This is a genomic window from Novosphingobium terrae (assembly GCF_017163935.1).
Taxonomy (GTDB): domain Bacteria; phylum Pseudomonadota; class Alphaproteobacteria; order Sphingomonadales; family Sphingomonadaceae; genus Novosphingobium; species Novosphingobium terrae.
In genome coordinates, this window is the sequence record NZ_JABVZR010000001.1 from 3,247,386 (window position 1) to 3,475,719 (window position 228,334).

At 63.6% G+C, this 228,334-nt stretch carries 214 protein-coding genes, 3 tRNA genes, 1 other RNA gene, 1 pseudogene and 1 other annotated feature (1 of these 220 running past the window's edge); of the genes and pseudogenes, 98 read left to right on the top strand and 121 right to left on the bottom strand.

What is annotated here, in order from left to right; all coding sequences use genetic code 11:
- From HGK27_RS14540 to queF, 3 genes are all read right to left on the bottom strand, one after another.
- Positions 1-314, bottom strand: partial view of a Ppx/GppA family phosphatase gene (locus tag HGK27_RS14540; protein WP_206241455.1) — the start only. The gene continues 1,255 nt to the left of window position 1, outside the view; the window shows 314 of its 1,569 coding nt (coding positions 1-314); its start codon is at positions 312-314; its stop codon lies beyond the left edge, outside the window.
- Positions 315-323: 9 nt separating this feature from the next.
- Entirely contained in the window at positions 324-2,546 is a 2,223-nt protein-coding gene (locus tag HGK27_RS14545; RefSeq protein WP_206241457.1) for an RNA degradosome polyphosphate kinase, read from the bottom strand.
- A gap of 166 nt (positions 2,547-2,712) precedes the next feature.
- On the bottom strand, positions 2,713-3,216 hold the full coding sequence (gene queF, locus HGK27_RS14550; protein ID WP_241127183.1) for a preQ(1) synthase: 504 nt from the start codon (positions 3,214-3,216) through the stop codon (positions 2,713-2,715).
- A gap of 169 nt (positions 3,217-3,385) precedes the next feature.
- Between queF and HGK27_RS14555 the strand changes: the two genes are divergently transcribed.
- The 8 genes from HGK27_RS14555 to HGK27_RS14590 all read left to right on the top strand — a co-directional run bounded on the left by HGK27_RS14555 (position 3,386) and on the right by HGK27_RS14590 (position 11,246).
- Complete coding sequence (locus HGK27_RS14555; RefSeq protein WP_206241458.1) at positions 3,386-5,005, top strand: hypothetical protein; 1,620 nt, start codon at positions 3,386-3,388, stop codon at positions 5,003-5,005.
- 144 nt (positions 5,006-5,149) lie between these two features.
- Positions 5,150-6,007, top strand: coding sequence for a 3-mercaptopyruvate sulfurtransferase (gene sseA / locus HGK27_RS14560; RefSeq protein ID WP_206241460.1), 858 nt, complete (start codon positions 5,150-5,152; stop codon positions 6,005-6,007).
- A 12-nt stretch (positions 6,008-6,019) separates the two neighbouring features.
- Positions 6,020-7,243: a cystathionine beta-lyase gene (metC, locus tag HGK27_RS14565; protein WP_206241461.1), complete on the top strand. Its 1,224-nt coding sequence runs from the start codon at positions 6,020-6,022 to the stop codon at positions 7,241-7,243.
- A gap of 91 nt (positions 7,244-7,334) precedes the next feature.
- Complete coding sequence (cobA, locus tag HGK27_RS14570; RefSeq protein ID WP_206241463.1) at positions 7,335-8,117, top strand: uroporphyrinogen-III C-methyltransferase; 783 nt, start codon at positions 7,335-7,337, stop codon at positions 8,115-8,117.
- Entirely contained in the window at positions 8,114-8,404 is a 291-nt protein-coding gene (locus HGK27_RS14575) for a DUF2849 domain-containing protein (protein ID WP_206241465.1), read from the top strand. The genes cobA and HGK27_RS14575 overlap by 4 nt, the downstream gene beginning before the upstream one ends.
- Positions 8,404-10,038 carry a nitrite/sulfite reductase gene (locus tag HGK27_RS14580; RefSeq protein WP_206241467.1) on the top strand — a complete coding sequence of 545 codons (1,635 nt, stop codon included), beginning with the start codon at positions 8,404-8,406 and terminating at the stop codon, positions 10,036-10,038. The genes HGK27_RS14575 and HGK27_RS14580 overlap by 1 nt, the downstream gene beginning before the upstream one ends.
- A complete protein-coding gene (locus HGK27_RS14585; RefSeq protein WP_206241469.1) occupies positions 10,031-10,462 on the top strand; it encodes a DUF934 domain-containing protein in 432 nt (143 codons plus the stop codon). The genes HGK27_RS14580 and HGK27_RS14585 overlap by 8 nt, the downstream gene beginning before the upstream one ends.
- A 1-nt stretch (position 10,463) precedes the next feature.
- Positions 10,464-11,246, top strand: a complete 783-nt coding sequence (locus HGK27_RS14590) for a phosphoadenylyl-sulfate reductase (RefSeq protein ID WP_206241471.1) — start codon at positions 10,464-10,466, stop codon at positions 11,244-11,246.
- 275 nt (positions 11,247-11,521) lie between these two features.
- Here the strand turns inward: HGK27_RS14590 and HGK27_RS14595 are convergent, their stop codons facing one another.
- The 28 genes from HGK27_RS14595 to HGK27_RS14730 form a co-directional block, all read right to left on the bottom strand.
- Positions 11,522-12,439 carry an NAD-dependent epimerase/dehydratase family protein gene (locus tag HGK27_RS14595; RefSeq protein ID WP_206241473.1) on the bottom strand — a complete coding sequence of 306 codons (918 nt, stop codon included), beginning with the start codon at positions 12,437-12,439 and terminating at the stop codon, positions 11,522-11,524.
- Positions 12,436-13,587: a glutamate 5-kinase gene (gene proB / locus HGK27_RS14600; protein ID WP_206241475.1), complete on the bottom strand. Its 1,152-nt coding sequence runs from the start codon at positions 13,585-13,587 to the stop codon at positions 12,436-12,438. The genes HGK27_RS14595 and proB overlap by 4 nt, the downstream gene beginning before the upstream one ends.
- 381 nt (positions 13,588-13,968) lie before the next feature.
- Positions 13,969-15,024, bottom strand: a complete 1,056-nt coding sequence (gene obgE, locus HGK27_RS14605) for a GTPase ObgE (RefSeq protein ID WP_206241477.1) — start codon at positions 15,022-15,024, stop codon at positions 13,969-13,971.
- 155 nt (positions 15,025-15,179) lie between these two features.
- A tRNA-Ala gene (locus tag HGK27_RS14610) sits at positions 15,180-15,255 on the bottom strand.
- A gap of 132 nt (positions 15,256-15,387) precedes the next feature.
- A complete protein-coding gene (locus HGK27_RS14615) occupies positions 15,388-16,098 on the bottom strand; it encodes a hypothetical protein (protein WP_206241479.1) in 711 nt (236 codons plus the stop codon).
- Between the two features lie 241 nt (positions 16,099-16,339).
- Complete coding sequence (locus HGK27_RS14620; RefSeq protein ID WP_206241481.1) at positions 16,340-17,101, bottom strand: Bax inhibitor-1/YccA family protein; 762 nt, start codon at positions 17,099-17,101, stop codon at positions 16,340-16,342.
- Positions 17,102-17,270: 169 nt separating this feature from the next.
- Positions 17,271-18,071 (bottom strand): pyrroline-5-carboxylate reductase, encoded by an 801-nt coding sequence (gene proC / locus HGK27_RS14625; protein ID WP_206241482.1) that lies wholly within the window; start codon positions 18,069-18,071, stop codon positions 17,271-17,273.
- 4 nt (positions 18,072-18,075) lie between these two features.
- Positions 18,076-18,588, bottom strand: coding sequence for a type III secretion system chaperone family protein (locus HGK27_RS14630; RefSeq protein ID WP_068092598.1), 513 nt, complete (start codon positions 18,586-18,588; stop codon positions 18,076-18,078).
- A gap of 189 nt (positions 18,589-18,777) precedes the next feature.
- Entirely contained in the window at positions 18,778-20,727 is a 1,950-nt protein-coding gene (locus HGK27_RS14635) for an SPOR domain-containing protein (protein WP_206241484.1), read from the bottom strand.
- 63 nt (positions 20,728-20,790) lie between these two features.
- Positions 20,791-22,368 carry a cell division protein FtsZ gene (ftsZ, locus tag HGK27_RS14640; RefSeq protein ID WP_206241485.1) on the bottom strand — a complete coding sequence of 526 codons (1,578 nt, stop codon included), beginning with the start codon at positions 22,366-22,368 and terminating at the stop codon, positions 20,791-20,793.
- A gap of 158 nt (positions 22,369-22,526) precedes the next feature.
- Positions 22,527-23,810 carry a cell division protein FtsA gene (ftsA, locus tag HGK27_RS14645; protein ID WP_206241487.1) on the bottom strand — a complete coding sequence of 428 codons (1,284 nt, stop codon included), beginning with the start codon at positions 23,808-23,810 and terminating at the stop codon, positions 22,527-22,529.
- Positions 23,810-25,162, bottom strand: a complete 1,353-nt coding sequence (locus tag HGK27_RS31055; RefSeq protein ID WP_241127185.1) for an FtsQ-type POTRA domain-containing protein — start codon at positions 25,160-25,162, stop codon at positions 23,810-23,812. Before HGK27_RS31055 ends, ftsA begins: the two co-directional genes overlap by 1 nt.
- A gap of 8 nt (positions 25,163-25,170) precedes the next feature.
- Positions 25,171-26,154: a D-alanine--D-alanine ligase gene (locus HGK27_RS14655; RefSeq protein ID WP_206241489.1), complete on the bottom strand. Its 984-nt coding sequence runs from the start codon at positions 26,152-26,154 to the stop codon at positions 25,171-25,173.
- Positions 26,121-27,014, bottom strand: a complete 894-nt coding sequence (gene murB / locus HGK27_RS14660; RefSeq protein WP_241127187.1) for a UDP-N-acetylmuramate dehydrogenase — start codon at positions 27,012-27,014, stop codon at positions 26,121-26,123. The genes HGK27_RS14655 and murB overlap by 34 nt, the downstream gene beginning before the upstream one ends.
- Positions 27,011-28,420 (bottom strand): UDP-N-acetylmuramate--L-alanine ligase, encoded by a 1,410-nt coding sequence (gene murC / locus HGK27_RS14665; protein WP_206241491.1) that lies wholly within the window; start codon positions 28,418-28,420, stop codon positions 27,011-27,013. Before murC ends, murB begins: the two co-directional genes overlap by 4 nt.
- Positions 28,417-29,586: an undecaprenyldiphospho-muramoylpentapeptide beta-N-acetylglucosaminyltransferase gene (murG, locus tag HGK27_RS14670; protein WP_206241492.1), complete on the bottom strand. Its 1,170-nt coding sequence runs from the start codon at positions 29,584-29,586 to the stop codon at positions 28,417-28,419. The genes murC and murG overlap by 4 nt, the downstream gene beginning before the upstream one ends.
- 11 nt (positions 29,587-29,597) lie before the next feature.
- Positions 29,598-30,950, bottom strand: a complete 1,353-nt coding sequence (locus HGK27_RS14675) for an FtsW/RodA/SpoVE family cell cycle protein (protein ID WP_206241493.1) — start codon at positions 30,948-30,950, stop codon at positions 29,598-29,600.
- A gap of 4 nt (positions 30,951-30,954) precedes the next feature.
- Positions 30,955-32,304 carry a UDP-N-acetylmuramoyl-L-alanine--D-glutamate ligase gene (gene murD / locus HGK27_RS14680; protein ID WP_206241494.1) on the bottom strand — a complete coding sequence of 450 codons (1,350 nt, stop codon included), beginning with the start codon at positions 32,302-32,304 and terminating at the stop codon, positions 30,955-30,957.
- A 4-nt stretch (positions 32,305-32,308) separates the two neighbouring features.
- A complete protein-coding gene (gene mraY / locus HGK27_RS14685) occupies positions 32,309-33,379 on the bottom strand; it encodes a phospho-N-acetylmuramoyl-pentapeptide-transferase (protein WP_206241496.1) in 1,071 nt (356 codons plus the stop codon).
- Positions 33,380-33,398: 19 nt separating this feature from the next.
- The gene (locus tag HGK27_RS14690) at positions 33,399-34,880 is read right to left on the bottom strand and encodes a UDP-N-acetylmuramoyl-tripeptide--D-alanyl-D-alanine ligase (RefSeq protein WP_206243231.1); all 1,482 of its coding nucleotides are present in this window, start codon (positions 34,878-34,880) and stop codon (positions 33,399-33,401) included.
- Entirely contained in the window at positions 34,880-36,415 is a 1,536-nt protein-coding gene (locus tag HGK27_RS14695; protein ID WP_206241498.1) for a UDP-N-acetylmuramoyl-L-alanyl-D-glutamate--2,6-diaminopimelate ligase, read from the bottom strand. The genes HGK27_RS14690 and HGK27_RS14695 overlap by 1 nt, the downstream gene beginning before the upstream one ends.
- Positions 36,412-38,181, bottom strand: coding sequence for a peptidoglycan D,D-transpeptidase FtsI family protein (locus HGK27_RS14700; protein WP_206243232.1), 1,770 nt, complete (start codon positions 38,179-38,181; stop codon positions 36,412-36,414). Before HGK27_RS14700 ends, HGK27_RS14695 begins: the two co-directional genes overlap by 4 nt.
- Before the next feature lie 122 nt (positions 38,182-38,303).
- On the bottom strand, positions 38,304-38,819 hold the full coding sequence (locus HGK27_RS14705; protein WP_206241499.1) for a hypothetical protein: 516 nt from the start codon (positions 38,817-38,819) through the stop codon (positions 38,304-38,306).
- Positions 38,816-39,811, bottom strand: coding sequence for a 16S rRNA (cytosine(1402)-N(4))-methyltransferase RsmH (rsmH, locus tag HGK27_RS14710; RefSeq protein ID WP_206241501.1), 996 nt, complete (start codon positions 39,809-39,811; stop codon positions 38,816-38,818). The genes HGK27_RS14705 and rsmH overlap by 4 nt, the downstream gene beginning before the upstream one ends.
- Positions 39,808-40,296, bottom strand: coding sequence for a division/cell wall cluster transcriptional repressor MraZ (locus HGK27_RS14715; protein ID WP_241127188.1), 489 nt, complete (start codon positions 40,294-40,296; stop codon positions 39,808-39,810). Before HGK27_RS14715 ends, rsmH begins: the two co-directional genes overlap by 4 nt.
- Positions 40,297-40,845: 549 nt before the next feature.
- Positions 40,846-41,202: a hypothetical protein gene (locus tag HGK27_RS14720; RefSeq protein ID WP_206241503.1), complete on the bottom strand. Its 357-nt coding sequence runs from the start codon at positions 41,200-41,202 to the stop codon at positions 40,846-40,848.
- 18 nt (positions 41,203-41,220) lie between these two features.
- Positions 41,221-42,240, bottom strand: coding sequence for a cysteine synthase A (locus HGK27_RS14725; RefSeq protein ID WP_206243236.1), 1,020 nt, complete (start codon positions 42,238-42,240; stop codon positions 41,221-41,223).
- An 85-nt stretch (positions 42,241-42,325) separates the two neighbouring features.
- A complete protein-coding gene (locus tag HGK27_RS14730) occupies positions 42,326-42,643 on the bottom strand; it encodes a 2Fe-2S iron-sulfur cluster-binding protein (RefSeq protein WP_206241505.1) in 318 nt (105 codons plus the stop codon).
- Positions 42,644-42,794: 151 nt separating this feature from the next.
- Between HGK27_RS14730 and HGK27_RS14735 the strand changes: the two genes are divergently transcribed.
- The 3 genes from HGK27_RS14735 to HGK27_RS14745 all read left to right on the top strand — a co-directional run bounded on the left by HGK27_RS14735 (position 42,795) and on the right by HGK27_RS14745 (position 45,028).
- On the top strand, positions 42,795-43,412 hold the full coding sequence (locus tag HGK27_RS14735; protein ID WP_206241506.1) for a DNA-3-methyladenine glycosylase family protein: 618 nt from the start codon (positions 42,795-42,797) through the stop codon (positions 43,410-43,412).
- Positions 43,413-43,754: 342 nt separating this feature from the next.
- Positions 43,755-44,363 (top strand): heme ABC exporter ATP-binding protein CcmA, encoded by a 609-nt coding sequence (ccmA, locus tag HGK27_RS14740; RefSeq protein WP_206243238.1) that lies wholly within the window; start codon positions 43,755-43,757, stop codon positions 44,361-44,363.
- The gene (locus HGK27_RS14745) at positions 44,360-45,028 is read left to right on the top strand and encodes a heme exporter protein CcmB (protein ID WP_206241508.1); all 669 of its coding nucleotides are present in this window, start codon (positions 44,360-44,362) and stop codon (positions 45,026-45,028) included. Before ccmA ends, HGK27_RS14745 begins: the two co-directional genes overlap by 4 nt.
- A gap of 256 nt (positions 45,029-45,284) precedes the next feature.
- Here HGK27_RS14745 and map read toward each other — a convergent pair whose 3' ends face one another.
- Together map and HGK27_RS14755 are read right to left on the bottom strand one after the other, a co-directional pair.
- On the bottom strand, positions 45,285-46,109 hold the full coding sequence (map, locus tag HGK27_RS14750) for a type I methionyl aminopeptidase (RefSeq protein ID WP_206241510.1): 825 nt from the start codon (positions 46,107-46,109) through the stop codon (positions 45,285-45,287).
- Positions 46,110-46,158: 49 nt separating this feature from the next.
- Complete coding sequence (locus tag HGK27_RS14755; protein ID WP_241127190.1) at positions 46,159-46,917, bottom strand: DUF4163 domain-containing protein; 759 nt, start codon at positions 46,915-46,917, stop codon at positions 46,159-46,161.
- Positions 46,918-46,978: 61 nt separating this feature from the next.
- On the opposite strand from HGK27_RS14755, the gene HGK27_RS14760 reads away from it, so the two are divergent.
- The 7 genes from HGK27_RS14760 to HGK27_RS14790 all read left to right on the top strand — a co-directional run bounded on the left by HGK27_RS14760 (position 46,979) and on the right by HGK27_RS14790 (position 53,041).
- Positions 46,979-48,409 (top strand): leucyl aminopeptidase family protein, encoded by a 1,431-nt coding sequence (locus tag HGK27_RS14760; RefSeq protein WP_206241511.1) that lies wholly within the window; start codon positions 46,979-46,981, stop codon positions 48,407-48,409.
- 82 nt (positions 48,410-48,491) lie between these two features.
- Complete coding sequence (locus tag HGK27_RS14765) at positions 48,492-48,821, top strand: SH3 domain-containing protein (RefSeq protein ID WP_241127192.1); 330 nt, start codon at positions 48,492-48,494, stop codon at positions 48,819-48,821.
- Between the two features lie 2 nt (positions 48,822-48,823).
- Positions 48,824-49,750 carry an N-acetyl-gamma-glutamyl-phosphate reductase gene (gene argC, locus HGK27_RS14770; protein ID WP_206241513.1) on the top strand — a complete coding sequence of 309 codons (927 nt, stop codon included), beginning with the start codon at positions 48,824-48,826 and terminating at the stop codon, positions 49,748-49,750.
- Between the two features lie 461 nt (positions 49,751-50,211).
- Positions 50,212-50,550 carry a P-II family nitrogen regulator gene (locus tag HGK27_RS14775; protein ID WP_068090633.1) on the top strand — a complete coding sequence of 113 codons (339 nt, stop codon included), beginning with the start codon at positions 50,212-50,214 and terminating at the stop codon, positions 50,548-50,550.
- 157 nt (positions 50,551-50,707) lie between these two features.
- Positions 50,708-52,117, top strand: a complete 1,410-nt coding sequence (gene glnA / locus HGK27_RS14780) for a type I glutamate--ammonia ligase (protein WP_206241515.1) — start codon at positions 50,708-50,710, stop codon at positions 52,115-52,117.
- A gap of 166 nt (positions 52,118-52,283) precedes the next feature.
- Positions 52,284-52,442, top strand: coding sequence for a lmo0937 family membrane protein (locus HGK27_RS14785; protein WP_206241516.1), 159 nt, complete (start codon positions 52,284-52,286; stop codon positions 52,440-52,442).
- Positions 52,443-52,531: 89 nt separating this feature from the next.
- Positions 52,532-53,041, top strand: coding sequence for a lysozyme (locus HGK27_RS14790; protein ID WP_206241517.1), 510 nt, complete (start codon positions 52,532-52,534; stop codon positions 53,039-53,041).
- Positions 53,042-53,244: 203 nt separating this feature from the next.
- Here the strand turns inward: HGK27_RS14790 and HGK27_RS14795 are convergent, their stop codons facing one another.
- The 4 genes from HGK27_RS14795 to HGK27_RS14810 form a co-directional block, all read right to left on the bottom strand.
- Positions 53,245-57,522: a translocation/assembly module TamB domain-containing protein gene (locus HGK27_RS14795; RefSeq protein ID WP_206241518.1), complete on the bottom strand. Its 4,278-nt coding sequence runs from the start codon at positions 57,520-57,522 to the stop codon at positions 53,245-53,247.
- On the bottom strand, positions 57,522-59,960 hold the full coding sequence (locus HGK27_RS14800; RefSeq protein WP_241127193.1) for an autotransporter assembly complex protein TamA: 2,439 nt from the start codon (positions 59,958-59,960) through the stop codon (positions 57,522-57,524). The genes HGK27_RS14795 and HGK27_RS14800 overlap by 1 nt, the downstream gene beginning before the upstream one ends.
- The gene (locus HGK27_RS14805; protein ID WP_206241519.1) at positions 59,893-60,792 is read right to left on the bottom strand and encodes an arginyltransferase; all 900 of its coding nucleotides are present in this window, start codon (positions 60,790-60,792) and stop codon (positions 59,893-59,895) included. The genes HGK27_RS14800 and HGK27_RS14805 overlap by 68 nt, the downstream gene beginning before the upstream one ends.
- A gap of 445 nt (positions 60,793-61,237) precedes the next feature.
- A complete protein-coding gene (locus HGK27_RS14810) occupies positions 61,238-62,449 on the bottom strand; it encodes a threonine ammonia-lyase (protein WP_241127391.1) in 1,212 nt (403 codons plus the stop codon).
- 215 nt (positions 62,450-62,664) lie between these two features.
- Between HGK27_RS14810 and HGK27_RS14815 the strand changes: the two genes are divergently transcribed.
- A complete protein-coding gene (locus HGK27_RS14815; RefSeq protein WP_206241522.1) occupies positions 62,665-63,618 on the top strand; it encodes an NAD(P)-dependent oxidoreductase in 954 nt (317 codons plus the stop codon).
- Between the two features lies 1 nt (position 63,619).
- Complete coding sequence (locus HGK27_RS14820) at positions 63,620-65,374, top strand: amidohydrolase (protein WP_206241523.1); 1,755 nt, start codon at positions 63,620-63,622, stop codon at positions 65,372-65,374.
- A 241-nt stretch (positions 65,375-65,615) separates the two neighbouring features.
- Here the strand turns inward: HGK27_RS14820 and tatC are convergent, their stop codons facing one another.
- From tatC to HGK27_RS14865, 9 genes are all read right to left on the bottom strand, one after another.
- Positions 65,616-66,416, bottom strand: coding sequence for a twin-arginine translocase subunit TatC (tatC, locus tag HGK27_RS14825; protein WP_206241524.1), 801 nt, complete (start codon positions 66,414-66,416; stop codon positions 65,616-65,618).
- Between the two features lie 36 nt (positions 66,417-66,452).
- Positions 66,453-66,887 (bottom strand): Sec-independent protein translocase protein TatB, encoded by a 435-nt coding sequence (tatB, locus tag HGK27_RS31360; RefSeq protein WP_206241525.1) that lies wholly within the window; start codon positions 66,885-66,887, stop codon positions 66,453-66,455.
- Positions 66,888-66,900: 13 nt separating this feature from the next.
- Positions 66,901-67,152 carry a twin-arginine translocase TatA/TatE family subunit gene (tatA, locus tag HGK27_RS14835; protein ID WP_206241526.1) on the bottom strand — a complete coding sequence of 84 codons (252 nt, stop codon included), beginning with the start codon at positions 67,150-67,152 and terminating at the stop codon, positions 66,901-66,903.
- Positions 67,153-67,264: 112 nt separating this feature from the next.
- Positions 67,265-67,885, bottom strand: a complete 621-nt coding sequence (gene scpB, locus HGK27_RS14840) for an SMC-Scp complex subunit ScpB (RefSeq protein WP_206241527.1) — start codon at positions 67,883-67,885, stop codon at positions 67,265-67,267.
- Positions 67,878-68,678 carry a segregation and condensation protein A gene (locus tag HGK27_RS14845; protein WP_206241529.1) on the bottom strand — a complete coding sequence of 267 codons (801 nt, stop codon included), beginning with the start codon at positions 68,676-68,678 and terminating at the stop codon, positions 67,878-67,880. The genes scpB and HGK27_RS14845 overlap by 8 nt, the downstream gene beginning before the upstream one ends.
- Positions 68,675-69,733, bottom strand: a complete 1,059-nt coding sequence (nagZ, locus tag HGK27_RS14850; RefSeq protein ID WP_206241531.1) for a beta-N-acetylhexosaminidase — start codon at positions 69,731-69,733, stop codon at positions 68,675-68,677. The genes HGK27_RS14845 and nagZ overlap by 4 nt, the downstream gene beginning before the upstream one ends.
- A gap of 365 nt (positions 69,734-70,098) precedes the next feature.
- Positions 70,099-71,064, bottom strand: a complete 966-nt coding sequence (locus HGK27_RS14855; protein ID WP_206241533.1) for an SPOR domain-containing protein — start codon at positions 71,062-71,064, stop codon at positions 70,099-70,101.
- Between the two features lie 3 nt (positions 71,065-71,067).
- On the bottom strand, positions 71,068-72,810 hold the full coding sequence (gene argS / locus HGK27_RS14860) for an arginine--tRNA ligase (protein WP_206241534.1): 1,743 nt from the start codon (positions 72,808-72,810) through the stop codon (positions 71,068-71,070).
- A 122-nt stretch (positions 72,811-72,932) separates the two neighbouring features.
- Entirely contained in the window at positions 72,933-73,592 is a 660-nt protein-coding gene (locus HGK27_RS14865; RefSeq protein WP_206241536.1) for a hypothetical protein, read from the bottom strand.
- A 97-nt stretch (positions 73,593-73,689) separates the two neighbouring features.
- Between HGK27_RS14865 and ispH the strand changes: the two genes are divergently transcribed.
- From ispH to rnhA, 3 genes are read left to right on the top strand one after another with little or no spacing between them, the layout of a single operon-like run.
- On the top strand, positions 73,690-74,664 hold the full coding sequence (gene ispH, locus HGK27_RS14870) for a 4-hydroxy-3-methylbut-2-enyl diphosphate reductase (protein ID WP_206241538.1): 975 nt from the start codon (positions 73,690-73,692) through the stop codon (positions 74,662-74,664).
- Positions 74,665-74,707: 43 nt separating this feature from the next.
- On the top strand, positions 74,708-75,700 hold the full coding sequence (thrB, locus tag HGK27_RS14875; RefSeq protein ID WP_206241540.1) for a homoserine kinase: 993 nt from the start codon (positions 74,708-74,710) through the stop codon (positions 75,698-75,700).
- Positions 75,697-76,140, top strand: a complete 444-nt coding sequence (gene rnhA, locus HGK27_RS14880; protein WP_206241542.1) for a ribonuclease HI — start codon at positions 75,697-75,699, stop codon at positions 76,138-76,140. The genes thrB and rnhA overlap by 4 nt, the downstream gene beginning before the upstream one ends.
- 256 nt (positions 76,141-76,396) lie before the next feature.
- On the opposite strand, the gene HGK27_RS14885 is transcribed toward rnhA, so the two are convergent.
- Entirely contained in the window at positions 76,397-77,500 is a 1,104-nt protein-coding gene (locus tag HGK27_RS14885) for an NAD(P)/FAD-dependent oxidoreductase (protein WP_206241544.1), read from the bottom strand.
- A gap of 18 nt (positions 77,501-77,518) precedes the next feature.
- Positions 77,519-78,517: an alpha/beta fold hydrolase gene (locus tag HGK27_RS14890; RefSeq protein WP_206241546.1), complete on the bottom strand. Its 999-nt coding sequence runs from the start codon at positions 78,515-78,517 to the stop codon at positions 77,519-77,521.
- Positions 78,518-78,638: 121 nt separating this feature from the next.
- Here HGK27_RS14890 and HGK27_RS14895 point away from each other — a divergent pair, with 121 nt between their 5' ends.
- The 8 genes from HGK27_RS14895 to HGK27_RS14930 all read left to right on the top strand — a co-directional run bounded on the left by HGK27_RS14895 (position 78,639) and on the right by HGK27_RS14930 (position 86,872).
- Positions 78,639-79,124 carry an A24 family peptidase gene (locus HGK27_RS14895; protein ID WP_206241548.1) on the top strand — a complete coding sequence of 162 codons (486 nt, stop codon included), beginning with the start codon at positions 78,639-78,641 and terminating at the stop codon, positions 79,122-79,124.
- A gap of 73 nt (positions 79,125-79,197) precedes the next feature.
- Complete coding sequence (gene cpaB / locus HGK27_RS14900) at positions 79,198-80,370, top strand: Flp pilus assembly protein CpaB (RefSeq protein WP_206241550.1); 1,173 nt, start codon at positions 79,198-79,200, stop codon at positions 80,368-80,370.
- Between the two features lie 17 nt (positions 80,371-80,387).
- Complete coding sequence (locus HGK27_RS14905) at positions 80,388-82,139, top strand: type II and III secretion system protein family protein (RefSeq protein ID WP_206241552.1); 1,752 nt, start codon at positions 80,388-80,390, stop codon at positions 82,137-82,139.
- 11 nt (positions 82,140-82,150) lie between these two features.
- Positions 82,151-82,807 (top strand): CpaD family pilus assembly protein, encoded by a 657-nt coding sequence (locus tag HGK27_RS14910; RefSeq protein ID WP_206241553.1) that lies wholly within the window; start codon positions 82,151-82,153, stop codon positions 82,805-82,807.
- A 3-nt stretch (positions 82,808-82,810) separates the two neighbouring features.
- Positions 82,811-84,109, top strand: coding sequence for an AAA family ATPase (locus HGK27_RS14915; protein WP_206241554.1), 1,299 nt, complete (start codon positions 82,811-82,813; stop codon positions 84,107-84,109).
- A gap of 56 nt (positions 84,110-84,165) precedes the next feature.
- Positions 84,166-85,137 carry a type II secretion system F family protein gene (locus HGK27_RS14920; protein WP_206241555.1) on the top strand — a complete coding sequence of 324 codons (972 nt, stop codon included), beginning with the start codon at positions 84,166-84,168 and terminating at the stop codon, positions 85,135-85,137.
- Positions 85,138-85,144: 7 nt separating this feature from the next.
- On the top strand, positions 85,145-86,158 hold the full coding sequence (locus HGK27_RS14925; protein ID WP_206241556.1) for a type II secretion system F family protein: 1,014 nt from the start codon (positions 85,145-85,147) through the stop codon (positions 86,156-86,158).
- A gap of 189 nt (positions 86,159-86,347) precedes the next feature.
- On the top strand, positions 86,348-86,872 hold the full coding sequence (locus HGK27_RS14930) for a hypothetical protein (protein WP_206241558.1): 525 nt from the start codon (positions 86,348-86,350) through the stop codon (positions 86,870-86,872).
- Positions 86,873-86,895: 23 nt separating this feature from the next.
- On the opposite strand, the gene mtnP is transcribed toward HGK27_RS14930, so the two are convergent.
- From mtnP to clpB, 5 genes are all read right to left on the bottom strand, one after another.
- A complete protein-coding gene (gene mtnP, locus HGK27_RS14935; protein WP_206241563.1) occupies positions 86,896-87,774 on the bottom strand; it encodes an S-methyl-5'-thioadenosine phosphorylase in 879 nt (292 codons plus the stop codon).
- A 63-nt stretch (positions 87,775-87,837) separates the two neighbouring features.
- Positions 87,838-88,479, bottom strand: a complete 642-nt coding sequence (locus tag HGK27_RS14940; RefSeq protein ID WP_206241564.1) for a TetR family transcriptional regulator — start codon at positions 88,477-88,479, stop codon at positions 87,838-87,840.
- Positions 88,479-89,264, bottom strand: a complete 786-nt coding sequence (locus HGK27_RS14945) for an SDR family NAD(P)-dependent oxidoreductase (RefSeq protein WP_206241565.1) — start codon at positions 89,262-89,264, stop codon at positions 88,479-88,481. The genes HGK27_RS14940 and HGK27_RS14945 overlap by 1 nt, the downstream gene beginning before the upstream one ends.
- A 214-nt stretch (positions 89,265-89,478) precedes the next feature.
- Positions 89,479-89,997: a hypothetical protein gene (locus HGK27_RS14950; protein WP_206241566.1), complete on the bottom strand. Its 519-nt coding sequence runs from the start codon at positions 89,995-89,997 to the stop codon at positions 89,479-89,481.
- A 120-nt stretch (positions 89,998-90,117) separates the two neighbouring features.
- Complete coding sequence (clpB, locus tag HGK27_RS14955) at positions 90,118-92,694, bottom strand: ATP-dependent chaperone ClpB (RefSeq protein WP_206241567.1); 2,577 nt, start codon at positions 92,692-92,694, stop codon at positions 90,118-90,120.
- Between the two features lie 176 nt (positions 92,695-92,870).
- Here clpB and HGK27_RS14960 point away from each other — a divergent pair, with 176 nt between their 5' ends.
- Entirely contained in the window at positions 92,871-95,738 is a 2,868-nt protein-coding gene (locus HGK27_RS14960) for a M16 family metallopeptidase (protein ID WP_206241568.1), read from the top strand.
- A gap of 21 nt (positions 95,739-95,759) precedes the next feature.
- On the opposite strand, the gene HGK27_RS14965 is transcribed toward HGK27_RS14960, so the two are convergent.
- From HGK27_RS14965 to rpsU, 6 genes are all read right to left on the bottom strand, one after another.
- Positions 95,760-96,671, bottom strand: coding sequence for a hypothetical protein (locus HGK27_RS14965; RefSeq protein ID WP_206241569.1), 912 nt, complete (start codon positions 96,669-96,671; stop codon positions 95,760-95,762).
- A 49-nt stretch (positions 96,672-96,720) separates the two neighbouring features.
- Positions 96,721-98,223, bottom strand: coding sequence for an Asp-tRNA(Asn)/Glu-tRNA(Gln) amidotransferase subunit GatB (gene gatB, locus HGK27_RS14970; RefSeq protein ID WP_206241570.1), 1,503 nt, complete (start codon positions 98,221-98,223; stop codon positions 96,721-96,723).
- A 123-nt stretch (positions 98,224-98,346) separates the two neighbouring features.
- Positions 98,347-99,828 carry an Asp-tRNA(Asn)/Glu-tRNA(Gln) amidotransferase subunit GatA gene (gatA, locus tag HGK27_RS14975; protein ID WP_206241571.1) on the bottom strand — a complete coding sequence of 494 codons (1,482 nt, stop codon included), beginning with the start codon at positions 99,826-99,828 and terminating at the stop codon, positions 98,347-98,349.
- The gene (gene gatC / locus HGK27_RS14980; protein ID WP_206241572.1) at positions 99,828-100,130 is read right to left on the bottom strand and encodes an Asp-tRNA(Asn)/Glu-tRNA(Gln) amidotransferase subunit GatC; all 303 of its coding nucleotides are present in this window, start codon (positions 100,128-100,130) and stop codon (positions 99,828-99,830) included. Before gatC ends, gatA begins: the two co-directional genes overlap by 1 nt.
- 122 nt (positions 100,131-100,252) lie before the next feature.
- Positions 100,253-100,840 (bottom strand): FKBP-type peptidyl-prolyl cis-trans isomerase, encoded by a 588-nt coding sequence (locus HGK27_RS14985; protein WP_206241573.1) that lies wholly within the window; start codon positions 100,838-100,840, stop codon positions 100,253-100,255.
- 347 nt (positions 100,841-101,187) lie between these two features.
- Complete coding sequence (gene rpsU / locus HGK27_RS14990) at positions 101,188-101,394, bottom strand: 30S ribosomal protein S21 (RefSeq protein WP_039331685.1); 207 nt, start codon at positions 101,392-101,394, stop codon at positions 101,188-101,190.
- Between the two features lie 313 nt (positions 101,395-101,707).
- Between rpsU and HGK27_RS14995 the strand changes: the two genes are divergently transcribed.
- The 6 genes from HGK27_RS14995 to HGK27_RS15020 all read left to right on the top strand — a co-directional run bounded on the left by HGK27_RS14995 (position 101,708) and on the right by HGK27_RS15020 (position 105,845).
- Complete coding sequence (locus HGK27_RS14995; RefSeq protein ID WP_206241574.1) at positions 101,708-103,066, top strand: RluA family pseudouridine synthase; 1,359 nt, start codon at positions 101,708-101,710, stop codon at positions 103,064-103,066.
- The gene (locus HGK27_RS15000) at positions 103,066-103,680 is read left to right on the top strand and encodes an FMN-binding negative transcriptional regulator (protein ID WP_206241575.1); all 615 of its coding nucleotides are present in this window, start codon (positions 103,066-103,068) and stop codon (positions 103,678-103,680) included. The genes HGK27_RS14995 and HGK27_RS15000 overlap by 1 nt, the downstream gene beginning before the upstream one ends.
- Positions 103,677-104,336 (top strand): HAD-IA family hydrolase, encoded by a 660-nt coding sequence (locus HGK27_RS15005; RefSeq protein ID WP_241127194.1) that lies wholly within the window; start codon positions 103,677-103,679, stop codon positions 104,334-104,336. Before HGK27_RS15000 ends, HGK27_RS15005 begins: the two co-directional genes overlap by 4 nt.
- Positions 104,333-104,551, top strand: coding sequence for a hypothetical protein (locus tag HGK27_RS15010; protein ID WP_206241576.1), 219 nt, complete (start codon positions 104,333-104,335; stop codon positions 104,549-104,551). Before HGK27_RS15005 ends, HGK27_RS15010 begins: the two co-directional genes overlap by 4 nt.
- A 3-nt stretch (positions 104,552-104,554) precedes the next feature.
- Positions 104,555-105,250, top strand: coding sequence for an ATP12 family chaperone protein (locus tag HGK27_RS15015; RefSeq protein ID WP_206241578.1), 696 nt, complete (start codon positions 104,555-104,557; stop codon positions 105,248-105,250).
- A gap of 91 nt (positions 105,251-105,341) precedes the next feature.
- Positions 105,342-105,845: a hypothetical protein gene (locus HGK27_RS15020; RefSeq protein WP_241127195.1), complete on the top strand. Its 504-nt coding sequence runs from the start codon at positions 105,342-105,344 to the stop codon at positions 105,843-105,845.
- 3 nt (positions 105,846-105,848) lie between these two features.
- Here the strand turns inward: HGK27_RS15020 and HGK27_RS15025 are convergent, their stop codons facing one another.
- The 4 genes from HGK27_RS15025 to HGK27_RS15040 are packed head-to-tail and all read right to left on the bottom strand — an operon-like array spanning position 105,849 to position 109,385.
- The gene (locus HGK27_RS15025) at positions 105,849-106,448 is read right to left on the bottom strand and encodes an ABC-type transport auxiliary lipoprotein family protein (protein ID WP_206241581.1); all 600 of its coding nucleotides are present in this window, start codon (positions 106,446-106,448) and stop codon (positions 105,849-105,851) included.
- Positions 106,449-106,459: 11 nt separating this feature from the next.
- A complete protein-coding gene (locus HGK27_RS15030) occupies positions 106,460-107,398 on the bottom strand; it encodes an MlaD family protein (protein ID WP_206241582.1) in 939 nt (312 codons plus the stop codon).
- A gap of 8 nt (positions 107,399-107,406) precedes the next feature.
- Positions 107,407-108,279, bottom strand: a complete 873-nt coding sequence (locus HGK27_RS15035) for an ABC transporter ATP-binding protein (protein ID WP_206241584.1) — start codon at positions 108,277-108,279, stop codon at positions 107,407-107,409.
- Positions 108,276-109,385, bottom strand: a complete 1,110-nt coding sequence (locus tag HGK27_RS15040; protein ID WP_206241586.1) for an MlaE family ABC transporter permease — start codon at positions 109,383-109,385, stop codon at positions 108,276-108,278. The genes HGK27_RS15035 and HGK27_RS15040 overlap by 4 nt, the downstream gene beginning before the upstream one ends.
- A 145-nt stretch (positions 109,386-109,530) precedes the next feature.
- Between HGK27_RS15040 and HGK27_RS15045 the strand changes: the two genes are divergently transcribed.
- From HGK27_RS15045 to HGK27_RS15055, 3 genes are read left to right on the top strand one after another with little or no spacing between them, the layout of a single operon-like run.
- Complete coding sequence (locus HGK27_RS15045; protein WP_206241589.1) at positions 109,531-112,281, top strand: valine--tRNA ligase; 2,751 nt, start codon at positions 109,531-109,533, stop codon at positions 112,279-112,281.
- 1 nt (position 112,282) lies between these two features.
- Positions 112,283-113,026 carry a 7-carboxy-7-deazaguanine synthase QueE gene (locus tag HGK27_RS15050; protein ID WP_206241590.1) on the top strand — a complete coding sequence of 248 codons (744 nt, stop codon included), beginning with the start codon at positions 112,283-112,285 and terminating at the stop codon, positions 113,024-113,026.
- Positions 113,027-113,033: 7 nt separating this feature from the next.
- A complete protein-coding gene (locus tag HGK27_RS15055) occupies positions 113,034-114,449 on the top strand; it encodes an MATE family efflux transporter (protein ID WP_206241592.1) in 1,416 nt (471 codons plus the stop codon).
- Positions 114,450-114,744: 295 nt separating this feature from the next.
- On the opposite strand, the gene HGK27_RS15060 is transcribed toward HGK27_RS15055, so the two are convergent.
- The 6 genes from HGK27_RS15060 to HGK27_RS15085 form a co-directional block, all read right to left on the bottom strand.
- Entirely contained in the window at positions 114,745-116,379 is a 1,635-nt protein-coding gene (locus HGK27_RS15060; RefSeq protein WP_206243249.1) for an ATP-binding protein, read from the bottom strand.
- A 261-nt stretch (positions 116,380-116,640) separates the two neighbouring features.
- Positions 116,641-117,414: a TIGR02186 family protein gene (locus tag HGK27_RS15065; RefSeq protein WP_206241594.1), complete on the bottom strand. Its 774-nt coding sequence runs from the start codon at positions 117,412-117,414 to the stop codon at positions 116,641-116,643.
- A gap of 23 nt (positions 117,415-117,437) precedes the next feature.
- On the bottom strand, positions 117,438-118,340 hold the full coding sequence (locus HGK27_RS15070) for a sulfite exporter TauE/SafE family protein (RefSeq protein WP_206241596.1): 903 nt from the start codon (positions 118,338-118,340) through the stop codon (positions 117,438-117,440).
- A 228-nt stretch (positions 118,341-118,568) separates the two neighbouring features.
- Positions 118,569-119,747 (bottom strand): hypothetical protein, encoded by a 1,179-nt coding sequence (locus HGK27_RS15075; protein WP_206241598.1) that lies wholly within the window; start codon positions 119,745-119,747, stop codon positions 118,569-118,571.
- Positions 119,744-121,198: a glycosyl transferase family protein gene (locus HGK27_RS15080; protein ID WP_206241601.1), complete on the bottom strand. Its 1,455-nt coding sequence runs from the start codon at positions 121,196-121,198 to the stop codon at positions 119,744-119,746. The genes HGK27_RS15075 and HGK27_RS15080 overlap by 4 nt, the downstream gene beginning before the upstream one ends.
- A 195-nt stretch (positions 121,199-121,393) precedes the next feature.
- Entirely contained in the window at positions 121,394-121,822 is a 429-nt protein-coding gene (locus tag HGK27_RS15085) for a VOC family protein (RefSeq protein ID WP_206241603.1), read from the bottom strand.
- A 162-nt stretch (positions 121,823-121,984) separates the two neighbouring features.
- Between HGK27_RS15085 and HGK27_RS15090 the strand changes: the two genes are divergently transcribed.
- The gene (locus HGK27_RS15090; RefSeq protein ID WP_206241605.1) at positions 121,985-122,797 is read left to right on the top strand and encodes a metallophosphoesterase family protein; all 813 of its coding nucleotides are present in this window, start codon (positions 121,985-121,987) and stop codon (positions 122,795-122,797) included.
- A 114-nt stretch (positions 122,798-122,911) separates the two neighbouring features.
- Positions 122,912-123,595, top strand: coding sequence for a hypothetical protein (locus HGK27_RS15095; RefSeq protein WP_206241607.1), 684 nt, complete (start codon positions 122,912-122,914; stop codon positions 123,593-123,595).
- A 291-nt stretch (positions 123,596-123,886) separates the two neighbouring features.
- Here HGK27_RS15095 and rnpB read toward each other — a convergent pair.
- From rnpB to HGK27_RS15115, 4 genes are all read right to left on the bottom strand, one after another.
- An RNA gene (rnpB, locus tag HGK27_RS15100) (RNase P RNA component class A) lies at positions 123,887-124,311 on the bottom strand.
- A gap of 154 nt (positions 124,312-124,465) precedes the next feature.
- Positions 124,466-125,194, bottom strand: a complete 729-nt coding sequence (locus tag HGK27_RS15105) for an N-acetylmuramoyl-L-alanine amidase (RefSeq protein WP_206241609.1) — start codon at positions 125,192-125,194, stop codon at positions 124,466-124,468.
- A 17-nt stretch (positions 125,195-125,211) separates the two neighbouring features.
- On the bottom strand, positions 125,212-125,883 hold the full coding sequence (locus tag HGK27_RS15110) for a histidine phosphotransferase family protein (protein ID WP_206241610.1): 672 nt from the start codon (positions 125,881-125,883) through the stop codon (positions 125,212-125,214).
- Positions 125,884-125,944: 61 nt separating this feature from the next.
- Positions 125,945-126,355: a M67 family metallopeptidase gene (locus HGK27_RS15115; RefSeq protein WP_206241612.1), complete on the bottom strand. Its 411-nt coding sequence runs from the start codon at positions 126,353-126,355 to the stop codon at positions 125,945-125,947.
- Between the two features lie 16 nt (positions 126,356-126,371).
- Between HGK27_RS15115 and HGK27_RS15120 the strand changes: the two genes are divergently transcribed.
- The 3 genes from HGK27_RS15120 (at position 126,372) to HGK27_RS15130 (ending at position 129,293) form a co-directional block, all read left to right on the top strand.
- Positions 126,372-127,427, top strand: a complete 1,056-nt coding sequence (locus HGK27_RS15120; protein ID WP_407674640.1) for an RluA family pseudouridine synthase — start codon at positions 126,372-126,374, stop codon at positions 127,425-127,427.
- Positions 127,428-127,471: 44 nt separating this feature from the next.
- Positions 127,472-128,377, top strand: a complete 906-nt coding sequence (rpoH, locus tag HGK27_RS15125; RefSeq protein ID WP_068086232.1) for an RNA polymerase sigma factor RpoH — start codon at positions 127,472-127,474, stop codon at positions 128,375-128,377.
- A 283-nt stretch (positions 128,378-128,660) separates the two neighbouring features.
- Entirely contained in the window at positions 128,661-129,293 is a 633-nt protein-coding gene (locus HGK27_RS15130) for a DUF4304 domain-containing protein (protein ID WP_206241616.1), read from the top strand.
- Between the two features lie 151 nt (positions 129,294-129,444).
- Here HGK27_RS15130 and HGK27_RS15135 read toward each other — a convergent pair whose 3' ends face one another.
- Positions 129,445-129,678, bottom strand: coding sequence for a hypothetical protein (locus HGK27_RS15135; RefSeq protein ID WP_206243382.1), 234 nt, complete (start codon positions 129,676-129,678; stop codon positions 129,445-129,447).
- Between the two features lie 13 nt (positions 129,679-129,691).
- Entirely contained in the window at positions 129,692-130,591 is a 900-nt protein-coding gene (locus HGK27_RS15140) for a tetratricopeptide repeat protein (RefSeq protein ID WP_206241618.1), read from the bottom strand.
- A 256-nt stretch (positions 130,592-130,847) separates the two neighbouring features.
- Here HGK27_RS15140 and HGK27_RS15145 point away from each other — a divergent pair, with 256 nt between their 5' ends.
- The 3 genes from HGK27_RS15145 to HGK27_RS15155 all read left to right on the top strand — a co-directional run bounded on the left by HGK27_RS15145 (position 130,848) and on the right by HGK27_RS15155 (position 134,598).
- Positions 130,848-132,380, top strand: a complete 1,533-nt coding sequence (locus tag HGK27_RS15145) for a globin-coupled sensor protein (RefSeq protein WP_206241620.1) — start codon at positions 130,848-130,850, stop codon at positions 132,378-132,380.
- Positions 132,381-132,477: 97 nt separating this feature from the next.
- On the top strand, positions 132,478-133,581 hold the full coding sequence (locus HGK27_RS15150; protein ID WP_241127196.1) for a DUF47 family protein: 1,104 nt from the start codon (positions 132,478-132,480) through the stop codon (positions 133,579-133,581).
- A 12-nt stretch (positions 133,582-133,593) separates the two neighbouring features.
- Positions 133,594-134,598, top strand: coding sequence for an inorganic phosphate transporter (locus tag HGK27_RS15155; RefSeq protein WP_206241621.1), 1,005 nt, complete (start codon positions 133,594-133,596; stop codon positions 134,596-134,598).
- Between the two features lie 7 nt (positions 134,599-134,605).
- Here HGK27_RS15155 and HGK27_RS15160 read toward each other — a convergent pair whose 3' ends face one another.
- From HGK27_RS15160 to modA, 3 genes are read right to left on the bottom strand one after another with little or no spacing between them, the layout of a single operon-like run.
- Positions 134,606-135,226, bottom strand: a complete 621-nt coding sequence (locus tag HGK27_RS15160; RefSeq protein WP_206241622.1) for an ATP-binding cassette domain-containing protein — start codon at positions 135,224-135,226, stop codon at positions 134,606-134,608.
- Positions 135,216-135,938: a molybdate ABC transporter permease subunit gene (gene modB / locus HGK27_RS15165; protein ID WP_206241623.1), complete on the bottom strand. Its 723-nt coding sequence runs from the start codon at positions 135,936-135,938 to the stop codon at positions 135,216-135,218. Before modB ends, HGK27_RS15160 begins: the two co-directional genes overlap by 11 nt.
- A 15-nt stretch (positions 135,939-135,953) precedes the next feature.
- Positions 135,954-136,721, bottom strand: a complete 768-nt coding sequence (gene modA / locus HGK27_RS15170; RefSeq protein WP_206241624.1) for a molybdate ABC transporter substrate-binding protein — start codon at positions 136,719-136,721, stop codon at positions 135,954-135,956.
- Positions 136,722-136,843: 122 nt separating this feature from the next.
- Here modA and HGK27_RS15175 point away from each other — a divergent pair, with 122 nt between their 5' ends.
- On the top strand, positions 136,844-137,959 hold the full coding sequence (locus HGK27_RS15175; RefSeq protein ID WP_206241625.1) for an NADH:flavin oxidoreductase: 1,116 nt from the start codon (positions 136,844-136,846) through the stop codon (positions 137,957-137,959).
- 269 nt (positions 137,960-138,228) lie between these two features.
- On the opposite strand, the gene ada is transcribed toward HGK27_RS15175, so the two are convergent.
- The gene (gene ada / locus HGK27_RS15180) at positions 138,229-139,347 is read right to left on the bottom strand and encodes a bifunctional DNA-binding transcriptional regulator/O6-methylguanine-DNA methyltransferase Ada (RefSeq protein WP_206241626.1); all 1,119 of its coding nucleotides are present in this window, start codon (positions 139,345-139,347) and stop codon (positions 138,229-138,231) included.
- A 242-nt stretch (positions 139,348-139,589) separates the two neighbouring features.
- On the opposite strand from ada, the gene HGK27_RS15185 reads away from it, so the two are divergent.
- From HGK27_RS15185 to HGK27_RS15195, 3 genes are all read left to right on the top strand, one after another.
- A complete protein-coding gene (locus HGK27_RS15185) occupies positions 139,590-140,315 on the top strand; it encodes a superoxide dismutase (protein WP_206241628.1) in 726 nt (241 codons plus the stop codon).
- 337 nt (positions 140,316-140,652) lie between these two features.
- A complete protein-coding gene (locus tag HGK27_RS15190; RefSeq protein WP_206241630.1) occupies positions 140,653-142,998 on the top strand; it encodes a TonB-dependent receptor in 2,346 nt (781 codons plus the stop codon).
- Between the two features lie 273 nt (positions 142,999-143,271).
- Entirely contained in the window at positions 143,272-145,140 is a 1,869-nt protein-coding gene (locus tag HGK27_RS15195) for a hypothetical protein (protein ID WP_241127197.1), read from the top strand.
- Between the two features lie 100 nt (positions 145,141-145,240).
- Here HGK27_RS15195 and HGK27_RS15200 read toward each other — a convergent pair whose 3' ends face one another.
- The 3 genes from HGK27_RS15200 to HGK27_RS15210 form a co-directional block, all read right to left on the bottom strand.
- A complete protein-coding gene (locus tag HGK27_RS15200; protein ID WP_206241633.1) occupies positions 145,241-145,984 on the bottom strand; it encodes a tyrosine-type recombinase/integrase in 744 nt (247 codons plus the stop codon).
- A 998-nt stretch (positions 145,985-146,982) separates the two neighbouring features.
- Entirely contained in the window at positions 146,983-148,020 is a 1,038-nt protein-coding gene (locus HGK27_RS15205) for an IS110 family RNA-guided transposase (RefSeq protein ID WP_206239818.1), read from the bottom strand.
- A gap of 291 nt (positions 148,021-148,311) precedes the next feature.
- Complete coding sequence (locus tag HGK27_RS15210; protein WP_206241635.1) at positions 148,312-148,857, bottom strand: MucR family transcriptional regulator; 546 nt, start codon at positions 148,855-148,857, stop codon at positions 148,312-148,314.
- Here HGK27_RS15210 and HGK27_RS15215 point away from each other — a divergent pair.
- A protein-coding gene (locus HGK27_RS15215; protein WP_206237953.1) for an IS3 family transposase occupies positions 148,802-150,030 on the top strand; the annotation gives its coding sequence in 2 pieces (ribosomal slippage) (positions 148,802-149,090 and positions 149,090-150,030; 1,230 coding nt in all). The two genes, HGK27_RS15210 and HGK27_RS15215, sit on opposite strands and share 56 nt — an antisense overlap.
- Positions 149,083-149,199 (top strand) — a sequence feature (AL1L pseudoknot). It overlaps the preceding gene by 117 nt.
- Before the next feature lies 1 nt (position 150,031).
- On the opposite strand, the gene HGK27_RS31065 is transcribed toward HGK27_RS15215, so the two are convergent.
- Positions 150,032-150,151, bottom strand: a complete 120-nt coding sequence (locus HGK27_RS31065) for a MucR family transcriptional regulator (protein WP_241127198.1) — start codon at positions 150,149-150,151, stop codon at positions 150,032-150,034.
- Positions 150,152-150,436: 285 nt separating this feature from the next.
- Between HGK27_RS31065 and HGK27_RS15220 the strand changes: the two genes are divergently transcribed.
- Positions 150,437-150,931, top strand: coding sequence for a hypothetical protein (locus HGK27_RS15220; protein ID WP_206241637.1), 495 nt, complete (start codon positions 150,437-150,439; stop codon positions 150,929-150,931).
- 203 nt (positions 150,932-151,134) lie between these two features.
- Here the strand turns inward: HGK27_RS15220 and HGK27_RS15225 are convergent, their stop codons facing one another.
- A complete protein-coding gene (locus HGK27_RS15225) occupies positions 151,135-151,422 on the bottom strand; it encodes a hypothetical protein (RefSeq protein WP_206241639.1) in 288 nt (95 codons plus the stop codon).
- Positions 151,419-151,823, bottom strand: a complete 405-nt coding sequence (locus HGK27_RS15230) for a hypothetical protein (protein WP_206241640.1) — start codon at positions 151,821-151,823, stop codon at positions 151,419-151,421. Before HGK27_RS15230 ends, HGK27_RS15225 begins: the two co-directional genes overlap by 4 nt.
- A gap of 322 nt (positions 151,824-152,145) precedes the next feature.
- Between HGK27_RS15230 and HGK27_RS15235 the strand changes: the two genes are divergently transcribed.
- The 5 genes from HGK27_RS15235 (at position 152,146) to HGK27_RS15255 (ending at position 155,944) form a co-directional block, all read left to right on the top strand.
- The gene (locus HGK27_RS15235; protein ID WP_206241641.1) at positions 152,146-152,352 is read left to right on the top strand and encodes a cold-shock protein; all 207 of its coding nucleotides are present in this window, start codon (positions 152,146-152,148) and stop codon (positions 152,350-152,352) included.
- Between the two features lie 402 nt (positions 152,353-152,754).
- Positions 152,755-153,048 (top strand): antitoxin Xre/MbcA/ParS toxin-binding domain-containing protein, encoded by a 294-nt coding sequence (locus tag HGK27_RS15240; protein ID WP_206241642.1) that lies wholly within the window; start codon positions 152,755-152,757, stop codon positions 153,046-153,048.
- Between the two features lie 192 nt (positions 153,049-153,240).
- Positions 153,241-153,573: a DUF6481 family protein gene (locus HGK27_RS15245; RefSeq protein WP_206241643.1), complete on the top strand. Its 333-nt coding sequence runs from the start codon at positions 153,241-153,243 to the stop codon at positions 153,571-153,573.
- Positions 153,574-153,611: 38 nt separating this feature from the next.
- The gene (locus HGK27_RS15250; protein WP_241127396.1) at positions 153,612-154,370 is read left to right on the top strand and encodes a spermine/spermidine synthase domain-containing protein; all 759 of its coding nucleotides are present in this window, start codon (positions 153,612-153,614) and stop codon (positions 154,368-154,370) included.
- Positions 154,371-154,459: 89 nt separating this feature from the next.
- A complete protein-coding gene (locus HGK27_RS15255; protein ID WP_206241644.1) occupies positions 154,460-155,944 on the top strand; it encodes an ATPase domain-containing protein in 1,485 nt (494 codons plus the stop codon).
- Between the two features lie 181 nt (positions 155,945-156,125).
- Here the strand turns inward: HGK27_RS15255 and HGK27_RS15260 are convergent, their stop codons facing one another.
- On the bottom strand, positions 156,126-158,402 hold the full coding sequence (locus tag HGK27_RS15260; protein WP_206241646.1) for a TonB-dependent receptor: 2,277 nt from the start codon (positions 158,400-158,402) through the stop codon (positions 156,126-156,128).
- A gap of 89 nt (positions 158,403-158,491) precedes the next feature.
- Between HGK27_RS15260 and HGK27_RS15265 the strand changes: the two genes are divergently transcribed.
- The 14 genes from HGK27_RS15265 (at position 158,492) to HGK27_RS15330 (ending at position 176,354) form a co-directional block, all read left to right on the top strand.
- Positions 158,492-159,172 carry a response regulator gene (locus HGK27_RS15265; RefSeq protein ID WP_206241647.1) on the top strand — a complete coding sequence of 227 codons (681 nt, stop codon included), beginning with the start codon at positions 158,492-158,494 and terminating at the stop codon, positions 159,170-159,172.
- Positions 159,169-160,161 carry a sensor histidine kinase gene (locus tag HGK27_RS15270; protein ID WP_206241648.1) on the top strand — a complete coding sequence of 331 codons (993 nt, stop codon included), beginning with the start codon at positions 159,169-159,171 and terminating at the stop codon, positions 160,159-160,161. The genes HGK27_RS15265 and HGK27_RS15270 overlap by 4 nt, the downstream gene beginning before the upstream one ends.
- 784 nt (positions 160,162-160,945) lie before the next feature.
- Positions 160,946-162,292 (top strand): hypothetical protein, encoded by a 1,347-nt coding sequence (locus tag HGK27_RS15275; protein WP_206241649.1) that lies wholly within the window; start codon positions 160,946-160,948, stop codon positions 162,290-162,292.
- 373 nt (positions 162,293-162,665) lie between these two features.
- Positions 162,666-166,229: an AAA domain-containing protein gene (locus HGK27_RS15280; RefSeq protein WP_206241650.1), complete on the top strand. Its 3,564-nt coding sequence runs from the start codon at positions 162,666-162,668 to the stop codon at positions 166,227-166,229.
- Complete coding sequence (locus tag HGK27_RS15285; RefSeq protein WP_206241651.1) at positions 166,226-168,010, top strand: phospholipase D-like domain-containing protein; 1,785 nt, start codon at positions 166,226-166,228, stop codon at positions 168,008-168,010. The genes HGK27_RS15280 and HGK27_RS15285 overlap by 4 nt, the downstream gene beginning before the upstream one ends.
- 62 nt (positions 168,011-168,072) lie before the next feature.
- Positions 168,073-168,861 (top strand): hypothetical protein, encoded by a 789-nt coding sequence (locus tag HGK27_RS15290; protein WP_206241652.1) that lies wholly within the window; start codon positions 168,073-168,075, stop codon positions 168,859-168,861.
- A gap of 317 nt (positions 168,862-169,178) precedes the next feature.
- Positions 169,179-170,411, top strand: a complete 1,233-nt coding sequence (locus tag HGK27_RS15295) for a phosphoribosyltransferase-like protein (RefSeq protein WP_456094182.1) — start codon at positions 169,179-169,181, stop codon at positions 170,409-170,411.
- Between the two features lie 203 nt (positions 170,412-170,614).
- Complete coding sequence (locus HGK27_RS15300; RefSeq protein WP_206241655.1) at positions 170,615-171,769, top strand: reverse transcriptase family protein; 1,155 nt, start codon at positions 170,615-170,617, stop codon at positions 171,767-171,769.
- 171 nt (positions 171,770-171,940) lie between these two features.
- Positions 171,941-172,384: an IS66-like element accessory protein TnpA gene (gene tnpA / locus HGK27_RS15305; RefSeq protein ID WP_241126950.1), complete on the top strand. Its 444-nt coding sequence runs from the start codon at positions 171,941-171,943 to the stop codon at positions 172,382-172,384.
- On the top strand, positions 172,381-172,734 hold the full coding sequence (gene tnpB / locus HGK27_RS15310) for an IS66 family insertion sequence element accessory protein TnpB (RefSeq protein ID WP_206241657.1): 354 nt from the start codon (positions 172,381-172,383) through the stop codon (positions 172,732-172,734). The genes tnpA and tnpB overlap by 4 nt, the downstream gene beginning before the upstream one ends.
- Positions 172,735-172,800: 66 nt before the next feature.
- The gene (tnpC, locus tag HGK27_RS15315; RefSeq protein WP_206240135.1) at positions 172,801-174,438 is read left to right on the top strand and encodes an IS66 family transposase; all 1,638 of its coding nucleotides are present in this window, start codon (positions 172,801-172,803) and stop codon (positions 174,436-174,438) included.
- An 87-nt stretch (positions 174,439-174,525) separates the two neighbouring features.
- Positions 174,526-175,017, top strand: a complete 492-nt coding sequence (locus tag HGK27_RS15320) for a hypothetical protein (RefSeq protein WP_206240134.1) — start codon at positions 174,526-174,528, stop codon at positions 175,015-175,017.
- A 33-nt stretch (positions 175,018-175,050) separates the two neighbouring features.
- The gene (locus HGK27_RS15325; protein ID WP_206240133.1) at positions 175,051-175,431 is read left to right on the top strand and encodes a hypothetical protein; all 381 of its coding nucleotides are present in this window, start codon (positions 175,051-175,053) and stop codon (positions 175,429-175,431) included.
- A gap of 296 nt (positions 175,432-175,727) precedes the next feature.
- Positions 175,728-176,354: a hypothetical protein gene (locus tag HGK27_RS15330; protein WP_206241658.1), complete on the top strand. Its 627-nt coding sequence runs from the start codon at positions 175,728-175,730 to the stop codon at positions 176,352-176,354.
- 30 nt (positions 176,355-176,384) lie between these two features.
- Here the strand turns inward: HGK27_RS15330 and HGK27_RS15335 are convergent, their stop codons facing one another.
- Positions 176,385-177,902: a UvrD-helicase domain-containing protein gene (locus tag HGK27_RS15335; RefSeq protein WP_206241659.1), complete on the bottom strand. Its 1,518-nt coding sequence runs from the start codon at positions 177,900-177,902 to the stop codon at positions 176,385-176,387.
- 60 nt (positions 177,903-177,962) lie between these two features.
- Here HGK27_RS15335 and HGK27_RS15340 point away from each other — a divergent pair, with 60 nt between their 5' ends.
- Positions 177,963-179,000 carry an IS110 family RNA-guided transposase gene (locus HGK27_RS15340; RefSeq protein WP_206239818.1) on the top strand — a complete coding sequence of 346 codons (1,038 nt, stop codon included), beginning with the start codon at positions 177,963-177,965 and terminating at the stop codon, positions 178,998-179,000.
- Between the two features lie 155 nt (positions 179,001-179,155).
- Here HGK27_RS15340 and HGK27_RS15345 read toward each other — a convergent pair whose 3' ends face one another.
- The 5 genes from HGK27_RS15345 to traA all read right to left on the bottom strand — a co-directional run bounded on the left by HGK27_RS15345 (position 179,156) and on the right by traA (position 185,876).
- Positions 179,156-179,776, bottom strand: coding sequence for a UvrD-helicase domain-containing protein (locus HGK27_RS15345; RefSeq protein ID WP_206241660.1), 621 nt, complete (start codon positions 179,774-179,776; stop codon positions 179,156-179,158).
- The gene (locus HGK27_RS15350) at positions 179,773-181,746 is read right to left on the bottom strand and encodes an ATP-dependent nuclease (protein WP_206241661.1); all 1,974 of its coding nucleotides are present in this window, start codon (positions 181,744-181,746) and stop codon (positions 179,773-179,775) included. The genes HGK27_RS15345 and HGK27_RS15350 overlap by 4 nt, the downstream gene beginning before the upstream one ends.
- Before the next feature lie 251 nt (positions 181,747-181,997).
- Positions 181,998-182,201: a hypothetical protein gene (locus HGK27_RS15355; protein ID WP_206241662.1), complete on the bottom strand. Its 204-nt coding sequence runs from the start codon at positions 182,199-182,201 to the stop codon at positions 181,998-182,000.
- Between the two features lie 54 nt (positions 182,202-182,255).
- Positions 182,256-182,711: a DUF6118 family protein gene (locus HGK27_RS15360; protein ID WP_206241663.1), complete on the bottom strand. Its 456-nt coding sequence runs from the start codon at positions 182,709-182,711 to the stop codon at positions 182,256-182,258.
- Positions 182,712-182,789: 78 nt separating this feature from the next.
- Positions 182,790-185,876 (bottom strand): Ti-type conjugative transfer relaxase TraA, encoded by a 3,087-nt coding sequence (gene traA, locus HGK27_RS15365; RefSeq protein WP_206241664.1) that lies wholly within the window; start codon positions 185,874-185,876, stop codon positions 182,790-182,792.
- A 172-nt stretch (positions 185,877-186,048) separates the two neighbouring features.
- On the opposite strand from traA, the gene HGK27_RS15370 reads away from it, so the two are divergent.
- Together HGK27_RS15370 and HGK27_RS15375 are read left to right on the top strand one after the other, a co-directional pair.
- Positions 186,049-186,396: a conjugal transfer protein TraD gene (locus tag HGK27_RS15370; protein WP_206241665.1), complete on the top strand. Its 348-nt coding sequence runs from the start codon at positions 186,049-186,051 to the stop codon at positions 186,394-186,396.
- Positions 186,397-186,412: 16 nt separating this feature from the next.
- On the top strand, positions 186,413-186,637 hold the full coding sequence (locus tag HGK27_RS15375) for a conjugal transfer protein TraD (protein WP_206241666.1): 225 nt from the start codon (positions 186,413-186,415) through the stop codon (positions 186,635-186,637).
- 59 nt (positions 186,638-186,696) lie between these two features.
- On the opposite strand, the gene HGK27_RS15380 is transcribed toward HGK27_RS15375, so the two are convergent.
- From HGK27_RS15380 to HGK27_RS15395, 4 genes are all read right to left on the bottom strand, one after another.
- A complete protein-coding gene (locus HGK27_RS15380) occupies positions 186,697-187,161 on the bottom strand; it encodes a hypothetical protein (protein WP_206241668.1) in 465 nt (154 codons plus the stop codon).
- 50 nt (positions 187,162-187,211) lie between these two features.
- Positions 187,212-188,105: a HEPN domain-containing protein gene (locus HGK27_RS15385; protein ID WP_206241670.1), complete on the bottom strand. Its 894-nt coding sequence runs from the start codon at positions 188,103-188,105 to the stop codon at positions 187,212-187,214.
- 73 nt (positions 188,106-188,178) lie between these two features.
- Complete coding sequence (locus tag HGK27_RS31070; protein ID WP_241127200.1) at positions 188,179-188,868, bottom strand: sigma factor-like helix-turn-helix DNA-binding protein; 690 nt, start codon at positions 188,866-188,868, stop codon at positions 188,179-188,181.
- On the bottom strand, positions 188,865-189,800 hold the full coding sequence (locus HGK27_RS15395) for an ArdC family protein (RefSeq protein ID WP_206241672.1): 936 nt from the start codon (positions 189,798-189,800) through the stop codon (positions 188,865-188,867). The genes HGK27_RS31070 and HGK27_RS15395 overlap by 4 nt, the downstream gene beginning before the upstream one ends.
- A gap of 658 nt (positions 189,801-190,458) precedes the next feature.
- On the opposite strand from HGK27_RS15395, the gene HGK27_RS15400 reads away from it, so the two are divergent.
- The 3 genes from HGK27_RS15400 to HGK27_RS15410 all read left to right on the top strand — a co-directional run bounded on the left by HGK27_RS15400 (position 190,459) and on the right by HGK27_RS15410 (position 192,730).
- Entirely contained in the window at positions 190,459-190,686 is a 228-nt protein-coding gene (locus HGK27_RS15400; protein WP_206241673.1) for a helix-turn-helix transcriptional regulator, read from the top strand.
- Between the two features lie 266 nt (positions 190,687-190,952).
- Entirely contained in the window at positions 190,953-191,168 is a 216-nt protein-coding gene (locus HGK27_RS15405) for a helix-turn-helix transcriptional regulator (protein ID WP_206241674.1), read from the top strand.
- A 197-nt stretch (positions 191,169-191,365) separates the two neighbouring features.
- Positions 191,366-192,730: a type II restriction endonuclease gene (locus HGK27_RS15410; protein WP_206241675.1), complete on the top strand. Its 1,365-nt coding sequence runs from the start codon at positions 191,366-191,368 to the stop codon at positions 192,728-192,730.
- Positions 192,731-192,746: 16 nt separating this feature from the next.
- Here the strand turns inward: HGK27_RS15410 and HGK27_RS15415 are convergent, their stop codons facing one another.
- Both HGK27_RS15415 and dcm read right to left on the bottom strand, forming a co-directional pair.
- A complete protein-coding gene (locus tag HGK27_RS15415) occupies positions 192,747-193,205 on the bottom strand; it encodes a very short patch repair endonuclease (RefSeq protein ID WP_241127202.1) in 459 nt (152 codons plus the stop codon).
- A 28-nt stretch (positions 193,206-193,233) separates the two neighbouring features.
- Positions 193,234-194,466, bottom strand: coding sequence for a DNA (cytosine-5-)-methyltransferase (gene dcm, locus HGK27_RS15420; RefSeq protein WP_206241677.1), 1,233 nt, complete (start codon positions 194,464-194,466; stop codon positions 193,234-193,236).
- A gap of 214 nt (positions 194,467-194,680) precedes the next feature.
- On the opposite strand from dcm, the gene HGK27_RS15425 reads away from it, so the two are divergent.
- The 12 genes and pseudogenes from HGK27_RS15425 to HGK27_RS15475 all read left to right on the top strand — a co-directional run bounded on the left by HGK27_RS15425 (position 194,681) and on the right by HGK27_RS15475 (position 201,165).
- Entirely contained in the window at positions 194,681-194,941 is a 261-nt protein-coding gene (locus HGK27_RS15425) for a DNA binding protein (RefSeq protein WP_206241679.1), read from the top strand.
- 40 nt (positions 194,942-194,981) lie between these two features.
- Positions 194,982-195,185: pseudogene (locus tag HGK27_RS31365) on the top strand (antitoxin Xre-like helix-turn-helix domain-containing protein); the annotation flags it as partial.
- A gap of 3 nt (positions 195,186-195,188) precedes the next feature.
- On the top strand, positions 195,189-195,356 hold the full coding sequence (locus HGK27_RS31075; RefSeq protein WP_241127203.1) for an MbcA/ParS/Xre antitoxin family protein: 168 nt from the start codon (positions 195,189-195,191) through the stop codon (positions 195,354-195,356).
- On the top strand, positions 195,328-196,047 hold the full coding sequence (locus HGK27_RS15435; RefSeq protein WP_206241680.1) for an RES family NAD+ phosphorylase: 720 nt from the start codon (positions 195,328-195,330) through the stop codon (positions 196,045-196,047). Before HGK27_RS31075 ends, HGK27_RS15435 begins: the two co-directional genes overlap by 29 nt.
- 78 nt (positions 196,048-196,125) lie before the next feature.
- Positions 196,126-196,314: a type II toxin -antitoxin system TacA 1-like antitoxin gene (locus tag HGK27_RS31435; RefSeq protein ID WP_206241681.1), complete on the top strand. Its 189-nt coding sequence runs from the start codon at positions 196,126-196,128 to the stop codon at positions 196,312-196,314.
- Between the two features lie 284 nt (positions 196,315-196,598).
- Positions 196,599-196,814, top strand: coding sequence for a helix-turn-helix transcriptional regulator (locus HGK27_RS15445; RefSeq protein ID WP_206241682.1), 216 nt, complete (start codon positions 196,599-196,601; stop codon positions 196,812-196,814).
- A 316-nt stretch (positions 196,815-197,130) separates the two neighbouring features.
- Complete coding sequence (locus HGK27_RS15450) at positions 197,131-197,367, top strand: hypothetical protein (protein WP_206241683.1); 237 nt, start codon at positions 197,131-197,133, stop codon at positions 197,365-197,367.
- Between the two features lie 710 nt (positions 197,368-198,077).
- Positions 198,078-198,569 carry a helix-turn-helix domain-containing protein gene (locus HGK27_RS15455; RefSeq protein WP_206241684.1) on the top strand — a complete coding sequence of 164 codons (492 nt, stop codon included), beginning with the start codon at positions 198,078-198,080 and terminating at the stop codon, positions 198,567-198,569.
- 68 nt (positions 198,570-198,637) lie between these two features.
- Positions 198,638-198,970 carry a hypothetical protein gene (locus HGK27_RS15460; protein WP_206241686.1) on the top strand — a complete coding sequence of 111 codons (333 nt, stop codon included), beginning with the start codon at positions 198,638-198,640 and terminating at the stop codon, positions 198,968-198,970.
- A gap of 60 nt (positions 198,971-199,030) precedes the next feature.
- Positions 199,031-199,459: a hypothetical protein gene (locus HGK27_RS15465; protein ID WP_206241687.1), complete on the top strand. Its 429-nt coding sequence runs from the start codon at positions 199,031-199,033 to the stop codon at positions 199,457-199,459.
- A gap of 77 nt (positions 199,460-199,536) precedes the next feature.
- Positions 199,537-200,040 carry a JAB domain-containing protein gene (locus HGK27_RS15470; protein ID WP_206241688.1) on the top strand — a complete coding sequence of 168 codons (504 nt, stop codon included), beginning with the start codon at positions 199,537-199,539 and terminating at the stop codon, positions 200,038-200,040.
- Positions 200,041-200,109: 69 nt separating this feature from the next.
- Positions 200,110-201,165 (top strand): hypothetical protein, encoded by a 1,056-nt coding sequence (locus tag HGK27_RS15475; RefSeq protein ID WP_206241689.1) that lies wholly within the window; start codon positions 200,110-200,112, stop codon positions 201,163-201,165.
- Positions 201,166-201,311: 146 nt separating this feature from the next.
- On the opposite strand, the gene HGK27_RS15480 is transcribed toward HGK27_RS15475, so the two are convergent.
- The 16 genes from HGK27_RS15480 to pepN form a co-directional block, all read right to left on the bottom strand.
- A complete protein-coding gene (locus HGK27_RS15480; protein WP_241127204.1) occupies positions 201,312-202,043 on the bottom strand; it encodes a sigma-70 family RNA polymerase sigma factor in 732 nt (243 codons plus the stop codon).
- Between the two features lie 309 nt (positions 202,044-202,352).
- Positions 202,353-203,585: a tyrosine-type recombinase/integrase gene (locus tag HGK27_RS15485; RefSeq protein ID WP_206241690.1), complete on the bottom strand. Its 1,233-nt coding sequence runs from the start codon at positions 203,583-203,585 to the stop codon at positions 202,353-202,355.
- Positions 203,586-203,781: 196 nt separating this feature from the next.
- Positions 203,782-203,855 (bottom strand) — tRNA-Gly (locus tag HGK27_RS15490).
- A gap of 49 nt (positions 203,856-203,904) precedes the next feature.
- On the bottom strand, positions 203,905-204,258 hold the full coding sequence (locus HGK27_RS15495) for a hypothetical protein (protein ID WP_206241695.1): 354 nt from the start codon (positions 204,256-204,258) through the stop codon (positions 203,905-203,907).
- Positions 204,259-204,323: 65 nt separating this feature from the next.
- On the bottom strand, positions 204,324-204,656 hold the full coding sequence (locus HGK27_RS15500) for an ATP-binding protein (RefSeq protein WP_206241696.1): 333 nt from the start codon (positions 204,654-204,656) through the stop codon (positions 204,324-204,326).
- The gene (locus tag HGK27_RS15505; protein WP_206241698.1) at positions 204,653-205,390 is read right to left on the bottom strand and encodes a PaeR7I family type II restriction endonuclease; all 738 of its coding nucleotides are present in this window, start codon (positions 205,388-205,390) and stop codon (positions 204,653-204,655) included. Before HGK27_RS15505 ends, HGK27_RS15500 begins: the two co-directional genes overlap by 4 nt.
- Positions 205,391-205,394: 4 nt before the next feature.
- Positions 205,395-207,113 carry an Eco57I restriction-modification methylase domain-containing protein gene (locus HGK27_RS15510; RefSeq protein WP_206241699.1) on the bottom strand — a complete coding sequence of 573 codons (1,719 nt, stop codon included), beginning with the start codon at positions 207,111-207,113 and terminating at the stop codon, positions 205,395-205,397.
- Positions 207,113-207,430: a HigA family addiction module antitoxin gene (locus tag HGK27_RS15515; RefSeq protein ID WP_206241700.1), complete on the bottom strand. Its 318-nt coding sequence runs from the start codon at positions 207,428-207,430 to the stop codon at positions 207,113-207,115. The genes HGK27_RS15510 and HGK27_RS15515 overlap by 1 nt, the downstream gene beginning before the upstream one ends.
- A 570-nt stretch (positions 207,431-208,000) precedes the next feature.
- Complete coding sequence (locus HGK27_RS15520) at positions 208,001-208,351, bottom strand: hypothetical protein (protein ID WP_206241701.1); 351 nt, start codon at positions 208,349-208,351, stop codon at positions 208,001-208,003.
- A 561-nt stretch (positions 208,352-208,912) separates the two neighbouring features.
- Positions 208,913-208,982: transfer RNA gene (locus HGK27_RS15525), tRNA-Gly, on the bottom strand.
- A 136-nt stretch (positions 208,983-209,118) separates the two neighbouring features.
- Complete coding sequence (locus HGK27_RS15530) at positions 209,119-209,688, bottom strand: adenine phosphoribosyltransferase (RefSeq protein ID WP_206241702.1); 570 nt, start codon at positions 209,686-209,688, stop codon at positions 209,119-209,121.
- Between the two features lie 80 nt (positions 209,689-209,768).
- Complete coding sequence (locus HGK27_RS15535; protein ID WP_206241703.1) at positions 209,769-210,584, bottom strand: cytochrome c1; 816 nt, start codon at positions 210,582-210,584, stop codon at positions 209,769-209,771.
- Between the two features lie 18 nt (positions 210,585-210,602).
- Positions 210,603-211,904, bottom strand: coding sequence for a cytochrome b (locus tag HGK27_RS15540; RefSeq protein WP_206241705.1), 1,302 nt, complete (start codon positions 211,902-211,904; stop codon positions 210,603-210,605).
- A 41-nt stretch (positions 211,905-211,945) separates the two neighbouring features.
- Positions 211,946-212,512 carry a ubiquinol-cytochrome c reductase iron-sulfur subunit gene (gene petA, locus HGK27_RS15545; RefSeq protein ID WP_206241707.1) on the bottom strand — a complete coding sequence of 189 codons (567 nt, stop codon included), beginning with the start codon at positions 212,510-212,512 and terminating at the stop codon, positions 211,946-211,948.
- Positions 212,513-212,781: 269 nt separating this feature from the next.
- The gene (gene pgeF / locus HGK27_RS15550; protein WP_241127206.1) at positions 212,782-213,555 is read right to left on the bottom strand and encodes a peptidoglycan editing factor PgeF; all 774 of its coding nucleotides are present in this window, start codon (positions 213,553-213,555) and stop codon (positions 212,782-212,784) included.
- A complete protein-coding gene (gene pepN / locus HGK27_RS15555; protein WP_206243259.1) occupies positions 213,548-216,172 on the bottom strand; it encodes an aminopeptidase N in 2,625 nt (874 codons plus the stop codon). Before pepN ends, pgeF begins: the two co-directional genes overlap by 8 nt.
- Before the next feature lie 61 nt (positions 216,173-216,233).
- On the opposite strand from pepN, the gene HGK27_RS15560 reads away from it, so the two are divergent.
- Positions 216,234-217,028, top strand: a complete 795-nt coding sequence (locus HGK27_RS15560) for a Rossmann-fold NAD(P)-binding domain-containing protein (protein ID WP_206241710.1) — start codon at positions 216,234-216,236, stop codon at positions 217,026-217,028.
- Positions 217,029-217,277: 249 nt separating this feature from the next.
- Here HGK27_RS15560 and HGK27_RS15565 read toward each other — a convergent pair whose 3' ends face one another.
- Both HGK27_RS15565 and HGK27_RS15570 read right to left on the bottom strand, forming a co-directional pair.
- Complete coding sequence (locus tag HGK27_RS15565) at positions 217,278-218,195, bottom strand: DMT family transporter (protein ID WP_241127210.1); 918 nt, start codon at positions 218,193-218,195, stop codon at positions 217,278-217,280.
- On the bottom strand, positions 218,192-219,193 hold the full coding sequence (locus HGK27_RS15570) for a threonine aldolase family protein (RefSeq protein WP_206241711.1): 1,002 nt from the start codon (positions 219,191-219,193) through the stop codon (positions 218,192-218,194). The genes HGK27_RS15565 and HGK27_RS15570 overlap by 4 nt, the downstream gene beginning before the upstream one ends.
- A gap of 364 nt (positions 219,194-219,557) precedes the next feature.
- Between HGK27_RS15570 and HGK27_RS15575 the strand changes: the two genes are divergently transcribed.
- Positions 219,558-219,866, top strand: coding sequence for a GNAT family N-acetyltransferase (locus HGK27_RS15575; RefSeq protein ID WP_206241712.1), 309 nt, complete (start codon positions 219,558-219,560; stop codon positions 219,864-219,866).
- A gap of 1 nt (position 219,867) precedes the next feature.
- On the opposite strand, the gene HGK27_RS15580 is transcribed toward HGK27_RS15575, so the two are convergent.
- From HGK27_RS15580 to HGK27_RS15590, 3 genes are read right to left on the bottom strand one after another with little or no spacing between them, the layout of a single operon-like run.
- A complete protein-coding gene (locus HGK27_RS15580) occupies positions 219,868-221,511 on the bottom strand; it encodes a pilus assembly protein TadG-related protein (RefSeq protein ID WP_206241713.1) in 1,644 nt (547 codons plus the stop codon).
- 11 nt (positions 221,512-221,522) lie between these two features.
- Positions 221,523-222,095 carry a TadE/TadG family type IV pilus assembly protein gene (locus tag HGK27_RS15585; RefSeq protein ID WP_206241714.1) on the bottom strand — a complete coding sequence of 191 codons (573 nt, stop codon included), beginning with the start codon at positions 222,093-222,095 and terminating at the stop codon, positions 221,523-221,525.
- A complete protein-coding gene (locus HGK27_RS15590) occupies positions 222,095-222,571 on the bottom strand; it encodes a TadE/TadG family type IV pilus assembly protein (protein ID WP_241127212.1) in 477 nt (158 codons plus the stop codon). The genes HGK27_RS15585 and HGK27_RS15590 overlap by 1 nt, the downstream gene beginning before the upstream one ends.
- Positions 222,572-222,853: 282 nt before the next feature.
- Between HGK27_RS15590 and HGK27_RS15595 the strand changes: the two genes are divergently transcribed.
- Positions 222,854-223,852 (top strand): GDP-mannose 4,6-dehydratase, encoded by a 999-nt coding sequence (locus tag HGK27_RS15595; protein WP_206241716.1) that lies wholly within the window; start codon positions 222,854-222,856, stop codon positions 223,850-223,852.
- A 24-nt stretch (positions 223,853-223,876) separates the two neighbouring features.
- Here the strand turns inward: HGK27_RS15595 and HGK27_RS15600 are convergent, their stop codons facing one another.
- Positions 223,877-224,626 (bottom strand): hypothetical protein, encoded by a 750-nt coding sequence (locus HGK27_RS15600; RefSeq protein WP_206241718.1) that lies wholly within the window; start codon positions 224,624-224,626, stop codon positions 223,877-223,879.
- 143 nt (positions 224,627-224,769) lie between these two features.
- Here HGK27_RS15600 and dcd point away from each other — a divergent pair, with 143 nt between their 5' ends.
- Positions 224,770-225,336: a dCTP deaminase gene (dcd, locus tag HGK27_RS15605; RefSeq protein WP_206241720.1), complete on the top strand. Its 567-nt coding sequence runs from the start codon at positions 224,770-224,772 to the stop codon at positions 225,334-225,336.
- Positions 225,337-225,609: 273 nt separating this feature from the next.
- Positions 225,610-227,019, top strand: a complete 1,410-nt coding sequence (locus HGK27_RS15610; protein WP_206241721.1) for a nicotinate phosphoribosyltransferase — start codon at positions 225,610-225,612, stop codon at positions 227,017-227,019.
- 7 nt (positions 227,020-227,026) lie between these two features.
- Here the strand turns inward: HGK27_RS15610 and HGK27_RS15615 are convergent, their stop codons facing one another.
- The gene (locus HGK27_RS15615) at positions 227,027-227,485 is read right to left on the bottom strand and encodes a hypothetical protein (RefSeq protein WP_206241723.1); all 459 of its coding nucleotides are present in this window, start codon (positions 227,483-227,485) and stop codon (positions 227,027-227,029) included.
- 207 nt (positions 227,486-227,692) lie between these two features.
- On the opposite strand from HGK27_RS15615, the gene HGK27_RS15620 reads away from it, so the two are divergent.
- Complete coding sequence (locus HGK27_RS15620; RefSeq protein ID WP_206241725.1) at positions 227,693-228,199, top strand: Lrp/AsnC family transcriptional regulator; 507 nt, start codon at positions 227,693-227,695, stop codon at positions 228,197-228,199.
- Positions 228,200-228,334 lie beyond the last annotated feature (135 nt).

Genomic DNA, 228,334 nt, shown 5'->3' on the forward strand with positions numbered 1-228,334 from the left:
AAGGCCCCGCCATTGGGCGCATCGCGCACGGCGGCGGTGGCGACGCATTGCACATCCTCCACCCCATGCAGGCGCAGGATCGCGGCGTAACGGGCCAGGCTGACCAGCGCCAGCTTCATGCCCTTTTCCGAGAGGCGACCGGTTTCCGCCACGCCCTTGCCCAGCCGGGCCTGGATCTTTTCGTTATGAAGCACCGCCGGAGCCCGGGGCGGGCCGCCGAAAATCACCAGACGAACGGTGTTCGATCCGATGTCGATGATGCCGCGCGCGGGGTCCTGCTCCACCCGGCGGGGCGCTGTGATCTCGTGATGCATGGGGTTCCCTTAAGCGCCGCCGCGCCGCAATGCCAGCTTGGGCACCTTGCGTCCCGATCCCAGCGACGCCCCGCGCCCGGAAAGCGACGGATTGGTCATGAAATAGCGATGCGCGTTGAAGGGCCGGTCGCCCGGGGTGGTGCGCTTGTAATGGCCTTCGGAATCGAGGGTCCAGCTCTGTTCGTTGTCGAGCAGATTGGCCAGCATCACCTGATCGAGCACCTGATCATGCACCGTGCGGTTGCGGATGGGGATCAGCACCTCCACCCGGCGGTCAAGGTTGCGGGTCATGCCATCGGCGCTGGAGATGAAGACGCGGGCGCGCTGGTTGGGCAGCGGCTGGCCTGCGGCGAAGGCCCAGATACGGCTATGCTCCAGAAAGCGCCCGATGATCGACTTGACGCGGATGTTCTCCGACAGGCCCTTGATACCCGGACGCAGGCAGCAGATGCCGCGCACCACAAGGCTGACCTCCACCCCGGCGCAGCTGGCTTCATACAGGCGGTCGATCAGATCATGGTCGGTCAGCGAGTTGAGCTTGCCCCAGATCTGCGCCGGCTTGCCCGCCTTGGCGTTCGCGATCTCGCGGTCGATGCAGCCATAGAGGCGCTGGCGCAGCATCACCGGGGCCACGCCGATCAGCGAGGTGCGGCGCGGCTCGACATAGCCGGTGATGAAGTTGAAGACCTGATTGGCATCGCGGCCGATGGCGGCCTCGGCGGTGAAATAGGACAGGTCGGTGTAGATCTTGGCGGTGATCGGATGGTAATTGCCGGTGCCGAAGTGGCAATAGGTGCGATAGCCATCGCCCTCGCGCCGCACCACCATGCTGATCTTGGCGTGGGTCTTCCAGTCCACGAAGCCGTAGATCACCTGCACGCCCGCATTTTCCAGCTGGCTGGCCCAGTGGAGGTTCTGCTCCTCGTCGAAGCGGGCTTTCAGCTCCACCACGGCGGTGACGCTTTTGCCGGATTCAGCGGCGGCGCACAGGGCGTTGATGATCGCGCTCTGCTTGCCCGCGCGATAGAGCGTCTGCTTGATCGCCACCACATCGGGATCGACCGCCGCTTGCCGGAGGAAATCGATCACCACCTCGAAGCTTTCATAGGGGTGGTGGATCACCAGATCCTTCTCGCGGATGGCCGAGAAGATATCGCCGTCATGCTCAAGGATGCGTTCGGGATAGCGCGGGGTGTAGGGCTCGAACTTCAGCTCGGGGCGCTTCTCGTTGCAGATTTCCGAGAGGCCGGCCATACCGATCGGCCCCGCCGACTTGATGACGATGGCGTGGTCCAGCTTCAGCTGATCGCGCAGCAGCTGCTCGGCCTGAGGATCGAAATCGCCCTGCAATTGCAGCATGATGACGCTGCCGCGACGGCGCCGTTTGATGGCGGTGCGGAAATAGCGCACCAGATCCTCGGCATCTTCCTCGATCTCGATGTCGCTGTCGCGCAGCACGCGGAAGACGCCGTGCCCCTTGGCCTCGAAGCCGGGGAAGAGCAGATCGATATGGCGCCAGATCACATCCTCGATGCTGATGTAGCTGGCCTCGATCCCCGACACGCGCACGAAACGCGGCAAAGCGGCGGGGATCAGCACCATCTCCATCACCTGCGCCATATCGGCGGCGCGGGTCAGGCTGACCATCAGCCCCATGCCGCCATTGCTGACGAAGGGGAAGGGATGCGCCGGATCGATGGCCTGAGGGGTGATGACGGGCAGCACGCGCTCAAGGAAATAGTCCTTCAACCAGCGCACCTGCGTGGCATCCAGCTTGGGGGCCAGTTTCGCCACGCCCGCATCGTCGCTGATCGTCTGGTCGAGGATATGGATATGCTGGGCGGCCAGTTCGCCGCGCAATTCGGTCCAGATCGCCTGCTGCCCGGCCTCGACGCGCTTGACCTCATCGCGGATGGCATCGAGCTGCTGGGCGGGCGTATGGCCGTCGATCGAGATTTCCTCGATCTTGCGGCGCACCTGCGCGGCCAGACCGGCCACGCGCACCATCAGGAATTCGTCGAGATTGTTGCCCGAGATGGACAGGAACCGCAGCCGCTCCAGCAGGGGGTAATTGCGGTTGCGTGCCTCATCCAGCACGCGGGTGTTGAAGGCCAGCCAGCTCAGCTCGCGGTTGAAGAAGCGGTGGCGGATCTTGGCGACTTCCTCGCCGCCCTCATGCTGCCGGGGCTGGGCCTCAAGATGGGCGATGGGCGAGAGCGTATGGGTGTTCATGTCAGATCCCTGGCTTGGCATGCTAACCGCGCGGGCCAACATTCCCTTTAACATGGGGAGGGTGCAAGGCCATGATCCGGCTGTATGACCATTGCATGACAGCCGGATCGTTAAAATCGCTCCCGCCGGGCAAGGTGCCATCACCTTGCCTGACGCGCCAGCCTAATCAGCCGCGACCGCGATACGAGGCGACGCCCTGATCGGGCACCCACAGGCCGGCGGGCGGCGCATCGGACTGCCAGAAGACATCGATGGGGATGCCGCCGCGCGGATACCAATAGCCGCCGATGCGCAGCCAGCGCGGCTTCATCTCATCGAACAGGCGCTGGCCGATGCCCACGGTCACATCCTCATGGAAACCGGCATGGTTGCGGAAGGAGCCGAGAAACAGCTTGAGCGACTTCGATTCGACAATCGTCTCGCCCGGCGCGTAATCCAGCACCAGATGGGCAAAGTCGGGCTGGCCGGTCACCGGGCAGAGCGAGGTGAATTCCGGCGCCGCAAAGCGCACCAGATAGAGCGAGCCGACGCGCGGATTGGGCACGTAATCGAGCTGCGCTTCCTCGGGCGAGTTCGGCAGGCGGCTGTTCTGGCCAAGGTGAAGGGCGCCCTGCGCGTAATGCGGCGTGGCGGGATTGGAGGCGTGATCGGACTCGGGGGGATTGCTCATGTTTTGCTCATGCCGCCAAGCACCCGGGGCTGCAAGTGTGAATACCCCCTGCCGTCCACTGGCACACCCTCAACTTTGGGGGGCAGACAGGCGAATATTTAAGTATTACCCACGGGTTGGGGCGCGAGAGGCAGCGCCCTATAGTGTTGTTAACGGGGCAAGCGGAGATATGATGTTGCGTGTGGGCATGATGCTGGGGGCGATCATCGCAGCCGCGAGCGTGGCACCCTCCGCATGGGCGCAGTCGATCGGCGACTGGTCGGGCAGCTATCATGCGCAGGGCGGAACGCCCGGCAGCGCGCCCTCGGTCAGCGCCAGCCAGCCCGCGCCGCGAATCGAGGCGGCGCCGATCTTCACGCCGACGCCCACCCCCTCGCCACGCGCAAAGGACAAGCCCAAGCCCGCCGAGAAGCCCAAGGCTGCGGAAAAACCGGCCGAGAAGCGGCATGAGGCCGAGCCTCGACATGAGAAGCCCGCGCCACAAGCTGCGGCTCCCAAGCCTGCCGCCGCGCCGCACAAGCCAGCGCATGCCGAGCCTGCGGCTCCGGTCGCGCCCAAGGCGCCGCCGCCTCCGGTTGCGCAGTCTGCGCCACTTCCTCCTGCGGCCAAGCCCTCGCCGGTGCCCAGCGCGACGGCCAGCCCGGCGCCTGCCCCTGCGGCCTCGCCAACGCCCGCCGCGACAGCTGCGCCGACACCCGCGCCCCCCCCTTCGCCGCGCCTGCCCGTGCCCAAGCCCGTGGTGGCGCCTGCCCCGGCTCCGGCGCCGCTCTCGGACAATCTGCCGCAATGGCCGCTGGGGGTTGCCGCGCTGCTGGGCGGGCTTGGCGGCTGGCTGCTGTGGCGCCGCAAGAGCAAGGCCGCGCCCGAAGACACAGCCGAGGAAGCCGAAACTGTCGAGCCCGAGGCCCCCGAAGCCGCGGTTGCCGAACCTGCTCCCGAACCGATGCCGGTGGTCGCCCCTGTCGCCGAGGCCGAGCCGCTGCCCGTTTTCCAACCCGCTGCGCTGCCGGAGGTGGCGGCCCCTGCCGCGTCCGCAGAGCCGGTGGCCGATGAGTTGTCGCTCGCTTTCGAGCCGACGCGCTTTGCCACCACCCTTTCCGAAGCCACATTGCGCTATCGCCTGACGGTGACCAACCTCAGCGCCGAGCCGCTCGGTCCGCTGGCGATCAACGGCAGGATGGAAGCCGCCTCCCCCGAGGACGAGCCCGAAGAGGAACAGGCCGAAGCCGCGCCGCAGGCCGTGCCCGAGCCGCCTGCTCCGCCACGCGCCGCCACCGGCTTTCAGCCCAATCCGCAATTCGCGCCGCACCCCGAGGAAGAGCCCGAACCCGCCGGTCAGCCGGTGGAGCATGAAGAGGTGGCGACCCCGGACACTCCGGTCGAAGAGATTGCGGAACCCGCGCCTGAGGCCTCTCATGAGGATAACCTCGTGACGGAAGAACCTCCAGCCGATGACGCCACGCAGGCCCCCGCTCCCACCGATTTCGCCGAATTGCACCGGCTGATGATCCTGCGCCCGGGCGAAAGCACCGAACTGCGCGGGCAGATCCATCTGCCGCTCTCGGCCATCACGCCGCTCAGGGTCGGCAGCGCCGAACTTTTCGTGCCGCTGGTGCATCTGACCGTGGAGGGCGAAAGGATTGTGGATGAAGGCAATCCGCCTCCGGCCACGGGCGCGCTCAGCCTGATGGTGGGGGAAAAAGCCCGCCAGAAGGCGGCGCTCGCCCCGTTCCGGCTGGACACCGGACCGACCATCGCGGGCGAATTGACCACCCGCGCCCTGCCCTGAACCGCCCCCGGGGCATCGCAGGTCTGAAACAATCCGTCTTTTCCAGCAACAGAACCGACAAAAACCGCATCAGCGCCATTGCGGTTCGCAGCGCAGGCTCGTAATCCCTTCGCACTCGCAGCGAACGGAGGCGCGCGCAGGGTCATGGAAAGTCTGGTCAGCACTGAATGGTTGGCGGGGGAGAGCATCACCTCTGACCTGCGCATCCTTGATGCCAGCAGCCACCTGCCCGATACCGGCCGCGACGCCCGCGCCGAGTTCGAGAGCGGCCATATCGACGGCGCGATCTTCATGGATCTGGCCGGGCTGATCGACGAGGATTCGCCGGTCGAGAACACGCTGCCCTCGCCGGAAAAATTCGCCAGCCGTATGGCGCTGCTGGGTCTGGGCGACGGCAGCCGCATCGTGCTTTACGATGATTCGGCGATCCACAGCGCGGCGCGTGCGTGGTTTGTGCTTCGCCTGTTCGGGGCGCAGAATGTGGCCATTCTCGATGGCGGCCTCGCCAAATGGAAGGCCGAGGACCGCGCGATCAACACGGGCCATAACGAGCTGCGCAAACGCCATTTTACCGCATGGCACAATGACAAGGCCCTGCGCTCCAAGGCCCAGATGATGGACAACATCCAGTCGAAAGCCGAACAGGTGGTCGATGCGCGCGGCGCAGCGCGTTTTGCGGGGACCGCCCCCGAACCACGCGCGGGCATGCAGCCCGGCCATATTCCCGGCGCGCTCAACGTGCCCTACACCAGCCTTTACAACGCCGACGGCACCTTCAAGGACAAAGCCGCCCTGCGCGCCGCTTTCGAGGGCGCCGGCATCGATCTGTCCCGCCCCATCGTCACCTCCTGCGGCAGCGGCGTCACCGCCTGCGTGCTGATTTTCGCGCTGCATCTGCTCGGCAAGAACGATGTCGCGCTGTATGACGGCAGCTGGGCCGAATGGGGCGCCGATCCCGAGACGCCCAAGGAAACCGGCGCCTCCCCCGCGATTTCGCACTGAAAGCGTACCCCCATGAGTTTCGACGATAAGCAGCGCCCCGCCACCAAGCTGGTGACCAGCGGGCGCCGCGACGAATGGACCGGCACCGGCGCGCATCCCGCCGCCGTGGTCAGCCCACCGGTGTGGCGCGCCTCGACCCATCTCTATCCCGACATGACCGCCCTGCGCGCCGAAACCGGCCAGAACGCCGATGGCCGCTTCTATTACGGTCGGCGCGGCGCCCCCACGCAATGGGCGCTGGCCGAGGCGCTGACCCAGCTTGAGCCCGGCGCGGCGGGCACGGTGCTGTACCCCAGCGGCGTGGCGGCGATCGCGGGCGTGCTGCTGACGGTGCTGAAGCCCGGCGACGTGCTGCTGATGACCGACAATGCCTATGAGCCGAGCCGCTCACTGGCGAAGGGTCTGCTGGCCGAAATCGGGGTGGAAACGCGCTGGTTCGCCCCCGATGGCGTCGAGGATTTCACCGCTCAGCTTTGCCCCCGCGTGAAGGCGGTGCTGCTGGAATCGCCCGGCAGCCTGACGATGGAAGTGCATGATCTGCCCGCCATCCTCGCCCTGTGCCGGGAGCATGGCATCACCTCGATCCTCGACAACACCTGGGCCAGTCCCTTGGGTCTGGCCAGCCTGCCGATGGGGGTGGACATCACACTGATGGCGCTGACCAAGCATGTCGGCGGGCACAGTGATCTGATGATGGGCAGCGCCTCGGCGGGCGCGGAATGGTATGACCGCCTGCGCCGCCGCGCGCAGATGCTGGGCAATGTCGTCTCGCCCGACGATGCGGCGCTGGCTCTGCGCGGTCTGCGCACCATGGGCGTGCGTTTGAAGCAATCGTCCGCCACGGCGCTGGCCTTGGCCGCGTGGCTGGAAACCCGGCCCGAAGTGGCGCGCGTGCTCTGCCCGATGCTGCCCGGATCGCCCGGCCATGATCTGTGGAAGCGCGATTTTTCCGGCGGCTGCGGGCTGTTCAGCTTTGTCTTCAAGGGCGGCACCAGCGGTTCGCGTGACCGGTTTATCGATGCGCTGGACCTTTTCGGCATCGGCTATAGCTGGGGCGGCTTTGAAAGCCTCGCCACGCCTGTCGATCCCGCCCGCATCCGCAAGCCGGAAAGCTGGCCTATGCCCGGCCTCGATGCCGATGACCGCTATGGCGTGCGTCTGGCCATCGGACTGGAGGATGCGGATGATCTGATCGCCGATATGGCCAAGGCTCTGGCGGTCTGGGCTGAGGGGTGAGCAGGCTTCATCGCCTCGACACAAGATTCCCTACCTCCATACATAGCCAATCTGCCTTTCATCTGGATGCAGAGAGGATCAAGGGGGCGCCATGAACCCCGTATCCTCCTCGAATGGCCCGGACTCGCGCGGCAAAGTGTGGCTTGTGGGCGCCGGCCCCGGCGATCCCGATCTGCTGACGCTGCGCGCCGCGCGGCTGGTGATGGGCGCCAAAGTGATCGTGCATGATGGCCTTGTCGATCCGCGCATTCTGGCGATGGCCCCGGCCAGCGCCAAGCTGATCTCGGTGGCCAAGCGCCGCAGCCGCCACTCGATGCCTCAGGAAGAGATCAACGCTTTGCTGGTCAGCGAAGCGCTGGCCGGTCGCGATGTGGTGCGCCTGAAGGGGGGCGACCCCTTCGTCTTCGGGCGCGGCGGCGAGGAAGCCGAAGCCGCCCGCGCCGCCGGTGTTGCCGTTGAAGTCGTCCCCGGCATTTCCGCCGCCATCGGTGCCGCCGCCGCTGCCCAGCTGCCGCTGACGCATCGCAATGCCGCCAGCGTGGTCAGCTTTGTGGCCGGGCAGTGCAAGGGGCTCTCCGAACAGAACTGGGCGGGTCTGGCCGGTCATGGCCGCACGCTGGTGATCTATATGGGGCTGGCCAATGCCGACCCCATCGCCGACAAGCTGATGGCCGATGGGCTAGCGCCCGACACGCCCGTCGCCGTGGTCGAAAATGCCGCGCGCCCTGAAATGCGGGTGCTGCGCGGGCCGCTGGCGGGGCTTGGCACGCTGGTCAAGGATCACCATGTGGTCAGCCCGGCGCTGATCATCATCGGCGCGATCACCGCGCTGGAAGACAACCATATCGCAATGGCAGTGGAGGCCGAAGCGTGAAGATCATCACAGGCAATGACCTGAAGAGTGGCGCCGTCACCTGGTGGGACGGCAAGGGCTGGTCGCTGCATGTCAACGACGCGGTCGCCGTGGAGGCCGATGCCGACGCCATCATCGCGCGCGAAGATGCCGCCCGCAACGTCACCGGCGCCTACACCGTCGATGCCGACCAGACCGCTGACGGCATCCGCCCCGCGCATATCAAGGAGCGGATCCGCGCCCTTGGGCCCACGGTGCGCCTCGACCTGTCGCTTGATCCTTCCGCCACGCCTGATCGGGTGCTGTAATGTACGCCTATGACCAATACGACCAGGCCATGGTCGATGCCCGCGTCGCCGAATTCCGCGACCAGACCCGCCGCCGCATCGAAGGCACGCTGAGCGAGGAGAAATTCCGCCCGCTGCGCCTGCAGAACGGACTCTATCTCCAGTTGCATGCCTATATGCTGCGCGTCGCCGTGCCCTATGGCACGCTGAGCAGCGCGCAGATGCATGTGCTGGGCGACATCGCGGACAAGTATGACCGTGGTTACGGCCATTTCACCACCCGCCAGAACATCCAGTACAACTGGATCAAGCTGGAAGACACGCCCGACATTCTGGCCGAGCTGGCCAAGGTGGAGATGCATGCCATCCAGACCAGCGGCAACTGCATCCGCAACATCAGTTCCGATCAATACGCCGGCGCGACGCCCGACGAGCTGATCGACCCGCGCCCCTATGCCGAGCTGATGCGCCAGTGGTCCAGCTTCCACCCGGAATTTCTGGCCCTGCCGCGCAAGTTCAAGATCTGCGTGATCGCCAGCGAGACCGACCGCGCCGCCATGCGCCTGCATGACATCGGCATCCGCATCGTGAGGAATGATGCCGGAGAGATCGGCGCCTCCTTCTATGTCGGTGGCGGTATGGGCCGCACGCCCTTTATCGCGCCGCTGCTGAATGACTTTGTGCCGCTGGATCAGCTGATCACCTATGCGGAAGCCGCGCTGCGCGTCTACAACCGCTATGGCCGCCGCGACAACAAGTACAAGGCGCGCATCAAGATCCTCGTCCACGAGCTGGGGCTTGAGGAATACAAGCGTCAGGTGGAGGAGGAATTCGCCCACCTCCAGACGCAGGACATCGAGCCGCCGCTGGCCGAGCTGGAGCGCATCAAGGCCCATTTCGCCGATCCCGCCTTCGAAACCGGCCTGAGCGACGATCTGGACCTGTCGAACGCTGCTTTCGCCCGCTGGGTGAAGGCCAACACAGCGCCGCATAAGGTGCCGGGCTATGCCATCGCCACCATCAGCCTCAAGCCCGTGGGCGGCATCCCCGGCGATGCCAGCGCGGACCAGATCCGCGAGATGGCAGCGCTGGCCAAGGCCTACAGCATTGATGAGCTGCGCGTCACCCACGCCCAGAACATTGTGCTGCCCCATGTGAAGAAGGCGGACCTTTTTGCTCTGTGGCAGCGTCTGGACGCGGCTGGCCTCGCCACCGCCAACCTCGATGCGATCACCGACATCATCGCCTGCCCCGGTCTGGATTATTGCTCGCTGGCCAATGCGCGCTCGATCCCGCTGGCGCAGAAGATCAGCGAGCGCTTCACCGGCAACGGCAAGGAAGAGGCGCTGGGCGAGCTGAAGCTGAAGATCTCCGGCTGCATCAACGCCTGCGGCCACCACCATGCGGGCCACATCGGCATCCTGGGTGTCGACCGCAAGGGCATCGAAAACTACCAGCTGCTGCTGGGCGGCAGCGAGGGCGCCGACACCTCGCTGGGCCAGATCACCGGCCCCGGCTTCAGCGAGGACGGCGTGGTCGACGCCATCGACCGCGTGACCGACCTCTATCTCGACAAGCGCGAAGAGGGCGAACGCTTCCTCGACACCTATCGCCGCCTCGGCATGGCGCCCTTCAAGGAGGTGATCTATGGCTGATCCCCAGTTCCTGTTCCGCGATGAGGCGGCCTCCGCCCCCGTCGTCGCCCTCTCCGCCTTTGGCGAGGACTCCAACGCCGTCGCCGTGCGCCTTGAACCCGCCGATGATGCGCGCGACCTGCTGCCCCACCTCGACCGCCTGTCGCTGATCGAGGTGACCTTCCCCGCCTTCACCGACGGGCGCGGCTTCTCCTCGGCCCGCATCCTGCGCGAGGCAGGCTACACCGGCGAACTGCGCGCCGTGGGCGACATCGGCGTGGATATGCTGACCCACCTGCGCCGCGTGGGCTTCGATGCCATCGCGCCCGCCACAGTGCTTGACCCGGCAGAAGCCGAAGTGGCCTTCAAGACCTGGCCCGAGGTCTATCAGGCCACGGTGGTCGATGGCCGCAAGCCCATCTGGGCGCTGCGCCACGGGCTCTGATATGGCCACGCAGCGCATCATCGACCAGATCGACACCAGCCCCGCCTTTACCGAGGCGGATGCGGCGGCGCTCAACCTGCGCTTCGCCGAGGTCTCGACGGAAGAGCTGCTCCACGCCGTGCTGGTGGATAAGGTCGCGGGCAACACCACCCTCGTCTCCAGCTTTGGCGCGGACAGCGCGGTGCTGCTGCATCTGGCCTCGCGGATCGACCCTGCCGTCCCTGTGCTGTTCCTCGAAACCGGCAAGCATTTTCCCGAAACGCTGGCCTATCGCGACGAACTGGTCGAACGCTTCGGCCTGACCGGCCTCGTCAACCTGCACCCCGACGAAGAGGTGCTGGCGAAAAAGGACAAGGAAGGCCTGCGCTGGTCCTACGACCCCGACGGCTGCTGCGAGATTCGCAAGGTCATCCCGCTGGCCAAGGCGCTGACCTCGTTCGACAGCACCGTCACCGGCCGCAAGGGCTTTCAGGCCGCAACCCGCGCGGGGCTGCCCCGCTTCGAGCTGGACAAGTCCGACGCGGCGGGCCGCCTGAAGGTCAATCCGCTGATCGATTGGGACGCCGCCCGCATCGCCGCCTATTTCGCGGAGCATGATCTGCCCGCGCATCCGCTGGTGGCTCAGGGTTATCCGTCGATCGGTTGCGCGCCCTGCACGAGCAAGGTGGCTCCCGGTGAAGATCCCCGTTCCGGGCGTTGGCGCGGGTGGGACAAGACCGAGTGTGGCATTCACGTCGCGGGCAAGAGCGACGATCTGCCTCCGGGGTATGAACCGGCGTTTTAAGGTTTGAAGAAAGGAGAATGCGAGGGTGTTACACCCTCGCGCTCCCTTTAATGTCTGCGTTGCGTAACGAGTTCGACCAAGGCGCTAAGTTTGCAGCGCCGCAGGCATAAAACTCCAAGCACAGCACTGGAACACAGGATGTCTGCCTGCGGCGCTTCGCCTAGCGCAGGTGGAGAGCCTAGGCCCACCATTTCGGCCCCCCTGCCGCTTCGTCGGAAGACGTTATGGGAGCGCGAGGGGGTAACCCCCTCGCATTTTCTACTTCTCTGAAAAACCTACAGCCACTCTTCCCGCCGATACCACTCGGCAGTCGAGGCAAGCCCACTGCGCGTATCGATAGCAGGCTCCCAGATGGAGGCAGGCACGCGGGCCTCGGCGGAAACGACCCAGTCAGGATGCGTCATGTAACCTACACGGTCCTGCGTCAGCTTGGCCTTGGCGCCACGGAAGGTCCCGTCGAGGCTGGCGCCCCAGCGCATCAGGCGCTCTGACAGCTGCACCACCTTCGCACGGCGACCCATGGCGGCGCCGATGGCGCGGGCGAGGTCGTCATGGGCCCAGCCTTCGGGGATGCCGTCATCGGGCTCGAAGGTCTGGCTAGTGACCTCCTCGCCGCCGGGCAGCAGGGCCAGCAGCAGGCGGGCCAGATCCTCGACATGGACGATGGAGGCGCGGCCTCCGGCGGGCACGGGCACCACGCCGTATTTCGCGGCGCGGAAGAGTTCGAACATTTCCTTGTCGCGCGGGCCGTAGATGGCGGGCGGGCGCACGATGGTCCAGTCGAGGCCGCTGGCCTTCACGATATGCTCGGCGCGGGCCTTGGAGGCGCCATAGGCCGACAGATCGGGCTCGCGAGCGGAGAGCGAGGAGACGAAGATGAAGCGCGGCACGCCGGCAGCCAGCGCGGCCTCCAGCATGGTGAGCGTACCGGTGACGTTGGCGCGGGTGAATTCTTCGGGGTCGGGCGTGTTCACCACGCCTGCGACGTGAAGCACGGCCTCGGCATCGCGCATCAGTCGGGCGAGCGCGGCGCGGTCATCGAGATCGCCCTGCACCCAATCCACGCCGGGCATATCGGGCATGGGGCGGCGGGCCAGCGCGCGCACCTGCATACCGCAGCGCGCGGCTTCCTCCAGCACGGCCTGGCCTACGAAACCCGTGCCGCCGGTCAGGGCCAGCAGGGGCGCGGTCATACCATCACCAGCTGGTCGCGGTGGACGATGGCCGGGCGCGGGGCATAGCCGAGAATCGCGGCCTGCTCGGCAGACTGGCGGCCCAGCAGGCTGGCGCATTCGGCAGCGTCATATTCGCAGAGGCCGTGAGCGACGACCATGCCGTCCTGCGCCTTGATCGCCACGGCGTCGCCGCGCTGGAAATGGCCCTCGACAGCGGTCATCCCGGCGGCGAGCAGGCTGGCGCCCTCACCCAGAGCGCGCACGGCGCCTGCATCCACCACCAGCGAGCCTTTGAGGCGCAAACGTCCGCCCAGCCATGCCTTGCGCGCGGCGCTGCGGGCGCGGGCGGCGCGGGGCAGGAACAATGTGGCGATGCCCTGCTCGATCACGCGGGCGATGGGCTTGTCCTTGGTGCCGTTGCCGATGGCCAGAGCAATGCCCGCCAGCTCGGCGATCTCGGCGGCCTGAAGCTTGGAGATCATCCCGCCAGAGCCCATGCCGCTGCCCGAAACCGGGCTGGCCATGGCGCGGATTTCGTCCGTCACGCCTGTCACCACCGGCAGCAGCTGCGCGCCGGGCTGCGAGGGATGGCGGTCATACAGGCCATCAACATCCGAGAGCAGCAGCACCGCATCGGCGCGCGCCGCCTGAGCCACGCGCGCGGCAAGGCGGTCGTTGTCGCCAAAGCGGATTTCCTCGGTGGCGACCGAATCGTTCTCGTTGATGACCGGCACCGCGCCCGCGTCCAATAGGCGCGTCAGCGTGGCGGTGACGTTGAGATAGCGGCGGCGGTCCTCCAGATCCTCAAGGGTGAGCAGAAGCTGCGCGGCGGTCAGCCCATGCGCGGCCAGCAGCTCGGCCCAGAGACCCGACAGCGCGATCTGCCCCACAGCCGCCGCCGCCTGAGCATCCGCAAGGCTGCCGCGACCGCCCTTTTCCAGCTTCAGCTTGCGCGCGCCCAGCGCGATGGCGCCGGAAGAGACCACGATCACATCCTGTCCGCGCTGTTTGGCTTGGGCGATCTCCGCCATCAGCTCCGTCAGCCACGCGCGGCGCGGGCCGTCCTTGTCCACCAACAGCGCCGAACCGACCTTGATCACAAGGCGGGGGCAAAGCGTGGCATCGGCCAGATCGGCAAGCGTTGAAAGACGGGCAGGCTTGGACATTGATGGCGCTTAGGGGAAAGCCACAGATCGCGAAAGAGGCTTCCAAGCCAAGTGGATGAGGGAAAGAGACGAAAGGAAAAAAGCGATGCTAAGGGGTTACAGGTGGATTCAAGGGGATGAAGAGAGAAATGCGAGGGTGTTACACCCTCGCGCTCCCTTTAGTGTCTACCTTGCGCTTCGGGTTCGGCCATAGGGCTAAGGTCGCTGCGCCGCAGGCAGAAAACGGATGGCACCGCACTATGGGTTTAAAGCCTGCGGCGCCTGAGGTTTGCACAGGTGGAGAGGCTGGGCACCACAATTCGGCTCCCCTGCCCTCTCGTCGGAAGACGTAATGGGAGCGCGAGGGGGTTACCCCCTCGCATCTTCACTTCCTGCCTTAAATCAATCCAAAGGCGACCAAGGCTTATCCTCAGCCTCTTCCCGCTCGCCGGTCGGACGCTCGGTCACGGTCGCGGCGGGCAGATAGGAGATCACGGCGTCCAGCAGGGCATCGAACCCGGCGCCAGTCGCGCCCGAAATCGGGAACACGCGGTCCGCGCCGGCTGCGATCAGCTCAGCGGCATAGGCCGTAGCCAGCTCGCTGTCGGCCTGATCGATCTTGTTCAGCGCCACCAGACGCGGCTTTTCGTCCAGACCCTCGCCATAGGCGGCCAGTTCGTCTTCCACGATCTGCATCGCTTCCACGGGCTCCTTGCCCGCGATGTCGATGAGATGCACCAGCACGCGGCAGCGCTCGATATGGCCGAGGAAGCGGTCACCCACGCCCGCGCCCTCAGCGGCGCCGGCGATCAGGCCGGGAATGTCGGCCACGACGAATTCGCGGGCCTTGTGGCGCACCACGCCCAGCTGCGGGCGCAGCGTGGTGAAGGCGTAATCGCCGACCTTGGCCTTGGTGTTCGAAATCTGGTTGATGAAGGTGGATTTGCCCGCGTTGGGCAGGCCGACAAGGCCGACATCCGCCAGCAGCTTGAGACGCAGCCACACCCACATTTCCTCGCCGGGCCAACCGGGGCCATGCTGGCGCGGAGCGCGGTTGGTAGAGGACTTGAAGCTGGCATTGCCGCGACCGCCATCACCGCCGCGCAGCAGCATCACCTGCTGGCCTGCTTCGGTGAGGTCGAGCAGGACGGTCTCGCGATCATCGTCCAGCACCTGCGTGCCGATGGGAACGCGGATCACCAGATCCTCGCCGCCCGCGCCGGTGCGGTTGGTGCCCTGCCCGCCCATGCCGCGCTGGGCCTTGAAGTGCTGGGTGTAGCGGAAATCGATCAGCGTGTTGAGCCCCGCCACCGCCTCGAAAATGATGTCGCCGCCCTTGCCGCCGTCACCGCCGTTGGGGCCGCCGTATTCGACGTATTTCTCGCGCCGGAACGCCACGGCGCCGGGGCCGCCGCTGCCCGAGCGGATGTAAATCTTGGCCTGGTCGAGAAAATGCATATCAACTTCCGGACGATGGCGCGTGAAAAACGCGCATATAGCACACAAACGCGCCAGCCCACAGCTTCAGCCGGAGAGTGCCGTAAGACACATCCCGGATGCAGCTGTGGGCTGGTGCGGATCGGCCCTGATCGACCGAAATCCTGTTGGTACACTGGTGGAGCCGAGGGGGATCGAACCCCTGACCTCGTCATTGCGAACGACGCGCTCTCCCAGCTGAGCTACGGCCCCGTTCCAGTGTTGCCTTGTCGGGAAGATCAGAGGCTTGCGCCGCCGGTTCCCGAGGGAGGCGACCCATTAGCGAATGGGCCGCCTCCTGCAAAGCGAAAAATGCAGCCCCGGCAAAGGCCGGAGCCAAAAAGCTCAGGGCTTGGCCGTGGGCGCAGGCGCAGCGGCGACCGGAGCAGGCCCGGCAGGAGCCGGAGCGGGCGCCGGGCTGCCATACTTGGCCTGCCACTCGGCCAGATCGGCGCGGTACTTGTCATAGGCGACGTAGAAGTCCTCATAGACCTTGGCGAAGCCGGTGAAGGCCGTCGCGGCGAAGGCGGGGAGTTCCTTGTCGGTCACGGTCGCGCTGTCATGCGCCACGTTCAGCGCGGCGCCGCAGAAAGCGGGCAGCGTGGGCGGATAGGCGAAGTAGTTGTAAAGACTGGTGAGATAGGTCTCACGCTCCTTCAGCCAGGGCTTGCCGAACTTCTTGCGGAACAGCGTGTCGACGCTGCGGTTGGCCAGCGTCAGCGCCTTGGCGTGCTTCTTGAGGAAGGCGCTGTAGCTGGTGGTGATGTCGGCATATTGCGGATCTGTGCAGGTCAGCGCCGCCACGTTCCAGGCCGAGCGGAAGTTCCACACGCGCTGGGCTTCCACCGTATCGACGAGGATGGTGTGGCGCACGCCATCGGGGCCGATCACGGGGATCACGGCATTGGCCGTGGCACCGCCGGGAGGCGTGGGCTTGGGCGGAATCACGATCACCGGCGGGGGCGGAGGCGGCGGCGGCGGCGGGGGAGCCGGGGGCGGCGGCGACGAACAAGCGGCGAGCAGCGACAGACCCGCAATAACCAAACCCTTACGCAACCAACGCGCCATGCCGAAGCCTTTCAATCCTTGAACGCTATGAGAACCGGGGGTGTTCCCCCTTGTTTGACGGGGGCCTGCCCACCTTGTTTGATGGGTGCCGGCCCCCTTGCAGGAACGCCTCGTAGCCCAAGGTGATCCGCATGAAAATGCCCCGGAACGCTTTCGCGCCCGGGGCATGTCACTTTTCGGCTGACCGAGTCGTTTTTGCGACGACCCGGCCTGTCAGTTCATCGCCGGATTAACGGCGGTCACCCAGGAAGCTGAGCAGGAACTGGAACATGTTGATGAAATCGAGGTACAGCGTCAGCGCGCCCATCACCGCGATCTTCTCTTCATATTCCGTGCCGGCAACCTGCACATACATCGCCTTGAGGCGCTGCGTGTCATAAGCGGTCAGGCCCGCGAAGATCAGCACGCCCAGCACCGAGATGACCATGGCCAGACCCGGAACGTGGAAGAACATGCCCACCAGCGAAGCGATGATCAGGCCGAACAGGCCCATGATCAGGAAGCTGCCGAAGCCCGACAGATCCTTCTTGGTGGTGTAACCCACCAGGCTGAGGCCCGCGAAGGCGCCCGCCGTGGCGAAGAAGGTCAGCGCCACCGAGGTGCCGGTGTAGACCAGCAGGATCGAGGACAGCGACAGGCCCATCGCGAAAGCGAAAGCCCAGAACAGCATCTTCAGCGTCGAGGGCTGCATGCGCGCCAGACCGAAGTTCATCGCCAGCACGAAGCCCAGCGGGGCCAGCATGATGACATAGCGCAGCGGCGAGGTGAGCAGCGCAATGGCGGCGGGATTGCCCGACATCACCAGCTGCGAAAGCACCAGCGCCACGATGCCCGAGAGGATCACCGCCGAGGTCATGTAATTGTAGATCGAGAGCATATGCTTGCGCAGGCCGACGTCGAGCGTCTGCGAGCGCGCCGAAAACCCGGCATTCATCCTCGAAGACGCGCCAAAGCCCGTCTGCGAGGGCTGGGGGTCATTCCAGATGGCCATTGTCCAAAACTCCTCAAGACGGTCGGAACGACATCGTCCGACCGGCACTCTTTAATATCATGCCGATCGCCTGAGGTTTCAAGCGAATCCGGCAAGAGATCTTTGTGCCAAAATGTTTCTGACACAACATCCATGGACAAACGCTGAATATGTTCGAGCGTTCCCGCTTTTATCGAGCCTCTTCAGCCATTTCACGGCTACGCTTTTCAGCGGCGTTCAGCGTGGCCTGCATCAGCGCCAGCGCAGCGCCATCGGCATCCAGCACATCGAGCCCGGCCTGCGTGGTGCCGCCGGGGCTGGCCACACGGCGCGCCAGCTCGCCCGGATCATAGGGCGAGGCCATCGCCAGATCAGCCGCGCCCTGCACCATCGAACGCGCCAGACGCAGCGCCTGATCGGGATCGAGCCCCAGCGCCACACCGCCCGTCGCCAGCGCATCAATGATGCGATAGACAAAGGCCGGGCCGGAACCGGCCAGAGCGGTCACGGCATGAAACAGATCCTCGCCCACCCATTCGGGCGTGCCCAGATGGCTGAGGAAGGCGGTGAGCCCGGCCTTCTCGTCTTCCGACAGGCCCTGAGCGGCCACGCCCATCGGGCTTTCACCCAGAGCAGCGGCCAGATTCGGCATCACGCGGACGATACCCTTGGCATCGGGGAAGCGCGTGGCAAGGCTGGCCAGTTCGGCACCGGCCAGAATGGAGAGCACAACCGTCCCTGCCCCGGCCAGCGCCGTCAGCTGCCCGGCCACATCGTCCAGCATCTGCGGCTTCACGCCCAGCAGCATGAGGTCGAACACCTCGCCCACGGGCAGCTCGCGCAGCAGGCGCACGCCTTCGGGCGCGGCCTCCAGCCTGGGATCGACCACGGTGAAACGGTCCGCCGCCACGCCGCCGCGCAGCCAGCCGGCCAGCATCGCGCCGCCCATATTGCCGCAGCCGATGATCAGGATCTTTTCAGGAAAACTCATGGAATCAGGCCTCTCCGGCAGCATCGACAAGGGCGCTGGCCAGCGCGTCGGCGGGGCTCTTGTCGCCCCAGAGAATGAACTGGAAGGCGGGATAGAAGCGGTCGCACTCCTCCACGGCCACTTCCACCAGCATCTGCGCCTGCCCAAGGCTGATCATGCCATCATCGCCCAGCATCAGCCCATGGCGATAAAGCAGCACGGCATTGTTCGACCACACGTCGAAATGCCCCAGCCACAGCTGTTCGTTGATCAGGCTGACCACCTCGAACATGGCCGGTTTCTTGTCATCGGGCACGCGGATGTCGGGCAGGCACAGCAGCTGGAGGACATTGTCCTCGCTGCGCCAGATGCCGCGCAGCTGATAGGTGGCCCAGCTGCCCTGCACCTCGCCGGTGATCTCGTCATCGCTGACGAAATCATAGGTCCAGCCGCGCGCCTCGAACAGCGCCGCCAGCATCTCTACCGGCGCGCTATCCTCGTGGCGTGGCAAGTCGTCCTGCACAGTTCTTGTCACCATTCACCCGCATCCTGGTGGTTAAGCACCTCTTTGCCATGGATGCTTGGCCTGTAGCCGATTGTAAAACCAAGCTCCGTTCTGGCCTGCGTATAACACCACAAGTCTGTGTACAGACTGTGGATAAGGGCGAACCCCTTTCTCAATACGGCACATCACCCACTTTGTTTCAGAGCGGGTCAACCATGTCGCTCAGAGAGGATCAACCTCCTGACCTTCATCCGAGAGCCACATGAAGGCGCCCTCACGGCCCGCCTTCTTCAGCTTGGCCTCAAACGCCTTGGCATCGGCCTGATCGTCAAACGGCCCGACCAGCACGCGGTTGGTGCGCCCCCAATCGGTGGTCCAGGCAGGCATGCCCTTGAGAATCTTGGCATAGTCCCGGCTCATCTGGCGCCAGTCATAGGCGATGCGCTTGAAATCGCGGCCCACGCCCACCTGCACCCAGACGCGGCTGGGATATTTGGGCGGCGGCGGCGCCTTGGGCGCAGGACGCGGCGCCTTGATCTTGCGAATATCGACCGCGCCCGAAGCAGGCGCCTCGGCAGCCTCCTTGCGGCCGACTTCCTTATGCCCCGAAGGACTGCCCCATTCGGAAAAGGCCTCGGCAAAACTCGGCTTGTGAGACGGCGCCCTGCCGGGAGCCTTGGCCGCAGTCTTCACATGAACCGGCGCAGCAGGCTCGGCTGCCACAAAGGTCACCGGCGGCGGCGGCGGGGCGGTCACGCCCGGCGCAGGCGGCACAGCGGCGACGGGGCCGGGCATGGCAGGCGCCGCGGCAGGCGTGGTTTCCGCAGGCGGCAGACGGCCCAGATCGAAACGGCTGGCTTCCTGATGCGGCTTCTCACCCGCCATGGCGAGCGCGGGCGGAGGTGTGGCTGCGCTCTGAGGCATGGCCGTGCCGGAGATCGGCGGCAGCTCGGCATCGGCTTTCGCGGCCACGGGGGTAGCCACCGGCGCCGGGCGACGCGCCGCGCTGGCCAGAGCAGGCGGCGGCGACACTTCGCGCGAAGGATTGGGCTCGGGCGGCAGCGGATTGCTGGCGGCGGAGGGGGGCGCTGCGGGCGCGGGCGTGGTGTCGATCGGCGCCCCACCCTTCCAGCCACGGGTTTTCTTCGTGTTGGCGGCCAGCTTCGTCGGCTGAGGCGTGGCAGCGGCGGGCGTTCCCAGCGGTGCCCCGGCAGGCGCCAGCGGCGCATCGGCGGCGGCCAGATGGCGGATGCCATGCTGCGAAGCATAGGCCGCAATCCGCGGATCGTCCTTGCCGATCTGCGAGGCATGCGGGAAGCGGCCCAGATTGGCCGCCGCCGCCTGCTGCGCCGGGGTCAGCTTGCGCATGAAACGCAGATAGGGCGACATGCCATTGGCCAGCTCGGCAGGCATGGTCGAGCGGGCGATGGCCTCGGCCTCATCCTCACGCCCCAGAATGGCGAAAGCGAAGGCGCGGGTGCGCCAGGCCGCGCGATCCTGCTTCTGAAGCAGCGGCGCCAGCGTGGTTTCCATCGATTTGCGGTCACCGGCAATGGCCTGGCTCAGCGCCAGACGGCGCACCGCCTCATCCGTGGCGCCATTGGCCAGCGCCTCGCGATAATAGCGCTGGGCCGAGGCATTGTCGCCCACCAGATCATAGGACAGGCCGCGATCGGCCAGCTGATCACCGCTCAACACCATCCCCTGCGAGGCCTGCTCGAACATGGGAATGGCCCCGACCGGGTCCTCGCCATGCAGTTTGGAGACCGCCAGAGCGGCCAGAGCATGCGGATTGCCGGGGGCCAGCTTTTCGGCGCGGGCATAAAAGCCTTCCGCCGAAGCGGTATCGCCCAGTGCCGTGGCGGCATTGCCCGCATCGAGCAGAGCCTCGGCATCGGAAGGATTGCTGGCGATCCGTGCCAGCGCATTGCTGAGCTGCCGCGCCGGATCATTGCTGGGAACCTGCGCCTGATTGTGCCCCGTGGGCAGCGGCTGCACCACCGGATGCGACACCACCGGCAGGCTCTGCGCCATGGCAGCGGAACCAGCCACAGCGCTCACCATCATGCAACCCAGCGAGGCCGCGCCCATAAGGGTCAGCCTGCCGCGCATGTCCGATCCCGGCATCAGGCCCAGCCCATGCCGCGCCCGTGCCTGGCGATCACCGCTCATCGAACCCTATCCTGTTCATGAAAATGGGCCGGGCCCCGAAGGGCCCGACCGTCTTGCCTCAACTTACTGATTGTTCTGGCGACCGAGGAAGCGCGGGATGTTGATCGCCCCACCCTCATCGCCATCATGATCGTCGTCATCGCTGTGGCGGCGACCGGCCAGATTGGCCATCCGCTCGAACAGCGTGCCGCCCGAGGAGCCGGCAGGACGCACCGACTGCTCCGGCGCGGGCGTGAAGCGCTGCGAGGGCTCCAGCGGGGCATAGGGCTGATGCGCCTGATGGCCCTGCTGCGGCTGCTCATGCTCGGACAGCAGATTGCGGCGGCGAGCAGGCGCCGGACCGTCGAAATCGGCCAGACGGCTGGCATCGAGCAGCAGCTCATCGGGGCCGCCGGGCGCTTCCTGACCCAGCTCCAGATCCAGCGGCTCCTCAACCTGCGGGGCCGAGAGCGGCGTGAACACCGGCTGCGGGGCCTGCTGCGGCTCGGGTGTGAAGCTGGCCGGGGCGAAGTTGACATGCGGCGCGGGCTGCGCGGGCGGAATGGTCAGCGCCGGGCCGGCAGGCGGCACGATCGGCTGCGCCATGGGCGCGCCGGGCACCGAGATCGACGGGCGGGCGGGGCCACGCGCGGCGTTCATCGTGAAGGGGCGGCTGGCCTCTTCGGCCATCTGCGCGGTCTGCTCGATGCCGGTGGCCACCACCGAGACGCGGATCTTGCCCTGCAGATCAGGGTTGAAGGCGCTGCCCCAGATGATGTTGGCGTTGGGATCGACCAGCTCACGGATGTGGTTGGCGGCCTCATCGACCTCCAGCAGCTTCATGTCGTCGCCGCCGATGATCGAGATGATGACGCCCTTGGCGCCCTGCATCGACACGCCATCGAGCAGCGGGTTGGCGATGGCGCGCTCCGCGGCTTCCAGCGCGCGATGTTCGCCGCTGCCCTCGCCGGTGCCCATCATGGCCTTGCCCATCTCGGCCATCACCGAACGCACGTCGGCAAAGTCGAGGTTGATCAGGCCCGGCATCACCATCAGATCGGTGATCGAGCGCACGCCCTGCTGAAGCACCTCATCGGCCAGCTCGAAAGCTTCCTTGAAGGTGGTTTCCGCCTTGGCGATCAGGAACAGGTTCTGGTTCGGGATGACGATCAGCGTATCGACGTGCTTCTGCAGCTCCTCGATACCCGCGTCGGCGCTGCGCATGCGGCGCGTGCCTTCGAACAGGAAGGGCTTGGTCACCACGCCCACGGTCAGCACGCCCTTGTCGCGCGCCACCTTGGCGATCACCGGAGCCGCGCCCGTGCCCGTGCCGCCGCCCATACCGGCAGCGATAAAGCACATATGCACGCCTTCGAGCGCCCGCTCGATCTCGGCGATGGTTTCCTCAGCCGCAGCGCGACCGACCTCGGGACGGGCACCGGCGCCCAGACCCTTGGTGATCTCAAGCCCCAGCTGGATGCGGTTCTTGGCGATCGAATTGTTCAGCGCCTGAGCATCGGTGTTGGCGACGACAAAGTCGACACCCTCGATCTCGGCGTTGATCATGTTGGCGATGGCGTTGCCTCCGGCGCCGCCAACTCCGATGACGGTGATGCGCGGGCGCAGCTCCTCGACGGCAGGCGGACCGATATTGATGCTCATTGCCATACTCCTCCAGTCTGCTCCCTGCCGCCCTGAATTCAGCTAAGGGAGTCGCGTCAGACTATCTCTTTAAAATGCACGCTTCGACTCAGCGGTGCAAAGCGCATTTGCCATTTGTCCACAGTCGTTGTTGGCGATGGCGCGCTTTCAACGCCACCTCAAAAATATTCCTTCAGCGCATGCAGCACACGGTTCATCAGTCCGGAGCCCGAAAACCGCGTGGTTCGGCGCTGTGCCTGGCTTAATCTGCGTATATCGACGGGGTCTGCGGCGGCATAAAGCACCAGACCGGCCAAAGTCGAAAAGCCCGGCGTGGAATGCGCTTCGGGCAGGCCCTTGATGGCCATGGGGCGCCCGATGCGCACCGGACGGCCCAAAGCCCCCTGCGCGAAATCGGCAAGCCCTGCCAGTTCAGCACCGCCGCCGGTGAAGACCACCTGCCCCGCCCCGGCCCCGGCAAAGCCCATGGCTTTCAGCACCCGGTTGACCTCATCCATCAGCCGCCCGAGCTGGGTGGTGATCACGGTGATCAGCTCGGCGCGGGGAATGCGGTTCTTGTCATCGGCATGGCGGGCCAGCTGGCCGCCTGTGCCTTCCTCGCCCGGGCCGTTGATGGGGATCATCTCGCGGTGATCCGCCGGGCTGGCGATGGCCGAGCCATTGACGCATTTCAGCCGCTCGGCCTGAAAACGGCGGATGCCGAAGGAGGAGGCAATCGCATCGGTGATATCGCCCGAGCCCATGGGAATGGTCGTGAGCCCCACCAGCATGCTCGCCGCAAACAGCGAGACGGTGGTGACTTCCGCGCCGAACTCCACCAGCGCCACGCCCAACTCGCGCTCTTCGGGTGCAAGGCAGGCGTAACCGGCGGCAATCGGCGAGGCCACCACAGAGGTCACCTGCAGATGCGCGTTCTGCACCGCCTCGGTCAGGTTGCGCACCGGGCCGCCATCGCCCAGCATCACATGAATATCCACGCCCAGACGCCCGGCATGCAGCCCCTTGGGGTTGGACACGCCATGCGCGCCATCCAGCGTGTAATGCGCGGGCTGGGCATGCAGCACCACGCGCCCGTCGGGCTGGATCACCCCGCAGGCGCCGGAGAGCAGATGCTCGATATCATCGTCCTCGATGCGGCGGCCGCCGATGTCGGCCTCGACCTGCGTGATCTGGCTGGTCAGCCCGGCCCCGCTGCAGCCGATGGAGACCGCCTGCACGCTGGTGCCAGCCATCTTCTCGGCACGCTCGATGGCGTCACGCACGGCATAGGTGGCGGCGTGCATGTCCACCACATAGCCGCGCTTCACGCCTTGCGCCGCGCGGTGCCCGCTGCCCAGCACCAGCAATTCGCCGGTTTCCGTGCGCCCGGCAATGATCGCCGAAATGCGGAAAGAGCCGATGTTGACCGCGCCAAAGGCACTGACGATCCGGGGTGCGACCATCAATGGGCGTCCTTGTGATGAGGCGCCTTATGGTCGGGGGCCTTATGGGCTGGGGTCTTATGGTCCGGCTTATGCGCGGCGGCGGGTTTGTGGGCAGGAGCCTTGTGAGCGGGCGCTGCCTTATGCGGCGCCGGGGTCGGCTTATGCTCAGGCTTGTGGGCCGGGGCTGGCTTGTGGTCAGGCTTGTGCGCAGGCGCAGGCTTATGGGCAGGCGCGGCTTTATGCTCGGGCGCGGGCTTATGCGCTTCATGCTTCACCGCATGCTCGCTCGGGCCGACATGGGCCAGCGCATTGCGGATCACGCCAACATGCTCGGCGGTTTCGTGATGCGGCGTGGTGGCCTTGGGCTTGCTGCCTGCCTGAGGCTTGGCGGCGGGCTTGGGCGCTTCGGGCTTGGCCTCGCCGGGCGTGGCGGTCGCATCCGCGTCCGGCGTGGGTGCAGCCACCGCCAGCGGACTGTCGGGCATGCCATTGGTCGAGCTGCCCGGCACGCGCATATAGATCCGGTCGGGCGAGCGCATATCGAAGGCCACCACACGGCCACCCAGCAGGCGGTTGGTGCCATCAAGCCGCGCAAAGGCCATCAGCGCATCGGCGCCGACCTTGTCACCCTCGGGCAGGGCCAGCACCTGATTGGTCTTGAAGGTGAGGTTCCAGCGGCGGTTGCCCACCCACTCGGCCTCGGCCACCTGCGGGCGCAAGGCGGGCGCGGCATCGAGCAGCGTGGTGAGATCGCCCACCTTATCCGCCACGCCATCGCCCGACAGCACCAGCTTGCCCTTGGCACGCGCGGGCGCGATGGGCTCCAGACGGTGGCCGCCCGCATCGATCAGCGTCAGCTTCTGGCCCTCGCGCAGCACGGGGCCGGGCTTGCGCTCGACGATATCGACGACCAGCGTATCAGGCAATTCGCGCGAGACGCGGGCGTCTTCCACCCAGCTCAATTGCAGCAGATCGTCGCGCACGGCTTCCAGATCGACCAGCGGCATGGCGCGGTCGCGCTGGGCCAGCACGCGTTCATAGACCTTCAGCTCGTTGAGATGCTTGACGCCATGCACTTCCACGCGGCGCACCTGAAACCCGGCCTGCGAGGCAATGGAAGCCACCTGCTGCGTGGCCATGGCGGGCACCCCGGCCAGCACCATCACCAGCCAGGCCAGACCCAAAGCACAGCCCAGAATGGTCACCAGAAAAATGCGGTGCAGCTGAGCCTCGCTGAAGGGCAGCAGCGCCAGCGCGCGGTCCAGCGCCGTGCCGGTGCGGGCACGCGCCACCGCCACCTTGCGGGCGTTGCTGGCCTTGCTGGCCTGCTTGCGGGCGCTGGCGCCGCCGCGTTTCAGCTTCTGGCTCATCGGTTGGTTTATGCCCCCTGCTTCGCCTTCGCGTCGCTCAACGCTTCGGCAACGATGGCCTCGACCAGATCGGCGTAATCCATGCCCAGATGCCGCGCCTGCTCGGGCACGAGGCTGAGCGGCGTCATGCCCGGCTGGGTGTTGACCTCCAGCAGGAACAGGCCTTCCACGCCCTGCTCATCGTCCCAGCGAAAGTCGCTGCGGCTGGTGCCCTTGCAGCCCAGCAGCTGATGCGCGCGCAGAGCAATATCCTTGCAGGCCTGAGCGATCTCTTCGGGGATCTCGGCAGGGCACATATGGCGAGTGAGGCCATCGGTGTACTTCGCATCGAAATCGTAGAATTCGGTGGTGGGGATCAGCTCCGTCACCATCAAAGCCTTGTCGCCCAGCACGGCGGTGGTGAGTTCCTTGCCGCGAATGAAAGGCTCGGCCATCAGCTCGGGGAAATGGTGCCACGGGCCCTCAACATCGCGCCCGATGGGATCGCCATAATTGCCGCTGGCCGTCACGATGGCCACGCCAACGCTGGAGCCCTCGCAGGCAGGCTTCAACACATAAGGGCGCGGCAGCGGGTCCTTCTCGAACAGCTCCGCGCTTTTGACGATGCGCCCGCCCGGCATGGGGATGCCATGCGGGATCAGCGCCTGCTTGGTCAGCTCCTTGTCGATGGCGATGACGCTGCTGGTCAGGCCGGAATGGGTGTAGGTCAGGCCCATCAGATCCATCATGCCCTGCACCGTGCCATCCTCTCCGGGAGCGCCATGCAGAGCGTTGAACACCACATCGGGCTTCGCCTCGGCCAACTTGAGGGCGACATCGCGGCCCATATCGATGCGCGTGACCTTATGACCCCGGCTTTCCAGAGCATCGGCCACGCCGTTCCCGCTCATCAGCGAAACGGGGCGTTCCGAGGACCAGCCGCCCATCAGCACGGCGATATGAAGGTGGGGCAGCTTGGTCACAGTGTCTTGCCTACTCGCTTGATTTCCCATTCCAGCTCGACGCCGGAGTTGTCTTTCACCCGGCGGCGGACTTCATCACCCAGCATCTCGATGTCCGCGCTGGTGGCCGTGCCGGTGTTGATAAGGAAATTGGTGTGCTTCTCGCTGACCTGAGCGCCGCCGATGGTCAGCCCCCGGCATCCGGCGCGGTCGACCAGCTCCCAGGCGCGCTCGCCCGGAGGGTTCTTGAAGGTGGAACCGCCAGTCTTGCTGCGCAGGGGCTGACTGGCCTCGCGGCTGGCGGAAATGCGGTCCATTTCGGCCTGGATGGCCTCGGATTCGCCCGGAACGCCACGAAAACGGGCGGAGACGACAATCGCCCCCTCGGCCAGATCGGAATGGCGATAGGTGTAGCCCAGCGCGGGCAACTGCAGAGTGGCCAGCTGGCCATCGCGCGTCACCACGTCGCAATCGACGAGGATATCCTTCACCTCACGCCCATAGGCGCCGCCGTTCATGCGGACAAAGCCACCAACCGTGCCGGGGATCGAGCGCAGGAATTCCAGCCCGGCAATCGCCGCATCGCGCGCCGTGGAGGAGACCAGAATACCACTGGCCCCGCCGCCGCAGTTCAGCGTCAGATCATCCAGCTTCTCGACCTTGGCAAAGGCCTTGCCCAGACGGACCACAACGCCCGGCACGCCGCCATCGCGCACGATCAGATTGCTGCCCAGCCCCAGCGCCATCACCGGCACATCGGCGGGAAGCTGCGCCAGAAAGCCGCGCAGGTCGTCCACGTCCTTGGGCTCGAACAGCCACTGCGCCACGCCGCCGCTCTTGAACCACACCAGCGGGGCCAGTGGAGCATCAGCCGTCAAACGCCCGGCAACAGGAGGCGGCGTCCAACTCACAGGCCCTTGCGCTCCGCAATGGCAGGCGCCAGCCCGGCAGCCCATTTGGTGATATCGCCCGCACCAAGGCACACGACCATATCGCCCGGCTGGATCACATCGGCCAGCGTGCCCGCCAGATCGTCGGCGCCCGCGATCAGATGGGCGCTGCGATGGCCCCGCGCCTTGATGCCCTGCACCATGGCGGCGGAATCGACACCATCGATAGGCTGCTCGCCAGCGGCATAGACCGGCGCGGCATAGACGATATCGGCATCGTTGAAGGCAGCGGCGAAATCATCGAGATGATCGCGCAGACGGGTAAAGCGATGCGGCTGCACCACGGCGATCACCCGGTTCTGCACGCTTTCACGCGCAGCCGCCAACACGGCGCGAATCTCGACCGGATGGTGGCCGTAATCATCGATGATCGTGGTGCCATCCACCTCGCCCACCTTGGTGAAGCGGCGCTTCACGCCCCCGAACTTGGCGAAGCCGCCCCGGATCACCTCATCGGCCACGCCCATCTCCACCGCGACAGCCACAGCGGCCAGCGCATTCTGGACATTGTGGCGGCCCGGCATCGGCAGCTCGATTCCCTCGATGCGCCGGAACGAACCATCGCGCTGGCGCAGCACAGCGGTAAAGCGATTGCCGCCGGGATAAGGCGTGACATTCTCACCGCGCACATCAGCCTGAGCGCTGAACCCATAAGTGATGACCCGGCGGTCCCGCACCTTGGGGATGATCGCCTGCACCTCGGGATGGTCGATGCACAGCACCGCCGCGCCATAGAACGGCACGTTCTCGATAAATTCGACGAAGCACTGCTTCACCCGGTCAAAGGAACCGTAGTGGTCGAGATGCTCGGGATCGATGTTGGTCACCACCGCGATGGTGCCGTCCAGACGCAGGAAGCTGCCGTCGCTTTCGTCGGCCTCCACCACCATCCAGTCGCTGGCGCCCAGACGCGCGTTGGAACCGTAGCTGTTGATGATCCCGCCATTGATCACCGTCGGGTCCACCCCGCCCGCGTCCAGCAGCGCGGCGACCATGCTGGTGGTCGTCGTCTTGCCGTGAGTACCAGCCACGGCGACGGTGTTCTTCAGCCGCATCAGCTCGGCCAGCATTTCGGCGCGGCGCACCACGGGCACGCGATGCTCCAGAGCCGCGGCCACTTCGGGGTTGTCACGCTTCACGGCGGTGGAGGTCACCACCACGGCGGCATCGCCAAGGTTCTCGGCGGCATGGCCGATCATCACCTTGATACCGCGCTGGCGCAGGCCTTCCACCACATAGCCCTCGGCAATGTCGCTGCCCTGCACCGTGTAGCCAAGGTTCGCCATCACCTCGGCAATGCCCGACATGCCGATCCCGCCGATGCCGACGAAATGGATCGTGCCGATGTCCGTTGCGACGCCCTTCATGCCAGCTGCCCCTTGGCCCCGGCAGGCACCGCAGCGGTGTCCACCTTGATCACATCCATCAGCGGCGCGGCGCCGAAGCTTTCCACCAGATCGGCCAGATCGGCAGCGGCATTGGGATGGCCGCAATTCCACGCGGCATGAGCGGCATTGGCCAGCGTCTCGGGACGCTGGGCCAGGGCCTGAATCTGCTTGGCCAGTTCCACGGCGGTAAATTTCTCCTGACGGATCGAGCGCGCGCCGCCCGCCACCACCATCTCGCGCGCATTGGCGGCCTGATGATCGTCGGTGGCGATGGGCAAGGGCACAAGGATGGCGGGGCGGCCCACAGCGGTCAGTTCCGCAATGGTGCTGGCGCCCGAACGACCGATAAACAGGTGAGCATCGGCCAGACGGGTGGCCATATCCTCGAAATAGGTCGCCAGCTCGGCGGGGATGTCATGCGAGGCGTAGCGCGTGCGCACGGCATCGATGTCCTCGGCGCGGCACTGCTGGATCACCTGCAGGCGGGTGCGCAGCGAGGGCGGCAGCATCGCCAGACCATCGGGCACCACTTCGGACAGCACCCGCGCACCCTGCGAACCACCGGTCACCAGCACGCGCAGCAAGCCGTCCTCGGTGAAGGGCGGGAAAGGCTGGTCACGCAGGCGCAGCACCTCCTCGCGCACAGGGTTGCCGATGACATGGGTCTTTTCGGCATATTTGGCGTCGAGCCGGTCGGTCTGGGCGCTGGCAGTGGCGATGGCATTCACCCGGCCCGCAAGGAAGCGGTTCACCCGGCCCAGCACGGCGTTCTGCTCATGGATCAGGCTGGGGATGCCCGCGCTGCTGGCCGCCAGAAGGGCAGGCAAAGCCGGATAACCGCCAAAACCGATCACCGCGCTGGGCTGGAAGCTTTCATAGAGGCGCAGCGCCATGCGGCGGCCTTCCATGATCGCCATCAGGCCCTTCACCCAGTTGATGGGGTTCTTGCCCTGCAGACGACCGGCAGGCAGCACATGCGCCGTCAGCCCTTCGGGGCGACCGGGGATCGCCGCCCCGCGCACATCCGTCACCAGCGCGACATGATGCCCGCGTCGCTCCAGCTCCACCGCCAGAGCGAAGGCGGGGATCAGATGGCCGCCGGTGCCGCCCGCGGCCAGCACATAATGGCGGGAGACCTGGGTCATGTCGGCGGGGCTCACTTCCTGGGGTTGTCGGTCTTGGACGGATAGGCGGTGGAAAAGGGCGAGACAAGATGCAGCGGCAGCCCTTTACCCTCGCTCTGGAACGGATCATGCGCCAGATAGGGGTTGCGCCGCGTGATCGCGAGCAAAAAGCCCACCCCCATGCACAGGGCGATGGTGGAAGAACCACCATAGGAAATCAGCGGCAGCGTCATGCCCTTGGAGGGGAAAAGCTGCAGATTGACCAGAATGTTGATGAAGGCCTGCCCGCCGATCTGCACCACAAGGCCGGTGCCCGCCAGCACGGTGAAGAGGTCTTCCTCCTGCGCCAGACGGATCAGCACGCGGGCCACAATGGCGAAATAGAGCAGCACCACCACGGCGCACATCAGCAGGCCGAATTCCTCGCCGATGACCGAGAAGATATAGTCGGTATGCGGTTCCGGCAGGGATTTCTTCTGCGTGCCGAGCCACAGGCCGGTGCCCGTCCAGCCGCCCGCCACCAAAGTGCGGAAGGCCAGATGGACCTGATCGTACTGATCGCCTCCGCCCGAGAGGTTGAGCAGGAAGTCGTCGATACGGTTGCGGGCATTGCCGTAGAACATATAGGCCAGCGCCACCACGCCCGCGGCGATCCCGGCGAAGAGGCCAATGCGCGCCGGGCTGAGCGGCAGGCCCGCCACCAGCAGCATGGTGAAGCCCACCAGCAGAAACAGCACCGTCGAGCCGAAATCGGGCTGGAGCATCAGCAGCACCGCCACAAGGCCCGTCAGCCCCACACAGATCATCATCACCGGCAGCTTGCCATCCCGCAGCTTCCACGAGAGAATCCATGCCAGACAGATCGCAAAGGCGGGCTTGAGGAACTCGGAGGGCTGGATGGTGATGCCCAGCTTCAGCCAGCGCTTGGCGCCGTTGATGTTGGCGCCGATCACCGGCACCAGCATCAGCGCCACCAGCATGGCGCAGCCCAAAATGATCCCCACGCGCCGCGCCTGTTCGCGGTTGAGGCGCGAGCAGACCAGCATGGCGATCAGACCGGCGGTCTGGAACCCGATATGCAGATAGAAGAAGTGCAGATCGCCAAAGCCCTTGCGCGCCATGGCCGGCGCATGGACCGCCGCCGGAGAGCCCGCCGCCACAGCCAGAGCGCCAATGCCCATCAGCGCAAAGATCAGCACCAGCAGCACACGGTCGATCTCGCGCCACCATGTCGCCCATTCGCCGCGACCGGCGCGCTTGGCCCAGCTGCCGTGGTCCTCACCGGCACCGGCGCCCGGCACATAGGGCGCAGGCGTCAGGACCGGCCCGGTGGCAGGGCTGCCCGGCGGCGGTGGGGTGGACGGTCCGGGCGGCGTGGGGGGCATGAGGTCAGCCTTCCTCGCCGTGAGCAGGGTCACCCTGCCCGGTCAGAACGTTGACGATCTGGCGGAAAGCCTCGCCGCGCGCCTCGAAATCGCGGAACTGGTCGAAGCTGGCGCAGGCGGGCGAGAGCAGCACCACATCGCCGGGCTTGGCCGCCTCGATGGCGCGGCGGATGGCCTCGCTCATCATCTCGGCGCGGACGACCGGCATATGGGGCGCAAGGATTTGCGCAAACAGCGGCCCGGCATCGCCAATCGTGTAAGCTGCGGCCACATTGGGGAAACCGCCCGCGCAATCGTCGAGATCCACGCCCTTGGGCAGGCCGCCGACGATCCAGTGCAGGCGCTTATGCCCCTCGACCGGCGGGAAAGCCGCCAGCGCGGGCGCGGTGGAGGCCGGGTTGGTCGCCTTGGAATCGTTGATGAAGATCACGCCATCGGATTCAGCCACGCGCTCCATGCGGTGCGGCAGGCCGTTGAAGCTTTTCAGCCCCTTTTCGATGGTGGCGTCATCCAGCCCCAACTCGCGCACGGCGGCGACAGCGGCCTGCGCATTGGCGCGGTTGTGGGGGCCGGCAAGGCTGGGCCAGTCGGCCTGATCGCCGGGCAGATCGACGCTCTCGATGAAGGTGAAGCGCTGGCCCTCGGGCGCATCGCGCAGCACATCCAGCGCCATTTCCGCCTTCATCTCGACCAGCGCCAGACGCCCAAGCGCCTGCATGCCGAACAGCCGCGCCTTGCTGGCGACATAGCCGTCGAAACCGTCATAGCGGTCCAGATGATCGGGCGTGAGGTTGAGCAGCACCGCCACCTCGCAATCGAGCCGCTGCGTCAGATCGATCTGATAGGACGACAGCTCCAGCACATAGACGCCCCCGGCAGGCAGCGGTTCCTGACCCAGAATGGGCAGGCCGATGTTGCCGCCCATGATCGCGGGGATGCCCGCCACCTCCAGCAGATGCTTCGTCAGCGCGGTGGTGGTGGATTTGCCGTTGGTGCCGGTGATGCCCACAACCTTGTGAGCGGGCAGGGAATCGCGGCTCTGGGCGAAAAGCTCGATGTCGCAGATCAGCGGCACGCCAGCGGCGCGGGCGGCATCGGCAATCGGGTGGCGGTTGATCGGCACGCCCGGCGAGACGACCATGCCCGCAAAACCGGTGAGGTCGATCGCCAAAGGATCGGCCAGCACCACCTTGTCGCCATGGAGATCTGCCACGGCATTGCGCGGCTCTTCCTTGGCGTCCCATGCGGTCACCTGCGCCCCGCCCGCCACCAGCGCGGCCACAGCCGTCTGGCCAGAGCGGGCCAGCCCCAGCACCGCGTAACGTTTTCCGGCAAAGGCGGGGGAGGAGATCATCGGATCAACGCAGCTTCAGCGTGGAGAGGCCGATCAGCGCCAGCACGATCGACACGATCCAGAAGCGGATCACCACGGTGGATTCGGCCCAGCCCTTCTGCTCGAAGTGGTGGTGGATCGGCGCCATGCGGAAGATGCGGCGCCCGGTGCGCTTGTAGAAGAACACCTGAATGATCACGCTGGCCGCCTCCATCACGAAGAGGCCGCCGATGATCGCCAGCACGATCTCGTGATGCGCGGCCACAGCGATGGCGCCCAGCGCGCCGCCCAAGGCCAGCGAGCCGGTGTCGCCCATAAAGACGGCGGCAGGCGGCGCATTGAACCACAGGAAGCCAAGGCCAGCGCCCATGATCCCGGCGCAGAGGATCGCCAGTTCGCCAGCACGCGGCACATGGGGAATGCCCAGATAATGGGTGTAGTCCACGCGGCCCGTCAGATAAGCGATGATCGCGAAAGCGCCCGCCGCGATGATGACGGGCATGGTGGCCAGACCGTCCAGACCGTCCGTCAGATTCACCGCATTGCCCGCCCCCACGATCACAAAGGCCGCGAAGGGGTAATAGGCATAGCTGAGCGGAATATAGGTGTTGGGCAGGAAGGGCACATAGAGGTTGGTGCCGGTGTGCTGCACGATGATCCATGTCGCCACGCCCGCCACCGCGAATTCGGCGATCAGGCGCACCTTGCTGGAGACGCCCTTGGTGCTGCGCTTGGTCACCTTGTCGTAATCGTCGAGGAAGCCGATCACGCCGAAGCCGATGGTCACGGCAAGGCAGGCCCAGACGAAGGGATCGGTCAGGTCCATCCACAGCAGCATGGATGCCACCAGCGAGATCAGGATCATCAAGCCGCCCATGGTGGGCGTGCCGCGCTTGGCCAGATGGCTCTGCGGGCCGTCCTCGCGGATCGGCTGGCCCTTGCCCTGCTTGGCGCGCAGCATGGTGATGAAGCGCGGGCCGATGAACAGGCCGATGATCAGCGCGGTCATCAGCGCGGCGCCAGCCCGGAACGTCTGGTAACGCACCAGATTGGTCAGGCCCGCAAAATGGAACCACTGGGCGAGGAAGTAGAGCATGGGCGTTCAGTATCGTCCGTTAAGCAGAGGGAGCGAGCAAGGTGGAAACCAGCTTGCCCAGACCGACAGAATTGGAACCCTTGACCAGCAGAGCGTCGCCATCGGCCAGCCCGAAGGCGACCAGACGGGCGATTGCCTCATCGGTGGTCTGGCAATGAGCGAAGGGGATGGGCTTGCCAAGCGCGGCTTTGCCCTCTGTCCCCAGCTCCTCGGCCAGCGCCGCCATTTCCGGGCCGACCAGCAGGGCGAAATCAACCTTGGCATCCGCGATGGGCGCCAGCAGCTGGGCATGGAGCGCCGGGCCGAAATCGCCCAGCTCCTTCATGGCGCCCAGCACGGCGATGCGACGCTTGGCCTTCTCCGCCCCCAGCACCGCCAAGGTGGAGCGCATCGAGGCCGGATTTGCGTTGTAGCTTTCATCCATCAGCAGCGCGGTGCCGCCATCCTTGGTGGTGATCTCCACCCGCGCACCGCGCCCGGCCAGCCCTTCCAGCTCGGCCATGGCCAGACCCGCCGCGCCGAAATCGGCACCCACAGCGCGCACCACGGCCATCACGGCGAGCGAGTTGATCACCCAATGCTCACCGGGCGAGGCCACGGTGTAGCACAGACGAATGTCGCCCAGATCGGCCGTCACCAGCGATCCGCCGCTGCGTCCGCCCATCCCGGGCGAGGCCAGTGCATCGAGTAGCCGCACATCGGCATGCGCCGCGCGACCGAAAGACAGCACCTGCGCGCCCTTGGCCAGAGCGGCGGCCTTCAGGCGCTCGAAATAGGGGCTGTCAGCGGGGATGACGGCGGTGCCGCCCTCGACCAGACCTTCGAAGATTTCCGCCTTGGCGTCGGCAATCGCCTCTTCCGAGCCCAGATTCTCGATATGGGCCGGGGCGATGTTGGTGATCACCGCGACATGCGGCTTCACCTGCGCCGTCAGGCCGGAGATTTCCCCGGCATGGTTCATCCCCATCTCGAAGATGCCATAGAGCGTGCGCGCGGGCATGCGCGACAGGCTGAGCGGCACGCCGACATGGTTGTTGTAGCTTTTCACCGAACGATGCGCCCCGCCCCGGCTCGACCGGTCGAGCGCGGCATAGATCGCCTCTTTCACGCTGGTCTTGCCGACCGAGCCGGTGACGCCGATGATCTTCGCCTCAGGCAGCACGCGGGCACGGGCGGCAGCGCCCAAGGCCTGAAGCGCGGCGAAGCTGTCCTTAACCAGCACATGGGGCGCATCGACGGGATGTTCGGCCACGACAAGGCTGGCGCCGCGCGTCATGGCGGTGGGGATGAAGCGGTGGCCGTCCATCGCCTCGCCGCGCATGGCGAAGAACAACCCGCCCTCGCCGATCTCACGCGAGTCGGTGGCGACATTGGCGATAAAGCAGTCTTCGCTCGTGGTGCCGCCGATGGCTTTCGCCACGCTGGCAGCATCCCACAGGGCGGTGGGCAGCGCATCTGCGGGTTCTTCGGGCCAGTCCATGATGCGGGCCTTTTTCGTCATCATTTTAACTCCTGCGCCCCCGCGACCTGTCCGGCATATTCACGGGCGACGGCCACATCGTCGAAAGGCAGCACGCGCATCGCATCGCCGCGCCCCACGATCTGGCCTTGCTCATGTCCCTTGCCCGCGATCAAGACGATATCCCCCGCTTCGGCCAGAGATATCCCCCGCGCAATGGCCTCACGCCGGTCACCCACCTCAAACACCTCGGCCAGAGGCGCGTCCATGCCGGCCAGAATGGCGGCGCGGATGGTGGCGGGGTCTTCCCCGCGCGGGTTGTCATCGGTGACGATGGCGATGTCGGCGTGATCAGCGGCGATGCGGCCCATGGCGGGGCGCTTGCCCTCATCGCGGTCGCCGCCCGCGCCAAAGACGACGATCAGCTGGCCATGCACATGCGGGCGCAGCGCGGCAATTGCGGCTTCCAGCGCATCGGGCGTATGGGCGTAATCGACATAGGCGGGCGCCCCGGCGCGGTTGAGCCCGGCGCGCTCCAGGCGGCCACGCACCGGTTGCAGGCGCGAGAGGCCATCGAAGACCTGCGCCGCGCCGATGCCGCTGGCCAGCGCCAGCCCGGCGGAGACCAGCGCATTGGCGGCCTGATAGGCGCCGATCAGGGGCAGGTTGATGGTCCTGGTAACGCCCTCATGCTCGACAACCAGCTGCTGCCCCAGCAGGCCCGGCGTGCGGCTGACAAGGCGCAGGGTCTCGCCCTTCTCGCCCACGGTAAGCAGGCGCAGGCCACGCTGCCTGGCCACAGCCATCGCGCGGTCCGACCACTCATCATCGGCCCAGATCACCGCTGCGCCGCCCTCTTCCACCACTTCAGTGAAAAGGCGCATCTTGGCGGCGAAATAGTCCTCCATATCGGCGTGATAATCGAGGTGATCGCGGCTCAGGTTGGTGAAACCGCCCGCCACCACGCGCGGCCCTTCATTGCGATATTGCGAGAGACCGTGGCTGGAGGCCTCATAGGCGACATGGGTCACGCCCTCACGCGCCAGCCCGGCCAGATTGGCGAGGAACGTCACGATGTCCGGCGTGGTCAGCCCGGTGTAGGTCGTTTCCTGAGGCGTGGTGACGCCCAAAGTGCCGATGCTGGCGGCGGGATGGCCCGCCATGCGCCACAGCTGGCGGGTCATCTCCACGCAGGAGGTCTTGCCGTTGGTGCCGGTGACGGCCACCAGCGTTTCCGGCACGGGCTGATAGAAGCCAGAGGCCAGCTGGGCGAAGGCCAGACGCGGTTCGGCGGCGGCGATATGGATCGCGCCTTCCACCTTCGCCTCGGGGCGCGCCACCACGGCGACAGCGCCAGCGGCCACGGCGGCGGGAATGAAATCCTCACCATTCACGCGCAGGCCGGGAAACGCGCCAAAAACGTTACCCGGCGCAACCTTGCGGTTATCGATTGCAAAGCCGGTGATGTTCACATCGCCGGAAGGGGGGCCGGAAGGGGCAAAACCGGTGACGCCAAGGTCACCGGTTTCGTTGAAACCTTCAAGTCCCGCCTGCGCGGCCAGAGCGCCCAGCTTCATTCGCCTTGTCCATTCGCAATCAACGGGGCAATATCGGAAATGTCGATATCGCGGGTCTGATCAGGCATCACGCCCAACAAGGGTCCGATCTTGGGAATCAAGCGCCCTACGATGGGTGCGGCATTCCATGCGGCAGTCCGCTGGTAGGAGGTGGCGGCATTGCGCTGCGGCTCGTCCAGCGTGGAGATCACCACATAGCGCGGCTTGTCCATCGGGAAGGCCGCGGCGAAGGTCGTGACCACCTTGTCCTTGTGATAGCCATGGGCGTCCGAACGCTCGGCGGTGCCGGTCTTGCCGCCCACGCGGTAGCCCGCCGCATTGGCGCTGCGGCCCGTGCCGTTCGAGACGATGGCGCGCAGCAGCTGGCGGATGCGCGCGCTGGTGCTGGCCTTCCAGATGCGGCGGCCTTCGGGGATATGGCCCGGGTCCAGCTTGAACAGCGTGGCCGGGCGCCACACGCCGCCATTGACCAGCGCGGCATAGGCACAGGCCAGATGCAACTCGGTGATCGAGATGCCATGGCCATAGGCCACGGTGGTGTTGCTGACCCGCGTCCACAGACCATGCGAATCCGGCTTGGGCCAGATGGGGGCGCCACGCGCGGGCAGCTCGATATGCGGACGCTCGCCAAAGCCAAGGCGATGGAAGGTGTCCATCATGCGCTGCGGGCCGATCTGGTCGCCCAGCTGCGCCAGCACGATGTTCGAGGAATGGATCAGCGCCTCGGGAATGTTCAGCGAGGCGCCAAAATTCGCGTCATCATGCACAAGGTGGCCGCCCACCTCGCGCTGGCCGCCCGCCGGGAAGCGCGTGGCCATATCGCGCAGCACGCCATTGTCGATGGCCACAGCCACGGTGATCGGCTTGATGACGCTGCCCAGCTCGAAGGGCTGGCTGGAGATCAGGTTGAAGGTGTGCTTGGCACCCTCGGCATCGATGGCATTGGGATTGAAGGCGGGCAGCGAGGCCAGAGCCACCACCTCGCCGGTGTCCACATCCATCACGATGCCCGCCGCGCTGCGCGCCTGAGCGCGCGCCAGACCCCAGGCGAGGTCGGCTTCCAGAGCGCCCTGCACGCGCGCATCGATGGAGAGCTGCATCGGCGTGCCGCGCTGCGCCGGATCGGTCAGGCGCTGGTCATAGACCTTTTCGAGGCCGACCTGCCCGTGCCCGTTGTTGTCGACAAAGCCGAGGATATGCGCGCCCATCGATCCTTGCGGATAGTAACGCTCATTCTCGCGCGGGAATTCCAGCGCGGGCTCACCCAGCGCGTGAACGCGGTTGGCCTCGTCCGGCAGGATGCGGCGGCGCAGATAGCCCGGCTCATCGCTGGAGAGCCGCTTGGTCAGCGCATCGACATCCTCATCGGGGAAGATGCGGACCAGCGCCTGCGCCACTTCCTTGGGGCTGCGCACCAGCGCACCGCCCTCACCCGTGCCCAGCGCCTTGGGGTTGAACCACAGGGCATAGGCGGGGAAAGCGCGGGCCAAAGACATGCCGTTGCGGTCGATAATCTCGGCGCGGCGCGCGGTGTAGGCACTGCTCGGCACATCGGCGCGACCGGTCTTGGTCAGCCCCAGATGCATAATACGGATTTCCGCGATCAGCGCGATCAGCGCAAAGCCGATCAGCACCAGCAGGGTGCGCCAGCGCGCCACCGTGAGCGCGCGCGAGCGTTGATGCACCAGATCGACGCGGCTGGCCGAAATCACCGCATTATGGCGCTGCCCGATGCCGATCACCGTGGCACTGGCGCCATAGCGCATCGAGACCGCGCCATTGGCCGGCACCCCCAACGGCACATGGCCCAAGGCGCGAACCTCAGGCCTGTTACGGCGCGGTTGATCGCCACCCGACTGATCATCAAGGGGCCGCGTGGCCATCGCGCTTACTCCGCGTGCTCGCCGGAGAGCGAACCGACCTGCGAGAGGCGATCCTCAAGCTGGCTGGCCCGAAGCGGCTTGCGCACGCCATCGCGGGGCACCTCGCCCGCCACCGCCGAGCCGATGATGCGCCCGGCCAGCGGCTGCACCGCCGACACGATGCCCGGGCGGCCATCGGCGTCGGCACTGGCCACGCGGATCTGGGGCGGTGCGTCAGGCGAAGCCGCCTTGCCCAGCACGGCGAGCTGACGCTCATTTTCCAGATATTGCGCGGGCTTGGGCGCTTCGAGGCCGAAGTCCACATCGTTGAAGGCGGTGAGCTGCTGCTGGCTGGCGCGGGTCTGGAACTCGGTGTCGAGCAGCATCTTCTCGCGGTTCAGCTCGGTGATCTGGCGGTCGGCCAGACGCACTTCGCTCTTCACGGCGTTCACCCGCACGGTCAGCGCCATCATCAGGGCAAAACAGATGGTCAGCGCCATGCCCCAGCCGATGGTGTGCAGGCGGTCACGGGTCATGATCATGCGGACCTCCGAAGTCGCGCGGGAGTGGTGGTGCGGGTGGCGTGGCGCAAGGTGGCGGAGCGGGCACGCGGATTGCGGTCCAGCTCCTCCTGCGAAGGACGAATGGCTTTGGAAACCTTGGTGAAGACCGCGGGCGGTGCCTCGGCAGCGACGGGCACATAGCGCGAGGTGGCGGGCACATCGCCGCTGGCCGCCTTGAGGTACTGCTTGACCATGCGGTCTTCCAGACTGTGGAAGCTGACGATGGCCAACTTGCCCTCGGGCGCCAGCAGAGCCTCGGCGGCGGACATGGCCGCCTCCAGCTCGCCCAGCTCGTCGTTCACATGGATGCGGATCGCCTGAAAGCTGCGCGTTGCCGGGTCTTTGGGCATATGCGGCTTGTGGCCCAGCGCGCGGCGAATGATGTTCGCCAGTTGCCCGGTGGTCTCGATGGGGCGCGCGCCGACGATGAAACGCGCGACACGGCGCGACTGGCGCTCCTCGCCGTAGCGGAAGAGCACGTCGGCGATTTCGGCTTCATCCGCCGTGTTGACGAAATCGGCGGCGCTGGGGCCGTCCTGTTCCATCCGCATATCGAGCGCGGCATCCATCGAAAAGCTGAAGCCACGCTCCGCCTGATCGAGCTGCATCGAGGAGACGCCGATGTCCAGCGTGACGCCGTCGACTTGGCGCACGCCTGCCTCGGCCAGCGCTTCGGCCATTTCAGAGAAGCGGCGGGGGTGCAGGATCAGGCGCGGGTTCTCGCCCTGCGCCTCGGGCCAGAGGCGGCCATTGCGGATCGCATCGGGGTCGCGATCGAAGGCATGCACGGTCGCGCCCGCCGCCAGCAGGGCGCGGGTGTAGCCGCCCGCCCCGAAGGTGCCATCGACCACCACGGCGCCGGGGCGCGGTGCAAGGGCGGCAATCACCTCAGCGATCAGCACGGGAATATGCGGGGCGTCGGCGGGGGTGAGCGCGACGGGATCGAGCGCGGGATCGAGTTCGGGGCTCATTTGCGCGCCCCCTCGGTCAGGCTGGCGCAGGCGGCCTGGGCACTAGCCCATTGCGGACCGTCCTGACGGGCGAGCACTTCGGGCGACCACAGGGTGAAGAAGGGACCGGCACCCTGATAGTAGATGGCATCGCCAATCCCGCCCAGTGCACGCAGGTGAGCGGGGATGATGAAGCGGCCCGAACCGTCGAAGCTGATTTCCGCGCAGTCGAAGAGCTGGAAATAGCGCATGTCGCGGTCGAAAGGCTGGCTGGCGCGGGCGGCCATTTCTTCCTCGCGGTCGATCTGACCCATCAGCCCTTCGCGGCGCGACAGGCCATAGCCGATCAGGCAGTCCCATTTGTCATGCTTGGAGACCAGCAGCAGGCCCTTGCCCTCGCTCGATTCGGTGACGGTCTTGCGGAATGCGGCGGGCAGCACAAAGCGGTCCTTGTCACCCTTCGGCGAGAAGCCCTGACCACTGTATATGACCGGCTTGCCAGTCACCCCGTCTCTTCCCCGTCGCTAAAAAAGCCCCATGAGCGAAGGACAAAGAGCCACGATCCGGCGCGGCGCCCGATACGCCAACACCGACTGCCTTTCAGCAAACGCCGTGAATCCCTGTCCCGATGCGCAATACTTACCGTTTCGTGTGCGGGCAGGGAAGCCACATTGCGGGAATTTATGCCACCTTATGCCCGAAAGACAATCATAACATTGTTTTTAAAAGGATATTTTTGAAAATGCGGGGAAAGCATGATAACCAAAAACTTACCATAACACCCCGCAGAGAAACCACGACGGCATGAAGCAGGCTGAAAAAGCGCCATTTTACAAGGATGAATGCATCCATACCCGCATCTTCCCATAGGCCGATCCGGGCTTTCCCCAAGACTTCCCGCATTTTCCCCGATCCGAAATGCATGGTGATTCGCGCGCATAAAAAAAAGGCGCGCCGATCGAGTCGGAGCGCCTGCAAAAGCCATGGAATCTGGAGAAGGCCGAACGTGTCAGGCCACTAGAAGACAGCCCGGCACAAGATGGGCAGACAGAGGATCAATGCCCGGCGGGATGGGGCGCAGGATGCACCTTGGCCGCAGTATCGGGCATCATGCTGATATCGGCCAGCGGATCGGTGTTGCCCGCCGCCCCGCCGCTGTTGGTCATCACAGCCTTGCTGGAGGCCGCCATCGCCGCCTCATTCGCCTTAGCATGGTCCATGATGATGTTGGCCAGCCCCACCAGCAGCAGCATCAGCGCCAGACCGAACAGCCCGACCTGCAGCCGCTGCATCGCCTGAGATCGCAATTCGCGCGGCGAGGAACTCACCGCGAGTTGCGGCGTCACGCCTTCGAGCGGGGTTCCCGCCACAGGCGCTCCAGCAGCGATGGAGATGTGCGAACCGAGGGTCATTAAACCCTGTTTACATCATTATGACAGCCAGGGGAAGACCGGTAAGCCCTTCGCTTCCAACCAGTTCCGATTGAACAGCGTGGAAAGATAGCGGAAACCCGTGTCACACAGGATGGTCGCCACGCGGACATCCTTGCGGCCTTGCGCCACCAGCTGGCGACCCAGCGCCACCGCGCCTGCCACATTGATCCCGCTCGACAGACCCAGCGCCAGACCTTCATCGGCCAGCAGCTTCTCCACCCAGACCAGACCTTCGGCATCCGAAATGCGGAACTGCGTGTCCACCGGAGCGCCATCCAGATTGGCGGTGATGCGCGCCTGACCGATGCCCTCGGCCACGCTGTTGCCCTCGGCCTTCAGCTCTCCGCAGGCGAAGTAATTGTAGAGCGCGGCACCATGTGGGTCGGTCAGGGCGATGGTGATGTTTTCATCGAAGGCCTTCAGGCCCATGCCGGTGCCCGCCAGCGTGCCGCCGGTGCCCGCCGCGCAGGTGAAGCCATCGATGCGGCCATCCATCTGTGCCCAGATTTCCGGCGCGGTCGATTCGATATGCGCCTTGCGGTTGGCGATGTTGTCGAACTGGTTGGCCCAGATCGCACCCTCCGTCTCCTCGGCCAGACGGCGCGAGGTATGCACGAAATGGCCCGGATTGCTGAAGGGCGCCGCCGGCACCAGCACCAGCTCGGCCCGCAGCGCGCGCAGCGTGTCCATCTTTTCCCGCGATTGCGTCTCGGGCATGACGATGATCGTCTTGTAGCCCAGCGCATTGGCCACCAGCGCCAGACCGATGCCGGTGTTGCCCGCCGTGCCCTCCACAATGGTGCCGCCGGGCTTCAAAATGCCGCGCGCCTCGGCATCGCGCACAATCCACAAAGCGGCGCGATCCTTCACGCTCTGCCCCGGGTTGGCGAATTCGCACTTGCCCCAGATCTCGCAGCCCGCCGCCTCGCTGGGGCCCTTCAGAAGCACCAGCGGCGTGTTGCCGATCAGATCGAGCGTGGAGGATTGAACGGGCGGAACGGGGGGCGTTGCAGTCATGGTGGCCATGGCTAGAAGCCCGCGCGGGCCAGCGCAAACGAATTGCGCTTTGCCCGGCTAAAGCATGGCTGGGCCCCCTGCCCTGTCAGCCCTCGGGCGCGATGGTGACGGTCAGGCCGTCCAGATCCTCGGTGATCGGCAGCTGGCACGACAAGCGCGAGGTGGCGTTGCGCTCATCGCTGCTGTCCAGCAGATCGTCCTCGTCGGCGCTGACGGGCGGCAGCTTGTCGGCAAAAGCGGCATCGACAAACACATGGCACGTCGCGCAGGAGCAGCAGCCGCCGCACAGCGCCAGCATCTCATCGAAACCATTGTCGCGAATCGCTTCCATCAGCGTGGTGCCGACGGTGGCTTCGATCTCGCGCGTGTCACCACTCTGGCCGACGACCGTGATCTTGGGCATGTTTCAGACTTCCCTCATGATGGCGCCGCCACTCTTGCGCAGGAAACCGGGCCGGTATGGCGACAAATTCGAGCCGCTGCTAAAGGCTGGCCCGGTTATTTGCAATGGCGGGCACCATCGATCCCGTCATATGCCTTATAGGAAAACGATCATGGGCCTGAGTGCCGCCGCCATCCGCACCGGGCTGGACGCCATCGCCGCCAAAACCCCCGCCATCGGCGAAGCCATCACCCGCGTCGGCTATCCCGAGCCGCGCATCCGCAACCGCGGCTATGCCACCATGCTACGCACCATCGTGGGCCAGCAGGTGAGCGTGGCGGCGGCCTCCTCCATGTGGACCAAGCTGACGGGCACTTTGGGCGAGGATATTCCGCCAGACCTGCTGCTGGCCGCCGATTTCGATGCGCTGCGGGCCTGCGGGCTGTCTCGGCAGAAGCAGAGCTATGCACGCTCACTGTGCGAGCTGGTGCTGGCCGGTGAGGTCGATTTCGATGCCCTGCCCGCCGACGATGAGGAGGCCATCACGCTGCTGACGCAGATCAAGGGCATCGGCCGCTGGTCCGCCGAGATCTACCTGCTGTTCGCGGAAGGCCGCGCAGACATCTGGCCTGCCGGTGATCTGGCGGTGCAGGTGGGGCTGGGCAAGCTCTTGAGCATGGAAGAGCGCCCGAGCGAAAAGCTGACTCGCGAATTGGCGGAAGGGTGGCGGCCTTATCGTGGGGCAGCGGCGATTTTTACATGGCACTGCTATAACAATGCGGCTTTGTAAGGGGATTTAAGAAGAGAAATGCTAGGGTGTTACACCCTCGCGCTCCCATGAATGTCTACCGCGCGCCACGGGTTCAGCCATAGAGCAACGTCGCAGCGCCGCAGGCAGATAGTCTTGGCAATTTTAGAGCCTGCGGCGCTTTAGGTGGCGCAGGTGCATAGGCGGGGCGCAACGATCGTGCGCCACTGCCCCTTCGTCGGAAGACGTCATGGGAGCGCGAGGGGGTACGACCCGCGCCCCACCCGTCGCATCGAAGGCATGAAAGTCGGCGCGAGGCGGCAGCCCGTACCCCCCTCGCATCTTTCCTTTTCTATCTCTTTTTCATCCCCTATCGCCTCCATGATGCAAACCGCTGCCCTTATTGCCTGGGAACTGTCCTGCCGCCGGGGCGACCGCTGGCTGTTCCACGGCCTCGACCTCAGGCTGGAACAGGGCGAGGCGCTGCATCTGACAGGCCCCAACGGCGCGGGTAAAACCTCGCTGATGCGAATGCTGGCGGGGCTGCTGCGCCCCTCCCCCAGCCTGTCGCCGCGCGATCCGGCCAAGGCTGGCAGCATTGCGTGGGAAGGCACCATCGCACTGGCCGATGAACGCCCCGCGCTCGACCCTGCGCAACCGCTGGGCAAGGCGCTCGCCTTCTGGCGTGGCATCGATGGCCCGCGCGACTTGCCGCTGGAACGGCTCGGGCTGGACACGCTGCTCGATGTGCCCGTGCGCTACCTCTCCACCGGCCAGAAGAAGCGCGCCGCGCTGGCGAGGCTGATCGGCCAGAACGCGCAGAACTGGCTGCTGGACGAGCCGCTTAACGGCCTCGATGTGGCGGGCGTCGCCCTGATCGAAGAGCTTGTGGCCGAACACTGCGCGCAAGGCGGCAGCGCCATCGTCACCTCACACCAGCCCATCCGCCTGCCGGGCGAAAAGCGCCTGAACATCGCGGATTACGCCCTGTGACCGGCGCCCTCCTCGCCATCCTGCGCCGCGACCTCGCCCGCCTGCTGCGCGGCGCCCATGGCGGCGCGCTTGGCAGCGGCATCGCCCTGCCCATCCTGTTCTTCCTCGCTGTCGCCATCATCTTCCCCTTCGCCGTCGGGCCCGATCCGCGCCTGCTCGCCCGCGTGGGCGGCGGGGTGATCTGGGTCGCCGCGCTGCTGGCCGCCATCCTCCCGCTCGACCGCCTTGTCGAACCCGACATCGAGATGGGCTTCTTCGACCAATGGGCCCTGCGCGGCATCGCCGAGGAAGGCGTGATCGCCATGCGCGTGATCGCCCACTGGCTCAGCTTCGCCCCCGCGCTGATGCTGGCCACCCTGCCCGCCGGAGCGCTGCTGGGCCTCGACGGCGCGCAACTGGGTATGGTGGAACTGGGCCTGCTGGCGGGTACACCGGGTTTGGCGGCTTTGGGCGTGATGGTCGCTGCGATCACGGCGGGTCTTAAAGGCGGCGCCGCGCTGGCCGGGCTGCTGGTGATCCCTCTGGCGGTGCCGATCCTGATCTTCGGCGCGGGCGCTCTGGCCAGCGGCGGCGGAAGCGGCATCGCCCTGTGCGGAGCGGCCAGTCTGGTGCTGGTGGCTTTGGCGCCTTTTGCCGGGGCCGGGGCGATCAGGGCTGGAAGATAAAAAGGAAATGCGAGGGCCATCGCCCTCGCGCTCCCTTTAATGTCTGCGTGGGCCCTACGGGTTCAGCCATAGAGCAACGTCGCAGCGCCGCAGGCAGATAGTCCCAACACAGTGCTAACAGATTGAGAGCCTGCGGCGCCTTGCCTCACGCAAGTAGATAGTCTGCGCACAACGATAGGGCGCCACTGCCCGTGCGTCGGAAGACGGAATGGGAGCGCGAGGGGGTAACCCCCTCGCATCTTCCTTACTTCAAACCTCAATAAGGCGGCTTATGCAGCCCCTTCGGCGACTCCGTGAAGATCTCGCACCCGTCAGCGGTAATCCCGATCGAATGCTCAAACTGCGCCGACAGGGACCGATCCCGCGTCACGGCCGTCCAGCCGTCATCCATCATCTTCACGCCGGGCTTGCCGAGGTTGATCATGGGCTCGATGGTGAAGAACATACCCTCGCGCAGCTCAGGCCCGGTGCCGGGCGTGCCGACATGCACCACCTCGGGCGAATCGTGGAACAGGCGGCCCACGCCGTGGCCGCAGAAGTCGCGCACCACGCCATAGCGGTGTGCTTCGGCGTGGCGCTGGATGGCATAGCCAATGTCGCCCAGAGTCACGCCCGGCTTGGCCATGTTCACGCCAATCATCAGGCATTCGTAGGTCACATCGACCAGACGGCGCGCCTTCAGCGGCACATCGCCGACGAGGTACATGCGGCTGGTGTCGCCGTGCCAGCCGTCGAGCAGCGGGGTCACGTCGATGTTGATGATATCGCCATCTTTCAGCACGCGATCGCCGGGAATGCCGTGGCAGATCACATTGTTGATCGAGGTGCAGCAGCTGTGCGCGTAACCGCGATAGCCCAGAGTCGCGGGCACCGCGCCAGCATCCAGAGTCATCTGGCGCACCACATCGTCGAGCTGGCCGGTGGTGACACCCGGCACCACGATGGGCGCCAGCGCATCGAGGATTTCCGCCGCGAGGCGACCGGCCTTGCGCATCCCCTCGAAGCCTTCGGGGCCGTGCAGCTTGATGGTGCCGTCACGCAGAGGGGTCGTGGCGGCGTCGACATATTGGTAGCGGTTCATGGGCACCGCTTTACCAAACGATGTGTTAAAAAGCGAGTACCACAAAAGCCTACCGGCTTACGGCAAAGGCAGAGCGCCACGCCGGTTTCACAGCGGCCAGCACCTCGGGCGTCACCTTCAGGGTGATGTCATAATCGCCCTCGGCATAGGGGCCGGCCTCATAGGGGCCGATCAGGATGCCGATGCGGGTGAAATGGGCGTGGTCCGCGCTGCCCAGGATCAGCACCTCTTTCAGCGGATCGATGCAGGCGTCGAAATCATCGGTGCTGTCGGGCTTGACGGGTTCGCCGCGCCGTTCCTCGCGCTCCTTGTTGAGCGCCGCGCAGAAAGGCGCCTGAATGGCCGCAGAGAGGGCTGCGGTGTCGAACATGTCGAGCGCCTTCACCTGTCTGCCCGCCTTCTTGTTCCACAGCAGGGCGGTGGGACCGTGGTTGGGGTGAGCGCCGCCGGTGAACTCTTCTTCCATGCCCGACAGGCTGAGCCAGCCCGGCAGATCGGTCACCACCTGCCAGCCGGTGCTGGAATCATAGCTGATGTAGGTGATCTTGTCCTTACGGGCCTCGTCGCGGGCATCCTTCGCCTGCCCGGCGATGTTGCTACGGTGGTTGGCGGCATCCTTGTCCAGCCATGCCTTCAAGGCCGGAATGCGACCGGCGGCAGCGGGATATTCGTAATCGAAGCTGTAGAGCGGATTGGCGATGCTGATCGAGCGCCCCGGCGGCAGGATTTTCGCAGGCGCCGCAAGGCCTGTGGATGCTGCAAGGCACGCCGTGATCGCGCCCATCGCAAGTGCCTGCCAGACCCGCATCGTCAATCTCCTGATCCGCATGGCTGGACTTGCCCGCCCTTGCCCGGATAGAATGCGATACATGAGCAAACATGCCGCCACCAGCCCCGCCGAGTCCCCCACGCCCGAACTGGTCCAGCCGGACCGTGGGCAGGCCGCGATCACCATCCATCTGATTGATAAGACCGGCTTCGATGGCTGGGCGAAGGGTCTGAATGCCGCCCAGCGCGCGGCCCTGACGGGCGCCAAATTCAAGGGTGAGGCCGGATCGCAGGCGATCATCCCCGATGGCGATAGCTGGGCCGTGGCGGCGGGCGTTTCTTCTCTGGTGGCCCTGACAAGCTGGTGCCTTGCGCGGCTGGCCGAAACCTTGCCCGCCGGGTCTTACCGGCTGGCGCTGCCCAAGGGGGCAGAAACCCGCGCCGCGCGCGCCTTTATCGGCTGGGCGCTGGGGCAATACCGCTTCGACCGTTACCGCGCCGATGCCAAGCCCGAAGGCCCGCGCATCCTGCTGACCGGCGAGGTGAAGCCCATCGCGCAAGCTCTGGCGCAGGCCGATGCGGTCTCGCTGGTGCGCGATCTGGTCAACACCGGCCCGGAGCATATGGGGCCCGCCGAGCTGGAGCATGAGGTCGAGCTGCTGGCCAAGCAGTTCCGCGCCCAGGTCCGGGTGACTCGCGGCGAGGCGCTGGAGCATGAGTACCCCTGCGTCCATATGGTCGGTCGCGCCGCCGCGCGCAGCCATGCCCCGCGCCTGATCGAGCTGGAATGGGGCGATGAAAAGGCCCCCCGTCTGGCCATCGTCGGCAAGGGGGTGTGCTTCGATTCGGGCGGTCTGGACATCAAGCCTGCCGCGGGCATGCTGCTGATGAAGAAGGATATGGGCGGCGCGGCCCATGCCATCGCTCTGGCGCAGCTGGTGATGCAGGCCGGGCTGAAGGTGCGGCTGCATCTGCTGATCCCGGCGGTGGAAAATGCCATTGCGGGCAATGCCTTCCGCCCCGGCGACGTGCTGAAAAGCCGCAAGGGCCTGACCATCGAGATCGGCAACACCGATGCCGAAGGCCGACTGATCCTGGCCGATGCCCTCCACCGTGCCAGCGAGTTCAAGCCAGACCTCATCATCGATTTCGCAACGCTGACCGGCGCGGCGCGCGTGGCGCTCGGCCCCGATCTGCCCGCGCTGATGACGCGGCAGGATGCCACCGCTCAGGCCCTGATCGATGGCGGTCTGGCCATTGACGATCCGGTCTGGCGCCTGCCCCTGCCCGATGCCTATCGCGAATGGCTGAAATCGGACATTGCCGATCTCAACAACTCGCCCGCCAATGGCTTTGCCGGGGCCAGCGTGGCCGGTCTATTCCTCGACCGCTTTGTGGGCGACGGCATCGACTGGGCCCATTTCGACACCTTCGCCTGGCGCCCCAGCCCCAAGCCCGGTCGCCCCAAGGGCGGCGAGGCGCTGGGCCTGCGCGCGGCATGGGCCATGCTTCAGGCGCGTTTTAAAAGCTGATCCTCACCCAAACTTGCGAAAATCCCATGTTACCGCTATGCGCCCCCGCTTTGACGGATCGGGGTTGAGTTCAGGCGTGTTGATGAAGACGGATGGCATTTATCTGGGCGCTAGCTTCGCCCTCTCGGGCCCGGTGGACAAGCTGGACGCCACGCGTCTGCCGGTGCGCGGCGATCTGGCGCATATTCGTCTGGCCGGGACTGTCTTCGTTCCGCATTATGTTGAGCCTATCACCTATCGCAGCGGCGCCCAGGGCGCCACGCTGATGAAGACGCCCGGCGGCGAGGCTCTGGCCACGCTGGAGCCGGGCGCCGGTTTCGACGTGCTGGACATCGCGGGCAGCCATGCCTGGGGTGAGGTGACGGGCGGCGGCATCGTAGGGTATATCACGCTGACTCAATTGGAGGCCTAGATTTGACGCAGACTGTTTTCATCGACGGTGCCGCCGGCACCACCGGGCTGGAAATCGCCGACCGGCTAGGCGGACGCAGCGAATTTTCGCTGATCATCCTCGATGATGCACGACGCAAGGATTCCGCCGCACGCAAGGAGGCGCTACACGCCGCCGATTTCGCGGTGCTCTGCCTGCATGACGATGCCGCGATCGAGGCTGTCGCCATGGCCGAAGGCAGCAAGGTGCGGATCATCGATGCCTCCACCGCCCATCGCGTGGCCGATGGCTGGACCTATGGCTTCCCCGAGATCGTCGGGCGCGAGGCCGTGGCCAATGCCACCCGCGTCGCCAATCCGGGCTGCTATCCCACTGGCTTTATCGGTCTGATCGCCCCGCTGGTGCGCGCCGGGCTGCTGCCTGCCGACTTCCCTTACACCGTCAACGCCGTGTCGGGCTATTCGGGCGGCGGCAAGGGCCTGATCGAGCGCTTCGAAGACGACACCGACATCGCGTTCCGCACCTATGGTCTGGCGCTGGGCCACAAGCATGTGCCCGAGATGACCCGCTATGCCGGGCTGGCTCACGCCCCTGTGTTCGCGCCCAGCGTGATCCCGGCGCATCGCGGCATGGTGGTCGAGGTGCCGCTGCCGCTTTACGCCATGCAGGGTGCGGGCAGCCCCGAGGCCCTCCGCGCCGCTCTGGTGGATTTCTATGCCGGTAGCCCGGTGGTCTCGGTCAACACCAATGACACCCCCGCCGAACTGCTGCTGCGCCGCTCGACCGCGCCCAGCGACAAGCTGGAGCTGTTCGTCTTCGGCGGCATGGAAGGCACGCAGGCGCGTCTGGTCGCCGTGCTGGACAATCTGGGCAAGGGCGCCAGCGGCGCTGCCGTGCAGAGCCTGAACCTGATGGCCGGTCTGGATGAGAGCGCAGGCCTCGCTCTGTAACCGGGTTTACCATCTTCATATGCCATAAGGGGCCGGCGAAGTGATTCGCCGGCCTTTTGCATGCGAAAGGTGCAATAAGGCATGTGTTCACCCCTCATGGCGCCCAAAAAGCACCCATGCACAAATTTGCGGCACACCTTGCCTGAAATTTGAACAGCCCTGCCCAAAGCGTGTCACTCACCCGCCTCACCATCCCCAGCAATTCGCGGCGAAGTGCCATTTCACCCTGATTATCCGGTTTTCCTCAGCGCCGCTTTGCCCTATCCATTTGTTACCGGCCTTGGCACGAAACTTGATAGATCGTTACCGATAGATCAGATGCCGGGGTGTAAGGGATGAGCGGCCACCCGCTCTCCTGCCCGAACCCGGGCCGCAAACCGGGTAAGGGTCGCTACCCATGGGGAAGTGTGGCGGGGCTTCGTGCCTTGCTGTCGCTTCGCTGAACAAAGGATGTTTCAGGCGTGAAAAAGATCGAGGCGATCATCAAGCCCTTCAAGCTCGACGAAGTGAAGGAAGCGCTTCACGAGGTCGGCGTTTCGGGCATCACCGTGACCGAGGCCAAGGGCTTTGGCCGCCAGAAGGGCCACACGGAACTGTATCGCGGCGCCGAATATGTCGTGGACTTCCTGCCCAAGGTGAAGCTGGAAGTCGTGGTGGCCGATGCGCTGGCCGAACGCGTGGTGGAAGCCATCGCGGGCGCCGCGCAGACCGGCCGCATCGGCGACGGCAAGATCTTCGTCATGACCGTGGACAGCGCCCTGCGCATCCGCACCGGTGAGCGTGACGACGCCGCCATCTAACGCTTTTGCCATCCCGCGCCCGGCTCAGGGGGCGTAAGGGTGGCTCTCCCGGCGCAACAACCCGTCCCGGGGTCCGGGCTGGTGCGCCACGCATTATGATTACCCCTTCATCCGCTTGGCCTCCGGGCCAGTGGATCATCTTCGGAGAACAACGGTAATGGCTACTGCATCGGACATCCTTCAGCAGATCAAGGATGAGGAAATCGAGTGGGTCGATCTTCGCTTCACCGACCCCAAGGGCAAGTGGCAGCACCTGACCATGGTCGCCTCGGTCCTGGGTGAAGACGAGCTGGAAAACGGCCTGATGTTCGACGGTTCCTCGATCGAGGGCTGGAAGGCCATCAACGAGTCGGACATGATCCTCAAGCCCGACCTCGACGCCATCTACGTCGATCCCTTCTCGGCCACCCCGATGCTGATCGTGGTCTGCGACATCGTCGAGCCCTCGACCGGCGAGCTGTATGCCCGTGACCCGCGTTCGACCGCCAAGCGCGCCGAAGCCTTCGTGAAGACCACCGGCATCGGTGACACCGTCTACGTCGGCCCCGAAGCCGAATTCTTCGTCTTCGACGACGTGCGCTTCTACGACGGCTACAACGGCAACGGCTTCTCGATCGACGACATCGAGCTGCCCACCAACTCGAACAAGGCCTATGAAGGCGGCAACATGGCGCACCGTCCGCGCGCCAAGGGTGGCTACTTCCCCGTCGCCCCCGTTGACAGCCTGGTCGACGTGCGCGGCGAAATGGTCTCGACCATGCTGGCCATGGGCCTGCCCTGTGACAAGCACCACCACGAAGTGGCCTCGGCTCAGCACGAGCTGGGTCTGACCTTCGGCACGCTGACGCAGACCGCCGACCGCATGCAGGTCTACAAGTATGTCGTGCATCAGGTTGCCCATGCCTATGGCAAGACGGCCACCTTCATGCCCAAGCCCATCAAGGCTGACAACGGCAGCGGCATGCACACCCACATCTCGATCTGGGACAAGGGCAACCCGCTGTTCGCCGGCAACGGCTACGCCGGCCTGTCGGAAATGTGCCTGTACTTCATTGGCGGCGTCATCAAGCACGCCAAGGCCCTGAACGCCTTCACCAACCCCACCACCAACAGCTACAAGCGCCTGGTGCCCGGTTATGAAGCCCCCGTGCTGCTGGCCTATTCGGCTCGCAACCGTTCGGCTTCGTGCCGCATCCCTTACGGCGCCGGTTCGAAGGCCAAGCGCGTGGAATTCCGCTTCCCCGACGCGATGGCCAACCCCTACCTGTGCTACTCGGCGCTGCTGATGGCCGGTCTGGACGGCATCAAGAACAAGATCCACCCCGGCGACGCCATGGACAAGAACCTGTACGATCTGCCCCCCGAGGAGCTGGCCGAGGTTCCCACCGTGTGCGGTTCGCTGCGTGAGGCTCTCGACGCCCTGAACGCCGACCATGACTTCCTGCTGGAAGGCGGCGTGTTCACCAAGGACCAGATCGATTCGTATCTCGAACTGAAGTGGCCCGAAGTGTTCCGTTGGGAAACGACCCCTTCGGCTGTCGAATTCGACATGTACTACAGCGCCTGATCAAGCGCCGTGCGGCATCACGCCGCCCGGCACTCTGCATCAACGCAGGATCGGCCCGGTGGAAGCAGCGCTTCCGCCGGGCTTTTCTGTACCTCGATCCACCGTATGAAACATTCGCCCTGCCTGTGCATTCCAGACCACACAGGTTTAAAACAGGAGCATGCTCATGTTTCTCGGTCTCTTCGGTATTCTCGTCCTCGCGTGGCTGATCTCCTTCGTGGTGCTTCACGTCACCAGCGGCCTCATCCACCTGCTGCTGCTTTTCGCGGTGGCATCGATCATCATCCACTTCTTCACCGGCAACAAGCGCGACGCCTCGGCCTGACCGCATCGCGCGCGGGGCTGACGGACACGCTGTCCTACGCCCCGCGCCTTGCGATAGATGGTGCTCTCCCACCCTTGAGGGAGACACCTATGGCTTCGCTTTCCGCTGACAATCCGGCTTTTGGGGCCCGCACGCTTGGCGCTGCGGGCCTCGCCTTGATCAAGCGCTTCGAAGGCTGCGCCCGCCGCCGCCCGGACGGCACCTTCGCCGCCTATCCCGATCCTGCCACCGGCGGCGCCCCATGGACCATCGGCTGGGGCTCGACCGGTCCCGATATCGCGCAGGGCACCGTCTGGACACAGGCGCAATGCGATGCGCGCTTCTTGCGTGATGCCAGCACCTTCGCCACCCGCATTGCCGGGCTTCTGGGCCTTGGCACCACCAGTCAGAACCAGTTCGATGCGCTGGTGGCGCTGGGGTACAACATCGGCATTCGCAATCTGGCGGGATCGACCTTGCTGGCCCGGCATATCGCGGGCGATCACGCTGCCGCTCAGGCGCAGTTCGCGCGCTGGAACAAGGCGGCGGGGCAGGTGATGGCGGGGCTGACCAAGCGTCGCGCTGCGGAGGCCTTGCTCTATGGGCAGAAAGAAAAGTGATGAAGCAGGGGGTGTTACACCCCCTGCACCCCCGGAACGTCTTCCGACGAGAGGCTAGTTTCACGACCACGCTCGCTCATAAAGGCCCGGCCGCGCAGCGGCCTTAAAGCCTGCGGCGCTGCGACGTTGCTCTATGGCCGAACCTTTGGCGCGCCGTAGACATTCATGGGAGCGCGAGGGGATAATCCCCTCGCCTTTCCCTTTTAATAATCCTTACTCGCCCGAGCGTTCACACTCTGCCGCCCGATCGTGGAAGCACTGCCCAACAGAGCCAGCCAGTTCGTGATCCGGAACTCCAGATTGGTCGCCGAATAGCCCTTCCCGTCCGAAACCAGCTCGGCATAGACGTGATGCGTCAGATACTTGCCAGCCGCCACGCCCGTCTGCTGGCCGGTGGTCACATCGGCGGAAACGATGCGCAAACGGTCCAAACCAATCGCCCGGCGCAGCTTGTTGATCGGGTCCACGCCGCCACCGCCATGCAGAGCCGCCAGAGCCGCGCCCAACTGCACCGCTTCCGGCGCGGAAATCTGCGTGATCGAATTGCCGAACAGCAGGCGGGACAACACCTCCTCTTCCGGCAGGGCAGGCACCGAGGAAAAGGCGATATCCGGATGGTTCGCCGTGCCGCGCACATTGACGCTGGCAGTAACGCCCGAAACCGAAGAGCTAGCCACCATATCCAGATGCGGATCGGGCGGCGCTGAACCGTCGAAGGTGATCAACCCGCGTGACAGCTCGAAGCGCTTGCCCGCGAACTCATAGATGCCCTCGACCATGCGCGCCTCGCCCGCGATGGCGGGGTTGTCGAGCGAACCGCGCAAGCGAATGTTGGCGCCCCAGCGGCTGTCCAGACCCATGCCGACCATGCGGATGTTGCCGGGGCCCGCGGCATCCACCAGCAAGCGCCAGGGCATGTCATGCTGCGTGGCCGGGGCGACATCGGCGCGGCGGTTGATCTCTTTGGTGGCGATCTGCGGCAGGCCCGAAGCGGCGGCGGCCTGACCCAGTCGCCAACGCGCGCCATCGATGGTCAGGCGCCCGGCCAGCGTGCCGCTCAGCCCGTCGGACATGATGCGCAGGGGGCCGGTGGCGACCAGCGCCAGATCGCTGCGGTTGATGAATTGCGCGTGGTTGCCTGCCAGTTTGAGATCGATCGAGGCGCCGCGATTGCCGCCGCCCGCCACCGGCCCCATGGAGACGAAATCCACCGCCCCGCTGCCCACCACGCTGCCGCCATTGGCCGTCTGACCCGAGAGGCTGGTGAGGGTCAGCCGCGCTCCGGCAAAATTGCCGCGCGCCACGATCTGGCGAATGTCGGTGCCGGTCACCGCGCTTTGCAGGCGCAGGCTGTTGCCCGCCAGCGAGCCGCGAATGCGCGGATCGGAAAGGGTGCCGGTGATGTCGGCGGCGATATCGATCGGCCCGGTGAGGTCGAAGGCATCGAGCGCCATCAGGCGCCACAGCGCGTCAGCAGGCCCGCCATAGCGCATCTGGCCCACCAGCCGCCCATGGAGCAGGCGGTTTTCGAGGTCACCCTCGGGGCTCATCTGGTCGATGCGGGTTTGCAGGCGGCCCCGCACCTGACCATCCTCGCTGGCGACAGCGCGCGCCTCCAGCACATCGCCGCGCAGCGCGCCCACCACCGCCAGATCGATGGGGCGGGATGTCAGCGACAGGCCCGAACGCGTCAGCCCCTTGATGGCCAGCGTGCCCTCGGCGCCGGGCAGGCCTTCGCGCGCGCGGTGCCATGACAGATTGCCCGAGACCTTCCCGCCCAGCCCCAGATCGGCAATCACGATATCGCCCAGCGAGAGCGGCATATCGACCATGCCGATCTTCATTTCAGAGGCGCCATTGCCGAAGGTGCCCTGCGCCACCACGCGGCCACCGGCATAGTCGATCTGACTGGGCGCCAGTTGCCAGCCGTTGCCGGTGCCGTCCGCGCGGCTTTGCGAGGTGAACACGGCCCGGCGCGGCATGGCAATGCGCTGCCCGGCAAAGGTGCCGCCCGCGATCAGCGCCACCTTCCCCGGCCCGACATCGGCCAGCAGGTTGAGATCGAAGCTGCTGCCGCGCCGGCCGCCAATGTTGGCCGTCACCCGGCCCGAGCCGTCGGTCAGCCTGGCATGGGCATCCATCTTGCCGATAAAGAGCCGCCCCTTGCCGATGCCCTGCGCCGCCACATCGACGCCGATGGTGGTATGGCCACGCAGCACCAGCCCATTGGCGGTGACCCGACCATTGGCGATGGAAAGCGGCTGATCCTGCCCGAAGCGCGCATTCTTCAAGGTCAGCGCCAGATCGACGCCCTGCCCATTGGCCTGCGCATCTTTGGGCGCCAGCTTCAGCGTGCCGGTCACCCCGCCGCCATTGAGCGCAATATCACCCTGAGCGCCCGCATCACCCAGCGCCAGATCGCCGCTCAGCGTGGTCTGGGAGATGGTCATGCGCCGCAGCGACAGCTTCGATCCCTGCCCTGATGCATCCAGTGCCAGCAGGCCGGAAAACGGCCCCAGCGCCGACTGGCCGTTCACATCGATGCTGTACTGATCCTCGCCCTGCTGGCGCAGCGCCAGTTGCACATCCCTGACCCCGGCATCGGGATAGGGATCGGCCAGATGGACCTGCACGGCAAGGCCGGTCTCCGCTGCCACGCCTTGTTTGCCGCCAAACTGCACCTGCGCGGTGAAGGAACCATATTGCTCATGGCTGCCCTGCCCGGTCAGGGCCAGACGGCCATCCTCGCCACGCTGGCCGGAAAAGCTGGCCGTGGCCAGGGGCGCGGTCAAAGTGCCGCGCGTCAGCACCAGATGGTGATGCGGCCCGGCCTCGACCTGCCCCGCGAAATTGGCGCTTTCGCCAAAGATCTTGTTGAGAGCGCTGCCGGTCAGATGCGGCACCACGCCCTTGACCGGCCCGGTCAAGCGCCATGGCGGGGCGCCGGGCGGGATCACCAGCTTCAGATTTCCGGTGGCATCCGCCGCGCCGATGCCCTGCACCGGCCAGCCATGCAGCCGCGCCTGTCCGGTCAGCTTGATGCCGTCGCCGGGGCGGCGATCCAGCGCAAAGCGCAGCGCCGCATGGGCGAAGCGCATCTCAAGATCCTGCCCTTGCAGCACCTTGCCCTGCAGGGTCAGCACGCCCGCCGCACGCCCGCGCACCAGCTGCGCATTGAGATCATCGTCATCGGTAACAACACGCGAGGCCGCCAGATCGACCGGGCTGCGCCAGCCCTTGGCCCCCTCGCGCTTGGCCTTGCCCTGCGCGGCAAGCCCGGCGATCAGCACATCATCGATCTGCAGGCCTTGCGTCACCAGCTTCCACTCGGCCGACATGGTGGGCGCCTCGCCATCGAGCAGCAGGTCGAGATGGGCGCCTTTCAGCGTCGTATCCTTGTCCAGCGGCAAGGGCGCGCGGCCTGTCACCTCGATGGCCAGATGGCGGAAGGCGCGCCCGGCGATATCCGCCCCGCCCTTGGCATTGATCGCCAGCTTCGCGCTCTGGGCCGAAGCGGTGCCGGTCAGCATGCGCTCGTCCAGACGGCCCTGCACCTTCAACGCCACCTCGGGCCCGATCCGCGCCTGATCTTCAACCGAGAGCAGCGGATCGGTCCACAGCTTCCCACCCAGCGTATAGAGCCCCTGCCGCGCCGCCAGATTGAGCGCCGCGATGCGTCTGGTGCCCTGCGTGGCGGTCAGATCGCCATCCCAGCTGCTCCATGTGCCGCGCCCGCGAATATGGGCGCTGCGGTCCATGGTCGAATCGGTGAGCGCAGCCAGCAGGCCTCCACGCGGCGCGGCATAATCCAGCGCCAGATCGAGCCGGTTGCGGTTCTTGTCGATGTCCACCAGCGCATCGAGCCGGTCGCCGCCGCCCAGCCGTCCCTTGATGGCCAGATAGGCCGAGGCGCGCGACAGCCTGGCCGAAGCGCGCAGATCGACACGCCTTTCGCTGCCCAGCACCTCCTTGGCCACGGTCAGGCGTTCGATGCTCAGTTGGTCGATGCGCAGATCGCGGTCCGGCCAGCGCGGGTTGCTGGGGCCGGTGTCGATAAAATGGGGTACGCGCGAAAGCGTGCCGCGCCGGATCGCCAGACGGCGGATATCGAGCCCGCTCTTCCACCAGTCGAGCGGGCGCCAGTCGAGTTCCACCGAAGGAATGCGCAGAAACACCCCGCGCGGATCGCGCAGCACCACGCCCGAGAGCCGCGCATTGCCATAGACCGAGCCCTCGATGCGGGCGATCTCCACCTTCAACCCATTGTCGAAGGTGATCTGGGCCAGCAGATCGGCCAGCAAACGGTGGCCAATGGAGCTGTCCAGCACCATCACCGCCAAAGCCAGCGCCGCCACAAAGCCCAGCGGCAGGCCAAGCAGATATTTCAGCCAGATGCGCAAGGGAATCGGCCACCACTTGCGGCGCGGCCTGGCCGCCACAGCGCTGTCCTCTGCCGGAACCTCTGGCACCTCATCCGCCATCAGAAGGCCTGACCCAGCGCCACGGCAATCGCCACCGGCCCATCGCCTTGACGCGGGTTGAGCGGCGTGCCGATGTCGAGGCGGATCGGCCCGAAGCTGGTCTTGTAGCGCACGCCCATGCCCGCGCCGTAACGCATATCGCGGAAGCCGGGCAAGACCTGCGGGTCCACACCGCCGCCATCGAGGAAGGGCACCAGCTGGAAGCCTCCGCCGAACCAGGGCGTATCGACGCGCGCCTCCAGCGAAACCTCATACAGCCCGCGCCCGCCCTTGGGCTCGCCCAGATCGTTGCGCGGGCCGACCAGCTCATAGCCATAGCCACGGATCGAGGCGCCGCCGCCCGCATAGAAGCGCCGCGAGGGCGCCACATCGTTGAGATCGCCCGCCGTGATCGAGCCAAGGCGAATGCGCCCGGCCAGCACCACGCCCTTGCTCACCCGCTGGTAAGCGCTGGCATCGCCCTGAATCACCGCATAGGTCGCCCGGTCGCCGCGCGCGAAGGAGATTTCCGGCGAAAAACGCAGCGAGGCGCGCCAGCCCTTGTGCGGATCGAGCAAATTGTCGGTGGCATCGAAGGCCGCGCGCAAGGGCAGCGCGGTGGTGATGTATTGCGTGCGGCCCGTGGTGATGCCGCTGGGCACGCCCTCGCGCTCATCGGAGATTTCCGACTGCAGCCCCAGCGACCAGACCCATGGCTTCTGGAACAGCAGCGTCGTCTGCCGCTCATAGGTGGCGGCGAAGGCCACCTTGCGCGCGGCATAGGCGGTCAGCGTGGCATTGTCGGCATAGAGATCGACCGTCAGCAGCCGGTCGCGACCAAGGAAATTGGAGCGGCGGAAGGTGACGCCCGCCATCTGCTCATGCGTGCCCGCGATGCCGCGCAGGCGCAGCATGCCCTCGGGCGGGAAGAGGTTGCGATGCTCCCAACTGGTGGCGAGACGGAAGCCTTCGGCGGTGTCATAGCCGATCTCGCCCGAGATGGTGTGCAGCGGCGCGGGCGTCATCGCCACCTGCGTGTTGACGATGCCGATCGCGTCGGGCTGCGGCTTGGCCTCCACCTGCGGCGTGACGGTAACGCTGGAGACCAGACCGGTGGCCAGCACGGCGCGGCGGAAATCCTCAACCTCGCTGCGGCGCCAGAGCTGGCCCGGCTTGAAGCGGGCAATGTCCTGCAAGTGGCCCGAGGACAGGAAACGCGGGCTGCCGCTGATGATCCGGCCGAAATGATACTGCCCTTCGGGGGTGACCTCCAGCGCAAGGTCGCCTGCCTCGCGCGTGTGGTCCACCGTCAGTTCGGGGGCGCCGACCTTGGCGAAGGGATAGCCCGCCTCGCCCAGCGCGGTCTGCAGGCTGGTGATGCCTTCGGGGATGGCATCGGCATGCAGCGGATCGCCGGTCTTGATCCCCAGCGACTGGCGCAGGCCGGGAAAATCCTTGCCCGTATCGGCCAGATGGCCGGTCGAGACCTCCCCAAAGCGATAGCGCGTGCCCGGGATGATGTTGAAGGCCACCATCGGCACCACGCCCGCCGCCGCCTCGCCCGGGGTGATGGTGCCGATGCTCTGGATCACCTCGCCATCGTAATAGCCGTAGACGCGCAGCAGGCGCTCCAGCAGCTCACGGTCGGTGGTGGCGCGCACGGCGAGTTGCGGCAGTTCCTGGTCCGGATTCTTGGGATCGGGCTTCTTGCCCTTCTCCGGCTTGGGATCGGGGGTGGCCAGAGCGGAAAGCTCGTGGAAACGGACTTCCAACGCCGCCCGCTCGGGGATCGCGGCGGACCAGGCCAGCGTGTAATGGGCCTGTTCGGCGCGGCGCAGGCTGCGAGCATCGCGGTCCACAGGCACCGGGGGCGGGACGACCTCCTCCTCCTTTTTCGTCAGCTCGGCCAGGGCGGAGACGGCCTCGGTCTCCTCCGACAGGCTGTCGAGCGGCGGCAGTTGCAGATCGGGCCGGGGCCAATCGAGCGAGAAGCCCGGCAGATCGGCCAGCGGCGAGGTCGCGCTGAGCGGCGTATCGCTCTGAGGCAGCACATCACTGCCAGTTCCGGCGGAGGGCTGCGTGCTGGCAGGCGCCGCAGGCGGCTGACGGGCCCAATCCTCCGGCTTGGCACGGGCGCTGTCTGGGATCAGGGCGCGCAGTTCGGCGTCGGCATTGTCGAGGGTGGTTTCGGCGGCGGCAGGAGCAGCAGCAGGGGCCGTTTGCGCAGGCGCCGGGGCAGCAGGCTTCACCGGCACCGCAGCGGCAGGCTCCCCGGTCGGTGCCTGATCCTGAGCCATGGCCGGGCGCGCCGCGCCGGCCAGCAACAGCAGAACGATGCCGCCCGTCAGCGCGCCTTGCAGCAGCCATCCACGCGGACTGATTCGCCCCGCATCAGAACGAATCGAAAGAGGAAAAGCCTGACTGGTCGAGCGAAGGCATAGTGTCGGCCCGCATGGCATCGACAGATCGTGGCTCCACACTGCCGTCCTTGGCGGGAAGGCCGCCATCGCGCTTGCCGCCCTGCCCGGCCGTGTCGGAAATAAGCTGGTCCTGTTCTTGCGCAGACATGCGGCGCCAGCCATCACGGCCCAGCCGCTCAAGCGGGCGATAGCGCACCTTGTACTGCATCCGCTCCGACCCTTCGACCCAATAGCCCAGATACACGAAGGGCAGGTCGTCCTGGGCGGCGCGGCGGATGTGATCGAGGATGATATAATTGCCAAGCCCGGTCCGTGTCGCATGTTCCGGGTCGTAGAAGGAGTAAATCATCGACAACCCGTCGCCCTGTCGATCCGTAAGGCACGCGCCGACCAATCGACCCGTTCCCCCGTCCTCGCAAGGCTCCCTGTATTCGATCACATAGCTGGTGACCGGCGTATGTTCCACCATATCGGCAAAATCGACTTCATCCATCGTCGCCATGCCGCCACCGGGGTGCCGCGCGGCCAAATAACGCTGGAGTAAGGCGAATTGCTCGGCGGTGGACCAGGGATGGCAAACCGTCGCCACCAGATCGGAATTACGCTTGAGGTTACGCTTCTGCGTGGAGGACGGCTGGAACTCCTGCGAGACAACCCGAACCGAAACGCAAGCCGCGCAATCGGCACAGCTGGGGCGATAGGCCACCGTCTGACTGCGGCGGAACCCGATTCGGCCCAGCGCATCGTTCAGCGCATCGGCATGGGGGCCCTTCAGCTCGGTGAAGACCTTGCGCTCCTGCCGCCCGGCCAGATACGGACACGGCGCCGGGCTGGTCACGAAAAATCGGGGGAAACGCACGGGTGCCGTCACGGTTGCTCGCTCGCGATCCTGTTGTTCCGGGGCAATGCTCCCCTCCAAGCAACGAGTATGCCCAATCGCGTGAAAGGGCGAAAGACCCTTAACCACGCTTTCGGAAAGAACGCCCGCAAATTGGACATATCGCTCCGTTTCAGAACGGTTGGGCGGTGAGAAAGTTAACGGTCAGGGAAGAGGAAAAAAGAGAGATGCGAGGGTGTTACACCCTCGCGCTCCCGGGTGTTGTCAGCCTTGGTGCTTCGAGTTCAGCCACAGAGCAACGTCGCTGCGCCGCAGGCAGTGTTTCCGCAGCCAGTGATATGCTGAAGTTGAAAGCCTGGGGCGCCCTAACGCACGCAGGTGGAGAGCCGGGGCGCAACATTTCGGCGCCACTGCCCTATCGCCGGAAGACGTTATGGGAGCGCGAGGGGGTAACCCCCTCGCACTTTCCCTTTACCCCTTAATTCGGCTCAGCCTGATTCACCTCATACCCCTTGGCCCGCAAAGCCGCGATCAAAGCCGCGATCTGCCCGCCATCGCGTGCTTCGCATTCGATATCGGCGGTCAGGCCCTTGGCGGGCAGGTGGGTGAAGATGCGCTGGTGATAGACTTCGAGGATGTTGACCTGATGGCGGTCGAACTCCTCCATCACCTTGAACAGCGCGCCAGGGCGGTCCTGCAGCACCAGACGCAGACGGGCGAGACGGCCCGAACGCGCCAGATCGCGCAGCAGCACATTGGCCAGCAGACGCTGATCGATGTTGCCACCCGACAGGACGATGCCAACATTGCGCCCGGCAAACATCTCGCGGTTTTCAAGCACGGCGGCGAGACCAGCGGCACCGGCGCCCTCCACCACAGTCTTTTCGATCTGGAGCAGGAGGGCCAGCGCATGCTCCATCGCCGATTCGTTCACCAGCACGAAGTCATCGAGCAGCCCGGCCAGCACCTTCTGGGTGAACTTGCCCGGCTCCTTCACGGCAATGCCCTCGGCCAGCGTATCGCCGCCGGTGGGCAGGTGCGCGCCCTTCAGCACATTGTACATGGAGGGGAACAGCTCGGCTTCCACGCCGATCAGGCCGATGTCGGGCTTGATGGCGCGGGCTGCCGTGCCCATGCCGCTGGCAAGGCCGCCGCCGCCGACGGGGATCACCAGCATGTCCAGCTCGGGCACATCTTCCAGCATTTCCAGCGCGACCGTGCCTTGGCCAGCGGCCACGGCAGGCTCGTCGAAGGGGTGGACGAAGGTCAGGCCCAGCTGCTTTTCCATGCTGCGGGCGAAGGCATAGGCGTCGTCAAAGGTCTCGCCTTCCAGCACCACCTTGCCGCCCACGCTCTCGGTCTGCATCACCTTCACCGTGGGGGTGGTGCGCGGCATCACGATTGTCACGGGCACGCCAAGGCGGGTGCCGTGATACGACAGGCCTTGCGCATGGTTACCGGCGCTGGCGGCGATCACGCCGCGCTCGCGCTGTTCTTGCGTGAGAAGCAGAAGGGCATTGAGCGCGCCGCGTTCCTTATAGGCGGCGGTGAATTGCAGATTTTCGAACTTCAGCCACACATTGCAGCCGCAGATTTCCGACAGGGTGCGCGAGTGATCCATGTCGGTGCGAACGACATGCCCGCTAATTCGCATCTGCGCCGCGCGAATGTCCTCGATCGTCAGGCGCATGTCCTGATGAGCGATGGTGCGAGGAGCCTCGGGCGAATGGGTGACGGTGTCGGTCATAACCGCCGGGCCCTACGCTTGTGCGCGGCGCGCTTCAAGCACTTCCGCATGTGCAAAACATGCAAGAAAGCCTGCATTTTCCCTTGGGCCATGGTTCCCATTCCGGCAAAAGCCGCTATCAGATCGCCGACCCCCGAGCTTCTAGAAGGGACTTTGCCATGAGCGGGATCGAGGACACCACCTCTGACCAGCAGGCTGCTGCCCCGCCCACGACTCCGCCACGCCGCATTTCGGTGGTGGGGCTGGGCGTGATGGGATCGCCCATTGCCCGCCATCTGGCGCAGGCCGGCCATACGCTGACGCTCTACAACCGCTCACCCGACAAGATTGCCGCCTGGCGCGAGAAAAACCCCGAGCTGCAGGTGATCACCGCGCGCAGCCCGGGGCAGGCCGCGGTGGGCGCGGATGTGGTGATCACCTGCGTGGGCAATGATGACGATCTGGCCGATGTGGTGCTGGGGCCGCAGGGCCTGCTGCGCTCGATGCGGCCCGGCGCGCTGTTTATCGATCACACCACCGCTTCGGCGCGCATCGCCCGCCAGATCGCGGTGGAAGCGCGCGACCGCGAGGTGCATTGCGTGGATGCGCCCATGACCGGCGCCCAGCCCGGCGCCGAAGCAGGTACCCTCACCCTGATGTGCGGCGGCAAGCCCGCCGCCGTGGAGGAAGCCCGCCCGGTGATGAGCGCCTATGCGCGGCGCATCGTGCATGTCGGCAAGCCAGGCACGGGTCAGGTCACCAAGATGATCAACCAGATCTGCATGACCGGCGTGCTGGCGGGCCTGTCCGAAGCTTTGCGTCTGGCGCAGGCCGAGCATCTCGACCTTGACCGCGTGCTGGAAGCGATCAGCGGCGGCGCGGCGCAGAGCTGGCAGATGGACAATCACTGGACCTCCATGGCGCGCGATGAGTTCGATTTCGGCCTGACCGTCGATCTGATGCGCAAGGATCTGGGGCTGGCGCTGGATGAAGGGCGCGGGCTTGGCCTCTCGCTGCCAATCACCGCGCTGATCGACCAGTTCTATGCCGATCTTCAGGCGATGGGCGCTGGCCGTCAGGACATCACCGCGCTGGTGCGCCGCCTGCCCCGCCGGGGCGTGCAGAAGGGATAATATGCGTTTTCGGGTTCTGATTGCCGGTTTGCTTGCCACCGCTCTGCCGGTTCAGGCCCATGCCGATGCGCTGATCGACCATGTGCGCGGCTTCACGCTGGATGAGCATGGCGAGATCCAGCACTTCACCGGCCTGGTCATCGACAAGGATGGCCGCGTCAAGCAATTGCTGCGCGACGGCGACAAGCGCCCCGACAAGCTCGATTTCCTGACCGACGGCCATGACGCCGTGATGATGCCCGGCCTGATCGATGCCCATGCCCATGTGATGGGCATCGGCTTCAACGCGCTGACCTTGGATCTGTCCGACACGCGCTCGCTGGCCGACGCCCAGACCAAGATCGCCGCCTATGCCGCCAAATATCCGGGCCGCCCCTGGATCATCGGCGGCGGCTGGAATCAGGAAACATGGGGCCTTGGCCGCTTCCCCATTGCCGCCGAGCTGGACGCCGCCGTCAGCGACCGCCCCGTCTGGCTGGAGCGCGTCGATGGCCATGCCGGTTGGGCCAATACGCGAGCGCTGGCGCTCGCAGGCATTACGGCGGCCACCAAGGACCCGGCAGGCGGCCATATCGAGCGCCTTGCCGCGCCTGCCCCTGCGCCCGCGCGCCCGGCCCGGCCCGGCGTGAAGGGCGCGGCCAGACCGGCCCCCAAGCCGAGCCTTGGCGCCCCCGCCGGTGTGCTGGTCGATGCAGCCACGGCGCTGATGGCCAAGGCCGTGCCCCCACCCCGCCCCGAGGACCGCGATCTCGCGCTCTCCACCGCGCAGACCATCCTGCTGCGCCACGGCGTCACCGCCGCAGCCGATATGGGCACCTCCATCGAGGACTGGCAGACCTTCCGCCGCGCCGGAGACCTCGGCCGCCTGCGCATCCGCATCATGTCCTATGCGCTGGGCACGGATGCCATGGCGCTGATCGGCGGCCCCGGCCCCACGCCATGGCTCTATGACGACCGCCTGCGCATGAACGGCGTCAAACTGTTCCTCGATGGTGCGCTGGGCTCACGCGGCGCATGGCTGAAGGCACCCTATGCCGACGCCCCCGGCACCACTGGCCTGCCGCAGCTGAACGATGCCGCGCTCAAAAACCTGATGAGCCGCGCCGCGATGGATCACTTTCAGGTGGCCGTCCACGCCATCGGCGACGCCGCCAACAGCGAGGTGCTCGACGCCATCACCGAGATGGCCGACACCTACAAGGGCGACCGCCGCTGGCGCATCGAACATGCCCAGATCATCGCGCCGGAAGATTTCCCCCGCATCGCCGATCTCGACAAGCGCGCCGGGCATATCATCCTGAGCATGCAGCCCACCCACGAAACCAGCGACCGCCAGATGGCCGAAGCGCGCCTTGGCCCGGCCCGTCTGGCAGGCGCCTATGCGTGGAAAAGCGCGGCGGCGACAGGCGCAACGCTGGCCTTCGGGTCTGACGCTCCAGTGGAAGTGAGCGATCCCTTCGCGGGCATGGCCGCCGCGATCAGCCGTGTTGGCGCCGATGGGCAGCCTGCTGGCGGGTGGCAGCCGCAGGAGGTGGTGTCACGCACGCAGGCTCTGGCCGGGTATACCACCAAGGCCGCCTATGCCGGGTTCGCTGAAGAGCATTTCGGGCGCCTGACTCCCGGGCAGCGCGCCGACTTCCTGCTGGTCGACCGGGATGTGATGGCCGTTCCGCCCGCCGAAATTCGCGGGACTAAGATTCTGCAGGTCTGGGTCGGCGGATTGCCGGTGTTCAAGGCGGAAGACGATAAGAAATAACGAGGTGAATGCGAGGGTGTTACACCCTCGCGCTCCCATTTGTTGTCAGCCTTGGCGCCTCGGGTTCCGCCGTAGGGCAACGTCGCTGCGCCGCAGGCTTTTACTCCATAATGCATGCGAGATATTCACTGCCTGCGGCGCATGGCGTCGCGCAGGTGGAGAGGCTGGGCGCAAGGACAGGGCGATCCTGCCCTCTCGTCGGAAGACGTTATGGGGGCGCGAGGGGGTAACCCCCTCGCTTTTAACCTTCTTGAACGTCCACCACAGCTTCTGCCGCCTTCGTCTTGGCGTCACGCTTTTCGGTGAACCACATAAAGATCATGGTCCCTTCGAAGAGGACCAGCAGCGGCACCGCCAGCATCAGCTGGGAGCTCACATCAGGCGGGGTCAACAAAGCCGCCGCCGCCACGATCGCCACGATCACATAGCGCCGCGCCCCGACCAACTGAGCACGCGTCACCAGCCCAGCGGTGTTCAGCAGCATCAGCAACACGGGCAACAGGAAGCTGACCCCGAAGGCCAAGATGAACTGCATCACCAAGCCAAGGTAATCGCCGGTGGAGGGCAGCGCTTCCAGCTTCAACCCGCCCATTTGACCACTAAAGCCCAGCAGCCAGCGAAGAGCTGGCGGCAGGACAACGTAATAAGCCAGCGCAGCACCAGTCAGAAAGAAAATCGGCGTGGCGATCAGAAACGGCAGGAAAGCCTTCTTTTCCTTGGCATAGAGGCCGGGAGCCACAAAGGCCCAGAGCTGGTTGGCCAGCACGGGGAAGGACAGAATGAAACCCGCAAAAAATGCAACCTTCAGTTCCACGAAAAAGGCTTCATAGAGCTTGGTGTAGACCAGCCTGCCCTGCCCATTGGGAAAAGCAGCGGCCAGCGGGGCCACGAGGAAGGCGAAGATCGGCTTCACAAAATAGAAGCATACGCCGAAAGAAACCGCCAGCGCGACGATGCAGCGCATCAGTCGAGAGCGCAACTCTATCAAATGTTCGAGCAGCGGCGCCTGCGACTCGTCGATATCCTTGATTTCAAAGGCCATGCTGCAGGAAACTCACCGAGGAATTTGGAGCGGAGATCAGGACAGGATTTCAGGCTGCGACGGGCTTTTCGCCTCGCCATGCGGGGCCTGATGGTGAGCAACATCGGTAGCAGGCACAGCGCTTGGCGCCACATCATTGTGCGCGGCACCGTGGCCTTCATGGCCCACCTCGCCTACGGAGAGCGGTTCGGTGGGGGCATGGGCGGTCACTTCGGACGGAAGGGCGGCCACAGGGGCCTGCGCCTTCATGATCGCCTCATTCTGCTCGCGCCATTTCTTTTCCATGTCCTCCAACTCGGCTTCGCGGATCATGGTTTCGATGCCGGAGCGGAAATGGCCCGAGATGCGGCGCATCTTGGCCATCCATTTGCCTGCAGCGCGCATGGCGCGCGGCAGGTCCTTGGGGCCGATGACCACAACGGCCACCACCGCCGTCAGCAGAAATTCCGAAGGATCGATGTCAAGAAACATGAAGCGGCGCGGCTCAGTTCTGGGTCGTGCCGGTTTCGCTCTGGTTCTTGACAGGCTCCGGGGCTACGGGCGCCTGCGTGATCTGGGCGGGAGGCGCGGTCGGCGTGGGGGCGGCGCGCGGGGTGCCGTCCTCATTCATGCCTTCCTTGAAGCTTTTGATTCCCTTGCCGAAATCACCCATCATTTCGGAAATCCGGCCCTTGCCGAACAGCACCAGCACCACCAGCGCCAGCACGATCAGATGCGGAAGCGACAGACCCATCATTGTTCTTGCTCCAAATATCTCGCCGGGCCCTCAGCTCGCACCGGCGCCCTCTCACAGACTCTAGATAGGGACTTTCTTGTCCTTCCGCCAGTAGTCTGCGCGTATAGGTTCATCAGGATGGGTCAGATGCCCCATCGTCAGGGTCAACCGCGCGATCGGCTGCGGGGGTTTTGCCCGCCATGGCTTCCTCGAAGGCGTCCTCCACCGGATCGAGCAGGCCCGCGGCGCGCAGATCGTCGATCCCTGGCAGATCGCGGCGACTGGCGAGGCCGAAATGGGCGAGGAAGGCCGGGGTGGTGGCATAGATCACCGGACGGCCCGGCACCTCGCGGCGCCCGGCGGCGCGGACCCAGCCCGCCTCCATCAGCACGTCCAGCGTGCCCCGCGCGGTCTGCACGCCGCGGATCGATTCGATCTCCGCGCGGCTGACCGGCTCGTGATAGGCGATCACGGCGAGGCATTCGGTGGCGGCGCGCGAGAGCTTGCGTGGCTCTTCATGCTCACGGCGCAGGATATGGGCGAGATCGGGCGCGGTCTGGAAATGCCAGCGCCCACCGCGCTCCACAAGGTTGATGCCGCGCGTGGCGTAATGCTGCGCCAGCGCCGCCAGTGCGGGCTTCACCGCCACGCCGCCCAGATGATTGGACAAAGCCTCGGGCGTCACCGGCCCGGGCGCGGCGAAAAGGGCGGCCTCCACGGCGCGCATGATCTCATCCACCCCTGCCTCAACCATGGCCGGCGATCCGTCGCATCTGCAGAGGGCCGAAGCATTCGTCCTGCACCAGTTCCACCCTGCCCTGCTTGGCCAGCTCCAGCGCCGCCAGAAAGCTGGAGGCCAGCGCCGAGCGCCTCAGCCGCCGATCGGACCATTCCCCGCTGCTGGCAGGCAGGAAATCCTCCAGCACCATCCAGTCCAGCGTCACGCCCAGCATCGCGCTGACCCGCGCCAGCGCCGCATCCAGCGTCATCACCTTGCGGTCGCGCACCATATGGACGACCGGCGCGCTGCGCGCCTTGACCTGCCCATAGGCCTGCACCAGCGAGAACCAGTCGCATTGCCACAGCGCCTTGCGGTCAACCCGCCAGCCTTCCGGAGCCCCACGCTGGAAGGTGTCGCGGCCCAGACGGTCGCGACCCATCAGCCGCGCGGCGGCCTCGCGCATCGCGGCCAGACGCTGCAGGCGCAGATGGAGGCGCAGCGCCAGTTCTTCCGGACTGGGGTCTTCCTGCTCCTCCTTGGGCAGCAGCATCGCGGATTTGAGATAGGCCAGCCATGCCGCCATCACCAGATAATCGGCGGCGACCTCCAGCTTGAGCGCCTCGGCCTGATCGATAAAGGCCAGATACTGGTCGACCAGATCGAGAATCGGGATCGTCTTGAGATCGACCTTCTGCCGCCGCGCCAGATCGAGCAGCAGATCGAGCGGCCCCTCCCAACTGTCGAACGCGAGGTAAAGCGCGCCCTCCTGCGGGGCGCCCGCCAAATCGGGGCCGTCGAGCCCGTCAAGCAGGCCGGGTTCGTTCATACGGTGTAGGCCGTGGGATCGGCCCCTGCAGCCAGATCGGCGCCCGCCAGTGCGAGGAGAGCATCACGCTTGGCCCATAGCTCTGCCTGAAGCGCGGCATCCAGAGGCCTTGGCCCACGATCATCCGCCAGAGCCCGTTCCAAGCGCGCCGCGCCCTGCTCCGTCAGCGCAGGCACCGCTCCGGCAATCGCCTGCATATCGGCAATCGTACCCCAGCAATTGAGCACCACATCGCAGCCCGCCGCCAGCGACAGGCTGGCCTTTTCGGCAATCGTGCCGGTCAGGGCCTTCATATCCAGATCGTCGCTCATCAGCAGGCCATCGAAACCGATGTTTTCGCGAATAATCTGCTGAATGATGGTGGGCGACTGCGTGGCCGGGCGCTCCGCATCCCACGCCGGATAGAGAATATGTGCCGTCATCCCCGCAGGCGCCTTGTTCAGCGCGCGAAACGGCGCCAGATCCTGCTCCAGCGCGGCGGCATCCACCTCGACACGCGGCAGGGCCTTGTGGCTGTCCGCCCCGGCGCGGCCATGGCCCGGCATATGCTTCACGCAACCCGCCACACCCGCCAGCGCCAGCCCATCCAGAATGGCGCGCCCCAAAGCGGCGACCTGCCTGGGCTCTTCACCCAAAGCCCGGTCCCCGATCACATCATCTGCCCCCGGCACCCGCACATCCACGCAAGGCCAGCAATCCATCGAGATGCCGACCTCCGCCAGATCCATTCCCAGCGCCTGAGCATGCACCCGCGCCGCCTCAATCGCACTGGCAGGCGCCAGTTGCCATAGCCGCGCAAAGGCCTCCCCAGCCGGATAGCGAGACCATACCGGCGGCTTCAACCGCGCCACGCGTCCGCCCTCGTGATCCACCGTGACCAGCAGTTGATCGCGGCCATGGATCGAGCGCAGATCGTCAGTCAGTGCACGCAATTGATCCCGATCCGCCACATTGCGGGCGAAGAGGATATAGCCCGTCGGGTCCGCATCGCGGAAGAAAGCGCGCTCGTCAGCGGTGAGGGTGTGGCCCGAGAGGCCGAAAATCGCGGGAAGCATGGGGAAACCCTCGCAAACTTGGGGGTTTTGCGCAAGTTTTCGGGGGTGTGGATAAGGGGGATTAAAAAGGAAGGTAAGATGCGAGGGTCATAACCCTCGCGCTCCCATTAATGTCCACGTTGCGCCTCGGGTTCGGCCAAAGAGCAAGGTCGCTGCGCCGCAGGCAGATTTCCATGCGCAGCGCTATCGGCTTTCAGGCCTGCGGCGCCTTAGGTGGTGCAGGTGGAGAGCCAAGGCGCACCGAAGCGGCGCCACGTCCCTATCGTCGGAAGACGTTATGGGAGCGCGAGGGCCCGGAGCATTCCTCTTGAGGAATGCGACCAACCAAAGACTCCCCCCTCGCCCTTCCTACTTCCTAAATCAAATCAATGCTTAACCTGACAGGGAATCCCTTCAGCCTTCAGCTTGCTGCACAGGGCACTGCCACCGCCAGCCGCGGCCAGCAGCTGCAGACGGAACACCGTCCCGATATCCGACTGACCCTGCGTAATCCGGTGGTTCATGCCCTTGAGCATCTCATGCTGCTGCACAAGGTGATCCCAACCCGAACGCGCGGCGGCCTCGTTGGAATAGGCCGCAATCTGCACCACGCCACCAGCCGGACCTGCATCCTCGGCAGGCGCCGCAGGAGCAGCAGCAGCCGAAGGCTTGGCCCCCGGATTCGCATCGGCCTTCGCATCCGCCTTGGGCGAATCGATCGGCGCGGCGGGCTTGGGCGCGGAATCGCCTGCCGCCAGCTGGGCCGGGTGATCCTTGCCCTGCGCGGCGGCGAAGCTCGAATCGCCCGTGCCCTCGAACTGCTTGCCGCCCGGGTTGGCGGGGGCCTGCTTGTAGGGCTGGTCGGTCGCGCCGATCACGCTGCCATCGGCCACGGGAGTCGCGCCATCCTTGCGGTGGGTGAAAGCGAAGACGCCGCCCACCACCACGCCCAGCAGCAGAATGCCGCCCACGATGGCAGCGATCACGCGGCGGTGATCGACGGCGTAGTAATCCTCATCATCCCCGGCATTGTCGAGCCAGGGAAGGCGGTCGCGGTCCTGCAGGTTCAGCGTTTCCTCGGTTCCGGCATAGCTGCCGTTCAGCGCGGCAACGGATTCGGTGCCCTGCGAGGGCCAGCTGTGCTGGTCCCAGGACTGCTCGACCCAGTTCTCGGCGGTCTGCCCGGCGGCATGCGCCGTGTTGCCCGCCCATTCCTGACCTTGATGGACCTGATCCTGAGCGTGAGCGATCCATTCCTGCCCCTGCTCTCCGGCCTTTTTGGCCAGAGCCTCACGGGCGTCGTTCAGCCACGGCTCGTTCTGGGGAGGATTGCCTTCATTCTCACCCGACATGAATCACATCTCCTCGACGGCCTCGACGCCCAGCAGAGCCAGGCCATTGCGCACAACCTGCCCGATTTGCGTGCCAAGGAAAAGGCGTGCTGTCGTCAATGCGCCATTCTGGGGCAGAATGAAGCGCTTGTCGGGCCGATCGTTGCCGACATTCCAGTAGGAATGGAACGCCGAGGCCACATCGGCCAGGAAGAAGGCGATGCGATGCGGTTCGCGCGCGACGGCGGCGGCTTCCACGATGCGCGGGAATTGCGCGATCAGCTTGACCAGCCCCAGCTCTTCCTCGCCCAGCTGCTCGATAGCGTCGGGCGCGGGGGCAAAGCCCTCTGCCGCCGCCTTGCGCAGGGTGGAGCGGATGCGCGCATGGGCATATTGCAGATAGAAAACCGGATTGTCCTTGGAGGCTTCCACCACCTTGGCAAAGTCGAAGTCCATCTGGGCTTCCGGCTTGCGGGTCAGCATGGTGAAGCGCACGACATCCTTGCCGACCTCCTTCACCACATCGGCCAGCGTCACGAAAGTGCCCGAACGCTTGGACATCTTCACCGGCTCGCCATTGCGCAGCAGGGCGACCATCTGGACCAGCTTGACCTCGAAGGGCGTGGGCTTGCCCTTGGCGCCCGTCATCGCGGCGACGGCGGCCTTGATGCGCTTGACCGTACCGGCGTGATCGGCACCCCAGATATCGACCAGAGCGTCGGCACTCTGGGCCTTCTGGAAGTGATAGGCCAGATCGGCGCCGAAATAGGTCCAGCTGCCGTCGGACTTCTTGATCGGGCGGTCCTGATCGTCGCCGAATTTGGTGCTGCGGAACAGCGGCAGGGCGACGGGCTCCCAATCGTCGGGCAGCTTGCCCTTGGGGGCTTCCAGCTCGCCATCATAGACCAGATCCTGAGCGCGCAGCCAAGCCTCGGCCTCTTCCGGCTTACCGGCGGCCTGCAGTTCGGCTTCCGAGGAGAAGAGGTCGTGCTTGATGCCCAGCAGCGCCAGATCCTCGCGGATCATGTCCATCATGGTGGCGACGGCCTTGACGCGGAAGATCGCCAGCCATTCGGCTTCCGGCGCATCGACATACTTGTCGCCAAATTCAGCCGCCAGCGCCTGACCCACGGGGATCAGATAATCGCCCGGATAAAGCCCTTCCGGGATCGCGCCCACTTCGATGCCCAGCGCCTCGCGGTAACGAATGTGCGCCGAGCGGGCCAGCACCTGCACCTGAGCGCCCGCATCGTTGACGTAATACTCGCGGATCACCTTGTGACCGGCATATTCCAGCAGGCTCGCCAGAGCATCGCCCACCACCGCGCCGCGGCAATGGCCCATATGCATGGGGCCGGTCGGGTTGGCGGAGACATATTCCACATTGACCGTGGTGCCCTGCCCCAGCGCCGAACGCCCGTAATCTGCGCCCAGAGCGGCCACGGCGCGCAGCTCTTCCAGCCATGCGGCAGGCGTCAGGCGCAGGTTGATGAAACCGGGCCCGGCGATCTCGGCGCTTTCCACCAGATCGAGCTTCTCCAGCTCCTCCACCAGCGCCGTCGCCAGAGCGCGCGGGTTGGTGCCCGCAGGCTTGGCCAGCACCATGGCGGCGTTGGTCGCCAGATCGCCATGCGTGACATCGCGCGGCGGCTCCACCGTCACGGCGGCGCGGTTCAGGCCAGCCGGCAGCGTGCCCGCAGCCTCCAGAGCATCGAGCGCGGCGGCGACATGGCCGGCAAAGGCGGCATGCAGGGTCTGGGTGGTCATAGCGAAAGCCTGTTCATGAACAATCGGGCGAGAACGCCCAAAAAACGATCAGCCCCAGCGCCTAAACGGACGCCGGGGCCAATGGCAAGGATTAAGCGGAACGAGACCCGTCCCGCGCAGGATCATCGGGTTGCGTTGTAACCCAGCTGGGCATCCGAAAGCTGGAAGCCCACCAGCACCTCGAAGGTGGCCTTGTTGACTGCCGCCAGCACGCTGGGATCGGCCAGCGGATCAATGGCAGCATCGGCCTCGCCCGACTTGCGGGGGCGCACGATGCGGTCATGGATCGCGCGGTCCAGCGTGGCTTCCTTCTTGTCGATGGTGGCGGTGCCGTCAGCCGTGGTCTCGGCGCGGTCCTGCCCATCGGCGAAATGGACGGTGGCCGAGCCCAGGCTCTTGGCGATCACCACATTGCCGCCGCGCATCACGGTGAAGAAGTAGGGCAGCGTCACATCGCGGGCGCCATGGTTGTCACTGCGGCGCACCTGCACCTTGAAAGTGACATGCGACTTCACGGGGCTGGCCTTTTCATCGCATTCCGGGCGCACATCGGTGATGGCGGCCACCAGATCGATGTCCCTGGCGTCAGACGAGCCGGGCACGCGGAAGGTGGTCATATCGCCGGTGGCATTGGCAATGCCCACCGCCGGGCAGGTGGAGCGCACCGCCGTGATGCCCACGCCTTCGTCCACCACCAGTTCACCCTTGCCGGAGCAGCCCGCCAGCAGGGCACAAGCCGTTCCAGCAGCAAGAACAGCCATCATACGGGGACGAAAATGCATTCTCACGTTCCTTGGAAGTCTCCGGCATCTTCGATCCGGCGTGTTATCTTGCACGCTGCCCTAGCGGGCCGCGTCGCAAAGCGCTAGAGGCGGCTTCATGAACGCTTCCTTTCCCGATGCTGTGCAGGCCACTGACCTGCTGCCCCTTCGCCTGCTGATCGCCGCCCCGCGCGGTTTCTGCGCCGGTGTCGACCGCGCCATCGAGATCGTGGAGCGCGCGATTCTCAAATTCGGCGCCCCCGTCTATGTGCGGCACGAGATCGTCCACAACCGCTATGTGGTGGATCAGCTGAAGGAAAAGGGCGCGATTTTCGTGGAAGAGCTGGATGAGGTGCCCGATGGCGCCCCGGTGATCTTCTCGGCGCATGGCGTGCCCAAGTCGATTCCCGCCATCGCGGACGAGCGCGGCTTGGACTGGCTGGACGCCACCTGCCCGCTGGTGTCGAAGGTCCACCGTCAGGCCGAGCGCCAGATCGACGCCGGCCGCCACATCATCTTCATCGGCCACAAGGGCCATCCCGAGGTGATCGGCACGCTGGGTCAGGTGCCCGAAGGCACGATCACGCTGGTGGAAACCGTGCAGGACGTGCTGGACCTGCCCTTCACCACCGAGGACGCGCTGGGCTTCCTGACCCAGACCACGCTCTCTGTGGACGATACGGCGGAAATCGTGCGCGCCCTGCGCAACCGCTATCCCCATATCAACGGGCCCAAGGCCGAGGACATCTGCTACGCCACCTCGAACCGTCAGGCGGCGGTCAAGGCGATTGCGCCGCAGGTGGAGCTGCTCTTCGTGATCGGCGCGCCCAATTCCTCGAACTCGATGCGTCTGGTCGAAGTCTCCACGCGCGGCGGCACGCCCGCCCGTCTGGTGCAGCGCGCCTCCGAGATCGATCCGGCATGGCTGGACGGCGTCAACACGCTGGGCCTGACCGCCGGGGCCAGCGCGCCCGAGACGCTGGTGCGCGAGGTGATCGACTTCCTCTCCACCTTCCGCGCCGTCACCGAGGAAACCGTGGTGACGACCGAAGAGAAGATGATCTTCAAGCTGCCCCGTCAGCTTGCTGACTGACAACTTGGGTCAGTTGACTGAATAACAGACTTTCGGGGGAATCATGGCCGTCTACACCCATCTTGGCGCCGAGGCGCTGGGCGAGTTGATCTGCGCCTTCAACGTGGGCGACCTCGTGTCGGCCAAGGGCATCGCCGAGGGCGTCTCGAACAGCAACTGGCTGATCGAAACCACCGGCAAGACCGGTTCCGGTGCGCGCTTCATCCTGACGATGTTCGAAGGACGCACCGAAATCGCCGATCTGCCCTTCTTCCTCGGCCTGCTAGACCACCTTGCCGATAAGGGCTGCCCCGTCCCCCGCACCATCCATGACCGCGATGGCGCCTCCTTCCGCAGCCTGACCGGCCCGGATGGCGAGGAAAAGGTCGTCGCGCTGATCGAATTCCTGCCCGGCGTCTCGGTCAGCCTGCCCACGCCTGCTCAGGCCCATGCCGTGGGCATTGCTCTGGCGCAGATGCACCGCGCGGTGGAAGGCTACGGCCAGAACCGCCGCAACACGCTGGCCCTGCCCGCATGGCGCGAATTGCTGGAAGCCTGCAAGGCCGAAGACCTCGCCACGATCGACCCCGCTCTGGGCCAGACCGTCACCGAAGAACTGGCCTTCCTCGACGCCCATTGGCCGCGCCATCTGCCGACCGGCGTGGTCCATGCCGACCTCTTCCCCGACAATGTGCTGATGCTGGGCGAAACCGTCACCGGCCTGATCGACTTCTATTTCTCCTGCACAGACATCATCGCCTATGACGTGGCCGTCACCCACGCCGCATGGTGCTTCGACAATGCCGGGCGCAACTTCGACCCGGCAATTTCGCAGGCGCTGCTGAAGGGCTACGAATCGATCCGGCCTCTGAGTGGCGAAGAACGCGCAGCCTTGCCCGTGCTGGCGCGCGGCGCGGCGATGCGCTTCATCTCCACCCGCGCCTATGACTGGATCAACACGCCTCAGGACGCGCTGGTGGTGCGAAAAGACCCCATGGCCTTCGCCCGCCGCCTCGCCTTCTACGCCGACCCCGCCAACGCGGGAGTCTTCGCATGAAGCAGGTCGAGATCTTCACCGACGGCGCCTGCAAGGGCAACCCCGGCCCCGGCGGCTGGGGCGCGCTGCTGCGCATGGGCGAGGTGGAAAAGGAACTGTCGGGCTCAGACAAGGCGACCACCAACAACCGCATGGAAATGACGGCGGTGATCCGCGCCCTCGCGGCCCTCAACCAGCCCTGCGCCGTGCGCCTGAGCACCGATTCGAAGTATGTGATCGACGGCATCACCAAATGGGTGTTTGGCTGGCAGAAAAAGGGCTGGGTCAACGCCAAGAAGGAACCCGTCGCCAATGAGGATCTTTGGCGCGAGATGCTGATCGTCGCCAAGCCGCACAAGATCGACTGGCAATGGGTCAAGGGTCACGCGGGCCACGCCGAGAACGAGCGGGTGGACAAGCTGGCCAGTGATGCTGCGGTTGCAGTCGGGAAGAAGGGTTAAAGGGATAGAATGCGAGGGTGTTACACCCTCGCGCTCCCGGGTTTTGTCAGCGTTTCGCATCGGGTTCAGCAACAGCGCAACGTCGCTGCGCCGCAGGCTATAAGTTCCCCGCACTGCCTATTGATCCAAGGATATCTGCCTGCGGCGCCCCAGGTCGAGCAGGTGGAGAGGCTGGGCACACCATTGCGGCGCCACTGCCGCTTCGTCGGGAGACGTTATGGGAGTGCGAGGGGGTAACCCCCTCGCTTTTCTCCCTTCAATCTTCCCGCAAAAACCTTCCCGGCCTGTAAGCCTCGGGCGAAACCGCCCCGACCTCCAGCCCAAGCAACAACCGGGCCGCCAGATCCGACCCGGCAGGCGCCGTCTGGATGCCGAAGCCGCCCTGCCCGGCGCACCAGAAGAACCCCGGCACGTCAGCGTCAAACCCATACACCGGCAGCCGATCCGGCGCGAAGCTGCGCAGACCGGCCCAGCGGTGCTCGATGCGCTCGACCTGCCAGTCCACGATCTTTTCCAGCCGGTCGATGCCCAAAGCCACATCGATTTCCTCGGGGGCGGCGTCGCAGGGGGGCGTGGGGGTTTCGTCGTGAGGGGTGAGCCAGAGACGGCCGGATTCGGGCTTGAAGTAGAAGCTTTCGTCCAGATCAAGGACCAGCGGCAGGCTGTCGGAAGGCGCCGGATCGACGCGGGCCTGAATCATGGTGCGGCGATAGGGCGTGATGCCCAGAGGCGCGGCGCCTGCCATCACCGCCAGTTGGTCCGCCCATGCACCGGCGGCGTTGACGATCAGCCGCGCGCTGATGCTGCGCCCATCGGCCAGAGTCAGCGCCCAGCCTTCGCCCCCGCGCACCACGCCAGCGACTCGGGCATCGCACAGCAGCTCCACGCCGCCTTGGCGGGCCTCGGCCAGATAGTGCTGGTGGAGGGCGGCGACGTCGATGTCGCAGCAGTCTTCCTCCAGCGCGCCCAGCACGTAATCGGGGCTCAGGCCGGGGATGTAATGGGTGATCACCGCGCGGTCAGCCACCGAGATGCGAACGCCCAGCGCGGCAAAGCGCGCGACGAAAGCGTGCAGTTCGGCCTCCTGCCCCTTGCGGGCCAGGGTCAGGCCACGGCGCTTGTGAAGCACGCCCAGGTCCCACAGCGCGGGGCCGGAGGCCTGCGACAGCGGCTGAACGCCGGGCCCGCCATAGGTTTCATGCCAGAAGGCGGCGGAGCGGCCCGTGGCGTGGTAGCCGGGGCGGTCCTCACCTTCCAGCATCAGGATACGGCCACTCACTTCATGCGCCACCAGAGCGGCGGCCAGCGAGGCCCCGGCCATGCCCGCGCCGATGATGGCGATATCGCAGGAGAAACTCATGCGGGCTCCCTTGGCCCGTCAGACCTGCGCGTCAAGGGTTTGCGTTAAGGATTGCGGCGCCCGCTCATCCAGAAAGGCATGGATTGCGGCCAGCAGAGGCGCGCGCACCGCGTCCACCTCACGCAGCACCTCGTGGCGCGACTCGCGGCCCAGCGCGATCAGTTGCGCATGAGGCAGGCGCCGGGCCGCCGCCAGCACCGCGGCATGGCTGACAAGATGGTCCGCGCTGGTGGAGATCAGCAGCACCGGGATCGTCACGCCCTCCAGCACGCCCGGCGCAAACAGCGCCTTGCGCGAGGCGACGGCACGCTCCATCCAGCGCCAGCTGGCAGCGCCCGTGCCCAGATCGGGGCGCTGCGCGCGCCACCACAGCTCATCCTCATGGCGGCGCTGGTCATGGGTGAGCAGATGCATGCGCAGGGCGGTGGTGGAACCGGGCTTTTCGCCGCCCTTCCACGCCGGGCGGCGCGAATCGCCCAGCTTGGCCATCAGGCAAGCGTAAACATGCTGTAACCATACCGGTAGACCGGGAGCAAAGAATCCCAGCATCGGGGCGGAGAGAATCAGTGCGTCGGGGTTAACTTTGTGCTCGGCAACGGCGCGCAAAGCCAGATGACCGCCCATCGAATGGCCCGCCAGCACATGGGGGCCTTCACCGGGCCGAAACCAGTCCGCCCAGAAGGCGGAGAGGTCGTCAATCCAGACCGAGAAGTCCTCGATATGGCCGGTGGTGGCATCCAGCCCCAGCCGCCCGGAACCGCCCTGCCCGCGCCAGTCAAAGCTGGTGACATGCCAGCCGCGCGCCTGCATTTCCGCGAAGAATTCCAGATGCTTCTCGAAGATGTCGCCGCGCCCCGGCACGAAGAGCAGACGCCCCCGACAGGGCACGCCGGGCAGCGGCGGGATGGTCAGGCGGCGCAGCCTCCAGCCATCGGGCGCGTGCCACTGATCCTCTTGCGCAAGGGGGGGCAAAGAGCGGGTCGGAAAGGCCAGATCGGCTTGCTCATACTCCGGCATGTGCCTGATTTCTGACCTTCTCGTTGGTTACCGTTTGGTAAGTGATTCCAAGCTAAAACCTTCCCCAGGTCGCCCTAGGGATTCCACTAGGGTTTTCACGTGGTCTACCCTGGGGGGTTTCATGGGGGTTTGGTTGTCCTACGGTTTGCTTGGCGGCTTGGCAATTGCCCTGCTCGTCGCGGCCGTGACCGACACACGCCGCCGCCAGATCGACAATGGCCTCAATCTGGCCATTGCGCTGGGCGCTCCTCTCTTCTGGTGGGCTCAGGGGCTCACGCTTGCGGCCATCGGCTGGCAGCTGGGCTCCACAGTCGGGGTCTTTGCGGTGCTGACCGGCCTGTTCGCCTTCGGGGCGATGGGCGGGGGCGATGTGAAGCTGCTGACCGCGCTGGCGCTGTGGATCAAGCCGCTGTGGTTCCTGCATCTGCTGATGGTGATGGGGCTGGCGGGCGGTGTGCTCACCGTGGCTCTGGCGCTCTGGCATGTGGCCCGCCGCCACAAGGAACGGCCGGTGGTGCCTTACGGCATCGCCATCGCTCTGGCGGGGCTCTGGGTTCTGGTGGTCGATTATCTGCCGCTGCTCCACGCGGGCGGACCGGCAGGGTGACCTGATATTAACCATTTCCGCGCATCAGCGCGGTTTGCGCGATTGTTGCGCGTGTGAAGGGCTGAAGTGAGTCATGGACAGGAAGAAGGTCATGATCATGCTGGGGCTGGCGGTGGTGGCGGTTGTCACCGCCCTGGCCGCTATGAGCATGCTGAAGGGCAGCCCCGCGCCGCAAGTCCAGGCCGCCTTGCCCGTGATCGTGGTGCCCAAGGGGCCACGCGTGCTGGTGGCGCAGCGTTCGCTGCAGCCCGGCACGATCATCACCAATGACGCCATCAACTTCCAGGAATGGCCCAAGGACATGGTGAGCGGCGCCTATTTCGTGGACGGCAAAACCGACATGAACAAGCTGCTGGGCACCGTTGTCCGCTTCCCGATCACCGCGGGCCAGCCGCTGACCACCGGTGCGCTGGTCGCCCCGGGCGATCGCGGCTTTCTGGCTGCCGCGCTGGGGCCGGGCATGCGCGCCGTGACGATCACCGTTTCGGAAAAGTCGGGCGTGGCCGGTTTCGTCTTCCCGGGCGATCATGTCGACCTGATGTTGACCACCGCCGTCAAGGTGAACCAGCCGCAGGGCCAGGGTGGCGCCACGCCTGATACGCGCGATCTCTACGCCACCGAAACCATTCTGAAGAACCTGCGCGTGCTGGCGACCGACCAGTCGACCGAGCAGGAAACCAACAATGGCAAGACCATCGTTCACACCTTCCACACCGCCACGCTGGAAGTGACCCCCAAGATCGCCGAAAAGATCGAGGTGGCCCAGCAGGGCGGCGCGCTCAGCCTGGTGCTGCGCTCGCTGGCGGACAATCAGAGCGATCTGGATCACGCCATCGCCAATGGCTCGGTGAAGCTGCCCGAGGGCGCCACCAGGGCCGATGAGGCGCGCGCTCTGGCCAGCGCGAAAGGCAATCCGGGCAATGCCGGCGCCACCGGCCCCGGCTCGCGCACCACGCTGATGGGCGGGCGCCTGAGCGATGGCGCAGCCATCCAGCCCAGTTCGAGCTTTGCCACGGCAGGCGATGTCTCGCGCTTCCAGCGTCGCGGCCTGCCTTCGAACATCGTGCGCGGCCCCGCGCCGGGCAGCGAGGTGCGCGTGATGCGCGGCAAGGACAGTGAAGCGGTATCGATGTCGGCCAATGGCCAGGCGGCAGGGGCCGCTGCCGGAGGATTTGTGGGCGCGGTGGCCCAGGGCATGGGTGGTGCGGCCGGGGGGCCTGCGACATCACCCAATCCGGTGAATTGAGAAGGGTGGATCATCCCATGAAGAACCGTTTCCTCTCCCTTCTCCTGTCGGCAGGGGCCATCGGCACCCTGTCGCTGGGCATGGCGAGCACCGCGCAGGCCGCGCCGCGCAAGGCCCATCATCCCGTCCGCAAGGCGGCTGCTCCTGCTGTCCATGTCGGCGCACGGGCACCCGATTACGGCGTTCCGGCCACCGGCATCATCAGCAGCCCCACCGGCCAGATCGTGCTGTCGATCGGGCGTGGCCAGCTGGTCAATCTGCCCGGCACGATGAAGGATGTCTTCATCGCCGATGACAAGATCGCCGATCTTCAGGTCAAGTCGAACCACCAGCTCTACCTCTACGGCAAGGGCAGCGGCGAGACGACCGTCTATGCCAGCAACGCCGAAGGCCGCGTGGTGTGGTCCGCCAACATCCGCGTGGGCAACAGCATCGACAATGTCGACCAGATGCTGCGTGTGGCCATGCCCGAGGCGCATATCGCCACCTCGACACTGGGGCCGGCCTCGATCCTGCTGACCGGCACCGTTGCCGCCCCCGAGGACGCCGCCGAGGCCACCCGCCTGGTGCAGGCCTTCATTGGCGACAAGGCCAATGTCATCAGCCGCCTGCGCACGGCAACGCCGCTGCAGGTCAGCCTGCATGTGCGCATCGCCGAGGTCAGCCGCACGCTGTCCCGCACCATCGGCACCAATCTGACCGGCACCTCCTCCAGCACCAATGGCGTGCAGTTCGGCATTGCGCGCGGTGACAATCAGGGCACGGTCACCAATCCGCAGGGATTGCTGTCCTCCTCCCTCGCCACGGGCACCTATACGTCGGCGCCCACGGTCTACAATTTCCCCAGCAACCTCACCGGTTCCACCGCGCTGTCGCTGGGCACGAAGTTTCTGGGCCTGTCGCTGCTGGCCTCGCTGGATCTTGGCGAATCGATCGGTCTGGTCACCACGCTGGCCGAACCCAATCTGACCGCGCTCTCGGGCGAGACCAGCACCTTCCTGGCGGGCGGCGAATATCCCATCCCCATGTCGAGCGGGCTTGGCACCGTCTCGGTGGAGTTCAAGAATTACGGCGTCTCGCTGGCCTATACGCCCACCGTGCTATCGGACGGGCGCATTTCGCTGCGCGTGCGGCCTGAAGTGTCGGAACTCTCCTCGCAAGGCGCGGTCAGCTTCGGGGGCTATTCGGTGCCCGCGCTCACCATCCGCCGCGCCGAAACCACGGTGGAACTGGGCTCCGGCCAGAGCATGATGATCGCCGGCCTGCTCTCGAACAATGCGCAGCACACCATCACCAAGCTGCCGGGCGCGGGCGATCTGCCAGTGCTGGGCTCGCTGTTCAAATCGACCAACTTCCAGCGCGGCGAAAGCGAGCTGGTGATCGTAATCACCCCCTATCTGGTGAAGCCGGTCAATGCCGCCGACATCAAGCTGCCCACCGACGGTCTGCAGAACCCCACCACCACGCAGGAGGTGCTGGGCAACATGCTGACCGACGGCAAGAGCGGTTCGGTGCGCCCCGGCCCGACCTCGAGCGACAATGGCGCTCCGCCGCGTGTCGGCCTGAACGGCGAGCCTGCGCCGCAAGCCTCTGCCGGCGCTCCGGCCCAGCAGGCAGCCGCCGATCCGGCCCCCGCCCCGCTGACCAAGCGTCAGGCCAAGGCGATGGCCAAGGCCGCGAAGCAGGCCCAGCAGGCTTCCGCTGCCGCCCCCGCGCCCGCCGCCTCACCCAAGGGTGATGCGCAGGCCCCCGGCTTCTCCCTGAATTGAGCGAGGCGACGATGCGTTTCATTCCTCACGCCGCGACAAAAGCCAGTGCTGGCGTCACCCTGGTTGCCTGCGCTCTGGCGCTGGCGGGTTGCGGGGGCACGGCCACCAACCGCCTGATGATCCCCCAGCATCAGCCCGTGGTCACCCACAGCAGCTTCTCGCTGGATCTGACCGAGGGTGCCGATGGCATCGCGCCGTCCGAAAAGGCCCGCCTGTCCGGCTGGTTCGACGCCATGGGCCTGCGTTATGGCGATCAGATCGCCATCGACGATCCCGCCGCCAATGCCAAGACCCGCGCCGCCGTGGCCGATCTGGCCGCCGCGAAAGGCCTGATGATCTCGCCTCAGCCGCCGCTGGCGCAGGCCGCGCTGGAGCCCGGCACCTTGCGCATCGTGCTGACCCGCGCCAGCGCTACCGTGCCCGGCTGCCCCGACTGGTCCGCCAATTCCGAAACCAACACGATGAACGCCCTGCATCCCAATTTCGGCTGCGCGGTGAACAGCAATCTGGCCGCGATGGTCGCCAATCCCGACGATCTGCTGCACGGCGCCCATTCGGATGGCAATCCGGTGGCCACCAGCAACAAGGCGATCTCGACCTATCGTGACGCCAAGCCCACCGGCAGCGGCGGCACCACCCTGACCGCCACCAGCACCAAGGGGAGCTGAGCCATGAACGCGCCGTGGAAAGTCGGCCATCAGGCCCGCGAACCCTTCGCCGCCTTCCTGTGCGACGATGCCAGCCTCGACGTGCTGCGCCCGCTGGTCGCCGATCTGGGCTGGACACCGGAAAAGTGCCAGCGCGGCGGTCTGCGCAATGCGGTGCAGGCGCTGGCGGTCTCCTCCAGCCCGCATATCCTGATGGTCGATCTGTCGGAAAGCGGCGATCCGCTCTCCGACATCAATGCTCTGGCCGAGGTCTGCGAGCCGGGCACGGTGGTGCTGGCCATCGGTCAGCTCAACGATGTGCGGCTTTACCGCGATCTGCTCTCCAGCGGCATTCACGACTATCTGCTCAAGCCCCTGCAGCCCCATGTGGTGCATGAGGCGCTGCTGAGCGCGCAGGCCTTCTTCTCGCAGCCCCGCCATGAGGAAGGCAGCGAGGTGCGCCATATCTCCACCGCGGTGATCGGCACGCGCGGCGGCGTGGGCGCCTCCACTTTGGCGACCTCGCTGGCCTGGCTGTTTGCCACCGACCACAGCCATCCCACCGCCTTGCTCGATCTGGACATCCATTTCGGCACCGGCGCGCTCAGCCTCGATCTGGAGCCCGGCCGGGGTCTCACCGACGCCATCGAGAACCCCAGCCGCATCGATGGCCTGTTCATCGAGCGCGCCATGATCCGCGCCAATGACAATCTGGCGATCCTCTCCGCCGAAGCGCCGATCAACCAGCCGCTGATGACCGATGGCAGCGCCTTCCTCCAGCTGGAGCAGGAGTTCCGCACGGCCTTCCAGATGACCGTGGTCGATCTGCCGCGCAACATGCTGATCAACTTCCCGCAGCTGCTGGCCGATGCCAATGTCGCGGTGGTCGCCACCGAGCTGACTCTGGCCGGCGCGCGCGATTCGATCCGCATCCTCTCCTGGCTGAAGGGCAATGCCCCGCATATCCATGTGCTGATGGTGGCCAACAAGGTGCAGATCGGCACGGTGGAGATCAGCAAGGCCGATTTCGAGGCCAGCATCGAGCGCAAGATCGATGTGCTGATCCCCTATGACTTCAAGGCCGCCACCCATGCCGCCAAGCTGGGCCAGACCTTCGTGGAGGCCAATCGCGCCACCAAGGCGGGCATCGCCATGCGCGAGCTGTCTCAGGCGGTGCGCGCTGTCGGCTTCGTGAGCGAGGCGGCTCCGGTCAAGGAAGAGAAGAAGTCGCTGCTCGGCAAATTCGATCTCAAGTCGATCCTGCCCAAGAAGTCCAAGGATCAGCCCAAGGGCCAGGGCAAACCCGCCAAGGCTTCGGCCTGATCGCCGGAAAACGGAAGCGGAAGCGGAAGCGGGCAAAAGGAAGGTGATGCGTCGCGATGGATAGCGTGCAGATCGTGCTGATCGTGCTGATCGTGGCCCTGCTGGGCGGGATCGGCATGCTGGCGCTGGGCGGACCCGACCCGGCCAAGGAAAGCACGCGCCGCCTGCAATCGCTGCGCCTGCGCCATTCCGACAGCGCCAACGCCCGCATGGAGGCGCAGATGCGCCGCGCCGTGGCCGCGCGCAAACCCAATGTGCCGCGCATCGCCGGTTCCGCCAGCCGCAGCGAGGCGCTGGCCCTGCGCCTGCACCGCACCGGCCGCAACTGGACCTTGCAGCAATATCTCTATGCCTGCGGCGGCATCACTGCGGTGGTCGGCCTGCTGGTGCTGATCAAGAGCGGCAGTCTGGTTCTGGCGCTGGCCGTGGGGCTGATCGTGGGCGCGGGCATTCCGCATATGGCCGTGGGCATGATGATCAGCAAAAGGCTGAACCAGTTCACCACCAAATTCCCCGATGCCATCGAGCTGTTGGTGCGTGGCCTGCGCTCCGGCCTGCCGGTCACCGAGACGCTCAATGTCGTTTCGACGGAAATCCCCGGCCCGGTGGGTCAGGAGTTCAAGCTGGTGACCGAGCGCATCAAGATCGGCCGCACCATGGAGGACGCCCTTCAGGACACCGCCGACCGGCTCAACATGCCCGAATTCAGCTTCTTCTGCATCACGCTGGCCATCCAGCGCGAAACCGGCGGCAATCTGGCCGAGACGCTGGCCAATCTGGCCGATGTGCTGCGCAAGCGCGCCCAGATGAAGCTGAAGATCAAGGCCATGAGCTCTGAATCCAAGGCATCGGCCTATATCGTGGGCGCCCTGCCCTTCATGGTCTTCGTGATGATCTGGACAGTGAACCCCACCTATCTCTCCGGCTTCTTTTCCGACCAGCGGCTGATCGTCACCGGTCTGGGCGGGCTGTGCTGGATGGGCATCGGCGCCTTCATCATGGCCAAGATGGTCAGCTTCGAGATCTGAGGGGCGCATGGACAACAAAATCCATAATGGCATGCTCTTCGGCGTGGATGTGGTGTGGGTCGGCACGATCCTCGCCGTGGTCGCCGCCGGGCTGGTGGTCGCCGTGATCTACATGGCCCTGACCATCCGCGACCCCATGGCCAAGCGCGTGAAGGCGCTGAACGAAAGGCGCGAGGAGCTGAAGGCGGGCATCGTCGCCATCAATCCGAAAAAGCGCGCCCAGCTGGTCCGCCGCTCGGAAACCACCGACCGCATCCGCACCATCCTCAACAAGCTGAACGGCCTGCAGGACAGCCAGATCCACGAGGCCACGCAGAAGCTGGCCCAGGCCGGCATCCGCAACAAGGAACTGGCCGTGGTGGTCATCCTCAGCCGCCTCGTGGCGCCCATCGTGCTGGGCGGGCTGGCGGCGCTGGTGATCTATGGCGCCAATTATTTCCCCGAATGGTCCTCCTTCAAGCGCTTCATGGGCTTCGCCGCCGCGCTGGGCGCGGGCTACAAGGGGCCCGACATCTATCTCAAAAACCTCATCAACAAGCGCACCGCCGCGATTCGCAAGGGCCTGCCCGACGCGCTGGACCTGCTGGTGATCTGCGCCGAGGCAGGCCTGACCGTGGACGCCGCCTTCAACCGCGTGGCGCGCGAACTGGGCCGCGCCTATGCCGAGCTGGGCGACGAATTCGCGCTGACCGCGATCGAGCTGTCGTTCCTGTCCGAGCGCCGTCAGGCCTTCGAGAATCTGGCCTATCGCGTCAATCTGGACGCCGTGCGCGGCGTGGTCACCACCATGATCCAGACCGAGCGCTATGGTACGCCTCTGGCCTCCGCCCTGCGCGTGCTGTCCGCCGAATTCCGCAACGAGCGCATGATGCGCGCCGAGGAAAAAGCCGCCCGCCTGCCCGCGATCATGACCGTGCCGCTGATCCTGTTCATCCTGCCGGTGCTGTTCGTGGTTATTCTTGGCCCGGCGGCATGTTCGATCGCGGATGCCTTCTCGAATGGGTCGACCAAGCCGCATTAAAGGGGTTGGAAGGGGTGAATGCGAGGGTGTTACACCCTCGCGCTCCCATTATTGTCTACGTTGCGCATCGGGTTCGGCCATGGAGCAACGTCGCTGCGGCGCTGGTCTTCGCGCGAAACCCGTAGATAGCCATAGTCCCTGGTGATGCGGTATAGCCATGACGGCATGCTCTCTATCCGGGGAATAGCCGTGCTACTGATCGACTTTGTAGCGTTCTTCTGTCTGGTCACGCTTCTCTTCGCTCGCGAAACACCCTTGGGGCAATGGCTCCACAAGGTGCTGGTGCAGGATATCGCTGACAGGCTCGGCAGCATCAGATCAGGGCATTGGCTATGCGCCGGAGCGGTGCTGCTGGTGATCGGACTGCTCTATTGGCTCGCAAAAGCCGATGGATTGATGTTCGTTGCGATGAGCGCGCCGGATTTCGCGGTCTGGTTCTCGACCTTCGAGATCTCCACCTATGCCGATGCGCTGATCGCCGTGGCGATGGCATCATCGAGTCTGCGCATAAAGGCCATGCGGCTGCATAGGGGCGGGAGGCTGACGCGAATCGCCTCTAAACTGCGCAGACAGCGAAAGCACGGCATCAGAACCACCCGCGCAGCAAACGACGATGAAGAAGAGGATTCTCTTGCACAGGTGGAGAGCCGAGGCGCCCCATTTCGGTGCCAATACCCTATCGTCGGGAGACGTTATGGGAGCGCGAGGGGGTAACCCCCTCGCACTTTCCTTTTTCTTCAATCCTTCTTCAAAACCCGCCCGGCAACGGCATCCAGCTTGGCCACCAACACCGCATCCCGTGCGGAAGGCGCCGTAGCGAAAGCGAACTCCAAAGCCGTATCGATCGGGCTGGCCTCGCGGACCTCCGGCAGAATATCGGCCAGATGCTTCACCGTGGCGCGGGCGCGCTCGGCGTTGGCCTTCATCACCGCGAAAACCTCGGCGGCTTCCACACCGGCCTCGCTGTCGCGCCATGCGTCATAGTCGGTGACCATGCCGAGGATGGCGTAAGGCAGTTCAGCCTCGCGGGCGAGGCGGGCTTCGGGCAGGGCGGTCATGCCGATGACGTCGGCGCCCCAGGCGCGGTACATGCGGCTTTCGGCGCGGGTGGAGAACTGCGGCCCCTCAATGGCCACATAGCAGCCCGCGTCATGCACGGTGGAACCGGCGACACGCGCGGCGCTGCCCAGCAGGCCGGAGAGGCGCGGGCAGACCGGATCGGCCAGGCTGACATGCGCCACAAGGCCCGTGCCGAAGAAACTGCTGGCGCGGCCATGGGTGCGGTCGATCAGCTGGTCCACGGCGACGACATGGCCGGGCGCCATCTCCTCACGCAGCGAGCCGATGGCCGAGAGCGAGATCAGATCGGTCACCCCGCAGCGCTTCATCACATCCACATTGGCGCGGAAATTGATGTCCGAGGGCGGGATGGCATGGCCCGCGCCGTGGCGGGCGAGGAAGGTGAAGCGCACATTGCCGATGCGCCCCTGCACCACCGGGCCCGAAGGCTTGCCGAAGGGGCTCTGGACCTCGATCTGCTGGGCATCCTCCAGCGGCAGACCCTCGGCCAGACCCGATCCGCCCATCACGCCGATGTGCCACTGCGTGCTGCTCATGCGATCCATTCCTTCTGCTTATCGGCGTGTCAAAAATCCATCCATGCCGATGGATTATGACAATCAGTCGTATTGGCCGTCGCGCGGCACCAGAATGCCCGCCACCACGAAGTCATTGAGATGGGCGCGGTATCCGTCACGCAGGCTTTCGTCCAGCACATCGCGGCCCGAACAATAGCGCAGCACCAGCCGGGCCGAAAAGAACCGGTCCGCCGCGCCGATCACCGTGAAATAGAAGAACTGCGGATCGACCGGGCGGAACACGCCCGCCGCCACGCCCTCGCCGATCAGCCGCTCATAGGCGTCCAGCATGGGTTGCAGGCAAGTGTCGGCCAGATGCTGCGCCACCTCGGGCGGCTCCTGTCGGATCAGGCGCATCAGCAGGCGGTGGATATAGGGCGTGCGGAAGAAGGTGTTGACCACCGCCGTCATATGCAGCCGCAGCTTGGTCTCGGGATCGGCCTCCTTGGCGAGCAGCGTGTCCACGGCCTTGAGAATGCCCGCGAAATCGCGCTCCAGCAGGGCCTTCATCAGCCCTGCCTTGTTGCCGAAATAATACTTCACCAGCGCCGAATTCAGCCCCGAGCGCGCCGCCAGCTCCGACAGCGAGACATCCACCGTATCCTCGTCGCGCATGATCTGGCTGGCGGTTTCCAGCAATTGCTCACGCGCGGCAGGAGGAGCCGAGGCAGGCACTGCCCCCATCAACGCGGCCCCATGCGGATCGCGCCATCCATGCGAATGCACTCGCCGTTCATGTAATCATGGCCGATGAGGAACAGCGCAGTCTGCGCATACTCCGCCGCCCGGCCAAGGCGCTTGGGGAAAGGCACATTGGCGGCCAGCGCCTGCTGCGCTTTCTCGGGCAAGCTGGCCATCATCGGCGTCTCGAAGATGCCGGGCAGGATGGTGTTGACGCGAATGCCGTCGCCCATCAAGTCACGCGCGATGGGCAGGGTCATCCCCGCCACGCCCGCCTTGCTGGCAGCATAGGCGACCTGCCCCATCTGCCCGTCCTGCGCCGCAATGCTGGCCGTGTTGACGATCACCCCGCGCTGCCCATGCGCGTCGATGGGGTTCAGTGCCACCATCCCGGCCGCACTGGCCGCGATGCAGCGGAAGGTGCCTGCCAGATTGACCGCCAGCACCTTTTCAAAGTCGGCGATGGGATAGGGCAGGATTGAGCCCGTCTCCTTATCCTTCCCCACCGTCTTGCGTGCGGTGACAATGCCCGCGCAATTGACCAGCACCCGCTCCTGCCCATGCGCCGCACGGGCCTGAGCGAAGCCGGCCTGAACGCTTTCGTCGCTGGTGACATCGACATGGGCAAACAGCGCGCCGATCTCTTGCGCGGCCTTGTGTCCGGCATCCTGATCCCGGTCGAAAATGGTGACCTGCACGCCTTGCTGCGCCAGAGCCGTCGCCGTCGCCAACCCGAGGCCCGAGGCCCCGCCCGTGACCACCGCCGCGATCGATGAGTTCAGTTCCATAGCGGGCATCATCCTCTTCTTGTCGTCGTTTAAGCGGACGATTAAAGAGGGTTGAGGGAAGAAGGAAGAGGAAATGCGAGGGTGTTACACCCTCGCGCTCCCATTCGTGTCTACATGGTGCTTTGGGTTCGGCCTTAGAGCACGGTCGCGGCGTCGCAGGCTGGCATTCCTTGCCTAGATTATCGTCTTGCAATTGGTTGCCTGCGGCGCTGGTTTAGCGCGCCCAATAGCGCTCGATGGCGTCCTCATCAGCGTAAAGCGCGATCATCGCGAAAGACCCCGCCTCGGTCCATGCACCGAAGGCCGATGCATGCAGCAATTCGCAAGCGCCCTGAACCGCCCAGATGTGGAACTTTTGCAAGGCCGCATCGTCACGTTCGATGGTGCTTTGCTGGTCGCTCACGCTCAGCATGGCGCCGCGATGCTTGAGAGCAGCCTCGCGCGGTTTCCAATGCACCAGAAAAGTCAGCCCTAACAGAGGCTCGGCCTGTGTCGGCGCCTTGTCATGCCGCTGGATCGGAGCTTGGATCAGTGGCGACAGAGGCTGGATAAAAGCGTGAGCAACCTCATGATCCTCCATCAGCCCAAGCCGCGCCAGCATGTCGCATGGCGCGTTCAGATTGTTTTCGCAGAAGTGAAAGAAAGCGCTCTGATTTCCGATCTTCTCGTAACAATGGCACCAGACAATGCGCGCGATCTGCGTCGCCAAGGCCTCATACGATGGAGCGCGCATCAAAACCTCGAAACACAGGTAGAGAGCCGAGGCGCTTCATTTCGGCGCCACTGCCCTGTCGCCGGAAGACGTCATGGGAGCGCGAGGGGGTAACCCCCTCGCACTTTCCCTTGAACCTTCTTACTCAACAGTCATCACCAAAGCCCCATCCCCATCATCGATGCGGACGGTCGAGCCATCGGGCACGTCTCCGGCCAGCAGCTTCTCGGCCAAGGGGTCTTGCAGATACCGCTGCACCGCCCGCTTCAGCGGACGCGCGCCATAGACGGGATCATACCCCACCCGGCCCAGCCAGCGCTTGGCGCCGATGGTCAGATCCAGCGTGATCTTGCGATCCTTCAGCAGCTTCTGCACGCGCTGCACCTGAATCTCCACGATCGGCGCCATATGGTCCTGGCCCAGGCGGTGGAACAGGATGATCTCATCCAGACGGTTCAGGAATTCGGGGCGGAAATGCCCGCGCACCACATCCATCACCTGCGGCTCCACGCTGGACACATCCTGATCGTCATCCAGATTGGCGAGATACTGGCTGCCAAGGTTGCTGGTCAGGATGATCAGCGTGTTGGTGAAGTCCACCACGCGGCCCTGTCCGTCGGTCAGGCGGCCATCGTCAAGCACCTGCAGCAGCACGTTGAAGACGTCGCTGTGGGCCTTTTCCACCTCGTCGAACAGCACCACCTGATAGGGGCGGCGGCGCACGGCCTCGGTCAGCACGCCGCCCTCGTCGTAACCGACATAGCCCGGAGGGGCGCCGATCAGGCGGGAGACCGCGTGCTTTTCCATGAACTCGCTCATGTCGATGCGGACCATGGCGTTGTCATCGTCGAAGAGGAAGCCGGCCAGCGCCTTGGTCAGCTCGGTCTTGCCGACGCCCGTGGGGCCGAGGAAGAGGAAGCTGCCCAAAGGCCGGTTGGGGTCCTGCAACCCCGCGCGGGCACGGCGCACGGCTTTCGACACGGCGGTGACCGCATCCTTCTGGCCGATGACGCGGGCGCCGATCACCTCTTCCATCTTGAGCAGCTTTTCGCGCTCACCTTCCAGCATGCGGTCGACGGGCACGCCGGTCCAACGGCTGACCACGGCGGCGATGTCGTCGGCGGTCACCTCCTCGCGCAGCATGGCGTTGCTGCTGGAGGCCTGCGCCTCGGCAAGCTGCTTTTCCAGCTCGGGGATGCGGCCATAGGTCAGCTGCCCCGCCTTGCCGAGGTCGCCCTGACGCTGCGCCTGCTCCAGCTCGATGCGCGCGGCGTCGAGCTGCTCCTTGATCTTGCCCTCGGCGGCGATCTTGTCGCGTTCATTCTGCCAGCGGGTGGTGAGTTCCACACTGCGCTGTTCCAGATTGGCCAGTTCCTCGCGCAGGGTGGTGAGCCGGTCCCTGGAGGCAGAGTCGCTCTCCTTGGCCAGCGCCATTTCCTCGATCTTGAGCTGGATGATGCGGCGGTCGAGGGTCTCGATCTCCTCGGGCTTGCTCTCCACCTCCATGCGGATGCGGCTGGCGGCCTCGTCCATCAGGTCGATGGCCTTGTCCGGCAGGAAGCGGTCGGCGATGTAGCGGTTCGACAGCGTGGCCGCCGCAACAATCGCATTGTCCGCGATCCGCACGCCATGGTGGAGTTCGTACTTCTCCTTCAGCCCGCGCAGGATGCTGATCGTGTCCTCAACGGTCGGCTCGCCCACGAAGACGGGTTGGAACCGGCGCTGCAGGGCCGGATCCTTCTCGACATACTTCTGGTACTCATCGAGCGTGGTCGCGCCGATGCAATGCAGCTCGCCGCGCGCCAGAGCGGGTTTCAGCAGATTGCCCGCATCCATCGCGCCCTCGCTTTTGCCCGCGCCGATCAGCGTGTGCATCTCGTCGATGAAGAGGATGATCTCGCCCTCGGCCTGACGCACCTCGTCCAGCACGGATTTGAGGCGTTCCTCGAACTCGCCGCGATATTTGGCGCCCGCGATCAGCGCGCCCATGTCGAGCGACATCAGGCGGCGATCCTTGAGCGAATCCGGCACGTCGCCATTGGCGATACGCAGGGCAAGGCCTTCCGCGATGGCGGTCTTGCCCACGCCGGGTTCGCCGATCAGCGCCGGATTGTTCTTGGTGCGGCGCGCGAGGATCTGGATGGTGCGGCGGATTTCTTCGTCGCGGCCGATCACCGGGTCCAGCTTGCCATCCTTGGCGGCCTGCGTCAGATCGCGGGCGAATTTCTTCATCGCCTCATAGGCGTTTTCGGCCCCGGCGCTGTCTGCCGCCCGCCCGCCGGTCAGGTCCTGAATGGCCTTTTCCAGCGTGGCGGGGGTAACGTTCGCCAGCTTCAAGGCCTGCCCGGCAGCACCGCCGGACATCGCCAGAGCCTGCAGAATGCGCTGCACGGCGACAAAGCTGTCGCCCGCCTTGGCCGAAAGCTGCTCGGCGCTGTCCAGCACGCGCACGGCGTCATTGTCCAGACCGGGGGGCTGCTGAGCGCCGCCGCCCGACACGGCGGGGATCTTGGCCAAAGCCTTGTCCACTTCGGCGGTAACCAGCGCGGTGGTGCCTCCGGCGCGCTGGATCAGGCCGGCGGCCATGCCTTCATCGTCTTCCAGCAGGGCTTTCAAGATGTGTTCAGGCGTGATGCGCTGGTGTGACAGACGGATCGCCAGCGTCTGGCTGGCTTGCAGGAAACCCTTGGCGCGGTCGGTAAATTTTTCGAGATTCATGGGGATCAAACCTCCTGTTGCCGCCAGAGATAGTGTTGCCGTTTTATCACACAAGGGTTTTGGTCAAATTTCTACTTTTCTTTACCTGCCCCGTGCCTCCGGCTTGGCCTTTTCTGTCTGCAATCCTACACTCTCCCATCATTCAGGGGTTTAACGCCCGTCTCAGAGGATCGTTCATGCGTCCTGCTATTCCCGCCTTCAAGGCTTTGCTTCTTGCCTCCTGCCTGCTGCCTTTGAGCGTCCCCGCTCAGGCCCAAACAGAGGCCAAACCCGCCCCGCTGGCCGATCTGGTGAAGGCTGTGGACATCCCTTACGAGACGTTCAAGCTGAAGAACGGCCTGACCGTCATCGTCCACACCGATCGCAAGGCGCCGATCGTGGGCGTCACCACCTATTACCGCGTCGGCTCCAAGAACGAGCCCAAGGGCAAGACCGGCTTTGCCCATCTCTACGAGCATCTCTTCTTCGGCGGCAGCGAGAATGTGCCGAATTTCGATGTGCCGCTGGAGGCTGCGGGCTCCGATTCCACCAATGGCTCGACCTATTACGACCGCACCAATTACGTCGAGACCGTGCCCAAGGGCGCCCTGCCCCTCGCCCTGTTTCAGGAAAGCGACCGCATGGGCCATCTGCTGGGCGCCGTCACGCAGGACAAGCTGGATAAGCAGCGCGGCGTGGTCGAAAACGAGAAGCGTCAGGGCGACAACCAGCCCTATGGCCTGATCCAGTATGCCGTGTCCGACGGGCTGTTCCCGGTGGGCCATCCCTATCGCCACACCACCATCGGTTCGATGGGCGATCTCGATTCGGCCAATCTCACCGATGTGCGCGGCTGGTTCACCGATCATTACGCCCCCAACAACGCCGTGCTGGTGCTGAGCGGCGACATCGATGTCGCCACCGCCCGCCCGCTGGTCGAGAAATATTACGGCGACATCCCCAGTGGCCCTGCGGTGAAGCCGGTGGTGGCAGGCCCCGTCACCCTGCCCGCAACGCTGCGCCGCGAGATGACCGATCAGGTCGCCACCACACGGCTGCTGCGCGTGTGGTCCGGCCCCAATCTCAACGATCCGGAGAGTTCGGCGCTGGACGTTGGCATGTCGGTGCTGGGTGGCCTCGCCTCCTCGCGGCTCGACAATGCACTGGTGCGCGGGCAGCAGTTGGCCGTCTCGGTTAGCGCCAATGTCGAGCAGCATGAGCAGCTTTCGGTCATCACCGTCAGCATGGATGTGAAGCCCGGCGTGGATCGCAAGGTGGCCGAGGCCGCGCTGGACGCCCAGATCGCCAGCTTCCTCAAGGAAGGCCCCAGCGCCGACGAGGTGAAGCGCGCGGCCACCAAGGAGGTCTCGGCCGAGATCGGCGCGCTGGAAGTCGTCGGCGGCTTTGGCGGCAAGGGCGCGCAGCTGGCCGAGGGTCAGCTCTATTCGGGCGATCCGGCGCATTACCGCAAGGAACTGGCCGAGATCGCCGCGCTGACTCCGGCCACGATCAAGGCCTCCATCGACAAGTGGCTGAGCCGCCCCGCCCTGATGCTGGCCATCACGCCGGGCGAGCGCACGCTCAGCGGTGACCAGCTCGGCGGCTGGGACGATGGCGCGAACGAGCCCGCCCCCAAGCCCGATGCCAAGACGCCGGTGCCGCCGGTCAAGCAATCGCCGCCGCGCAAGGCACCGCCGGTTGCCCCGGTCAGCAGCCTGACCTTCCCGACGCTGGAGCATGCCACGCTGTCCAACGGCATCGAGGTGGTGTTGGCCCGGCGCACCGCCGTGCCCAAGCTGCTGGTCAATGTGGAGTTCAATGCCGGGATTTCGGGCGATGCGCTCGATGCGCCGGGCACGCAGGGCATGCTGATGGCGATGCTGGATGAAGGCACCGCTCAGGACGCCACCGGCGGCCACACCCGCAACCCCACGCAAATCCGCGAGGAAGAGGAAAGGCTGGGTGCCGAGCTGCAGGCCGGTGCCGCAATGGACACCAGCAATGTGATGCTTTCGGCGCTTTCGGCCAATCTGGCGCCCTCGCTCGATCTGCTGGCCGATGTGGTGCGCCGCCCCGCCTTCGACCCCGCCGAAGTGGAGCGGGTGAAGCAGCAGCGCCTCGCCTCGCTGGCGCAGACCATGGCGAGCCCGCAGGGTCTGGCCTTCCATGTCTTCAACCCGATCCTCTTCGGGCCGAACCATCCCTATGGCCATGCGGGCGATGGCCTCGGCACGCAGGCCAGCATCAAGGGCTTCACCAGCCAGAGCCTGCGCGCGGCGCAAGCCCAGTGGCTGCGCCCCGATCTGGCGCGCATCACCGTGGTGGGCGATATCACCATGGAGGCTTTGAAGCCTCAGCTGGAAAAGGCCCTTGGGGACTGGAAGGCGCCCGCGAGCCCCAAGCCGGTGAAGGCCATCGACGCCCCCGCTTTGCCCGCCCGCCCGCGCATCGTGCTGATCGACCGGCCCAATTCGCCGCAGTCGATGATCGTCGCCGGGCGCCTGCTGCCCCTGAAGGGCACGCAGCCGGGGCAGGAGGCGCTGGGTCTGGCCAATGAGGTGCTGGGCGCCGATTTCCTCTCGCGCCTCAACAGCGATCTGCGCGAGGAGAAGAGCTGGACCTATGGCGTGCAGTCCATCGTGCGCCAGCCCGTGGGCCAGCGCAGCCTGCTGGTGGTCGCCCCGGTGCAGACCGACCGTACCGGCGATTCGATTGTGGCGATGGTCGCCGATATGAAGGCGCTGGCCAGCGACAAGCCCGTCACGCCCGAGGAGGTGCAGCGCGTCACCGATGGCAACATCCGTGGCCTCGCCAACCGTTACGAGACGAATGGACAGGTGCTGGGCGCCATCACCAGCAACCGCCTGCTGGGCCGCCCGGAGAATTACGACGCCACCCTGCCCACGCTCTATCGCCAAATTGACGCGGCAGCCCTGAACAATGCGATCCGCGCGCAGTTGCAGCCCGATGGTCTGGTTTTCGTGGTGGTGGGCGACCGCAAGCTGGTCGAGCCCCAATTGCAGAAGGTGGGCCTGCCGGTGGAGGTGACCACCGTTACGCCGTAAATTGTTGCCTGCCGGGGTGCCTTAATGCGCCCCGGCAGCAGCCCCCGTGATGGTGAAATCATAGACGCGATAGACGCTCTGTTTCGAGCGCTGGGATTCGCCAATCAGCACAAAGCCATATTCGCCAGGCGGCAGATCGCCGGGCAGGTCCACATTGAAGATGCCGTCGCCCAGATCGGTCATGCCGAAGGGCAGCGTGTTTTTCGGATCGATGCCCGAGACGCTGACATAGGGCGCCACCTTGCCAATGGTCATCTGGCGCGTGGTGCCATCCTGCCGGAAATGCACGAGGCTGAACTCATTGGGCGATTGCGCCGCCGTGCCGCCCACCCCGCCAAATTCACTGACGCGATTGTCCTGCGGGTTGAAATAGAAGCGAAAGGCGGGGCGCGAAGCGGCAATCGCCATCTGCGCCGTGGGGCGCGGCACGATCAGCTTCGCCATATGCGGGAACAGCACAGAGCCATTGCCCACGATCTTCACCGCCGCCTGCCCCGTGGGGCGCAACAGGGTGAGTCCATGAGCATCACCGCTGGACCAATAGATGCCCTCGGGCTGACGCGAAGGGGCGGCAGCAGGACGGGTGGAGGCGAACATGCCCCCTGCCGCCGGGCGCGCTTGCGGCGCTGCAGAGGTGCGTACAGCGGGGCCGTCCGGATAAGGCATGGCCTCATCCACCGGGCGCGCCGTGGCGCAGCTTTCCACCATGGCGACGATCACGCCATCGGACAGGCCCGCCTTTTTCAGGCCGACCATCGCTGCTGTCGATGTGTCGTAATGGCAGGGCATCGCGTGGATCTTGGCGATCACCGGCCCGTCGCCCAGCCCGGCGCGGTGCAGGGCGATCACGGCGTCATTGTCGAAGGTTTGCGCGGTCGCCGCAGCGGGCAGCAAAGCCGCCATCATGCCCAGACGCCACGACCATCCCCGCATAGCCTGCCCCCATATTGCTACGAAGGGCAGGCTATCGCGGTTAAGTGGTTCAGGCCAGAGCCTTCTTCACCAGTTCATTGACGATCTGCGGATTGGCCTTGCCGGCCATCGCCTTCATCGTCTGGCCCACGAAGAAGCCGAAAAGCGCTTCCTTGCCGGCCTTGTACTGCTCCACCTTGTCGGCGTTGTTGGCCATGATGGTGGCCACTGCCGCCTCGATGGCGCCGGTGTCGCTGGTCTGCTTGAGGCCCTCGCGCTCGACGATGGTGGCGGCGTCATCGCCGGTCTCGAGCATCTTTTCCAGCACCTGCTTGGCGATGGAGCCCGAAATCGTGCCATTGCCGACCAGCGCCAGCAGCTGACCTGCGCCTTCCGGCGTGATCGGGCTGGAGGCCAGATCCTTGCCCAGCTTGTTCAGCGCCCCGAAGAACTCCGAAAGCAGCCAGTTGGAGGCCTGCTTGGCCACCTCGCCCTCGGGCTTGTTCTGCGCGGTGGCGGTGGCCGCCAGCAGCGCCTCGAACCAGCGGGCGGTGTCGACCTCGGCGGTCAGCACGCCAGCGGCATAGGCCGTCAGGCCCAGAGCGCCTTCGTAGCGGGCGCGCTTGGCGTCGGGCAGTTCGGGCAGCGAGGCGCGGGCCTCTTCCACAAAGGCATCGTCCAGCACCAGCGGCAGCAGGTCGGGATCGGGGAAATAGCGGTAATCATGCGCGTCTTCCTTGCTGCGCATGCTCCGCGTTTCATTGCGATCCGGATCGTAGAGGCGGGTTTCCTGAACGATCTTGCCGCCATCCTCGATGACCGCGACCTGACGCTTGGCTTCCGATTCCACCACGGCCATCACGAAGCGCACCGAGTTGACGTTCTTCGTTTCGGTGCGCGTGCCGAACTCGTCACCGGGGCGGCGCACCGACACGTTCACGTCGGCTCGCATGGAACCCTGATCCATATTGCCGTCGCACGAACCGACATAGCGCAGGATCGAACGCAGCTTGGCGAGGTAAGCCCCAGCCTCGGCAGGCGAGCGCATATCGGGGCGGCTGACGATCTCCATCAGCGCCACGCCCGAACGGTTGAGGTCGACATAGGACATCGTCGGGTGCTGATCATGCATCAGCTTGCCCGCATCCTGCTCGACATGGATGCGCTCGACGCCGATCACCTTCTTGCTGGTCTCGGGGTTCTTTTCGTCCAGCGTGATCTCGATCTCGCCCTCGCCCACGATGGGGTGATAGAGCTGGCTGATCTGATAGCCCTGCGGCAGATCGGCGTAGAAGTAGTTCTTGCGGTCGAACCGGCTCCACTTGTTGATCTGCGCGCCGATGGCGATGCCGGTGCGCACCGCCTGACGGATGCACTCCATATTGGGCACGGGCAGCATGCCGGGCATGGCCGCATCGATCAGCGAGACCTGCGAGTTGGGCTCCGCGCCGAAAGCCGTGGCCGAGCCGGAGAACAGCTTGGCGTTGGAGGTGACCTGCGCATGGACCTCAAGGCCGATCACGACCTCCCATTCGCCCGTTGCGCCCTGAATGCGATAGGTTGATTCAGTCATTGTCCGTCGGTCCACTCTTGGAGCGGCAGAGCAGCGGAATCATCATCCGCGTGTCTGCCGTCCGATCATTCAATGCCTTGCCGCGCTGCCGGACCGAAGCTGGTCCAGACAACGCGCAAAGGCTTACCACCACTTCGTCGGCTTGGCCGAGAACTGCGCGCGTTGCTCAATGGCGAGGCCAGCGTTCAGCACGCCCTGCTCGTCAAACGGACGCCCGATGATCTGCAGACCCAGCGGCAGACCCTGCGAGTCCAGCCCGGCCGGCACGCTCATCGCGGGCAGGCCCGCCAGCGAGGCTGGCACCGAGAACACATCGCCCAGATACATATCGAGCGGATTGGTCTTCTCACCCAGCGCAAAGGCCGAGGTCGGCGCGGTGGGGGCCAGAATCACATCGACCTGCTTGAAGGCTTCCTCGAAGTCGCGCGCGATCAGCGTGCGGACCTTCTGCGCCTGCGTGTAATAGGCGTCATAGAAGCCCGCCGACAGCACATAGGTGCCGATCAGGATGCGGCGCTTGACCTCGTCACCGAAACCGGCGGCGCGGGTGGCGGCATACATCTCCTGAAGGTTGGCGCCATCGGGCAGGTCGCGCAGGCCGTAACGCACGCCATCATAGCGCGCGAGGTTCGAGGAAGCCTCGGCAGGCGCGATGATGTAGTAGGTCGCCAGAGCGTATTTGGAATGCGGCAGCGAGATGTCCACCACCTCGGCTCCGGCATCCTTCAGCCAGGCGATGCCCTCGTCCCAGCTCTTGGCGACTTCGGCATTCAGGCCTTCCAGACGATATTCGCGGGGAATACCGACCTTCTTGCCCTTCAGATCGCCCGAGAGCGCCGCTTCCCAGTTAGGCACGGGCATATCGAGGCTGGTGGCATCCTTGGCGTCGAAACCGGCCATGGCTTCCAGCATCACGGCGCAATCCTGCACCGTATGCGCCATCGGCCCGGCCTGATCGAGCGAGGAGGCGAAAGCCACAATGCCCCAGCGCGAGCAACGGCCATAGGTCGGCTTGATGCCCGAAATGCCGGTGAAGGCCGCAGGCTGGCGGATCGAGCCGCCGGTGTCGGTGCCGGTCGCGGCAGGCACGATGCGCGCCGCCACAGCCGCCGAAGACCCGCCCGAGGAACCGCCGGGGGCCAGAGCCGCCGTGTCATTCGGACGACGCCAAGGCGAGGTCACCTTGCCATAGGCACTGCTTTCGTTCGACGAGCCCATCGCGAACTGGTCGAGGTTCAGCTTGCCCAGCAGGCCCGCGCCCGCATCCCACAGCTTCTGGCTGACGGTCGATTCATACTCGGGCTTGAAGCCTTCGAGGATCTTCGAGGCCGCGGTGGTCTGCACGCCCTTGGTGGCGAACAGGTCCTTCATGCCGATGGGCACGCCCGCAAGCTTGCCCAGCGGCTTGCCAGCAGCGCGGTCGGCATCGACCTTGGCGGCGGCCTGCAAAGCGGCCTCCGGCGTGGTCACGATGAAGGCGTTCAAAGCCTCCTGCGCCTCGGCCACGGCGCCGTTGAAGGCGGTGGCCACTTCGGTGGCGGTGAAGTCGCCACCGGCCACGCCATCGCGGATGCCGGTGAGCGTCAGATCGGTCAAGTTCGTCATTATTCGATCACCTTGGGCACGCCGAAGAAGCCATGTTCGGCAGCCGGAGCATTGGCCAGCACCGCATCGCGAATGCCGCCGCCGGTCAGCGGATCGGCGTTCACAATGTCTTCGCGCAGGCGCAGATGGTTGGGAATCACGGCGGTCATCGGCTCGACGCCGGTCACATCGACCTCGCCCAATTGCTCGACCCAGTCGAGGATGCCGTTCAATTCGGGCACCATGGCCTCCAGATCGCCCGGAGTCACCTTGATGCGGGCCAGCGAGGCGATTTTCGCCACGGTCGCGGTATCAACCGACATAGATCAAACCTTTAACAAACAGAAGGCCGGGCCATGGACCCGGCCTTCGCAAATCTGCCTCGGAGCTAGCACCCAAGCCGCGCCTCATCAAGCAAGGCACGACAGGTATAGCCCGGCAAAACTTACTGCGGAGCGCCGTCCGGACCGGCAGGGGCACCGGCGTCAGGACCTTGCGGCGCGCCTTGAGGAGCACCCTGTGCGCCCTGTGCGCCCTGAGCACCCTTGCCCGCCGCCTGCTGGCGCATGATCTGCTCCATCATGCGCTGCTGGGCTTCCAGCTCGGCACGGTTGGCGAATTGCAGCACCTCGATCTCGAAGGTCAGGTCGCTGTTCGCGGGGATCGGGCCCTGCGCATGGTCGCCATAGGCCAGCTTGGCGGGGATATGGACGAGATACTTGCCGCCCGCCTGGGTCTGGGCCAGCGCCTTGGCGAAGCCGGGGATCACGCCCTGCATCTGGGCGGGCACGCGCTGCGCCTGATCGAAGACCGTGCCGTTCGACAGCTTGCCGACATAGTTGATGAGGATCACGTCAGCCGGAGTCGGGCTGCCGCCCGAACCGGCGCGCAGGGTCTGCACATCGACCAGCTGCGGACGCACCGCCGCCGCCACGCCGCCACCCAGCGCCACCGCGACGATCGCGGCCAGCCACAGCTTCGACTTCGAGCCCTTGGCCAGCGGCTGGAGGGGAACGCGGGTGATCTCGGTCATCGTGCCATCCTGATCTGTTGCGCCGGGCAACGGGGCCCAGACGCCGGAAATTTCGCCGCCCCTCATGGCTCAAGCCGCCCGCAGGAGCAAGCCCCGCACGCAGCCTATAGCACCAAAGAATCGGGGGCGCTTTTGTGGTCGCATCGTTTTTGCGAAAAACCGGTTCCCACTTTTTCGCACGATGCTCCGCCTGCCATGCACCCGCGACGGAGCACAGATACGCCAAAGGCCCGCCAGCTTCGTCGCTTTTCCGGAACGCTGTCCGAATCGGCAAGGAAGCCACGGGCCCCTGATGTCGCTAAGCGAAGATGGATCAGGCAGGCTGCTTCCAGCCTGCCAACCCAGTCTTACTTGACGCCGTCGCGCTCCTGGCGCTTGCGCTCCAGCTTGCGGGCGCGGCGCACGGCAGCGGCCTTTTCGCGGGCGCGCTTCTCCGAGGGCTTCTCGAAGTGGCGGCGCAGCTTCATCTCACGATAAACGCCTTCACGCTGCAGCTTCTTCTTGAGCGCGCGCAGGGCTTGATCGACGTTATTATCGCGGACGAGAATCTGCATAAAAAGAACAACCTCACGATCATCATGGCGAGAACCCCACCGATCCGCAGATCAAAAAAGCGGGGGAACACCTGAAGGATTTCAAAACACACGGACAGGCCGATTCCCTTGGGGAACGACCGGAATTGCGGCGCCGCTACCAGAGTCGCACTCGGAAGGCAAGCCTTGGCAGCCATTTCCTCATGCGAAATGCCACTTCTGCATGCCAGCCGTGACAGTTTCACGACCAGCGTCCCGCCAAGGCACGGCCCTGTATAGACCTGATACACGCCAACACTGTTCCTCGGGCGCTCCTTAGGCTAACGGGGCGAGCATGACCAAGGATAATACGAAAACGCCCCGCCAGCACCAGAGCGCCGACACCGTGCGCCAATTCACCGTGGGGCCCGACGACAATGACATCCGGCTGGATCGCTGGTTCAAGCGCCATCTGCCGCAGGTGGGCTTTGCCACCATCAGCCGCTGGGCGCGCACCGGCCAGATTCGCGTGGACGGCAAGCGCAGCGCGCCCGAAGACCGCCTGACCACCGGGCAGGTGCTGCGCGTGCCGCCGGGCGACACCCACGCCCCCGGCGCCGGAACCGGCAAGGGCGTCAAGGCGCGCAAGCCTCTGACCGACGCTCAGCTCGAACTGGCCGATGCCATCGTGCTGCACCGCGACCCCAGCGCCATCGTGATCAACAAGCCCCCGGGTCTGGCCACGCAGGGCGGCAGCGGCACCTATGAGCATGTCGACGGCCTGCTCGACGCCTATGCCCCCGACGGCCCGCGTCCCCGCCTTGTGCATCGCCTCGACAAGGACACCAGCGGCGCTCTGCTGGTCGCCGCCACGCCGGGCAGCGCGGCCTATTTCTCGAAGCGCTTTTCCTCGCGTCAGGCCACCAAGGTCTATTGGGCGCTGGTGACGGGCGTGCCCAGCATCGATGAAGGCCTGATCGACCTGCCGCTCGCCAAGCAGCCGGGCACCGGCGGCGAGAAGATGATGGTCGACCATTCCGAGCAGGGCCAGCCCTCCAAGAGCCGCTACCGCGTGATCGACCGCGCAGGCAACAGCGCCTGCTGGATGGAGCTGCAGCCGCTGACGGGCCGCACCCATCAGCTGCGCGTCCATCTGGCCGCCATCGGCCACCCTATCGTGGGCGACGGCAAGTATGGCGGTCAGGATGCCTTCCTGACCGGCAGCATCAGCCGCAAGATGCATCTGCATGCCCGCCGCATCATCATCGATCACCCGGACGGCACCCCGCTGGATGTGACGGCCCCCCTGCCCGAGCATTTCGCGGCCAGCCTGGCCCAGCTCGGCTTCAACGAGGATGATGGCGAGTTCATCCCCGATCCCTCGGGCGAGCTGTCGCGCGACGAGGAAAAGTCGATCGCCAAGGCCCATGCCAAGCAATACCGCAAGGAACGCCGCGGCGAGCGCCGTGGCCGCGCGGAAAATGGCCGCGCCCGCACCGATGCCCAACCGCGCAAGGCCGTGCCCGGCAAGGCCCGCCCGGGCGGCGTGAAGCTCGGCAAGGGCAGCAAGGTTGCGCCCAAGACGGCTGCCCCCAAGGCAGCCTCAGCCAAGCCTGCCTCTGCGCCTCGCAGCGGCGCTTCGCGCCCGGCGGGCGGCAAGCCTGCGGCCCCCCGCAAGCCTTCCGCACCGCGTGGTGGCCCCAAGAGCCGCTGATGCATCCCAACCCCGCCTTCCGCCTGCATGGGAAACCCGAGGATGATCGCGCGCTGATGGAGCGCCTGATCACCGAGGTCGGCTTCGGCATGATCTTCGCCGCCACGCCCGATGGCCCGCGCCTGGCGCATACGCCGCTGCGCTCCACCGGCGACGGGGCGGTGCAGTTCCATCTGGCGCGCGGCAATGCCTTGTCGCGTTATCTGGGCGGGGTGGATGCACTGGCGGTGGTGAACGGGCCTGACGCCTATGTCTCGCCGCGCTGGTATGGTGACGATCCCTCTCAGGTGCCGACTTGGAACTATGTCGCGCTGGAGCTGGAAGGCCCCGTGCGGCGCATGGAGGAAGACGGGCTGGTCGATCTGCTCGAAGCGCTGTCCGCGCGGGAAGAAGCCCGTCTGCCCGAACCGGCATGGACGATGGACAAGCTGGATGGCGATCTGCGCCACCGCATGCTCTCGGCCATTGTCGGTTTCGAGATGGAGGTGCGGGCCTGGCGTCCCACCTTCAAGCTCTCGCAGAACAAGAATGAGGCGCAGCGCACGGGTGTGATCGAGGGGCTCGAAGAAACCGGCGCGCGCGCCATGGCGGAAATGATGCGGGGTTTGGGATGAGTGGCGCAATCCGTCTGGCCGTCTTCGATTGCGACGGCACGCTGGTCGATGGCCAGCACGAGATCTGCGCGGCGATGGATGAGGCTTTCCTTGCCCTCGGCCTGCGCCCGCCTGCCCATGGCGCGGTAAGGCGCGCGGTGGGGCTCAGCCTGCCGCAGACGATGCGCCACCTCGCCAGCGAGGAAGGCATCGAGATCCAGACCGCGCTGGTCGAGGCCTATAAGACCGCCTATCGCACCGCCCGCGCCGAAGGCCGGGTGAGCGAGCCGATCTTTGCCGGCATCCGCCTGCTGCTCGATCAATTGCGTGAGGAAGGCTGGGATCTGGGCGTGGCCACCGGCAAGAGCATGCGCGGGCTGCTGCATTGCCTGCAGGTCAATGCGCTGAGCGATCATTTCGTCACCTTGCAGACGGCGGACAATCACCCCTCCAAGCCGCACCCCGCCATGCTGCAGGCCGCGCTGGATCAGGCGATGGCCCTGCCCGCCGATGCGGTGATGATCGGCGACACCACCTATGACATCGCCATGGCCCGTTCGGCGGGCGTGCGCGCGGTGGGCGTGGCCTGGGGCTATCACCCGGCCAGCGAGCTGATCGCCGCCGGGGCCGAGGCCGTCGCCATGACCCCCGCCGATTTGAAGGATATTCTGGGTTGAGCAAGACATTCGCCCCCGAGGAGATCGCCAAGGCGCGCTTCAAGCGCCTGACCTATGTGCGCTTCGGCGGCGTGGTGGTGGCGATGGTCGGCGCGGCCATTGCGGCGGATAAGGTGGCGCTGCCGCATTGGCTGGGGCTGCTGCTGATCGTGATCGGTCTGTTCGATGTGCTGGTCTTCCCCCGCATGCTGGTGCGCCGCTGGAAGAAAGGTTAAGTTTTGAAGCGTTTCTACAAAGAGGTTTCGGTTGAGCCCACCGATGCCGGTTTCGGCGTGCGGCTCGATGGCCGCGCCGTGAAGACCGTGGGCGGCCGCCCGCAGGTGGTGCCCAGCAAGGCTCTGGCGCAGGCCATGGCGGCGGAATGGGCGGGCCAAGGCGAGGAGATCGACACGCGCGTCTTCCTGCTGCGCGATATGGCCGATTACGCGCTGGATGTGGTCGCCGCCGATCCCACCGAGGCGATGCGCGCGCTGGTGCCCTACGCCGAGACCGACACGCTGTGCTACCGCGCCGATCCCGATGAGGCGGTGTGGCAGCGCCAGCAGGCGGTGTGGGAGCCGATCCTGACCGGCGCCGAGGCCCGCTATGGCCTGCGCTTCGAGCGCGTCTCCGGCATCATCGCCAGGCCCCAGCCCGCCGAGACCATGGCGCGGGTGGAGGATCTGCTGGCGGGCAAGGATGCCTTTGCTCTGGCGGCGCTGCGCAATCTGGCCGGGCTTGCCGCCTCGCTGGTGACGGGCCTGCTGGCGCTGGAAGAGGATGCCGATCTGGCCGCCCTGTGGGATGCCGCCCATCTGGAGGAAAACTGGCAGATCGAACTCTGGGGCAGCGACTACGAGGCCGAGCAGCGTCAGGAAAAGCGCCGCGCCGCCTTCATGGCCGCAGCCGAGTTCGCCAGACTGGCACGGGGCTAAGCCCCCGTCTCGACCAAACCCGAAAAACTGCTATTCTCCGCAAGCACTTGCATCGTGGAGGGCGGTTATGGGGGCATGGGGCGCGATCATCATGAGCTTTTTCGGGGCGCTCTTCGCCGCGATCACGCTCCACTGGCAATTCCATGTCGCCGGGCCGCTGCTCGCCCTGCCCTTTCTGGGCTTTGCGGCGATCGGGCTGGGCGCGGCCTATGTGGTGCGCCAACCCGGCACCGGGCTGGAGCCATCGCCCAAGGCCGCGCGGATGATCACGATCAGCAGCATCGGCGAAGGCGTCGGCCTGTTCATCGCCTCCAACCTCGTGGTCAATCTGCATCATGAGGCATGGCTGCTGCCCGCCATGGCGCTGGTGGTGGGGCTGCATTTCATCCCCATCGCCCATGCCGCCGCGTTCCGGCCCTTTTACGCGCTGGGCGGCGGGTTGATCATCGGCGCCCTTGCCGGTTTCGTCATTCCAGCCCCGACGGGCGGCGCGATCTCCGGCTTCCTTGCCGTGATATGCCTGTGGATCGCCGCCAGCGCCGCCCTGTGGCGGGACGCGCGCTTCAGGCGTGCCAGCCTTGCGGCAACAGCTTAAACGTCAGCCAACCCACTCCGCAACCTGCCCGGCCAGCGTGTTGGCCGCGCGGTTCAGCGCCTGAGCCAGATCGCCGCCATTGGGCGAGACATCGGGCTCACTCACTTCGAAACGGCGCATCGTCACCTCGCCATTGGCATGGTGCAGCACCGCATCATAGCGGATCACCGCCGAGTGGCTCTTCGCATCGTAACCCATCGCCAGCAGGCGCCCGTCGAGGCGGGTGGCGCCCACGCCATCCTCATCCAGCGTGACGGGGCGCTTGCCGGTGGCGCGCAGATCCTCGGCCAGCAGATTGCGCAGCAGGCGCGCAGGGCGCTCGACCCAGAAGGCGTCCTTCATATAGGCGATCGAGGTCGGGCTCACCTGAACCGTCATGCGCGCGGTGGCCAGACCGCGATCGGTGTCGGGCTCGGCCACCACCAGCGTGTCGGCGGGCTTGAAGGCCGCCTGCGTGCCCTGAGGTGCCTTGGCGTCCGACGTCAGCGTGTAAAGCTGAGCGGGCGACTTGCCGCCGCCAATGCTCACGCAGCCGCTCAGCGCCATGCCCGCCACCATCAGCGGCGCGATCCACCGGGCTTTTGCCTGCATCGCCTTGCTCATCTGTGGCCCCTTCATGGCTTATAGACCGGCACCTTGGGCGCGGCGAGCAGAGCCGCTCCGCCCTGGGAGTCGAGTTTCTCGGTGATGGCGCGCAGCGCCTTGGTGGTGGCGCGCAGATCGCGGATCGCGGCTTCGGCCTGAGGCAGCGTGTCGGTCGACAGGCGCGTGGTGGCCGGGCGGGCGGCATCCAGCTCGGCCTGAAGCGATTCTGCCGCATGCTGCGCCGCGTTCAGCGTGTCATTCACATGATGCACGATGGACGGGCCATTGGGATCAAGCTGCTTGTTGGCGTTGGCCGCCACCGACTGAAACTCAGCCACGGCATCCTTGGCCCCGGCCAGCGTGGCGTTGAGGTTGGTCAGCGTCTGGCGCAATTGCGGCGAGGCATCGGCCAGATTGCCGGTCAGCCGGTCGGTGTTCTTGAGGATGCCGGCCAGATGCTTCTGGTTCTCATCCGTGAGCATGTTGCCCAGCTTTTCGGTCAGCGTGGCCAGACGCTCCATCAGCAGCGGCGCGTTGGTCAGCAGCTCGCCCAGCCCCGAACGCTTGGTGGGGATCACCGGCACGCCATCGGGGCCAATCTCGCTGATGGGCGGGCGGCCCTTCACGCCACCGGCCAGCTGGATGTTCGAGACACCGGTAAAGCTGCCCTGGATCGTGGCGGTGGTGCCCTCCAGAATGGGGATCTTGTGATCCAGCGAAATGCGCACGCGGACATAGGAGGGATCGCGCTTCCACAGCTCGATCTCGGAGATCATCCCTGCCGGAACGCCCGCGTAATTGACCGTCGAACCCTTGGCCAGACCGTCCACCGATTGCGGGAAGTAGATGTCATAGACATCCTGCTTGTCCTTGGAGAGATGCGCCATCCAGATGAAGGCACCGGCCACAAGGGCCAGCAGCGCCAGCGTGACGGCCCCTACCCAGACATGATTGGCGCGCGTTTCCATACTCGTCCCTATGCCTTGCTGCCGGGGTTGCTGTCCATTGCCTTGGCAGGCGGGTGTTTGTTGCCGTCCGGTTCGCGGCTGGCGAGAGCTGCTCTGCCGCGTGGCCCGGCGAAATATTCCTGAATCCAGGGGTGATCGCTTTTCATCAGCTCCGGGATCGTGCCCACGGCGATGACCTTCTTGTCGGCCAGCACCGCGACGCGGTCACAGATCTCATGCAGCGTGTCGAGATCGTGGGTGATGAGGAAGACCCCCAACCCCAAAGTCTCGTGCAATTCCTTGATGAGGTTGTCGAAACCCGCCGCGCTGATCGGATCGAGGCCTGCGGTCGGCTCATCGAGGAACAGCAGTTCGGGATCGAGCGCCAGAGCGCGGGCCAGACCCGCACGCTTGCGCATGCCGCCAGACAGTTCGGAAGGATATTTGGCTGCCGCCTCAGCCGGAAGGCCCGAGAGCATCACCTTGAGGCAGGCGATCTCATGAAACAGCTCTTCCGACATCTTCGGATAGAATTCGCGCAGCGGCACTAGCACATTTTCCGCCACCGTCAGCGTGGAGAACAGCGCGCCGCCCTGAAACAGCACGCCCCAGCGGCTGCGGATATCGACATCCTCGTTGCAGGCCTCGCCCATGTTCTGGCCCAGCACCTCGACCGTGCCTTCGGTATAGGGCTGGAGGCCGATGATCGAGCGCATCAGCACCGATTTGCCCGTGCCCGACCCGCCGACCACGCCCAGAATTTCGCCCCGCCGCATGGTGAGCGACAATCCGTCATGCACGGCATGATCGCCGAAGCGGTTGACCAGCCCCTCGATGCGGATGATCGCGTCATCGTCGCTCGGGTCGCGAGCCTCGGTGGCGACGGCAGCCTCCTCGCTCATAGCCAGCCGATCTTGGAGAAGAAGACCGCGAAGAAAGCGTCCAGCACGATGACCATGAAGATGCCCTCCACCACCGCCTTGGTGGTGCGCAGGCCTACCTCTTCCGAATTGCCCTCGACCTTCATGCCCTGATAGCAGCCGGTCATGCCGATGATCAGGCCGAAGACCGGCCCCTTGATCAGCCCGACCCACAGGTCCAGCACCGGCACCACCTCCTTGATGCGCGAGAGGAAGGTGATGAAGGGAATGCCCAGCGCCAGCTGCCCCAGCACCGCGCCGCCAATGATCGAGATCACCGAGGAATAGAAGCCCAGCAAGGTGAGCATCACCACGCAGGCGATGACGCGCGGCAGCACCAGCGCCTCCATCGGATCGACGCCGATGGTGCGCATGGCATCCACCTCCTCGGTCAGCTTCATCGTGCCGATCTGCGCGGCAAAGGCGCTGCCCGAACGGCCCGCGACCATGATGGCGGTCATCAGCACGCCAAGCTCACGCAGGGCAAGGCGGCCCGTCAGATTGATGGTGTAGATTTCCGCGCCGAACTGCTGCAGCTGCACCGCGCCCTGCTGGGCGATCACGATGCCGACCAGAAAGCTCATCATGCCGATGATGAAGAGAGCATCGACGCCGACGAGCTGCAACTGGCGCACCAGCGCCGTTACCCGCAGCCGTGAGGGATTGCGGATCACCCGGAAGATCGCCAGCACCACCGCGCCCAGAAAGCTGAGCGCCTGCTGCGTGCCGTTGATGCCGCCCAGCACTGCCGTGCCGACTTCGGCGGGCACTTTGGTGAGCAGCGGTTCTTCGGGCGGGACGGTCTGCGTGTCGTCGGGCGTGTCCTTCACCGCCTCGATCAGGCGCTCGGCCTCGGGACTCGCGCCCTCGATAGGGGCATCGAGATCGCGCGACAGGCGGTAGACGATCCAGGCGCCCACCGTATCGACTTCCTCAAGCCCCGAAATATCCACCACGCTGGCCGCATCCACGGCGCGCAGTTTGCTCTCGACCGAGGTCAGCGTGGAGACAACCAGCCGCCCGCTCAGCACCAGACGGGCCGCGCCATCGGCCTGATCTTCAAGGGTGAATTGCGCGGAGGCGGTCATGCAGGGGCGGGGATGACTTCAAGGAGGGAGGAACGTGAACGGGTCATGCGGGAAAAGAGAGGCCGGGGCAAGCAGATACGCTCGAAGCGGCCTGCTTGTTCCGAAAGGCTTGCACGGGGTTCTACCCGCTGGCAAAGGCCCCAGCATGACCGAGGAATCCAGCCAGACGCTATCAGCCGACGTGGGCGCCGCCGCGCTTGACAAGACCTTCGACCCCACCGGGATCGAGGCCAAATGGTATGCCCATTGGGAACAGGGCGGCCTGTTCCGCCCCGCGCGCCCCGATGCCGCGCCCTTCACCATCGTCAACCCGCCGCCCAACGTCACGGGCAGCCTGCATATCGGCCATGCGCTGGACAACACGCTGCAGGACATCGTGATCCGTTACGAGCGCCTGCGCGGCAAGGACGCCCTGTGGGTGGTGGGCACCGACCATGCGGGCATCGCCACGCAGATGGTGGTCGAGCGCCAGATGGAGGCCCGTCAGGACAAGCGCACCAACTACACCCGCGAGGCCTTCATCGCGAAGGTGTGGGAGTGGAAGGCTGAATCCGGCGGCACGATCACCGGCCAGCTGCGCCGTCTGGGCTGCTCGATGGACTGGTCGCGCGAGCAGTTCACCATGGACCCGCATTTCACCGGCGCGGTGGTGAAGGTCTTCGTGGACCTCTACAATCAGGGGCTGATCTATCGCGACAAGCGTCTGGTCAACTGGGACCCCAAGCTGAAGACCGCGATTTCCGACCTTGAGGTGGAAACGCAGGAAATTCAGGGCCATTTCTGGCACTTCCGCTATCCGCTGGCCGATGGCGTCACGCTGGCCGATGGCCGCGATCATATCGTGGTGGCCACCACCCGCCCCGAAACCATGCTGGCCGATATGGCTGTCGCAGTGAATGGCGAGGACCCGCGCTATCAGTCGGTGATCGGCAAGTATGTGAAGCTGCCGATCACGGGCCGTCTGGTGCCCATCGTGGCCGACGACCATGCCGACCCCGAGCTGGGCAGCGGCGCGGTGAAGATCACCCCGGGCCATGATTTCAACGACTTCGAGGTAGGCCGCCGCGCGGGGATTGCCGCTGGCGACATGCTCAACATGTTCGACGCCGACGCCAATGTGGTGCAGGTAACGGACGGGCTGATCCCTGCCGAATACCTCGGCCTGCACCGCTTCAAGCGCGATGGCGTGGATGGCGCGCGTGAGGCTGTCGTCGCCGCGATGAAGGCGCTGGGCCTGCTGGTGCAGCACCCCGGCAAGGCGGACGCCGAGGGCAATGTGCCCATGCTGGACGCCGAGGCCCGCACCATCCAGACGCCCTTTGGCGACCGTGGCGGCGTGGTGATCGAGCCCTGGCTGACCGATCAGTGGTATGTGAATGCCGCCGAGCTGGCCAAGGCCCCGATCGAAGCCGTGAAGACCGGCGCCATCGAGATCGTGCCCAAGAGCTGGGAAAAGACCTATTTCAACTGGATGGACAACATCCAGCCGTGGTGCGTCAGCCGCCAGCTGTGGTGGGGTCACCAGATCCCGGCGTGGTATGGCGACGATGGCCAGTGCTATGTCGCGGAAACCGAAGCGGCGGCTCAGGCCAAGGCTGGGCCCGGCGTGGTGCTGACGCGCGATTCCGACGTGCTCGACACATGGTTCTCCTCCGCCCTGTGGCCCTTCGCCACGCTGGGCTGGCCGGATCAGACGCCGGAGATGGTGGCGCGCCACTATCCCAACGATCTGCTGATCTCGGGCTTTGACATTCTGTTCTTCTGGTGCGCCCGCATGGCAATGCAGGGGATGCATTTCATGGGCGATGTCCCTTGGAAGCGCCTCTATCTGCATGGTCTGGTCCGCGCTTCGGACGGGCAGAAGATGTCCAAGTCCAAGGGCAATGTCGTCGATCCGCTGGGTCTGATCGACAAGTATGGCGCCGACGCTTTGCGCTTCTTCATGGCCGCGATGGAATCGCAGGGCCGCGATGTGAAGATGGATGAAAAGCGCGTCGAGGGTTATCGCAACTTCGCCACCAAGCTGTGGAATGCCGCGCGTTTCTGCCAGTCGAACGGCATCACCGGCAGCACGTCGGTGGCCGCTCCGGCTGCCACCTCGGCGGTGAACAAGTGGATCATCGGCGAGGTGGTCGAGACGCTGGCCGCTATCGACAAGGCAATGGAGGACATGCGTTTCGACGCCGCCGCCGCCGCCATCTACCGCCTGGTCTGGAACCAGTTCTGCGACTGGTATATCGAACTCATCAAGGGTCAGTTCGACGCGGAAACCAAGGCCGTGGCAGGCTGGGTGCTCGACCAGATTCTGGTCATGCTCCACCCCTTCATGCCCTTCGTGACCGAGGAGCTGTGGGAGAAGCTGGGCACGCGCGATGCGGCGCTGATCGTCTCGGCATGGCCCAAGCCCGAAGCCAGCGTGGATGCCGAGGCCCAGCGCGAGGTCGAATGGCTGATCGCGCTGATCGGCAATCTGCGCGGCGCCAAGGTGGAGCTGGGTCTGGCCCCCGGCGCGCGCCTCGAAGCCTATCTGCCCGAGCCGAGCGCCGCCACGCGCGGCATCATCGAGCGCAACCCCGGTGCCATCGACCGTCTGGCCCGCCTCTCTTCCATCCACTTCGCCCCCGCCCCTGCCGGCGCGGCGATGCAGGTGGGCGCGGGTGACGCCAGCCTGATCGTGCCGCTGGAAGGGCTGATCGACGTGGCCGCCGAAAAGGCGCGCCTCGCCAAGGCCATGGCCGTTTCGCAGAAGGAGCGGGATTCGCTCGACAAGCGCCTGTCGAACCCCGCCTTCGTGGAAAAGGCCAAGCCCGAGGCCATCGACAAGGCCCGCGCCGACCATGCCCATCACGCGGCAGAGGCCGAGCGTTTGGCGGCGGCGCTGGCGCGGCTGGGGTGATATGCTCGCGCTGGCTACGATAACTCCCGGGAAACCGGAGATTTTTGCCGCGTTGCAAGGTGAAGGGGCGTCCATCGGGCGCCCCTGCGTCTTCCTGCGCCTGTCGCGCTGCAATCTGGCCTGCCAGTGGTGCGACACCGCCTACACCTGGCATTTCGAGGGCGACAACCGCCCGCACAAGGACGGCATCGCCTTCTCCCGCACCGACAATCAGGTGACGTGGAGCGAGGAGGAAACCGCCAACCGCATCAAGGAATTGGGCGGCCATCTGCCTTTCCCGCGCCTGGTCATCACCGGCGGCGAGCCGCTGCTGCAAGGCCCGGCGCTGGTCAAGCTGCTGGCCCATCTGCCCGGCTGGCGCATCGAGATCGAGAGCAACGGCACCGTCGCGCCTTCCCCCAAGCTCGATCCGCTGATCGCCCAGTTCAACATCAGCCCGAAGCTGGCCCATTCCGGCAACCCCGCCGATCTGGCCCTGCCCCCCGCGCGGCTCGACGCATGGGCAGCGGAACCGCGCGCCTGGTTCAAATTCGTGGTCGCCACGCCCGATGATGTCGAGCAGGTGCGCGCGCTGGCCGCCGTTCACGCCATCCCTGCCGAGCGCATCTTCCTGATGGCCGAGGGCCGCGACAGCGCCACCTTACGCAGCCGCCAGATCTGGCTGGCCGACCTTTGCATGGAATTGGGATACAGCCTGACAGACCGGCTACACATCCATCTCTCAGGCGATACAAGGGGTACATGAGGGGCACATGAGCGACGCACTTGCCGATACAGCCCCGACCCCGCCGATGGCCCGCCTGCGCGGCGATCTGACGCAAGGGCCGATCCTGAAGACCCTGCTGGCCTTCTCGATCCCCACGCTGATCTCGAACCTGCTGCAGACGCTCAACGGCACGATCAACTCGATCTGGGTCGGGCGGCTGATCGGCAATTCGGCGCTGGCGGCCACGGCCAATGTCAACATCGTGATGTTCCTGACCATGGCCGCGGTCTTCGGCTTCGGCATGGCCACCACCGTGCGCGTCGGCCAGCATTTCGGCGCGCGGGACGTGCCCGCCGCCCGCGCCACCTTCGGCACCGGCGTGGGCTTCTGCCTGATCATCTCGGTCGTCGTGGGCCTGCTGGGCTGGCGCCTCTCCGGCCCGCTGCTCGACGCGCTGGGCACGCCGGGCGAAAGCCGCGGCGAGGCGCTGGACTACCTCACCGTCACCTTCCTGACGCTGCCGCTGGGCACGCTCTCGATCATGGTGGCGATGGGGCTGCGCGGCGTGGGCAATTCCAAACTGCCGCTCTATGCCATGATCCTCACCGTGGCGATCGACGTCGCCATGAACCCCCTGCTGATCCGCGGCATCGGCCCGATCCCGGCGCTGGGCATCACCGGCAGCGCGCTTTCCACCGCCACCGCCAACTTCGCGGGCTGTGTGGCCATGATCGGCTGGATCTATTGGAAAGACCTGCCGCTGCGCCTGCGCGGCGCCGAACTGGGCTGGCTCTGGCCCCGCCGCAACGAGCTGGCCTATGTCATCACCAAGGGCCTGCCCATGGGCGCGCAGATGCTGGTGGTCTCCTCCGCCGGCGTGGTGATGGTGCGGCTGGTCAACCATGAGGGCGCCGCCACCGCCGCCGCCTATGGCGCCGCCATGCAGCTGTGGAACTACCTCCAGATGCCCGCCTTCGCCATCGCCAGCGGGGTGAGCGCCATGGTCGCCCAGAACATCGGCGCCGGGCAGCACGAGCGGGTGAAAGACATCACCTGGCAGGGGCTGGTCTCCACCACGATCTTCACCATCTCCATGGCGACGCTGATGGTGGTTTTCGCCCGCGCGCCGCTGGTGCTGTTTCTGGGCAGCCACAGCCCCGCACTGCCCATCGCCAGCCATATGCAGGCCATCGTTACATGGTCCTACGCGCTGACGGGGATCATGATGATCCTCTCCGGAACGATGCGGGCCTATGGAGCGGTGATCACGCCGCTGGTGGTGATCTTTATCTCGCTCTACCCGGTGCGGCTGGGGTTCTATTACGCCGCCTATCACTGGATCGGATCGGAAGCGCTGTGGTGGGCTTATCCGGTGGGTTCGGCCGTGTCGGTGGCGCTGATGGTCGGGGCCTATATGCGGCCCGGTTGGCGGGAGAAGGTTTTGCTTCGGGGCAAGAAGTAAGGACAATGCGAGGGGGGAGTCTTTAGTTGGTCGCATCTCTCAAGAGAGATGCTCCGGGCCCTCGCGCTCCCGGAACCTCTTCCGACACATAGCGCAGTGGTATCCCAGCGGTGCGCAAACTTTCCACGGGCACAGAAAAGGCGCCGCAGGCAGAAATGCCCCGGCGCCTTGTCAGCGTTTGAAAGCCTGCGGCGCGGCAATCTGGGCGCAAGGCCGAACCCTAGCGCAAGGTAGACATTCAAGGGAGCGCGAGGGTTATGACCCTCGCATCTTCTCTTCTACCCCCTGAAAACCCTTATCGCCCCTGAGCCCGCCACCGCTGCACGGTTCGGGCAACCATTTCGTCCTCGCCCCCGGCCTGACGCCACAGCTCGCTGAACGAAGGATCGGACGAGGCCGGGCGCTTTTCCGGCTCCAGATCGTCGAAAGCGATGCGCATCGGCACGGAGACGCCCTCGCCCACCACGATACACTCGCGGTTGCGCAGGGCGGGGATCGAATCGAGGAAAGCCTTGCCGCCTTCGGGCATCGCCGCCTTCACAAAGGCCTGATCGCGATCATTGTTCAGACGCATGGAAATGATCGTGCCGACCTGCGACAGCACGCCCTCGGCCAGATCCGAAGGCCGCTGAGTCACCAGACCCAGCGCCACGCCATATTTACGCCCTTCCTTGGCGATGCGCGACAGGATGCGGCCCACCGAGCTGTCATCGGCATGCTTCTCGCTGGGGACGTAGCGGTGGGCTTCCTCGCACACCAGCAGGATCGGGTTGGTCTGCTCGCGGCGCGACCAGATGGCGAAATCGAACACCAGACGCGAGAGCAACGCCACCACGGTGGAGGTGATCTCCGAAGGCACGCCGGAGACATCGATGATCGAGATCGGGCGCCCGCGCGCGGGCAGGCGGAACATGCGGCCGATCACCTCGACCATCGTGTCGCCCACCAGCATGCCGGAGAAGAGGAACTGATAGCGCCGGTCACCCTTCAGCTCTTCGAGGCGCGCCTTGATGCGCATGTAGGGGGCGGTGTTGGTGGCCTTGTCCAGCTTGCCCATCTCGTTCTGGAGGATCGCGCCCAGATCGGAGAGCAGATAGGGAATCGGCGAATCCACCGTGATGCGGCCCACATCCTCGGCCAGACGGTTCTTCTGGCGGGCCTGCAGCACGCAGCGGGCGAGAATCTCGGCATCGATCTGCCGCATGTCACCCCGGCTGGAGAGGAGGATTTCGCAATGCTCCTCGAAATTCATCAGCCAGTAGGGGAGCTGCAGGTTGGAGACATCCAGCGTCATGCCCTCGTTGCGGAACGCGCTGGCATATTCGCCGTGCGGGTCGATCATCAGCACATGGCCCTGCGGGGCGCTCTGGCAGATGCGGTGGAGGATCAGGGCGAGGCTGGTCGATTTGCCCGTGCCGGTCGAGCCCAGCAGCGCGAAATGCTTGCCCAGCAGCGCATCGATGTAGAGGCTGCCACGAATGTCGCGGGTGGGGAAGACGGTGCCCACCTCAATGGCGTTGCGCCCGTCTCCGGCATAGACGGCCTGAAGATCGCGGGTGGTGGTCGGGTAAACGAAAGCGCCGGGCAGCGGATAGTTGGTGACGCCGCGGCGGAAGGAGGCGATCCCGCCATGCTCGGCATCGGCCATGCCTTCGCCGAGGAAATCGACGGTGGCCAGCACGCCCTCGCCCGCGCGGCGGCCCTGCTTCTGCTCGCGCACGCTGGCCAGCAGCCAGCGGTTGCCATGGCGGATGCGGATCTGGCTGCCGACCTGCCCGGACAGTGCAATCGCCGGATCGGTATCGCGCCCGCATTCGACCAGCCGGTCAAGGTCCAGCGCCACCACCGAGCCACCACCGGCGATCTCGATCAGCACGCCGATCGGCAGCACGGCATTGTCCTGCGGAATGCCCGTGGCGCCCGCGTTCATGGGAGACGAAGCCCCTTCGGCTTGCGCGCCTGCAAGGGTGAAAGCCTGATGATGGTTGGCCAGCATAAGCGGTGCCCGATCTTCTGCGCTGAATCCATATTGGGCACAGCCTTAGGCAGGCTTGGTTAATTTTAACCTAACGCCGGTTCGTAATTCGCAAAGGATATCCGCCTAGAGCCTTTTTGCAGATCGCGAACAGGCTCTATTTCTGATGCCGCCTTTTCCGTGCCGCTGACCGCAACCGGCCAGCTGGAACAGGCTTCAACGCCTGACGAACAGCCGCCCGGCCAGCCAGCCCATCAGCACCGAAAGGCCCACCGCCAACAGGCCATAGGCGAAGGCGCTGTGATGGGAAAAATCGGCGACGGCCTTTTCCATGCCCTCCTTGCGCACCTCCACGCGGGAGACGGCAGAGGCCAGCACGCGGCCCTGGCTGATGGCGAAGGTCTCGGCGGTGTAGGTGCCGGTCTGCACGCTGGAAGGCAGCGAGATGCGCGCCCGATAGAGCACCTGATCGGTGATCGTCACGCCATGCTCGTTCTGGCCATAGAGGCCGCGCCGCACCATCAGATCGGCGAGGCCCGAGGAAAAGCGCTTTTGCAGCGCCGGGTCCACCGCCCCGCCGCCCGGTGAAAGCTGCAGCGAATCGAGGCCCATCTCATAGATGGCGGCGGTGCGCTCATCGACGATCTTGCTGATGGGCCGCGTGGAAGCCATGGCATAGAAGCTGGGCACCGAGCGCAAGGTGGTGCTGTCGGCATTGACCCACATGCCCGCCACCTTGCGCTTTTCGCGCAGCACCATGGGGCTCGTCGGCCCTTCCAGCACCACCACGATATCGTAATCGCGGCCCGCGCGGTGGCCCTCGGGGGTCATGATCGCGCCATAGAGCAGCAGATCGGCGCCGGTGAAGCCCTGCCGCAACAGCACCTCATGCTGCGAAACATCGGGCACGAGGATGGGGCGCGGTGCGGGCGCCCTCGCCCCCGTCAGCGCGACCAATGCCGCCGCCAGCAGTCCGAAGCGCCGGATCACAGCCCCTTCCTCCCGCCACCCGCTCACAATGGCGTGACCGTGAAGATTTCGTCGGGATGCCAGGTCAGCCCCAGCGCCATGCGCGCCGCCACCGCCAGCACGATCAGCGCCAGCGCCAGCCGCAGCTTCACCGGAGAGGCCTTGGCGGCAAACAAAGTGCCCAATTGCGCCCCCGTCACCGATCCCAGCAGCAGCAGCGCGGCCAGCACCACATCCACCGCATGGGTGGTGAGCGCATGGATCATGGTGGTGGCCATGGTGACGAAGAGGATCTGGAACAGGCTGGTGCCCACCACCACCCCCGCGCTCATGCCCAGAATGTAGAGCATCGCGGGCACCAGCACGAAGCCGCCGCCGATGCCCATCAGCATGGTGAGGATGCCGGTGAAGATGCCCAGCAGCAGCGGCGCCAGCGGCGAAATATACAGGCCCGAGCGATAGAAGCGCCAGCGCAGCGGCAGTGTGGCCACCAGCGGGTGATGGCGGCGCTTGGCGGCCTCTCCGGCGGTGCCGCGCATGGTCTGGATGCTCTCCTTGGCCATCAACCCGCCGATCGAGCCCAGCATCACCACATAGAGGATGTTGATGACCGTATCGATCTGCCCCAGCTTCTGAAGCAGGTTGAACAGCGCCGATCCCAGTCCCGCGCCGATGATGCCGCCCGCCACCAGCACCCCGCCCATCTGATAATCCACCCCGCCGCGCTTGCCATGGGCGATCACGCCCGAGACGCTGGCGCCCGTCACCTGAGTCGCGGCGCTGGCGGCGGCCACCGTGGGCGGAATGCCGTAGAAGATCAGCAGCGGGGTGGTCAGAAAGCCGCCGCCCACGCCGAACATGCCCGAAAGCAGGCCGGTGAGCATCCCCAGCCCGACGATGACAAGTCCGTTGACCGAAAGATTGGCGATGGGAAGATAAACATCCATGAGTGCAGGCAAACTAGCGCCCCGGCGCCGCGCTGGAAAGGCCGGATCGGCGGATGGGGCCTTGATTGTGGCCCGGTGTCAGCCTTTGCCCCTCCGATCCCCCGCCAGAGGCTGAGGTGCAGGAGGCGGCACCACTCATCCCGTGCAGTTGTTTTTCCGCATGGGATCAGATCTTTGGTCCTTGCCGCATTGATTGAACCTGTTTTGCGAAGAATTTGGAAAAAACGTTCAGAAGCCCGCTGCCAATGTCAGGGCCGGGCCTGACCCCGGCATGGCCTGGCCTGCCACGCGAAAGCGCCAGTCGAGCGAGAGATGCGCTCCCGCACGCGCCGTGGCGAAAGCGACCGTTGCGCCCGGGCCCATGTCCAGCCGCCCTGCCCCTTGCTGTGCGCCGCCCCAGATCCCGCCACCCAGCCGGACCTCGCTACGGCCCTGGCGACCAGCGATATGCTCCAGCCGGAACTGGCCGTCGATGAAGGGCGTGGCGGCCACACCGCCGACATAGCCACCCTGCACATAGGTTTCGGCGCGCATGGCCAGCGGCAGCAGCACGGGCGGAAGCTGGGTGACCAGCGTGACAGCCGGGCGCAGATGGGTCCGCCCGCCGACAAAGCGGCTGATCCGCGCCTCTGCCATGGCGGAGAGCGGCAGGGCGGGGATGGGCCGCGCAGCAAGGCCCAGCGCCGCCTCACGCTCGCCCGTGCCGTTGAGGGCGCCATAGGCTCGCCCATAGACTTCGGGGCGGAACGGATTGGCAGGCGCCAGACGATAGCGCAGCACCGCCCCCAGCTGGTTGGCGCCATAGCTGGGCAGCAGCAGCGAACCGCCGGGCGCGCTGCCCCCGCCTTGCCTCACCAGCAGCCAGCCATCGGCGGACCAGCGCGGCAGCACCGGGCGATGAGCGGGCGCGGAGGGCGCTTCGAGCATCGGCGCAGCCCGAGGTGGCGTGAGTGCCGGAACCGCTCGTTCCGGATCAGCGCCTGCTCCCTTGGCCGGAAAGACAAGCGGCAGATTCGCCACGGCGGCCATCAGCATCAGCTCATGCGCGCCCTCTGCCATGGCGGCCAGCGGAACGGATGGCGGCGGTTTGACCAGAGGCCCGACAGGTAACAGGCTTTGGGCAGGCAACAGGTCACGGATGAGGGGCGGATGGCGAAGGGAGCCAGGCAAGGAGGAGGCCACCCTTCCCTCAAGATGAGGCGCGGCAGATGCCGCCAATGTCCGAAGCCGCGGTGACACAGGCGATCGCGCGATCAGCCCGGGCGCCTCCCCGAACTGCGTGCCCGCGCCGCCCCAAACGGTCACATTGCATGTCGCGGCCCGTGCCCCGACCCAGCCGAACACAATCGCCGCCAACACCCAGACCGGCTGCCCCTTGCGGCGCTGGCGATCCGGCAGGGCACTCACGCCGGCAAGCCTTCGGGCGATAGAGTTGCGGGCCGGGATGGCATCGCCGCACGCCTCATCCTTTGCGCCAGCACCGGATGGTCGAGATGCGGGGTCTTGTCCCACACCACCTTCTTGCCGCGCAGGGTCCGGCAATAGGCGACCAGAGCGCGCCGTCCGGCGATGATGGTGATGATGTTGGCCACCGGAATGCGCGCGACGGCGCGAAGGCCCTCCATCATGCCATATTCGCGCGCAGAAAAGCCGAAGCGCATCGCCATGCGCCACAGCAGCCCCAGAAAGCTGAGCCACACCAGATGATGCACCACAGGCGGCACCAGATCCCCATCGATCCAGTGCATCGCCCTCAAAGGCGCCATCGCCGCCTGAAGCAGCAGCAGCGCATAGGCAACGCTCAGCACCAGCGCCACGAGCGGCCCGCGCCGGTCACGCAGCGCCATCCACACATCGACCGGGCGCCCCATCCAGCCGAGGCGATCCCAGCTCTGCAGGGCGATGCCGTGAATCCAGCGCGTTTTCTGCCGCACCGCGCCCGCCACCGTATCGGGGAAATAGCTGCGGGTGGCGATCAGCTCGCCCGTTTCATCCCGCAGCCTCAGAAAACGCGCCTTGCCGCCCAGATGGCTGACCAGCATGCCAATCTCATAATCCTCGGTGAAGCATTCGGCCACGAAGGGCCCCCGCTCGCCCTGCTCGCGGCGGATGGCACCGATGCGCGAGAGCATCGCGCGGGCAAAGCCGCAGCCCACCCCGGCGGCAGGCAATGCCGCGCCCAGCGCATCGCGCACCGTCAGCACGCGGGTGTGGCTCTCGACAAATTCATCGGCGTAATGGCCGCCCACCCAATGCGGGCCAGGCGGCATTTCCGGGCGGACCGGCAATTGCACGAAATCCACGCTGGCCAGAGCCTCGCCGATCACCGCCAGTTCGCGGGGGTGGACCATATCCTCGGCATCATGCAGCACCACGCCGAGGAAGCGCTGGCCCAAACGCCGCTCATCATCGAGCAGAGCGGCATAAAGACGGTTGAGGCAATCGGCCTTGGTGGTGGGCCCGGGATGGCCGTTGATCACGATTCGCACGCGCGGGTCACCACGCGCCGCCGCCATCACCGCGGCAATTGTCGGCGCATCGTTGCAGTAACAGCCAACATAGATGCGCATCCTGTCCTGCGCCCACACGCCCAGCATATGGCCGATGGTGGCGCCGATCACCGCAGCCTCCTGCCACGCGGCGATGAAGACGGCGATCGGGGCATCGGACGGTGTCGGCAATGTATGGGTGGAGAGCAGCACCGGGCTTTCAAAGCAACCGCTGCGAAACCGCAGGCCAAACCACAGCAGATCGACCAGCATCTCATCCAGCATGCCGATCACGAACCAGAACAGCGCAAAGTACAGCAGCTCGCGCTCCAGCAGCTGGAGCCAGCAGAAGCCCTGAGAGAGCTGCATCGCACCGTCTGTTGAAACCATGCCGCCGAACACAAGTGCCCCCACTGTGAATCGCAACGATCTTCTACGGATCGATTTATGACGGCATAAGAATAAATTTCAAATATGAATAATCTTTAGGTTCCAGAATCTTATACAGTACATTTTGACTGCTGCGCCGGGCGGCATCTGATGTGCGCCCGGCGCCCTGTAACCTTACCAGCTGCCGGTGTTGGGCATCGAGGCCCAGGGCTCGGCAGGCTCAAGATGGCCGTCCTGAAGCAGCTCGATCGAAATGCCGTCGGGCGTCTTCACAAAGGCCATATGGCCATCGCGCGGAGGGCGGTTGATGGTCACGCCCGCATCGGCCAGCGTCTGGCAGGTGGCGTAAATATCGGCGACCTGAAAGGCCAGATGGCCGAAGTTGCGGCCGCCGCTGTAGCTCTCGGCGCTGCCATCCTCGGCGGGCCAGTTGTAGGTCAGCTCCACCTCGGCGTCCTGACCGGGGGCGGCCAGATAGATCAGGGTGAAACGTCCCTGCTCGCTGGAAAAACGGCGGGTTTCCTTCACGCCGATCAGCTCGAAAAAGCGGATGGTCGCCTCGGGATCGGTCACGCGGACCATGCTGTGCAGATATTTGGTCATTGGGGGGTCTCCACTGCGGGTAGCCGCCCTCCTAGCCCCGAAACACCCCCACAGGCCAGAGCTTTGCCACGCCAGGGCCCATCCGGCGCGCCCCTGATCCGCATCACCCCTCGCCACCTTGACCCCCAAAGGGCGGCTTCCTATGTGCGCAGGGGCTGCTCTATGATCAATGCCCTGCGATCCCTCCTGCGGCCCCGCGCCGCCGCGCCCCGGCCCTGCGTGCCGCCGGGCCAGAGGGTCTATGCCGTGGGCGATATCCATGGCCGCGCCGACCTCTTCGCCGCGCTGATCGAGGCCATCGAGGGTGACATCCGCCGCCGCGATGCCGCCGCCCCGCCCCGCCAGACCACCATCGTGCTGCTGGGCGACCTGATCGATCGCGGGCCCGACAGCCGGGGCGTGCTCGATCTGGCGATGCGCTGGGGCCAGCAGCGCCCCATGCATATCCTGCTGGGCAATCACGAGGAAATGCTGCTCGACGCCGCCGAGAATCTGGACGTGCTGCGCCATTTCCTGCGCTATGGCGGGCGCGAGACACTGCTCAGCTTCGACATTGACGAAGCCACCTATGAGGATGCCAGCTTCGAGGAGGTGCAGGCCCTGCTCCACGCCCATATCCCCCTCGCCACGCTGGATTATATCCGCGGCTTCCAGACCATGGTGCAGATCGGCGATTACGCTTTCGTCCATGCCGGCATCCGCCCCGGCGTGGCGCTGGACAGCCAGAGCCCCGGCGACCTGCGCTGGATACGCGAGCCCTTCCTCTCCAGCGCGCAGGACCATGGCGCGGTGGTCGTCCACGGCCACACGATCACCGAGGGCATCGAGCTGAAGCCCAACCGCGTCGGCCTCGACACCGGCGCCTATCAGTCGGGCCACCTCTCGGCCATCGGCCTTGAAGGCGAGGACCGCTGGCTGATCCAGACCGAAGAGAGCGACACAGGCATCCGCGTGGGCTTTCAGGCGCTGGCTTGATCTCCATGGCGGGCCATCTTAGGCGTAAGCATCAGTTTTCCGGAAAGCCCCCAAGCATGACCATCGCGCCCGCCGACCTGCCCTCCTCTCGCCACGGCAGGGGCTGACATCGCGATGCTCTCCACGCTGCTTTTCGCCGCTCTGCTGGCCGCCGGGCAGGCCGCCCCCGCTGCGCTGCCCCCCGCCAACGCCGCCATGGACGCCCCCGATTCCGAGCATCTGCTGGACCCGGAAGACTATCCGCAATTCGCCCTGATTCACGATCTTTCCGCCGCCAGCGTGGTGGAGGTTTTCGTCTCCCCGCAGGGCCGCGTGATCGACTGCAAGGCCGGCAAGAGCTGGGGCGACAACCAGCTCGCCGACGGTTTCTGTGACATCCTCAAATACAAGCACCAGCCCCCCGCCCATGACGAGCAAGGCAAACCCGCCTATGGCCTGGTGCGAGGCCTGGCCCGTCTGATCATCCCCGGCACCGGCGATGGCGACCGCATCCGCCCCATCGAAGCCCCCGCCGATGTCGAGATGCAGACGCCCCACCTGCCGGGCGGTCTGGACCGTACAGAGGTGCGCCTGCTGCTCTGGGTCTCGGCGGATGGTACGGTGCAGGATTGCCGCCCCGGCAAGGGCGAAGGGCAGCTCGATCTGATCGCCCCGGTCTGCGCCGCCGCGCGCAAGCTGTCACCCGGGCAGCATGTGGGCATCGAAGGCACCAGCGTGCCCTATGTGATGAGCGTGAAGGCGGCCTTGGTGGCTCAGGATGCGCGGCCTGTGTCGCATGAGCCGGATTTGGCGCCTTGATTTAAGGGCGTTGAAGAAAAGAGAGAATGCGAGGGTGTTACACCCTCGCGCTCCCTTTAATGTCAACGTTGTGTATCGGGTTCAGCCTCAGAGCAGCGTCGCTGCGCCGCAGGCTTTAAAATTCCAAGCTAACGTAAGGCGCCAGGGCTTTCTGCCTGCGGCGCCTTTTTGTTGTACAGGTGGAGAGGTTGGACGCCATGATCGGGTGCCACCGCCCTATCGCCGGGAGACGGTATGGGAGCGCGAGGGGGTAACCCCCTCGCATCTTCCTACTTTCAAACCTTAAAACTAAACGTCAGGCGGCCTATAAGCCGGGTTCTGTGGAGGCCCCTCGTATCCGTAAAGGACGCGGAGGCCAACGGCAGCCATTCCTCTTGGCGGCATGTTGCCATGCTGCTCCAGCAACCAACCCGGACGACTGGCGTGAAACCCGCCTGCTCGTAAAGAGCGCGCCGTCCCTATTCGGTCTTGCTCCGGGTGGGGTTTGCCGTGCCGCTTGTGTTACCACTCGCGCGGTGCGCTCTTACCGCACCGTTTCACCCTTACCTGCTTCCGAAGAAACGAGGCGGTCTCTTCTCTGTGGCACTGTCCCTCGACTTCGGGCCGAAGCCCTCGCCGGGCGGGCGTTACCCGCCACCCTGTTTCGTGGAGCCCGGACTTTCCTCGGCAGGCATTCACGCAAGCGCAAACCCTGACGCGGCTGCCCGGCCGCCTGACGCTGGCGCGACTAGCAGGCTTTGCCGGGAGGGGGAAGGAGAAAGCTTGCCCGCTCCCCCGCCCGGCCATCCATCGGCATATTCTGTGGGTGGCCGGGCGGGGGGAGCGGGCTGGCGCCGCACATTCGGCTTCAGCCGAATGTCAGACAGACTCTTACCAAGGGAAATCGTCGCCGTTGCAGTCGTCATCCTCGGCGGCGTCGCGGGCCAGCAGCAGTTCGAAGAGCAGCGCGCCCACCTCGCCATCCAACTCGCCATCAATGATGCGCGGTCGGTAGCGGCGCTGGAAGGCGGTGACGGCGGCGCGGCCATCGGTCACATCGTAACCGAAACGCTCCAGCGAGAGGAAGAAGGCGCCGGGGTTTTCGTGGAGCAGGCGAATGCGCGGCTTGGGGGTGGCAAGGGCAAGGCCATAACGCGCCAGCACCTCCCATTCGAACAGCTCACCCGGATCGATCTTGCGGACGGGGGCGACATCGGAATGGCCCACCACATTGGCGGGCGCGATGTTATGCCGCGCCATGATCCCGGCCAGCAGCGGGATCAGCGCCTCCATCTGCGCTTCGGGGAAAGGCCGATAGCCCAGAGTGTGGCCGGGGTTGACCAGTTCGATGCCGACGCTGGCGGAGTTCACATCGGTGATGCCGCGCCAATAGCTGCGCCCGGCATGCCATGCCCGCTTGTCCTCGGCCACGAGGCGGTGGACGGTGCCATCCTCCTCGATGAGGTAATGGGCGGAAACCTCGGCGGCGGGGTCGCACAGGCGGTCGAGCGCATCCTGCGCGCTCTTCATGCCGGTGTAGTGCAACACCACCATGCTGACGGGCAGCTTGCGCTCGTTCCAGTTGGGCGAAGGCGTGTCGCGGTGGATCAGTTCGTCCATAGTTGCGCCCCGCCCCCTTAGCCGACCGGCAGCACCGCGCCCATCACCAGCGCATCGTCACTGCGCGCATATTGCAACTGGCCGCCCAGCCGGGTGGCAATCGCAGCCAGCATGGCGGCAGGCGCCGTGCGGCTGGAGAGTTCCGAAGCAGGCAGGCGGGCTTCCAGCGCCTGACCAATCGTATCATCGAAGGCAATGCGCGGACCAGCGGCGCGCACCACGATCTCGGCCAGCTGGCGGCCGCCATCGGCACGCACTTCGGCGGCGATGTCCACCGTGCCGCCGCGCACCAGCGCCTCGATGGCGATCAGCGACAGGTTCAGCAGCGTCTTGACCGCAGGCTTGGGCAGCGCATCGGCACCGACCTGCCAGTGGATCGTCAGGCGATCCTTGCCCGCCACCAGCGCGTCGATCAGCGCCTTGGGCTCGGCGGTGGGGATGCTCTCGCCGAAACCGCCCGCGGCGCCGAAGGCCAGACGGAAGAACTTCAGCTTGTCGGCGCTGGTGCGGGCCGACTGCTCCAGCAGCTCGAAGCAGCGCTGGCGCATCGCGGGGTCTTTCTCCTCGGTCAGCAGTTCCAGACCGTTGGAGAGCGCACCCACCGGGCTCAGCAAATCATGGCACAGGCGCGAGCAGAGCAGGCTGGCCAGTTCCAGCGCCGCATCGGTGTCGATCGTTTGATTGGACATGTGAGGCAATTTCCCGAGGGGCGTGAAGAGAATCCGGCTGGCCACCCCTATCCTCTGCCCCTTAACCCTGTTGATCCGGCGAGGAAAGCGCTTCGAAGCCATCCGCCCCATCCCGCCACCATGTGATCGTGTCGGCAGCGACAATTGCCCACAGTTTTCCGTCATGCGCGGCCATGGCAGAATCGGTGGCCGAGGGCGCCGCCACGCCTGAAGGATGCGAGTGATAGCAGCCCAGCACCTGCGGGCCTCCGTTACGTGCGGCGCGGGTGGCGGCGATCAGCACCACGGGGTCGATCTCAAAAAATCGTTGCGGATCAGTGTGGACGTTCGCGGCGGGCAGGATTGCCGCGACTCGCGCGATCCCGCCCTCTTGTGCCTCGCCCAGCAGCAGACCGCAGGCTTCACGGGGGGCCTCGCGCGCCGCCAAAGCCAACAGTTCCGCGTGGAGGCCCCTTGTCAGGATGATTTGCATGCCCATTTTAAGGGTAATGGATCAGGGGGCAACAACACTTCAAGGGCGCATTCGCAGTGCGGGCCGACTCGACCGCGCGCTGGCGGAGGCCTGCACGGGCACGCTGCCGGGCGGCGGCGACCTCAGCCGTGAGCGCGTGAAAGCGCTGATCGCGGAAGGCCGCGTGACGCTCGACGGCAAGCCGGTCAGCTCCGGCGCGGCCAAGGCGAGCGAAGGCACGCCTTTCACCATCAGCCTGCCCGAAACTGTGCCTCTGGAAGCGGTGGCGCAGGATATCCCCCTCACCATCGTGCATGAGGACGAGTATCTCATCGTGGTCGACAAGCCCGCCGGGCTGGTCGTTCACCCGGCGGCAGGCAATCCGGACGGCACGCTGGTCAACGCCCTGCTGCATCATTGCGCCGGGCGGCTTTCGGGCATTGGCGGCGTGGCACGCCCCGGCATCGTCCACCGTATCGACAAGGACACCTCCGGGTTGCTGGTGGTCGCCAAGAGCGATGCCGCGCATGAGGGGCTGGCTAGGCAGTTCGCCGATCACTCGATCGAGCGGGCCTATCTCTGCCTCACCCATGGCACGCCGATGCCGCCTAAGGGTACGCTGCGCGGCACGATCGCCCGCCATCCCACCGACCGCAAGCGCATGGCCCTGCTGCCGCCGGGCGACGAAACCGGGCGCGGCAAGCATGCCGTCACCCACTTCCGCCTGCGCGAAGAGCTGGACCGCGCCGCCCTTGTCGAATGCCGTCTGGAGACCGGCCGCACCCATCAGGTGCGCGTTCACATGGCATCCATCGGCCATCCGCTAATAGGCGATCCGATGTATTGCCGATCACAGAAATCGCTAAAACCGCTGCTTTCTGAGCTCGGTTTCGCCCGGCAGGCATTGCACGCCGCCGTTCTGGGGTTTATCCACCCGGTCACCAGCAAGACCTTGCGGTTTGCTAGCGACCTCCCCGCTGACATGCGGGACCTTTTAGCCCGGTTGGGCAGTTACCATGCCGACCAGCCGGGTTATTTCCTGCCGGAACCACGCGGTTCCGGTGCGTGGCCGCCACCGAGGGATGCCTCTTAAGGGTCCAGCAAGGGCGAGCTGACAGTACAAGGACGATGAGACCGATGAGCACCGAATCGAACCTGCCCGCTGTTCCAGCCCCCGCCACGGGGGAAGCCGGGCTCAACCGATATATGTCGGAAATCAAGAAATTCCCGGTGCTGACCGCTGAGCAGGAATATATGCTCGCGAAGCGCTATGCCGAACATGAAGACCCTGATGCCGCGCGTCAGCTCGTCACCAGCCATCTGCGTCTCGTGGCCAAGATCGCCATGGGCTATCGCGGCTATGGCCTGCCGATGAGCGAGCTGATCTCCGAAGGCAACATCGGCCTGATGCAGGGCGTCAAGAAGTTCGAGCCCGAACGCGGCTTCCGTCTGGCCACCTATGCCATGTGGTGGATCAAGGCCAGCATGCAGGAGTTCATCCTGCGCAGCTGGTCGCTGGTGAAGATGGGCACCACCGCCGCGCAGAAGAAGCTGTTCTTCAACCTGCGCCGCATGAAGAAGAACATCGACGCCTTCGAGGACACCGACCTTCATCCCGATCAGGTGAGGAAGATCGCCACCGATCTGGGCGTGTCCGAGCAGGACGTGGTCAACATGAACCGCCGCATGATGATGGGCGGCGATGCCTCGCTCAACGTCAGCCTCAATGAGGAAGGCGAAGGCCAGTGGCAGGACATGCTGGCCGACCACGGCCCGCTGCAGGATGAAACCGTGGCCGAGGCTCAGGAAGCCGGCTGGCGCCATGCCATGCTGACCGAGGCCATGGGCGATCTCAACGACCGCGAGCGCGCCATCCTGACCGAGCGCCGCCTGACCGACGATCCCAAGACGCTGGAAGAGCTGAGCCAGACCTACAGCGTCAGCCGCGAACGCGTCCGCCAGATCGAGGTGCGCGCCTTCGAGAAGCTGCAGAAAGCGATGCAGAAGATCGCGACGGATCGGCGTTTGCTGCCCGCGCATTGATCGGCTTGGCCGTTTGCGAAAGAGCCGGGGTTAGCGCCCCGGCTTTTTTGTTTTCAGGTTAAGGAATTAAAGGGAAGATGCGAGGGGGTTACCCCCTCGCGCTCCCATGAATGTCTGCGTTGCGCCTCGTCCTCATCGTCAGGCACGTATTCACGGCTTTGGGGGCTAGAGTTCCTAGCGCCGGGCTGTGTTGCAAGGGTTGCCTGCCTGCGGCGCGTCGAAAAACCGCTCCTCAATGGATAGCCAGATTGTAGTCTATCACCGTTGCTGCCAGTGGGTTGTGATGCCGGATGAACTTGCCAAAGCTGTGACGAAAATCATCTTTCCCGTGCTGAAGTCACAGGGGTTCCACCGGCATGGCAAACGGGCCTTTGTACGCGCCCAATGCGGAATCGCTCACCGCGTCGACGTTCAGTTGAACGGTTGGGGCGGAAGGGATTTTTGCGTCAATATTTCCGCGAATGTGATCGCGGGGCATGAATGGGTCACACTTCAACCCGGCTTTCGCCTCAGCGCGGAGAATGGAGCCGATCTGTGGCTGCCATCTCTTTCCGCAGAGCAGGCTGCGGAATCTGCGAAGACAGTCGCGCACCATTTGGCGACAACCGCCCTGCCTTACTTTGAAGAGATCAAAAGTCTCCCAGGCTTTTCATCGCTGCTTGCCAAAGAACATTGGGCATCGACGCACCATCTGAACTTTCAACAGGGTATCGTTTTCGCCTTGATGCAACAGGATCGCGAAGCGATCGACCATCTTGAGAAGGCAATTGCCGCCTACGAACTGGATGGCCGGCCATGGTGCGCCGACTACATCCAAAGGGCCACGACACTATCCCAAGCCCTTCGTGACGGAACGTCCGGAACGCTCCTCCAAACATGGGAACAAGTCAACAAAAAAGCACATGGGATCGCGTAAAACCCCCGCTGCGCAGCAGCCTTAAAAACTACCACGCAGCGCCTTAGACCCAAATACGCCAATCCGGCGCAATGCCTACACTAAAGGGATTGCAAAGGGCGATGGCCCTTTGCCCGCCGGAGGCATAAACCTCCAGACTTCCCTCAACACATCAATGATGCGGCGCCACCTGATGCTGCTGCTGAGCCTGCTGCGCCGCCTTGTGTTTGTAGTAAGCCCGCGCCGCCACGCAGCCGCCCACGGCGCCCACCACGGCATGATGCCCTGCGTAATGCCCAGCCACCGCCCCGGCGACGGCGCCGCGCACGCAGCCCTTGGCCTCTGCCTGAGCCGGGCTCAGGCTGACCAGCGTGCCAAGGGCGAGGATCGAGAGAATCTTGCGCATAGCTTTCCCCTTCTTACCAATCGTCGTTGCCGCCGCCCGAGGAGCTGTCGTCCCACGAGCCGCTGTCGGAAATGCCGAAGTCATTGCCGCCCATATCCTGGTTGTAACGGCGATCATCATCGTCATCGTCGCGGCTGGAGGAGACATCGCGCTCCACCACGCGCTCGCGGTCATGGTGGTCGCCGAACATGCGGTCGATCACGGCTTCACCCGCCGCAAAACCGGCACCGGCCGCAGCGCCACCGGCCAGCGAACTCATGATGCCGCCGCCCATGCCGCCCTGCTGCTGCGGAGGATAGCCCTGCTGCGGATAGCCGCCGCCCTGATAGCCACCGGGCCACGGGCCACCCTGAGGACCATTGCCATAGCCCGGTCCGCCAAAGCCTTGCTGGCCGCCATAGGGGTTGGCGGGCTGGGGCTCGTAATAGCTCTGCTGCGCCTCGCTGCGGCGGCGCATGAAGGCCACCACCAGAAAGACCAGACCCAGCACCACGATCACCGGAACCCAGGGAAAGCCATGATGCTCGCTCGGCGCGACAGCCGGGCGGTCAGGGGCGAGCGTGCCGCCCTTTCCCCCCGCGCTCAGCTGCTGCTTCAGCTCGGCGACGGCAGCGGGCTTGGCGAAAGGCAGGCCGGGCTTGAGCTGCTCGGCCTTGGCCAGCTCGGTACGGGCCTCGTCGAGGCGCCCGGACTTGGCCAGCAGCTCAGCCTCGACATAGTGCGCCCGGGGGGCGTTGGGGTGATCCTTGAGGACCGGCTGCATCATCTCCAGGGCCTTGTCGATCTGACCGGCCTTGGCGGTGGTGTAAACCTGATCGATCGTGGCATCCTCGGCCATGGCCGGCGCGCTGAGCACCAAGGCCAAAGGCAGGGCTGAAGCCAAAGCCAGCTTGCGGATCGAAAGCGTCATCATACGTCTCCACACGCGCACCCCTGCGGCATCGAACCGATGCTGAAAACAACAGGCGCAACGGGCGCGATCTGGGAAGGTTTGTGGCAAGTTCAAGATGAACCCCTCCTGATGCGGCGCAAAAATACGCCGATCCGCAGCCCGATGCCAGAGGTCAGCCGACCCTTTTTACGGACAAGGCCCTAATCCGCACCCCATGCAGGGGCAACCATTCCCGTTTTACAACGCCTTATCTTCCTGACGCCCGCAAGGACCGTGCATGTCTGATCCCGCCCTCGCCCAAGCCCCCTATTCGCCGCTGGTGGAGCTGGATGAGGCCGACTACCGCAGCTTCGGCCGGATCAGATCGGCACTGGTCCGCCATGGCCGCCGCGCGCTGGGCAAGCTCTATGACAGGATGGCCTCCCATCCTCTGGCTGCCCGCCTGCTGCCCGATGAAGCCGCGCGCAACAGGGCCGCCGATCTGCGCTTCACCCATTGGGAAAGCATCTTTTCCAGCGGCTTTGACGAAGAGGCGCAGGCCCGCTCCGAACAGATGGTCAAGGCGCATGCCCAGCTGGGCTTCACCCCCGATCTCTACATCAGCGGCTATGCCTCAGTGCTCGCCGATCTGGTGACACAGATGGCGCAAGGCCCCATCCCCTTGCCCGGCAATCGCGCCCGCGCTCAGGCGGTGGGCACGCTGGTGAAGGCGGCTTTGCTCGATATGCAGGCCGCTCTGGGTGCCTATTTCAAGGCCGAGGAGCAGGCGCGGCAGGATGTGATCGCCTCGCTGGGCCGGGGCCTGTCCGCCATGGCGACCGGCGATCTGCGCAGCCAGCTCGACAGCCTGCCCGAAACCTATGCCCGCATCGCGGAAGACTTCCACAACATGCGCTTCAACGTCAGCACCATGGTGCAGCGCATGGCCGAAGCCTCCGAGCATGTCGAAACCGGCGCGCGCGAGATCGATATGGCCGCGCATGATCTGGCCATCCGCACCGAGCGCCAGTCGCTCACCGTCACGCGCACCGCCGAGGTGATGGCCAGCGTGGCCGAGGGCATCGCCGCCACGGCGGGCACTGCGGCGCAGGTGAACCAGCGCGTGATCGAGATCGACAAGGAGGCCAAGCATGGCGGCAAGGTGGTCGAATCCGCCGTGCAGGCCATGGACAAGATCAAGACCTCCAGCGAGGAAATCGCCCAGATCACCGATGTGATCGAGGCCATCGCCTTCCAGACCAATCTGCTGGCGATCAACGCCGGGGTCGAGGCCGCCCGCGCGGGCGACGCCGGGCGCGGTTTCGCCGTGGTGGCCACGGAGGTGCGGGCGCTGGCGCATCGCACCAGCCAGTCGGCCAAGGATATCAAGGCCTTGATCGGCAAATCCACAGTGGATGTGCGCCAAGGCGTCGATCTGGTGGCGCAGACCGGCACCTCGCTCGACCGCATCATCCAGCAGCTGGGCGAAACCACCGTGCAGGCCGAGGAGATCGCTCAGGCCGCCCAGCGGCAGGCGGGCAACATCCATGAGGTGACTGACGACATCCGCCAGATGGACCTCAACACCCAGCAGAATGCCGCGATGGTCGAGGAATCCAACGCCGCCTCGCGCGCCTTGCGCGATCAGGCCCATGTGATGGGGCAGATCGTCGGCCAGTTCCAGCTGGAGCGCCGCGAGGAACTGCGCAAGAACGACAAGAAAACCGGCCAGCGCCGCATCCAGCGCGCACACCCATCCGTGCTGCTGGTCGATCCGTCTTTTCCCGATCCGGCCACCCCCAATCCGATACGCGTGGCCAACCTGCGTTAAGAAAGACCTCTTTCTCCGAATCCTTGACGATTCGCTCGCGCGCGCATAGCGGGGCCGTTTTACATTTCGGAGACGTACCGTTCGCCAGATTGCCGCCTTGCCCTATCGTAAATCCGGCCCCGCGCCCGATGCGCCTTTCGAGGTGATGCTGGTCACCTCGCGAGGGACCGGACGATGGGTGCTGCCCAAAGGCAATGTCTCGCGCAATCTCTCGGACCATGCCGCTGCCGAGCGTGAGGCGCTGGAAGAAGCCGGCGTGCTGGGCGCGATCTGCCCGGTGCCGATCGGCAACTATCGCTATCGCAAGCTGCTGGGTTCTGGCGCCTCTTTGCAGACCGATGTGGCGGTCTTTCCCCTCGCCGTGACCCAGTCGCTGGAGGAGTGGAAAGAGGCCGACCAGCGCACGCGCCAGTGGTTCGACATCGCGCAGGCCGCCGATCTGGTGGATGAAGAGGGTCTGAAGACCATTCTCCATGGCTTTGGCCCTTGCGCCGTCACGGAACTGTCACGTAATGGCGCGGCGAACGGCGGAACGGCCGTCCTCAAGGAAGGTTTCAGAATGTTTCAGTGGTTTCAGGCCCTGCTGCCGCGCCAGCACGACTTCTTCGAGAAGTTCGAGGCCCATGCCGCCCTGCTCGCCGCCGGCAGCGATGCGCTGGCCCGCCTGCTTCAGGGTGCCAAGACCGCCGATCACGCCCGCGAGATCGCCGAGCGCGAGGAAGAGGCCGACCAGATCACGCGTGACGTGCTGCAGACCGTGCGCCGCACCTTCCTGACCCCCTTCGACCGCGGCGCGATCACCAGCCTGATCACCGCCATGGACGATGCGCTGGATCAGATGAAGAAAACCGCCAGCGCGATCACCCTCTATGACGTGCAGGCTTTCGAGCCCGAAATGCGCGATATGGCGGCGATCATCGTCGATGCCACCCGCCTGCTGGCCGAGGCGCTGCCGCTGCTGCGCTCGATCCACGCCAATGCCGGGCGCCTGCATGAGCTGACCGAGCGCCTCGTCCGCATGGAAGATCAGGCCGACGAGATCCATGACCGTGGCCTCAAGCGCCTCTATCAGGAAATCGGCGCTACCGAGCCGGTGCGCTTCCTGATCGAGCGCGAGATCTATAGCCATCTGGAAAAGGTGGTGGACCGCTTCGAGGATGTGGCCAACGAGATCGACGGTCTCGTGATCGACCACGCCTGAGGGGGCGGGTCCATGAGTATCCTCGCAACCGTCACCCCGCTGGTGCTGGTTCTGGTGGCGATGGCGCTGGCCTTCGACTTTCTGAACGGGCTTCACGATGCCGCCAACTCGATCGCCACGGTGGTGACGACGCGGCTGCTGACCCCGGTGCAGGCGGTGCTGTTCGCGGCCTTCTTCAACTTCTCGGCCTATTGGCTCTTTGGCCTCAAGGTGGCCGAGACGGTAGGCAAGGGCATCGTCAACAAGGATGTCATCACCCCGCAGGTGATCTTCGGCGCGCTGGTGGGCGCGATGACGTGGAATGTGATCACCTGGTGGAAGGGCATTCCCTCCTCCTCGTCCCATGCGCTGATCGGCGGCTTGCTGGGCGCGGGCGTGGCGCATGGCGGCATGGGCGTGATCGTGTGGAAGGGCGTGAACACCACCACCACCTGGATCGTGCTCTCGCCGCTGGTGGGCATGTTCATGTCGATGGCGCTGGTGCTGCTGACCAGCTGGCTGTTCATGAAGGCCACGGCCAAGGCGGCGGAAGGCATCTTCAAGAAACTGCATCTGGTTTCGGCGGCGGCCTATTCGATGGGCCATGGCGCCAATGACGCGCAGAAGACCATGGGCATCATTGCGGTGCTGCTTTACTCGCAGGGCCTGCTGGGCACCACCTTCCATGTGCCGACGTGGGTGGTGATCAGCTGCTACACCGCGATTGGGCTTGGCACGCTGTCTGGCGGGTGGAAGATCATCGAGACGATGGGCTCCAAGATCACCAAGCTGTCGCATCATCAGGGGTTCTGCGCCTCGGCGGGCGGGTCGATCACCATGTTTCTGGCCAGCAGCCTGGGCATTCCGGTCTCGACCACCCACACGATCACCGGCTGCGTGGTGGGCGTGGGCGCGGCGCGCCGGGCCTCCGCCGTGCGCTGGAGCGTGGCGCAGCGCGTGGTGATCGCATGGCTGATCACCATCCCCGCCTCCGCAGCGGTGGGCGCGACCTTCTATTTTATCGCCAGCCGGTTCTGATCCGGGTTTAAACGGGCACCATTTCTACAACATGATCGGCCAGCCGGGCGACCTCCGCCCGGTCATGGCTGACATAGAGGATCGGCAGCGACAGCTCATCGCGGATACGCTCGATCAGCACCATGATCTGGCTGCTGCGGTCCTCATCCAGCGCGGAAAGCGGCTCATCCAGCAGCAGAAAGCGCGGCGCTGACAGCAACGCCCGCCCCAGCGCCACCCTTTGCGCCTCACCGCCGGAAAGGCTGCGCGGCATGCGCTTCAGCAGGGCTTCGATGCCGAGGAAACTGGCTATCTCCGGCAGGCCCATCGCAGGGTGGCCGCGCTTGATCCCGTAACGCAAATTCGCCTGAACGCTGAGATGCGGAAACAGCCGATGGTCCTGAAACACCATGCCGCAAGCGCGCTGCTCGGGCGGCAAATGCAGACCCTGCGCGGTATCGCACAACACCTGCCCCTCCACCGCGATCCGGCCCACATCAGGCTTGAGCAATCCGGCCACCATCATCAGCACACTGGTCTTGCCCACACCTGATGGGCCGACCAGCGCCGTAATCCCCGGCCCGGTGTTCAGCGTCAGGCCGATGGTTCTTTCACCCCGGCGCAGCGTCAGATCGAGATCAAAGCCCACCGAACCGCTCCCGCCGCATGCCCCCGGCCAGCGCCATGCGCCGCGCCAGCACCTCGGCCACCACCAGCGCGCCCAGAGACAGCGCCACCGCCAGCACCGCCAGCCTTGTGACCACAGCATCGCCATCGGGCAGTTGCAGCGCGGAATAGATCGCCAGCGGCAAGGTCTGGGTCTCGCCCGGAATGTTCGAGACGAAAGTGATCGTCGCCCCGAACTCGCCCAGAGACCGCGCAAAACCCAGCACCAGACCCGCCAGCACGCCGGGCATCGCCAGAGGCAGCGTCACCGTGGCAAAGCTGCGCCAAGGCCCGGCGCCCAAGGTGCGTGCCGCCTGCTCCAGCCGGGGGTCCACCGCCTCCAGCGACAAACGCATGGACCGCACCATCAGCGGCACCGCCATCACCCCGGCAGCAATCGCCGCGCCGGTCCAGCGGAACATCACGCTGATCCCCCAGCCCGCCAGCCAGCGCCCCACCGGTCCCTGAGCGCCGAAGGCCAGCAACAGCAGCCAGCCCGTCACCACCGGCGGCAGCACCAGCGGCAGATGCACCACCGCATCGAGCACCACCAGCCCCAGCCCGGCCAGACCGCCCCGCCCGCCGCGCGCCAGAACCCAGGCGCAGGCCAGACAGAAGGGCGTCGCCACCAGCACCCCCACCACGCTGACCTTCAGCGAGAGGATCAGAATGGCGGTCTCCTCAGGGCTCAGCACGGGGTGTTCACAGCTTTACCGGCTGCCGAAACCATAGGGCCGGAACACACCGCGCCCCTCGGGCGACAGCAGGAAACGGCGAAAGCCCTCGGTGTCCCCATTGCGAGACGCCGCCAGCGCCGCGACCGGATAGCGGATTGGCGCATGGCTGTTTTCCGGGAAGGTGGCGACCACCCGCACGCGCTTGTCGGCCAGCGCATCGGTGGCATAGACCACGCCCAGCGGCGCTTCGCCCCGCGCCACCAGCGCCAGAGCGGCGCGCACGCTCTCCGCCGGGGCGAGCTTGCCCGCCACCTGCGGCCAGACGCCCAGCTTCGTCAGCGCCTCTTTCGCGTAAAGCCCGGCAGGCACGCTGTCGACAGCGCCAGTCGCCAGCCGCCCCTTGCCCAGCGCCGCGCCCAGCGGAAAGCCGGGCCGGATCGTGATCTGGATGCGCGAGGAAGCCGGCGCCACCAGCACCAGCCGGTTGCTCAGCAGATCGACGCGCGTTCCGGCGCGCAAAAACTGCTTCTTTTCCAGCGCATCCATCCAGTCTTCGTCGGCGCTGATAAACAGATCGGCGGGCGCTCCGGCCTGCACCTGCCGCGCCAGCGTGGAGGAGGCCGCGAAAGACAAAACCGGGCGCGGATGACCCTTGGCCGCCCATGTGTCCGCCGCCGCATTGAGCGATTCCTGAAGGCTGGCCGCCGCCAGCACCACCGGCCCGCGCGCAGGCGCCGCATGCAGCCCCCCCGCCAGCATGGAGAAGCCGATCAGAGCGGAGCGCAAGAAAAACCGTTTCATATCCCGCAGCATAGCGAAAACGCCCAAACCCCACAGCCCCAAAAGCACCGGCTGAAAACAACCCATTGCAATCCGCGCCACAATAACATACCTCTCGGTACAGATTTCATGGAGATCCCCCCGTGTCCACCTCTCCCGATGTGCTTTTCCGCTCCTTCACCCTCAAATCGCTCGATCTGAAAAACCGCATCGTCATGGCCCCCATGACGCGCAACATGGCCCCCGATGGCATCCCCGGCCGCCCCAATGCCGATTACTACGCCGCGCGCGCGGCAGGCGGCGTCGGCCTGATCCTGTCCGAAGGCACGGTGGTGGGCCGCCCCGTCTCCCGCAATGAGCCGGGCATCCCCTTCTTCCACGGCGAAACCGCCCTCGCCGGCTGGAAGGGCGTGATCGACGCCGTCCACACCGCCGGCGGCCGCATGGGCCCCCAGCTGTGGCACACCGGCTCGACCCAGGGCATGAGCGGCTGGCAGCCCGAGGGCGAGGTGGAAAGCCCCTCCGGCCTGCTCGCCCCCGGCACGCCGCGCGGCGTGGCGATGAGCGATGAGGACATCGCCGACACCGCCGCCGCCTTCGCCAAGGCCGCCGCCGATGCCAAGAAGCTGGGCTTCGACACCATCGAGATCCACGGCGCTCACGGCTATCTGATCGACCAGTTCTTCTGGAGCGGCACCAACACCCGCGAGGACCGCTATGGCGGCGCCACCATCAAGGAACGCTCGCGCATGGCCGCCGAGGTCGTGGCTGCCACCCGCGCCGCCGTAGGCCCGGACTTCCCCATCCTGCTGCGCGTCAGCCAGTGGAAGCAGCAGGACTTCGCCGCCCGCCTCGCCCCCACGCCCGAGGCCATGACCGACTGGCTCGCCCCACTGGTGGACGCCGGGGTGGACATCCTCCACTGCTCGCAGCGCCGCTTCTGGGAGCCCGAATTCCCCGAGATCGATGGCGAGCAAGGCCTGAACTTCGCAGGCTGGGCCAAGAAGCTGACCGGCGCAGCGACGATCAGCGTGGGCTCGGTGGGCCTCTCGGGCGATTTCCTCGGCGCCTTTAGCGGTGAAGGCTCGCAGACCTCAGGGCTGGATGCGCTGGTGGCGCGGATGGAGCGGGAGGAGTTCGACCTGATCGCTGTGGGTCGCGCTCTGATCTCGAACCCGGCATGGGCGGCGCAGGTGCTGCACGGGAAGTCTTCGGAGCTGAAGGGCTTTCAGGCGGCGGATCTGGCTGCTCTGGTTTGAAGTAAGAAGGATAAGTGCGAGGGTGTTACACCCTCGCGCTCCCTTTAATGTCTACCTTGCGCTTCGGGTTCAGCCTTGCGCCCGGTTTGCCGCGCCGCAGGCTTTAAAATCGCCAGCACAGCCTATCGTCCAGAAAATGCCCTGCCTGCGGCGCCTTTCCGTTGCGCAGGTGGAGAGCCGGGGCATTCCGTTTCGGCGCCACTACCTTTTCGCCGGGAGACGGAATGGGAGCGCGAGGGGGTAACCCCCTCGCATCTTCTCTACCTGCCTTAAGCCTTCTCTCTTTCCAACAAGGCTGCCTTCCTCTCCACCCCCCAGGCATAGCCTGACAGGCTTCCATCCGTGCGGATCACGCGATGGCAAGGCACCACCACCGCCAGAGCATTGGCCGCACAGGCCCCCGCCACCGCGCGCACCGCGCCGGGCTTGCCGATGGCCTCGGCGATCTGGGCGTAGTTGCGGGTTTCGCCCGAGGGGATGGTGCGCAGGGCTTCCCAGACGCGCTGCTGGAAGGCGGTGCCGCGGATGTCGAGCGGCAGGTCCAGCCCCAGATCGGGGGTTTGGATGAAGGCGATCACCTGCGCCACCAAAGCCTCGTAAGCCTTATCGCCGCCGACCAGTTCGGCCTTGGGGAAGCGGTCCTGCAGGTCGCGCAGCAGGTTGGCGGGGTCGTCGCCCAGCAGGATCGCGGCGACACCCTGAGCGCTGCTGGCCACCAGCACCGCGCCGAGGTCGGACTGGCCGATGGCGAAGCGCAGCTGCTCACCCACACCGCCCGAACGATAGCGGCGCGGGGCCATGCCCAGCGCGTCCTCGGCATAGAAGCGGCTGGAGGAGCCGTAGCCCGCGCCGTGCAACGCATGGGTGACGCTGGCGCCTTCGGCCAAAGCCTCGCGGGCGCGGCGGGCGCGCACCGCCTGGCCATAGGCGCGTGGGGTGAGGCCGGTGTGGGCCTTGAACAGGCGGTGGAAATGGGCCGGGCTGATCTCCACCGCATCGGCCAGCGTGGCGAGCGGAGGCAGGTCTTCGGCGCTTTCGATCAGGCGACAGGCCTGCTCCACCAGTGCGGCGTGCTGCTGGGCCAGCGCGAGGCCGTCCGGGTTGCAGCGGCGGCAGGGGCGGAAACCGGCGGCGCGGGCCGCTTCGAGGCTGTCGAAGAGGGTGACGTTTTCGCGCCGCGCCGCGCGAGAGGGGCAGGATGGGCGGCAATAGACGCCGGTGGTGCTGACGCCGTACCAGAACACGCCATCCGCCGAAGCGTCGCGGGCGGCCAGCTGGGCCCAGCGCTTGTCGTCAGCGGGTGGAGGCAGGTCGGGCAAGGCGGGGCTCCGGCGGGTGCGAGTGAGGCCTGTCTCGGCAGGCAGGAGAACGGGGAAAGCAGCGTACATGAGGCATACTCCTGTTATGCCCCTCTTGTGCCCTGCCCGCGCGATCGGTGCGTGCCGTTTCCTGCGGTCAAATCCGGCTTTCGGGCCTGGGCGGCCATTGGCTGCTGTCAGCGCCGGGCGGCCATCCGCGTGATGTCTCCCGCGTGAAAAGCTCTGTCATCTTTATGAGATTTCCATGGATGAACAAGGCGTCACTCTATGCCATAGATGCGCGCCGGGGGACCAGCTTTAAGGAGAGTGACATGCACAGCGACAGCCGCCGAGGTTTCATGCAATCTGTCGGCGTGGCCGGTGGTCTGGCCCTGATGGCGAGCGCCAACGCTGCGTCCGCCGCCGAGAAGCCCGCCCCCCGCCTGATCGACAAATCGCCCCAGACGCTGCCCCCCCTGCCCTTCGCGCAAGATGCGCTGGCGCCGGTGATTTCGGCACGCACGGTGGATTTCCATTACAACAAGCATCACGCAGGCTATTACACCAATCTGGCCAAGCTGGTGGCGAACACGCCGCTGGCCACCGCCAGCCTTGAGGAGGTGGTGCTGGCCAGCGCTGGCAATCCGGAACGCCGCGCCATCTTCAACAATGCCGCGCAGGCCTGGAACCACAACCTCTATTGGCAGAGCCTGAGCCCCAAGGCCTCCACGCCCTCGGGCGGGCTGGCCGCCGCCATTGCGCGGGATTTCCAGACTCAGACCGCGCTTGAGGCAGAGCTGTCCAAGGCGGCGGTCGGCCAGTTCGGCAGCGGCTGGGCCTGGCTGGTGCTGGATGGCGGCAGGCTGAAGGTGGTGGCCACCTCCAACGCCGAGAATCCGCTGGCCTCGGGCGCGGTGCCGCTGCTGGTGATCGACGTCTGGGAGCATGCCTATTACCTCGACGAGCAGAACCGCCGCGCCGATTATGTGGAGGGCGTGGTCCACAAGCTGCTCAACTGGGACAATGCCTCGCGCCGGTTTGCCGCCGCCACCGCATAGGTTTTGCGCCCGTGGCAGGGGGCGGCCCTTGCCACGGGCGTTGGACGCCGGGGCATGCCTCTGCCCCGCTGAGTCTTTTTATAAAAATTTCCTACGGGCAATCAGCAGGATAAAGCCTGCTTCCTGATCGCATCGCGCATAAATTCAATGCGGGGCGGCGCAAAAACCAGCGATACAAACAGGATCAGCCATGATGCACCGGGGGGACGCATCAACCGAGCTGTTCTCCCGATCATCATGCTCAACCGATCCGTCGGTGGGTCACCCGGCAAACGGGGGCCTGCGGAATGACACGTCATTCCAGCCGATAAAAGCATACGTATCCGGGAGAAATATCATGAGAGCGCTCCGACCTTCGTCGATGTCCCGCATCATTGCGCGTGCCACTTTGGCCCAGATGGGCCTGTTTGCCCTGATCGCCCCGCTGGCGGCGCAGGCGCAGGACAGCGCCGCAGCCACCACCACACAGGATCAGGCCGCGCCCGAGACCCAGGGTCTGGCCGAAATCGTGGTGACGGCCCAGAAGCGCTCGGAAAAGGCGCAGAATGTGCCCATCGCCATCAGCGCGCTCAGCAGCAGCGACCTGAAGGCGGCAGGGCTCAGCAACACGCAGGATCTGCGCGCCGCCGTGCCCGCGCTCAACTTCACCACCGGCACCGGCGGCTATGGCCTGCCGCGCATTCGCGGCATTGGCGCCACGGGTCAGGGGCCGGGGATCGAAAATCCGGTCGCGGTCTATGTCGACGGGGTTTACCTCTCCTCGGCCTCGGCGGTGATGCAGTCGATGTTCGACACCAAGCAGGTCGCGGTGCTGAAGGGGCCGCAGGGCACGCTGTTCGGGCGCAACGCCACGGGCGGCCTGATCCAGATCACCACAGAAGGCCCCAGCTCCAAATGGACCAGCAAGGGCGAGATCGGTTACGGCAATTACAACACCTTCAACGCCGCCGGCTATCTGTCGGGGCCGCTGGCGCAGAACCTCTCCTTCAGCGTGTCGGGCCAGTATGAGAAGCGCGCCAAGGGCTTTGGCAAGAATGTCGTCACCGGCAATGATATCCAGAGTGGCGAGCAATTCTCGGGCCGCGCCAAGCTGCTGTGGACGCCGGGCGCCAACACCAGCTTCCTCGTTTCGGTGGACACCAACGGGCGCAACGCCACCGAACCGGCCTTCGCCAATTTCGGGCTGAACACGCTGGGCCAGAATGTGCCTGCCGTGATCGCGGCGGCGGGCGGCAACCCGCAGCGCGACATCTATGCCGATTCCGACCCGCTGCTGCGCACCCGCCAGTCGGGTGTGAGCCTTACCGCCGAGCAGGATCTGGGCAGCGCCAAGCTCAAGTCGATCACCGCCTACCGGTCCTCCAAGATCCGCGATGCCTTCGATCCGGACGGCACGGCGATGCCCTTCATCCGCGTCGACAACAATGAGTATGACCGCCAGTTCACGCAGGAGGTCAACCTCACCTCAACCGGCAATGGCAAGCTGCAATGGGTGCTGGGCGGCTTCTATATGTGGGATTCAGCCGGGGCCCAGCCCGATACGGTGACGGGCATCTACACCTTCGGCAACAATGGTTCGGTCAAGAACATCAACAATGTGCGGCTGAGCTCGATCTCCGCCTTTGCCGAGGGCACCTATGCCATCGATCCTGACACCCACTTCATCGCCGGCATCCGCTACACCAGCGATATCCGTGATCTCTTCGCCGTGGTGCAGTCCTACAATGGCAACATCGGCACCACGAGCTATTCCGGCCTGACCACCGATACGCATACGTTCAACCAGGCCACCTGGCGCCTGTCGCTCGATCACCGCTTCTCGCCGCAGGTGATGGCCTATGCCAGCTACAACCGCGGCTTCCGCTCGGGCAGCTATATCGCGCAATCGGCCAACAATGGCGTGATCCCGCTGCTGCGTCCCGAGCAGGTCGATGCTTTCGAGGGCGGCCTCAAGACCGATCTGTTCGATCGCCGCGTGCGCCTGAACCTCTCGGGCTATTACTACAATGAGAAGAACATCCAGGTGATGCAGATCATCTCGGGCGTGCAGAATGTCTACAATGCGCAGGGCGCGCATATCTATGGCCTGGATGCCGACATCAACTGGAAGGTCACCGAGAATTTCCGCCTGTTCGGCGGCGTGAACTGGACGCATGCGCGCTACACCCAGTTCACCGATGCGGTGCTCTCGATCCCCTATCCGGTGGCGGCGGGCTTCAATCCGGCCAGCTACACCTATCTGAGCAGCAAGACCGGCACGGTGGTGGCCAACACCGCCTGTCTGGGCACGCAGGGCCTGCCCACCGCGCAGCTGGGCGGCAACTGCCTGATCTATGGCGATGCCTCGGGCCACAAGCTGCAGAACACGCCGGACATCACCTTCAGCGCGGGCGGCACCTATGATCTGCCCACGCCGATCGGCAAGTTCACGCTGGCGGGCAATGTCTATTACAATGGCGGCTATGTCGGCACGCCCGATGGCCGGGTGGTGCAGCCGCATTACACGCTGGTCGACAGCTCGCTGACCTGGCGCCTGCCGAACGACCATATCTATGTGCGCGGCTGGGGTCGCAATCTGACCAACGCCTTCTATCGCACCCAGATCGGCGCTAGCAACAGCGGCGACAATGGCACCGCCGGCGCCCCGCGCACCTATGGCATCACGCTGGGTTACGAATACTGAGCGATCCGCTTTCGCCGGATCAGGCAACGCCGGTGCGCCATCACGCGCATCGGCGTTTGCTGTTGCGGAGCAGATTTGTCGCCATGCTGAGACAGGCGCAGCACAAAATCAATGCCACGCCGCGAGCTTTGGATGCACAAGCTCAGGCCAAAAGCCTATCCCTGTGCCACCCCCGAGTGTGACAACTGACGACCGGTTGGATATCGCCCGCGTGAGCCTGCGATGAGGATCGCAAGCCCAAGCCGCGCCCCGGTTTTTTGGAAGAGGACGACCATGGAACGACGCCATTTTCTCAATCTGGCGGCTCTCGCTCCGCTGGCGCTGCAGGCGGCCCCCGCGCTGGCCCAGCAGAAGCCCGCGAAGAAGGGCGTGATGTTTATGAATCGCATCGCCCCCTCCACCTCGGAACTGTTCATCGCCGACGCTGATGGGGGCAATGAACGCAAGCTGCTGGCCGACAGCCAGTATGAGTATGACGCCGCGGTCTCTGCCGATGGCCAGTGGGTGGTCTTCACCAGCGAACGCAATGGCGACGGCCAGTCCGACATCTTCCGCGCGAAGATCGACGGCACCGGCATCGAGCCGCTGGTGCTGGGCGCGGCGATGGACGATGCCGCCGCCATCTCGCCCGATGGCGGGAAAATCGCTTTCGTCTCCACGCGCGAGGGGTTCGACACCAACATCTGGGTGCTGGACATCGCCAGCAAGACGCTGACCAACCTGACCGACAAGCCCGAGATCAAGGGCGACCTCGATTTCCCGCACGGCTTCTTCCGCCCGCAATGGTCACCCGATGGCCAGTGGATCGCCTTCACCTCCGACCGCAACACGCCCTGGCGCGGCCATGACGAGACCAAGGGCTGGGAGCATACGCAAGCGCTCTCGATCTATGCGATCCGCCCGGATGGCACGGGTTTCCGCCGTCTGGCCTATCGCGCCGACTATTGCCTAGGTTCGCCCAAATGGTCGCCCGATGGCAAGAAGATCGTCTATTACGAGATCACCACCGAAGGCACCTGGGGCGCCCGCCGCCCGGAATACATCGGCCGCGTGGAATCGCAGATCGTCGAGACCGATCTGGAAAGCGGCGTGCGCAAGGCGCTGACCACTGGCCCGGGGTTGAAGGTGGTGCCGCAATATCTGCCCGATGGCGATGTGGGCTATCTGGTGAAGGGCGGGCCGAACGAGGGCCTGTCCTATGTCTCGGGCAAGGCGCCGGTGAAGCGCCCCTTCCTGCGCAACCCGGTCTGGACGCCCGATGGCAAGCATGTGATCTATGAAAAGGTCGGCTTCAAGACGCGCCCGGTGTTCAAGAAGCTCTACAGCTGGGACCCGAACAACGAGTATCACTTCCTCGACGTTTTCCCGCTGATGGCGCGCGACGGCACGCTGGTCTTCACCGACAAGCAGACCGGCAATGCCTCTGTGGTGACGATGAAGCCCGATGGCTCGGACCGCCGCGTGGTCTATGACGCCGACAAGGGCGGCCTTGACCCGATGATGGTGAAGAAGGGCCTGGCGGGTGCCTTCCAGCCGGCGTGGTCGGCGGACAGCCAGTGGATCGTCTTCGGTCTTGGCAACTGGTTCGGCACGCGGGCCACGGGCAAGGCCACCATCTTCCGCATCAAGCGCGACGGCACCGGGCTGGAGCAGCTGACCGATGGCACGGTGAATTCGGGCTTCCCCAGCTTCTCGCTCGACGGCAAGTCGATCGTCTACCGCGTGTGGGGCGAAGGCGAGCTGGGCCTGCGCATCATGGACCTGAAAACCAAGCAGGTGCGCGTGCTGACGAAGATGCTGGACAACCTTCCCGGCTTCTCGCCGGATGGCAAGCGTATCGTCTTTACCCGCAAGATCGATACGGTGAACTATGAGGTTTACACCATCCGCCCAGACGGCACCGATCTGCGCCGCCTGACCCGCGACGAAGGCAGCGATGGCCATGCGGTGTGGTCGAATGACGGGCGCATTCTGTGGAGCGCGGCGCGTTATGGCTTCCGCGACGAGGCGGCGCTGTATGACAACACCTTCCAGCAATATGGCCAGATCTGGGTGATGAACGCCGATGGCAGCGACAAGCACCAGATCACTGACAGCAAATGGGAAGATTCGATGCCGCTCTATCTGCCGAACAAGGGCTGAGCGCGGGATTGAAAATTTGATGGGCTAAGCAGAAGGGAGCTGGGCAACTGGCTCCCTTTTTCATGCCGTTTGACGAAGAGGAAGCCAGCAGCTGGTCAATCTATGCGGTCCACACTACTGCCTCTTGGTCAATTTCCTCCCACATGGCATGACGAAGCTCGCTGGGACGGACAAACACATGCGGCGCCAGTTGCAGCGCGATCTTGGCCGCTCCCATACCCTCGTAGCCATCAATGGCCCGTAGAAGCTCGCCTACCCGGCTGGCATCGGTGATAGCACCGTAATGCGTCACCGTGGGCGCCGTGAGAGCGCCGCGCAAATCCCGAGTCGGATCGGATGCAAGCCGCGCCGTGGCCACGGCGTAGCGTAACACCGCGCTGGCCAGTTGCAGGGGGCGGCGGGCACTTTCAAGATTACCCTTCGTTTCGATTTTGCGGATGGCGGCCAGAATGTCAGCTGGCTCCACCGCTCCCACAGGCATCTTGCCAATCGAGGTGTCTAGCAGGCTCAGCAGATATTCGCAGCGCTTGGCGGTAGCGGAAGCCCATGCCTTTGAGCCATCCCGTTTGCGCTCAGTGCAAGATTCGCTCGCCAGCGCTTTGAAGGTGTTTTCAGCCTCAAGCCTGCCCCGGAGCTTGGCCCACTGCTTTTCACGGGAAGGGTCTTGTCCTTGGGCTAATAGCTCCCGTGCTTGGTCACGGCGTTTGCGCGCTTCGCTCAGGCTGATTTCCGGGTAAGGGCCGATGGCTAGCAGCTTCTCGCGGCCATCCACCCGGTATTTGAGTCGCCACAGCTTTCCGCCAGCCGGTGTGACCAAAAGGAACATGCCACCGCCATCGGCCATCTTGGTAGCCTTGGCGCCCGGCTTGGCATTCCTGATACCAATCCCCAGCCATTCCGGGCATTGAGCCCTGAAATACCCCCAGCCGTGGGGGTATCAAATTGGCCTCTGGCGAAATACCCCCCAAAGATACCCCCACAGCTGGGTGACCGTCAGCGAGCCTGAGCGAATGCCAGCGACCGAATGGTGCCGGAATACCTTGGTTTTCTGGGGTTTGTCCAGTCGGTAACGAACGTCAGCGATGGGAGGAATGGAGCGGGTAGCGGGAATCAAATTTATTAAATACTTAACTGATATTAAGTTATAATAATAATCTTAGAATTAAACAAAGCCCCATATCATGACCCACACTATTTTATCATGGGCGGTTCGGAGCACAAGCATGGATATTTTCAACGCCTATGCTTCACGACAACTCGTAGCATCTCATAGCTAGACAGGCAAGTGAGAGCCTTTCTCACAGACAATCTTGTTACGGCGCATTCTCTGCCAACCTTCAAATGGCATCCACCGGGTCAGTAAGGACGGCGACAGATTCCAGAGTGCCAAACCGACAGGGTGCCAATTCTCAGCTGCAAAACGGACCGCCACTCACCCACCCCGCTAGTATGCGGAACAACCATAAGTGGGCCTTAGCCGCTGCTCCCGGCGACATACGGTAACGACGGCTTCCGCTGGCAGCGGACGCACAGCTTTTGAGTCACAAAGTCAGCTTAGTGTTGGGATCCGGAATGTCCTCTGTGGATGGCTCCCGCGTTGCAAGCACTTTTTGAAATTCTGACGATCGGTCGGGTGCAGTCGTCTGTCCGGCCTGTTGATGCAGTCGTTTCGGACTGCTGGCCCTGATGGGGTCCGAAAAACAGAGTTCCTATCGCCTTCACAGGCTGTTGCGCCTAAGACTTTCCACGGGTTGTCCCTGTTCCCGGTCTGACCGGTGTCGCCATCATTTCTCTTTGCGCTCACAACTCCGTTCGGCCGATCACCTCAGCCGGATTGCGTACTCATGCGGCCAATCCGGGCACATGGTGTGATTGATAGACCTGACCGCGTGTCATGACCGCCCACGCGATCCGCGCTATCTTGTTGGCCATGGCGACGCTGGCCACGCGGGCAGATTTTCTAGCCAGTATCCCAACGAGAAACGGGTGAACCGTTGCAGGGCCCTCCTTGGCGCGGCGTAGCAGGGAGGTCGCCCCGATGACCAACAGCTGCCGTAGATATTTATCGCCCATCTTGGTGATCCGGCCAAGGCGCTCCTTGCCGCCACTCGACTGCTGACGCGGTGTCAGGCCAAGCCATGCGGCAAACTGGCGGCCAGACCTGAACTGGTGCGGGTCGGTAACCGATGCTGCCAGCGCGGTTGCGCCAATCGAACCAATGCCCGGGATCGTCGCCAACCGACGCGCCATGTCATCGCTTCGCCGGAGAGCTTCCAGGCGCAAATCAAGTTCATGAAGCCGGGCATGAAGCTTGAGCACCAGCTCGCACAGCATGCCGATCACCTGCGCCGCTTGTGGTGGCAGATCAATCGCGGCCTCGCCATCTTCGATCTGTTGCGCCAGATGCAGCGCCCGCCCAAGTCCGATCGGAATGGCGATACCAAACTCTGCTAACTGGCAGCGCATCATGTTGACCAACTGTGTACGTTGACCAGTCAAAAGAGAGCGCACCCGGTGAAGTGACAGGGCCGCCTGCTGCTCACGAGACTTGATCGCCACGAACCGCATCGTCGGACGTGTCACCGCCTCGCAGATGGCCTCGGCATCAGCAGCATCGTTCTTGCCGCGTTTTACATAGGGCTTCACGTAGCATGGCGGCATCAGTCGCACCTCGTGACCAAGGTTTTGCAGTTCCCGCGCCCAATGATGCGATGTCCCGCAAGCCTCGATGCCGACAAGGCAGGGCGATAGCCTTGCAAAGAAGGGCAACATTTGCGCTCGGCGCAACGCCTTGCGCACAATGACGGTGCCCTCTTTGTCGACACCGTGAACCTGGAAGACATTTTTGGCCAGATCGAGGCCGATCGTGCTAATTTCCATGGCGGATGGCTCCTTGCGTGGGTTTGCCTGACGGCAACCTCATCATGACATTCAAATGTCGTGAGCGGGAGCCATCCACCTCATCCCCTTTTAGGGGCCTGCCTTCCTTAGCCGCCGATCGTTCATGATGCTTCCTCCAAGAGGCTCAAAAGATCGAGGCCAATCTCTCGCTGGTTCATTTGGTGCATGTAGATCAGGCTGGCTTCTTAGTGCAGGTCCTGCGAAATATCCGTCAGCGCAGTTATAGCGAAGCGCGCAACGCCCTCTCGGCCATTGCGCGCTCGTAAATAGTCATTCAGCGACGTCTACCGCCGGAGCGGCAGGCGCCTTGCGGGTCGTCGTGCGCTTCTTTTTCGCAGGAGCTTTGACCTCGGGTGTTTCCAAGGCAGCAGCCTCTGTGTTCGCCTTCATCTTCGTGCCAGGCTTGCGGCCAAGACCGATGCTCTTGGCCAATTCTGCGCGCTTGGCAGCATAGGCGGGGGCCACCATCGGGTAATCCGAAGGCAGATTCCAGCGCGCGCGGTACTCGGCGGGCGTCAAATTGTATGCGGTCGAAAGATGCCGCTTGAGCATCTTCATCTGCTTCCCGTCTTCCAGGCAGACGAGATATTCGGGCTTGATCGAAGCACGAATGGACACCGCCGGCACCAGCGCTTCCTCAACCTTCACCTCTTCGGTGCCAACCTTGTTCAGGGCGGTGTAAACCGACTGGATCAGTTCCGGCACAGTGAACCGCGCCGGGTTTGCCGGAGGCTCCAACTTCTGAGAAAGTGGAGCCGATATGAGCAAAACGACGAACAAGTTTGCGCCTGAGGTCCGCGCCCGTGCGGTGCGCATGGTGCTGGATCACGAAAGTGACCATCCTTCTCGCTGGGCAGCCATCGTGTCGATCGCGGAGAAGATAGGCTGCGTTCCCCAGACCCTGTTCGAATGGGTCAAGAAGGCCGAGATCGACAGCGGCAAGCGGGCCGGTGTGCCAACCGAGATGGCAGATCGCCTGAAGGCGCTGGAGCGCGAGAACCGTGAATTGCGCCAGGCCAACGAGATCCTGCGCAAGGCGTCGGCGTATTTTGCCCAGGCGGAGCTCGACCGCCCGTTCAAACGATGACCGCTTTTATCGATGCGCATCGAGATGAGTATGGGGTCGAGCCGATCTGCAGGGTTCTGCCGATTGCCCCATCCTCCTATCGGGCCCGCGTGGCACAGCGAAGCAATCCAGAGTTGCTGTCGGACCGCGCTCGGGAGGATCAGCGCCTGAAGCCTGAGGTGATGCGCGTCTTCGCTGAGAACTTTGGGGTTTATGGCGTGCGAAAGGTCTGGCGGCAGATGAACCGCGAGGGTTTTGCTGTCGCCCGCTGTACCATCGCGCGTCTGATGCGAGACCTGGGCCTGCAAGGGGTCATCCGGGGCAAGCCCGTGCGCACGACGGTCAGCAACAAGGCCGCGCCATGCCCGCTCGATCACGTCAACCGACAGTTCCATGCCCCGGCGCCCAACATGCTCTGGGTGTCTGACTTCACATATGTCGCGACATGGGCGGGGTTTGTCTACGTGGCCTTCGTGATCGACGTCTATGCTCGTTATATTGTGGGATGGCGGGTCAGTCGCACCGCTCATGCCGGCTTCGTGCTGGATGCGCTGGAACAGGCCATCCATGAGCGCCGCCCGGTGCATCGTGGCGGCCTCATTCACCACAGCGACCGCGGATCGCAATATGTGTCTATTCGCTATTCCGAGCGCTTGGCGGAGGCGGGCATCGAGCCCTCTGTCGGCAGCGTGGGGGATAGCTATGACAATGCTTTGGCCGAGACCATCAACGGCCTCTACAAGGCTGAGGTAATCCACCGGCGCGGGCCATGGCGGTCCTTCGAAGCCGTCGAATATGCCACGCTCGAATGGGTGGACTGGTTCAACCACCGAAGACTGCTTGAACCGATCGGCAACATACCACCTGCCGAGGCCGAAGAACTCTATTACGCCATGCTGGACGACGTCTCCATGGCTGCCTAACTTAAACCAAACAGCCTCCGGCAAACCCGGCGCGGTTCACAGCCTCGGCGGTGATCGGATTGTTCGAAAGATGGGCCGAGACAATATCGGCGGTCAGGGTGATGAGCATTTCGTTGTCCATGGCATTCTCTTTCGGAAATGGTTTTTGGTTTGATGGCGCGACAGGAAGGAGTTATCTCGAAAGGCGTGACCTATCGGTTATCACCGCCCAAACAACAAGGTGAGCGGATCGATTTTCGGCATATTTTATTGGGTGCCAAGATGAATCATTTTATGCTGGAGACTGGAGAAATTCTCCTCGCTCTGGATCCGTTCTGAATTCGGCAGGCTTTGGAGCCGCTCGGCAGTATAAGATGGACTTTTTTACAGGTTGCCTATCTCGAACCGGGCCTCCATCGCTTTGGCTATGCAACCTGCTGAAGCCTATGCCGCTCTCGATGCGATCATTGTACGCCTTGATACAACACCCATTCTTTCCCCAAGCGACGAGGCGGCTATGTCGGCTAAACGGCGCACATTCCTTACAGGGGTGACCTTACGCTCTATAGAACCTGGCGGCACCCTGGAAAAGGCATCCGGAGATCTGGATCTCTACAATCAGGAGCAATCTGACTTTAAGGCTGAAATGCAAAGCACCGACAGCAACCTTGCTGTTCAGGTATCACGTTTCAGCCACGGTCTAGACCGATGGTTTGGCCAAGGCATCCACCATCCCCCTTATTTCCCGTGGCGGATTGCCATCATCCTTTCGAAAGAACGGCAAGTGGATCGAGAGCGAGACTTCCTCTCGAGCTATTGCGATCACTTCGGAGATCGGAAGGGCAGTCGCGATGAGATGATCGCTGCACGCGCCATAAAAAAGGGAGCTTTTGACCCGCTTAATAAACGCAGAGTGACGTAGCTCTGTTTGGTAGGCGTCTGCTCTGCCGTGCATTCAGAATATCTGTTTCAGCTTAAGAGGATGCTATAGCTGCCATTGGCCGCAACCAGATCGGGATGGCGGCTCTCGACCGAGCCAGGTCCATGTCCGGGGTCATTGTGACAGAAGGCGAGGCGCTGCCCGCTCTGTTGAAGCTGAGCCAGATGGCCGCAAGCATCAAGTTTCTATCGGAGAAAATTGTTATAATGCCTTATTGCAGTCATTGGACTGCAGCCAGCTTCTGCTGCGTGGAGTGCTCCGCCACCGCGCAATGCGAATTTCTGCGTCAGGGCTCTTGCGCTCCCCATCGCACCAAACCCGGCATTTTTCCGCGCTTGGGCTGACGTCAGGCCTTTCTTTCCGGGCATAAAATTTTCTCCCAACATGACATGACGCTCGAAATATAATTCGGTTCCCGATGCAATCGATTCTATTTTTAAAAAATTGCGTTCGGTATCTTGTTCCGTGATCATCTCTCGGCCATTTGGATGAGCCGTAAGCAAATTCGATCCAGAATTTCTTCGACCAAGCAACGTCGATCGGCGCAGCCTGGGGCGATAAGCGGAATAATTTTTTCTGATCGATGGTGCATCGGCACCCTGATATTTTCGAGATGGATTTTATGGGAGCTTTGCGCTTCGACGGCCCGGTGTTGTTCATGAAGCTTGGAAATACCGCGCTTGACGTCGAGCATCCGACGTTGGGGGAAGCCATCTTCCATGTGATGTGTCAGCCCCCGGATGATCGGGGGTTGTTCGATATCGTGAACGAAGATGGGTTGATCAATTACACGCGGATGCGTGAAATCGCACAGTCCGATGGATATCTGATCTGGAGAGACGAGAACCAGGCGCAGAGACTGCAGGCAGGTCAATTCAGACCTTAGGGATCAGACTGCCTGAAGGCCCGAAGTCAAAGTGTTCCTCAGGTTCGCTACCGTGCTGTGGCTGGATAGGTCCGACAAACACGTTCTTACGGTGTTGCTGGCCTTTTCCGATAGGCAACTGGAAGCCTCGCTCGTAGCGCCCACGGCGGCTCGCCTTGACTCTTGGGCGGCTGAAACCCATATTGGGCTTTGCTAACGTCGCCTGCGACGGAATTTGATGTCGATAAGCGGCTCTCCTTCCTTTCCCACGCTTCCAGCTCCGCCTGCACTGTTGCTGGCGGGTTCTCGTTTTCGTGCAAAGGAAACACACATGCCCATCGGCACCGTCAAATTCTTCAATGTCGACAAAGGCTACGGCTTTATCTCCCCCGAAAATGGCGGCGATGACAGTTTTGTCCATATCACTGCCGTCGAGCGTTCGGGAATGTCCACCCTGACCAAGGATCAGCGGCTGAGCTACGAGATCGAAACCGATCGTCGCGGCAAGCAGTCTGCTGTGAACCTCGCTTCGGCCTGAAGTGGCATTGCCGGATCGCTCAGCGATTTTGACGATAAACCGGTCTGGCGGTTCCGGATCCCTTGGGACAGGATTTCGCACGGCATTTACGCCTGCGGGATCCGCCTTGGGGAGCCCGCCGCCATCCTTCCTTCTTCCACCAAATTGATTGCGCCATTTGCGCCTTGTTTTGAGTAAATTGCTTTAATGATTACCCATTTGATGAATTCCCACCTGCCTCTGCATTCTCTCGTTTCGTCCCCGCGTCGCGCTTCATCGCCTCCGACCGGCATTCTCTCACCTGAAGAGCTACGGCGGTTGGTCGCCGATATGGTTGACTGATCGGTCCCAGCAGCTCCTTCTGCGGTGAAAGGCTATGTGTCAGTCGGACTGTGAGGCCACTCTCAAGTCAAGGAACACAGTATGGCCGGCTCGCACGACGAAGATACCTCTTCTGCCCCAAAGGCCCGTCGCAATTGGGCTCCCAAGCGGACCTCTCCTTTGTCAAAGGAATGTGCGGCACGGCAGGGAGAAATCGCCACTCTGGCCTTCAGGGTCCTGGGCGGGCGTGATCAAGCGATCGCCTTCCTCAACCAGCCGGATGAACAACTGGGTGGCCGCCCGCTCGATATCGCAATGGCGAATGAGGCGGGGTATGAGCGCGTTGCCGAAATGCTGAAGGACCGCGCTGGGCAGCTTGCTCCGATCAAGAGCTAGACCCTGGCGGGTCTTGGACTGGACATAGGGGTTATCCGCCTCGGCGCAGCACTGTTTCTCCGCTGCCCGACCTTACCCATGGTGCTTATCGGGCGCCGATGGTAGGGGCGGCGCAGCGATTATCGACTATCGGATCGTTTCCGGCGCAGTGTATGCGCCCTCATAATCGCGAAAGGCGTCAGTACTCCCACTATGGCAGGATATAGAGCGCCAGGATTTCAGGATCGGATTGCGGTTGCCGCCAAGGCCCGAGAAGATGCACTCGCACGTTTGAAGTCGAAGCCAGCCCCGGATCCCGAAGCGCTGGCCCAGCTTGCTGAAAAGGCCAGGGAACGCGAAGCGGCTGCAGCGCAGCGGGCAGCGGAGCGCGCCGAAAGTCGCGAGAGGGCCAAAGCCGATAAACAAGCGAAGAAGCTTGCTGCCAGCGCGGAGCAATCAGTCGCGCCCGCATTGACGGAGGCCGAACGTAAAGCGGCGCGCGACGCGCGTTATGCTGCGCGAAAGGCACGCAAATCATCGCGCTAAATCCGGCTGAGAGCCTCGCCGCGCCCCCGCTTTTCTCAATTCCTGGTTACGACCTGATCGCCACCGCCCAGGTTCCGGAGGGTGGTGAATTACGCCTGGTACAGCGCGGTAGCGAGTTTTCCATTCTGCTCGATTGCACGGAATTGATGAGCACCAGTGCCAGCGCGTCTGAAGAGGCGCTGGCAACGATGACCTGCGCCAGGCTGGCCGATGTGGATGCGCCCGATCTGCTGATAGGCGGCTATGGCATGGGTTATACCCTGCGGGCCGCTCTGGCTGCACTTGGTCCTGCGGCGAGTGTCACCGTGGCCGAACTGGTTCCCGACATCATTGCATGGGCCAAAGGCCCCATGCACGCGCTGACTGCGCGCGGCCTCTGTGATCCGCGCGTTCAACTGGTGCAAGACGATGTCGCAATGCTGATCGATGCGGCCCGCAACGGTTATGATGCGATCCTGCTCGATGTCGACAATGGGCCAGAGGGCCTGACGCGCTGCGTCAACGATCATCTCTACACCGCTGAAGGACTGCAGGCGGTGTGGTTGGCCCTGAAGCCCGGCGGTATCCTGGCGGTCTGGTCTGCCTTTCCTGATCCGACCTTTACCAGGAGGCTGGTGGACAAGGGTTTCGAGGTGACAGAAGCACCTGTGAGGGAGCTGTCTGGGGAGCGCGGGGCACACCATATTATCTGGTTCGCGCAGAAATTGCACGAAGGGTCCTGCGTAACGGACGCAGCGCCCGAGGATCCGGATGCGATTTGGCGCACCATGCCCCAGCGACACAAATGTCACTCGTGAAGCCAATCCCGGCATGCCGATGATGATTTGTCAGGCACAAAATGCTGCGGCGATGATTTCTACCCCATAGATCGAGGGAGACCGGTGAGTTGATTATTTCTACAGGCAACTCGGGTCTCGATCTCGTCCTTAGAGGTGGCGTGCCAGCCCATCGGGTCTATCTTCTGGAAGGGGCTCCTGGCTCTGGAAAGACCACCCTTGCCCTCGAGTTTCTTCGCAAAGGCGTGGCTTTGGGAGAGCGGGTTCTCTACATCACGCTCTCTGAAACTCGCGAAGAGCTGCGCGTGGTGGCGGCCTCCCACGGCTGGAACCTTGAGGGCATCGACATTTTTGAATTGTCCTCGGCTGACAGTGTTTTTGGCGAGGGGCGAGAGCAGTCAATTCTCCATCCCTGGGAGATGGAGCTGAGTGAAACGATCAAGCTGATCCGGGATGAGGTTGAACGTGTTCAACCCATTCGGGTCGTGTTTGACAGCCTCTCCGAGATGCGGCTTCTGGCGCAGGATCCGCTTCGCTATCGACGACAGGTGCTTGCGCTCAAACAGTTTTTCTCTGGACGGGAAAGCACGGTCATTCTTGTCGATGACATGACGGGCAACGCCAACTCCCGCGATGCTCATCTCCACAGCCTTTGCCACGGTGTCATCACGCTCGAACGCCTGACGCTTGACTTCGGTGCAGCCCGGCGCCGGATGCAGGTGCAGAAATTGCGCGGCGTCGATTTTATCGCCGGCTTTCACGATCTGGTGATCCGGAAGGGCGGAGTAGACATCTTTCCGCGCCTCATTGCGGCCGACCATCATGGCGATTATTTCGAAGATGTGACCCCGAGCGGAATTGCCGAACTTGACGGTCTTCTGGCTGGAGGCCCGTTGCGCGGTACCAGCCTTCTGTTGACCGGCCCTGCCGGATCTGGGAAGACGACCGTCGCTCTGCAGTACGTCCATGCTGCCTGTGAGCGTGGTGAACCTTGCACCATATTTGAGTTTGATGAGCGGGTGGCAACGCTGTTTGCCAGGGCCAAGGCGTTCAATCTCGATATCTCCGCGCATGTTGAGCAAGGCAGGTTGAACATCCAGCAGAATGACCCTGCGGAAATCTCACCTGGAGAATTTGCTGCGCGCGTGCGCCGCGAGGTTGAGCAGCGTGGCGCGCGAATGATCGTCATTGACAGCCTCAACGGCTATCTGGCGGCCATGCCGCAGGAACAACACCTTCTGCTCCAGATGCATGAGTTGCTGTCCTATCTGAATCAGCAGGGGGTGGTGACCTTGCTGATCAACCCTCAGAATGGGCTGGTCGGGACGATGTCCAGCAGCCTTAACATCTCATATGTCGCCGATGCGGTCATCCTTCTGCGCTTCTTCGAGGCCCAGGGGCGCATCCGCAAGGCGATCTCCATCATCAAAAATCGCGGTGGCAGCCATGAGGATGCGATCCGTGAGTTCCGGATTGACGCCGATGGCATTCGGGTTGGGGAACCCCTCACGGCTTTCAAGGGCGTCCTGACCGGAACGCCGGAGTATATGGGCGCGACCAAACCGCTCATGGAAGACCGGGCACTCAGCCAATAGAGCGGCGAGCGCTCAATTTCGTCTCCTGTGTGCGGCCTGAGGAGTTGCGGGAGGGATCAGCCAGCGAGATGAATGGAAGGCTGCTTTAGGAGCGTTGGCAAGAGGCGCTGAGTGACCGCTTTGTCAGCGGGTCGGGGCGTGCCGTTTTAGGGCACGCCAGGAATATGCCCTACTCGGTTCGTCAGAAAGCCTGCTCGATCCCCGCATAGATGCCGCGCGGCGTGCCCCATTGCGCATTGCCTCCGGCCAGCGAGGTGCCGTCCTGCAAGGCATAGCGCGCGCCAAAGGCGTTGAGCACATCGAGCCTCACATTGAGCGGGCGATGCCGCAGCCCCTCCAGCCGATAGACTGCCGCCAGATTGACCTGCGCATTGGCCGCCATCCTCGCCCCATTGGGCGCGCCGGTGACCGTTGAGCGGGGCAACCCGCTGCCCACCACGCCATCGGCGGAGAGCCTCAGCCTGCCGCTATGCCAGGCCGCGCCCAACGATCCAGTCACGCGCTGGTCTCCATTGGTGGCCACATCATGGCTGGCGATCCATTGCAGTTGCGCCGCCGTAAAGGGCGCTTGCCCGGCGATGATGGTGCGCCCGTCGATCTGCGCCACCGCCAGATTGCCCCAGATGGAGAGCGGTCCTTCCGTGTAGGTCGCGGTCAGCTCCACGCCCCAGGCCTTGCCTCTGGCATAGTTGAAGGGGCGCGACAGCACCGTCGAGCCGATCCGCACCGCATCGAGCAGATTGCGGGCACGGCGCCAATAGGCATCGACGCCAAGGGTCAGATCCTCCAGCTTCTGCTCCACGCCCAGATCGAGGTAATCATCCCTTTCGGCCTTGGCGGCGGTCTCGGTTGTGGTCGGCCATGCGCCGGTGGTTCGGGCGAGCAGTGCGGCATTGGCGGTGCCGGTGTCTTCCGATGCGGGCACGAAATAGCGGGCATAGCCCAGATGCGCCGTCGTGCCGCTGGCGGGTTTCCACACGGCATTGATGCGGGGGCTCAGCGCATCGCCGCCGCCGGTGTTGGTGGTGCTGTCGAAGCGCAGGCCGGTGTTAAGGGTGAGATTGGCCCCCAGCAGCCATTCGTCTTCGAGATAGGCACCCATCTGACGCCGCGTCTCGGCGTCTGCACCGGTTAAGGTGAGCAAGGAGGTTGAGGTCTGTTGTCCATTGGCGTCGACGGGCAGCACCGAGTAGCTGATCCGAATGCGGTCGCGGGACCAGTTGAAGGTGATCCCGCCGCGCAAGCGATGGGCTGGCGACAGCTCATACAGTCCCTCGGCCTGCAGGCCGGTCGAGAGATTGTGCTTGGAGACCGCCTGCGCCAGACCGGTGAACAGCACATCGCCCACGACATCGGGCGTGATCGCAAGCGCTGAGGCGCGCACCGTGGCCGAAAGCTGCGTGGTCAGCGCTCCCGCGCTGCGCTGGTAGGAGAGGATGCCATATTGGCTGGCCACCCTTTCATGCCCGCCCCATGCCTCGCCGGAGTAAGCCGTGGTGGTGCCGATCGTCAGCGGACGCTGGAAGGTGGCGACTGCGCTGTACGTCGCTGCATCGATCCCGCGCGCATGCGGCAGATCATAGGCATCGTTCGAGAGGCCCACGATCAGCGACAGCCGTGATTGGGCATCGAGAATACGGTCGAAATACGCAAAGCCGTCGATCTGGTCGGTATGGTCATGCAGCGGGCTGGTCGAACGGTCGGGCGCGCTCAGCCCGGCATCGCTGCGCAGATAAGAACCCGAGACGTAGTAATTGGTCTGCCCCAGCGAGCCCATCGCATCGAAGGCGCCCTCGAAACGTCCCAGCGTACCGCCGTTCAGCTCCACCTCGCCGCCTTGGCCATAAACACCGCTCTTGGTGGTGATGTTGACCACGCCGCCTGTCTGCAGGCCATATTGTGCTGGCAGGGCGCCAGTGACCAGCTCGACCTTGTCGGCGAAGCGGGCACGCAGCGTGTCGGCCAGATCGGTAAATCCATCAGGGATGATCACATTGTTGATGCGATATTGCAGCCCCTGCGCGCCCCGCACATGCAACTCGCCCGAGCCGTTCTGGCTGACGCCCGGCATCTGCAGCAACACATTGACCAGATTGGCGGCCTCACCGCTGGGGCGCTTTTCGATCACATCATTGCTCAGCGAATAGGTCGAGGCGCCGAGGCTGGCGCTGACCCGCGCGCGGGCATTGTCGAGCTGATGGGCGGTGACGACGATTTCACCTGTGCGCTTGGGGCCATCATCGCCATCGCCGTCATCATCATCGTCGTGATCCCTGACTTTGGGCGCGGCCTTCGTCTGACGCACCGGCTTGCGATCATCATCGTCGTCATCGTCATCACGCGCGGCGTGTGCCTGCTGCTTGGGGCCGATGGCTCCCGCCAAGGCGTGATGCGGCACCAACCCCGCGATCAGCCCCGCCAACGCCACCCCGAACCCCACCGACTGCTTGATCGCCACCTGTTACCGCCTTTTCTGATGTCTGTTGGCGGCCACCTGTGGCGCGAAGTTTAAGGCAGTATTAGAGGAAGCGCGCGGAAGGAAATTTTATGCGTTTTCTGGTGGTCGAGGATGAGCCGAGGATCGCGGAGCTGGTCGCGGACGCCTTGCGCAAGGCCGGTTTCGTCGTCGATGTGCAGCAAAGTGTGGGCGATGCCTGCCATGCGCTCGACCTGTTTCCCTATGACGGCATGGTGCTCGATCTGGGCCTGCCCGATGGCGAGGGGCTCGATGTGCTGCGCGTCACCCGTGCCAAAGGCCAGCGCCTGCCCGTGCTGGTGCTGACCGCCCGCGATGCGCTGGAGGACCGCGTCGGCGGTCTCGATGCCGGGGCTGACGACTATCTGGTCAAGCCCTTCGCCAGCGAAGAGCTGGTGGCACGCGCCAAGGCCCTGCTGCGCCGCCCCGGTCTGGCGCTGGGCACGGTGCTGCAGGCGGGCCATCTGGCGCTCGACACTCTGGGCCGCGAGGCGCTGGTCGATGGGTGCCCGCTGATGCTGGGGCGGCAGGAGCTGGCGCTGCTCGAACATCTGATGCGGCGCCTGGGCCGCGTGGTGCCCAAGGCTGTGCTGGAGGACAAGCTCTATGGCGAGGGCGACGAGATCGCCTCCAACGCCATTCCCGTCCATATCCACCATTTGCGCCGTAAGCTGGGTGAGGCGGGGGCCGGTTGCGGCATCCAGACCGTGCGCGGCATCGGCTATTTCCTGACCGAGGAGGCGCAGGCGTGATAGCGCAGTGGAGAACATCGCTGGAAAGCAAGCTGATCCTGCGGCTGGCGGCCATCCATGGGCTGGCGCTGGTGATCGGCTTTCTCGCCTTGGCGCGGCGGCATTACCTGCTCAGGCACGGCATTTCCGACACCATCGTGGTCTGGGCCTTCCCGCTCTTCGCGCTGGCCGTGCTGGGGGTGGTGATCTACACCGTGCGCGCCAGTCTGCGCCCCTTGATCGCGGCCAGTCGGCAGGCCGCCGCCATTGTGCCGGGCAAGGCTGGCACGCGGTTGGAGCCGGGCAAGGCCCCCGCCGAGATCCTGCCTTTTATCCATGCGGTCAATGAGGCGCTGGAGCGATTGGACCAGGCGTTTCAATCCCAGCGCCGCTTCACCGCCGATGCCGCGCATGAATTACGCACGCCGCTTGCCATTCTGACGGCAGGGATCGAGGCTCTGCCCCCCGGCGAGGCGGTCACCAGGCTGGGGGAGGATGCGGCGCGCATGAGCCGTCTGGTCAACCAACTGCTGCGCGTGGCCCGGCTGGACAGCCAGCCCTTGCCCGCGCTGCAGGCAGTTGATCTTGGGGCTCTGGCCGCCGAGGTGGTCGGCCATATGGCGCCATGGATTTACCGGCAGGGGCGCGAAGTGGCGCTGGAGGCGCCGGATCAGCCCGTCCCCATCCAGGGCGATGAGGAGGCGCTGTCAGGCGCGCTGCGGAATCTGATCGAGAATGCCGTCTATCACGCCCCGGCGGGAAGCGAGGTGCTGGTCTCGGTTTCGCAAGGGGGCCGGATCAGCGTGATTGACCATGGTGCTGGTGTGCCGCTCGAACAGCGCCCGCATCTCTTCGAGCGCTTCTGGCGCGCGCCGGGGACAAGGCGGCGGGGGGCCGGTTTGGGTCTGTCGATCGTCGCGACGGTGGCGCAGGCGCATGGCGTCGCCATCTCGGTCGAGGACACGCCAGGCGGCGGCGCGACTTTTGTGATGGAATTCCCGAAGCGATAGGTCCCCGTCGTCGCTGACCTCGATGTTTTGCTGCTGAACGGATGGCTGCTTCCAGGGAGCGCAAATTCGTTGGGCAATGGCAGCTTAGTTGGCGGGTCCCGACCGGCATATTCGAGGGGCAAACGGCAGGTCTAGGCGCAAGCGGACATTTCTCGCACCGCATCTGAACGTCGGAATCTGGTCGCCTGTAGCCAGCAGTGAACGCCCTATTGTGGGACTTGGCAGCCGGTCCGACGGGATGCGTTATGGGGCAGGCTTTGCCACTAGCCGACATTCCACAATTGCTTGGCCGCATTCCCAGAATGAAAGAAAGGTAAGCTTGGCGCCAAGGCCGCGTTGCGGGACGCTGGTAGCATGGTCTGATAGCCGCTCAAAGACGATGACGGGCTCGAATATTACTAGCTAATATTCTGAAATATATATGTTAAAGAGGGAGTCCGCAAAAATCGGTGTCTCCGCCAAGGCCCCAAATCCTCACACTGTGATGTGAATGACTTTTTTGGGGGTCACATTGCGGATCACAACACCTCATTTGGGCTGAGATTCCCAAGATAGCTCGGATGCGATTCGCAACGCTTTAAAGTGATTCGCCTGCCGTAACGGAAGGCTGCTTCGATCCCGCGCAGTACTACACGGGCATCGCGAATTGGCAAAAAGTGGAAAAATGCTACCGTTCTAGAAAGGTGGTGCGAATGGCCGCTCCTATCAGAAGCGGATTTCATCGTTTTCGCGAGCCTCTCACCTTAGCGCTTGCTTCTGATCGTTTGCAGTCCATTTTACACTTATGGCCGATGAAGACACCCCGCTACCTACCGGTGAACACATCACTCGACAGTATCAGCAAATGCGGCCGCTTATCGGACTGCTTGGGCTCTTCAATGGTGATGTTCGCCGCCAAGCTAAAGAGCTTGAAAAGCAGTTCGCTGATGTCGAACGCATGAAGGAAGACAGGCAGAAGTTCGCGGCGCGTTTCGGCCCGCGTGGCTGGACAATCTTCGATCGCCTTTCGGTCGAGGCGGTGCGGGTCGCGGTCACCGAAAGCGACGATGATCTCGCAGATCAGGGCTTGGTGGTGCACCACCTCGATGCCGATATCCTCTCGTTCTTGGGATATCGATTCAAAACCAGCCGGTTCGCGGCGTGGCACGATATCTACGAGCGCGCTGTCGAGCGGCTGCTCGCACAGGATTATCTGTCGGCGGTCCCGCTACTGCTGATCATCATCGACGGCATCTGCACCACAAAAACGGGCAAGCATCCATTCTCGGGCGGCGCCGATGCGCCTGTTTTCGACACCGAGACGACCGGCCCGGGCGGGCTCTCCGATGGGCTTGCAATTCTCGGCGCCACGCGTCGTAAACTCGATACCGATGCCGTTGACAGCCCCTATCGTCACGGCATCGTACACGGGCTCAATCCTAATTTTGGGAACGCTCTGGTGGCGGCGAAGACGGTCAATCTGCTCCAGACGATAGTCGACTATTTCGATCGGCGCGCAGACGAGGAGGCACGCATCGCCAAAGCGGCTAAGGATCAACGTCAGCCATCTTGGTCGGAATTAGCTGCCACCGTTTCCGCGACGCAGGATACCAAGCGCAGAATCGAAGCGTGGAAGGAACGTCAGGCAATCTCCGGACAAGCGCTGGCGGCGCTTGGCGCACCGCACAACTTTAACGCCGAAAGCCCGGAAGCTGCGGCAGTCAGCTATCTCGACGCGATCGCGGCTCGCAACTTCGGGACGCTCGCGCAGATGACGATCGACTATCCACTCCGCTCGATCGGCTACCGGGCCGGTCGTCATCGGGAGGGGCTTGGTGACCTCAAGCTCACAAGCTGGACCATCACCGGCATTCGCGACGAAGCACCGGCGATCAGCGAGGTTGACGTCGCGATGGAGGGCATCCTCAATGACAGCTCCTGGTCGGGTACACAGGTGATGAGGCTCGTCTACAATGACGAGAAATTCGAGGTGCGCGTGCGCGGCGCGCCCGATGGACGCTGGACCGTGATGCCCAACTTCCTACCGACGCTCTGGGGCACCGCCGTCGGGTCTTTCGGTACGGCCACGCCGTCAAGTGACCACGACTCATCCCCGCCTCGCCCGCGCGGTCTGGGTGGCGCGCCGAAATAAGCAAAATAAATGTTAAAGATTACGAAATTTTCGGCGGATTACAATAGTCCCAGCCCACCTTTTTCGTCTATTTTTCTTACCTGCAACCGAAATCACCGCAGAATACTGCGATAGCACCGGTCGCACCCTTTGGGAGATGAAAGACGGAGGTCTTCCCAAACATTTCAAGACTGCTTGCGGACAATGCCGACGGGGCTATTCCCCGCAACATTCCGCATTAGAATTGGCGTCTCAGCCCGCCCATCGCAAAGTTGACAAAAGACAAATAGGCGGAATTAATCGTAAATATCCCTTGCAAATCAATGAATGCACTCGCTATTCATATGTAGAGATGCGCACCGAAATATTAAGTGCCGCAAGCGAGGGTTTCGGAATGGCAGTCACCAAACGGCGTCGGCGCAGTGATTTTTTGTCATCATTCGAGCTTGAAGAGCCTTACCTTATCGCACCTGACCGCTCTCATGGACGACCAGGCCTAATCGCGGGCACGGATCAGGACGGCAATCCTGTGCTGATCAAGGCCTGGCCGCGAGCCATTAATGCCCACGACACCGAAATGCGGGAGGTATGGGCTCATGAATTGCGCCAACTTCATCGCCTGGGAGGGTATCCGGGTGCCGAGGATGTGGTAGTAAATCTCGCACAGTCAGGCATGGATGATAAAGGATACTACCTTGTGCTGGACCCGGGCACACGGCGCCCGCTCCAGACGATACTTGACCGGGCACCCACTTCGCATTGGCTGAAAACGCCCCGGTTCGATCGGAGCCGGGCAAGAATATGGCAGAACCTCAAGCGTATCGTGACGGGGCTGGACATCCTCCACTCCCAAGGGCTCCTGCACCGAAATCTAGATACGTGGTCGATTCTGTCGGGTGGCGACGACGACCACGATTTTCAGCTGACAGGTTTCGAGTGGTCGATGCGAATCATATCCAGCAATCCGAAGGCATCACCCCGAAGGCCCAGGCAGCCCGCATTCGATTCATTTAACAGCGACTGGACGCTGTTCGGAAGGTTGGCAGCCACGCTTTGTGGCGCTTCAATAGACCGCCTGCTGGACCCAAAGGTCCTCCCATCACAGGTCGCTCCTCATCTCAATTCCGATGAAGTGCGTTTGCTGAAAGACCTTGTCGCCATCAACCCGTTCGAGAGAATTGACGGCGAGACGATAACACCGCGCATCGACGGGATTTTGTCCAATATTATCTCAGATGTCGCAGGCAAGGATCCAAAGCTGCATCTCGTTGTGAGGCTTGGTGAGCGCAGCAAGCTGACGGGGCGAATTTGTGATTTGTCCGACGGGGACATCGAACCGCGTGATATCAGTTCGCAGCTAGAGTTCATCGCTGATGACCTTGCCGAGGGACCCAGCCTGCTCTCGGTGAAGAATGGAAAAAATTCTCAGGAGCCGCATACTGTATTACGCGGTCGCAATCTGGCATATCGACTTAGGCCCTATGCATCACCGAATAGTCATGCTGAACCGAGCTGGGAGTTCGCCGAATGCGACACGGTCGAATCGGCCGATGTTTCACCAGGCAATCTCATCATGAAAACGCCAGTGCTTGCCAATGCGATCGAATTACTAACCGCGCCTGAAGCCAGAGAGCTGTTTGGTCGACGCCGGGGCAAGCTTAGGAGTTGGGATCAGCTGCGCGCCGGGTCTTCCGACGGGGCCGCCAGCGAGACTGCCGGTGAGAAATTCCAAAAAGCATTAATTCTCGGACAATTCCTTGAGATGCTTCAAGCTGCCTGCGACATTTTTCCAGTCAGAATTTTTTCGGGCGCACAGGACGCCGATGGCGAAGTTATAACACGCCTGAAGTTTCGCCACGAAGATGAGCGAGATAAGCTCAGCAAGCTGCTGGGCGGGGGTAAGACCCAACTGGCAAGGTTCGAGGAACGGCTGTTCGGTTACAATAGCGTGGCCGACGGCATCTGGCGCCTGACGGACAATCCCTTTCTCGGCGAACGAGATAACAGTGCAACTGACTGGCAATATCTCGAGGCAGTAGATACCGAGGATGGCAGGGTGTATTCGTTCAGCGGCTCCCAGCCGTCACTGGTGTCGGACGGATACCTCATCTCAAGCGAAGGCATCGGGCGTGATGTCCAGTTCAGGAGGCGGATCAAGGCACTTCGCGCCCTGGGAGATCACACCGAATTGCTGCGGACATTGAGCGAGCCGAGGCGCCGCATCTCCGACAGCCAAGATAGTCTGATCGAGGACGACGATTTTAAGTTTCTCGACGACCATAAGCAGGCCGCCATGAGGGAGGTCGTGTCGACCCTCCCGTTCTATCTTGTGCAAGGGCCGCCTGGTGTCGGCAAGACCCGCCTTGTCCGCGATCTTGTCCGTCGACGCTTCACCGACGATGCGACGACGCGCATTCTGCTAACGGCTCAGAGCAATGCGGCGGTTAACCACCTCATGGACGAGGTGACGCAGGCAATTTCGTTGACTGATGACGATGCACCATTGGTCATACGGTGCGCATCGCGCGACACACGCGAAGCGCCGCATCAGTTCGATATTGCAAGACAAGCTGGCTCCCTGCTTGACAATCTCGTCGCCAGCCCCCTCGCGAAGCGGGCGCCGCCACATTTACAAAAGCGATTAGGGCGACTGACAAAGATGCAGACTAGTGGCCGTCCCGAGCGCGGTCGAAGTGGGCAGTGGTCGCCGGAAGGCGAAAAGCGCGCCCTAGAAGGTATCGTCATGCGCGCAGCCAACATGGTTTTTGCTACCACCAATTCCGTAGAGCTTGAACGACTTATCGACGAGCGCGGACAATGCGACTGGTCGATCGTCGAAGAGGCGGCCAAGGCCACCGGCGGTGAGCTTGTTTCACCTGCCCTCCTTTCGCACCGCCGACTCATGATCGGCGACCATAAGCAATTACCTCCCTTCGGTGCCACGCAGATGTCTAAGTTGCTTGAAGACCCCGCTGCGGTTCGCAAGGCCGTCGCGCTAGGGCGCGGCCTGATCGGACGTTCACTCAAGACGGTCGACGTCGATGAAATGATCGCTGAGTTTTTGGAGGAAGATTACGATCTTGCAGCACTCTGCGGAGAAACGGCACGCGCTCTCCTGCTGTTCCAGACTGTCATCGAACAGGAGTTTGGTCGCCAGAAAAAAGGGAAGCCTGGGCGGCCAATAGCCAGACAGCTTTCACAACAGCATCGGATGCATCCGGTTATAGCGGGCCTCGTGTCTGAGTGCTTCTACGATAACGAACTCACGACGCATCCGGATTGCGAAGCACGATACAGGCAAAGCCGTGCTCCTTTTGGCACGACGGACGCTGCAATCCTGCCTATGGCACCGATCGTCGTGATTGACATGCCCTATTTGCAAAAAACGATCGGAAAGCGGTCGGCAGAAAAACTGCCCCCCTACCATAATCCCGACGAGCTCGCGGCAGCGCTGAAAATTCTCGAGACCGTCAGGCCCCGCGCGGAGCTAAAGACGGCGCCGTCTATTGCATTCCTTTCGCCTTACAGCCAGCAGGTACGCAGAGTGGGTACTGCGATCAACTCTCAACTAAATACCAGACTGAAGGCGCTGGGCGGCTTCTCATCTGTGATCAAGGACGGCTCCTTGGCCGCGACAGTCGACTCTTTTCAGGGTAATGAAGCCGACATCGTGGTTGTCTCCCTAGTGCGCAACAACCAGCATGTAAACGCAAGGTCCGCATTCGGCTTTCTCACCGACGAACGCCGGATGAACGTATTGCTGAGCAGGGCACGCTGGCAGCTTGTTCTCATCACAAGCCTAGACTTCCTAGATGCGGTGCTCAGCGCCCCGCCCGATGTCAAGGATACTCTCGACCTGACGTTTCTGCGTAAGATGACCAAGTATTTACGAAATGGTATCGTGAGCGGTAGCATTGGCTACGTGAAGGGCAACGACATTTTGGAGGAGCGCTTATGAGCTCGGCATTGGTGGCTCTTCCCGTGTTGAGAGGACGGCGCCGCTTCCATATCGACAAAGGACGTCCGTGGAGCGTCGTTGAACATCTCATTCTGTTTGCTTTGTGTGAGAAGCCCAGGACAGCGGTTGAGCTGGCGGCCGAAAGCGGTTTGAGACGACGGATTGTCATCGAGATCGTAATCCGACTGATGCGCGTCGGTTGGGTAGAAGTCGCCCAGCAACATGGGCAGATGCTGTTCAGCGCAAGCGCGGCAGGCAAAGATCTTGTTGGCAGGGACGAGCTACCCGCCGCCCCTAAGCGTATTCCAAGGATGATGACGTTTCTGGTGGACCGGGTAACAGGAACGGTATTTCGGCGGCGCGACCTGAACATCTATCATCGCAATGATGTGCTGCCCCGAGCAAGTAGGGAACCACTGGTCTGGCTGTCCCCGCGCAACATCGAGGGGGCCGACGACATCCAAACGGTAGCGGATGTGCTGCTAGAGGAAGATGAACGACTGGCGTTCGTCGAGGCATCGTCGGAGAGGCTCGTTGATCGGTACGCCTTAATCCCTGTCCGCGATGGGCGCATAGACCCCGGCTTGCGCTTGCCTGACGACGTGGCCCAAGCAGTCATCGAAGCCGCCAAGAGCGCTCCGAAGCAACCTCAGGGCGATAGCTCTCCCACCGTGCAGCCAGATGCAAGCATACCTATGCGTAGGCCAGAAAACGTTTTCCGGCCTGTTTCGTTCGCTGTATCGGACATTATTATTGGCGCGACTCCCCATTTTGAACAACTGCTCCAGACCGTGCGTCGTGCACGACACAGGATCATAATCCACAGTTGCTTTATTTCGGCTGAGGGATTTGAAGCGATAGAATACGAGCTTATCGCCGCCGCTCATGCCGGCACACGGATTGACGTACTTTGGGGAGAGGACGAGGATAAAATCGGCGCTCGAGCGACGGCTTCCGTCGTTCGGGAGGCGCGGGCCCGTGTGGCCAGCACGGGTTTAGATCACTTGTTTAAGATACATCCCTTTTCTACACGCTCACATGCAAAGTTTCTTATTGCAGATGAAGGGCAATCCGGCCGTTTCTCAGCAGTTGTAGGGTCCTGCAACTGGCTTTCCTCGCGCTTCGACAGCATCGAAGCATCGATACGCATCAGGTCTCCCGAACTGATCGCAGATCTGATCTATGCCCTTGCGGAAATGACGAAGGGCGCGGGTCATGCATGGACGCCATTAGCTGTGGAATTTGGTGGCCTAGCCGCTCAGGTGGCCGCATCTCCAGCTACATCTTCGACGAAGGGGATGGCTTGTCTGGTGATCGGCCCGAACCACGGAGAATTAGTCCGAGACGCGCGCGACAATGCGGAACGGCGATTGCTTGTCACGAGCCACAGACTGAGCCATGCGGCGCATGCTGCCATCATTGTCCCGGCTGTAGAAGCCGCCAGGGCGCGCGGTGTTGCGGCCAACATATTGTATGGCCGCTCATCGGGTGGCGCGGACGACCGGCGCGCAGCCGAAATGGCCAGCAACGCGGCGAAAAATGGCGTCGACCTGCAAGCTGTGCTTGAACCGCGACTTCACGCAAAAATTCTTGCATGGGATGACGACAACCTTGTGCTGACCAGCCAGAACTGGCTGTCCGGAGACCCAACCTGGGCAAATCCGCGCCAGGAAATAGGCATTTATATCAAAGCGCCAAACGCAGCGGCATCCGCCATAGCAGAACTGATGGCCAATTGCGAAATGCCTGATCTCCTAACAGACATGGAAATTATCCGATGAGGCTTCCGCTTGTATCCATACGCTCAAGGTCAGGCCTTCCCGATTCGCATCGATCCAGTTCCTTGCTGCTTGCGATCATCGCTGTGTCCGCCTTGTCAGCGGCTAGCTTTGCCGGTGACAAACTGCTCTGGGGCGGGAGGATCACGGACACTCTGGGGGCCGAGACTTACAAACTTTTACTGCAGTTCATGCTCATCACCCTCATCGGAGGTGGAGTCTTCGCTTATGTGACCGCACGCCGCGAAGAACATTCAAAAAGGGAGAGTCGGCTTGCGGCTGTGCAGGCTCTCGATAAAGAGCTGGGCGACGCGTATCGCGCCGTCAAACGGGTGAAAAGGAAAATGCGGTCTCGACTGCAGCGTACCCCCGATGGACCTCCCCGAATGGATGCATCTACCTTTACATCTATCATGGACGAACTACTCGACGTCCAGATTGCTCTGGAGGAAGTCCGCGGGCACGTCACCATCAGAGGTGACCTGCTTTCTGCCAACGTCGTTGAAAGGCTAGGTTTGTCGCTACGCTATGCGTCACGTTATCTTCACGACGTTTTTGAAGACTTTGAGCGCGGGCGAATCCGCAAAGAGGGCGAAGTATATTTGATCGACGCGTCTTCTACGAATATCGAGGGTTTTCTCATAGACTCTCAAATTTCCACCGATGTGAAGCGCTTCCTTTCCTACCTGCGTAGCGAAGACCTAGGATCCGACGAAAAAATTGATGCGTTGAAAAATATAGACGCATTACGAGAAGCTGTTCCGTCTCAGAACATACGTTACGGTGAGGTCGCAATGGAATGCCTACGCTTCGCCTCAAGTGAAATCCATCAAGTCATAGGCAAATCTTATTAATATTAAGCAATAACAATTATATTCAGTGCCAAGGCAATATCCTGCAAGTAAGATAAAAATCTTAATAAAAAATTCATAAGAGATTATATTAAAAATTTAAATTCATAGTTAATTGAGGTGAATCAGATGGATGGGCTTCTGCCGAAACATGGGACCCTCCGCAGTAGGCGCTAACAGCAATGGCGTTATTGCTGTCGCTCCTCCACTTAAGATATGCGGTCACCAATAATTGACTTGCGAACTGGCAGCAACTCTGGCTACCTTCGATTTTGATAGGCCATACTCTCCGGTATAAGATCATCGCAATTCCTCCGACATTGAGCGAGACTAGCGTTGGCCAAAAATGGCTCACGCAATTCGCCACGGCTGAACAGCCTGCCGCTGCAGCTATGCTCGATGCGATGCTTCTCCTGAACGAGGAGCAGGTCTCTACGGCAATCAGAGGAACCCTCGATAAAATCGCTAAAAGCGCTCGTCACCGAGGGGAGCGGATCGCACTTTATGCGGAGCGCGAGTTTCAGCAATCTGCGATTTTTTCCTTCGAACTCTTGCCCGACCGCCATGGCAAAATGCGTCGTCGCGCCGTAGGGAGATCAGGTCCTCCGGCCGTGAAGCCGATCCGCGGGCGCAGCCGTGTAGGTAGTGAGGGACTAATTGCTTTCCTCGCGTCGCAGCAAAAAGATGCGTGGCCTAAAATCTTCATGAACCATCCGGGCCCCGATCTGCTGCGTGGCAAAACGGCACCGGCAGGAGAGATCATTATATTGACCGACTTCATCGGTTCTGGAAGTCGGGTCCGCTCGATGCTTGATAAGTTTTGGGCGGTGCCAACTATCCGCTCCTGGGTATCGAGGAGATTGCTCAAATTTCGCGTGGTCGCAGCGGCGGCGACCAATTCAGGATTAATCAAAGTCCGGTCCCATCGCCTGCGCCCCGAGGTTGTCAGCGAATGGATCTCACCCATCATCGACTGGGGCACATCGCCCTCGTGGTACTTCGCGTGGCGAAAACTGATGGACACATATGGCCCTCAAGAAGGGCGCGGGTCCGGCCGATATGGCTTTGGCGGCGAAGCTGCTCTCATAGCCTTCAGCTACCGCATCCCGAACAACACGCCAGCCATCATCCATCAGAGTGAAGGCGCTTGGCGGGCGCTTTACGATGGCCCAATTCCGCCAACCCTCAGCGCCTTGTTCGGCGTCCGCACGATCGCCCAGATTATTGGGGAAGCGGCCTCCGGCAACGGAATTGTCTTGCCACCGTCGCTGACCGAGGAAGAGCGCAAGATGGTTGTCGTCCTCAGCCTGCTGCGGGGACGCTGGCACAGAGGATCTGAGACGGCTTTGGCGGCTCGAAGCGGAATGGCGGTACCGCCACTGATGGATATTTTACGCGAGGCACTCGCAAAAGCGCTGATCACTAACACTGGGAGGCTAACAGATAAGGGTTATGCGTTTCTGGAAGCGGGGGGCGTTCGCGAAAGAGAAACGCCGGTTATTGCCTCGACCACGCAACCATACTATCCAGAAGCTCTGAGGGTTCCACGGTAGCATCTAGCTATTGTCATCCGAGAGGGTGACCGTGATGGTGGATACGAATCCATTGTCGTGGGGAATGGAGTTTTCCATTGCCGTTGAAAGAGCACGTGAATGCAGGTCCACGCCGGATCATCCATCATTGCCCTTCGGGCAACCTCCTCGGAACGGCTCGGTTTGATGGACGATCCGGCGCCGCCAGGGCCGCGCTAAAGTAGATGGCTCATCCGTGGGATCCTCAGACCTTCATTGCTGGAGCTAGGCTGGCCGGTCGCAGTGAAGTCACCATTCAGGCGTGTCAGGCGGCAGCGATCGCGATCAAGCGAACCCATCCCGACTTGCCAGTCATCTTGACACTCAACCACCTTGCCCACCTCGCTGACGTTAATGCCGACTTCCTTCAGGAGGTCGCACACCGCAAAATAGACCCTTATCGCGTTTTTCGGGTCAAGAAGCGCGGTGTTGCCAATCTAGTGCCGGCGCAGCCACGGCGCTACCGCACGATCTGCGTTCCCGAACCGAGGCTGATGCGCGTACAGCGCTGGATTGCACAGAATATTCTCCAAGTCACCCCGTCGCACACGGCAAGTTTCGCCTTCATCAAGAATCGCGATCTCAAGGGGGCAGCAGAAATGCACGTCAACGCCAAATGGGTCGTGAAGATGGACGTTCGGCAGTTCTTCGAATCGATCCCGGAGGCGGCAGTTTATCGCGTCTTCCGAACCTTCGGATATGGTGCCCTCCTTTCTTTCCAAATGGCGAGGATATGTACCCGGCGCCCGGATCATCACCGACGTGACACGCGGGCATTGCTCGGTCGAGGTGGTCAACGGCCCTACCGCTTGCACCCGATGGGGCATTTGCCGCAAGGCGCGCCATCAAGCCCAATGCTCGCAAATCGCGCCGTCGAAGCACTGGATCGCAGGCTTGAAAGGCTAGCTATCAGCGCTGGCTGGACCTACACTCGATATGCGGACGATCTCGCTTTCTCACGCACAACTGATGCAACCCGGAGCGAGGCGATGAAGTTAGTGAAGTTAGCCGAACTATCGCTGCAAATTCATGGCCTCGTGGTTCATCGCCAGAAGACCAGCATCCTTTCTCCGGGCAGCAGGAAAATCCTACTTGGTATGCTTGTCGACACAGGCAAGCCCAAGCTCACCAAGGCTTTTCGTAACAACATCGAAACTCATCTCTACGCACTCACTCACAAAAAAATCGGTGCAGAGAAGCATCGTACCAAGCGCGGCTTCTCATCGTTGATCGGAATGCGTCGGCACATTTTGGGACTGATCGCATACGCCCACCAGGTCGACGAAGCCTATGCCGCTACGCTTTACGCAAAGGCAAATTCCGTTGACTGGACAAGGTGATCGAGCCTCGGCTGATGCGCTGGGGCGCGCGTGACCAAGCGAGTTGATTCCGTTATGGAAGCACGTAGGCGCAGAGGTAAGCGTACGGCCTCCCGCGTGTTGCACGGGTGATGAGCTGTCGCGATGAGGTTTCTTATGCAGTGTCCATTCGCACTGCGTAAGGAGAGTGCGTTGGACAGGATCGAGATCATCGCCGGTGTTGAGCGTCGTCGGCGGTATTCGGATGAAGAGCGCGCGGCGATCCTAGCGATGTGCGATGAGCCCAAGGCGACGATCGTGGGTATCGCCAAGCGGTTGGGCATGTCGCCGGGCCTGATCCATGGCTGGCGTCGGATGCGTAAGGAAGCGGAGAAGCTGGCGAGCGAACCGTTGCAATTCATCGCATATGGTTCTGTCCCCGAGCCTGCTGGCGGTGCGAGGATGGCTGTGCCTACACCTCCTGTGCCGCAGGCCGCGACGCAGGCCCCCGCCGAAGATCTGATGCGCCCTTATCCCGGCCCCCGCCCCGGCGCGATCGATGTCGATCTGCCTGGCGGCATCCGCCTTTCTGTGGACAGCTACGTCAACGAGAAAGCGCTGGCGCGGGTGCTTCGAGCCTTGCGGGATGCGTCATGATCTCGCTGCCGCCGGGCACGAAGGTTTATCTCGCCAGCAAGCCCGTCAGTATGCGGCTCGGTTTCGACGGTCTGGCCGCGCTGGTGCGCCCTCTGTTTGCCGTCGAACCTTACGGCGGGCATGTCTTCCTGTTTCGCAGCAAAAGCGGCAACTATTTGAAGGCCCTATTTTGGGATGGCAGCGGGTTATGCCTGTTCGCCAAGCGCCTGGAGCGCAGCCGTTTCGTCTGGCCGCCGCTGATCGAAGGCGGCGTGGTGCTGACATCGGCGCAGTTCGCGTTGCTGATCGAGGCGATGGATTGGCGGCGGACCGTAGCGCCCGAACCGCCGCGCCTGCCAGAGCAGATTTGACCCGACAATCGCCGCAATTCCGGGCTTTTGGCTTTGGGCAGGAAGGCATTTCTGGTAGAAAGAAACGTGTCCTCCGGCGATCTCGAACTCCCTGCCGATCTGGCTGAACTGCGTGCGTTGCTCGCGACCACGCAGGCGCGTCTGGCCGCCTCGGAGCAGGCATTGGAGGTCGAGCGCAGCGCCCATGGCGAGACCCGCCAGCAGCTTGAGACCGCCCACAATTCGATTAAGCTGACCGCACTTCAGATCGAGAAGTTCAAGGTCCAGCTTGCCCGCCTGCGCCGCATGAAGTTCGGTCAGTCCTCCGAACGCATGACCCTTGAGGCCGACCAGCTCGAATTTACGCTGGAGGATCTGGAGGTTGAGCACGCCCATACCGAATGCGTGATCGAAGGCCGTGTGCCTGAGGATGCTCTGGCCAAGGATGCGCCCCGCAAACCTCGGCGCGCACCACTTCCCGACCACTTGCCCCGCGATGAGGTGCTGCACACAGCGCCCGATGCGGATGGTTGCTCGGCCTGTGGCGGGGCGATGGGCAAGCTGGGCGAGGATGTGACTGAGGTCTTGGAATACGTGCCAGGCCGCTTTCGCGTCACCCGGCATGTGCGCCCTAAGCTATCCTGCAACCGCTGCGACACGATCAGCCAGGCCCCGGCTCCTGCGTTGCCCGTGCCGCGTGGCCGTGCAGGGCCGGGCCTGCTGGCCCATGTCGTCGTGTCCAAATTCGCGGACCATCTGCCGCTTTACCGCCAGTCCGGGATCTATGCCCGCGAGGGCGTGGAGATCAGCCGCTCGACCATGGCGGATTGGCTGGGGCAAGTCAGTTGGTTGTTGCAACCGCTGGTCGAGCGGATCGCCGATCATGTAATGGCTAGCGCCAAGATCCACGCCGACGATACGCCTGTGCCGGTTCTGGCACCGGGAACCGGCAAGACGGCGACGGGGCGATTGTGGGTCTACCTGCGTGACAATCGGCGATGGAGCGCCGATGACAGGCCAGCAGCACTGTTTCGCTACAGCCCAGATCGCAAGGGTGAGCGACCGCGTGAGCATCTCAAAACCTTTGCAGGTTTTCTGCAAGCCGATGCCTATCCCGGCTTCGAGAAGCTCTATGCCCCTGACCGTCAGCCGGAGCGGATCATGCCGGTGGCCTGCTGGGCGCATGCCCGACGCAAGCTGCATGACGTCTACAAGGCCGACCAACACTCGGCCGCCGCCCAAGGGCTGGACATGATCCGCGATCTTTACGCCATCGAGCGCCAGATTGATGATGTGCCAGCGGATCAGCGGCAGCATGCCCGTATCGCGTCGAAAGCCAAGGTGTTGGATTTCTTTGCCTGGGCCGAGGATGTGCTGTCGCGGGCTTCTGCGCGATCACCCTTGGCCGAGGCTTTGCGCTATGCCGTAAAGCTCAAACCCCAGCTGCTGGCCTACACCGATGACGGCAGACTGGAGATTGACAACAACCCGGCGGAAAATGCGCTCAGGGGCATATGCCTCGGCAGGAAGAATTGGCTTTTTGCCGGGGCTGATTGCGGAGGCGAGCGCGCCGCTGCCATGTGTTCGCTGCTCGAAACAGCCAAGTTGAACGGCGTGAACCCGCAGGAGTGGCTGACCGATGTGCTCGATCGCATCGGCAAGGAGCATCCGATCAACCGGATAGAGGAACTGCTGCCTTGGCACTGGAGTGCATCGACAAAGTAACTCAGGGTGCGATGGAATGCGAAGTTGGCATGCCCATATAATACACTATAAAGATTAAATGCGGCATGGTCATCGGGAGTAGCGAGGATGCGCAAGTCACTTCTGGGAATCGTTGGACTGATGCTCACGGCAGCATCGCCAGCCACGCTACTCACGCCTACTGCAATCCAAAGTGAAATAAGAAGCGAGGGCGCAAAGGCGGTCGTAAACCGCCTCTATAATTCCGGCGCATATGACAAAGTTGTCATGAGTAAGATCAGAAGCGGCAACGTTCAGTGGATACTCCTGGCGAGGCCGCTTTCCGCCGGCACCGACGCCGCGACTTCGGAAGGGCTCACGCAGGCGCTTATCTATGCGTTGCCAAAATCTCCACAGGCCGTGCTCTCGGTCATCGACCTTAGCGGATCATCTTACCCAAGGTCACCAGGTGAGGTCTGTAGCGCGTCCTTCTTTGAGGGCGCCCCCACAAACATTCCAGCATATCGCGCTGCCGCAGTTCGATCCGTCAAGGCCGTCACCGTTCCCAGCCTTCAGGCTGCAAAGCAGATTTGTCTCAAACGCCTCAGGGCCAAGGGTTAGCAACGTCTGCTTCTGCAAGGACATGGTGGCAATATGTGGCATCGAGTGGTGATAACGACGGCCCTGATCGTCTCCAGCGCTGCGGCTTTGGCCGCGACTGCGCACGAGCACGCCCTTCATGGGTGGGATATTTTCAACAAGCAGACAACGCTCCAATGCCCCGCACTCAAAATTGCAGAAAAGCCTGCCGGGGATGTGAATTACTTGGAGGAAGGCTTCCAATCTACCCTCAACGCAAGACAACAAAGAGCTTTCGAGAAAGCCATTCCACGTGTAAATGGTGGACCAAGAGTATGCGCCAACCGAAATGGAATTTCCTGTCCCACAGCATGGGATATGATTGCCATTGAAAAAGCTGGTTTGCTTCCACGTTTTGTAGGTTATGCCTGCTCCAACGGCGGACATATTCCATAACGGGTTTCTGGCGACGGCCTTGGGCGGACGCTTACGCGCAGAGGGCGGAGTCCGGGCAGCCGACCCCGAGACATGGATGCTGGACGCCCGATCAGCCGGTCAACGACTCATCGGCTTATACGGTGGACGTTGCCCTCCGTGGACCTCAGAAATCTTGCCATGCTGACAATCAAATTGGTGGCCCCCAAAATCCGGAGGATCGGACGGTTGTCCATGCAGGGAAGCCGATATGAAGTGCGTTTTCCATCCGTCGATTTGCAGCTATCTTTCCACACAGGCTGGAGATGATGCCGAGCATGGATAGCTTCCCGAGACGCGTAGCCGAAAATATACTTCCGTTGTCGGCGGCAGGTACGTTGCCTGCCGCCTTCCGGGAATGGCACTTCACTGGCCAAACAGTTGATCACGAGATACCGGAGGAAACCTGCCGTCTTTGCGACAAGGAAGGGCTTCGATACCATTTCGAGATCCGGAACGACCAAACCGGTCATCGCCTCGATGTCGGTTCCGAGTGCATCCTCAAATTCCATGTCGCTGTCTTCGACGAGGGGCGCGAGCTCGGACCGGACGAGGCGCGCAAAGCTCTTGTCGAACGGATGCAGCAAATGCGGCTCGAAAGCTGCCTACGCGCGCTGGAACGGCTTGCAGGGGCCGAAGCGAATGATATCCTTTCGAAGGCGCTCGCTTACTATCGGCTTTACAAATCGCTGACGCCAAAATTCGCGAATGTCGTGTTCTGGCGATTGCAGGCCAACGCGATCGATCACGACCCCACCTTCTTCAAGGTACGGCTTGATAAGGCGAGCTATGTCACCGATCTTGGGGCAATGCCCCAGCGCAACGTCCATCGTATCTGGAAAGCGCTAACCTCAGCCCAGCGCAAAAAGGCGATCGCGCTCGGTCATTCGGCACCGCCGGAGTGAGGGGGGCAGGCAACGGTCCGCGAATCAATCTCAAGGCCGCCAAACGATCTGCTGGTTAGCGATGTCGCCGATGCTCCAGTTGCGCGACTGTAGCAGCACGAGTTCGGCGGCTGTGAAGGCATCGCTCCGCATGGCCAGACAAAGCAAGTTGGAAGGACGAGTGACCGCAACATAGTGCTGCTTCAGGCTTTTGCGCAGCTCGGGCTTGTTGGCGGTCAATCCGGATCTCGCGCCCGTAAGCCAATCCTTGATCCGAGTGAGGTGCGACCCCTTATAGTGAGTGTCGAAGACGAGCGTTGCGAGATGAGTCTCACCTTTGACGGAATGGATCGAGCCAACCTTGATCCGAACTGCAGGCTCCATGCTCGGGTAAGAGTAGATGTTCCCCTGCGTTGCCATGACACCAACTGCTTCACGCTCGTCTTCCCACGCCATAAAATCGCCCGCGCTTTCCGCTGCGGCGCTCGCCAGCAAAGCGGTGGCAATATCCGTGATCGGCTTCTTCCAAGTCTGCCACACCCCAGCGTTTTTAGGCAGTTCGCCGGTCGCAACCTTCCAGCACAAAAGATGAAACCGTCGGAGTGTCGCTTTATCGTGCTCGAGAAGCCGGCCTAGCTGCCGGAAGCGGTTGGCCAGATTCGGATGTCGAACGGACGGGTTGAGCATTGTTGCCAGCCGCAGCACAGCATCGGCGGCCTTCTCGGTTATGGGATGAACATCCCCCGTTCCGGCCGCGTCCCGGACACCGCGCCTGAGATAGCCGATCAGGGTGGCAGGCCGCCCCTCGATGCGGGCCAGCTCATGATCGTAACCATCCCAATAGTGGGCCACGCAATTTGGCGTATCCGGTCGATTGGTGTCGCGATGGATCGCTCCGACCGCCGCGAAAACGCCGGCCGCACGCTCTGCGGGACTGAACCGCGTAGTCAAAAGATGCGCGAACGCCGGGAGCACATCCGTGGCCTGTTGGGCGCCGAAGAGCAGGATCGCAGCTTGTCTGCCCTGTTCGGCATCAGGATGCTCACGCAAACCGATAAGGCCTGGAGGGGACAGGGCAAGCCCGTCCGCCAGCGTTGCGATCTGGGGACCGAAGCGATGGCTGTTGGCCACCGGGATAGAAATTGCCGCGTTGGGAAAGACGTCGCCGTTCGTGCCATTCACATCGGTTGCGGACGCGCTCCCATAAATCGCTTGGTTCATGTCGCCGAAGCGCTGACGCACGACCGGCCGTTCACCCTCCACAAAAACACGATGAAGGATCGCGGACTGGACGTCATCATTGTCCTGAACCTCGTCCAGAAACAGCACCGGGAATCGCTGACGGACTGCGTTCCGTAGATCAGGATTGCGATCGAGGGCCTGTGCTGCCCAGATCATCATGTCATCGTGGCAGAAATATCCCTCCGCTGTCGTGGCCCGACAAGCAGCAACGAACGCCTGATAGGTCGCGGTGTGCTTTCCGAGCGGCCCACCGCCCCAAGCGACGTCGCCAACATCGTGGTTGGCATCGACGATCCGAAGGGGATGAGGTGGATGGCTCCCGCTCACGACATTTGAATGTCATGATGAGGTTGCCGTCAGGCAAACCCACGCAAGGAGCCATCCGCCATGGAAATTAGCACGATCGGCCTCGATCTGGCCAAAAATGTCTTCCAGGTTCACGGTGTCGACAAAGAGGGCACCGTCATTGTGCGCAAGGCGTTGCGCCGAGCGCAAATGTTGCCCTTCTTTGCAAGGCTATCGCCCTGCCTTGTCGGCATCGAGGCTTGCGGGACATCGCATCATTGGGCGCGGGAACTGCAAAACCTTGGTCACGAGGTGCGACTGATGCCGCCATGCTACGTGAAGCCCTATGTAAAACGCGGCAAGAACGATGCTGCTGATGCCGAGGCCATCTGCGAGGCGGTGACACGTCCGACGATGCGGTTCGTGGCGATCAAGTCTCGTGAGCAGCAGGCGGCCCTGTCACTTCACCGGGTGCGCTCTCTTTTGACTGGTCAACGTACACAGTTGGTCAACATGATGCGCTGCCAGTTAGCAGAGTTTGGTATCGCCATTCCGATCGGACTTGGGCGGGCGCTGCATCTGGCGCAACAGATCGAAGATGGCGAGGCCGCGATTGATCTGCCACCACAAGCGGCGCAGGTGATCGGCATGCTGTGCGAGCTGGTGCTCAAGCTTCATGCCCGGCTTCATGAACTTGATTTGCGCCTGGAAGCTCTCCGGCGAAGCGATGACATGGCGCGTCGGTTGGCGACGATCCCGGGCATTGGTTCGATTGGCGCAACCGCGCTGGCAGCATCGGTTACCGACCCGCACCAGTTCAGGTCTGGCCGCCAGTTTGCCGCATGGCTTGGCCTGACACCGCGTCAGCAGTCGAGTGGCGGCAAGGAGCGCCTTGGCCGGATCACCAAGATGGGCGATAAATATCTACGGCAGCTGTTGGTCATCGGGGCGACCTCCCTGCTACGCCGCGCCAAGGAGGGCCCTGCAACGGTTCACCCGTTTCTCGTTGGGATACTGGCTAGAAAATCTGCCCGCGTGGCCAGCGTCGCCATGGCCAACAAGATAGCGCGGATCGCGTGGGCGGTCATGACACGCGGTCAGGTCTATCAATCACACCATGTGCCCGGATTGGCCGCATGAGTACGCAATCCGGCTGAGGTGATCGGCCGAACGGAGTTGTGAGCGCAAAGAGAAATGATGGCGACACCGGTCAGACCGGGAACAGGGACAACCCGTGGAAAGTCTTAGGCGCAACAGCCTGTGAAGGCGATAGGAACTCTGTTTTTCGGACCCCATCAGGGCCAGCAGTCCGAAACGACTGCATCAACAGGCCGGACAGACGACTGCACCCGACCGATCGTCAGAATTTCAAAAAGTGCTTGCAACGCGGGAGCCATCCACAGAAGACCCTCCCGGCGCTTAGTTTGCAAAACCCGAGCACGTTGGGGCGGGGTCAGCTTGTGCAGCCGCCTTCGGAGGCAGATGTCGTCGTCGATCGCGACCACGTCGATCCCCTGCGATCTAAGCCAGGGAAGCGCGATAAACTGATTCACGAACCCGTGAATCGTGCCGATAAAGTGCGGATAGGAAAGGATCGCCCGGCCGGCGGGGTCAGCACCAAGCCTTTTCTCGATCTCCAGCCGAGCCACATTGGTGTGAGAGAGCACACAGACGCCTGAGGCGGGCAAGGTCCAGCGCTTCGCCAATATCGCGAGTTTCGCGACGAGCAGCGTCGTCTTCCCACTGCCGGGGCAAGCTGCGACGTCGATCGATCCGTTCGAACGCAAAACGGCAAGGCGCGCATCCTCACCATCAGCTCCGTGAAACGCCAGGGCTGGCAGACCCAGACTGGTGCAGGCAGCGGCGATGTCCTCGTCGCTGACAGCCCGTGCCAGAAGCTCCGCTACACCGATCACGCTAGCGCGTCGCCGGCATTTCCCGTAGCATAGTCGATCGTCGCCCGGACATAGAGTGGTAGGAGGCCGCGAAGCGTGGCCGGAGGCAGACGGCCCCGGCCCGCTGCGCGATCGAGCAACGCCGCCAGATATTGGGCCGCAATCGCCTTCGAGGCACTGCCTCGATACTTCGCATATACCGAGGTGCTGCGGCTCTCAGGGTCCAGGTTAGACAGGTCGCGGAAGTTGCGGATCGAGGTTCGCAGGACATCGGCTACCGTCATTCGGCCCGCATGGATGCGTTCGTCGGCAATCGCGAGATCCGCAGCAATCCACACCTCCCTCGCGAGGCCGAAATGCGCAAGATCATATTCAAGGGTCCATTCGTCGGCGACAAAGGTGCGGACCGATTGACCGTTGGCACGGGCAGCAATTGAAGCGCGTTGGCGCTCAAGGCCATCGTCCTCGAAGTCATCCTTCTTGCGCCACCGCCTGCTGCTTTTTGTGGGCACCGAACCATCTGGAGCGGTAAGACCGAGTATGGCCGGCGCACAATCGGGCATCACATCCATGTCTGTCATGCAGGCCACCGGGACGTTGAGTAGGCCCTGCTCGTCCGCCGCGCGGCGCTGGAAAATCCGCCCATATCGGCCGAGGCCCGTACCTCCAACATTGACAACTGACACACCATGGCGTGCCAAATCCCTACCGATCAACCTGGCGAGCGTGGGCAAGAGGATATTCTCGGCATCGCCTTCCACGATGATGACGCCGCGAGCAAAGAAGAGGTTTGCTTTCGTGGCATCCAGAAATCGCTCGAGAAACGCATAGTCGTCCGGCGCGAGCAAGGTATGTTCGGGGCCCATCGGGAACGCCCGCCCATTGCGAATTAGCACAAGATTCTCGAGTTTGAGCGACGAGGCAAGCGATGGGCTGTGGGTGGTCATCAAGACCTGAAGCCCATGCTCGACATCCCGATCCACAATCGCCTTCTGCTTCAGAAAGTTGATCAGGAGATGTTGGCGCTGGGGATGGAGATGCGCCTCGGGCTCTTCGATTAGCAGCGCAGGATAACCCTCATTTTCTTGGCTGAGGAGAAGTAGCTCGGATGCCATGAACAACAGATTGTTGGAGCCAAGGCCGCGCCCTGGGGGTGGGTCCGCAACACCGTCGTCGCGCAAATCGAGTTCAAGCTTCTCCAAAAGTTGTCGTAGCCGTGCGGATTTGTCGCCGCGAGCGCCACTAACCGAGATCGCACCCTTCAGCGTATCGCCTTCGAACGAGAGCTTGGCGAGATAGTCGTCGTTTAGGCGTGCTCGTGCGTTACCTATCCCGGCCTGGCGCTCCAACAATTCGTTGGCGAAGTCACCTATGCCGAGGACGCTCAGTGTCGCCGGATCTTCCGGAAAAGCCGCAGGATCAAAGTCCTCGCCGACGCTCTCGATCTCTTCAGTCTGCTGGAGTATCTGGGCGAGCCGAGATCCGCGGCCGGCCGAAAGAGCATGATCGGCATCGCGGAGTGGCCGCAGATAAGTCGCGCAAAGTAGAGCTCGTGCCGAGGCCTCCAGAGCCGGACCACCGCCCGTGGCACCTGAACGGCACTCTACGGTCGTGAAACGTCTCGACGGACCGCGGGAGCCCGCCAGCGCCTGCCAATGCAAGAACAGATGGGCCTTGCCATCGAGATAAGTGAGGTGCTCGAGGAAAGCCCCACGATCGCCAGCGCTGAGTGCATCGAACCTCAAGAGAATTCGGATTTCGTTTCTAGCTACACCACCATCCGGCGGCTGATGGAAATCTGCCTCACCCACCCTGAAGTAATCCTGGCCCCGCGTACCCAAAACAAGTCGGATGGCATCAACGATAGCGGTTTTGCCGGAATCATTCTCTCCCACCAATGCCGCGATGCCGACCGGCAAAGTCAGCCGAAAAGCGGCATCCCCTTCGCCGAAAGTCCTAAAGTTTTCGATCTGTATTTCAGCCAGTCGCACATGTCTTCCCCGGATGGTTCGCTAAAACACATTTCCCCACTAAGACATAGCGGTCTCGCGATTGCAATCCACCGATAGTCTTGGGCATCCGAGATAGAAAAGCGGGCTGGCCGCACCTAGGGACGATAGATCGGTCGCGGAATGACCGAAAAGGGTTGGTCACGGAAGCGTGCGCCGATCTGATCGAATGTCAGCTATCCTATTTCCATGCTTTCGGAGCTGCCGTTCTGGATCGTCCCACAGGGCTGTCGCTAAACCGGATCAACGTTTTGCGGGCCGATCTGGATTTTGCAATCCACCAGCCCCTTGATTTTGAGCGCTTCCGCGTTGCAATCGGCCATGTTCTGGGCGTTGTCGTGATAAACGTTGATGGCGCGCACCACCCGCTGCCACTCCGCCAGATCAGCGACCTGCAGCAAGCGGAACCCCGCCTCCCTCTCTTTCAGTCCCAGCATCTTCGGCACCCTGGGCTGAGGCCAGTGCCAGTTTTCTGGCACTGGCCCATCAATTTACCGATGCAGACATTCCCCTAGGATCAGGCCAACCACCAGCGCCGCGGCTGCACTCGCTGCAATCCAGTTGCGCTGAACCCTAAATGTCAGAGCCGAAGCGACCATCATCTCGATGGACTGAGCGGCGCGTTCAAGCCTGGTCTGGGCACTGCCCCATGCAGCATGATCGACCTGCCGCCACTCTTGCCCTGCCTTTTCGATCTGCCGGGCAATGTCCTCCGGCGTCAGCCTGACCCCTGGCTTGTCCGCCAGTATGTACATGGCATCCCGCACTTTCTGAAAGCACTGTTGGATGTTCTCCAGATCCGGCCTGTAATCACGGCCATGCAGTTCCTGCTGCCGAACGGCAAAGCCATCCACGGCTGCCGTCAATCCGGCCAACCGCTGCCCAATGGCATCGAAGGCAAGCTCCAGCTGATCTGACTCGGGCGATGGGGAAGAGGATTCGGTCATGAGAAACAGACCTCCGATGTGAGTTGAGAAGCACGATCCGCATCCGTCTGGAAAGACGAACGCCTCGCGCCCGCCAGCCTACATCCCGATGCTGATCCCGCGCGAGCGGCCCAACCACTCCTGGAGGTCCTGAGACAAACTTCCGCTCTCACGAGAACTCAGCCCTATGAGCCGCTTCTGTTCACGCAGCAGCGACTCGATCTGCGGGTCGCGCTGGAGCTGCTTTGCCATGTCGCGCATACCGGCGCAAACCCGTTCGGCGCGCTCATCATACCCGTCTCGTTTGAACGCCTGAAGCTTCTGGGCGCGGCTGTTCCACTCACTGGCAAAGGCATCGGCACGCAGCTGCGGATTGGTGCGCAGCTCCGCCTCCAGTTGAAGCTGACGGATGGTGTTGGCCGTGCGCCCATTGGCCGCCTCGCTGACCAGAGCCGGGTCTTTGGAAAACGCCGCATGAAGATCGCGGGCCCCCTGCGGCTGCAACGCATCCAGCGCCTCGGTTGCCCGCGCCCTTTCGGCCTTCTGCATTTCCAACGGGGCAAGGCCCCGCTCCTTCATCCGGGTGATCTCGACCATGGCCTTGGCATACCGCTCGACGGCCTTGCCCAAGGGGTCTTCCTGAACCTTCGGTTCGGGCATGGCGAGCTTCCCCAGCTTCAGCCCATCAAACCGCCCGCGTGCCGGTGGCGGCGGGGCTGCCGGTTCAACAGCAGGCGCGCGCAACCGCAGCCCGTCGAAACGCCCACGCGGCTTTTCGGCTTCGGGTGGCTTGGTAGGCTCTGGCCCAGCCTTGTCGGGACCAGGCCGCTCCCTGGGCGGCGCCATCTTATCGAAGGCGTCGCGAAACTTCTCCGGCATCGCCTTGCGCAGCATCTCGACAATGCGTTCGCTGACCCTGATGCCCCGCCGCTCGGCAAAGGCCTGGGCGGGATTAGACGCGGGCTGTGCTTCTCGGCCCTGTGCATAATCCGTGGCCATATCCTTCGAACGATCCCGGCCGAGCCGATCGGCCAGCTCACGCCGATCGGCGAAGTCATCCCGCCCAAAATGCAGCTCCACGCCATCGCGATGGCGTGACAAGGCGACATAGGAACCATGGGCATCCAGACCGGGCGTGGCCAGTACGTGGGTCCGGTCCACCGTCATGCCCTGCGCCTTATGGATGGTGGCGGCGTAGCCATGATCGACATGTGCATAGTCCTTCAGATCGAAGGAGACGGGCTGCCCATCATCCAGCCTCGCTGTCATGCCCGTCTGGCTGACCGCCTCGATGGTTGCCAGCGTGCCGTTCTTGACCTCAAGGCTCCGCTCATTCTTGAGGAACATGATGCGGTCCCCGGTGGCGAAGCACCGTTCTCCGCGCTCTACCTTGATGGTCACATCGTCGCCCAACTCACCAGCACTGCGCAGCCTGCCGCGCGCGGCCTCGTTGAGTTCATGAACCTCGGCATTGGTGTGGGTCAGGATGATCCGGCTCGCCTCCGGTTTTTCCCGCCGCTGGGTATCCCAACGGTCGATCAGATCGACCCGCGCGGCCTCGCGGGTTTCCGCCGCATGGACGTGATCCTTGTCCGCGTAGGCCTCGATTGCGGCATCCACCTTGCCTGTCGCCAGATCGCGCGTGGCCTGGCGCTGCCAGTCCTCACGCTGCCGCCGAACCTCAGTGATTTCCACGCCACCGTGCCGCTCATGGATCGCGCGGAAGGCCGCGCCCGCCTCGATGGCCTGGAGTTGCTGCGGATCACCGACCATCACCAGCTTGGCCCCGGCCTCGGCGGCATGAGCGACAACCCGCTCAAGCTGGCGGGTGCCGACCATCCCCGCCTCATCGATCACCAGCACATCGCGCGAAGTCAGCAGGTCATAGCCCTGCTTCCAGCCGTGCTCCATGCTGGCCAGCGTGCGCGAAGCGATGCCCGATCCGCTCTCCAGATTTTCCGCTGCGATGCCGGAGAGTGCCGCGCCCCGCACAGTGTAGCCAGCCTCCTCCCAGGCTTCGCGGGCAACACCCAGCATCGCGCTCTTGCCCGCCCCCGCCGTGCCGATCACCACACCGAGATCGCGAGCGCCCGTCACATGGGCCAGCGCATCGGCTTGTTCGCCCGACAGCACCAGATTGCGCTCGCTGGCGGCGCGGGCCAGCGCGCCCTCCCGCGCTGCATCGCTGACACGGTGATGCTCGCGCTGCGCCATCAGTTCCACCGCCCGGCGCAACCGCTCCTCCGTCTCGATCATCTCCTTGCTGGTGAAGCGCTCCTGCCCCGATGCATCGTGCCCCAGCTCGACCAGTTCGGGCGAGCCCTTCACCGCTGCCGTCACCGCGTTGAACTGCTCCAGCCCCTCGCTGTGGCGGTGAACGAAGCGCGCCAGATCGCGGTTGGTGAAGGTCGCCTGTTGATGGGTGATGGCGTCCAGCGCCAGCTCCGGATAGGCGATCAGCTTTTCGCCGTTCTCCCGCGCAATGCGGAGATGATCCTCGGCCCGGTCGCTGTCCAAACCCTGCCCCTGCATGCGCTGTCCGGCGGCGCCGATCTTGTGCTGGGGCTCAAGGTCGATGCCCTGATCCTCATAGCTGCGGTGATCCACGCTGGCATCGATATCCAGCTCGGCCAGGCGCTGGTTGACATGATCGGCCCAAGCCTCGCGCCAATGAGTCAGAAGCTCGGTCCGGTTCCAGTCGCGAACCTTGGCGCCGAAGGTGTTCGCCCCGTTCTCGTCGGTGCGGACTTCCCGCATCGTCAGCATCACATGGGCATGGGGTTTGGGGCTGCCGTCCTCCCCCATATCCCAGTGGACATTGAGATCGGCGATCATGCCCCGGTTCACAAACTCGGCTTTCACAAAGTCACGGGCCAGCGCGATGCCCTGCTCCTGATTCATCTCGCGAGGGATGGCGAACTCTACCTCGCGGGAGAGCTGGGCGTCCTTGCGCAGCTCGGCGGCCTCGACCGCATTCCAGAGCTTCTCGCGATCCAGCCATTCTTCGTTGGCGCCTTCGGGCAGCAGCACTTCGCTGTGGACCACGTCGCGCTTGTTGGAAAAGTCATGGGTTCGGCCCAGGCGCTCATCGTGCAGGCGGCCCGCGCAGCGGTAGGCGGCGGCGGCCACGGCGGAGGAGCCGCTGGCGCGCGAGATGACCTTGGCCGAGAAGTGGTAGATCGCCATGACGGCCATCCATCTACACCTCAAAGCGCACGTCGGCACGACGTATAAGCGCGCCCTCCAACCCTTTCGGGATATTCGGGATCACACGGTCTCAGGGGATTTCAGCAACTTGGCATCGCTTGCAGCAAGGGATAGCTGGTCTGTCCGTTCCCCTCAAGGAAGGACCGACTCGATGCGTAAACCTCGCGATTTCGATGCTGACCTCAAGGCCCTGGAAGCCCGCGCCAACCAGCTCAAAACCCGCAAGCAACAGCAGCTCGGCGAGTTGGTGATTGCGACCGGGGCTGACGCGCTGCCGATCGAGGAGCTGGCGGGCGCGTTGCTCGCCGCTGCTGCATCCACCGTCACCGCGCCCAACGCCACCGAACGACAGACGCGGGAGGGCTGGCGCAAGGCGGGCGCGGCCTTCTTTCAGCGCGGGACGAAATCCGCAACATCTGGCGCTGATCGCGGTGATGGCAGCGCACCGCCGCTCACGCCAAGCGCTCAACCGGCTCAAGGTTCAGGCGGCGCGGCGTGACACCCGCGAATGGCAAGTGAAGCGCCGTGAACGCACGCGCCATCTGATCGAGCTCGGCGGACTGGTCATCAAGGCCGGACTCGTCGAGCTGGCCGAAGATGATCGCGCGGTACTGCTCGGTATCATGGTGGAGGCTGCCGCCCGATTGCGCGGCGAGGAGCGCGAAAAAGCGCTGACATTATGGCGGCGACGCGGGCAACGGACATTCGCCGCGGACCGGGATGGGGAATGCCGACCGTGATAGCCGGGCACAGGTCTACGGGGCGCTGCAACTCGATAGAGAATGGGAGGCTTCCTGCTTTAACCCTTGAGGAAGGAAGCCTCCCATACCTCATGGGCAAGGATCTTTGCCCGCAAGGCAACCGCATCGTGCCGGGCATTGTGCGGCACCGCTGAAGGATGCTCTCCCCCCGCAATGATGATGTCCGGGTCGAAGAGCTCGAAGCGCAAGCCGCGCACGGGTAGCATCATGCCGGGACCGGTGATCAGCAGACGCGATGCATGAGCGATGTCCTCCGGCCAGTCCGCGACCAGTAACGGCGCCTCATCGTTATGGAGGTACCGGGCAAAGCGCTTGGCCACCTCGGCCCGACTGCGAGGCTTAACTTCCAGCACGGGCAAGACGTTTTCCGCGACCCATGGCGTCGGCGCCGCGCAGGTGATGGCCTCATAGAAATGCGACCGGGCCTCATCCTCCGGAACCAACGCAATGGAAATCAGCTCGCCGCCAAAGCCATTGAATTCCGTGTCGAGGAAGTAGCGCATGCCAATCTCCAGAAAGTGAGGGGGAAGGCGCTGATCGGGGAAACGTCCCGCTATGAAGCCAACCGATTCCGGCAGACCTGTTCAACCGCTTGCTGCAACTCAACCACCCGTCCGGCGGCATAGTTCAGCTCATCAACCGTTATGACGTAGGCATCGGAGTAGCGCGCGTTAACGTAAGCCTGCCGCAACAGCTCATAACAGCGGCGGCTCATGCGATCATTGCGTGGCCAAGCCGCGATTAGTTCAGGCGCCACTTCTTCTGCATGGGAGCGCAGGAAATTCAGCTTGTGGGATTTAGGGCTGTAGAGAGTCAGCACAAGCAGCGTGCAATGGTAGAGCCGCTCTACCGCCTGATGCAGAACGAAAGCTGCCTCATTGTTGTCGCCATTTTCTATCGCGACGAGCGCCATCTTCCGGAAGGCAGCCGCGCTGGAAAACCATTTGTCGAAATACCCCTGCGCCTCAACCTTGGCCTCTGGTTCGGGCAGATGGCGGGGCTGGGCGAAACAAAACCCTTCTTCATCGTAGAGGGCGATACCATCCCGCACGATGTCGATGAAGAAGGGCCGTCCGCGTTCCAGCTGATAGTTCACATCCGTCAGCGAATGGACGATCAGATTGACCGGCGCCGACAGGGTGTTGAAGATCGTCATGTCACGCATCAGCCGCGATTCCGCCGCCGACCAGAATTCAAACTCTGTCAGCCGCTCATCACTGACCACGATCAGAATATCATAGTCAGATTTGTAACCCCCGACCGGGTCATCCACCCAGGTGCCACGGGCATAGCTGCCGTAGAGCACGATCTTGAACAGCCGCCCCTGCTTCTTCCATTTCTGGGTGCCGGTGGCATGGGCCGCTTCGAATTCCTCGAAGAGCACGCGCACGATATGGGCCAGCTCACGCTGCTTTTTGGCCGGGAGATGGTCGAGTTCCGTGCGCATGGATCGAATCCTAGCAATTCAACGGTTTTGCGCAACCTTGCCCGACACGAGAGCCGGGCAAGGCCGCATCAGCTCACCACAGCCAGCGGCGCCACCAGTGCCGGTGCGGATCGCGAAGGTTGCGGTCCAGATTGTAAAGGGCCCTGCCGACAAGCTTCATCACCTTCTCGTCGGACATGCCGATCTTCTCCCCGATCTCGGCATAGGACAGATAATCCAGTCTCACAGAGAGGAACACATCCCGCTCCAGCCTCGACATGCGCAACAGTGCATCGTTCATCCGCGCGATCGTTGCAGCATCAGGCGGAGGGCCCTTGGCAGGTCGCTTCGGGGGCACGCAGCTTGCCCTGACCCGTTCATAAGCGCTCTTTGGCCGCACACTCATCCGCAGACTGGCCCTGATTGTTTCCAGATCGGCAAGAGGAAGCGCAGCAACGTGCTCGCGCCATTGCTCCATGCCCGAATGGGAGTGATGCAAATGCTCGACAGCCTTGGCGAACTGCCGCCTCACCTGCTTGCGGGACAGGCCGGTCTGTCGGCACATTTCCTCCATCGAGAGCTTATGGAAGCGCCAGGCAATGAAGATGTCGCGAGCCAAATTCGGCATGGCTGCGAAGATAGCCTCCATCTCCGCAAGGCTTGGCGCGTTGACATCGGGCGCCGCTCCAACCTCGGCGCCCTCGATGCCTGCCGCTTGATCCAAAGGCTCGCCTCCGGCAGGCCCGACGGAACCGGACTGATTGCCCGTGCCCGCCCCGCTCATGCGACGCCTCCCGCATCAATCGCAGCATCAACGCCGGCCCGAAACGCCAGCAAAAAATCAGCCGCCTTGCTGGCCTGACTTGCCGCCCGGAAGATCGCGCGGTTGTCACCCTTCAGCACCTCCAGCCAACAAGCGATGTAGTCAGCGTGCCGCACGGTCGGCACGATGCCCAAGGCGGCGCAGGTGAAGGCGCTGCACATCTCCGCGATCAGTTCCTCCCGCCCATAAGAGGCAGTGCCGAACCGCCCGGTCTGATCGCGATCCAGCCGGGAGGGATGGCCCGTCCAATGGCCTAGCTCATGCAATACGGTGCGATAGTAATTGATGGGCTCGATGAAAGCTGCCTGCAACGGCACCTCGATCCGATCAGCACGCGGCCTGTAGCAAGCATTCGGTGATCCGACGGTAATGTTGGCCCCGCTCGCCGCAATCAGCGCCTCGGCCTCAGGGATGGTCACCAGATCGGCCCGTTGTTCCCGATCTTCGGCTTCATAGAGATGCTCGGGCAGCCCGTCACATTGCGCAACATTGAATACCGTGAAGCGCTTGAGGAAAGCAATCTTGCGCGCCTCATCCCCGGCGCCTGATGACGCCCCTTCGTCCGCGCCCACGCCGCCATCGCTACCCCGCTCATCCTTGGGCGTAAAGCGATCAGCATAACAGACGGTGACTCCGCGCTCGCCCTTGCGGACATGGCCGCCCAGCGCCTCGGCCTGCTTGAACGTCAGCCAGCGCTGCGCGGTAAACTCCCGATCAAAAAGGGCCTGCCAGAGAATCAGAATGTTGATCCCGGAATAGGGCCGTCCGGTGCCTGCGTTTCTCGGGAAGCCAGCCAGCACAAAGGAATTGTCCCAAGGCTGCACCCAAGGGAGCCGCCCCTCTTCCAGCTCCGCAACAATGCGCGCCGTCACCGTGGAATAGAGCTCCTCCATCGGCCGGGGCCGGGAAGCCTCCGCATCGGATTGGTCCGAACGCTTGGAAAGCCTGCGCGAGGTATGATTGAAAGCCATGATCCTTCACTCCTGCCTGAACCGCCGCAAACCGGCGCCGGTCTGGCGGGTGGGCGGCAGGAGCATGACCAGAAGGCCTGTCGATGGAGGCGCGGGGCACCCGCAGGGCCGCAATGGAATGGAGGACCCCGGCTCTGCCGGGGTTGCGCCGCGCCGCGACGGGCCTACAGGGCAGCGACGCCCACCCGTCAGACTGGAGCCGGAGGCCAACGCCATCACGCGCAGCGTGATGTCTGCCAGGACGGGCAAAGCCCGGCCGCCGCGCCAAAGGCGCGGCCCTTCACCCCTTCCGCGTCAGCGATCGCAGCGGCTTTGCCGACGAGACGCCAACGGCGACTCGAGTGGAGCGCAGCGGAACCAGAGCGCGACCGGCGCCCCGAACAGGGGAGCCGGAGACGTCCTGAGACTAATTCGTCAAAAAGCGCATCTACGCTGTAGACCGCTATGGACGCCTGTAGACCTCTACGGATGCCAACGGATTTTCCGCTTCGTCTCAGCCTCTTGCAACTTCACACAAGCTCACAAATGTTACCTGGATAGCAGGCCGGATCACCCGCTCTGCTCGAAAGGAGATGCTCTGATGACCATCCAGCCTGACTGCTATATCCGCATCAGCGAAGTGCTCAGAAGGACAAGCCTGAGCCGCGCCACCCTCTACCGGAAAATTCAGGAAGGAAGCTTCCCGGCCCAGGTCCGCCTTTCCCACCGCTGCTGTGGCTGGCGCGAGTCTGCGATCAAGCACTGGTGCGAGAACCCGTACAATTGGTCGGTCGACAGTATGCGTCAGCAAGACCGGATCGCTGATTAAGAAGACCGATACATCCTGACTCCATCGGTGTGCATGCCGCCGATGGGCCATCTCGATCAAAATCCCTGCCGCAGACAGAAAGGAAGCCAGCGCCCATCTGTCCGCCTCCAGCCACTATGTCCTCACTTGCGGGGGGAGCAAACGGGTTCATATAGGTGCATATTGGTTCAAGGCGGCCGATACAGCTCGACATGCCTTGATCTTCCAGCGAATCGGATGAATTATACGTCTCGTGAGCGCGACCTTGACCTTGAAAGGGTTTGGATATGAGCTCGCCTGTGCAACCGGATCGCTACCTTCGCCTTGGTGCCGTCCTCGACCGTACCGGGCTGGGTCGATCCACGATCTATCGCAAGATCAAGGAAGGCACATTTCCGTCTCAGGTCAGGATCTCGACGCGATGCGCCGGATGGCTGGAGTCAGCGATCAATGACTGGCTGAAAAATCCCGCACGCTGGACAACCGAAAACGGCTCGTCCTGAGCAGGTGATCAACAATGGCTCCGGGGCTGGAGAAAATCCGCAGACAAACTGCTTTCTTTCGGCGGTATCGTTCCACCAAAGCACCGTGATAATTGACAGAATCAGCTCACCAAGCTGTATGATCATTGACCCGGGACGAAGGCTTCCATCCCTAGCTTCGGGAAAAGAAGGCATGGTGTCATCTACCGGAGGCGGGTTTGGTCAAGCAGGCAGATCTTTTCAGCAGCAACGCTGAACCGGTGACATCCCTGCTGAACGATCTGCTTCACGCGGCAGATGCCGTTCTGGTCAAGAAACTGTCGAACAACGACCGCGACTGGGCACAATTCGAGAACAAGCACCAGGCTGGTGTCTATATGCCACCGCCGCAACGCGACAGCGGCTTCTTCCCGACACTCGTTACAAAGGCACGCACGTACGGGCGCGAAAGCGCAATCCGTGAAACTTTTTTCGAAACCATCTGGCCACAGGTGGAAGAGAAGAAAAAGACCCGGCTGGTTCACTACACCAGCAAGGGCGCCGAAACCCATATGACCGGGGTGCCCAAGGCGGCCTTCGCAACGCTGCTGCCATCCTCATGGCTGGTCATGGGGCGATATAACGGTGAACTTCCCCGCTTCGAATGCCTGACGGTGGATGCGAACTCCGACGACGCCCATCTGCTTGAGGATACGCTCGGCATCGGCCCCGACTTTGTCGCAGGCATTTTCGAACCGCGCGAGATCCTCGCGGCTGAACGTGCCCATATCCTCGATTTCGCGGAACAGGTCGCCATCGCATGGGCAGCGGGCGACATTGCCGCGTTTGCAACCGGCCGCGCCGCCATGCCCGCTACCGCCGAACTGGCTGTTCTGGCCAGAGGCCAGTATCTGGGCGAAAAGCAGCTCCCGAACCTGAATCCGTTCGAAATCGACAATCCGGGTGACGTGATCCGTGACATCAGCCGTGGCACCGAATGGGAGCTGTTCCGGGAATTCCAGCGGCGTGAACGCGCTGTCGAGGTTGTCCGCTCGATCCTTGGCGACACACCGTTCGAGCTGACAACCGCAGAAACGATCCGCCGCCTCGTGAACGGAATCGCCGATATCGACCGCATCATGCTGTCAGCCAGCCAGCAGCGCAAATCCAGGGCAGGCTACTCCTTCGAACACCATATCGAGGCGATGCTTCAGGACGGTGGAGTGCCCTTCGACAAACAGGTCATCATGGAAGCCAAGAAACGGCCTGACTTCGTACTGCCCTCCGCCCGGCATCTCACAGGCTCGGCCAGCGGGCCCGCTGCCGGCCTCATCCTGAGCGCCAAGACCACGCTGCGGGAACGCTGGAAACAGGTTCAGCGCGAGATGACCTCGAACGACCTGTTCCTTGCGACTGTCGATGAATCGATTGCTGCCAATGCGATCGAGGACATGGCAAGCCTCGGCATCATCCTTGTGGTGCCCGAGAGCCTGAAAAAATCGAAATCGACGGAGTATGTCCGTCACGATAACGTGATCGACTTCCGCACTTTCTTCCGCGAAGAGCTGGCCGGGCGGCGTATTCCAGCGTGGACAACTGCCTGAAAGTCGGAAGAGAGGATCAGCGGCTTTCCGGCTTCAGCGGATCAGGAACCGGTACGTGCCGGTCCTCGCCTATGCTCAGGAATGTTTCGTCACCGCGCAGGAAAGCATCGCAGGACATCAGCACATCTTCCAGCGGTTGCCTGGTCCTTCCCTTGAGCTGACATTCCCAGACCTCCAGCACCCGCCAGCCATCGCCAAGGAGGCTCTGCCTCACCCGCATGTCGCGCGTGATGTTGGAGCCGATCTTGGTAGCCCAGAATTCCTCGCGCGTTTTGGGCCATTTGAAGAGATGGCAGTCATGGCCATGCCAGAAGCATCCATGAGCAAAGACAAGCGCCCGGCGCCCGGCAAACACCAGATCCGGCTTGCCGGGCAGCTTCTGGCCGTGCAGCCGGTAGCGCCAGCCCAGCGCATGAAGTCCTTTACGGAGAAGCATTTCCGGCTTCGTATCGGCCCCCCGGATGCCGGCCATCATCCGGCTCCGAATCTCCGGGGAAACGACGTCAGCCAACGGCAGCCATGTCCCGCAGGGGCACCGCCTCTTCAGCCTCGATTTCCAGCATTCTGGTGATGAACGGTTCCATGTATTTTGCGATTGCCTCGACCACCGGGACAACCACGGCGTTGCCGAACTGGCGATAGGCCTGTGTGTCCGAGACCGGAATATGCCACTTCCGCTCGTCGCTCTCGAACCCCATCAGGCGCGCGCATTCCCGGGGGGTCAGACGACGCGGGCGCGTGCCCTTCTGGTTGATCAGGATCTCGGAACCATCCTTGTGGTAACGGGCCGACAGCGTCCGGGTGACGTCGCCCGGGCCAAACATGCTGTAGCCGAAGCCGTTGCCCGCCTTTTCATGCTTGGCGCGGTAGTCCTGAAGATACTCCCACAGCCGGGGTGTCAGCGTGTATTTGGCGTCCACCTCGTTATGGGAATGCAGGATCGACTGAAGGGTTGGCCAGTCCTCCTGCGGCGGGACCAGATCCTTGAACCCGTCAAATTTGAAGCCAACGTCCTTCCGGAAGCCCACGATGAAAATGCGCTCGCGCTTCTGGGGCACCCAGGGCTCGGAGCTGATGATTTTCACATCGATCTCGTAGTCCAGATCATCCTCGAGCGTACGGCGGATGACCTCGAAGGTGTTGCCCTTGTCGTGCCGCTGGAGATGCTTGACGTTCTCCAGCAGGAAAGCGGCCGGCCGGTGATGGCGCAGGATGCTCTCGATCTCGAAGAACAGGTTGCCCTGCTTCTCGTCGGCAAAGCCATGAGCACGGCCAAGGGAATTTTTCTTGGACACGCCGGCCAGCGAGAACGGCTGGCAGGGGAAGCCTGCCAGCAACACATCGAACTCCGGGATCAGCGCCGGATCGGCTCCATAGGGCCGAATATCACCGACCATCAGGTGGTCGTCGCCATCCGGAAAATTCTTGCGATAGGTCTCGTTCGACCAGCGATCCCATTCGCTGGTGAAGACGCACTTGCCGCCAATCCCCTCGAAACCGATCCGCAGGCCGCCGATGCCTGCAAACAGATCGATAAAGCGGAATTTGGCTGGCTTGCGCGCTGCCAGCCGCGCGGCTGCTATCCCCTGAATTTTCTCACGAACCAGCTTGGGCGCCTCGACCTCTCCCGCTACGTAGCGCCGGATATGGCGAGGGGTCACCCCCAGCTGCTCCTCGGCTTCCTCCAGCGACAGCCCTGACTGGGCAAAAAATGTCGCGAAGCTGCCGTTTGTCATAGTTCATTACTCCAAGCCGGCAGAGAACATTTGCCGGGTCATTTTTTGACACCATGACAGCACGATTCCCGCCGCGCAACCCCATTTGTTCCAGTAATGTTCGCGCACTCGGGAGTTGTCTACAGCCTTGAAGGACCAGCGCGCGATCACGTTTCGCCGGAGCTTAACAATTGCGCATGCAGGGAACATGCATTCGTAAAAGCGAGGTGATTCGGTGATTGATCAAGAGTTTGAGGGTCCATTCTTCAAGCGGCTTAGCCATAATGACAGCGGCGCCGCCAAGGGAAAGCAGGCCGGCTTTGTGATCCCCAAGCCGTCTCGGGAGTTTTTCCCGCCGCTTCCGGAACCCACTGACGACCAACCCGCACACCACGTCACAATCAGGGCCATTCTCAACCTCGACGGTCGGCATCATCCAACCTGCATCCAATCAGAGGCAAGCTGGCAAAAAAGAACAATCCCCCTGGTCATTTGAACAAATGAAGACTACATCCTCCATGTGAAAGGATATCGTCATACCTGGCCTCGCCACTCCGCAGACTGATCGCGCCCCGGCGCTGAGCGAAGCCATCGTCCGCATCGCCGAGTTCTGGGCGCTCAGCAACACCAAGCTTGGGGCAATCCTCGGCCTCTCCGCGCCAACAATCTCCCGTCTGAAGCGAGGGACAACCGAACTGGATCCAGCCTCCAAATCCTTCGAAGCCGGGCAATTCCTGCTGCGTTTGTTCCGCAGCCTCGATGCCCTGCTCGGCAGCGATGATACCGCCGCGCGGCGCTGGATCGACACGGTCAATCTCGATCTGGCGGCCAAGCCGATCGACAAACTCGACACGATGCGCGGCCTGATCGAAGTGTGTGACTATGTGGACTTCTACCGCGATCGCGTCTGAGCATCGGACCTACCAGGGCGCGATCTGGCGGCTGGTCGAGGGGCAGCACCGGATTTCGACGAACCGGCTGGCCCGGGACGGCGCCACCCAAGCCTTGCTGGAAGAACTGGCCGAGGAGGTAAAGCCGATGGTGCCGGAAAGCGCTCGGCATCTGCACTTCCTGCTCGCCACGCCCTTTCGCTATGGCCACAAGAGCGCGAGCCGCTTCCGCCGCGCCAATGAGCGCCCCGGCATCTTCTATGCCGCCGAGGCGGAAACAACTGCCATCGCCGAAGCCGCTTACTGGTCCTTGCGCTTCTTCAGCCGATCGCCGGGCTTCTCCCCTCCCACCACGACAGTGGAATACACCAGCTTCCATGTGCGTGTCGCGACCGACCGTGCCCTGGATCTCACGATCGAGCCTTTCGCGAAACAGGAAGCCGATTGGACGGCACCGGACGACTATGCACCATGCCAGGACTTGGCCACACAGGCACGCGAAGCTCAGACAGCCTTGATCCGAACATTGTCCGCGCGTGCGGACGACGGACAATGCAATGTTGTGGTTCTCGCTCCCGATGCCTTTGAGGTCGCCATGCCCACGATCCACAGGACATGGCATTTTCGTCACCAGCATGGACGTCTCTCAGTGCTCGGTGCCTTCCCTTCCGAGGAACGGCATGAATTCTCTGGCTCCCAGTTCGGATTATAGGATACGGATCAGGGATATCTGACGGGGGCGGCAGCAAGGGCGAAACACGCCGGATCAATGCCAGCCCTAGAGAAAAACATGCCTGCCTCCAAAAGCCAAAGCCCCGCCATTTCTGTCAATTTCCAAGCTACGGAGCTTGCCGTGATTGATCGCGCTGCGGCATTGCGGGGCTGTCGCCGAACAGACTTCATAAAGCTGGCGGCCGTTGAAGCAGCTGCGGAAGCATTGGCAGACCCTTTCATCACCGCCACGAGCGAGAGAGACTAACAGGTGGGTGAAAATTCGCGCGCAACCTGCGGAACCGCGAACCTCAATCGAAAAACAGACGCCCTGAGAGTGTTCGCCACCACCACGCCGCCAGCCGCTCAAGGACTTTCAGAGCGCCCCGTCATGCCGACCGCATGGCAAGTGACGACAAGAGGCATCTTCAAGATGCGGGGAAATGTCCCATTTGTCCCTTCCTGACCGCTTTTGACCCTATTTGCACCGTTCAAGCTGCCAGCATTTTAGACGACAATCGGCGCACGATATCTCGTGAAAGGATTGTCCTTATGGCCACCGATTCCTTCATCCGCCTCGCCGAAGTGCTCAAGCGTACCAGCCTGAGCCGGGCGACCCTCTACCGGAAAATCCAGGACGGCAGCTTCCCGGCCCAGACCAAGCTCTCCACCCGGCGCTGCGGCTGGAAGGAATCCGTCCTCCAGAATTGGTGCGACAATCCCATAAACTGGAGCGCGGAGAGCATGCTTCCGCCAGATCAGGGATAACGCAGTCCTCCGGGCCAGCGTTTTCGGCCAGCTGCCAGCCTCCCTTCAACAGCTCTTGGCACGCCACATGAACGCAACCTAAGTCGCTATCTTTTCGCCAGATCCAGAGACGCGCGGCGGCCCGTTAACTGCACCCACGCAGCCGATTGCCACCGGACTTAAGCTCACAAACAGTTTTCTGAAAAAATCGCGCCTAACAGTGCATTTTCATCGACATACCGTTGATATGCATGGGAACCAAACCGGACACCCTGAGTTCCTGACGCGTCCACGCATTTTTACCTACGGCGAACAACGAAGACGCGCGAGTAACCCTATGAAGCTAGATATCCTTCCCGCTGGAAAAGCGGCGGCCACTCTTTTTGTCGAGAGCAAACAGGGCGTCATCTTACCTGTCTTCGATGACACGTTCGAAGGCTGCGCCAAGGTTCTGAGAAAGATGTCACCGACTGAGGATGGCAGCACATTGTGGATCGAGTGCATAGGGCAAAAGTTCGATGCGGCGTGGGTCGAGGCTCACCTTCGATCGGATACCACTGGCGCTCCGGAATAATTGGCGATTTGTCACATTGTGGAATTGGGCCCCGCCGCCCCTGATAAACCAAACGCGGACCTCAAAAGGACCGCCAGTACCCCGCAGGGTTTCTCATAATTCATGGCTGCAGCGCTGTACCTCAGGTGAGGTGTACCCGTTCGGGATCAAAAGGCGTTTTTCGAGACGAAATCTGACGAATGATCCCGAGCGGGAACATGTGCGATCCCGGCTTCAGACAAGTGACGTGACATCAACCTGAGAGGTTGAGCATCGCATTGTCACGAGCCGATACCTCCCCATACCATCCATCACTGGTCGAAATCCCGACCGTCAGTCTTTGCAAGAATGAACAATCGCCCAGGCTGCGCAAACCCGCCCAATTGAAACAGGATCGCGCAGCAGATCTCGGCAGGCCGCCTTGAGATGCAAGGGAAGCGCGCGCGAACGACGTCTCGGCAGCCCCGAATGACGGGCCGCCCCGGCTCTGACCGGCAAAGCGTCACAAAGAAGTGGGAACGATTGTAACAGCCGATATTGCCTCAACCATGGCGCGTGATAACACGGCGGCGGGCTGGCAAAATCCGGGCGGATGGACTTCAAAGATATCAGGTTAAAGGCGGCATTCCGTGCATCGGAACCGGCTCTGGCTGGATACCTCGATTCTCCATGGACCATCACGTCAGCCAAATTGGCAAATCGTGTCGCACAAAAATAGGCAGATTAGGTTCATGAGGGACGGATTTGATCGGCTCACCGAACGGCAAAAAGATTGCCTCCGGTTGAAGTACGGCCAGCACGAGACGAAGGCCATCGCCGCCAAACTCTCGATCAGTCCGGATATGGTCACCCAGCACCTGAAGCGTGCCAGGCAGCATCTGGGGGTCAGCCGGAGCTCTGAGGCGGCCCGTCTGTTTGCCGAGCACGAAGGTCTCAGCCCATCCCATCCAGTGGTATCCCCTCCGACTGAACTCAACGAAACGCCGGAAATGGGCAACTTGGCCTCGTCTGCGATCGAGCCGGATGAGACGATCATCGTTCAGGAGGTTCTGGTGCCCTACACAGCCCAGCAACCGATGGAGCAAAGAAGTCTTGGCTGGCCCGTACCAACGGCACGGAGGCCGACTAATACGTTGTCACGCGTTGAAATGCTGGGGTGGGCGCTGCTGATAGCCTTTATGGCTGTCTCCCTGCTCGGCGCCATGCGCGGACTGCTTCACTAGGACCGTCTTCACGTAACCGAATCATCAGATACCGCGCCGGCTATGCCGCCCGTGGGATGGAGACTTGCATGTCCGTGACCCCCAATCTCATCCAGTCCGCTCGCGAAATCAAAACAGCTTTGGACACCAGCGAAGCGACCAACCTTTCTGCAATGCGCGATACCGCCCGCGCGATCGCCGAGATCGCTCACAGCTTTGTCGCGAATGGCGTTGCTGATCAGGGAGTCATGGACGAGGCAATGGGGGCCCTGACTTCCATTCATCAGGGCCAGCGGGCACTCCTGTCCGCACATACCCGTCTCGCAGCCTTCGGCCGCAAGCTCGGCATTCAGGAAACCCAGTGGGGCGACTGCGTTCCCTACGGCGCCAAGGCCTCGCTCAACGTCGTGGAAGCGGCCTGACCGACGCGGGGGCAGCGAGCCCCCGTTGACGAACAGCCATGGTCATGGTGTGCAGACCGCATGCCTGAACTTCGCCAGATAAGCTTTGCGGTCTTCACAATCCTGGCGTTCGCCTATGCCCTCTTCTGTGGGGGGCGGCCCGAACGCCAGGGAGTGATCCTCAATCTGGTCGCGTCTCTCTTGTCGGTTGTGGCGGTCGTCACATTCGGCTGGGCCGCGATCTACCCGCTCCTGGTCATAGACATTGCGGTCTGCATCGGTTTCCTGGAAATCGCCGCCCGCTCCGATAGGTATTGGCCGATATGGTCGCTAGGCATGGCAATCCCGTCAGTGGTAGCCCATCTCGCAAAACTGATAGGCCAGGACAGCGTCTGGCACCTTTACCAGCGCACGGAAAGCTTCTGGGCCTGGCCGGCTTTGACGGCTTTGGTCGTGGGAACCTGGTTCCGCCAACACCGTCAGAAGACTGTGAAAGCCTCTCCAGACTGATCCGCAGCGTCGCCGGCGAAAGCGCATCACATTTTGCCGCCAATCTCCTGCGCGAGTTTGGCGCGCTTCAGGCTGTCATGGCGGGCAACCACGAGAGCATCGCCAAAATCAGCAATCACGACATTGCCGATCTTATAACCTCGGCCTGGAAGACCTGCCGTCTGGCTTTGCGCGAGATCCTGGAAGCCCGACCAGTCATCAGCTCCTCTCAGGCTCTCATCGACTATCTGAGGTCGGAGATGGCCTTTCTGCCAAACGAGAGGGTCTACGTCCTGTTTCTCACCTCACGTCTCCGGCTCATCACCGAGAAGGTTATCTCACAGGGCGATGGTCGGGAGGCTGCAATCCGACCTCATGACATCACTGACCTAGCCAAGAGCCTAGGCGCTACCGGGATTATCATCGCCCACAACCACCCCTCAGGCAATCCGGAGCCGAGCGCTGCCGACAAGCAGGCCACCCTTGAACTCGACCGGATTTGCCAAAGGAACGGCATTCGTCTCCTTGATCACCTGATCATTTCCAGGAGCGGATGGAACAGCCTGAAGGCCTTGGGCCATCTGACACGGACCGAGCCCTAAGGGCCCCGCCCCACAACATCAATCATCCGAACCGGTGCGCGACCTTTCCTGTCGCGGGAGATTTCTTTAATGTTGCTTGCTTCGTCCCCTGGGCCGACCAGGGATACACTCTACCTGACTTCCTCTGCGCCGCAGACGCCGTTGAGCTGGGAACATCGCGACTGGACCGCGCCCTGGCTCGATTTGCGGTGGGGGGCCCGCCCCGCGCCGAGTCTGGAACAGCGCGCATTTGGCCGGGATATTCTCAAGGCCGTTGAGCGTCGGCTCTCGATCGGTCAACTCAACTATGTGCCTGACAAGGCATCCGATGCTCGTTTTGACCATCTCAGCAGCCACATCAGCTGGTTCCAGATCGATGAATTTCGGACGCCATCAGAGATGGCGTGGTTGCCTGGGGTCGGACCCAAGACAAGGATGCTCGTCACAGCACGCCCATCACGGATCGAGATTTCACTTCTGAATCAAACCGTCAAATTCCTCGAAATTGACATCCCGCGTGAACCGGTAAGCTTGGGATCATGTCTCGATGCCGAGGGCGCCGCTGCCGAGGTGCGGGCGAGCATGAGCCTGCTCGATCTGGATTATGCGAGTGTCTCCACCGAGCATCGTAACCACCATATCAGCGCGATCGTCGACAAGTTCCTCAGTTCTCAACTGTCACGAGAGCTCGATGGCTCTCGATTCAACGTCAATTTCGCTCTCACTCGGCCAGGCGAACCTCTCAGCGCAACAGGCTCTGTCGAAGAGTGCGACCTGGCGCTTTCAGAGGCGCGTCCACGCCGGTTTGGACTCACGCCGGACACCCAGGCGCGGCTGGTCAGTCAGTGCGATTCACTCCACTTCAATGTGATCAGCACTGAAGCGTCCACATCGTCGGCGCCTTTCACACAAGTGCGGGTTGCCGATACGATGCCGTTTTCGGCGGTGGTCAGTCGCAACTCGTTTTTGTTGCCGCCAGCGGGAGCAACGGCGCATGTGGAACCGCTCATCTTTTCATACGACGATCCGGGGATGGCTCCGTCAGACACACATCAATGGTGCCGCCCTCGATGGACGATCGACCTGTCCCGGTTACCGGATGCTTCGGTCCTGCCCCCTCCAAGAGACGACTGGGAGAAATTATAGAGGGCCGGCGCGCTACCAGGTGAAGCGGATCAAAATCTTTTCGTACCCGTCCGCGTGGCTCTTTTCCCAATTCGGTTGAGAGCTGCATGGCCGCCGGGCCGATGAACCGACCGATTTTGGGCAGGCTTCTCGATCAGCAAAATCGGTCAGGTTACCCTTCGCTCGAGAACATGGGCCGGTGCAACCTTCCGCAGCTCCTCGAAGAATGCGTCGTGCACATCATCCTTCAGGTCGAACTTACTGCGCACATCGGGCAGGAGACCCCCATCGATGGCCGCTGAAATCGCCGCGCGGGCACGAGCAATGCGGCTCTTCACAGTGCCCAGCGGCGTACCGCAGATTTCGGCCACTTCCTCATAGCTGACGCCGCCGACACACATAAGGACGAGCACCTCGCGCTGGGTAGCCGGAAGCGTCGCCAGGGCACGCAGCACGTCGGCAGCTTCGAGGCGCCCTTCCTGCGATCCAGGGATGGTCAAAACCCGTTCCGCTTCGGCCTCATTGTATTCGCCTACGAACCGTTCGCGACGAATTTGACCAAAATACAGATGTCTCAGGATGGTATAGATCCAGGCACGGAATCTCGTGCCTGCAATGAAGCTGCCTCGCGCCGCCCAGGCCTTCATCAATGCTTCCTGAGCCAGGTCGTCCGCTCGATCGCGGTCGCCGCAAAGCATGCGAGCAAAAGCGCGCAAATGTGGAATGACCGCTGTCAGTTCCTCATGGAAATCGGCGTCAGAGAGCCGAGCACCTTCAACTTGATCCTGGGTCTTAACAGGGACGCTCTGGCCCGATTCATTTTCGGGCAGACAGTTACCGGAATGAGAGACTCGCGTCAGAACAGATTCTTCATTGGTTTCGGTGTTCTGTCCCGTCACGAAGCGCCTCCGGTTCCCTAGGTTGCTAGGTAACGGATGTTTTTGCCAACAGTTCCAGCACGCTTTGCTTCGCAAAGGCATGATGAAGCCAGGCAACCTCATCGGAACCTCGTCCTGGCGCCCATCCTACCTGCCAAGGCATGATCATACCCTCCGAAGAGATGGCGTTCCATTTCCCCGAGCCGCCAGCGCAACAACGCTCTCGTTCAACGATAGCGCGGAACCACCGAAATCGTGGTTCCGCTCAGCATCGACTTGATCTCACGGCCCGCCGGGATGACCTGCGCCGTGGAGATCGCCCCGAGCAGCCTATCGCAAATTCAAACCGGGACCCGGCGCCACTTTGGCTCCTTGCCGCAAGGCATCAAGAAGATCCGACCACCACTGGGCCATCTCGACACGTTCCTTCCAGTGCGTTCCTCGATGATAGGCTGCGCGCACCCTGTCAGTGTCACCATGCGCCAACGCTCTTTCGATAGCATCATAGGACCATTGTCCGGACTCGTTCAGAAGCGTGCTGGCCATCGCCCGAAACCCATGAGCAGTCATTTCATCGGTCGTGTAACCGAGCCGCCTCAGAGCGGCGTTGATGGTGTTCTCCGACATTGGTCGCTTGCGCGAACGGATGGATGGAAACACAAAACCGCGCGGCCCCGTCATCTCGTAGGCCTCCTCCAGTAAGGCGATTGACTGGAGTGACAGCGGGACATGATGCGGCTTGCGCATCTTCATTTTCTCGGCCGGGATGGTCCAGAGAGCCGCATCCAGATTGATTTCCTCCCAACACGCATGGCGAAGCTCTCCGGGTCGGACAAAAACATGGGGGGACAGCTTCAATGCCAGTCGGGTTGTCATATGCCCGTCAAAGCCATCAATGGCTCTGAGCAGTTCACCCACGCGGCAAGCTTCAGTAACTGCCCCATAATGCTTGACTTTGGGCGTGAGCAGAGCGCCGCGCAGATCCCTGGTCGGGTCCGACCGCAGCCGGGCAGTTGCAACAGCATATCGGAAGACTGCGCTCGACAACTGCAGTGTCCGTCGGGCGCTCTCCAGATTGCCTCTCTGCTCGATTTTCCGGACTGCCGCCAAAACGTCGATCGGCTCGATCTCATGAACCGGCAGGCGCCCGATCGAGCTGTCCAGCAGGCCCAGGAGATATTCGGAGCGGGACGCCGTGGCAGGAGCCCAGGCGCGGTCGCCGTCATTCCTGCGCTTGAAGCAATACTCCTTGGCAATGGCGGTGAAGGTGTTTTCCTTCAGAAGCTGGGACCTCAGCTTTCCAAGCCTCTGGAGGCGAGCGGGATCTTTACCCTCATAAATCTGATCGCGGGCCTCGTCGCGGCGCTTGCGGGCATCCCGAAGGTTGACCTCAGGGTACCGTCCGAAGGTCAGCTTCTTTTCGACGCCGCCCTGCTTGTATTTCATCCGCCAGGTTTTGCCGCCCGATGGCAGGACCACCAGAAACAATCCCAGCATATCATGCATCTTGTAGGACTTCTCACGCGGCGCTGCGTTACGAATCGCTATATCTGTCAATGGCATAGGACGGACCTTTCATGGCCAAACCCCTACCCGAGGTCCGGCCCCAAAATTGGCCCCACGAATCTCCAAAATTTAGGCCCCACTTGGCCAGAGATGTCTTGAGATAGAGAGAGATTTGGTGAGCCAGAGGAGGCTCAAAAATACTCTTCTTTTCCGTGACTTACAAAGCTCTGTGGGATGCTCTGAGAGCAAATTCTGGAGCGGGTAGCGGGAATCGAACCCGCATAGCCAGCTTGGAAGGCTGGAGCTTTACCACTAAGCTATACCCGCATTATCAACGACTTAGATGGCCATTGACAGTGCCGTTTTACAGGCCGTTTTACAGATCCCCTGCAATGCGCCTGCCGATTGCCACGACGATGGCCGCCTCGTCAACGTATCTTTTCCGAATTGTGGCAACCTGAGTCTCGCTCCAGCCCATGACCGACGCGATTTCGGAGTTGGTCAGGCTGCCGCCTGGGAGCGTCATCAGCTTGGTCGCATAGGTGCCGCGCAGATCGTGCAGAGTCTTCTGATGATCGAGCTCACGCACCAGATCCGCACCCTGCTGATAGGCGATCTGCTCTTGCGCAGCTTCGCTCAGAGGGGCGCTGGGCGGCAAGGAAGCGCGCAACGCGCGGGGTGCCGCGGCAAGTGGCGGGACCAACGCGGGCTGAAGGGTGTCTTTGATCATCGACATCCGGAAGGCGCGCAGCCCGGTGGGTGCCAAGTACACAACATTCCAATCGACCGCGCGGCCTAAGCCAAAGGCACGCAGTCTGCCTCGACCTTCCCGGCCATGCGGCAAGCGGCTCTTTCCCCGTGTCTTTTACCGTCCTTCTTCCAAGAACCGCCAAGTCGGGAAAATAGGCTCTCGGCATCGCCATGCTCGATGCCATGACCATCATCGATTACCTCGATTGCCTCGAAGTCGCCGAGTTGATCCTCACGAAGAAACATCTCGACACGGTTAGCGTCGGCATCGAGAGCATTCCAGATGAGTTCAGCAACAGCGAGGATTGGCTTTCTCACCTGAGCAAGGCGTTCGAGATGATCGTTCTGGACCTGAATTTCGACTGTCTTGGCGGTCATGAGCGGGCCGCTTCGGCAGCCATGTGGCCGGCCAATGAGGCAACGAACGTCTTGAGGCTCGTCAGCTCGGATAACTCGCCGAATTCGCCGTTGACCGACGCTGTGCGCGGCGAGGCTATCAGGGCTGCAGCGCTGTAAAGCTGCTCCTTAGCGAGCCGCTGACAGAGGATGTCGTATCGTTTGAGGTAGGACGCACCTTGGAATTCCGGAAAGACCGCGAAGTGTGGTGAGCGGTCCGTGACGACACGGCGCGATTCCGGCGCGTCCTCCACCATCATCAACCAACCCACGAAAGGCTTGGTTTGCCCGCCGAATGCGCCTTCGCGGTAGGCAGTCCACAAGTCGTGGGCGGTGCCGATTGCCTCTTCAGAGCGGTTGTTGAAGTTGTTTCCGAACGATGGACCTACCTGACTCTTCAGCTCGATCGCCGCGATAAGGTGGCCTCCGTGCATCACCAGCACGTCCCACAGCTTAGTCGGGCGAAAAAAGCCGGGAAGAGTAAGAACGGAGCGCTGTTGGTGCACTTGTGCACCAGTCGGTCCATTGGCCTGAACGATGTCGATCAGCATCGCGAGGAAGCCGTCCATGTTTTTGCCCGCAGTGACCCCGGCGCGCTCGCCCTGATCGGCCTTGCCTGCCTCAATCTGGGCTTGACGGGCCTTCTCCCGATTGCCCCAGAACGCCATGGTGGCCTCCTTCGCTTTGGTCTCATAGTCGGCAAGGTCAAGCGCCATAAACTTATTCCCCCCCTAGTGCCGCCCGTTCGTTTGCAGACAGCTGGTACAGTTCATAGACGGCCTCATTGCAGGCTTGGATATTCTTGGCCGTAGCCGCAACGATCAACCGGCGTTGCAAGGATACGGATACATCCCGCCATTTCGGTAAGCGGATGCGCCGAAGGTACTGCGCCTGAAAGCGTAAATATCCGCCGCGCATCTTCGTTGAATAGGTCGACACGAACAGCCGCGCGATACCGGACAGGAGGACGCCCTGGAGCGCACGAATATCCCAATGATCGGACGTGATAAAGTAGAGATTGTGGTGCGGGTACAGCCGCCCTTCTTCATAAACGATATTGGCTTCGCCCTTGATGTCGGGGATCAGGAGCTTCGGTCGGCTGGCCAGCTCCGGGTAAATGCGGTCAATGGTGCGATACCAGTTGGCCGGGGCCTTCTGGGCGACATGGCGCTTGGCGATCTGATCCTTGCGATTCTCCAGATAGCGCGCGAGCCGCGGAAACTTCGCAAGATCGACAAGCCGGCCATCATCGCCGAACGGATTAATGACTCCCCGCCCTCCCCACAGGACGACGCCGGTGTCGATGTCTCGCGTTGTTGCCATCCGCAACTTGCGGCACGGCTCCACGTCTAGTGCCTGAAACGGCCCGGTGAAGGCCTTGTCGGCGCCAGTTGCGACCCCAATGCCGACCTTGCAGCCGGTTTCCTCAATCGTCGGAAAGCTAGCTTCGAGGCGGCGGACCAGCGCTAGCTGGTCTGATGATTCGAGAATCCAGGGGTTCGCTCCATCCGTGACCTGATGGATCTCACGTGCACCGCTGTTCAAATCGGGTTCGGCCCAACCGGTCAGTGCTGCTGAAAGCATGGCCAGCTCAGAACTATCGATGCTAGGGCGAATGGCAATCCGAGTCGGGCCAGATTTTTCGCGGGAAATGACAGTTATTGCTGGATAGGCGACCACATCCGTGTGGAAGGCTGGCGTATCAACCATATCAATGTATGTTTTGAGATGGAACTGTTCGGAAATGAGCTGTCGAAGGCGAGCACCGTAACGGTTCTTCATCCAACGATCGGAGCAAATGAAGCCCATGTGCCCGCCCTTGGAAAGGGCGCGGGCCGATCGCTCGATGAAGGGCACATAAATATCGGCGCGGTCATAGATCGTGCTGTAACGTGCCCGGTACTCGGCCATGAGAGCGTCAGAAATCAGTTCCTGCCGGATGTAGGGAGGGTTGCCCACAACATAGTCAAATTGGCCGTCTAGTGGTGCGAGCAAGAAGTCACCGCAAGTAAGCCACTGGTTAACCAGGGCCTCGCCCTCTTCAAGCCTGATGCCTGCACGCTGCAAACGGTCAAGAACCTGATCGCGCGTGTGCTCAGCAGACGCGCGATGCAACTCCACTGCCCGGATGGCGTGAGTTAGCGAAGTTATCGGGTTCGGCATACCCGCCGATTGCCAAGCGGTGAGCAGGCGGTCGATTGCGGAGAGCAGGAAATCACCTTGACCAAAAGATGGCTCGAGCAATCGACGTTCATGCAATGGCTGGTCGGTGGAATAGCCCACTAGGTCGAGAATGAAATCGACCACTTCACGGCGGGTGAAGATCGCGCCGCGCTCATTGATGCCGGCGGCAGCCATGCTGGCGACGGCTTCGGTGACTGGGCAGAACCCTGGCAAAGAGGGGTGGATAGCGGTGACCGCTGCGACGCTAGTTACCATCAGAAAAGCCTCGCTTGCTGTTCGTCCACAGCCGACGCGGAAAGTGCGGCGATGTTCAGGCTGGCGAGCCGTTCCTTGCCCTGGGCAAGGTCGTACTCCATTTGCAAATGGAGCCAGGCTTCGGGTTGCCCCCCGAATACGACCGCCAGTCGGATGGCCATCTCGCGCGATATGCCACAATGGCCGTTCACCAGATTGTTGAGCGCTTGCCGGGTTACCCCAAGTAGCTGGGCTGCCTGGAATACGGATAGGCCGTTCCGTGCGAGACATTCTGCCCGGACAGCTTTCCCGGGGTCTGCAGGGCAGGTGAGGTTCATGGAACAAAACTAGGCCTTGGCGAGTCAGGGCGTCAACAGACGCTTGTCAGTTGTCACCAGCCTCTAACGCCCCTTGACAAGCTTTTCCGTTTGATACCTCCGGCATCGAAAACGCGCCTTCATCGAGCGGTGAAACTCGCCTCAATCGATAGCATAAAAACTATTATTTATCAAATACTTGACTCCTAAAAGCGACATTGTGGCTATTTCCCAGACCTTGGCCTAAGCATAACAGAGGGGCTTACAGGGCTCGACGAATAGCCAGTTTCGGCATAGTTGGGCGTTGTTGGTCGCTGCAGCGATGGGCAGCAAAGTGCTAATCTCGGTCGTCCAACAGGCACTGAATTTGTGTGTCTCTACGGGCTCCCTACAGGCAAGGACGCCGCAGGTCCTGCTGACCTTGCTTTCTTGGCTATCGGCGCCGCTTTTTACCGCATGACTCTGTCCTAAATGCAGTCACCAACGCCTGTAACGGCAGCGGTTGAGGAAGTGCAGGGACACCGTGCCCTAGCCTGTGACATTAATTGCAACTCACTCAAGCCATAAGTGCTCAACAGCGCATCCCTCACCTCATCCCCAGGCTTCGGGGCTTAACAGCGTCAGATCATCGAGAGACTTGGACCATTCGGACCAAAGCTTTTCAAAGTCCCACCAAGGCTGAACCTGGGCGGCAAAATGCTGGCGGAACACCGTTGAAGTGGCCCCCTTTGTGGGCAGAAAATGGAAATCATCCATAGCAAGGCCGGGGAAATCGACCGCAACATCCAATCGCGTGATCTTGCCATGCTTCAAAAAATACTCCCATCCCCCCGGCATCAAAGTGATCAGCACGATATGCAAATCTTGGATGCCCTGAGGCCCCAGATCGACGGGGACGAAATCCAGGCGAAGCCGCGTCGCCAGTTTCTTGTCCTCGCCCACATACTCCTTCATCTGGAAATATGGACGCTTTTTCTGGATTGGAAGATGAGCCAGCGGTGAGCCTAGCCGCAAGCTGATACTCGCCCTGGGACTTAACGCGGTGGACATTAGACTTGTCGTGCTTGACCGCGTGCCACACGGTATCCCTGATCATGGCGCCATCCCGCTCGTCAGCAATGTCCAGAACCACAGAGAGCCTATCTATCAAAGGTCCTTTATATAACATTTTTGGATCAGGTGTGTCTGGGGTGGGTTTTCTGTCTCCGGGGATATTGGCTTTTATAGAAGAGCCCTGCTTTTTCGGGGAAATTGTGATCGCCACGAAGCCGGTTCCCATTGCGAGCGATGCGCTCTTCCGTGGGAACCCTGTGGCAGGGCATTGGTAAACGATCCGTGCCCATCGACTGGATCGTACATCCGATCCCGCCTCTTAGCCCCCTGCTCATCCACTGTTTTCAGCATCTTTGCGACGTCTGGAAATCATCCAGCTAATGCCCAAACCATTTTACCGACGAAAGGTAAGTCATTGAAACATAAGGGCCGAAATAAGCCTATTTTACAGGAAGAATGGCGGATTTCCGCGGTTTCCCTCCAGCTTGGAAGGCTGGAGCTTTACCACTAAGCTATACCCGCTCAGATCAGGTCTTTGGCCATGACAGGCGCCATCGCTTGACCGGATGAAACCATCCCGGCGATGCGCCTGCCGCTTGCCATGAGACTTGCCGGCTCGTCAATGGCAATCCGTCAGCCAGTCCCCAGTTTGGCGATCAGTGCCCCGGAAAATCCATCAGCGCATCCACGGTGATGCCCTCTGCGCGCAGCTTTTCCGCGCCGCCCAGATCGGGCAGGTCGATGGCGAAGAGCGCATGGGTGACCTGCGCCCCCGCGCGGCGCAGCAATTGCGTCGCGGCCAGAGCCGTACCGCCGGTGGCGATCAGGTCGTCGAGGATCACCACGCGCTGGCCCTGGCTGATGGCTTCGGGATCGATCTCCAGCGTGTCGGTGCCATATTCCAGCGCATAGTCGATCGCCAGCACCGGCACCGGCAGCTTGCCCGGCTTGCGCACCGGCGCGAAGGGCAGTTCCAGCCGCGCCGCCACCGCCGCGCCAAAAATGAAGCCGCGCGCCTCCATGCCGGCAATGGCCTGCGCCCCCGCAGCTTCAGCGCGGTCGGCCAGCAGGCGAACGCTGGCGGCAAAGCCCGCGCCATGGCCGATCAGCGTGGTGATGTCGCGGAACAGGATGCCCGGCTTGGGGAAATCGGGCACGCTGCGCACCAGCGCCTTCAGGTCTTCGGCCTCAAGCACATCGGCTCTCACGATCACGTCGGCAGTCATTCCCGCGTCCTTTCATCACGCCAGAGGCCCCCTGCATCCTGCGATGCAAGGGGCCCCCGTTTCGTCAGCCTTTAGCGACCTCAGTGCTTCTTGTCAGCCCAGACGTTGCGGTAAGCCATATAGGCCAGCACCGAAGCGAAGAGCAGGAAGCCCAGCACCGGCCAGCCCGTCTGGTGGCGCTTTTCCAGCTTGGGCTCGGCGGTCCACACCAGGAAGGCGGCGACATCGGTGGCCATCTGGTCAACCGTGGCCTTGGTGCCATCCTTGTAGGAGACCTGACCCTCGCTGGAGAGCGGCGGCGGCATGGCGATGTTCAGATTGGCAAAGTAGGGGTTGTAGAAGAGGCCGTCGGGCGTCTTGCTCTCCGGATACTTCTTGAGCAGCTCGGCGGGCTGGTCGGCATAGCCGGTCAGCAGCGAGTGGACATAGGCCGCCCCGCCATGGCGCGCCTTGGTGATCAGCGACAGATCGGGCGGCGTGCCCGAACCACCATAGACCACGGGCGGGAAGTGATCGGTCGGCACGCCGTCGCGCGTCTTCAGCTCGCCGGTGGCGGGATTGTAGACGGGCACCTTGAAGCCGGCGGCGATCGCCTTCACTTCCGGATCGTTGTAGCCCAGCTCCTTCAGGTCACGGAAGGCGACATATTTGATCGCGTGGCAGGCCGAGCAGACTTCCTTGTAAACCTGGAAGCCGCGCTGCACCTGCTGGCGGTTGAAGGTGCCGAAGGCGCCATCGCTTTGCAGCGAGAACTCTTCATTGGGCAGCTTGTGGAAGGCGGCCTCCACCGTCTTGGCGGGCGGCTCCGTGATGTAGCTGACAAGCCCCGTGCCGAAAGCGATCAGCAGGCAGAGGGTGAAGAAAGCCCCGATCAGGGCGGAAATCAGGCGGACCATGGATCTTCCTCCCTTCGCTTATTCGGCCGGGGCCGGGGTGGTTTCAACGTCCTTGCCGAGCACCGATTCAGTGATCGAGAAAGGCAGCGGCTGCGGGGTTTCGATCAGCGAAACCAGCGGCAGAATGATGAAGAAATGCAGGAAATAGTAGGCCGCCGCGATCTGGCTGATCATCACGAAGGGCTCTTCGGCGGGCGAGCCGCCGCAATAGCCCAGGATCAGCACGTCGATCACCAGCAGCCAGTAGATCTTGCGGAAGGTGGGGCGGTAATGGCCCGAACGCACCGGCGACGTATCCAGCCAGGGCAGCGCGAACCACACCAGGATCGAGCTGAACATGGCCAGCACGCCCAGCAGCTTGGCGGGCACCAGCACCACATGGGTGAAGGGGATGGTCAGATCGGCGGTAAAAGCGCGCAGGATCGCGTAGAAGGGCCAGAAATACCATTCGGGCACGATATGCGCGGGGGTCTGCATCGGGTTGGCCGGGATGTAATTGTCCGGGTGGCCCAGCGCGTTGGGGAAGAAGAACAGCAGCGCGCAATAGAGGAACAGGAACACCGCCAGCCCGAAGCCATCCTTGGCCGTGTAGTAAGGATGGAAAGGCACGGTGTCGCTCTCGCTCTTCACCTCGACGCCCGTGGGGTTCGAGGAGCCGGGGATATGCAGCGCCCAGATATGCAGGATCACCACGCCCAGAATGACAAAGGGCAGCAGGAAGTGCAGCGAGAAGAAGCGGTTGAGCGCCGCCTGATCCGGTGCGAAGCCGCCGAGCAGCCAAGTGTGAAGCCCATCGCCCACCAGCGGAATGGCGCTGAACAGACCGGTGATGACCTGCGCGCCCCAGAAGCTCATCTGGCCCCATGGCAGCACATAGCCCATGAAGGCGGTGGCCATCATCAGCAGGAAGATCACCACGCCCAGCAGCCAGATCATCTCGCGCGGGGCCTTGTAGCTGCCGAAGTAGAACCCCCGGAAGATATGGGCATAGACCACCACGAAGAAGGCGCTGGCACCATTGGCATGCGCGTAACGCAGCATCCAGCCCCAGTTGACGTCGCGCATGATATGTTCGGTGGAGTTGAAGGCGACATCGGTGTTGGCGGCATAATGCATCGCCAGAATGACCCCGGTCACGATCTGCAACATCAGGCAGAAACCGGCCAACACGCCGAAATTCCACATATAGTTCAGATTGCGCGGCACCGGATAGCCCGCGCCCACCGCATTGTAGACGAAGCGCGGCAGAGGCAGCTTTTCGTCCAGCCACACCATCGCCGGATGGCTCGGCTTGTATTCATTGGCCCATGGAAAACTCATGGCAGAAATCCTCGCGTCTTGGCTCGCGTGGGAAGCGGCGTTCAGCCGATCTTGACGACGGTGGGCGATGTGAAGGCGTAATCCGGCACGACCAGATTCTTGGGCGCGGGGCCCTTCCGGATGCGTGCGGCCGTGTCATATTGCGACCCGTGGCAGGGGCAGAAATAGCCGCCGAACTCGCCGCGCGGCTCACCCTGGCCGGTGCCCAGCGGCACGCAGCCCAGATGGGTGCAGACGCCCATGGTGATCAGCCACTGGGTCTTGCCCGGCTTGGTGCGCTGCTCCAGCGTTTCGGGATCGCGCAGTTCGGACAGCGGCACCGCATCGGCCTTGGAGATTTCCTCAGGCGTGAGATGCCTTACGAACACCGGCTGCTTGCGGAACACGGCCTTGATCGCCTGCCCCACGGCGATGGCCGAAATATCGACCTCGGTCGACGCTTCGGCCAGCACATCGGCTGACGGCGCCATCTGGCTGATCAGCGGCACCAATGCCGCCAGAGCGCCAACCCCCGCCGCGCTGACGGCGGCCACTTCAATAAAATCGCGGCGACGCACGCCCGATGCCTCACTGCCCAGCCCCGTTTCGGCGGCTTCACTTTGCGTCATGATCGAGCCTTGCCTCAATCGCCCTCCCGAAACAGATCCACCGGATCTGGCCCACAAGAACGCCCTGCACCACTGGCTTCCCGCCACCGGCAAGAAACCAAACGAAACACTTCATCAGAACGCGTAACGGCGCGTGTTCAGGAATCCCCTGCCGCCGTTTCACCTCCCATGATCCACTGACTGTGTTTCACTGGCGGACGACGGCTTTTTTGAGTTTGATAAACATCAAAACCCTTCACCTCAACCGCATTTTTATTCTTTGCGAGCGTTCAGGGGCAGGCGATCAGCGAAAACTGCCGCCCATAGGTCGCTTCCTGCCTGTGCGTGGCGCGTCGGAAGGAGAAAAATCCTTCTTCATCAGCATAGGTATCACGTGAGAGCGACTCGATCTGCCCGACACCGGCCAAAGCCAGCCGATGGGCCACATAAGGCTCCAGAGCGAACTGCCAGTGCCCTTCCCGCCCGGCAGCGAAGAAATGCCCAAGCGCCTCATCCTGCGCGATAAAACGGGCGCGGAAGCCCTCATCCACCTCATAGCTGGCCTGAGCGATGCAGGGCCCGATCGCCGCCACGATGCGGTTGCGACTGGCACCCAGCGCGATCATCGCCTCGACGGTCGCCTCGGCCACGCCGCAGAAAGCGCCTTTCCATCCGGCATGGGCCGCACCGACCACACCGGCCTGCACGTCAGCCAGCAGGATCGGCGCGCAATCGGCGGTGACGATGCCCAGCACCACGCCGGGCTTGTCCGTCACCAGAGCGTCGGCATGGGGGCGATGGGCATCGTCCCAGTCACCCGCCACCACGCAATCGCCGGAATGGACCTGATAGACCGTCACCAGCCGCGCGCCCGGCGCCACGGCTGCCACGGCGCGGGCCCGGTTTTCCGCGATGGCTTCTCGCGCGTCATCGGCGCCCAGCCCCACGTTCAGCCCGGCGACGGCGCCGGTGGAGACCCCACCGCGCCGTCCCAGAAAACCATGCGGCACGCCTGTCAGCACATCGGCGTGGAGTGCCTCGACGGGATTGCTGACCTCAACCAAGGCTCTTGCTCGCCTGCTCGAAGACATCCTTGGAGAGGCCCGGCTGGGCGACGATCCGCTCCAGCTGCTCGCGCATCATCGCGCCGCGCACCGGCTCGACCCGGCGCCAGCGGCCCAGGGGCGGCACGAAACGCGCCGCCGTCTGGGCGTTGATCGGATCGAGCGCAAGGATCAGATCGCCGATCATGCGATAGCCCTCGCCGCTGGCATCATGGAAACCGGCGGGGTTGACCGCCAGTGCCATGAACAGCGCGCGCACCCGGTTGGGGTTGCTCATCGTGAAATCGGGATGCTCGGCCAGCGCCTTCACATGGTCCAGCACGCGCGGATGCAGCGAACCGGCCTGCAGGTTGAACCACTTGTCGATCACCAGCGGGTTGCCTTGATAGCGGGCGTGGAAATCGGCCAGCTTGTCCTCGCGCAGCGGGCTTTCAAGGCTGCACAGCACAGTCAGCGCGCCCTGGCGGTCGGTCATATTGTCCGCCGCGTCATATTGGGCGGCGGCGCGGATGGCGGCGGCTTCGGGCTCGCTGGCGGCGAGGTAGACCAGCGCCTGAGACTTGACCTTGCGTGCCCCCTTGGACGCCGCATCATGGCCGAAAGCCACCGCGCTGACGCGATCGTGATGCGCGCGCAGCAGATCGCCCAGCTGCACGCCGAGCCATGCCTTCAGCCCCTCGCGCTCATCGTTGAGCACGCCCGGATCGCTGACCGGCAGACGCTCCGACAGGTAGCTATGCGTGGGCAGCATCAGCAATTCGCCCAGCATCAGATCGTCAAGAGCGCTGTCCTCCAGAATGGCGCGCAGAGCGGTGGCGATGCCTTCGCGGCCCGCAGCGCGTGCCTCATCGGACAAAGCGCCCGAGGTGGCGGCCACCAGATGACGCACGATCAGGCTCTGCATCGCCTCGTAACGGGCGAAAGGATCGTCATCATGCGCGGCGAGGAAGACCAGATCCTCCTCGCTCTCGTCGCTTTCCACCACCACGGGGGCGGAGAAGCCGCGGTTGATCGAGAGCACCGGGCGCGTGGCATGGCCCGTGAAATGGAAGCTGGCGCCTTCCTTTTCCAGCACCACCAGCTCTTCGCCGTGATGCTTGCCCGTCGCGCGGTCGAACAGAGCGATGCGCAGCGGGATCGGCATGGGCGCCTTGTCAGGCTGGCCGGGGGTGGCGGGCACGCTCTGGCTGAGATGCAGCGTGGCGGTGTCACCCTCATGGCTGAGCCGCGCAGTGACGGTGGGCGTGCCGGCCTGCGAGTACCAGCGGCGGAACTGGGTGAGATCCAGCCCGGCGCCAGCCTCGATACTCTTGACGAAATCCTCGCAGGTGGCCGCCTCGCCATCATGGCGCTCGAAATAGAGGTCGGTGCCTTTGCGGAAGCGTTCCACGCCCGCCATGGTCCGCATCATGCGGATTACCTCGGCGCCCTTGTTGTAGACGGTCGCGGTGTAGAAATTGCTGATTTCCTGATAGGAATCCGGGCGGATCGGATGCGCCAAGGGGCCCGAATCCTCGGGGAACTGACTGCCGCGCAGCACGCGGACATCCTCGATGCGCTTGACCGGCTCGCTGCCCATATCCGCGCTGAACAGCTGATCGCGCAGCACCGTGAAGCCTTCCTTCAGGGAAAGCTGGAACCAGTCGCGGCAGGTGATGCGGTTGCCCGACCAATTGTGGAAATACTCATGGCCGATCACGCCTTCCACAGCGTCGAAATCGCCATCGGTGGCGGTGTCCTGCTCGGCCAGCACATAGCGGGTGTTGAAGATGTTGAGGCCCTTGTTCTCCATCGCCCCCATGTTGAAATCGGACACGGCGACGATGTTGAACAGGTCGAGGTCATACTCGCGCCCGAAGGCTTCCTCGTCCCAGCGCATGGAATTGATAAGGCTGCGCATCGCGTGAGCCGTGCGGGTTTCATCGCCGGCACGCGTCCAGATGTTCAAAGCCACCTCACGGCCCGACATGGTGGTGAAGCTGTCGCTGGTTGCCACCAGATCGCCCGCCACCAGTGCGAAGAGGTACGAAGGCTTGGGCCATGGGTCATGCCACTCGGCCCAATGCGCGCCCTCACCACAATCATCGCTGGCGATGCAATTGCCATTGGCCAGCAGCACCGGGAACAGGGCCTTGTCGCCCTCCATCCGCACGCGATAGACGCTCAGCACATCGGGGCGGTCCGGGAAATAGGTGATGCGGCGGAAGCCCTCGGCCTCGCACTGCGTGCACAGCATCCCGCCCGAGCCATAAAGCCCCATCAACTGGCTGTTGGCCGCAGGGTGAATCTGGGTAACGATCGAAATCTCATGGCTGTCGTCGGGCAGATCGATCAGCAGATCCTCGCCCTCCAGCCGCCAGTCATTGCGGACCACATCATCCACCTTGACCACCAGAGGCGTCAGCCCGTCGCCATTGAGGCGGATCGTGCCTTCCCCGCTGCCATCGGGATTGCGCTGCACGCGCAGCAGGCTGGTCACCCGCGTCGCCTCCAGCCCCAGATGGAAATCGAGATCGACCTCGCTCACCAGCCACACCGGAGGCTGATAATCCTCCCGGCGGATCACGGTGGGGGCCTGAGGGGCGGCGGGGGCGCTAGGGCTCGTCTGGGCATCCATCATGCCTCCTTCTGACGCAAAGGGTTTCGGTTTTCCAGCCCGTACCTTATGGTTTTCGCCGATGAGAGTGATGATGATCTTCGGCATGGGCTACACCGGCTCTGCCATCGCAACCGCGCTGCGCGCCCAGGGCTGGCTGGTCGACGGCACCGGCACCCACGGCACCATGAGCTTCGACGACACCTACCGCGTCCACCGCGCGCTGGCACAGGCCACCGCCGTGATCTCCACCGCGCCCCCCAGCGAAGGCGAGGACCCGGTGCTGAGCCGCTATGGCGCCGTGCTGCATTCGCCATGGCTGGGCTATATCTCCTCCACCGGCGTCTATGGCGATGCGGGCGGGGCATGGGTCGATGAAAGCGCGCCGGTGGGTGGTGGTCGCCGCACGGTGCGCGTTTCCGCAGAGGCGCAATGGCTGGGGCGCGGGGCTCATGCCTTCCGCCTGCCCGGCATCTACGGCCCGGGCCGCAGCGCCTTCGACCGGTTGCGCGCAGGGCGCGCTCACCGGCTGGATCTGCCGGGACAGGTGTTCAGCCGGGTGCATGTGGCCGATATCGTCAGCGCCGTGCTGCTGGCTCTGGAAACCGAGGCCGCGCCCGGTCCGTGGAACATCGCCGACGATGAGCCTTGCCATCAGAACCATGTGATCGAGGAAGCCGCGCGGCTGCTGGGTGTTGAGGCGCCGCCTGCCGTGGGGCTGGACGACCCTTCTTTGTCCGAGGCCAGCCGGGGGTTCTATCGCGAGAACCGGCGAGTCGCCAATGGCAAGGCGCGGCGGGAGTTGGGGTGGAGGCCCTCTTTCCCAAGCTATCGGGAAGGGTTGAGAGGGATTCTGGAAGAAGAAAGTAAAAAGTGAAATGCGAGGGCCATCGCCCTCGCGCTCCCTTTAATGTCTGCGTTGTGCTTCGGGTTCGGCCTTAGGGCTGACGTCGCTGCGCCGCAGGCTTAAAAATCGCAGGGGAAGCGCTTGATGGAAGATTGCTTGCCTGCGGCGCCCGAGGTTGAACAGGTGGAGAGGCTGGGCGCACCAATTCGGCGCCACCGTCCTATCGTCGGAAGACGGAATGGGAGCGCGAGGGGGTAACCCCCTCGCATCTTCCCTTCTTCACCCCTTCCTTCCGGAAAGCGCAATCAACACCCCGCTCAGTGTCACAACCGCGCCCACCGCCGCCAGAGCCGTCCAGCGATAGCCTTCGAAGAAGGTCGATAGCGCCATTGCCACAATCGGCACCACGGCGTTGGAATAGGCTGCCCGCCCCGCGCCAATCGAGCGGATCAGGTTAAAATAGACCGGGAAGGTCACCACCGATCCCATGATCGCCAGCCATGCCACGCCCGCCCAGAAGCGCGGCGGGGCGGAGAGGACGGGCGCTCCGTAGAGGCTCATGGCCATCACCGCATCGATCACGGCGCCCAGCAGCATGGACCATGCGATCAGCGGCACGACCGCCTGCTTGCGGCCGATGGAACTGGCCTGCAGCACATTGGCGCCCGAGGCGCAGAGCGTGCCCGCAATGGCAAAGCCCACCCCCAGCGCAACGTTCATGGCGCCAGACGGCGGCGCATGGCGATATTCCTGGATCATCAGCAGCGCGATGCCAATCGCCGCCACGGAAGTTCCCGCCATAAAGCGCTTGGTGATCCGCGCACCCAGAAAGATGCGGGCCAGAATGGCGTTGGGCAGCATCAGCAGAGCGTACATCACCGCCACGAGGCCGGAGGTGACGTAATGCTCGGCGCGGTAAACGAGCTGGAAATTGCCGCAGAACTGCAGGAAGCCCACGGCCAGCGCCAGCAGGAAGCGCTGGCGGTTGAGGCTGAGGTCCTCACCACGGAAGCGGGCCAGCAGGAACATGCCCAGCGCCGCGACGGTGAAGCGGATCGTCACCGTCCAGCCGATGGGCAGGAAGCCGATCTGATCCTTGATCACCAGCCAGGTCGAGCCCCACATCAGGCTGACTGTGGCGAAACCCAGAATGTCCTGCGTGGAAAAGCCGGTTTTGGTGGCAGTGTCCCCGCTCACAGCGCGGCCAGAGCGCGGGAAAGCGCGGTCACATGCTCATCCTGCGCGTTCCATGCCGTGACAAAGCGCGCGCCATCCGCGCCCCAGTCATAGAAGCCGAAGCCTTGCGCGCGCAGCGCATCGCGCTCGGCTTCGGTGAGGCGCAGGAAGACCTCATTGGCCTCGACGGGATAGAGCAGGCGGTCTTTCACGTTGCTGGCGATTTCGGCGGCGGCGGCATTGGCGGCGCGGCCATTGGCCAGCCACAGATCGCCCTTCAGCATCGCCAGAATCTGGGCGGCAAGGAAGCGGCCCTTGCTCTGCAGATGGCCCGCGCGCTTGCGGCGGAATTTCACATCCTCGGCCAGCGCCTGATCGAAATAGACCAGCGCTTCGGCACTCATCCCGCCGTTTTTCACAAAGCCGAAGGAGAGCGCATCCACGCCCCCCTCGCAGCTGGCCGCTGCGGGGGTGCAGCCCAGATAGGCCACCGCATTGGCAAAGCGCGCGCCATCCATATGCAACTTCAGGCCTTGAGCCCGCGCCACGGCGCCGATCGCTGCGACCTCCTGCGGTTGATAGACGCAGCCCGCCTCGCTGGCCTGGGTGATCGAGATCGCATGCGGCCACACCCGATGCACATCGCGGCGGATCGGGCCGATCACGGCGTTGATGCTTTCGGGCGTCAGCTTGGCGTTTTCGCCCTCGGCCAGCATCAGCTTGGCGCCATGGGTGAAGAAGCCCGGCGCGCCGCATTCGTCATTCTCGATATGCGCGTCGCGGTGGCAGATCACGCCGCCATGCGGGGGCACCATCGTCGCCAGAGCAAGGCAGTTGGCCGCCGTGCCGCTGGCCACCCAGATCGCGCTGACAGGCCTGCCGAACAGGGCCGAGAAAGCATCGTCCAGCGCCTGAGACAAAGCGTCATTGTCATAGGGCGGCTGGGGAGCGTCGGCGTCCTTCATCGCCTCCCAGACGGCGGGGTGAACAGCGGCGGCGTTGTCGGAGAGGAACTGCATGGGGTGTTCGATAGGGGGAATGGGGCGGGCGTCAAGAGAGTGAAAGACGAAGGGGGAAGAAGAGAGAAATGCGAGGGTGTTACACCCTCGCGCTCCCGGGTTTTGTCAGCGTGGCGCCTCGGTTCGGCGTGGAGGAATGTCGCTGTGGCGCAGGGATGAAAACGATGAGGCTGCCTGTGGGGCAAAGCCTTGACTGCCTGCGGCGCCCTGGCTTGCGCAGGTGGAGAGCCAAGGCGTAGCATTTCAGGGGCACCGCCCTACCGTCGGAAGAGGTCATGGGAGCGCGAGGGGCCAGAGCATGTCTCTTGAGGCATCCGGCCAGCCAAGATCTTCTTTTCCTTCAACCCCTCCCTACATCCTCCGCATGACCGACCCAACCCTCACCATCACCCGCCACCTCACCCCCAGAGGCGGTGAATATCGCGCAAAGCTGGAGGGCCATGAGGCCACCGGCCTGCTGACATGGCAGAACGCGCCCTCACAGGAAGGCCCCATCTGGATCGCCGATCATACGCTGGTGCCTTCAGCCATCGGCAATCGCGGCATCGCGGCGAAGCTCGTGGAGGCCCTGATCGCCGATGCGCGCGAAGAAGGCGCGCGCATCGTTCCGGCCTGCTCCTATGTGGCGGTGGCTTTCGCCCGCCATCCCGAATGGGCCGATCTGAAGGCCTGACCTACTGCGTGAGGTGCGCCTGCTGCACCGTCAGCGCGAAGAGCGAGACCAGCGCGTCAGAGATGCTCTGGTTGGTGGTCACGGTGTAGAACAGCGGCGATCCGTCCGTGCCCACCGAGGCGCAGCTTTGCAGCGTGGGCGAGACATTGGCGAGATAGGGCGCAAGGTTGCTCTGCGACCAGCTGTCGCCCGTCAGCGAATCCGGCAGATATTGCGTGTAGAGAATGGCGATCTTGATGCCCTTGCTCTTGATCGCGGTGCATTGCGTCAGATCGACGGCATTCAGCTCCCGGTGCCAGCGGCCCACGCCGGCCACGCTTTCATCGGCCACGCCATCGGTGACGAGGAACATCACCTCCTGCGGGCTGGCCGCGGTGGTGCCGTCGCCGGGGATGGGCATGGTCGCCAGCATGGTGGTCAGCATGTTGGTGAATTCAGTGCCCATATCGTTGTTGGACACGCCCTTGGTGGGCTGGCTGTTCTGATACCACCAGTCCTGCGCGGCATAGAGGTCGGGCACGGAGCTGGTCGAAAGGCTGTTCACATTGGTCATGCTGCTGGTCAGAGCCGTCACCGGGTTAAGCGCTCCTGATGCCGTATGGGTCCAGTTGAAGCCGAACATCTGCATGTTGTAGGTGACCTGGTTGGAGGTCGCCATCTGCTGGGCATAGGGGATCAGCGCCTGGGCGGCATTGCGCTCCTCATCGATGCGCAGGGTGATCGCCGACTTGCCGGTATAGATCAGCGGATAATTGTGCGTGAGCCAATAGCCATCGGCATAATAGCCGTTGATCACATTCCCCCCGGCATCCTTGAGCGTGCCGCTTTTGAAGGTGTAGCCGCTGATCGGATTGAAATTGGCATCGACGACATTGTTGCTGGAATCGATCTGATAGTAGGTCTGATAACCCGTCGCACCCGACGTGTAGTAATTGGCATTCAGGAACACATCGTAGGTGGTGGTGACGTTTTTGCTGTTCGTGTTGCTGCTCTGAATATAGATGCTGTCATTATGCGGCATCATGGCGTGGCAGGCAAACGCGCAGCCATAGGGCGAATTCACCTTGGAAGCCGTGGCCGACATGATCGCGCTGAGACCGGCGGAGGTGGCGGGCAGCAGCATCGAGGGGCTGGTGTCGAACATGATGTAGAAGTTCATGTAGGGCGCCTTGGTGGCGTTGGCCTGCGCGCTGCCCGAGATCGCCAGCTGGGTGGAGCCCAGAATGGTGGCGAAGATGTTCAGCGACTTGGCCTTCCAGGTCACCGTGGCATTGCGCCCGTTGTTGAGCGAGCCGGAGGGCGACACGGTCACCGTCAGATCGGTGGAAGCGTTGAACACCAGCCCCGACAGGCCCGACACCTGCTGTGTGAACATGTTGATCGCGGCGGTCTTGGCCGCGGGGCAATCCGTGCTGGTGCAGCTGCTCTGCATCATCACCGAGTTGACGGCGGCCAGCGCGGCGGCGTCGGCGGCGGCGTTCAGCTTGGTCTGCAGCTTCATCGCCCGGCTGTAATCGATGCCGAAACCCAGCGCGAAACACAGCACGGCGATCACACCGGCCACGATCAACAGCACATTGCCGCCCCGATCGCGCGCCAGAGCGCCGAAAAAAGAGATCGGGCGTTGAGAGGGTGAAGGACGCATGGGCGAAGGTCTCAACTGCTCAGAGGAATGGCGTTGGAGATGCGCGGGCTCATGAAGCTGCGATCATAGAGGTTGATCGCCGTGCTCGAACCGAAGTTGAGCGGCGGCTGATAGGTGTAGGTCACCTCGCCCAGGATCAGATAGGTGCCGGTGGCCGCCATACTGGTGGGCAGGACATAGACGCTGCCGTTGGTCAGGCCCTGGCTCATGGTGGCGTTGGTCTGGGTCTGGCTCCACACCACCGTGGCGGTGGTGGGGCTGGTGACCAGCAGCTCGCTCACGCGGACATTGGTGGTGCCATTGGCATAGGGCGACATGATCTGCGTGCTGGCGGCCATGATGGTCGAAAGGCTCGACGGCGTCAGCGAGGCATAGCGGCTGGTGAGATCGGCCACGCTGCGCGCGGTGACGGTGACCTTGCGGCTGCAGGACAGTTCGTCAGCCAGCACGAAGGTCCCGGCATACATCAGGAACAGCACCGGCAGGGCGATGGCAAATTCCACCAGCGCCACACCCGCGTTGCAGCGCCCCAACGCGCGCAGACGCCCGGCCAGCGCCTGAAAGAAAGCCCCCGCGGCGCGCATCAGTAATACTCCGTCTTGAGCACGGAGGTGGCCAGCAGCATGCGGTTGTAACCGGTGGTGTTGGTCAGGTTCAGCCCCAGCGGCCCGTTGGTGGTGGGCCACAGATACATCAGCCGCACCACGGCGATGCTGCCGCGCGTGCCGGTGGTGTAGGAGAAGCTGTTGCTGACATTGCCCTTGCTGTCATAGGTGAAGGTGGGTGCGGCGGTGCTGGCGTCGGAGAAATTGGAGACGCTGGTCACGTCGATATAAAGGCGGCTGCACTGCAGATAGGGCGGCAGCGTGGCGCAGGCGGCGGTCTTGAACTGCGCCGCGGTCATGGAGGATTGCTGGGCCTGGCCGGTCATGATGATGCGCCCGGCAGCCTCGGCGGTGGTTTCCAGGCCCTGTTGCGCCAGAAAGATCAGCGCGGTGTGCAGGATCGCCAGGATCAGCGCGATCAGCATCGGGCCCACCAAAGCGAATTCCAGCGCCACGGCGGCTCTTGTGTCTCGCCACAGGCGCGAAAGGGCGCGTGGCTTGCCCACACGCTGCGAAAAGGCGACTCGCGCCCGAATGATGATGCCCCCGCTCACCTTGTCAGTATCGCCGCAGCGCGATAAAAACTGGTTAATCCGGCTCTTCTTTACAAGTCCTTGTGATATTCCAACACTTTCTTAGCCCTTTCCACCTATTGCACCGCAGGATGGCGATAGAGCGCGACGGGCCAAGGGCGGCCGGGCAGCATCGGTCACCTCAAGGCAGGCAAAGGGTTGAACATGAAGGTTCTGGTCACGGGCGCGGCGGGTTTCATCGGTTACAGCCTGATCGCGCGGCTGTTGGCACGCGGCGACACGGTGATCGGCGTCGACATGGTCAATGCCTATTACGATGTGCGGCTGAAAGAGGCCCGCATCGGCAGGCTGAAGGAAGCGGGCGGCAACCGCTTCACCTTCCTGAGGCAGGATTTCTCCGATTATGCCGGGCTGGTGGAAAGCCTGAAAGGGCTGGAGTTCGAGCGGATCGTGCATCTCGGCGCTCAGGCGGGGGTGCGTTACTCGATCGAGAATCCGCATGCCTATCTCTCCTCCAATCTGGCGGGGCATTTGAACCTGCTGGAAATCGGGCGGCACCGGGGCGTGGAGAACATGGTCTATGCCTCCTCCTCCTCGGTCTATGGCGGCAACACCAAGCTGCCCTTCAGCGTGGACGACCGGGTGGATCAGCCGATCAGCCTCTATGCCGCCACCAAGAAGGCCGACGAGCTGATGAGCGAGACCTACGCCCATCTCTACCGCCTGCCGCTGACGGGGCTGCGCTTCTTCACCGTCTATGGGCCCTGGGGCCGCCCGGACATGATGATGTGGATCTTCACCAAGAAGATTCTGGCGGGCGAGCCGATCCCCGTCTTCAACCACGGCGACATGTACCGCGACTTCACCTATATCGACGACATCATCAGCGGCGTGATCGCCACGCTGGACAATCCCGCGCCCGACGATGGCCTGCCCAAGGCGGGCGGATCGACCAAGCCGCATCGCCTCTACAACATCGGCAACCACAAATCCGAACATCTGATGAAGGTCGTCGAGATTCTGGAGACCGAGCTGGGCAAGAAGGCCGAGGTCGAGCTGCTGCCGATGCAGCCGGGCGACGCGCGCCAGAGCTTTGCCGATATCGAGGCGATCTCCAGCGATCTGGGCTACAAGCCGACAACCAGCATTGATGTGGGCGTGCCCAATTTCGTGCGCTGGTATCGGGAGTATCACGCGGGGTAAGCGCCGGGCCCATCCCCGCCGCCATCAGCCCGCAGGCGTAAAGCTCACCAGATTCTGCGTGTGGCGGATCACGCGGACATTGTCCGTATTGTACTGTTCCTCCACGCTTTTCACATAATTCTTCACGCCGGGCACATAATAAAGCTCCGCATGGGTGCCGCGCACCAGCTTGCTGATTCCGCCGCGCTGGGCCGCGCTGATGCTGGCGCTGCCGCCCGGCACAGCCATGGCGCTGGCGCTCGCGGTGGCAGGCACCTGGATCATCGCCTCATCCACCCCTTCGGCCACCACCTCCAGAGCGCGGAAATGACCCGCGGGCACGCTGACATCGACCCAGCCCGCCACCGTGTAGGTGCGATGAATATGAGCGGAAAGCTGGTTGCCGCGCCGGGTCGGATCGGTGAAATCCACCGTCCATTGATGCCCCTTGGCCATGGGAAAGCGGAAAGGCTGCGTGGTCACCGATTGCTGGCCGTTCAGCAGCCGCCGCTGGCTCCAGTCCGCACCGACCAGATGGTCCTGAAAGCCGGTTGGCGCGCCATCCGGCTTCACGCCGACGGTCATCATTGCGCCGCCTACGCTCTCAATCACCAGGTCGAGCCGATGCTGGTTGAAGCCGGTGGTACCCTTTTCCTCGATATCGTCGAAGACCCACGCATCGCCTGTTTTCAGATCGGGAGGGGCCACCGGGTGATCCTCCTGCGCGTGAAGCATCGTGGTGCCAGCCAGCGCGGTGATCGCAAGCGCGATGCGCCCGAAGCGGTTCATCATCATGCCTATCCCCATAAGCGATCGGCAAAAGCTACAGGAAAAGCGTGCAGGCGCAAGGGATATGCCGGCGCTTTACCGCCTCCGCTTCCGGCCCCCTTGCCCCCGCCCTCTTGCTCCGCCCGCATCATTGCGCCATGAACGCGCGCATGGCTATTCTCTCTGACCGCTGGATCCGCACGCAGGCCCTTGAAAACGGCATGATCGAGCCCTTTGTCGAACGCCAGACCCGCGATGGCGCGGGCGGCGGGATCATCTCCTACGGGCTGTCGTCCTATGGCTATGACGCGCGCGTGGCCGATGAGTTCAAGATCTTCACCAATGTCGATTCCGCCGTGGTGGACCCCAAGGATTTCGCGGCCAACTCCTTCGTGGACCGCAAGACCGATTGCTGCGTGATCCCGCCCAACAGCTTCGCGCTGGCCCGCACGGTGGAATATTTCCGCGTGCCGCGCGACGTGCTGGTGATCTGCCTTGGCAAGAGCACCTATGCCCGCTGCGGCATCATCGTGAATGTCACCCCGCTGGAGCCGGGCTGGGAAGGCCATGTGACGCTGGAATTCTCCAACACCACCCCCCTGCCCGCCAAGATCTACGCCAATGAGGGCGCCTGCCAGTTCCTGTTCCTGCAGGGCAATGAGCCCTGCGAGGTCAGCTATGCCGACCGCGCGGGCAAATATATGGGCCAGCGCGGCGTGACGCTGCCGCGTCTTTAAGAAAACCGGCTCCGGCTGTCTCGCCCGCCCGGCCACCCCGCAGGATACTCTCGATGGGTGGCCGGGCGGGGGAGAGGGCCGGTGCCGCACCGACCATGTGCCCTTCCGCACATGGTCCAAACAACACCCGGCGCACACCAGCCCCGGGCGATCCGCTGCGATCGTATCCATGCTTGGCCTCACCGCCTGACTGTGGCTATGAACCTGTTGGCTTTACATAAGCCAACATCCGCCCGGCCCTCCCCCTGAGCCGGGCACCGCAGGAAGCAGCGCGTGACCAACCCGATCCTTACGACCGACAGCTACAAGCACAGCCACTTCCTGCAATATCCCCCCGAGACACGCACGCTTTCGGCCTATGTCGAGGCGCGCCCCGGCGGTTTCAGCGACCAGATCCTGTTTCTGGGCCTGCAACCCTTCCTGCTCGATTTTCTGGGTCACACCATCACCCGCCATGATGTGCAGGAAGCGCAGGAGATCACCCGCGCCCATGGCCTGCCCTTCAACCGTGCCGGATGGGACCGCATCGTCTCCACCCATGGCGGCCATCTGCCGCTGTCGATCACCGCTCTGCCCGAGGGGATGATCGTCCCCTCCGGCGTGCCGCTGCTTCAGGTCGAGAACACCGACCCGGCCCTGCCCTGGCTGGCCACCTTCGTGGAAACCGCCCTGCTGCGCGCCATCTGGTATCCCACCACCGTGGCCACCGTCAGCTGGCGCTGCCGCGCGATCATCCGCGCCGGTCTGCTGACCACCAGCGACGATCCCGAGGGCCAGTTGCCCTTCAAGCTGCATGATTTCGGCGCGCGCGGCGTTTCCAGCGGCGAAAGCGCGGCGCTGGGCGGCATGGCGCATCTGGTGAACTTCATGGGCACCGACACGATGGAGGCCCTGCTGGCCGCCCGGCGCTATTACAATGCCGATATGGCCGGTTTCTCGATCCCCGCCGCCGAGCATTCCACCATCACCGCCTGGGGCCGCGAGCGTGAGCGCGAAGCCTATGCCAACATCCTCAAGCATTTCGCCGGGGAAGGCAGCATGGTCGCGGTGGTGTCGGACAGCTATGATCTCGATGCCGCCGTCGGCCATTTGTGGGGCGAGGATCTGCATGACGCCGTGCTGGCCCACAAGGGCACGCTGGTGATCCGGCCCGACAGCGGCGATCCGGTGGAAACCCCGCTGCGGGTGCTGAACACGCTGTGGGACCACTTTGGCGGCACCATCAACGGCAGGGGCTATCGCCTGCTCGACCCGCGCCTGCGCGTCATTCAGGGCGACGGCATGACGCCGGCCACCATCGAGCGCCTGATTGCCCGCCTGATCGAGGAAGGCTTCGCGGTGGACAACATCGCTTTCGGCATGGGCGGCGGGCTGCTGCAGCAGGTCAACCGTGACACGCTGCGCTTTGCCATGAAGGCCAATGCCCTGCGCGACGATGCGGGCGTCTGGCACGATATCGCCAAGGACCCGGCCACAGATCCGGGCAAGCGCAGCAAGGCCGGGCGTCAGGCGGTGGTGCAGGAAGACGGCGCGCTGCGCGCCGTACGACTGGATGATCTGGACGGCCGCACCAATCTGCTGACCGAAGTGTGGCGCGACGGGCGCCTGCTGTTCCACCACGATTTCGAGGCGGTGCGCCAGCGCTCGCGCCTGCATGAAAGCCGGATCAGACTCCCGGCCTGATCGGACTTCAATAGGGAGCGCTGTAACCGCCGGATTGAGCCATCTGCGCCAGATGCGGCGGCAGGCAGTCGCGCAGCACGAAGGGGCTGGCGGGATCGTCGATATGGTAATCCCGGCTCAGGCGGGCGCGCAGGGCGTTCACTCCGGTGGCAGAGGAATCCTTGATCGGGAAGCGGGCGATCACCCGCTCCTGCTGCTCATCGACCACGGCGAAGCAGGGCTGTGCGCGCGGCGATTCCCAGGCCTCCATGTTGAAGCCCCCCGCGATATGCCAGCGATGCAGATCGGCGCTGACGATCGCGCGGTGGCAATGGCGGCAGCGGCCATAGGCCAGTTCGCCCGCCTCCAGCCGGAGCGGCGCATGCATCGGCTCATGGTCGCGCGCGTACCAGCAAGGGGTCAGCGTGACGACGGTTGGCGGCATGGGGGTGAGAGGCGTCAGCGGCTTCGAGGGCAAAGTCATCATCGCCTCCTTTCAGGCCATGGCAAGCACCCGTTAACCATGCATGGTCAGAGCTTATAAAGAGTGCCGCGTCGCCCCCGTGGAATCACCTAGGCCCGCACCAGGGCTGCGCGATTTGCGTATTGAGCGCTCCGCCCCTGTGATGTCCTTATCGCATTCGGGCCTTCATCGCGCATCGCGTACAGGATTCCATCAACAGGGGTGGTGTTGATGACGGACAAAATCGAGATCGACTTCGACATGACCGACTTCCGGATCATGCGCGCCCTCACCCATGATGGCCGCATGTCGGACGTGATGCTGGGGGAACAGGTCAACCTGTCCAGCACGGCAGCCGCGCGCCGCCGCAAGATCCTTGAGGATCGCGGCGCCATCGCGGGCTACACCGCCGCGCTCGATATGCCGATGCTGGGGCTGGGCATCATGGTGATGGTGGCCATCGAGCTGAAATCCCAGACCGACCAGGTGCTGGAGGAGTTCGAGGCCGCGGTGGTGCGCTGCCCCTCGGTCACCCATTGCAGCTTTATCTCGGGCGATATGGATTTCATGATGATGGTCCATGTCCGCTCCTTCGACGATTATGACCGGGTCTATCGCCGTGAACTGGCCATGCTGCCGCATGTGGCGCGCATCCGCTCCAGCTTCGTGATGCGCAGCGTGACTCATCGCAACGTGCCGCCCGCCATTTTCGAGCGCCCCTCCCTTCCCAGCCTGTGATTCGCGCCGGACGGGCTGACCAGCCGGGCTAACGCCTTCCCTTTTCCTGCCAGATTTGGGCGGAACCCCTCGGGGTTTCCGCCTTTTGTCGTCTGGAACCGCCACCATAATTAAATATTGAGCGATTATATCGCA

Bases quoted from the DNA above. Each gene is read 5' to 3' on its own strand.
- modA (WP_206241624.1), bottom strand. From the start codon at position 136,721: ATGAAACGGTTTTTCTTGCGCTCCGCTCTGATCGGCTTCTCCATGCTG.
- HGK27_RS15235 (WP_206241641.1), top strand. From the start codon at position 152,146: ATGCCCATCGGCACCGTCAAATTCTTCAATGTCGACAAAGGCTACGGC.
- HGK27_RS14855 (WP_206241533.1), bottom strand. From the start codon at position 71,064: ATGTCGGGTGAGAATGAAGGCAATCCTCCCCAGAACGAGCCGTGGCTG.
- HGK27_RS15325 (WP_206240133.1), top strand. From the start codon at position 175,051: ATGTGGCATCGAGTGGTGATAACGACGGCCCTGATCGTCTCCAGCGCT.
- HGK27_RS14885 (WP_206241544.1), bottom strand. From the start codon at position 77,500: ATGAGTTTCTCCTGCGATATCGCCATCATCGGCGCGGGCATGGCCGGG.
- HGK27_RS15190 (WP_206241630.1), top strand. From the start codon at position 140,653: ATGAGAGCGCTCCGACCTTCGTCGATGTCCCGCATCATTGCGCGTGCC.
- rpsU (WP_039331685.1), bottom strand. From the start codon at position 101,394: ATGCAGATTCTCGTCCGCGATAATAACGTCGATCAAGCCCTGCGCGCG.
- HGK27_RS14755 (WP_241127190.1), bottom strand. From the start codon at position 46,917: ATGCGGGTCTGGCAGGCACTTGCGATGGGCGCGATCACGGCGTGCCTT.
- HGK27_RS15300 (WP_206241655.1), top strand. From the start codon at position 170,615: ATGGCTCATCCGTGGGATCCTCAGACCTTCATTGCTGGAGCTAGGCTG.
- HGK27_RS14915 (WP_206241554.1), top strand. From the start codon at position 82,811: ATGAACGCGCCGTGGAAAGTCGGCCATCAGGCCCGCGAACCCTTCGCC.
- map (WP_206241510.1), bottom strand. From the start codon at position 46,109: ATGAACCGCTACCAATATGTCGACGCCGCCACGACCCCTCTGCGTGAC.
- HGK27_RS14905 (WP_206241552.1), top strand. From the start codon at position 80,388: ATGAAGAACCGTTTCCTCTCCCTTCTCCTGTCGGCAGGGGCCATCGGC.
- HGK27_RS15615 (WP_206241723.1), bottom strand. From the start codon at position 227,485: ATGATGACTTTGCCCTCGAAGCCGCTGACGCCTCTCACCCCCATGCCG.
- HGK27_RS15515 (WP_206241700.1), bottom strand. From the start codon at position 207,430: ATGAACCTCACCTGCCCTGCAGACCCCGGGAAAGCTGTCCGGGCAGAA.
- HGK27_RS14630 (WP_068092598.1), bottom strand. From the start codon at position 18,588: ATGGTGACAAGAACTGTGCAGGACGACTTGCCACGCCACGAGGATAGC.
- HGK27_RS15585 (WP_206241714.1), bottom strand. From the start codon at position 222,095: ATGCGCGCCGCGGGGGCTTTCTTTCAGGCGCTGGCCGGGCGTCTGCGC.
- HGK27_RS15600 (WP_206241718.1), bottom strand. From the start codon at position 224,626: ATGATGATGAACCGCTTCGGGCGCATCGCGCTTGCGATCACCGCGCTG.
- HGK27_RS15395 (WP_206241672.1), bottom strand. From the start codon at position 189,800: ATGGAGGAGCTCTATTCCACGGTGACGGCGCGCATTGTTGCGGAGCTG.
- HGK27_RS15245 (WP_206241643.1), top strand. From the start codon at position 153,241: ATGGCAGGATATAGAGCGCCAGGATTTCAGGATCGGATTGCGGTTGCC.
- HGK27_RS15200 (WP_206241633.1), bottom strand. From the start codon at position 145,984: ATGGCCGATGGCGGTGGCATGTTCCTTTTGGTCACACCGGCTGGCGGA.
- HGK27_RS14965 (WP_206241569.1), bottom strand. From the start codon at position 96,671: ATGCGGGGATGGTCGTGGCGTCTGGGCATGATGGCGGCTTTGCTGCCC.
- HGK27_RS15060 (WP_206243249.1), bottom strand. From the start codon at position 116,379: ATGAACGCGGGCGCCACGGGCATTCCGCAGGACAATGCCGTGCTGCCG.
- HGK27_RS15220 (WP_206241637.1), top strand. From the start codon at position 150,437: ATGCAACCTGCTGAAGCCTATGCCGCTCTCGATGCGATCATTGTACGC.
- HGK27_RS15445 (WP_206241682.1), top strand. From the start codon at position 196,599: ATGGCCACCGATTCCTTCATCCGCCTCGCCGAAGTGCTCAAGCGTACC.
- HGK27_RS15025 (WP_206241581.1), bottom strand. From the start codon at position 106,448: ATGAGCAAGGCGATGCAGGCAAAAGCCCGGTGGATCGCGCCGCTGATG.
- ccmA (WP_206243238.1), top strand. From the start codon at position 43,755: ATGCAAACCGCTGCCCTTATTGCCTGGGAACTGTCCTGCCGCCGGGGC.
- HGK27_RS15620 (WP_206241725.1), top strand. From the start codon at position 227,693: ATGACGGACAAAATCGAGATCGACTTCGACATGACCGACTTCCGGATC.
- HGK27_RS15265 (WP_206241647.1), top strand. From the start codon at position 158,492: ATGCGTTTTCTGGTGGTCGAGGATGAGCCGAGGATCGCGGAGCTGGTC.
- sseA (WP_206241460.1), top strand. From the start codon at position 5,150: ATGGAAAGTCTGGTCAGCACTGAATGGTTGGCGGGGGAGAGCATCACC.
- mtnP (WP_206241563.1), bottom strand. From the start codon at position 87,774: ATGAGCAGCACGCAGTGGCACATCGGCGTGATGGGCGGATCGGGTCTG.
- HGK27_RS14580 (WP_206241467.1), top strand. From the start codon at position 8,404: ATGTACGCCTATGACCAATACGACCAGGCCATGGTCGATGCCCGCGTC.
- HGK27_RS14815 (WP_206241522.1), top strand. From the start codon at position 62,665: ATGAGCGGGATCGAGGACACCACCTCTGACCAGCAGGCTGCTGCCCCG.
- rpoH (WP_068086232.1), top strand. From the start codon at position 127,472: ATGAGCACCGAATCGAACCTGCCCGCTGTTCCAGCCCCCGCCACGGGG.
- HGK27_RS14895 (WP_206241548.1), top strand. From the start codon at position 78,639: ATGGGGGTTTGGTTGTCCTACGGTTTGCTTGGCGGCTTGGCAATTGCC.
- HGK27_RS15460 (WP_206241686.1), top strand. From the start codon at position 198,638: ATGTCCGTGACCCCCAATCTCATCCAGTCCGCTCGCGAAATCAAAACA.
- HGK27_RS15105 (WP_206241609.1), bottom strand. From the start codon at position 125,194: ATGGACGAACTGATCCACCGCGACACGCCTTCGCCCAACTGGAACGAG.
- HGK27_RS15045 (WP_206241589.1), top strand. From the start codon at position 109,531: ATGACCGAGGAATCCAGCCAGACGCTATCAGCCGACGTGGGCGCCGCC.
- HGK27_RS15415 (WP_241127202.1), bottom strand. From the start codon at position 193,205: ATGATGGCCGGCATCCGGGGGGCCGATACGAAGCCGGAAATGCTTCTC.
- HGK27_RS15575 (WP_206241712.1), top strand. From the start codon at position 219,558: ATGACCGACCCAACCCTCACCATCACCCGCCACCTCACCCCCAGAGGC.
- HGK27_RS15195 (WP_241127197.1), top strand. From the start codon at position 143,272: ATGGAACGACGCCATTTTCTCAATCTGGCGGCTCTCGCTCCGCTGGCG.
- HGK27_RS15535 (WP_206241703.1), bottom strand. From the start codon at position 210,584: ATGGTCCGCCTGATTTCCGCCCTGATCGGGGCTTTCTTCACCCTCTGC.
- HGK27_RS14545 (WP_206241457.1), bottom strand. From the start codon at position 2,546: ATGAACACCCATACGCTCTCGCCCATCGCCCATCTTGAGGCCCAGCCC.
- HGK27_RS14800 (WP_241127193.1), bottom strand. From the start codon at position 59,960: ATGCCATGCGGGCCGACACTATGCCTTCGCTCGACCAGTCAGGCTTTT.
- HGK27_RS31055 (WP_241127185.1), bottom strand. From the start codon at position 25,162: ATGAGCCAGAAGCTGAAACGCGGCGGCGCCAGCGCCCGCAAGCAGGCC.
- HGK27_RS15135 (WP_206243382.1), bottom strand. From the start codon at position 129,678: ATGCGCAAGATTCTCTCGATCCTCGCCCTTGGCACGCTGGTCAGCCTG.
- HGK27_RS14920 (WP_206241555.1), top strand. From the start codon at position 84,166: ATGGATAGCGTGCAGATCGTGCTGATCGTGCTGATCGTGGCCCTGCTG.
- tnpB (WP_206241657.1), top strand. From the start codon at position 172,381: ATGATCTCGCTGCCGCCGGGCACGAAGGTTTATCTCGCCAGCAAGCCC.
- HGK27_RS15570 (WP_206241711.1), bottom strand. From the start codon at position 219,193: ATGCAGTTCCTCTCCGACAACGCCGCCGCTGTTCACCCCGCCGTCTGG.
- HGK27_RS15000 (WP_206241575.1), top strand. From the start codon at position 103,066: ATGCATCCCAACCCCGCCTTCCGCCTGCATGGGAAACCCGAGGATGAT.
- HGK27_RS15340 (WP_206239818.1), top strand. From the start codon at position 177,963: ATGGAAATTAGCACGATCGGCCTCGATCTGGCCAAAAATGTCTTCCAG.
- HGK27_RS14820 (WP_206241523.1), top strand. From the start codon at position 63,620: ATGCGTTTTCGGGTTCTGATTGCCGGTTTGCTTGCCACCGCTCTGCCG.
- HGK27_RS14940 (WP_206241564.1), bottom strand. From the start codon at position 88,479: ATGGGGGCAGTGCCTGCCTCGGCTCCTCCTGCCGCGCGTGAGCAATTG.
- glnA (WP_206241515.1), top strand. From the start codon at position 50,708: ATGGCTACTGCATCGGACATCCTTCAGCAGATCAAGGATGAGGAAATC.
- HGK27_RS14585 (WP_206241469.1), top strand. From the start codon at position 10,031: ATGGCTGATCCCCAGTTCCTGTTCCGCGATGAGGCGGCCTCCGCCCCC.
- HGK27_RS31065 (WP_241127198.1), bottom strand. From the start codon at position 150,151: ATGGACAACGAAATGCTCATCACCCTGACCGCCGATATTGTCTCGGCC.
- nagZ (WP_206241531.1), bottom strand. From the start codon at position 69,733: ATGCTTCCCGCGATTTTCGGCCTCTCGGGCCACACCCTCACCGCTGAC.
- HGK27_RS14795 (WP_206241518.1), bottom strand. From the start codon at position 57,522: ATGGCGGATGAGGTGCCAGAGGTTCCGGCAGAGGACAGCGCTGTGGCG.
- HGK27_RS15405 (WP_206241674.1), top strand. From the start codon at position 190,953: ATGAGCTCGCCTGTGCAACCGGATCGCTACCTTCGCCTTGGTGCCGTC.
- HGK27_RS15500 (WP_206241696.1), bottom strand. From the start codon at position 204,656: ATGACCGCCAAGACAGTCGAAATTCAGGTCCAGAACGATCATCTCGAA.
- dcd (WP_206241720.1), top strand. From the start codon at position 224,770: ATGGCTATTCTCTCTGACCGCTGGATCCGCACGCAGGCCCTTGAAAAC.
- HGK27_RS15040 (WP_206241586.1), bottom strand. From the start codon at position 109,385: ATGACCGCCTCCGCGCAATTCACCCTTGAAGATCAGGCCGATGGCGCG.
- proB (WP_206241475.1), bottom strand. From the start codon at position 13,587: ATGTCCAAGCCTGCCCGTCTTTCAACGCTTGCCGATCTGGCCGATGCC.
- HGK27_RS15120 (WP_407674640.1), top strand. From the start codon at position 126,372: ATGGATCAGGGGGCAACAACACTTCAAGGGCGCATTCGCAGTGCGGGC.
- HGK27_RS14790 (WP_206241517.1), top strand. From the start codon at position 52,532: ATGGCTTCGCTTTCCGCTGACAATCCGGCTTTTGGGGCCCGCACGCTT.
- HGK27_RS14760 (WP_206241511.1), top strand. From the start codon at position 46,979: ATGAGCAAACATGCCGCCACCAGCCCCGCCGAGTCCCCCACGCCCGAA.
- HGK27_RS15320 (WP_206240134.1), top strand. From the start codon at position 174,526: ATGCGCAAGTCACTTCTGGGAATCGTTGGACTGATGCTCACGGCAGCA.
- HGK27_RS15095 (WP_206241607.1), top strand. From the start codon at position 122,912: ATGCTCTCCACGCTGCTTTTCGCCGCTCTGCTGGCCGCCGGGCAGGCC.
- HGK27_RS15030 (WP_206241582.1), bottom strand. From the start codon at position 107,398: ATGGAAACGCGCGCCAATCATGTCTGGGTAGGGGCCGTCACGCTGGCG.
- ada (WP_206241626.1), bottom strand. From the start codon at position 139,347: ATGTACGCTGCTTTCCCCGTTCTCCTGCCTGCCGAGACAGGCCTCACT.
- HGK27_RS15435 (WP_206241680.1), top strand. From the start codon at position 195,328: ATGTGGACTTCTACCGCGATCGCGTCTGAGCATCGGACCTACCAGGGC.
- murC (WP_206241491.1), bottom strand. From the start codon at position 28,420: ATGAAGGGCGTCGCAACGGACATCGGCACGATCCATTTCGTCGGCATC.
- HGK27_RS15470 (WP_206241688.1), top strand. From the start codon at position 199,537: ATGGCGGGCAACCACGAGAGCATCGCCAAAATCAGCAATCACGACATT.
- thrB (WP_206241540.1), top strand. From the start codon at position 74,708: ATGGCCGTCTACACCCATCTTGGCGCCGAGGCGCTGGGCGAGTTGATC.
- HGK27_RS15465 (WP_206241687.1), top strand. From the start codon at position 199,031: ATGCCTGAACTTCGCCAGATAAGCTTTGCGGTCTTCACAATCCTGGCG.
- HGK27_RS15020 (WP_241127195.1), top strand. From the start codon at position 105,342: ATGAGCTTTTTCGGGGCGCTCTTCGCCGCGATCACGCTCCACTGGCAA.
- rsmH (WP_206241501.1), bottom strand. From the start codon at position 39,811: ATGAGCCCCGAACTCGATCCCGCGCTCGATCCCGTCGCGCTCACCCCC.
- HGK27_RS14595 (WP_206241473.1), bottom strand. From the start codon at position 12,439: ATGACCGCGCCCCTGCTGGCCCTGACCGGCGGCACGGGTTTCGTAGGC.
- HGK27_RS15560 (WP_206241710.1), top strand. From the start codon at position 216,234: ATGAGAGTGATGATGATCTTCGGCATGGGCTACACCGGCTCTGCCATC.
- obgE (WP_206241477.1), bottom strand. From the start codon at position 15,024: ATGCATTTTCTCGACCAGGCCAAGATTTACATCCGCTCGGGCAGCGGC.
- HGK27_RS14700 (WP_206243232.1), bottom strand. From the start codon at position 38,181: ATGCGCTATGGCGCCAGTGCCACGGTGATCGGCATCGGGCAGCGCCAT.
- HGK27_RS15280 (WP_206241650.1), top strand. From the start codon at position 162,666: ATGGCAGTCACCAAACGGCGTCGGCGCAGTGATTTTTTGTCATCATTC.
- HGK27_RS15530 (WP_206241702.1), bottom strand. From the start codon at position 209,688: ATGACTGCCGACGTGATCGTGAGAGCCGATGTGCTTGAGGCCGAAGAC.
- HGK27_RS14950 (WP_206241566.1), bottom strand. From the start codon at position 89,997: ATGCGCGCTCCATCGTATGAGGCCTTGGCGACGCAGATCGCGCGCATT.
- tatB (WP_206241525.1), bottom strand. From the start codon at position 66,887: ATGTTTCTTGACATCGATCCTTCGGAATTTCTGCTGACGGCGGTGGTG.
- HGK27_RS14675 (WP_206241493.1), bottom strand. From the start codon at position 30,950: ATGCCCCCCACGCCGCCCGGACCGTCCACCCCACCGCCGCCGGGCAGC.
- HGK27_RS15360 (WP_206241663.1), bottom strand. From the start codon at position 182,711: ATGACCGAATCCTCTTCCCCATCGCCCGAGTCAGATCAGCTGGAGCTT.
- HGK27_RS15110 (WP_206241610.1), bottom strand. From the start codon at position 125,883: ATGTCCAATCAAACGATCGACACCGATGCGGCGCTGGAACTGGCCAGC.
- HGK27_RS14725 (WP_206243236.1), bottom strand. From the start codon at position 42,240: ATGACTGCAACGCCCCCCGTTCCGCCCGTTCAATCCTCCACGCTCGAT.
- HGK27_RS14785 (WP_206241516.1), top strand. From the start codon at position 52,284: ATGTTTCTCGGTCTCTTCGGTATTCTCGTCCTCGCGTGGCTGATCTCC.
- ftsA (WP_206241487.1), bottom strand. From the start codon at position 23,810: ATGGTCGCACCCCGGATCGTCAGTGCCTTTGGCGCGGTCAACATCGGC.
- HGK27_RS15385 (WP_206241670.1), bottom strand. From the start codon at position 188,105: ATGCGCACGGAACTCGACCATCTCCCGGCCAAAAAGCAGCGTGAGCTG.
- HGK27_RS15510 (WP_206241699.1), bottom strand. From the start codon at position 207,113: ATGGTAACTAGCGTCGCAGCGGTCACCGCTATCCACCCCTCTTTGCCA.
- HGK27_RS31070 (WP_241127200.1), bottom strand. From the start codon at position 188,868: ATGAGCGGGGCGGGCACGGGCAATCAGTCCGGTTCCGTCGGGCCTGCC.
- HGK27_RS14945 (WP_206241565.1), bottom strand. From the start codon at position 89,264: ATGGAACTGAACTCATCGATCGCGGCGGTGGTCACGGGCGGGGCCTCG.
- HGK27_RS14985 (WP_206241573.1), bottom strand. From the start codon at position 100,840: ATGACCGAGATCACCCGCGTTCCCCTCCAGCCGCTGGCCAAGGGCTCG.
- HGK27_RS15090 (WP_206241605.1), top strand. From the start codon at position 121,985: ATGATCAATGCCCTGCGATCCCTCCTGCGGCCCCGCGCCGCCGCGCCC.
- HGK27_RS14735 (WP_206241506.1), top strand. From the start codon at position 42,795: ATGGGCCTGAGTGCCGCCGCCATCCGCACCGGGCTGGACGCCATCGCC.
- clpB (WP_206241567.1), bottom strand. From the start codon at position 92,694: ATGAATCTCGAAAAATTTACCGACCGCGCCAAGGGTTTCCTGCAAGCC.
- HGK27_RS14810 (WP_241127391.1), bottom strand. From the start codon at position 62,449: ATGCGCCTGACGATCGAGGACATTCGCGCGGCGCAGATGCGAATTAGC.
- murD (WP_206241494.1), bottom strand. From the start codon at position 32,304: ATGATCTCCTCCCCCGCCTTTGCCGGAAAACGTTACGCGGTGCTGGGG.
- HGK27_RS15080 (WP_206241601.1), bottom strand. From the start codon at position 121,198: ATGCAGCTCTCTCAGGGCTTCTGCTGGCTCCAGCTGCTGGAGCGCGAG.
- HGK27_RS15540 (WP_206241705.1), bottom strand. From the start codon at position 211,904: ATGAGTTTTCCATGGGCCAATGAATACAAGCCGAGCCATCCGGCGATG.
- HGK27_RS14960 (WP_206241568.1), top strand. From the start codon at position 92,871: ATGCGTCCTGCTATTCCCGCCTTCAAGGCTTTGCTTCTTGCCTCCTGC.
- argS (WP_206241534.1), bottom strand. From the start codon at position 72,810: ATGACCACCCAGACCCTGCATGCCGCCTTTGCCGGCCATGTCGCCGCC.
- HGK27_RS15085 (WP_206241603.1), bottom strand. From the start codon at position 121,822: ATGACCAAATATCTGCACAGCATGGTCCGCGTGACCGATCCCGAGGCG.
- HGK27_RS15595 (WP_206241716.1), top strand. From the start codon at position 222,854: ATGAAGGTTCTGGTCACGGGCGCGGCGGGTTTCATCGGTTACAGCCTG.
- HGK27_RS15370 (WP_206241665.1), top strand. From the start codon at position 186,049: ATGCGTAAACCTCGCGATTTCGATGCTGACCTCAAGGCCCTGGAAGCC.
- HGK27_RS14995 (WP_206241574.1), top strand. From the start codon at position 101,708: ATGACCAAGGATAATACGAAAACGCCCCGCCAGCACCAGAGCGCCGAC.
- HGK27_RS15225 (WP_206241639.1), bottom strand. From the start codon at position 151,422: ATGATCACGGAACAAGATACCGAACGCAATTTTTTAAAAATAGAATCG.
- HGK27_RS14890 (WP_206241546.1), bottom strand. From the start codon at position 78,517: ATGCCGGAGTATGAGCAAGCCGATCTGGCCTTTCCGACCCGCTCTTTG.
- HGK27_RS14590 (WP_206241471.1), top strand. From the start codon at position 10,464: ATGGCCACGCAGCGCATCATCGACCAGATCGACACCAGCCCCGCCTTT.
- HGK27_RS15210 (WP_206241635.1), bottom strand. From the start codon at position 148,857: ATGCGCACCGCACGGGCGCGGACCTCAGGCGCAAACTTGTTCGTCGTT.
- HGK27_RS14910 (WP_206241553.1), top strand. From the start codon at position 82,151: ATGCGTTTCATTCCTCACGCCGCGACAAAAGCCAGTGCTGGCGTCACC.
- gatA (WP_206241571.1), bottom strand. From the start codon at position 99,828: ATGACGAACTTGACCGATCTGACGCTCACCGGCATCCGCGATGGCGTG.
- HGK27_RS15050 (WP_206241590.1), top strand. From the start codon at position 112,283: ATGCTCGCGCTGGCTACGATAACTCCCGGGAAACCGGAGATTTTTGCC.
- cpaB (WP_206241550.1), top strand. From the start codon at position 79,198: ATGGACAGGAAGAAGGTCATGATCATGCTGGGGCTGGCGGTGGTGGCG.
- gatB (WP_206241570.1), bottom strand. From the start codon at position 98,223: ATGACTGAATCAACCTATCGCATTCAGGGCGCAACGGGCGAATGGGAG.
- HGK27_RS15005 (WP_241127194.1), top strand. From the start codon at position 103,677: ATGAGTGGCGCAATCCGTCTGGCCGTCTTCGATTGCGACGGCACGCTG.
- metC (WP_206241461.1), top strand. From the start codon at position 6,020: ATGAGTTTCGACGATAAGCAGCGCCCCGCCACCAAGCTGGTGACCAGC.
- HGK27_RS14655 (WP_206241489.1), bottom strand. From the start codon at position 26,154: ATGGGAAATCAAGCGAGTAGGCAAGACACTGTGACCAAGCTGCCCCAC.
- HGK27_RS14765 (WP_241127192.1), top strand. From the start codon at position 48,492: ATGAAGACGGATGGCATTTATCTGGGCGCTAGCTTCGCCCTCTCGGGC.
- HGK27_RS15240 (WP_206241642.1), top strand. From the start codon at position 152,755: ATGGCCGGCTCGCACGACGAAGATACCTCTTCTGCCCCAAAGGCCCGT.
- HGK27_RS15330 (WP_206241658.1), top strand. From the start codon at position 175,728: ATGGATAGCTTCCCGAGACGCGTAGCCGAAAATATACTTCCGTTGTCG.
- murG (WP_206241492.1), bottom strand. From the start codon at position 29,586: ATGACCCAGGTCTCCCGCCATTATGTGCTGGCCGCGGGCGGCACCGGC.
- traA (WP_206241664.1), bottom strand. From the start codon at position 185,876: ATGGCGATCTACCACTTCTCGGCCAAGGTCATCTCGCGCGCCAGCGGC.
- cobA (WP_206241463.1), top strand. From the start codon at position 7,335: ATGAACCCCGTATCCTCCTCGAATGGCCCGGACTCGCGCGGCAAAGTG.
- HGK27_RS15115 (WP_206241612.1), bottom strand. From the start codon at position 126,355: ATGCAAATCATCCTGACAAGGGGCCTCCACGCGGAACTGTTGGCTTTG.
- HGK27_RS15275 (WP_206241649.1), top strand. From the start codon at position 160,946: ATGGCCGATGAAGACACCCCGCTACCTACCGGTGAACACATCACTCGA.
- ispH (WP_206241538.1), top strand. From the start codon at position 73,690: ATGAACGCTTCCTTTCCCGATGCTGTGCAGGCCACTGACCTGCTGCCC.
- HGK27_RS14635 (WP_206241484.1), bottom strand. From the start codon at position 20,727: ATGAGCGGTGATCGCCAGGCACGGGCGCGGCATGGGCTGGGCCTGATG.
- HGK27_RS15580 (WP_206241713.1), bottom strand. From the start codon at position 221,511: ATGCGTCCTTCACCCTCTCAACGCCCGATCTCTTTTTTCGGCGCTCTG.
- HGK27_RS15485 (WP_206241690.1), bottom strand. From the start codon at position 203,585: ATGCCATTGACAGATATAGCGATTCGTAACGCAGCGCCGCGTGAGAAG.
- HGK27_RS14730 (WP_206241505.1), bottom strand. From the start codon at position 42,643: ATGCCCAAGATCACGGTCGTCGGCCAGAGTGGTGACACGCGCGAGATC.
- HGK27_RS15450 (WP_206241683.1), top strand. From the start codon at position 197,131: ATGAAGCTAGATATCCTTCCCGCTGGAAAAGCGGCGGCCACTCTTTTT.
- HGK27_RS15355 (WP_206241662.1), bottom strand. From the start codon at position 182,201: ATGCTGGGACTGAAAGAGAGGGAGGCGGGGTTCCGCTTGCTGCAGGTC.
- HGK27_RS15055 (WP_206241592.1), top strand. From the start codon at position 113,034: ATGAGCGACGCACTTGCCGATACAGCCCCGACCCCGCCGATGGCCCGC.
- petA (WP_206241707.1), bottom strand. From the start codon at position 212,512: ATGACGCAAAGTGAAGCCGCCGAAACGGGGCTGGGCAGTGAGGCATCG.
- HGK27_RS14620 (WP_206241481.1), bottom strand. From the start codon at position 17,101: ATGGCCATCTGGAATGACCCCCAGCCCTCGCAGACGGGCTTTGGCGCG.
- HGK27_RS15380 (WP_206241668.1), bottom strand. From the start codon at position 187,161: ATGCGCTACTTCCTCGACACGGAATTCAATGGCTTTGGCGGCGAGCTG.
- rnhA (WP_206241542.1), top strand. From the start codon at position 75,697: ATGAAGCAGGTCGAGATCTTCACCGACGGCGCCTGCAAGGGCAACCCC.
- HGK27_RS15035 (WP_206241584.1), bottom strand. From the start codon at position 108,279: ATGAGCGAGGAGGCTGCCGTCGCCACCGAGGCTCGCGACCCGAGCGAC.
- HGK27_RS14865 (WP_206241536.1), bottom strand. From the start codon at position 73,592: ATGCATTTTCGTCCCCGTATGATGGCTGTTCTTGCTGCTGGAACGGCT.
- HGK27_RS15155 (WP_206241621.1), top strand. From the start codon at position 133,594: ATGAGTATCCTCGCAACCGTCACCCCGCTGGTGCTGGTTCTGGTGGCG.
- HGK27_RS15505 (WP_206241698.1), bottom strand. From the start codon at position 205,390: ATGGCGCTTGACCTTGCCGACTATGAGACCAAAGCGAAGGAGGCCACC.
- HGK27_RS15205 (WP_206239818.1), bottom strand. From the start codon at position 148,020: ATGGAAATTAGCACGATCGGCCTCGATCTGGCCAAAAATGTCTTCCAG.
- HGK27_RS14845 (WP_206241529.1), bottom strand. From the start codon at position 68,678: ATGAACGAACCCGGCCTGCTTGACGGGCTCGACGGCCCCGATTTGGCG.
- HGK27_RS15475 (WP_206241689.1), top strand. From the start codon at position 200,110: ATGTTGCTTGCTTCGTCCCCTGGGCCGACCAGGGATACACTCTACCTG.
- HGK27_RS15400 (WP_206241673.1), top strand. From the start codon at position 190,459: ATGACCATCCAGCCTGACTGCTATATCCGCATCAGCGAAGTGCTCAGA.
- HGK27_RS15495 (WP_206241695.1), bottom strand. From the start codon at position 204,258: ATGATCAAAGACACCCTTCAGCCCGCGTTGGTCCCGCCACTTGCCGCG.
- HGK27_RS15145 (WP_206241620.1), top strand. From the start codon at position 130,848: ATGTCTGATCCCGCCCTCGCCCAAGCCCCCTATTCGCCGCTGGTGGAG.
- HGK27_RS14705 (WP_206241499.1), bottom strand. From the start codon at position 38,819: ATGATCATGACCCGTGACCGCCTGCACACCATCGGCTGGGGCATGGCG.
- HGK27_RS15285 (WP_206241651.1), top strand. From the start codon at position 166,226: ATGAGCTCGGCATTGGTGGCTCTTCCCGTGTTGAGAGGACGGCGCCGC.
- tatC (WP_206241524.1), bottom strand. From the start codon at position 66,416: ATGGCCTTTGAAATCAAGGATATCGACGAGTCGCAGGCGCCGCTGCTC.
- HGK27_RS14695 (WP_206241498.1), bottom strand. From the start codon at position 36,415: ATGAAGCTGGGCGCTCTGGCCGCGCAGGCGGGACTTGAAGGTTTCAAC.
- queF (WP_241127183.1), bottom strand. From the start codon at position 3,216: ATGAGCAATCCCCCCGAGTCCGATCACGCCTCCAATCCCGCCACGCCG.
- HGK27_RS15455 (WP_206241684.1), top strand. From the start codon at position 198,078: ATGAGGGACGGATTTGATCGGCTCACCGAACGGCAAAAAGATTGCCTC.
- HGK27_RS15070 (WP_206241596.1), bottom strand. From the start codon at position 118,340: ATGGATGTTTATCTTCCCATCGCCAATCTTTCGGTCAACGGACTTGTC.
- HGK27_RS15185 (WP_206241628.1), top strand. From the start codon at position 139,590: ATGCACAGCGACAGCCGCCGAGGTTTCATGCAATCTGTCGGCGTGGCC.
- HGK27_RS31435 (WP_206241681.1), top strand. From the start codon at position 196,126: ATGCCTGCCTCCAAAAGCCAAAGCCCCGCCATTTCTGTCAATTTCCAA.
- HGK27_RS14720 (WP_206241503.1), bottom strand. From the start codon at position 41,202: ATGACCCTCGGTTCGCACATCTCCATCGCTGCTGGAGCGCCTGTGGCG.
- HGK27_RS14925 (WP_206241556.1), top strand. From the start codon at position 85,145: ATGGACAACAAAATCCATAATGGCATGCTCTTCGGCGTGGATGTGGTG.
- ftsZ (WP_206241485.1), bottom strand. From the start codon at position 22,368: ATGAGCATCAATATCGGTCCGCCTGCCGTCGAGGAGCTGCGCCCGCGC.
- tatA (WP_206241526.1), bottom strand. From the start codon at position 67,152: ATGATGGGTCTGTCGCTTCCGCATCTGATCGTGCTGGCGCTGGTGGTG.
- dcm (WP_206241677.1), bottom strand. From the start codon at position 194,466: ATGACAAACGGCAGCTTCGCGACATTTTTTGCCCAGTCAGGGCTGTCG.
- HGK27_RS15130 (WP_206241616.1), top strand. From the start codon at position 128,661: ATGCCGGATGAACTTGCCAAAGCTGTGACGAAAATCATCTTTCCCGTG.
- scpB (WP_206241527.1), bottom strand. From the start codon at position 67,885: ATGGTTGAGGCAGGGGTGGATGAGATCATGCGCGCCGTGGAGGCCGCC.
- pepN (WP_206243259.1), bottom strand. From the start codon at position 216,172: ATGGATGCCCAGACGAGCCCTAGCGCCCCCGCCGCCCCTCAGGCCCCC.
- mraY (WP_206241496.1), bottom strand. From the start codon at position 33,379: ATGCTCTACTTCCTCGCCCAGTGGTTCCATTTTGCGGGCCTGACCAAT.
- gatC (WP_206241572.1), bottom strand. From the start codon at position 100,130: ATGTCGGTTGATACCGCGACCGTGGCGAAAATCGCCTCGCTGGCCCGC.
- HGK27_RS15140 (WP_206241618.1), bottom strand. From the start codon at position 130,591: ATGATGACGCTTTCGATCCGCAAGCTGGCTTTGGCTTCAGCCCTGCCT.
- HGK27_RS14555 (WP_206241458.1), top strand. From the start codon at position 3,386: ATGATGTTGCGTGTGGGCATGATGCTGGGGGCGATCATCGCAGCCGCG.
- proC (WP_206241482.1), bottom strand. From the start codon at position 18,071: ATGAGTTTTCCTGAAAAGATCCTGATCATCGGCTGCGGCAATATGGGC.
- HGK27_RS14690 (WP_206243231.1), bottom strand. From the start codon at position 34,880: ATGACGAAAAAGGCCCGCATCATGGACTGGCCCGAAGAACCCGCAGAT.